General features: G+C 47.3%; 188 protein-coding genes, 10 tRNA genes, 2 riboswitches and 2 other annotated features (1 of these 202 running past the window's edge). Of the genes, 118 read left to right on the forward strand and 80 right to left on the reverse strand.

Annotation, left to right across the window (positions count from 1 at the left end; genetic code table 11):
• A protein-coding gene (locus KNO96_RS10385; RefSeq protein ID WP_251125163.1) for a hypothetical protein crosses the window boundary here: on the reverse strand, positions 1 to 523 show its 5' portion. It extends 380 nt beyond the left edge of the window; the window shows 523 of its 903 coding nt (coding positions 1-523); the start codon lies at positions 521 to 523; its stop codon lies beyond the left edge, outside the window.
• 2 nt (positions 524 to 525) lie between these two features.
• Positions 526 to 939: a methylglyoxal synthase gene (locus tag KNO96_RS10390; protein ID WP_026824646.1), complete on the reverse strand. Its 414-nt coding sequence runs from the start codon at positions 937 to 939 to the stop codon at positions 526 to 528.
• A gap of 210 nt (positions 940 to 1149) precedes the next feature.
• Between KNO96_RS10390 and KNO96_RS10395 the strand changes: the two genes are divergently transcribed.
• The 3 genes from KNO96_RS10395 to KNO96_RS10405 all read left to right on the forward strand — a co-directional run bounded on the left by KNO96_RS10395 (position 1150) and on the right by KNO96_RS10405 (position 5526).
• Complete coding sequence (locus tag KNO96_RS10395; RefSeq protein WP_214703591.1) at positions 1150 to 2901, forward strand: mechanosensitive ion channel; 1752 nt, start codon at positions 1150 to 1152, stop codon at positions 2899 to 2901.
• A 146-nt stretch (positions 2902 to 3047) separates the two neighbouring features.
• Positions 3048 to 4526 (forward strand): HD-GYP domain-containing protein, encoded by a 1479-nt coding sequence (locus KNO96_RS10400; RefSeq protein ID WP_214703592.1) that lies wholly within the window; start codon positions 3048 to 3050, stop codon positions 4524 to 4526.
• Positions 4527 to 4824: 298 nt separating this feature from the next.
• A complete protein-coding gene (locus tag KNO96_RS10405) occupies positions 4825 to 5526 on the forward strand; it encodes a CBS domain-containing protein (RefSeq protein WP_026824643.1) in 702 nt (233 codons plus the stop codon).
• Here KNO96_RS10405 and KNO96_RS10410 read toward each other — a convergent pair.
• Positions 5506 to 5844 (reverse strand): antibiotic biosynthesis monooxygenase, encoded by a 339-nt coding sequence (locus KNO96_RS10410; protein ID WP_214700854.1) that lies wholly within the window; start codon positions 5842 to 5844, stop codon positions 5506 to 5508. The two genes, KNO96_RS10405 and KNO96_RS10410, sit on opposite strands and share 21 nt — an antisense overlap.
• A 76-nt stretch (positions 5845 to 5920) precedes the next feature.
• Positions 5921 to 6760, reverse strand: a complete 840-nt coding sequence (locus KNO96_RS10415) for a M15 family metallopeptidase (RefSeq protein ID WP_214703593.1) — start codon at positions 6758 to 6760, stop codon at positions 5921 to 5923.
• 174 nt (positions 6761 to 6934) lie between these two features.
• Here KNO96_RS10415 and KNO96_RS10420 point away from each other — a divergent pair, with 174 nt between their 5' ends.
• Both KNO96_RS10420 and KNO96_RS10425 read left to right on the forward strand, forming a co-directional pair.
• Complete coding sequence (locus tag KNO96_RS10420; protein WP_026824640.1) at positions 6935 to 7153, forward strand: hypothetical protein; 219 nt, start codon at positions 6935 to 6937, stop codon at positions 7151 to 7153.
• Positions 7154 to 7208: 55 nt separating this feature from the next.
• Complete coding sequence (locus KNO96_RS10425; RefSeq protein ID WP_026824639.1) at positions 7209 to 7676, forward strand: hypothetical protein; 468 nt, start codon at positions 7209 to 7211, stop codon at positions 7674 to 7676.
• Positions 7677 to 7693: 17 nt separating this feature from the next.
• On the opposite strand, the gene KNO96_RS10430 is transcribed toward KNO96_RS10425, so the two are convergent.
• On the reverse strand, positions 7694 to 8797 hold the full coding sequence (locus tag KNO96_RS10430) for a glycerol dehydrogenase (protein ID WP_026824638.1): 1104 nt from the start codon (positions 8795 to 8797) through the stop codon (positions 7694 to 7696).
• 375 nt (positions 8798 to 9172) lie between these two features.
• Between KNO96_RS10430 and KNO96_RS10435 the strand changes: the two genes are divergently transcribed.
• From KNO96_RS10435 to KNO96_RS10455, 5 genes are all read left to right on the forward strand, one after another.
• Positions 9173 to 9832: a type 1 glutamine amidotransferase domain-containing protein gene (locus tag KNO96_RS10435; RefSeq protein ID WP_026824637.1), complete on the forward strand. Its 660-nt coding sequence runs from the start codon at positions 9173 to 9175 to the stop codon at positions 9830 to 9832.
• A gap of 110 nt (positions 9833 to 9942) precedes the next feature.
• On the forward strand, positions 9943 to 10368 hold the full coding sequence (locus KNO96_RS10440; protein WP_026824636.1) for a DMT family transporter: 426 nt from the start codon (positions 9943 to 9945) through the stop codon (positions 10366 to 10368).
• 14 nt (positions 10369 to 10382) lie between these two features.
• Positions 10383 to 11057: a Crp/Fnr family transcriptional regulator gene (locus KNO96_RS10445; RefSeq protein ID WP_214703594.1), complete on the forward strand. Its 675-nt coding sequence runs from the start codon at positions 10383 to 10385 to the stop codon at positions 11055 to 11057.
• A gap of 11 nt (positions 11058 to 11068) precedes the next feature.
• Positions 11069 to 11542, forward strand: coding sequence for a DMT family transporter (locus KNO96_RS10450; protein WP_026824634.1), 474 nt, complete (start codon positions 11069 to 11071; stop codon positions 11540 to 11542).
• A 91-nt stretch (positions 11543 to 11633) separates the two neighbouring features.
• Positions 11634 to 12962 carry a hemolysin family protein gene (locus KNO96_RS10455; RefSeq protein ID WP_034770728.1) on the forward strand — a complete coding sequence of 443 codons (1329 nt, stop codon included), beginning with the start codon at positions 11634 to 11636 and terminating at the stop codon, positions 12960 to 12962.
• Between the two features lie 10 nt (positions 12963 to 12972).
• Here KNO96_RS10455 and KNO96_RS10460 read toward each other — a convergent pair whose 3' ends face one another.
• Positions 12973 to 14157, reverse strand: coding sequence for an amidohydrolase (locus KNO96_RS10460; RefSeq protein WP_214703595.1), 1185 nt, complete (start codon positions 14155 to 14157; stop codon positions 12973 to 12975).
• A gap of 128 nt (positions 14158 to 14285) precedes the next feature.
• Between KNO96_RS10460 and KNO96_RS10465 the strand changes: the two genes are divergently transcribed.
• Complete coding sequence (locus KNO96_RS10465) at positions 14286 to 14834, forward strand: LemA family protein (RefSeq protein WP_015880351.1); 549 nt, start codon at positions 14286 to 14288, stop codon at positions 14832 to 14834.
• A gap of 18 nt (positions 14835 to 14852) precedes the next feature.
• Positions 14853 to 15740: a zinc metalloprotease HtpX gene (htpX, locus tag KNO96_RS10470; RefSeq protein ID WP_214703596.1), complete on the forward strand. Its 888-nt coding sequence runs from the start codon at positions 14853 to 14855 to the stop codon at positions 15738 to 15740.
• Positions 15741 to 16025: 285 nt separating this feature from the next.
• Here htpX and nagE read toward each other — a convergent pair whose 3' ends face one another.
• From nagE to KNO96_RS10485, 3 genes are read right to left on the reverse strand one after another with little or no spacing between them, the layout of a single operon-like run.
• Entirely contained in the window at positions 16026 to 17516 is a 1491-nt protein-coding gene (nagE, locus tag KNO96_RS10475; protein WP_214703597.1) for an N-acetylglucosamine-specific PTS transporter subunit IIBC, read from the reverse strand.
• A gap of 2 nt (positions 17517 to 17518) precedes the next feature.
• Complete coding sequence (locus KNO96_RS10480; protein ID WP_251125162.1) at positions 17519 to 18361, reverse strand: PRD domain-containing protein; 843 nt, start codon at positions 18359 to 18361, stop codon at positions 17519 to 17521.
• A 20-nt stretch (positions 18362 to 18381) separates the two neighbouring features.
• The gene (locus KNO96_RS10485) at positions 18382 to 18870 is read right to left on the reverse strand and encodes a PTS sugar transporter subunit IIA (RefSeq protein ID WP_214703598.1); all 489 of its coding nucleotides are present in this window, start codon (positions 18868 to 18870) and stop codon (positions 18382 to 18384) included.
• Positions 18871 to 19327: 457 nt separating this feature from the next.
• Between KNO96_RS10485 and KNO96_RS10490 the strand changes: the two genes are divergently transcribed.
• Together KNO96_RS10490 and KNO96_RS10495 are read left to right on the forward strand one after the other, a co-directional pair.
• On the forward strand, positions 19328 to 21244 hold the full coding sequence (locus tag KNO96_RS10490) for an endonuclease MutS2 (RefSeq protein ID WP_214703599.1): 1917 nt from the start codon (positions 19328 to 19330) through the stop codon (positions 21242 to 21244).
• 63 nt (positions 21245 to 21307) lie between these two features.
• Entirely contained in the window at positions 21308 to 22015 is a 708-nt protein-coding gene (locus KNO96_RS10495; protein WP_214703600.1) for a hypothetical protein, read from the forward strand.
• 33 nt (positions 22016 to 22048) lie between these two features.
• Here the strand turns inward: KNO96_RS10495 and KNO96_RS10500 are convergent, their stop codons facing one another.
• Positions 22049 to 22600 carry a hypothetical protein gene (locus KNO96_RS10500; RefSeq protein WP_214703601.1) on the reverse strand — a complete coding sequence of 184 codons (552 nt, stop codon included), beginning with the start codon at positions 22598 to 22600 and terminating at the stop codon, positions 22049 to 22051.
• Positions 22601 to 22744: 144 nt separating this feature from the next.
• Here KNO96_RS10500 and KNO96_RS10505 point away from each other — a divergent pair, with 144 nt between their 5' ends.
• From KNO96_RS10505 to KNO96_RS10530, 6 genes are all read left to right on the forward strand, one after another.
• Positions 22745 to 23395 carry a response regulator transcription factor gene (locus tag KNO96_RS10505; RefSeq protein WP_026824624.1) on the forward strand — a complete coding sequence of 217 codons (651 nt, stop codon included), beginning with the start codon at positions 22745 to 22747 and terminating at the stop codon, positions 23393 to 23395.
• Positions 23392 to 24660 (forward strand): HAMP domain-containing sensor histidine kinase, encoded by a 1269-nt coding sequence (locus KNO96_RS10510; protein WP_214703602.1) that lies wholly within the window; start codon positions 23392 to 23394, stop codon positions 24658 to 24660. The genes KNO96_RS10505 and KNO96_RS10510 overlap by 4 nt, the downstream gene beginning before the upstream one ends.
• Positions 24651 to 25394 carry an AAA family ATPase gene (locus KNO96_RS10515; RefSeq protein WP_214703792.1) on the forward strand — a complete coding sequence of 248 codons (744 nt, stop codon included), beginning with the start codon at positions 24651 to 24653 and terminating at the stop codon, positions 25392 to 25394. Before KNO96_RS10510 ends, KNO96_RS10515 begins: the two co-directional genes overlap by 10 nt.
• A gap of 210 nt (positions 25395 to 25604) precedes the next feature.
• Entirely contained in the window at positions 25605 to 26456 is an 852-nt protein-coding gene (gene licT / locus KNO96_RS14480) for a BglG family transcription antiterminator LicT (RefSeq protein ID WP_214703603.1), read from the forward strand.
• 102 nt (positions 26457 to 26558) lie between these two features.
• Positions 26559 to 28409: a beta-glucoside-specific PTS transporter subunit IIABC gene (locus KNO96_RS10525; protein ID WP_214703604.1), complete on the forward strand. Its 1851-nt coding sequence runs from the start codon at positions 26559 to 26561 to the stop codon at positions 28407 to 28409.
• 16 nt (positions 28410 to 28425) lie between these two features.
• Positions 28426 to 29871 carry a glycoside hydrolase family 1 protein gene (locus KNO96_RS10530; protein WP_214703605.1) on the forward strand — a complete coding sequence of 482 codons (1446 nt, stop codon included), beginning with the start codon at positions 28426 to 28428 and terminating at the stop codon, positions 29869 to 29871.
• A 114-nt stretch (positions 29872 to 29985) separates the two neighbouring features.
• Here KNO96_RS10530 and KNO96_RS10535 read toward each other — a convergent pair whose 3' ends face one another.
• Complete coding sequence (locus tag KNO96_RS10535; protein ID WP_214700869.1) at positions 29986 to 30423, reverse strand: hypothetical protein; 438 nt, start codon at positions 30421 to 30423, stop codon at positions 29986 to 29988.
• Between the two features lie 126 nt (positions 30424 to 30549).
• The gene (locus KNO96_RS10540; protein ID WP_214703606.1) at positions 30550 to 32337 is read right to left on the reverse strand and encodes a type I phosphomannose isomerase catalytic subunit; all 1788 of its coding nucleotides are present in this window, start codon (positions 32335 to 32337) and stop codon (positions 30550 to 30552) included.
• Between the two features lie 133 nt (positions 32338 to 32470).
• Between KNO96_RS10540 and KNO96_RS10545 the strand changes: the two genes are divergently transcribed.
• From KNO96_RS10545 to KNO96_RS10580, 8 genes are all read left to right on the forward strand, one after another.
• Positions 32471 to 32767: a PTS sugar transporter subunit IIB gene (locus KNO96_RS10545; RefSeq protein ID WP_026824620.1), complete on the forward strand. Its 297-nt coding sequence runs from the start codon at positions 32471 to 32473 to the stop codon at positions 32765 to 32767.
• 5 nt (positions 32768 to 32772) lie between these two features.
• On the forward strand, positions 32773 to 33117 hold the full coding sequence (locus KNO96_RS10550; protein WP_251125161.1) for a PTS sugar transporter subunit IIA: 345 nt from the start codon (positions 32773 to 32775) through the stop codon (positions 33115 to 33117).
• 23 nt (positions 33118 to 33140) lie between these two features.
• On the forward strand, positions 33141 to 34448 hold the full coding sequence (celB, locus tag KNO96_RS10555; protein WP_214703811.1) for a PTS cellobiose transporter subunit IIC: 1308 nt from the start codon (positions 33141 to 33143) through the stop codon (positions 34446 to 34448).
• A 38-nt stretch (positions 34449 to 34486) separates the two neighbouring features.
• Positions 34487 to 35911 carry a glycoside hydrolase family 1 protein gene (locus KNO96_RS10560; protein WP_214703608.1) on the forward strand — a complete coding sequence of 475 codons (1425 nt, stop codon included), beginning with the start codon at positions 34487 to 34489 and terminating at the stop codon, positions 35909 to 35911.
• Positions 35912 to 35990: 79 nt separating this feature from the next.
• Positions 35991 to 36719 carry a GntR family transcriptional regulator gene (locus KNO96_RS10565; protein WP_214703609.1) on the forward strand — a complete coding sequence of 243 codons (729 nt, stop codon included), beginning with the start codon at positions 35991 to 35993 and terminating at the stop codon, positions 36717 to 36719.
• A gap of 73 nt (positions 36720 to 36792) precedes the next feature.
• Positions 36793 to 36987, forward strand: a complete 195-nt coding sequence (locus KNO96_RS10570) for a P-loop NTPase family protein (RefSeq protein ID WP_214703610.1) — start codon at positions 36793 to 36795, stop codon at positions 36985 to 36987.
• Complete coding sequence (locus KNO96_RS10575; RefSeq protein WP_214703611.1) at positions 36984 to 37595, forward strand: class I SAM-dependent methyltransferase; 612 nt, start codon at positions 36984 to 36986, stop codon at positions 37593 to 37595. The genes KNO96_RS10570 and KNO96_RS10575 overlap by 4 nt, the downstream gene beginning before the upstream one ends.
• 16 nt (positions 37596 to 37611) lie before the next feature.
• Entirely contained in the window at positions 37612 to 38274 is a 663-nt protein-coding gene (locus KNO96_RS10580; RefSeq protein WP_026824613.1) for an NAD(P)H-dependent oxidoreductase, read from the forward strand.
• Between the two features lie 38 nt (positions 38275 to 38312).
• On the opposite strand, the gene KNO96_RS10585 is transcribed toward KNO96_RS10580, so the two are convergent.
• Positions 38313 to 38948, reverse strand: coding sequence for a nitroreductase family protein (locus KNO96_RS10585; RefSeq protein WP_214703612.1), 636 nt, complete (start codon positions 38946 to 38948; stop codon positions 38313 to 38315).
• Positions 38945 to 39391, reverse strand: coding sequence for a MarR family winged helix-turn-helix transcriptional regulator (locus KNO96_RS10590; protein ID WP_026824611.1), 447 nt, complete (start codon positions 39389 to 39391; stop codon positions 38945 to 38947). Before KNO96_RS10590 ends, KNO96_RS10585 begins: the two co-directional genes overlap by 4 nt.
• Before the next feature lie 181 nt (positions 39392 to 39572).
• Here KNO96_RS10590 and KNO96_RS10595 point away from each other — a divergent pair, with 181 nt between their 5' ends.
• The 3 genes from KNO96_RS10595 (at position 39573) to aceA (ending at position 43393) form a co-directional block, all read left to right on the forward strand.
• The gene (locus KNO96_RS10595; protein ID WP_251125160.1) at positions 39573 to 41756 is read left to right on the forward strand and encodes a malate synthase G; all 2184 of its coding nucleotides are present in this window, start codon (positions 39573 to 39575) and stop codon (positions 41754 to 41756) included.
• A complete protein-coding gene (locus tag KNO96_RS10600; RefSeq protein ID WP_026824609.1) occupies positions 41753 to 42049 on the forward strand; it encodes a hypothetical protein in 297 nt (98 codons plus the stop codon). The genes KNO96_RS10595 and KNO96_RS10600 overlap by 4 nt, the downstream gene beginning before the upstream one ends.
• Before the next feature lie 75 nt (positions 42050 to 42124).
• Positions 42125 to 43393: an isocitrate lyase gene (aceA, locus tag KNO96_RS10605; protein ID WP_214703614.1), complete on the forward strand. Its 1269-nt coding sequence runs from the start codon at positions 42125 to 42127 to the stop codon at positions 43391 to 43393.
• A 52-nt stretch (positions 43394 to 43445) separates the two neighbouring features.
• On the opposite strand, the gene KNO96_RS10610 is transcribed toward aceA, so the two are convergent.
• Entirely contained in the window at positions 43446 to 44642 is a 1197-nt protein-coding gene (locus tag KNO96_RS10610) for a LysM peptidoglycan-binding domain-containing protein (protein ID WP_214703615.1), read from the reverse strand.
• 264 nt (positions 44643 to 44906) lie between these two features.
• Between KNO96_RS10610 and KNO96_RS10615 the strand changes: the two genes are divergently transcribed.
• Positions 44907 to 45656, forward strand: a complete 750-nt coding sequence (locus tag KNO96_RS10615) for a FixH family protein (RefSeq protein WP_214703616.1) — start codon at positions 44907 to 44909, stop codon at positions 45654 to 45656.
• Positions 45657 to 45686: 30 nt separating this feature from the next.
• Here KNO96_RS10615 and KNO96_RS10620 read toward each other — a convergent pair whose 3' ends face one another.
• The 5 genes from KNO96_RS10620 to KNO96_RS10640 form a co-directional block, all read right to left on the reverse strand.
• Positions 45687 to 47312 (reverse strand): ABC-F family ATP-binding cassette domain-containing protein, encoded by a 1626-nt coding sequence (locus KNO96_RS10620; RefSeq protein WP_214703617.1) that lies wholly within the window; start codon positions 47310 to 47312, stop codon positions 45687 to 45689.
• A gap of 134 nt (positions 47313 to 47446) precedes the next feature.
• Positions 47447 to 47896 carry an SACOL1771 family peroxiredoxin gene (locus KNO96_RS10625; protein WP_483297735.1) on the reverse strand — a complete coding sequence of 150 codons (450 nt, stop codon included), beginning with the start codon at positions 47894 to 47896 and terminating at the stop codon, positions 47447 to 47449.
• A gap of 51 nt (positions 47897 to 47947) precedes the next feature.
• Positions 47948 to 49186, reverse strand: coding sequence for a peptidase T (gene pepT / locus KNO96_RS10630; protein ID WP_214703619.1), 1239 nt, complete (start codon positions 49184 to 49186; stop codon positions 47948 to 47950).
• 102 nt (positions 49187 to 49288) lie between these two features.
• The gene (locus tag KNO96_RS10635) at positions 49289 to 49963 is read right to left on the reverse strand and encodes an LrgB family protein (protein WP_214703620.1); all 675 of its coding nucleotides are present in this window, start codon (positions 49961 to 49963) and stop codon (positions 49289 to 49291) included.
• Positions 49960 to 50313, reverse strand: a complete 354-nt coding sequence (locus KNO96_RS10640) for a CidA/LrgA family protein (protein WP_214703621.1) — start codon at positions 50311 to 50313, stop codon at positions 49960 to 49962. Before KNO96_RS10640 ends, KNO96_RS10635 begins: the two co-directional genes overlap by 4 nt.
• Before the next feature lie 119 nt (positions 50314 to 50432).
• On the opposite strand from KNO96_RS10640, the gene KNO96_RS10645 reads away from it, so the two are divergent.
• Entirely contained in the window at positions 50433 to 50918 is a 486-nt protein-coding gene (locus tag KNO96_RS10645) for a P-loop nucleotide/nucleoside kinase family protein (protein WP_214703622.1), read from the forward strand.
• Between the two features lie 40 nt (positions 50919 to 50958).
• On the opposite strand, the gene KNO96_RS10650 is transcribed toward KNO96_RS10645, so the two are convergent.
• Together KNO96_RS10650 and KNO96_RS10655 are read right to left on the reverse strand one after the other, a co-directional pair.
• A complete protein-coding gene (locus tag KNO96_RS10650; RefSeq protein ID WP_214703623.1) occupies positions 50959 to 54099 on the reverse strand; it encodes an efflux RND transporter permease subunit in 3141 nt (1046 codons plus the stop codon).
• Between the two features lie 27 nt (positions 54100 to 54126).
• Entirely contained in the window at positions 54127 to 54693 is a 567-nt protein-coding gene (locus tag KNO96_RS10655; RefSeq protein ID WP_214703626.1) for a TetR/AcrR family transcriptional regulator, read from the reverse strand.
• Positions 54694 to 54919: 226 nt separating this feature from the next.
• Here KNO96_RS10655 and KNO96_RS10660 point away from each other — a divergent pair, with 226 nt between their 5' ends.
• The 3 genes from KNO96_RS10660 to KNO96_RS10670 all read left to right on the forward strand — a co-directional run bounded on the left by KNO96_RS10660 (position 54920) and on the right by KNO96_RS10670 (position 58459).
• Positions 54920 to 55981, forward strand: a complete 1062-nt coding sequence (locus KNO96_RS10660; RefSeq protein WP_026824597.1) for a Fe(3+) ABC transporter substrate-binding protein — start codon at positions 54920 to 54922, stop codon at positions 55979 to 55981.
• A 133-nt stretch (positions 55982 to 56114) separates the two neighbouring features.
• A complete protein-coding gene (locus KNO96_RS10665) occupies positions 56115 to 57752 on the forward strand; it encodes an ABC transporter permease (protein ID WP_026824596.1) in 1638 nt (545 codons plus the stop codon).
• Complete coding sequence (locus KNO96_RS10670) at positions 57752 to 58459, forward strand: ABC transporter ATP-binding protein (protein ID WP_026824595.1); 708 nt, start codon at positions 57752 to 57754, stop codon at positions 58457 to 58459. Before KNO96_RS10665 ends, KNO96_RS10670 begins: the two co-directional genes overlap by 1 nt.
• A gap of 47 nt (positions 58460 to 58506) precedes the next feature.
• Here the strand turns inward: KNO96_RS10670 and KNO96_RS10675 are convergent, their stop codons facing one another.
• The 3 genes from KNO96_RS10675 to KNO96_RS10685 form a co-directional block, all read right to left on the reverse strand.
• Positions 58507 to 59406, reverse strand: coding sequence for a class F sortase (locus KNO96_RS10675; RefSeq protein ID WP_214703627.1), 900 nt, complete (start codon positions 59404 to 59406; stop codon positions 58507 to 58509).
• Positions 59407 to 59425: 19 nt separating this feature from the next.
• Positions 59426 to 60766, reverse strand: a complete 1341-nt coding sequence (locus tag KNO96_RS10680) for a globin family protein (protein ID WP_214703628.1) — start codon at positions 60764 to 60766, stop codon at positions 59426 to 59428.
• An 85-nt stretch (positions 60767 to 60851) separates the two neighbouring features.
• Positions 60852 to 61631 (reverse strand): helix-turn-helix domain-containing protein, encoded by a 780-nt coding sequence (locus KNO96_RS10685; RefSeq protein WP_214703630.1) that lies wholly within the window; start codon positions 61629 to 61631, stop codon positions 60852 to 60854.
• Positions 61632 to 61755: 124 nt separating this feature from the next.
• On the opposite strand from KNO96_RS10685, the gene KNO96_RS10690 reads away from it, so the two are divergent.
• Together KNO96_RS10690 and KNO96_RS10695 are read left to right on the forward strand one after the other, a co-directional pair.
• A complete protein-coding gene (locus KNO96_RS10690) occupies positions 61756 to 63405 on the forward strand; it encodes a glycoside hydrolase family 13 protein (protein WP_214703632.1) in 1650 nt (549 codons plus the stop codon).
• A gap of 104 nt (positions 63406 to 63509) precedes the next feature.
• Positions 63510 to 64016, forward strand: coding sequence for a flavodoxin domain-containing protein (locus KNO96_RS10695; RefSeq protein WP_214703635.1), 507 nt, complete (start codon positions 63510 to 63512; stop codon positions 64014 to 64016).
• Here the strand turns inward: KNO96_RS10695 and KNO96_RS10700 are convergent.
• The gene (locus KNO96_RS10700; RefSeq protein WP_214703638.1) at positions 63980 to 65578 is read right to left on the reverse strand and encodes a glycoside hydrolase family 55 protein; all 1599 of its coding nucleotides are present in this window, start codon (positions 65576 to 65578) and stop codon (positions 63980 to 63982) included. The two genes, KNO96_RS10695 and KNO96_RS10700, sit on opposite strands and share 37 nt — an antisense overlap.
• Before the next feature lie 261 nt (positions 65579 to 65839).
• Here KNO96_RS10700 and KNO96_RS10705 point away from each other — a divergent pair, with 261 nt between their 5' ends.
• The 4 genes from KNO96_RS10705 to KNO96_RS10720 all read left to right on the forward strand — a co-directional run bounded on the left by KNO96_RS10705 (position 65840) and on the right by KNO96_RS10720 (position 67632).
• The gene (locus KNO96_RS10705) at positions 65840 to 66040 is read left to right on the forward strand and encodes a cold-shock protein (RefSeq protein ID WP_015880427.1); all 201 of its coding nucleotides are present in this window, start codon (positions 65840 to 65842) and stop codon (positions 66038 to 66040) included.
• A gap of 117 nt (positions 66041 to 66157) precedes the next feature.
• Positions 66158 to 66571 (forward strand): pyridoxamine 5'-phosphate oxidase family protein, encoded by a 414-nt coding sequence (locus tag KNO96_RS10710; RefSeq protein WP_026824589.1) that lies wholly within the window; start codon positions 66158 to 66160, stop codon positions 66569 to 66571.
• A gap of 176 nt (positions 66572 to 66747) precedes the next feature.
• Complete coding sequence (locus tag KNO96_RS10715) at positions 66748 to 67254, forward strand: DoxX family membrane protein (RefSeq protein ID WP_026824588.1); 507 nt, start codon at positions 66748 to 66750, stop codon at positions 67252 to 67254.
• Between the two features lie 81 nt (positions 67255 to 67335).
• Positions 67336 to 67632: a DUF3817 domain-containing protein gene (locus KNO96_RS10720; RefSeq protein ID WP_026824587.1), complete on the forward strand. Its 297-nt coding sequence runs from the start codon at positions 67336 to 67338 to the stop codon at positions 67630 to 67632.
• 20 nt (positions 67633 to 67652) lie between these two features.
• Here KNO96_RS10720 and KNO96_RS10725 read toward each other — a convergent pair whose 3' ends face one another.
• Complete coding sequence (locus KNO96_RS10725) at positions 67653 to 68906, reverse strand: MFS transporter (RefSeq protein WP_214703640.1); 1254 nt, start codon at positions 68904 to 68906, stop codon at positions 67653 to 67655.
• 110 nt (positions 68907 to 69016) lie between these two features.
• On the opposite strand from KNO96_RS10725, the gene KNO96_RS10730 reads away from it, so the two are divergent.
• Positions 69017 to 70207 carry a helix-turn-helix domain-containing protein gene (locus tag KNO96_RS10730; protein ID WP_214703641.1) on the forward strand — a complete coding sequence of 397 codons (1191 nt, stop codon included), beginning with the start codon at positions 69017 to 69019 and terminating at the stop codon, positions 70205 to 70207.
• Positions 70208 to 70211: 4 nt separating this feature from the next.
• Here KNO96_RS10730 and KNO96_RS10735 read toward each other — a convergent pair whose 3' ends face one another.
• Positions 70212 to 71219, reverse strand: coding sequence for a S66 family peptidase (locus tag KNO96_RS10735; RefSeq protein ID WP_214703643.1), 1008 nt, complete (start codon positions 71217 to 71219; stop codon positions 70212 to 70214).
• 63 nt (positions 71220 to 71282) lie between these two features.
• On the reverse strand, positions 71283 to 71609 hold the full coding sequence (locus KNO96_RS10740) for a winged helix-turn-helix transcriptional regulator (RefSeq protein WP_214703645.1): 327 nt from the start codon (positions 71607 to 71609) through the stop codon (positions 71283 to 71285).
• A gap of 106 nt (positions 71610 to 71715) precedes the next feature.
• Between KNO96_RS10740 and KNO96_RS10745 the strand changes: the two genes are divergently transcribed.
• On the forward strand, positions 71716 to 72519 hold the full coding sequence (locus KNO96_RS10745; protein WP_214703647.1) for a VOC family protein: 804 nt from the start codon (positions 71716 to 71718) through the stop codon (positions 72517 to 72519).
• An 11-nt stretch (positions 72520 to 72530) separates the two neighbouring features.
• Here the strand turns inward: KNO96_RS10745 and KNO96_RS10750 are convergent, their stop codons facing one another.
• Positions 72531 to 73523 carry a 5'-3' exonuclease gene (locus KNO96_RS10750; protein WP_026824581.1) on the reverse strand — a complete coding sequence of 331 codons (993 nt, stop codon included), beginning with the start codon at positions 73521 to 73523 and terminating at the stop codon, positions 72531 to 72533.
• Between the two features lie 200 nt (positions 73524 to 73723).
• Positions 73724 to 75046, reverse strand: a complete 1323-nt coding sequence (locus KNO96_RS10755) for a hemolysin family protein (protein WP_251125158.1) — start codon at positions 75044 to 75046, stop codon at positions 73724 to 73726.
• A 189-nt stretch (positions 75047 to 75235) separates the two neighbouring features.
• On the opposite strand from KNO96_RS10755, the gene KNO96_RS10760 reads away from it, so the two are divergent.
• Complete coding sequence (locus KNO96_RS10760; protein ID WP_214700906.1) at positions 75236 to 76033, forward strand: glucose 1-dehydrogenase; 798 nt, start codon at positions 75236 to 75238, stop codon at positions 76031 to 76033.
• A 33-nt stretch (positions 76034 to 76066) separates the two neighbouring features.
• On the opposite strand, the gene KNO96_RS10765 is transcribed toward KNO96_RS10760, so the two are convergent.
• Positions 76067 to 78022 carry an ATP-binding protein gene (locus tag KNO96_RS10765; RefSeq protein WP_214700920.1) on the reverse strand — a complete coding sequence of 652 codons (1956 nt, stop codon included), beginning with the start codon at positions 78020 to 78022 and terminating at the stop codon, positions 76067 to 76069.
• Between the two features lie 189 nt (positions 78023 to 78211).
• Here KNO96_RS10765 and KNO96_RS10770 point away from each other — a divergent pair, with 189 nt between their 5' ends.
• Both KNO96_RS10770 and KNO96_RS10775 read left to right on the forward strand, forming a co-directional pair.
• Positions 78212 to 78532: a PadR family transcriptional regulator gene (locus tag KNO96_RS10770; RefSeq protein ID WP_026824570.1), complete on the forward strand. Its 321-nt coding sequence runs from the start codon at positions 78212 to 78214 to the stop codon at positions 78530 to 78532.
• On the forward strand, positions 78529 to 79557 hold the full coding sequence (locus KNO96_RS10775; RefSeq protein ID WP_214703652.1) for a DUF4097 family beta strand repeat-containing protein: 1029 nt from the start codon (positions 78529 to 78531) through the stop codon (positions 79555 to 79557). The genes KNO96_RS10770 and KNO96_RS10775 overlap by 4 nt, the downstream gene beginning before the upstream one ends.
• A gap of 39 nt (positions 79558 to 79596) precedes the next feature.
• Here KNO96_RS10775 and KNO96_RS10780 read toward each other — a convergent pair whose 3' ends face one another.
• The 4 genes from KNO96_RS10780 to KNO96_RS10795 all read right to left on the reverse strand — a co-directional run bounded on the left by KNO96_RS10780 (position 79597) and on the right by KNO96_RS10795 (position 83942).
• The gene (locus KNO96_RS10780) at positions 79597 to 80289 is read right to left on the reverse strand and encodes a LutC/YkgG family protein (RefSeq protein ID WP_026824568.1); all 693 of its coding nucleotides are present in this window, start codon (positions 80287 to 80289) and stop codon (positions 79597 to 79599) included.
• Positions 80289 to 81689, reverse strand: coding sequence for a LutB/LldF family L-lactate oxidation iron-sulfur protein (locus tag KNO96_RS10785; protein ID WP_285800440.1), 1401 nt, complete (start codon positions 81687 to 81689; stop codon positions 80289 to 80291). The genes KNO96_RS10780 and KNO96_RS10785 overlap by 1 nt, the downstream gene beginning before the upstream one ends.
• Before the next feature lie 2 nt (positions 81690 to 81691).
• Positions 81692 to 82429 (reverse strand): (Fe-S)-binding protein, encoded by a 738-nt coding sequence (locus KNO96_RS10790; RefSeq protein WP_026824566.1) that lies wholly within the window; start codon positions 82427 to 82429, stop codon positions 81692 to 81694.
• A 229-nt stretch (positions 82430 to 82658) separates the two neighbouring features.
• Positions 82659 to 83942 carry an NCS2 family permease gene (locus KNO96_RS10795; RefSeq protein ID WP_214703822.1) on the reverse strand — a complete coding sequence of 428 codons (1284 nt, stop codon included), beginning with the start codon at positions 83940 to 83942 and terminating at the stop codon, positions 82659 to 82661.
• Positions 83943 to 84186: 244 nt separating this feature from the next.
• Between KNO96_RS10795 and KNO96_RS10800 the strand changes: the two genes are divergently transcribed.
• The 5 genes from KNO96_RS10800 to KNO96_RS10815 all read left to right on the forward strand — a co-directional run bounded on the left by KNO96_RS10800 (position 84187) and on the right by KNO96_RS10815 (position 86994).
• Positions 84187 to 84420: a hypothetical protein gene (locus KNO96_RS10800; protein WP_026824564.1), complete on the forward strand. Its 234-nt coding sequence runs from the start codon at positions 84187 to 84189 to the stop codon at positions 84418 to 84420.
• A 10-nt stretch (positions 84421 to 84430) separates the two neighbouring features.
• Positions 84431 to 85390 (forward strand): LacI family DNA-binding transcriptional regulator, encoded by a 960-nt coding sequence (locus tag KNO96_RS10805; protein WP_214703656.1) that lies wholly within the window; start codon positions 84431 to 84433, stop codon positions 85388 to 85390.
• Between the two features lie 67 nt (positions 85391 to 85457).
• Entirely contained in the window at positions 85458 to 85739 is a 282-nt protein-coding gene (locus KNO96_RS10810; RefSeq protein ID WP_214703658.1) for a HesB/YadR/YfhF family protein, read from the forward strand.
• 97 nt (positions 85740 to 85836) lie between these two features.
• Entirely contained in the window at positions 85837 to 85971 is a 135-nt protein-coding gene (locus KNO96_RS14440; RefSeq protein ID WP_256441184.1) for a hypothetical protein, read from the forward strand.
• 93 nt (positions 85972 to 86064) lie between these two features.
• Positions 86065 to 86994 carry a manganese-dependent inorganic pyrophosphatase gene (locus KNO96_RS10815; RefSeq protein ID WP_214703660.1) on the forward strand — a complete coding sequence of 310 codons (930 nt, stop codon included), beginning with the start codon at positions 86065 to 86067 and terminating at the stop codon, positions 86992 to 86994.
• A 91-nt stretch (positions 86995 to 87085) separates the two neighbouring features.
• On the opposite strand, the gene KNO96_RS10820 is transcribed toward KNO96_RS10815, so the two are convergent.
• The 3 genes from KNO96_RS10820 to KNO96_RS10830 are packed head-to-tail and all read right to left on the reverse strand — an operon-like array spanning position 87086 to position 90453.
• Positions 87086 to 88210, reverse strand: coding sequence for a DUF418 domain-containing protein (locus tag KNO96_RS10820; protein WP_214703662.1), 1125 nt, complete (start codon positions 88208 to 88210; stop codon positions 87086 to 87088).
• Between the two features lie 20 nt (positions 88211 to 88230).
• The gene (locus KNO96_RS10825; protein WP_026824559.1) at positions 88231 to 89784 is read right to left on the reverse strand and encodes an ABC-F family ATP-binding cassette domain-containing protein; all 1554 of its coding nucleotides are present in this window, start codon (positions 89782 to 89784) and stop codon (positions 88231 to 88233) included.
• Positions 89785 to 89844: 60 nt separating this feature from the next.
• Positions 89845 to 90453, reverse strand: a complete 609-nt coding sequence (locus tag KNO96_RS10830) for an NAD(P)-dependent oxidoreductase (protein ID WP_214703663.1) — start codon at positions 90451 to 90453, stop codon at positions 89845 to 89847.
• 126 nt (positions 90454 to 90579) lie between these two features.
• Positions 90580 to 90681: riboswitch (purine riboswitch) on the forward strand.
• Positions 90682 to 90758: 77 nt separating this feature from the next.
• Here KNO96_RS10830 and KNO96_RS10835 point away from each other — a divergent pair.
• Genes KNO96_RS10835 through KNO96_RS10850 form a run of 4 tightly spaced genes read left to right on the forward strand, consistent with a single transcriptional unit; the run spans position 90759 to position 93712 of the window.
• Complete coding sequence (locus KNO96_RS10835) at positions 90759 to 91340, forward strand: xanthine phosphoribosyltransferase (RefSeq protein ID WP_214703665.1); 582 nt, start codon at positions 90759 to 90761, stop codon at positions 91338 to 91340.
• Positions 91337 to 92641: a nucleobase:cation symporter-2 family protein gene (locus KNO96_RS10840; RefSeq protein WP_214703668.1), complete on the forward strand. Its 1305-nt coding sequence runs from the start codon at positions 91337 to 91339 to the stop codon at positions 92639 to 92641. The genes KNO96_RS10835 and KNO96_RS10840 overlap by 4 nt, the downstream gene beginning before the upstream one ends.
• A gap of 34 nt (positions 92642 to 92675) precedes the next feature.
• Positions 92676 to 93323 (forward strand): NAD(P)H-binding protein, encoded by a 648-nt coding sequence (locus KNO96_RS10845; RefSeq protein WP_214703670.1) that lies wholly within the window; start codon positions 92676 to 92678, stop codon positions 93321 to 93323.
• Positions 93320 to 93712 carry an RDD family protein gene (locus KNO96_RS10850; RefSeq protein ID WP_214703672.1) on the forward strand — a complete coding sequence of 131 codons (393 nt, stop codon included), beginning with the start codon at positions 93320 to 93322 and terminating at the stop codon, positions 93710 to 93712. Before KNO96_RS10845 ends, KNO96_RS10850 begins: the two co-directional genes overlap by 4 nt.
• A gap of 19 nt (positions 93713 to 93731) precedes the next feature.
• Here the strand turns inward: KNO96_RS10850 and KNO96_RS10855 are convergent, their stop codons facing one another.
• Complete coding sequence (locus KNO96_RS10855) at positions 93732 to 94997, reverse strand: purine/pyrimidine permease (protein ID WP_026824553.1); 1266 nt, start codon at positions 94995 to 94997, stop codon at positions 93732 to 93734.
• Positions 94998 to 95070: 73 nt separating this feature from the next.
• On the opposite strand from KNO96_RS10855, the gene KNO96_RS10860 reads away from it, so the two are divergent.
• Entirely contained in the window at positions 95071 to 95775 is a 705-nt protein-coding gene (locus tag KNO96_RS10860) for an alpha/beta hydrolase (protein WP_214703675.1), read from the forward strand.
• A 35-nt stretch (positions 95776 to 95810) separates the two neighbouring features.
• On the opposite strand, the gene KNO96_RS10865 is transcribed toward KNO96_RS10860, so the two are convergent.
• The 3 genes from KNO96_RS10865 to KNO96_RS10875 form a co-directional block, all read right to left on the reverse strand.
• On the reverse strand, positions 95811 to 96989 hold the full coding sequence (locus KNO96_RS10865; RefSeq protein ID WP_214703678.1) for an MFS transporter: 1179 nt from the start codon (positions 96987 to 96989) through the stop codon (positions 95811 to 95813).
• Between the two features lie 117 nt (positions 96990 to 97106).
• Positions 97107 to 97898, reverse strand: coding sequence for an endonuclease/exonuclease/phosphatase family protein (locus KNO96_RS10870; protein WP_214703679.1), 792 nt, complete (start codon positions 97896 to 97898; stop codon positions 97107 to 97109).
• Positions 97899 to 97949: 51 nt separating this feature from the next.
• Entirely contained in the window at positions 97950 to 99578 is a 1629-nt protein-coding gene (locus KNO96_RS10875; protein ID WP_214703685.1) for a PTS transporter subunit IIBC, read from the reverse strand.
• 220 nt (positions 99579 to 99798) lie between these two features.
• Between KNO96_RS10875 and KNO96_RS10880 the strand changes: the two genes are divergently transcribed.
• The 3 genes from KNO96_RS10880 to KNO96_RS10890 all read left to right on the forward strand — a co-directional run bounded on the left by KNO96_RS10880 (position 99799) and on the right by KNO96_RS10890 (position 101656).
• Entirely contained in the window at positions 99799 to 100563 is a 765-nt protein-coding gene (locus KNO96_RS10880) for a TrmH family RNA methyltransferase (RefSeq protein ID WP_214703687.1), read from the forward strand.
• A gap of 25 nt (positions 100564 to 100588) precedes the next feature.
• Positions 100589 to 101080: a GNAT family N-acetyltransferase gene (locus tag KNO96_RS10885; protein WP_353047910.1), complete on the forward strand. Its 492-nt coding sequence runs from the start codon at positions 100589 to 100591 to the stop codon at positions 101078 to 101080.
• Positions 101081 to 101167: 87 nt separating this feature from the next.
• Positions 101168 to 101656, forward strand: a complete 489-nt coding sequence (locus KNO96_RS10890) for a hypothetical protein (protein WP_251125156.1) — start codon at positions 101168 to 101170, stop codon at positions 101654 to 101656.
• A gap of 24 nt (positions 101657 to 101680) precedes the next feature.
• Here KNO96_RS10890 and KNO96_RS10895 read toward each other — a convergent pair whose 3' ends face one another.
• Entirely contained in the window at positions 101681 to 102178 is a 498-nt protein-coding gene (locus KNO96_RS10895) for a hypothetical protein (protein WP_026824545.1), read from the reverse strand.
• A gap of 111 nt (positions 102179 to 102289) precedes the next feature.
• Between KNO96_RS10895 and KNO96_RS10900 the strand changes: the two genes are divergently transcribed.
• Complete coding sequence (locus KNO96_RS10900) at positions 102290 to 102946, forward strand: TVP38/TMEM64 family protein (RefSeq protein WP_026824544.1); 657 nt, start codon at positions 102290 to 102292, stop codon at positions 102944 to 102946.
• A 30-nt stretch (positions 102947 to 102976) separates the two neighbouring features.
• On the opposite strand, the gene queF is transcribed toward KNO96_RS10900, so the two are convergent.
• From queF to queC, 4 genes are read right to left on the reverse strand one after another with little or no spacing between them, the layout of a single operon-like run.
• A complete protein-coding gene (queF, locus tag KNO96_RS10905; protein ID WP_483297388.1) occupies positions 102977 to 103465 on the reverse strand; it encodes a preQ(1) synthase in 489 nt (162 codons plus the stop codon).
• A gap of 11 nt (positions 103466 to 103476) precedes the next feature.
• Entirely contained in the window at positions 103477 to 104187 is a 711-nt protein-coding gene (queE, locus tag KNO96_RS10910; RefSeq protein ID WP_214703691.1) for a 7-carboxy-7-deazaguanine synthase QueE, read from the reverse strand.
• Positions 104169 to 104627: a 6-carboxytetrahydropterin synthase QueD gene (gene queD / locus KNO96_RS10915; protein WP_026824541.1), complete on the reverse strand. Its 459-nt coding sequence runs from the start codon at positions 104625 to 104627 to the stop codon at positions 104169 to 104171. The genes queE and queD overlap by 19 nt, the downstream gene beginning before the upstream one ends.
• On the reverse strand, positions 104624 to 105268 hold the full coding sequence (gene queC / locus KNO96_RS10920) for a 7-cyano-7-deazaguanine synthase QueC (RefSeq protein ID WP_026824540.1): 645 nt from the start codon (positions 105266 to 105268) through the stop codon (positions 104624 to 104626). Before queC ends, queD begins: the two co-directional genes overlap by 4 nt.
• Before the next feature lie 217 nt (positions 105269 to 105485).
• On the opposite strand from queC, the gene nhaC reads away from it, so the two are divergent.
• The 4 genes from nhaC to KNO96_RS10940 all read left to right on the forward strand — a co-directional run bounded on the left by nhaC (position 105486) and on the right by KNO96_RS10940 (position 109362).
• Positions 105486 to 106862, forward strand: a complete 1377-nt coding sequence (gene nhaC, locus KNO96_RS10925; RefSeq protein WP_214703693.1) for a Na+/H+ antiporter NhaC — start codon at positions 105486 to 105488, stop codon at positions 106860 to 106862.
• An 84-nt stretch (positions 106863 to 106946) separates the two neighbouring features.
• Positions 106947 to 107531, forward strand: coding sequence for a DNA-3-methyladenine glycosylase (locus KNO96_RS10930; RefSeq protein WP_026824538.1), 585 nt, complete (start codon positions 106947 to 106949; stop codon positions 107529 to 107531).
• 82 nt (positions 107532 to 107613) lie between these two features.
• Positions 107614 to 108126 (forward strand): type 1 glutamine amidotransferase domain-containing protein, encoded by a 513-nt coding sequence (locus tag KNO96_RS10935; protein WP_026824537.1) that lies wholly within the window; start codon positions 107614 to 107616, stop codon positions 108124 to 108126.
• A 165-nt stretch (positions 108127 to 108291) separates the two neighbouring features.
• Positions 108292 to 109362, forward strand: a complete 1071-nt coding sequence (locus KNO96_RS10940; protein WP_214703695.1) for an MFS transporter — start codon at positions 108292 to 108294, stop codon at positions 109360 to 109362.
• Positions 109363 to 109637: 275 nt separating this feature from the next.
• Here KNO96_RS10940 and bshB2 read toward each other — a convergent pair whose 3' ends face one another.
• Genes bshB2 through pdxK form a run of 3 tightly spaced genes read right to left on the reverse strand, consistent with a single transcriptional unit; the run spans position 109638 to position 111536 of the window.
• Positions 109638 to 110288, reverse strand: a complete 651-nt coding sequence (gene bshB2 / locus KNO96_RS10945; protein ID WP_214703700.1) for a bacillithiol biosynthesis deacetylase BshB2 — start codon at positions 110286 to 110288, stop codon at positions 109638 to 109640.
• Complete coding sequence (locus KNO96_RS10950; RefSeq protein ID WP_026824534.1) at positions 110285 to 110656, reverse strand: YojF family protein; 372 nt, start codon at positions 110654 to 110656, stop codon at positions 110285 to 110287. Before KNO96_RS10950 ends, bshB2 begins: the two co-directional genes overlap by 4 nt.
• Positions 110657 to 110711: 55 nt before the next feature.
• Positions 110712 to 111536 (reverse strand): pyridoxine/pyridoxal/pyridoxamine kinase, encoded by an 825-nt coding sequence (gene pdxK / locus KNO96_RS10955; RefSeq protein ID WP_026824533.1) that lies wholly within the window; start codon positions 111534 to 111536, stop codon positions 110712 to 110714.
• A gap of 186 nt (positions 111537 to 111722) precedes the next feature.
• On the opposite strand from pdxK, the gene cbpA reads away from it, so the two are divergent.
• Entirely contained in the window at positions 111723 to 112358 is a 636-nt protein-coding gene (cbpA, locus tag KNO96_RS10960) for a cyclic di-AMP binding protein CbpA (RefSeq protein WP_026824532.1), read from the forward strand.
• Between the two features lie 36 nt (positions 112359 to 112394).
• Here cbpA and KNO96_RS10965 read toward each other — a convergent pair whose 3' ends face one another.
• From KNO96_RS10965 to KNO96_RS10975, 3 genes are all read right to left on the reverse strand, one after another.
• Positions 112395 to 112919 carry a GNAT family N-acetyltransferase gene (locus KNO96_RS10965; RefSeq protein ID WP_214703828.1) on the reverse strand — a complete coding sequence of 175 codons (525 nt, stop codon included), beginning with the start codon at positions 112917 to 112919 and terminating at the stop codon, positions 112395 to 112397.
• Positions 112920 to 112976: 57 nt separating this feature from the next.
• The gene (locus tag KNO96_RS10970) at positions 112977 to 113861 is read right to left on the reverse strand and encodes a diacylglycerol/lipid kinase family protein (RefSeq protein WP_214703701.1); all 885 of its coding nucleotides are present in this window, start codon (positions 113859 to 113861) and stop codon (positions 112977 to 112979) included.
• 128 nt (positions 113862 to 113989) lie between these two features.
• Positions 113990 to 114364, reverse strand: a complete 375-nt coding sequence (locus KNO96_RS10975; RefSeq protein ID WP_015880488.1) for a hypothetical protein — start codon at positions 114362 to 114364, stop codon at positions 113990 to 113992.
• Between the two features lie 159 nt (positions 114365 to 114523).
• Here KNO96_RS10975 and KNO96_RS10980 point away from each other — a divergent pair, with 159 nt between their 5' ends.
• From KNO96_RS10980 to KNO96_RS10995, 4 genes are all read left to right on the forward strand, one after another.
• Complete coding sequence (locus KNO96_RS10980; protein WP_214703702.1) at positions 114524 to 114955, forward strand: MarR family winged helix-turn-helix transcriptional regulator; 432 nt, start codon at positions 114524 to 114526, stop codon at positions 114953 to 114955.
• A gap of 119 nt (positions 114956 to 115074) precedes the next feature.
• Positions 115075 to 115710, forward strand: a complete 636-nt coding sequence (locus KNO96_RS10985) for an NAD(P)H-dependent oxidoreductase (RefSeq protein ID WP_026824528.1) — start codon at positions 115075 to 115077, stop codon at positions 115708 to 115710.
• A gap of 80 nt (positions 115711 to 115790) precedes the next feature.
• Positions 115791 to 116468, forward strand: a complete 678-nt coding sequence (locus KNO96_RS10990) for a uracil-DNA glycosylase (protein ID WP_034770695.1) — start codon at positions 115791 to 115793, stop codon at positions 116466 to 116468.
• A gap of 143 nt (positions 116469 to 116611) precedes the next feature.
• Positions 116612 to 116805 (forward strand) — a binding site (T-box leader).
• A gap of 44 nt (positions 116806 to 116849) precedes the next feature.
• Complete coding sequence (locus tag KNO96_RS10995; protein ID WP_214703704.1) at positions 116850 to 118409, forward strand: aromatic amino acid hydroxylase; 1560 nt, start codon at positions 116850 to 116852, stop codon at positions 118407 to 118409.
• 49 nt (positions 118410 to 118458) lie between these two features.
• On the opposite strand, the gene KNO96_RS11000 is transcribed toward KNO96_RS10995, so the two are convergent.
• Together KNO96_RS11000 and KNO96_RS11005 are read right to left on the reverse strand one after the other, a co-directional pair.
• Complete coding sequence (locus KNO96_RS11000; RefSeq protein WP_214703712.1) at positions 118459 to 119457, reverse strand: alpha/beta hydrolase; 999 nt, start codon at positions 119455 to 119457, stop codon at positions 118459 to 118461.
• Between the two features lie 30 nt (positions 119458 to 119487).
• Positions 119488 to 120309: a Cof-type HAD-IIB family hydrolase gene (locus tag KNO96_RS11005; protein WP_026824525.1), complete on the reverse strand. Its 822-nt coding sequence runs from the start codon at positions 120307 to 120309 to the stop codon at positions 119488 to 119490.
• Between the two features lie 125 nt (positions 120310 to 120434).
• On the opposite strand from KNO96_RS11005, the gene KNO96_RS11010 reads away from it, so the two are divergent.
• The 4 genes from KNO96_RS11010 (at position 120435) to KNO96_RS11025 (ending at position 124354) form a co-directional block, all read left to right on the forward strand.
• Entirely contained in the window at positions 120435 to 121127 is a 693-nt protein-coding gene (locus tag KNO96_RS11010; protein ID WP_026824524.1) for a response regulator transcription factor, read from the forward strand.
• Positions 121124 to 122503 (forward strand): sensor histidine kinase, encoded by a 1380-nt coding sequence (locus KNO96_RS11015; protein WP_214703714.1) that lies wholly within the window; start codon positions 121124 to 121126, stop codon positions 122501 to 122503. The genes KNO96_RS11010 and KNO96_RS11015 overlap by 4 nt, the downstream gene beginning before the upstream one ends.
• A gap of 64 nt (positions 122504 to 122567) precedes the next feature.
• The gene (locus KNO96_RS11020; protein WP_214703716.1) at positions 122568 to 122933 is read left to right on the forward strand and encodes a DUF1499 domain-containing protein; all 366 of its coding nucleotides are present in this window, start codon (positions 122568 to 122570) and stop codon (positions 122931 to 122933) included.
• Positions 122930 to 124354 (forward strand): dihydrolipoyl dehydrogenase family protein, encoded by a 1425-nt coding sequence (locus KNO96_RS11025; protein ID WP_214700951.1) that lies wholly within the window; start codon positions 122930 to 122932, stop codon positions 124352 to 124354. The genes KNO96_RS11020 and KNO96_RS11025 overlap by 4 nt, the downstream gene beginning before the upstream one ends.
• A 33-nt stretch (positions 124355 to 124387) precedes the next feature.
• Here KNO96_RS11025 and KNO96_RS11030 read toward each other — a convergent pair whose 3' ends face one another.
• The 3 genes from KNO96_RS11030 to KNO96_RS11040 all read right to left on the reverse strand — a co-directional run bounded on the left by KNO96_RS11030 (position 124388) and on the right by KNO96_RS11040 (position 126265).
• Positions 124388 to 125167 carry a flagellar motor protein MotB gene (locus tag KNO96_RS11030; RefSeq protein WP_026824520.1) on the reverse strand — a complete coding sequence of 260 codons (780 nt, stop codon included), beginning with the start codon at positions 125165 to 125167 and terminating at the stop codon, positions 124388 to 124390.
• Positions 125145 to 125927, reverse strand: coding sequence for a flagellar motor stator protein MotA (motA, locus tag KNO96_RS11035; RefSeq protein ID WP_026824519.1), 783 nt, complete (start codon positions 125925 to 125927; stop codon positions 125145 to 125147). The genes KNO96_RS11030 and motA overlap by 23 nt, the downstream gene beginning before the upstream one ends.
• Positions 125928 to 126013: 86 nt before the next feature.
• Positions 126014 to 126265 (reverse strand): hypothetical protein, encoded by a 252-nt coding sequence (locus KNO96_RS11040; protein ID WP_230235447.1) that lies wholly within the window; start codon positions 126263 to 126265, stop codon positions 126014 to 126016.
• 140 nt (positions 126266 to 126405) lie between these two features.
• On the opposite strand from KNO96_RS11040, the gene KNO96_RS11045 reads away from it, so the two are divergent.
• The gene (locus KNO96_RS11045) at positions 126406 to 127785 is read left to right on the forward strand and encodes a TrkH family potassium uptake protein (RefSeq protein ID WP_214703718.1); all 1380 of its coding nucleotides are present in this window, start codon (positions 126406 to 126408) and stop codon (positions 127783 to 127785) included.
• A gap of 141 nt (positions 127786 to 127926) precedes the next feature.
• On the forward strand, positions 127927 to 128250 hold the full coding sequence (locus tag KNO96_RS11050) for a hypothetical protein (RefSeq protein WP_214703720.1): 324 nt from the start codon (positions 127927 to 127929) through the stop codon (positions 128248 to 128250).
• Positions 128251 to 128319: 69 nt separating this feature from the next.
• On the opposite strand, the gene KNO96_RS11055 is transcribed toward KNO96_RS11050, so the two are convergent.
• Both KNO96_RS11055 and KNO96_RS11060 read right to left on the reverse strand, forming a co-directional pair.
• A complete protein-coding gene (locus KNO96_RS11055; RefSeq protein ID WP_214703722.1) occupies positions 128320 to 129390 on the reverse strand; it encodes an SDR family oxidoreductase in 1071 nt (356 codons plus the stop codon).
• Positions 129387 to 131561, reverse strand: a complete 2175-nt coding sequence (locus KNO96_RS11060) for a PAS domain-containing sensor histidine kinase (RefSeq protein WP_051545917.1) — start codon at positions 131559 to 131561, stop codon at positions 129387 to 129389. The genes KNO96_RS11055 and KNO96_RS11060 overlap by 4 nt, the downstream gene beginning before the upstream one ends.
• A 127-nt stretch (positions 131562 to 131688) precedes the next feature.
• Between KNO96_RS11060 and KNO96_RS11065 the strand changes: the two genes are divergently transcribed.
• Together KNO96_RS11065 and KNO96_RS11070 are read left to right on the forward strand one after the other, a co-directional pair.
• Positions 131689 to 132183 (forward strand): restriction endonuclease, encoded by a 495-nt coding sequence (locus tag KNO96_RS11065; protein ID WP_214703724.1) that lies wholly within the window; start codon positions 131689 to 131691, stop codon positions 132181 to 132183.
• Positions 132184 to 132400: 217 nt separating this feature from the next.
• The gene (locus KNO96_RS11070) at positions 132401 to 132883 is read left to right on the forward strand and encodes an LURP-one-related family protein (protein ID WP_026824514.1); all 483 of its coding nucleotides are present in this window, start codon (positions 132401 to 132403) and stop codon (positions 132881 to 132883) included.
• A gap of 61 nt (positions 132884 to 132944) precedes the next feature.
• Here the strand turns inward: KNO96_RS11070 and KNO96_RS11075 are convergent, their stop codons facing one another.
• The gene (locus KNO96_RS11075) at positions 132945 to 133568 is read right to left on the reverse strand and encodes a DUF1836 domain-containing protein (protein ID WP_026824513.1); all 624 of its coding nucleotides are present in this window, start codon (positions 133566 to 133568) and stop codon (positions 132945 to 132947) included.
• A 151-nt stretch (positions 133569 to 133719) separates the two neighbouring features.
• Between KNO96_RS11075 and KNO96_RS11080 the strand changes: the two genes are divergently transcribed.
• Entirely contained in the window at positions 133720 to 134370 is a 651-nt protein-coding gene (locus tag KNO96_RS11080) for a diacylglycerol/polyprenol kinase family protein (protein ID WP_026824512.1), read from the forward strand.
• Between the two features lie 154 nt (positions 134371 to 134524).
• Positions 134525 to 135445, forward strand: coding sequence for a UDP-N-acetylmuramate dehydrogenase (gene murB / locus KNO96_RS11085; protein ID WP_026824511.1), 921 nt, complete (start codon positions 134525 to 134527; stop codon positions 135443 to 135445).
• Positions 135446 to 135533: 88 nt separating this feature from the next.
• Here murB and ald read toward each other — a convergent pair whose 3' ends face one another.
• The 4 genes from ald to trhO all read right to left on the reverse strand — a co-directional run bounded on the left by ald (position 135534) and on the right by trhO (position 139595).
• A complete protein-coding gene (gene ald / locus KNO96_RS11090) occupies positions 135534 to 136664 on the reverse strand; it encodes an alanine dehydrogenase (RefSeq protein ID WP_026824510.1) in 1131 nt (376 codons plus the stop codon).
• Positions 136665 to 136796: 132 nt separating this feature from the next.
• On the reverse strand, positions 136797 to 138020 hold the full coding sequence (locus KNO96_RS11095) for a PucR family transcriptional regulator (protein WP_214703726.1): 1224 nt from the start codon (positions 138018 to 138020) through the stop codon (positions 136797 to 136799).
• A 90-nt stretch (positions 138021 to 138110) separates the two neighbouring features.
• On the reverse strand, positions 138111 to 138536 hold the full coding sequence (locus KNO96_RS11100; protein ID WP_026824508.1) for a divergent PAP2 family protein: 426 nt from the start codon (positions 138534 to 138536) through the stop codon (positions 138111 to 138113).
• Positions 138537 to 138653: 117 nt separating this feature from the next.
• Entirely contained in the window at positions 138654 to 139595 is a 942-nt protein-coding gene (gene trhO / locus KNO96_RS11105) for an oxygen-dependent tRNA uridine(34) hydroxylase TrhO (RefSeq protein ID WP_026824507.1), read from the reverse strand.
• Positions 139596 to 139820: 225 nt separating this feature from the next.
• Between trhO and KNO96_RS11110 the strand changes: the two genes are divergently transcribed.
• Positions 139821 to 140465 (forward strand): TVP38/TMEM64 family protein, encoded by a 645-nt coding sequence (locus tag KNO96_RS11110; protein WP_214703727.1) that lies wholly within the window; start codon positions 139821 to 139823, stop codon positions 140463 to 140465.
• A gap of 17 nt (positions 140466 to 140482) precedes the next feature.
• Here KNO96_RS11110 and KNO96_RS11115 read toward each other — a convergent pair whose 3' ends face one another.
• Positions 140483 to 141766, reverse strand: a complete 1284-nt coding sequence (locus KNO96_RS11115; protein ID WP_026824505.1) for a Na+/H+ antiporter NhaC family protein — start codon at positions 141764 to 141766, stop codon at positions 140483 to 140485.
• Between the two features lie 67 nt (positions 141767 to 141833).
• Positions 141834 to 141929: riboswitch (SAM riboswitch) on the reverse strand.
• Between the two features lie 98 nt (positions 141930 to 142027).
• On the reverse strand, positions 142028 to 143707 hold the full coding sequence (locus KNO96_RS11120) for a GGDEF domain-containing protein (RefSeq protein ID WP_026824504.1): 1680 nt from the start codon (positions 143705 to 143707) through the stop codon (positions 142028 to 142030).
• Between the two features lie 154 nt (positions 143708 to 143861).
• Positions 143862 to 144073, forward strand: a binding site (T-box leader).
• A gap of 58 nt (positions 144074 to 144131) precedes the next feature.
• Between KNO96_RS11120 and argS the strand changes: the two genes are divergently transcribed.
• Positions 144132 to 145814 carry an arginine--tRNA ligase gene (argS, locus tag KNO96_RS11125; RefSeq protein ID WP_026824503.1) on the forward strand — a complete coding sequence of 561 codons (1683 nt, stop codon included), beginning with the start codon at positions 144132 to 144134 and terminating at the stop codon, positions 145812 to 145814.
• Positions 145815 to 145858: 44 nt separating this feature from the next.
• On the opposite strand, the gene KNO96_RS11130 is transcribed toward argS, so the two are convergent.
• Together KNO96_RS11130 and KNO96_RS11135 are read right to left on the reverse strand one after the other, a co-directional pair.
• Positions 145859 to 146437, reverse strand: a complete 579-nt coding sequence (locus tag KNO96_RS11130; protein WP_214703729.1) for a metallophosphoesterase family protein — start codon at positions 146435 to 146437, stop codon at positions 145859 to 145861.
• Positions 146434 to 146925, reverse strand: a complete 492-nt coding sequence (locus KNO96_RS11135; RefSeq protein WP_026824501.1) for a YajQ family cyclic di-GMP-binding protein — start codon at positions 146923 to 146925, stop codon at positions 146434 to 146436. Before KNO96_RS11135 ends, KNO96_RS11130 begins: the two co-directional genes overlap by 4 nt.
• A 68-nt stretch (positions 146926 to 146993) precedes the next feature.
• On the opposite strand from KNO96_RS11135, the gene pulA reads away from it, so the two are divergent.
• Positions 146994 to 148991 (forward strand): type I pullulanase, encoded by a 1998-nt coding sequence (pulA, locus tag KNO96_RS11140; RefSeq protein WP_214703731.1) that lies wholly within the window; start codon positions 146994 to 146996, stop codon positions 148989 to 148991.
• A gap of 14 nt (positions 148992 to 149005) precedes the next feature.
• Here pulA and KNO96_RS11145 read toward each other — a convergent pair whose 3' ends face one another.
• On the reverse strand, positions 149006 to 149170 hold the full coding sequence (locus KNO96_RS11145; RefSeq protein ID WP_214700972.1) for a YycC family protein: 165 nt from the start codon (positions 149168 to 149170) through the stop codon (positions 149006 to 149008).
• A 130-nt stretch (positions 149171 to 149300) separates the two neighbouring features.
• On the opposite strand from KNO96_RS11145, the gene KNO96_RS11150 reads away from it, so the two are divergent.
• The 3 genes from KNO96_RS11150 to KNO96_RS11160 all read left to right on the forward strand — a co-directional run bounded on the left by KNO96_RS11150 (position 149301) and on the right by KNO96_RS11160 (position 153197).
• Positions 149301 to 150101, forward strand: coding sequence for a hypothetical protein (locus KNO96_RS11150; protein ID WP_214700973.1), 801 nt, complete (start codon positions 149301 to 149303; stop codon positions 150099 to 150101).
• A 91-nt stretch (positions 150102 to 150192) separates the two neighbouring features.
• The gene (locus tag KNO96_RS11155) at positions 150193 to 152316 is read left to right on the forward strand and encodes an MMPL family transporter (protein WP_214703732.1); all 2124 of its coding nucleotides are present in this window, start codon (positions 150193 to 150195) and stop codon (positions 152314 to 152316) included.
• A 248-nt stretch (positions 152317 to 152564) separates the two neighbouring features.
• Positions 152565 to 153197, forward strand: coding sequence for a YitT family protein (locus KNO96_RS11160; RefSeq protein WP_214703733.1), 633 nt, complete (start codon positions 152565 to 152567; stop codon positions 153195 to 153197).
• Positions 153198 to 153208: 11 nt separating this feature from the next.
• Here the strand turns inward: KNO96_RS11160 and KNO96_RS11165 are convergent, their stop codons facing one another.
• Complete coding sequence (locus KNO96_RS11165; RefSeq protein WP_214703736.1) at positions 153209 to 153664, reverse strand: hypothetical protein; 456 nt, start codon at positions 153662 to 153664, stop codon at positions 153209 to 153211.
• Positions 153665 to 153804: 140 nt separating this feature from the next.
• Here KNO96_RS11165 and KNO96_RS11170 point away from each other — a divergent pair, with 140 nt between their 5' ends.
• Both KNO96_RS11170 and KNO96_RS11175 read left to right on the forward strand, forming a co-directional pair.
• Positions 153805 to 153990, forward strand: coding sequence for a hypothetical protein (locus KNO96_RS11170; protein WP_214703739.1), 186 nt, complete (start codon positions 153805 to 153807; stop codon positions 153988 to 153990).
• 109 nt (positions 153991 to 154099) lie between these two features.
• A complete protein-coding gene (locus KNO96_RS11175; protein WP_214703746.1) occupies positions 154100 to 154819 on the forward strand; it encodes a YwiC-like family protein in 720 nt (239 codons plus the stop codon).
• A gap of 1 nt (position 154820) precedes the next feature.
• Here the strand turns inward: KNO96_RS11175 and KNO96_RS11180 are convergent, their stop codons facing one another.
• The 3 genes from KNO96_RS11180 to KNO96_RS11190 form a co-directional block, all read right to left on the reverse strand.
• Positions 154821 to 155768 (reverse strand): DUF4003 family protein, encoded by a 948-nt coding sequence (locus KNO96_RS11180; RefSeq protein WP_214703748.1) that lies wholly within the window; start codon positions 155766 to 155768, stop codon positions 154821 to 154823.
• Positions 155769 to 155857: 89 nt separating this feature from the next.
• Positions 155858 to 156289, reverse strand: a complete 432-nt coding sequence (locus KNO96_RS11185; protein WP_026824494.1) for a type III secretion system chaperone family protein — start codon at positions 156287 to 156289, stop codon at positions 155858 to 155860.
• A gap of 67 nt (positions 156290 to 156356) precedes the next feature.
• A complete protein-coding gene (locus tag KNO96_RS11190; protein WP_026824493.1) occupies positions 156357 to 156623 on the reverse strand; it encodes a metal-sensitive transcriptional regulator in 267 nt (88 codons plus the stop codon).
• A gap of 276 nt (positions 156624 to 156899) precedes the next feature.
• Between KNO96_RS11190 and KNO96_RS11195 the strand changes: the two genes are divergently transcribed.
• The 5 genes from KNO96_RS11195 to KNO96_RS11215 all read left to right on the forward strand — a co-directional run bounded on the left by KNO96_RS11195 (position 156900) and on the right by KNO96_RS11215 (position 162355).
• Complete coding sequence (locus KNO96_RS11195; RefSeq protein WP_026824492.1) at positions 156900 to 157205, forward strand: rhodanese-like domain-containing protein; 306 nt, start codon at positions 156900 to 156902, stop codon at positions 157203 to 157205.
• On the forward strand, positions 157202 to 159667 hold the full coding sequence (locus tag KNO96_RS11200) for a CoA-disulfide reductase (protein ID WP_214700978.1): 2466 nt from the start codon (positions 157202 to 157204) through the stop codon (positions 159665 to 159667). The genes KNO96_RS11195 and KNO96_RS11200 overlap by 4 nt, the downstream gene beginning before the upstream one ends.
• Positions 159668 to 159868: 201 nt before the next feature.
• On the forward strand, positions 159869 to 161314 hold the full coding sequence (locus KNO96_RS11205; protein WP_026824490.1) for an alanine/glycine:cation symporter family protein: 1446 nt from the start codon (positions 159869 to 159871) through the stop codon (positions 161312 to 161314).
• 85 nt (positions 161315 to 161399) lie between these two features.
• Complete coding sequence (locus KNO96_RS11210; RefSeq protein WP_214703751.1) at positions 161400 to 161855, forward strand: hypothetical protein; 456 nt, start codon at positions 161400 to 161402, stop codon at positions 161853 to 161855.
• Between the two features lie 53 nt (positions 161856 to 161908).
• Positions 161909 to 162355: a hypothetical protein gene (locus KNO96_RS11215; protein WP_026824488.1), complete on the forward strand. Its 447-nt coding sequence runs from the start codon at positions 161909 to 161911 to the stop codon at positions 162353 to 162355.
• A gap of 39 nt (positions 162356 to 162394) precedes the next feature.
• On the opposite strand, the gene KNO96_RS11220 is transcribed toward KNO96_RS11215, so the two are convergent.
• A complete protein-coding gene (locus tag KNO96_RS11220) occupies positions 162395 to 163351 on the reverse strand; it encodes a metal ABC transporter solute-binding protein, Zn/Mn family (protein WP_214703760.1) in 957 nt (318 codons plus the stop codon).
• Between the two features lie 175 nt (positions 163352 to 163526).
• Between KNO96_RS11220 and KNO96_RS11225 the strand changes: the two genes are divergently transcribed.
• The 3 genes from KNO96_RS11225 to KNO96_RS11235 all read left to right on the forward strand — a co-directional run bounded on the left by KNO96_RS11225 (position 163527) and on the right by KNO96_RS11235 (position 165612).
• Entirely contained in the window at positions 163527 to 164462 is a 936-nt protein-coding gene (locus KNO96_RS11225) for an alpha/beta hydrolase (RefSeq protein WP_214703762.1), read from the forward strand.
• A 63-nt stretch (positions 164463 to 164525) separates the two neighbouring features.
• Complete coding sequence (locus KNO96_RS11230) at positions 164526 to 165125, forward strand: histidine phosphatase family protein (protein WP_026824485.1); 600 nt, start codon at positions 164526 to 164528, stop codon at positions 165123 to 165125.
• 10 nt (positions 165126 to 165135) lie between these two features.
• Positions 165136 to 165612 carry a DUF456 domain-containing protein gene (locus KNO96_RS11235; RefSeq protein WP_026824484.1) on the forward strand — a complete coding sequence of 159 codons (477 nt, stop codon included), beginning with the start codon at positions 165136 to 165138 and terminating at the stop codon, positions 165610 to 165612.
• Positions 165613 to 165687: 75 nt separating this feature from the next.
• Here KNO96_RS11235 and KNO96_RS11240 read toward each other — a convergent pair whose 3' ends face one another.
• Positions 165688 to 166161 (reverse strand): YwpF-like family protein, encoded by a 474-nt coding sequence (locus KNO96_RS11240; RefSeq protein WP_026824483.1) that lies wholly within the window; start codon positions 166159 to 166161, stop codon positions 165688 to 165690.
• 113 nt (positions 166162 to 166274) lie between these two features.
• Here KNO96_RS11240 and KNO96_RS11245 point away from each other — a divergent pair, with 113 nt between their 5' ends.
• The gene (locus tag KNO96_RS11245; RefSeq protein WP_026824482.1) at positions 166275 to 166577 is read left to right on the forward strand and encodes a hypothetical protein; all 303 of its coding nucleotides are present in this window, start codon (positions 166275 to 166277) and stop codon (positions 166575 to 166577) included.
• A 32-nt stretch (positions 166578 to 166609) separates the two neighbouring features.
• Here KNO96_RS11245 and KNO96_RS11250 read toward each other — a convergent pair whose 3' ends face one another.
• The gene (locus KNO96_RS11250) at positions 166610 to 168055 is read right to left on the reverse strand and encodes a nicotinate phosphoribosyltransferase (protein WP_214703765.1); all 1446 of its coding nucleotides are present in this window, start codon (positions 168053 to 168055) and stop codon (positions 166610 to 166612) included.
• A gap of 22 nt (positions 168056 to 168077) precedes the next feature.
• Entirely contained in the window at positions 168078 to 168611 is a 534-nt protein-coding gene (locus tag KNO96_RS11255) for a cysteine hydrolase family protein (protein ID WP_026824480.1), read from the reverse strand.
• A 139-nt stretch (positions 168612 to 168750) separates the two neighbouring features.
• Here KNO96_RS11255 and KNO96_RS11260 point away from each other — a divergent pair, with 139 nt between their 5' ends.
• Genes KNO96_RS11260 through KNO96_RS11270 form a run of 3 tightly spaced genes read left to right on the forward strand, consistent with a single transcriptional unit; the run spans position 168751 to position 169852 of the window.
• Positions 168751 to 169026, forward strand: a complete 276-nt coding sequence (locus tag KNO96_RS11260) for a 4a-hydroxytetrahydrobiopterin dehydratase (RefSeq protein WP_214703768.1) — start codon at positions 168751 to 168753, stop codon at positions 169024 to 169026.
• Positions 169019 to 169501: a hypothetical protein gene (locus KNO96_RS11265; RefSeq protein ID WP_251125153.1), complete on the forward strand. Its 483-nt coding sequence runs from the start codon at positions 169019 to 169021 to the stop codon at positions 169499 to 169501. Before KNO96_RS11260 ends, KNO96_RS11265 begins: the two co-directional genes overlap by 8 nt.
• 33 nt (positions 169502 to 169534) lie before the next feature.
• Complete coding sequence (locus tag KNO96_RS11270; protein WP_026824477.1) at positions 169535 to 169852, forward strand: hypothetical protein; 318 nt, start codon at positions 169535 to 169537, stop codon at positions 169850 to 169852.
• Between the two features lie 44 nt (positions 169853 to 169896).
• Here KNO96_RS11270 and KNO96_RS11275 read toward each other — a convergent pair whose 3' ends face one another.
• Positions 169897 to 170622 (reverse strand): rhomboid family intramembrane serine protease, encoded by a 726-nt coding sequence (locus KNO96_RS11275; RefSeq protein WP_026824476.1) that lies wholly within the window; start codon positions 170620 to 170622, stop codon positions 169897 to 169899.
• 63 nt (positions 170623 to 170685) lie between these two features.
• Between KNO96_RS11275 and acpS the strand changes: the two genes are divergently transcribed.
• From acpS to KNO96_RS11365, 18 genes are all read left to right on the forward strand, one after another.
• A complete protein-coding gene (gene acpS, locus KNO96_RS11280; protein ID WP_026824475.1) occupies positions 170686 to 171054 on the forward strand; it encodes a holo-ACP synthase in 369 nt (122 codons plus the stop codon).
• Positions 171041 to 172117 carry an alanine racemase gene (gene alr / locus KNO96_RS11285; protein WP_214703771.1) on the forward strand — a complete coding sequence of 359 codons (1077 nt, stop codon included), beginning with the start codon at positions 171041 to 171043 and terminating at the stop codon, positions 172115 to 172117. The genes acpS and alr overlap by 14 nt, the downstream gene beginning before the upstream one ends.
• Before the next feature lie 129 nt (positions 172118 to 172246).
• Complete coding sequence (locus KNO96_RS11290; protein WP_026824473.1) at positions 172247 to 172525, forward strand: hypothetical protein; 279 nt, start codon at positions 172247 to 172249, stop codon at positions 172523 to 172525.
• Between the two features lie 5 nt (positions 172526 to 172530).
• Entirely contained in the window at positions 172531 to 172881 is a 351-nt protein-coding gene (locus KNO96_RS11295; protein ID WP_026824472.1) for a type II toxin-antitoxin system PemK/MazF family toxin, read from the forward strand.
• A 143-nt stretch (positions 172882 to 173024) separates the two neighbouring features.
• Complete coding sequence (locus KNO96_RS11300) at positions 173025 to 173351, forward strand: STAS domain-containing protein (RefSeq protein ID WP_015880558.1); 327 nt, start codon at positions 173025 to 173027, stop codon at positions 173349 to 173351.
• Positions 173348 to 173827: an anti-sigma B factor RsbW gene (gene rsbW, locus KNO96_RS11305; RefSeq protein WP_026824471.1), complete on the forward strand. Its 480-nt coding sequence runs from the start codon at positions 173348 to 173350 to the stop codon at positions 173825 to 173827. The genes KNO96_RS11300 and rsbW overlap by 4 nt, the downstream gene beginning before the upstream one ends.
• Positions 173793 to 174593 carry an RNA polymerase sigma factor SigB gene (gene sigB, locus KNO96_RS11310; protein WP_015880560.1) on the forward strand — a complete coding sequence of 267 codons (801 nt, stop codon included), beginning with the start codon at positions 173793 to 173795 and terminating at the stop codon, positions 174591 to 174593. Before rsbW ends, sigB begins: the two co-directional genes overlap by 35 nt.
• A gap of 69 nt (positions 174594 to 174662) precedes the next feature.
• Complete coding sequence (locus KNO96_RS11315; RefSeq protein WP_214703776.1) at positions 174663 to 176792, forward strand: Tex family protein; 2130 nt, start codon at positions 174663 to 174665, stop codon at positions 176790 to 176792.
• 205 nt (positions 176793 to 176997) lie between these two features.
• Positions 176998 to 177072: transfer RNA gene (locus KNO96_RS11320), tRNA-Asn, on the forward strand.
• 9 nt (positions 177073 to 177081) lie between these two features.
• Positions 177082 to 177173: transfer RNA gene (locus KNO96_RS11325), tRNA-Ser, on the forward strand.
• 30 nt (positions 177174 to 177203) lie between these two features.
• Positions 177204 to 177278 (forward strand) — tRNA-Glu (locus KNO96_RS11330).
• A 5-nt stretch (positions 177279 to 177283) separates the two neighbouring features.
• Positions 177284 to 177359: transfer RNA gene (locus KNO96_RS11335), tRNA-Val, on the forward strand.
• A gap of 21 nt (positions 177360 to 177380) precedes the next feature.
• A tRNA-Asp gene (locus tag KNO96_RS11340) sits at positions 177381 to 177456 on the forward strand.
• A 7-nt stretch (positions 177457 to 177463) separates the two neighbouring features.
• Positions 177464 to 177535, forward strand: a tRNA-Gln gene (locus KNO96_RS11345).
• Between the two features lie 9 nt (positions 177536 to 177544).
• Positions 177545 to 177620, forward strand: a tRNA-Lys gene (locus tag KNO96_RS11350).
• A 23-nt stretch (positions 177621 to 177643) separates the two neighbouring features.
• Positions 177644 to 177731, forward strand: a tRNA-Leu gene (locus KNO96_RS11355).
• A gap of 3 nt (positions 177732 to 177734) precedes the next feature.
• Positions 177735 to 177811: transfer RNA gene (locus KNO96_RS11360), tRNA-Arg, on the forward strand.
• Positions 177812 to 177822: 11 nt separating this feature from the next.
• Positions 177823 to 177899: transfer RNA gene (locus KNO96_RS11365), tRNA-Ile, on the forward strand.
• Positions 177900 to 178030 lie beyond the last annotated feature (131 nt).

The raw sequence follows: 178030 nt of genomic DNA on the forward strand, positions 1-178030 counted from the left end.
CGAGCAGTAAGTTGGCGTAAGCAAATGCCAAAATCATACCGAGTAACCAGCCGAAACGGTTCCAAATGGTGCGCGATGATTTGAGTGCTTCGATTTTTGTATAGGCGAGAAATGCCAGGTCACGCACTTCAATCTCTTTTAAAGAAAGGTTTGCTTCATCGAGTTGATTGACTGTCCAATCGAAGTCTCGGTTTGCTTGGGCTTTTTCATGAGGTTTTAATTCATCAGAAGCATCAATCAACACGTGGTAACGAAGACGATATTCTTCATTTGTCTCGGGTTGTTCGATGAGGAAGCGGGCGTACTCGTGAGGGTCTTGATTTAAAAGACTGTCTAACGACTGTCCGCTCTTCTCCGCATGACGGATATAGCCGGCGAGTGCAAGCAGAAGACGGTCCGCTTCCGTCTCATCTTCAACCAGTTCAATGAGGCGCTTCCGCACTTCGTTGAAAAACTGTTGAACGTTTGGGTCTTGAATCAGATTTGGTTCCAGGGAGATTCCTCTCCTTTCTTGGTTTGTCATCGTCAGGCAGGTGGTTCGTCATTGTGAGAGAGCTTCAGCGACTCGAAATCACCTTGTTCGATGCTTCGAATCAAAATCTCGCTTCCTCCCATATTCGTCGAAAGTGGAATGGAATAAACGTCACAAAGACGCATGAGCGCACTCACGTCCGGTTCATGAGGCTGTGCGGTCAGCGGGTCTCTGAAGAAGATAATCATATCCATTTCACCGCGAGCAACAGCAGCTCCGATTTCTTGGTCTCCTCCAAGCGGCCCGGAACGGAAGCAATGTACAGGTAAGCCGGTCGCTTCGGCAATTCGTTTACCCGTCGTGCCGGTCGCGAACAACTGATGCTTTTCTAGAATATGTGCATACGTTTTGATGAGAACGATTAAATCATCTTTCTTTTTGTCGTGAGCCACTAAAGCGATATTCATAGCGATTCCTCCTAAAATGACTTCTCTTGTTATTCGTATCATATATCGCGTGATTTGACACGATTTCTTTCTTACTTAAGTACCCATTTCCATTGAATCGTAAGAGCCATCTGGAAGAAATGCCTTTTTCATGAGGTTTGATAGTTTTGAAATATAGGTATGTAAGAAGTAACACTGCAATCATTTCATACAAAAAAGGAGGAAGGGTTGATGAACGATACAACGTATAACTTTGATTCGTTCATGTCATGGTTACCGGAACTTTTGCTGGCAATTGTTATTCTTGTAGTCGGGTATATTTTGGCAAAAGTTTTGGAAAATGTGACACGAAAAGTATTGAAGAAGGCACGACTCGATGAGCGGGCCGGAATTAAAAAAGATGGGGAAAAAGGAGAGAAGTGGACACCTGAACGCATTATCGCAAAAGTGGTGTTTTTCGGGGTCTTACTTCTCGCGTTCTTAATCATCTTTGAATTTATGAACGTTCCTGCAATTACCGAGCCGTTCAGTCAGATTTATGAAGGCTTCTCAGGATTGATTATCGGTGTCATTAAAGCAGGTTTGATCTTGCTAGTTGCTTGGGTCATCGCTACCCTTCTGAAAAAAGGGATTCAAATGGCAGGACATCGCTTGAATTTGAGCAAGTTGATGGAAAAGACGGGACAAGAATCGACCAGTGTCAACCAAACGAAATGGGTAGACACGGTCGCAAATATCGTCTTCTATCTCGTTCTCTTATTAGCGTTACCAGCTGTACTTGATGCACTCGGACTTCGTGGGGTCAGCGGACCATTCGAAGACTTGTTGAACAGTTTCCTCGGATTCATTCCGAAACTTGTCGCAGCGGCACTCATCTTCGCAATCGGATATGTGGTCGCAAAAATTGTACGCGACATTTTGACGAAGTTCCTAGAAGCAGCAGGGTTAAATCGATTAGCAGAGCGATTCCATCTTTCTGATTATGTAAAAGGATCGAGTCTTGCGAAAGCAATCGGTACAATCGTCTTTATCTTCATCATGATTCCTGTGACGATTTCAGCGCTTGAGGCGCTTGATATTCGTGGAATCTCTGAACCAGCGATTGCGATGCTCAATGATGTCTTGGTCATGATTCCAGACATTCTCGTTGCGATTGTGCTCGTCCTTGTTGGTGTGTTCGTCGCGAAATGGTTGAAAGGTGTCGTCGTATCGCTCCTTGAGAACCTTGGCGTCAATTCACTGGCTCAAAAAATGGGCTTCGGAGAACGTGCGACTTCGATGTCGATTGCCCAAGTGGTTGGTGTGGTCGTACAAGTCATCGTAATTTTACTCTTCGTATCAGAAGCGCTTCAAGTCGCGAATCTTGAGTTCATGGCGTCCCTTGCAACAGCCATCTTTGCTTACTTGCCGATGGTCATTGCAGCGCTCATCATCTTAGCAATCGGCTTCTGGTTGGCTAACATGGCAGAGCGCTTGGTCGGAAGTGTCCTTGTCGATAGAGCGGGACAACCGAGCGCGCTTCGCTATGTGGCGAAGTATGCGATTCTCGGACTCGTCTTCTTCATGGCGATCAGTCAGCTCGGCATTGCGCCGATGATTGTCAATACGGCCTTCCTTCTTATTCTTGGAGCCGTTGCTCTCGCTTTCGGTCTTGCTTTCGGTCTTGGCGGTCGCGAAACGGCGGCACGCTACTTGAAAAAGGCCGAGCAACGTATCGATGAAACAGAAGTCTCGAAAGAAGGACTTGAGCAGGAAAAAGAGCAGATGAGTCGCGAAGCGGAAGATGCGAAACGCCAAGCAAAACAGGGTGTTGAACAGTCGAAACGTGAAGCGGAACAATCGAAGCAAAAGATGAAGCGAGATGTTTCTGAATCAAAGGATGATCATGTTGACGGACCGGAATCGAATCCGTTCCATGAAAATATCACTCCAGACCAAGACAATCGCTCTCTTGATGACAACGAGGGTCCATTACGCCCATAATTTATCTTTTAGCGGACCTCCCATGTGGAGGTCCGCTTTTGTGTTCAACTTAGAAAGAGTCCGGTCGATAGTAAAAGAAAAGAGTGTCAGTGATAGAAGAAAAAGAGTGTCAGTGATAGAAGAAAAAGAGTACAGAGGTGAGGGGAATGTTTGAACGATTTCAACGGACACTTATTGTAAACTATGTGATTGGCTCAGGGTTGGCCGTTTTTGGTGTAGGGGGCGTCTTTATTTTTCAGACGCTTGAATTATCAAGGCAAGAGATGTTATTACTTCTGACCATCATGTTAGGTTCAGGGGTGGTCATGATTACGTCTGAACTACTCTTATACCGTCGCCATATTCGGCCGATTCGACAGTTCTTTACGACCGAGTCCTCGACAATGGACGAATTGACATCAGCGTTTGATCAGGCGAGCCGATTTCCGATTTTGACGATACAGCGGATTCTCGGTCCTCATTTGTTTGGACTATCCATCCCGGCTATCGGCGTAACGACTGTTTGCATCTATAATGATTGGATTAATTTACCCTATCGTTTGATTGGTTTAGCCGCAATCGGTGCCGTGATGATTGCCGTGCTCCATGCGTTGATTGAATATTTTTTAACGGTTCGGTCAGTCGAGCCATTACTTGTGTATATGAAAGAGAGACACTATGAGTTGTATCGCCAACCGGTCCAAACAACATATCAGTCGTTCAGTGTGCGAACAAAATTATTGATTAGCATGCTCATTACGGGTGTCTTTCCCATCCTATTATTTATGTTGGCTTCAAGTGTACAACTTTCGACATCGACACGGATAGATACGTACTGGAACTGGGCATTCATTATTCTCATAATCATCATTGGAATTGCAGTTTTGTGCAGTTTCTTGTTGTATGACAATATCAAACGCCCCATCGGATTTTTGACATCAGGTATCGAACAAATGGAGTCGGGACAACTTCAAAAAATCGAGAATCCGTACTTAGATGAGTTCGCCCGATTGATTGGTGGATTCAATCAAATGGTAGAGACAGTAAATAAGCGGGAACAGGAAAACGCGCAACTTTTAGATAGTCTCTTCATTTTATTTGCGGCAACACTCGATGCACGTGACCCTTACACAGCAGGACATTCGGAGCGTGTAGCGATGTACTCGGTCGAGCTTGCCCATGCACTTAGTTTGTCGAGTACCCAAATCGATTTACTCAATAAGTCGGCACTTCTTCATGATATCGGGAAAATCGGGATTCGCGATGATGTATTGTTGAAGGAAGGGAAATTGACAGATGAAGAGTTTTCAAAAATTCAGGAACATCCGACAATCGGGATTCATATTTTGAGTCAAATTCATTTACCCACATCACTTCAGCCAATTTTGGCCGGCGTTCGGTCACATCATGAGCGAATCGACGGGAAAGGGTATCCGGATCGCTTAAGCGAAGAGAATATTCCGCTGTTTGGAAGAATCATGGCCATTGCCGATGCGTATGACGCGATGACGTCAGACCGCCCATATCGTTCAGGCATGCCGATTGAAAAGGCGCTCTCAATTTTAGAGAGTGGGCGTGGAACGCAATGGGACGCAGAATTTGTAGATCTGTTCGTACAGCTTCGTAGGGAAGCCATCTCGGCATAAAAAAGGAGCAGCACCTTGTGTGCCGCTCCTTTATAGTATGGTTTGAAAGGCGTATACCCCGAATACAGCACCAAAGGCGACGGCAAACGGGATTATCCAATTGCGACGGGGATCCCTCCCGTCACCCCGCCGGAAACGTGGGTGGTGGTGAAACTTTAGGTGTTGATGGTACAGAAGTAGCCATGACAGATCTCCTCAATAATCAAGATGATTTTAAAGTCATTCGGAGTGAATCGACGGTTTCCTGCTCAAATGATGAAAAAGAGGGTATACATGTATCGTTAAGGAGGTTGATTACATGAGTCGTGCTGAAGACTTTTTAGCATCTTACCACCGTATTGAAGACTACTTGAGTCGAGAAATGGGAAATGGTAAGCATTTTAGTTTTAGCAATATGGTGAATCGTCTTGCGAAACAAAATCCAATCATCGACCGCTATAAAGAAGATTTACATCAAATGAGTCAACTGCGAAATGCCATCGTCCATGAGCGGCGGGAACCTGATTTTATTATCGCAGAGCCACATGAGTCGCTCGTTGAATTGATTTTAGAAGTGGAGCAAGAGCTGCTTCATCCCCGTCTCGTCATTCCTTTATTTGCGAAATCGGTGGTGACGTTTCAGTCCGAAGATTTTTTGACGGAAGTGCTTCGAGAAATTCGTGATAAGAATTACTCACAGTTCCCTGTATATCACGCCAACGGCTCTTGGCGTGGTTTGTTGACGAAAAAAGGAGTGACAAGTTGGCTGGCCGAAACCATCGACGGAACCAACTTATCACTCAAAGGAGTTCGCGTGAAACATGTGCTTCATCACGACCCGCATATGCATCGGTATCGATTCATTCAAAAAGACACGACGGTCATCGAGGCGCAACACAGCTTCACTCAAATGAAAGAAGGTGCGCGCTACGACGCACTTCTTATTACGAAGACGGGTAGTCCGGATGAACCGCTACTCGGCATCATTCGTCCTCAAGACTTATTGAACGCTCTCCGTTGATGCGAGATGCTCGATGGCGACATCATATTGAGTCACAGTATTGCCGAGGACGATTGGTTTTACTTCCGACGTCCCGTCATCTCGTTTCTTATGGGCGTGCTTGTAGGCATTGCTGTCGCGCCAGTTCTCAAAGCTTGCCGCATCACGCCATGTGGTCATGATGACGACATGATCCATCGCCACATCGGACGTATCCGTCAACACTTGCATCCGGACAAAGCCATCCATCGCTTCGATTCCTTTTGTCGTTTCGAAGCGTGCTTTGACCGCATCGGCTTTTCCTTTTTCAACATCTAGTTTGTTCATCACAATCCACATCACACATTTCCCCCTATACGAATAAGATGACTCCATTATAACTTGAATGGGGAAATGCTTGAAAAAGGATGCTCACTCAACGTTTGCTCCACCATTCTTCAAACGTCCAGTTCTTCTGCTTCATCATCGTCGCTTCATTGACCCCGACATAACGCAAATGCCAAGGCTCGTAATTGTATCCGGTAATTTTTTCTTTTCCTTTCGGATAGCGGACAATGAATCCATATCGATGGGCGTTTTGAATCATCCACTTTCCTTCAGGCGATTGGTCAAAGGAGGCATATAACCCTAGACGCATCCGTTGACTCGTCATATCAACCGCTAGACCGGTTTGATGTTCACTGTGACCGGGACGTGCCACATATTTTGAAGCGTATGCGACTCCGCGAGTATTGACGTAATAGGCATAGAGCGATTTTTGGGTCGAGTAAGATCGGTAGGCGCTAAGGGCGTATAACGTATGACCTTGCTTTCGACCTGCGTAATACAGTTTCGCTAGCGCGTAAGCGGCTTCCGCTGTCATCAATGTACGTTCGCTTCCTTTTTGATAAACAGTTGGGACGGTTAAGGTGACAAGTTGTGGGGAACGATAAGTGGACGGGAGACCATATTTTTTGTTGACGAGTCGTAAACGGTCGGCAGAAGGCATTTTAGGTATACCGGCTCTTAAGTTGGCAGATGGAGTGAAGTATTTCGTATTTCCGATGTAGACGTTCGACCAGCTTCGGTTATAAGTGGTGTAACGAACAGGGACATTCGTTCGTAACGTCTTTAGTACGGGAGAAGATTGCATCGCCCGACCGTATAGATAGGTTGTTTTGATGGTGTAACCTGGTTGTGGGGACGATGATGCCGCTGTCACCGGCGACGTCTGAAACAGGAGCAGACAAATGATCAAAATACGCAGGGACTTCATGGCGAAACGCCTCCTCATGAATTAGATGATGTTCCTTTTCCCGTTTTCTTGATGGACTGAGCATCTTTTATCCATCTTTAGGTCGGATAAGGATACAGCTTGGGTCCGATGAAACGAGGTACCAAATCAGATACAATAAACATAACGAATGAAATCGTAGAAAGGAGTGAGCGAATGGAAGTCTTATTTGGATTACCACTGTTATTGCTCGTCCTGTTCTTTGCCTTTTTATACTTTAATATTAAAGGGCTATCGAATATGTGGAAGGACTACAATCGAACGAAATCGATGATTCCGTTAGGTTTTTTCATCATCGGAATTATCGGGATTTTCACAGGAGTTTGGACGTGGCTTGTCATCTTGATTTATTATGCCATCCGACCGAAAGACTAAACACTGTATGCAGACGCATACGGTGTTTTTGCTATACTAAGGACGAGGTGTTGAGATGGAAAAGTTAATAAAGGCATGGTTTATCGTGACGTTGATCACGTTTGGAATCTTTAAGCTCGGCGAAGTGATGACGACCCCTTATTCGGAGACACCGAGTGAAGGGAATCTGTACTGGATTGCTCTCTTGATCGGATGGCCGTTTCTTTTATTGTTCATTTGGGTCACCATCCGTTTGACGCATCGAGTCGTCGCATCCGTCCGACCGATTGGAAAGATTGGGTTAGCAATCGGAAGTTTCATCATGGCCGCCATCGCTTGGATGACGAATCACTCTCAGGCAGTGTCTCTTCGAGAAGGGATTCGTTTGTCAGCCAATGAGTCGTACGCAGAAGGATGGAATCAATTCACAAATATCATTTACATGAACCAGCTGACGTTCTTTTTTCTGACAGTCGGCTGTATGGGAGTCGGAATTCTCTTATCATTCTTCCTAAACAAAAAACAGCGAGAAGAAGCCGTGTGAGCTTCCTCTCGCTGTTTTCATAAACGCTCTTGATAAAGACGGGCGTAGCGATCAGCCGCGATGATCGCGTCTGCAACTTCTTCAGGCGTGACATCGAAACCGCTATGAATCGTTTCGCCTTCTGCCGTGGCCGCCTTCCCGACTTTCAAGATATCTTCTCGAGAGGCATCCTTTAATTTAATATCTTCGAGTGTGACCGGTAAGTCGAGCGCCATATAAAAGGCAACATATTGCTCGAATTCTTCTTGAGGACGCCCTTCGAGTGCGAGTTGTACGAGTGTTCCGAAAGCAACTTTTTCACCGTGCGTCAAATGGTGGATGTCTCCTTCTAACGCGGTGAATCCATTGTGAATAGCGTGGGCCGCAGCCAAGCCACCGCTTTCAAAGCCGAGACCGCTTAATAGTGTATTGGCTTCAACGATGGCTTCGAGCGCAGGCGTCACAACTTTTGCCTTGACGGCCTCATACGCCTGAATGCCGTACGTGAACAGAACTTCTTCACATCGTTCAGCAATCGCTTCCGCCGCAAGAGTCGGGACACCACCGGCCATCGTCTTGCCTCCAAATGTAAGGACGCTTCGCACTTCGACCCACGTAGCCAATGCATCGGCAATACCTGACGCAAGGAAACGTGGCGGCGCCTGTGCAATCAACTCGGTGTCCACTAAAACGAGATCTGGATTCTTTTTATAGAACCGATAGCTTTCGAAATTACCTTCATCTGTATAAATGACCGACAATGCGCTTGTCGGCGCATCTGTAGAGGCGATGGTCGGTACAATGACGATGCGGGCATCCAATTCATCTGCGACCGCTTTTGCCGTATCGAGAGTCTTGCCGCCACCAAGGCCGATAACGAACGCTGTACCGTTCTCTTTAGCGTCTGTGGCGATGCGAGTAATCTCATGCTTTGATGCTTCTCCGACAAAATCTGCTTTTGTCGCCTTGATATCACTCGACTGCAGAGACTGTGTCACGCGTTCGCCTACTAAATCCCACACGATATCATCCGCTATGAGTAAAGCGTTTGAACCGAAGTGAGTGACAAACTCTCCGATGCGATCGATCGTTTGTTTCCCTTGCACATACTTAGCCGGACTGATGAAAATACGTTCTGACATAGTGAAATTCATCCTTTCCTATTGGGTTTATTGTAAGTGCTTACAACGACATCATACTACAGTTTGTGAACGAATGGCCGTGAAGATTACATGAAGATTGGCAACTGACCGAGCACAAGTAACAGGATGATGATGGCGACGACAATGAGAAACCCCCAATCATTTATTCGTTTCGTCATAGCGGATGTCTCCTTCATAGGGCGAAATAGCAACTCACCTTCAGTATAGAAGGTTAAAGGAAAAAGGCAGGATGAATAAATCACCAGGTTAAAAAAAGAACTACCTTATGACATCGAAGCAGCTCACCGGGTTTAACAGATGATGAATCGGGAACATTAGAGTCGTATGTTGATTTTTTTGAAGGAGGAATTGAGTATGTCGAAACATGTACTGATTGTCACAACGTCAGCGAATCAATTATCAAATGGTCATGCAACGGGACTTTGGCTTGAAGAGTTTGCCGTTCCTTACTTATTGTTTGAAAAAGAAGGATACAAAGTGACGGTCGCAAGTATCGAAGGTGGAGACGTGCCAATCGATGCGAATAGTTTAGAGGATGGCTTGTCAGAAGATATATTAAATACGCGTGAATTGCTCAAAGATACGGCTCGCCTCGATCAAGTGGCAGACGAACCATACGATGCCGTTTATTTACCAGGAGGTCACGGGACGGTCGTTGATTTCCCAGGAAATGAAACGTTACAACGCGTTGTCCGCAACGTATACGAAAATGGCAATATTGTCGGGGCGGTTTGCCACGGACCCATTGGATTGGTCAATGTGAAGCTCAGCAACGATGAGCCGCTCGTTAAAGACAAACAAGTGACAGGATTCACTGACGCTGAAGAAAAAGAAATGCAACTTGATTCTGCTGTTCCGTTCTTACTCGAGACGGGATTACGTAATGAAGGTGGACAGTTCAAGGGAGCTGACAATTGGGCGGTGAACGTGGTTGTTGACGATCGACTCGTTACTGGTCAAAACCCTCAATCTTCTGAAGCGGTCGGGAAAGAGCTTGTCAAATTACTCGGATAATATATCAAGCAACTTCGATGATTCGAAGTTGCTTTTTTTAATATTGGACATATGTCCTATTCAAGTCATCTTTCTTTTCGTAAAGTCATACGGAGAGAAAGGGGGATGACATGGGAATTCTATTCGCTGTATTATCTGGGACATTTATCGCCCTACAAGGAATCTTCAACGCGAAATTGGGAGATGCGGTAGGGGCGTGGATGTCTGTCACGATCGTCCACTTTGTCGGACTTCTGTTAGCGCTCGCCATCTATTTTTTTAATCGAGACGCAGATTTAACTGCCTTTAAACGCGTACCTTGGTATTATAGTTTGGGTGGACTATTCGGTGTATTCGTTGTATTCGGCGAATTGACGGCGATTCAACAGTTGGGTGTGACGTGGGCAATCTGTGTATTGCTTGTGGCACAATTAGTAGGAGCCTTTATCATCGATTTGAACGGTTGGTTTGGTGTCAAACGGAAGCCGGTCAACACGGGACAGGTCATGGGACTCGTCTTGATGATCGTTGGTATCGGGATTTATACATTTGCGTAAGGAGTTCAATTTTAATGATGAATATTATGGATGCACTGACACGATTGCAGTGGAATCATCTTTTTTCGACCGAAACGCTCGAGGCATCGTCGGTGGTCACGTATGCATCCGGAACGATGCTCTGTTCAAACGATCAACAGATTGAATCCTTGTTCGTCGTACTCGAAGGACGCGTCAAAATTTATACGCTCAGTGAAGAAGGGAAGTTGCGTCTGCTACGTTTGAAGGCTGCCCCGACGCTCATTGGAGATATCGAGTATGCGAGTGGACGTAACGTCTTGCATACGGTTGAAGCGGTCGGTCCGGTGACGTGTTTGCGAATCCCGTTTGAAACACTTCGACATCATAACCGAACGGTCGAATTCACGGAACATCTGTTACGAGGTGTGTCGGAAAAGCTATTCATCGAGGCGAACGCCTCATCCAATCACCTCATGTCGACACTAGAAGAACGATTGGCCGGTTATTTGATTTCTCTTAGTGAATCCGAGAACGAACTGTTTCAAGCCGAGATGAGTCAATTGAAGCGCAAAGAAGTTGCGGAATGGCTTGGGACGAGCTATCGTCACTTGAACCGGACGCTACAAGCATTTGTCGATGAGGGATTAGTGAAACGAACGAGAAAAGAAGTCATCATTTTAAATAGTGAGCGATTGAAAGAACGTGCGAACGGCATGTTTTATGAGTGAGGAGAGGTCATATGCTATTTGGTATTATCTGTTCGGCTGTAGCTGGGGCATTTATTAGTGTACAGGCGGCGGTCAACGCGAAAATGAATACAAATTTAGGGGCCTGGGCCACCACGGTATTAGTCTTTATCGTCGGTCTGGTCGGATCCATCATCCCGTTGTTATTATTTGGAGGAAATCTTGCCGGATTACGTGAGCTATCTCCAATCTATTGGCTCGGTGGATTGCTTGGGGTCGGTGTCGTTTATTGTGTCATGCGGAGTATCCAGTTACTTGGACCAACGTTGTCGGTGTCGCTCATTCTCGTGTCACAACTCATTTGGGCGTTACTCGTCGATTTGTATGGAGCCTTCGGGATGCCTCAAATCACGTTATCGGCTGGACAAATTGTAGGGCTCACCATCCTTCTTGTCGGGGTCATTCTCTTTAAACAGTCTCAGACAGCGGCCATCGCCAAACAAGCAGTCAACGAAGCTACTTCATGAGGAGTGGCTATTTTTTTGAGTAAAACGGGTACAGGTTGGTAACGATTTTTTGTTAAAATGAAGCGGTATGGTTTAAAAAATAGCTGAGGTGATGAAAAAAGTGGATTCTTCCATAGTGATTGATTTGTTGATTGTTTTGTTTTTGATTGTGTTGAACGGGATTTTTGCGATGACAGAAATTGCGCTCATCTCATCGAAACCTGCAAAACTTGAGGTTGAAGCAAATCGAGGGAAACGAAGTGCAAAGATTGCACTCCATTATTCGAAAGACCCGACAGATTTGTTGTCGACCGTTCAAGTCGGAATCACATTAATTGGGATTATTAACGGGGCCTACGGGGGTGCGCGCTTCTCGGCACCACTCGCCTCTGCGTTTGAACAAGCCGGAATGAGTGCACAGTATGCCGGAACGATTGCTTATGTGGTCGTTGTAACGATTATTACGTATCTGTCCTTAATCATCGGTGAATTGGTGCCAAAGCGAATTGCGCTTGTGTCTCCTGAAAAAGTCACGATGGCAATCATCCCTTCACTTGATTTATTCAGTAAAGTGATGAAGCCATTCATTTGGATTTTATCGAAATCGACACTCTTTTTGTTCAAGCTGCTTGGCTTGAAAGCAGAACAAACGAGCGGTGAGACGGAGCTTGAGATTAAACAGCTTCTCTTTGAGGGGGCACAGCAAGGCCAGTTCGCCCATGAAGAAGTACAGCAAGTCGAACGCGTCTTTGCGTTTCACGATCAATTGATTTATGAACTCATGCAACCTCGGACGACGCTTGAGTGGGTCGATTTAGAAGATGATATGGATGATATCAAGAAGTCGATCTATGAAAGTAAACATAACAAGTTACCGGTCGGTCGCGACTCGCTCGACGATTTTGTCGGATATATCGATGTCCGTGACATTTTGACGTTACCGACATTACGTGAGCCATCACAGATTTTGAAGCGCATCAAGCAACCGCTCATCGTTCCGAAACAACGAGAGGCGAGCCAAGTACTTCAGATGATGCAGAAAAATGGTGTCGAGATTGCCTTCGTCTTAGATGAATACGGTGGATTCCTTGGCATGGTCACCTTGTTCGATATTTTGGAAGAAATCGTCGGAGAAGTCATGATTGAAGAGGATACACCGGAAGTGGTACGTCGCGAAGATGGGTCATATTTAGCGGACGGTTTGCTTGGAATCGAAGATTTGAAACGAACGTTTGAGATTCGGGATAACCGATTCGACGAAGGGCGCAACTCGTATCACACACTTGCCGGACTCGTCATTTATGCACTCGGCGATTTCCCGAAACGGGGCGATGTGGTCGAAGCGTATGGACTTCGCTTTGAAGTCGTAGATATGGACGGAAAGCGTGTCGACCAAGTGCTTGTCTCAGAACTACAAGAACCAATCACAGAAGAGGACTGATGCGGTCGCATCAGTCCTCTTTTTCATGTGTCATCCATGTGCGTTGTAAAGCGCCTAACAAGACGTGAGCCGTGTGCAACATCGCCCGTTCATCCACATCGAAGCGAGGATGATGATGAGGGAAGATTGCTGAAAGCCCGGGATTCCCTGCCCCTGTGAAGAAAAAGCTACCGGGGACATGCTCGACATAGTAAGCGAAGTCTTCCCCGACCATGAGCGGGGACATTTCGATGACACCGTCTGCCCCGACGACATCCATCGCGCTCAAGCGGACGAGTTCTGTTTCGGTCACATGATTCACGACAGCAGGATACCCTTTTATATACTCCAATTCGTAATCGGCATCACTCGCCTCACAGACAGAACGGATGATTCGTTCCATATCGGAGATGATTTTTTCTTGCGTCTCCCGAGTGAATGTCCGCACGGTACCAGATAACTTCGCTTCTTCGGCAATGACGTTGAACGCTTGCCCGGAGTGGAGCGTCCCGATAGTCAACACGGCAGGTTCGAGTGGGTCGATACGTCGACTGACAACTTGTTGGAGATGATTTGCTACGTTTACGGAGACCATGAGGGCATCGACCGTATGTTGTGGAATCGCACCGTGCCCACCTGTTCCTTTAATCGTCAATTCAAATCGATCGGCTGCGGCCATGATAGGACCTGTTTTGACACCAACTGTTCCAAAAGGGAGCGGTGTCCAAATGTGCGCACCATAAATATAGTCCACATTGTTGAGGCATCCGTCTTCAATCATCGGTTTGGCACCACCTGGAGATAATTCTTCGGCAAATTGGTGAATCAATACGACGTCTCCAGGAAGTGACACCTCGGTTAATACTTTCGCGAGGACGAGAAGTGTCGCTGTATGGGCATCGTGTCCACAAGCATGCATGACGCCATTTACTTTTGAACGATATGGAACGTCTTTCACATCTTGAATGGGAAGAGCATCAAAGTCAGCGCGTAACGCGATGGTCGGACCGTCACCGCCTTTGATTCGACCGACGACACCGTTTCCGCCAACATGTTCACGTACTTCGATCCCAAGTTCACGGAGGTACGAGGCGATCTTTTTTGGTGTTTCGACTTCTTGAAAAGACAGTTCCGGATATTGATGAAAATGACGTCGCAGGGATACCATTTCTTCAAATAACTCCGTCAAGCGTATTTCAGCATTCGTGACAGTCATTGCGTACACTCCTTTGTGATCAACGCATCAAGAATTGCAACCATTTGCAGATTTTTTTGAAAGTTAAGCTTATCTTATATGAGTAAAGGGAATTAATACAGGAGAAACTGAAGAAATGAGGTGCCAACATGGGGTGGATTATTGCGATTGTAGCAGTTGTCGTGCTCGTACTCATCTATTTTTCGATGTACAACGGGCTCGTCAAATATCGAAATTGGGTCGACGAGGCGTGGGCTCAAATCGATGTGCAATTAAAACGGCGTTATGACTTGATTCCGAATTTGGTCGAAACGGTGAAGGGCTATGCAAAACACGAGCAAGAAACGCTTGCGAAGGTCGTTGAGCTGAGAAACCAGCTCGGAGAAAAGTCGAATCGCCAAGACCAGATGGCGGTGAACGATCAGCTGAGCGGGGCGCTGAAAAACTTGTTTGCGCTTCGTGAGGCGTACCCGGACTTGAAAGCGAATGAGAACTTCAAGATGTTGCAGGAAGAATTGACACAGACGGAAAACAAAGTGGCGTATTCGCGCCAGCTCTATAACAATACGGTCATGAAGTATAACACAAAAATCGAATCGGTACCGACGAATATCATCGCGTCCGTCCATCACTTTGAAAAGCGCGATATGCTCGAGGCGCGTGCCGAAGAGCGCGAGAACGTTCGCGTCTCGTTTTGATGAATCGAGGTGGCACGTATGCTCCTCTATGAACAAATTCGAAAGAATAAAGTGAAGACGGTGTTCATCGTGACAGGATTCGTTTTATTCGTCCTTCTCGTCGGAGCAGCCATCTCCTACGTCAATTATGGGGATGCGATTCCAGGGTTGATTTTCACACCCGTCTTTTCCTTGTTTTATGTCGGTATCGTCATCATGTCGAGTACGAACATCGTCATGAGAATGAACCGGGCGCAAGAAGTGACTTCGGTAGAAGAGCACCGCTTTTTATGGCATACGGTCGAAAACATGGCGATGGTCGCGCGAGTACCGATGCCTCGCATTTTTATCATCAATGATTCGTCACCGAACGCATTTGCGACCGGACTGAAACCAGAAAAGGCGGCCGTCGCCGTCACGACCGGGCTGTTGGATCAACTGTCGCGTGAAGAAGTGGAAGGTGTGATTGCGCATGAGGTCGCACACATTAAAAATTATGACGTGCGACTCTCGACGGTCACGCTCGCACTCGTGTCAGTGATCGCCATCATGAGTGATATCGGGTCGCGCATGTTATTTTTCCGGAGTATCAGTGGAGGACGACGTGACCAAAATCAAAATCCAATCTTTCTCATCATTGGACTCGTTTTGTTGGTGTTGGCCCCGCTTATTGCAATGCTCATCAATATGGCGATTTCACGTAATCGTGAGTTTCTGGCAGATGCGAGTGGAGCGGAACTGACCCGTAACCCGGATGCACTCGCCTCGGCGCTTGAGAAGATTGCAAACGTGGAGACGCCGGTCGAGCAAGCGTCGAGTGCCTCGGCACCGCTTTACTTCTCCGATCCACTTAAAAAGAAAGTGAGCGGTCTGTTCTCGACGCACCCCGATCCAGTGGAGCGTATTTCCCGACTTCGTCAAATGTAAGAAGGGCCTGTCCGTTGCGACAGGCTCTTTATGTTACACTGAACTGGGAAAATAAGGGGGGTAGATGATTTGAGTAGAAATATGTACATAGGTTTAGGAGTTGCTTTACTAGTCGTATTGTTTTTATTAGGACTAGTACCATATACAGTGCAGGTAGTGCTTAAGGTGTTCATGTGGCTCACGCAGTACATCTTGCCGTGGATTTTCCTCTATTATTTCATACAATTCTATAAACGCTATGCGGCCAAACAAGAAAAGCCACCTGAATGAGGTGGCTTTCGACGTTTATCCAGCGCGGTGGCTACGGATTTTTTCAATCTCATCGAGGACGAACTGAACGTTTGTCCCGACGATGACTTGAATATGGTTTGGACTGACGACTTTGATTCCTGGAATACCGGCTTTCTTGATTTGATCTTGGTTGACCGTATCCATGTCTTTGACATCGACGCGTAAGCGTGTGATACAAGACTCGATTCCCGTGACGTTTCTGTCACCACCAAGACCGTCATAGATCATATTCGCCATGGCTGAGAATTCGTTACCAGAAGCTGATGCGACCGGTGCGACTTTCGTTTCGCCGTCTGTCGTTTCACTTGCAACCGCATCAACGACTTCATCCGATTCACGACCTGGTGTTGCTAAGTTGAGCTTCACAATCATGAAGCGGAAGATCGCGTAGTAAATGACTGCAAACACGAGACCTTGAACGAGTAACATGTACGGTTGGTTCGCGAGCGGCAAGCGTGAACTCAACACGAAGTCAACCAATCCTGCACTGAATCCGAACCCGGCTGTCCATTGGAACGTTGCCGCGATGAAGAGCGAGATTCCTGTAAGGACGGCGTGTACAAGGTAAAGAACAGGTGCGAGGAACATGAATGAGAACTCGAGTGGTTCTGTCACACCAGTAAAGAATGAAGCAAATGCAGCTGCGAGAAGAAGTGAGGCCGCTTGTTTCTTACGCTTTGTCTTCGCTGTGTGGTACATCGCAAGTGCTGCGGCCGGAAGACCGAACATCATGATTGGGAAGTAACCGGCTTGATACATCCCCGTCACACCTTTTTCACCTTCACCTGACCAGAACTTTCCGATATCGTTAATGTCGGCGACATCGAACCAGAAAACAGAGTTGAGGGCGTGGTGGAGACCCGTTGGAATTAAGAGACGGTTAAAGAAGCCGTAGAGTCCGGCACCGAATGCGCCAAGTTTTGAAATCGATTCTCCAAATCCGACGAGACCTGTATAGACGAACGGCCAGATGAAGTAAAGGGCGACCGATACGAGAATCATCGAGAAGGCTGTCATGATTGGAACGAGACGCTTTCCACTAAAGAAGGCGAGAGCATCAGGTAGTTTGACTTGACTGAATCGGTTATACATGGAAGCGGCGACGAGACCGGATAGAATCCCGACGAAAGCATTCCCAATCTTACCGAATGCTGGGTTGACGGCTTCTACATCAATTCCTTGGAACAACGCAACCGTTCCCGCAGAGAGAAGCGTGGTGACAGTCAAGAAGGCAACAAGTCCGCTAAGTGCTGCTGAACCGTCACGGTTTTTGGCCATCCCGAGGGCGACCCCGACTGCGAAAAGAATTGGAATGTTATCGATAATGGCGGCACCCGCTTTAATTAAAAATGCAGCGGCAATGTTTTCAGATCCCCAGCCGACTGGGTCAATCCAATAACCAATCCCCATGAGAATGGCGGCAGCCGGAAGTACGGCGACCGGTAACATGAGAGAACGTCCGAGACGTTGGAAAAAGTTCATCATTGTTAATGTCCTCCTTTTTGATGGTGTTGATCTTGTAGACGTTGGATGTGAAGCGTAATATAACCAAGTTCTGACTCGGGCAAGACGATGCCATATGTCTCTTCCATTTCTTTCGCGACATCAGATGCGCACGCATAAGCAGACGTGAACTTCGTCTGAATCATGCGAAGCATGTCTTCATCAATCGTGTGATGATCGTAATGGTTGACCCGATCCATGACGAACCGTAAATGGGTTAATAATCGTTGGTAGGATAAGTCATCTTCTTCAATGGATACATCGAGTCGTCTTGAAATCGATTGAATCATGTCGCGGACAATCGTTGTCTGTTTGACCGTCTTGCGTAAATCACCTCCTTTCACTTTCATCGTATGGATATGAAGCGCGATGAACGCGGCTTCGTCTTTCGGCATTTTCACGTTGAGCTTTTCAGCGATATGTTCAATCGCCCACAGTCCAATCTCGTACTCATTGCGATAGAGGATTTTAATCTCATTCAACAGTTTGTTGCGTAATAAGATGCCATCCATCTCCCGTTCGATGGCGAACGAGATGTGGTCGGTCAAGACGATGTGGATATGTTCGTTGAACGATGTCTCGAGACGCTTCTCTGCATAGGAGATAATATCCTCGGAAACGGTGAAGTGCTCAACCGGGATCCGACTCAATAACTGTTGGAACTTGTCATTCTCTGGCATGATGAACAACTTTTCGATTTTATGTGGATTGACGATGTCGTTCTTCGTTTTTTTAAACGCGACGCCCGGACCAATCGCAATCTTTTCTTCCCCATCATCTGAGACGATGACCGCATTGTTGTTTAGAATCTTTTTGATTTTAATCATGTGTCCTCCTTGTTCCGGAGTCACGCTTCCACTCGGGCGACAACCGTCTTGCCTGGTACGGCTTCCTTCGTGAATGTGAAGGCGTAATGATGAGCAAGCGCGCCTCCATTCGTCACGACCATTGGCGTGACCGTGTCCTTACCGGCTTGATGGATTTGTGCTAAGTCTGCTGTCAGTAACAGCTGTCCCGTCTTAACGTGGTCGCCCACATCTACTTGAAGATCAAACGGTCGACCTTCGAGTTCGACGGTATCGAGACCGACGTGAATCAAAATCTCAGCCCCATCCTCGGTCCGAATGCCGATGGCGTGCTTTGTCGGAGCGATTTGTACGATTTCGCCGTCAGCCGGTGAGACGACGGCGCCATCCGTTGGTGTGATGGCAATACCGTCGCCCATCATTTTTTCGCTGAAGACCGAGTCCGCTACTTGTTCGAGTGGAATGACGTCTCCTTCCATTGGTGAGTGCAGTGTGGGTTTGTGTCGATTCATTAACTTATTCCATAGCATATCTACTACATCCTTTCTTGAAACAAAACGCCGAAAAACAAAACAGGCATGGAGTATAGACGGGTGGCATGCACCGTACGTCTTACCCCATGCCTGATCGAATCAGTCACATGTGATCGCTATTCGTTTCTTCACGTTCAACATAACATGTGTGGATTTAAGACACAAGACTTTTTTGAAAGCGTTCTCTAAAATTTTACAAGGCAGAGAATCTGTTGTATAGTAAGGACGAATCTAAGTGAGAAAGGTGTTGCATGTTGATGAGTGAGGTTGTATCTGCCTAACGAACTGAAAAATGTCGGATGACACGTTTATTTGTCATGCCGTCATGTTCCGTTACAGATACCGCCCATCAAAAACTGCCAGACACCGGTCTGTCTTTTTGCGTTGGTCGTCATCGACCGACGCTTTTTTGTTTGCGCGGTATCTCGATTCTATCATTTGAGGAGAGAGACACATGGACGAACAAACATTTGAAAAATTACAATACAACGAATTGATGACGAGAGTAGAGCGCTTCTGCATCAGCGGATTCGGGAGAAGGTTACTCAGACAACAACGTCCGACGAGCCACATCGCGACGGTGAAGAAACGTCTGCAGGAAACGTCCGAAGCCCGAGCGATTTTAGATGCGACGTCACACGTCCCATTTATCGGCGTGTCTGACATGGAGACGATTATCGGGAAACTGCAACGAGGCATCCAACTCGAAGCAACAGAACTTGAAGCGGTCGCCGAGTTTTTACGGGGAGCGCGCAAACTGAAACGATTCATGCTCGAACATGAATTCTTTGCACCGCTTCTTTCGGCTTATGCTGTCGGGATGGGCGAATGGCGGACGCTAGAAGAAGACATCACACGAGCGATTCGAGCTGGTCAAGTCGTCGACGAGGCGTCGAAAGAGTTGAAGCGGATTCGCAAGCAAGTCGACATTTTGGAAGGACGAATCGAGGAACGATTGAACAAATTCTTAAAGAGCGCTGCCAATCGCGAGATGATTCAAGACGGATTTGTCACGAAAAAACAGGACCGCTTCACGATCCCAATCAAAGCTTCATACAAGCACAAAGTAGCGGGTACGATTGTAGACACATCGAATCGAGGCACGACGGTCTTTATCGAACCGGAAGCCATATCAAAATTGAATGCAGAACTCGTCGTCAAGCGTACGGAAGAAGCGGTGGAAGTGTATCAAGTGTTGGCGACATTGACGGGAGCAGTGACTGAAGTCCTTCCTGAAATTGAATCGACACTCGATGTCATCGCCCAGTACGATATGGTTTTCGCCAAAGGGAAGTATAGTCAATCGATTAATGGCGTGACACCACACGTGAATGCGACTGGTCGAATTCAATTGAAACAAGTACGTCATCCACTCTTAGAAAGTGCCGTTCCACTCGATTTTGCCATCGGGACGGACTATCGCGGCTTAATTATCACCGGACCGAACGCCGGCGGAAAGACGGTCGTATTGAAAACGATTGGACTTCTCAGTCTCATGACCATGACAGGATTGCATATCCCGGCACACACCGACACGGTCATCTCTACATTCGATGAGGTGTTCGTCGATATCGGAGATAATCAAGATTTGGAGTCGGCACTCAGTACGTTCTCGGCGCATATGCACAATGTGGCGAATATTATGCAAACCGCTGGAAAACGGTCACTCTTGTTATTCGACGAAATCGGAAGCGGTACGGAACCGAACGAAGGAGCCGCTCTTGCAATTGCCATCTTAGAAGCGGCATATAAACGAGGGGCGATTGTCGTGGCTTCGACCCATTACGGAGAAATCAAATCGTATTCTGAATCCCACCCAGATTTCATGAACGCTGCGATGCAGTTTGACCCGGAAACGCTCGAACCGAAATATCGATTGCTCATGGGGCAGTCTGGTGATAGCAACGCCCTCTTTATCGCCCGCAAGATGAAGTTGCCGGAAGCGATATTGAAACAGGCATCTCGTTACATGAACGAGAAAACGTATGACACTACGAAAGTCGATGATTCTAAAATCACACGCGAAATCGAAGCGGCACCGCTTGAAGAGGCGGAACGCTTTGAAAAAGGTGACCGTGTCCGGTTGTTAGAGACGAATCAAGTCGGGCTTGTCTATGCGTTCGATGCATCTCGTCGGCATGTCCGAGTGTTCGTGAATGACGATTACGTAGAGTTGCCGAGTCGTCGTGTCCGGTTAGAAGCACGTGCCACAGAGCTTTATCCGGCTGACTATGATTTGGAAACGCTATTCACGACGTATCAGGAACGAAAGGAGGCGCACGACTTCGAACGAGGATCGAAAAAAGCGCTACGGCGAGTGGAGAAAGAGATTCGGGAAAGAAAGAAACAAGAGCGATCTAACCGAAAATGAATGTGACATACAGCGAAAGGGTAAAAGCACATAGGGAGAAGTCTTAATGCGGGAGGGGCTTATGTGTTCGAGTTAAGTTTTTGGTTTGCACTCGGTTTTGCGATGATTCACTTTTTTTCAGGAAAGCTCATTCATGTGCGTGAAGTGCCGAGGAGCCGTTTTTTATCAGTGGCGGGCGGGATTGCCGTTGCTTATGTATTCCTTCATCTATTGCCAGAGTTAAATGAGTACCAACGTGAACTAGAAGGGGAGATTGGAAACAACGTCTTCGCCTCCCTCGAGAACCATATCTTGATCATCAGTATGTTAGGACTGGCTGTCTTTTACGGGCTCGAGCGATTCGCAACGGCCAACAAACGTAAACAAAAACCGTATGTGTTTTGGATTCACATAGGTTCATTCACGCTCTATACGTTTAGCATCGGATATGTGCTCGCAGAAAGTGAATTTCAGTCAAATGGGACGATGTTTCTTTACTTCATAGCGCTTGGCATTCACTTTGTTACGGTCGATCAAGGATTGCGTCAGCATCATCAACAACTTTATGATCGACAGGGACGCGTCTTGTTAGCGCTTGCTGTACTTGTAGGGTGGGCGGTCGGTTCGTTTGGAGAAGTGAATGAACTCGGTCTATCTATCGTTGTCGCCTTTTTGGCAGGTGGCGTCATCTTGAACGTCATGAAAGAAGAGTTACCTGCTGAGCGAGAGAGTAGTTTTGGTGCATTTTTGATTGGTTTATTAGGATATGCGTTTTTATTACTCGTCATATAAAAAGGCAGCCACCGCGTGTGGCTGCCTTTTGACTTACAAGCTGTTGCTTTGACTCTCTACATTGCTATCGTTCTCTGTTGAAGCGTCGTCATGATGTGGTCCGTGACCATGGCCATGGCGACCACCTTCTCGTCCACCGCGCATGCCACGTGCATCTTCTAAATCATCGTAACTCGTCACGTCAGCAAAGCGCTCTTCGTGATCCGCTAGGATTTGATCGGCCTCTTCTTGAGTCAATTTCCCGTCTTCCACAGCAGTCGTAAGTTTTTCTTCGTGTGACGTCATGATCGCGTCGATGAATGCATCAATTGAAATGCCTTTTTCTTCTGCGAGCTCATGAATCGACTGTCTATTTTCACGGGCTGCATCCACTTCTTCTTCTGTCAATCCGAGCGCCTCGATAAGCGCTGTATGACCCGCTTCTCGGTCACCAACCATGCCAGAACCTCTTTCTCCACGCTCGCATTGTGTCGATTCCGTCGTTGTCGATTCATCTGTCGTCGTGTCATTCGTCGCGGCATATACGCCAGTGCCTGAGACAGCCAATAGACTGGCCAAGGCGATTGCTAATTTTGTTGATTTCATGTATATCTCCTCCTTTTGATACTTCAAGTGTAGAACTTGAGAGAACTGAAGTTGTGAGAGAGTTGCAAGATTTCTGCAAATTGTCTTTGGGAAACGGTGGGGCATTCCATGTGTACGATATAATGGATGTGGAGGCGATAGAAGATGAACGTACTCGTAGTGGAAGATGAACAAAAACTTGCGGACGGCATGTCTCGCTTTTTAGTATATGCAGGGTTTAATGTGACAGTGGCGATGACCCTCAGCGAAGCGAAGCAACAGTTACATCAGCGCTTTGATGCAGTTTTACTCGACGTCCGTCTCCCTGATGGAGAAGGATGGACCTTGATTCCAACGTTAAAAGCGCAACAGCCCGCTCCTGCTATTATCCTGACGACGGCTCGTGGTGAAGCAGATGATCGCGTATTCGGATTAGAACTTGGGGCGGACGATTATTTGGTCAAACCCATCGTTTTGAAAGAATTGGAGATTCGCCTGAAGCGTCTCGTGAAACAGACCGATATGATTCGGTTCGGTGCGCTCACCATCGACCTCAAATCGAGGATGGTACAAGAGAACGGAAGAACGCTCCGGCTGACGAACAAAGAATATGAACTGCTCTTGTATTTATGGAAGCACGTCGGTGAGGCGTTGGATCGGAATCGCCTGCTCGACGATGTATGGGATTATGCGTTCGTCGGAGATACACGTACGGTCGACACCCATATTAAACAATTACGTGATAAATCACCTACACTAAAAGAACAGCTGAAGACCGTTCATCGGGTCGGTTATCGATTAGAGGGACTGTCATGAATCGCTTAATGAAGAAATTATTGTGGACAGCTATCTTGCCCCTTGCTGTGATGGCGCTTTTAACATTTGGTCTCACGTCACTTTTAATCGGACGGTTCGCAGAAGAGGAGACGTATACGCAATTGGAGCGCGAGGCGGCGATCGTGTATGAAGCCATCCAAGAAGGACGTGGAATTCCAGGTCAATTAGACGTACTCCTATTTCAAGACGGGCAACGTATCGAGCTAGAACGTGGTGGAAGGATGCACCGCATGATGCCGATCAGCCTCGACCCGGATGACTTAACAGTTCAGGACGAGGTGAGTGTGAACGGGACTCGTTTCTTGACGTATTTGCAAGAAGAAGGGAACGTTCAAATTGTGACGTACAGTCCTGTGCCATTCTCAAATCCACAGTTTCAGCAAATCTATCTCATCTTAGCGGGTGGATTTATTTTGGCACTGATGGTTGCCATCGGTGTCACGTTTTGGATGAGTCGACGGCTCACGCAACCGCTCGTCGAGTTGAAGCAAGCGACCGCATCGATTATGGAAGGACAACATCACATTACTCTTCCGAATGTGACGAACGATGAGATTGGGGATTTGACCGTCACGATCGGACAAATGAATGCCTCCCTTCAAGAAAAAGAGGCACTTCAAAAATCGTTCATCTCTGGAGTGACCCATGATGTGCGTACACCGCTCGCTATTGTCCGGAATGAGGCGGAAATGTTGGAACTCGGTGTCGTTAATGAGATGGAGGTGGCTATTACGGGCAAAAGCATTACGGAGGAAATAGACCGAATCGACCGGCTTGTCAATCAGATGCTCGAATACTCAAAGTTGTCCTCTGGGACGATTCCACTTGAAATGGAATCGCTTCAACTAGATGACTTAGTTCGCCGATTAACGTCACGCATGTCCGAGTGGTTCCGACAAAAAGACGTGACGCTCGATCTGCAACTCGAAACGGTATCGATTCAAGCCGATCGATTGGCGATGGAACGGGTTCTCTCGAACTTTTTAAGAAATGCGTATGAAGCGAGCCCTATCGGCGGACGTATCACAATCAAACTGACACCTAATCGACTAGAAGTAACAGACGAAGGGAACGGGATTGACCCTGTCGTCCAACTTTCGATTTGGGATATGTATGTGAAAGGAGACCGCTCAAACGGACATGGTCTAGGTCTCGCTATCACGAAATTACTTCTTGAAGCACAAGGACTTTCTTATGGGGTCGAGTCAGAGAAGGGGGCGACGTTTTGGATCGAATGGACATGACTTTATTTTTACGTGGGGTGCGGTTAGAGAAAGACCGCATCCAATCAACGGGTTATCCTTACTCGTTACCAATCTTTCAGACACTCGATGAACTGACGTTTCATCATCCGGTCACGTTTCTCGTTGGAGAGAACGGGAGTGGAAAGTCGACGTTGATTGAGGGGATGGCCGTGGCGGCTGGATTCAACCCAGAAGGCGGAGCACCTTCCTTCCAATTCGAAACGGAGTCAACGCATAGTTCTTTGTATGAAGCGCTGCGCCCGATTCGAGGACCGTATCGTCCGAAAGACGGATTTTTCTTACGTGCGGAAACGGCATATCAGTTGTCGAGTTATGTGGATGAGATGGCGAAACTTGGACCTGACATGGAGCGATTCTATGAAGCGTACGGAGGACGTTCCCTTCATGAGCAGTCGCACGGGGAAGCGTTCCTCTCCCTCATGTTGCATCGATTCCGTGGCGATGGCCTCTATATTTTGGATGAGCCCGAGGCCGCGTTGTCACCGATGCGGCAACTGACGATGCTTGCTCGGATGCATGAACTTGTACAATCCGGCAGTCAATTTATCATCGCCAGTCACTCGCCCATCTTGATGTCGTATCCGGGTGCGATGATCTTACAAGTGGAGACGGGACTTTCCCCGACGCTGTTTGATGACCTCGAGCATGTACGGGTCATGCGCGACTATTTACAAGCGCCGGAGCGGATGCAGCGGATTTTATTTGAAGAGTAAAACGGTCACGATGTAAGCGTTTTAATTTTATGTTGACGTCAAGATTTATAGGGAGTATGCTTATATCGAAAAGAAGAAAATCCACTTTGGGATTGTTACTGGTGATGCAGGCAAAACCTAAATTGACGCCATGACTCCACATTGGACTCTGGTGTGAATTTAGGTTTTTTTCTTTTCAGTTCAGTTGAATGAGAGCGAGGTGAGGAGACCGTGCAGATTTCAAAAGTGTATAACAACAACGTCGTAGCAATCGATGCGAACGGTCAAGAACAGGTCGTGATGGGACGTGGGATTGCGTTTCAAAAACGACCCGGCGATGTCATTGACCAGGCGCGAATCGAAAAAATCTTTACGCTCGAGAGTAAAGAAAGCTATGAGCGTTTCGTTCACTTTTTAAATGAAATGCCGACAGCTGAGATGGAAACAGTGAAGCAAATTGTCAGATTGGCCGAACAGCGGTTGAATCAACCCATTCATGATTCGCTCTATGTGACACTAGCGGACCACCTCCATTTCGCACTTAGTCGGTATCAGGATGGAATCCAAATTCGAAATCCCCTCGTTTGGGAAGTGAAACGATTTTATGCTCCGGAGTTCGCTATCGGAAAAGAAGCGGTTAACCTGATTAATGAGCGGCACGAGGTCAAGCTTGATGAAGACGAAGCAGTTGCGATTGCCTTACACCTCGTCAATGCGACAATGTCTGGTGTCAAGGGTGAAAACCTTCATCTTGTCACCGAGATGACGAGAGCTACGCAAGCGATTCTGACGATCATTACGTACCATTTTCAAATCGAATTGGACGAAGAATCATACGCGTATGCACGATTTTTGACCCATTTAAAATATTTTGTGCAGCGCCTCGCATCCGGAGAGAGGGTCAAATCAACGGGTGACGAAACCCTGTTCCTGATGGTAAAACAGCGATATCCAGAAGCGTTTGAATGTGTCGAAAAAATCGCAGGGTTGATTGCGACGAAATATCATTACGACGTGTCGATGGACGAACGACTGTATATGATGATTCATATCGAAAACTTAATGAAAGAGCGTCGATCCTAAGGATGGTTACTGATGATGCAGGCCAAACCTAAATGACTACACAAGTTGTTGTGTGGTGATTTAGGTTTTTCTTTTTACCTAAAATGATAAGGAGTGAACAAAATGGACCAATACAAACAACTGGCAGAAACGATTGTGGAGCATGTCGGCGGTAAGGAAAACGTCAAAAGCGTCTTTCACTGTGCAACACGATTACGCTTCAAACTAAAAGATGAATCAAAGGCGAGTGCGGCTACATTGAAACAACAAGATGGTATCATCACCGTCGTTCAAAGCGGCGGACAGTTTCAAGTCGTAATCGGAAACAATGTACCATACGTCTATAAAGAGATTGTCGAAGTCGGCGGGTTTCAAACTGCATCGACCGACGCTGAAGAGAAAACAGGCGTGTTCAACCGACTGATTGATGTGATTGCCGGAATCTTTACTCCAATTCTCGGACCAATGGCAGGTAGTGGTCTTTTGAAAGGATTGCTTGCGATTCTCGTTGCGCTCGGATTATTGAAACAAGAGATGGGAACGTATGTCGTCTTAAATGCTGCGGCAGACGCACTATTTTACTTCCTACCCGTGATTTTAGGACATTCGGCTGCGAAGAAATTTGGTGGGAACCCGTACATTGGGATGATTATCGGGGGGGCGCTCGTTTATCCTTCGATTGTCGCGATTCAAGGAGCGGGTGAGTCGTTAACGTTTCTCAATGTACCAGTCGTCTTGATGAGTTATGCGTCTTCGGTCATTCCAATCATCTTGGCGACATACATGTCTTCAAAAGTCGAAACATTCTTCAACCGCCATACACATGAGGCGGTCCGAAATTTCACGACGCCGATGATGGCATTGTTACTTGTTGTCCCGTTGACTTTTTTAGCAATTGGACCGGTCGCGACGTATGCGAGTCAAGGGTTGGCGAACGGATATTCGTTCTTATATGATTTGAGTCCGACAATCGCCATCGCATTCATCGGTGCGTTCTGGCAAGTGCTCGTCATGTTCGGACTTCACTGGGGACTTGTGCCGATCATCATCAACAACTTATCGGTTGTCGGTATGGATACGATCGTTGTCGGTGTATTGATGGCCACATTTGGTCAGGTCGGTGCTGTTTTAGCAATCACGTTAAAGGCGAAAAATCCAAAGGTGAAAGGTTTAGGGACTTCCTCTACCATTGCGGGTGTCTTCGGGATTACAGAACCGGCTATGTACGGATTGACGTTACCTCGTAAGAAGCCATTCGTTTTCGGGATGATTGGTGGAGCGGCAGGTGGTGTTATTGGTGGTCTGTTCGGTACAGCAGCTTATGCGATGGGAGGACTCGGAATCTTCAGTATCCCAGTTATGATTCCGGCAACGGGTGTCGATTTAGCCTTTTACGGCGCATTTATTGGAATGGCGGTAGCAGCAGTGGTCGCCCTCGTATTGACAATGGTGTTCCACAAAGAAGAAGCGACAGTCGAGTCGCAGGAACAAGAAGTCGCAGAGTCTGTATCTGAGCAAGTAGGTTTTCCGGTCTCAGCTCCATTGAAAGGAGAAGTCGTGTCACTTGAGACGGTTCAAGATGAAGTGTTCTCGAGTGGGGCGATAGGGAAAGGAATTGCCATCATGCCTTCAGAAGGTACAGTGTATGCTCCGTTTGACGGCGAAATCGTCACGGTTTACCCATCAAAACATGCAATCGGCCTTCGATCTAATACCGGTGTGGAAGTATTGATTCACATTGGTATAGACACGGTTAAACTAAACGGAAAGTACTTTGAAACATTTGTGACGGATGGACAGAAAGTGAAAGAAGGAGATTCGCTCGTCCGGTTTGATATGGATGCCATCGCTCGTGAAGGATATGACACGATCACGCCAATCATTGTGACGAATACCGATCATTATTTAGATGTATTGCCAACTTATACAGGAACGGTAGAAGCGAATCATGGCGTATTGCGTGTCATTGTATAACAAAGGAGGAGACAATGTGAAACAAGTGTCGAGTGAATTTTTATGGGGCGGGGCCACTGCGGCTAATCAACTAGAGGGCGGTTATCAGGAAGGCGGTAAAGGACTTTCGATTGCTGACGTGATGCCAGGTGGGAAACACCGAATGAAGATCATTCATGACCCAACGTTTGATTTTGAATTACATGATGAATATTCGTATCCGAACCATGAAGGGATCGACTTCTATCATCGCTATAAAGAAGATATCGCCCTCTTTAGGGAAATGGGATTCAAGACATTCCGTATGTCAATTGCCTGGTCACGAATCTTCCCGAAAGGAGATGAAATGGAACCGAATGAGGAAGGTCTTCAATTTTACGATCGTGTCATCGATGAGTTGGTCGCACAAGGAATCGAACCACTTGTCACGATTTCTCACTATGAAATGCCGCTACATCTTGCAAAACAATATGGGGGTTGGCGGGACCGCCGTCTCGTCACATATTTTGAACGATATAGTCGCGTTTTATTCGAACGTTATCAAGGTAAGGTCAAATATTGGTTGACGTTTAACGAAATCAATGGAGCTCAATTCATGCCGATGCTCAGTCTCGGAATTGCGATTCGGGAAGAAGAAAACACGTTACAACTCACGTATCAAGGACTTCATCACCAACTGGTCGCAAGTGCACTTGCGACGAAAGCGGCACGCGAGATTGACCCATCGATGCAAATTGGATGTATGCTCATCGCGGCCCCCGTTTATCCGTATAGTTCGAACCCGGATGATGTTTGGTATGCACACGATGCTGAGCGGATGATGAACTTCTTCTGCGGAGACGTTCATGTACGCGGGAAGTATCCGAACTTTGCGAAACGATTCTTCCAAGAGAATGGCATTGAACTCGAAATGGAAGATAGCGATCTTGAAATCCTAAAAGAAAATACAGTTGATTTCTTTTCGCTCAGTTACTATATGTCCCGTACTGAAAAAGCTGAAAAGAACCAGGATGAATCGGAAGGAAATATCATGAGTGGGGTCAAAAATCCATATTTACAGGCGAGCGACTGGGGATGGGAAATTGATCCGACGGGACTTCGCGTTATCTTGAACAAGTTATATGAGCGTTATGAGGTTCCTTTATTCATCGTTGAGAACGGGCTAGGCGCATATGACAAAGTCGAGTCGGACGGAACGATTCATGACCATTACCGTATCGATTACTTGCGTGACCATTTGAAAGGGATGATGGACGCAATCGAAGATGGAGTCGAAGTGATGGGATATACGAGTTGGGGCTGTATTGACTTGGTGAGTGCTTCGACAGGTGAGTATAGCAAACGGTATGGTTTCATTTATGTGGATCGACATGACGATAGTACCGGTACGTTAGAACGAAAACGGAAAGAGTCATTCTTTTGGTATCAAGAGGTGATTCGTTCACAAGGCGCAAGCTTGTATGAAGAAGAATCAGTCAAATGAAAAAAAACGGCCTCGGCCGTTTTTTTCATGCTTTCGTAATCTTTCGCAATAAGATGATCGCGAGACTAACGCCTCCGGCAATCAACATATACGTAACAATATCCATCCACGTGCTCATTCGTCGTCTCCTTCCGCAAATAAAGCGAGTTCTCCTTGAGGCATCGCGACCAATAGATAGTCGTCTCCGCCAAGTGGTCTCGCGTCCCCTGCTTGCCAGCACTCAAAGTGCTCTTGGTATCCGTTGATGAAGAGAAGAGAGCCGGATTCAAATTCCAGTTCGAGATGCGGGTGATCGTCTCCGAGCCGTACGTGATGGATGCGCTCTCGTCTTAAGCGCATGAGCTGTTCGAGTTGTTCACCTTCGTCAAACGTGTTTTGTGTGGCGTGTACATGCCACGGTCCCTCGATAGAGATCCAAGATTCCAGTCCTTGGCGACTGAAATAGAGGAGATGATGGTTCGGGCCGGAACCGAAGTCGATTCCGACAAAGGAAGAGGCGATAAAGAGGTGATGCAAAATAGATGTCGCTTTTTCGTACTCTGTGGTAGACACACCGGCACCTCACTTTAACAAGTTACTATGATTATCATTTCACGTTACCATGCTAAAGTAAATGAATCTAACTCAGTCTAGGAAAGAAAGTGTAATTTCGGTTTGTTTCTCGTTTTTCAAATCTTATTACGCGTCGACAAAGGCAGCGCCGATCACGCCCGCATCTCCTGACAATTGAGTGAGGCATAGACGCGTTTTTCCACTAGCATGTGGATACATTTTATTCGAGACTGCTTGTTGTAATTCGTTCCAAAATAATGAGGCCGACATCATGACACCGCCACCCAATACAATCACATCCGGATCGACGGTATGAATGATATTAGCTAGTCCACTAGCCAGTTCTTCGACAAAGTGATGGCGGTCTTCGGCATCCAATAATAGCGAAGGTACATTTGTATATCCTTTATCGTTAGCTCGCTTTATGAGTGCTGTACCACTAGCGAGTGATTCGAGAGAGCCTCGATTCAGTACAGGGTGAGCTGGTCCGTTCGAACGGATAATCATATTCCCGATTTCACCGGCACTGCCGTTTGCCCCTCGAATGATTTGATGTTTATACACGTAACCGCCACCAATTCCCGTGCTGACTGTTACATAAAAAACGGAATCGTACCCTTTTCCAGCTCCGAATTTCGCTTCTGCGAGTGCAGCAGCGTTCGCATCGTTTTCAAGCGAGACAGAAAGATTTAAGCGTTGATTTAAAGGTTCAATGATTTTTTGATTATGGCAATTCGGAAGGTTCGGAGGAGTTAAAAACATCCCTCTCTTTAAATCGAGAGGCCCGGGTGCCACGATGCCGACATGCTGGATGTCGAACTCGACACCGAATTGATGGATCGCCATCTCAATAGATTGTAGTGTCTCCTCGAAAGGTAATTGCGGTTGCGTTTTAAACGTGTATTGTTTTAATACATCTCCTTTTAATGACACGGCGGCAATCCGAGTGTTGGTTCCTCCTAAGTCGATACCGATTCGAATGGTTTGTTTCTCATCGGAAGGAACACCAGCTACAAGACAAGTCGCTTCTCCCTCAATCAAGAATGACTCATTGGCAGGAAGGAGGAGTGTGCCGCCGGTATGGACTTCCATATCGTCAATAATTAATGTTCCTTGAACGACAGATAGTAACCGAAATGTGTCAGTAGTGATCCTTTCTTTCGCGGCAACATTCCATTTTTCAACAAAGAAAAATGAATTTTTCGTCAAACTTGTTCGAAAATGATCCAGTTGGCGGATTGGTTCGCTGTATTCAAGATGAGGGACGAAAGAAGCGGTTGTACCCTTCTCCACATGAAGTTCACGAGGACAACCGGTCGTCAAATCCAGCCGATTGTAATCGTATAGACGATAGGTCGTGTCTGAACTTTGTTGAATTTCGAGTACGCATACTCCTCTTGTCAATGCATGGATTGTGCCAGCCGGGACATAGAAAAAATCACCGGGACGAATCGATTTTCGTATCAAACCGTTTTCCAAATCCCCTGTTTCAAGCGCTTTATTGAAATCTTTTGAGGTGGTATAGGAGTGACCGTAAATGAGTGTCGCATCTGCCGGAGCATCTAAAATATACCAACATTCATTTTTTCCATAAGGTTCATTTTCAAGTCGGTTTGCTAATGAATCATCTGGATGAACTTGGACAGACAAATCGTCGTTTGCGTCAATCCATTTAATCAGTAGAGGAAACTCGTCCGCGCTAATTTGAAACAACTCTGGATGTTGTTGATAGAGCTCACGTAAAGACAGACCGAAGTAAGGTTCAGACGCAACAGAAGTTCCTCCTTTTTCTAATGCAGAAGCTGTCCAGGCTTCACCAATCGAATGTTCATTGAATTCAAAACCAAATTGCTTCAGACGTTCTCCACCCCAAAGTCGATGTTGATAGTGCGGCTGTAAAAGAATAGTGCTCATATCCATCCTCCTTCGAAATTAATATACACTTATAAATTTAAAAACTAAATAAAGTTTAAATCAAGTATAGACATGAAATTAATCATGTGTATAATAAAAGTTGTAAACGATTTCAAATAAGGAGTGAAGACACATGAAGAAAATCTTATTAGCGTGTAGTTCTGGTATGTCGACGAGTTTGCTCGTGACGAAAATGAAAGACCATGCCACATCAATCGGGGATGAGGCAAAAATTTGGGCAGTCGGACAAGACCAAGTCGTAACCGAGATGGACGAGGCGGATGTGATTTTAATCGGTCCACAAATGCGATTTTTATTAGACAAATTGAAAGCGCAAACATCAACACCGATTGAAGTAATCGATATGATGGCATACGGCACGGCGAATGGCAAAGCTGCGTACGAACAAGCGTTGAAATTAATGGGGTGAACGAGATGGAAAATGTCGATGAATTAACATTGGAGCAAATGGCATTCATGATGATTCTGCACAGTGGCAATGCGAGAAGTACGATTCAGGAAGCGATTCAACTGTACAAAACGAGTTCTTATGAAACGTTTGAAGAAAAGATTGTTGAGGCACGTGAACAACTGAAAGAAGCACATCAAACACATTTCTCACAAATTCAGCGAGAAGCAAATGGAGAAAAAACAGATGTATCATTATTGCTTCTTCATGCAGAAGACCATTTAATGTCTACGCAAACGATGCTCGATTTGACAGCTAGTTTGGTCGAAATGGTCGAACAAAAGATTGTAAATCCTAATCAAGAAGGGTGAATCATATGTCACAGGACAATAAAATGTTCAACATGATCAGTAAACTGCTCATGCCGATGGCGACCTATTTAAATAACAGTCGCTATTTACAAGTATTGCGAGATGCCTTCATGCTTGCTTTCCCAATTACCATGTTTGGGTCAATCATCGTTGTTATTGCCAACCTGCCATTTCTCGATCGCTTTATGTCCGAGAGTACATTAAATATCTTTAAATCATCATTAGGCATTGCACCTTCAGCAACAATGGGAATCATGTCCTTATTCGTTGTGTTTGGGATTGGATATTATCTTTCAAAAAGCTATGAAGTTGAAGCTGTATTTGGCGGAGTAATTTCTTTGGTTTCATTCCTTTTGGTCACTCCATTTGTAATTGAGATTGAAGGAATGAGTGAAGCCGTAGGTAATGTCCTTCCGTTAGATCGTCTTGGAGCAAAAGGGATGTTCCTTGCGATGATTACTGGATTTCTCTCTGCTGAGATGTATCGTTTTGTCGTTCAAAAAAATTGGACTATTAAAATGCCTGATGGAGTACCGCCGGCAGTGGCAAAGTCTTTCTCAGCCTTAGTACCGGCACTCCTCACGCTTTCAGTTTTCTTATCACTCAATATTATTGTAACTAATATTTTCGAGATGAACTTGCATGACATTATTTTCGATGTCGTTCAACAACCCCTCGTGAAGTTAGGGAATGGTCTCATTCCAACGTTAATTGCAATCTTCTTCGTTCAGCTATTTTGGTTCTTCGGACTCCATGGTCAAGTTATCGTCAACTCGGTAATGGACCCGATTTGGAACACGCTATCCGTTGAAAACTTGACAGCTTATACATCGACTGGGGAAGTACCGAACATTATCAGTAAGCAATTCATTGAAATCTACACGGTTGGGCTTGGTGGTTCAGGATCAACACTCGCTGTCGTTGTTGCCATTTTATTGTTCTTAAAATCAAAACAGTTGAAACAAATCGGAAAACTTTCCATTGGACCTGGACTATTCAACGTAAACGAACCGGTCATCTTCGGACTTCCAATCGTCATGAACCCGCTCATCATGATTCCTTGGATTGTCGCACCACTCGTGACGGTAACGGTCACGTATTTCGCGATGTCGACAGGTTTAGTGCCACCGCCGACGGGTGTAGCCGTTCCATGGACCGTCCCTATGTTCTTAAGTGGAATTATGGCCACGAATTCGCTCGCGGGAGGTCTTCTTCAAATCGTGAACTTCTTTATCATTTTGACGATTTGGTTCCCATTCTTGAAATTTATTGATCGAATGAACTTGAAGAAAGAATTAGAAGAATCAACAGATAAACAGGAAGCAGTGTAAACAAATAGAGAAAAATAGAAACAAGGGAGAGATAAATGATGACGAACCCGACACAAACACGTACGAAAGAGCAAAAGACGTATCAATTTCCGACAGACTTTTGGTGGGGAACGGCTTCTTCTGCTACACAGATGGAAGGTGCTGCTTTTGAAGGTGGAAAAGGATTGAACATTTGGGATTACTGGTACATGCAAGAGCCGAACCGCTTTTTCAATGGTGTGAGCGCGACAGAAGCCTCAAACTTCTATCATTTGTATGAAGAAGACATCGCATTGATGAAAGAACTCGGGCATAACACGTTCCGTTTCTCCATTTCGTGGTCACGTCTTTTTCCTCAAGGTGTCGGGGAAGTAAATGAAGAGGCGGTCACATTTTATAACAATGTCATCAATTGCTTGATTGATCATGGTATCGAACCGTTCATCAATCTGTATCATTTTGATATGCCGATGGCGCTTCAGGAGCAAGGAGGCTGGGAGTCACGAGAAGTCGTTGAAGCATATGTCATCTTTGCGAAGACATGCTTTGAATTGTTTGATGATCGCGTCAAGAAATGGTTCACGCATAACGAACCGATCGTACCGGTAGAAGGTGGATATTTATATGATTTCCATTATCCGAATGTTGTCGATTTCAAGCGAGCTGTCCAAGTGGCGTACCACTCTATTTTATCGAGTGCAATGGCAATCAAAGCGTATCGTGACATGGAACTATCTGGGGAAATCGGAATCATCTTAAATCTGACGCCCTCATATCCGAGAAGTCAGCATCCAGCTGATTTGAAAGCAGCGCGTATTGCCGATGCGATGTTCAATCGTTCGTTCCTCGACCCATCTGTTTTAGGGACGTTCCCTCAAGAATTAGTAGATGTGCTGAAGTCGGAAGATGCGATGCCAATTATCGAGAACGGGGATCTTGAAATCATTCGAGAACATACAGTCGACCTTCTCGGTATCAACTATTATCAGCCACGTCGCGTGAAAGCAAAAGCATCGCTTCCTAATCCGGACGCGCCATTCTTGCCGGAAAACTTATTTGACTACTATGAGATGCCTGGACGGAAAATGAATCCGTATCGTGGATGGGAAATTTACGAAAAAGGAGTCTATGATATATTAATCAATCTAAAAGAAAACTATGGTAATATCCCGTGCTTTATTTCAGAGAACGGAATGGGTGTCGAAGGTGAAGAACGTTATCGTGATGAAAACGGGAGTGTCCAAGACGATTATCGGATTGACTTCATTCGCGAACATCTGAAATGGATGCATCAAGCGATTGAAGAAGGGTCGAACGTGAAAGGCTATCATCTTTGGACATTTATGGACAACTGGTCATGGAGCAATGCTTATAAAAATCGCTATGGATTTGTTGGCATTGACTTGGAAACACAACAACGAACTGTAAAAAAATCAGGGAACTGGTTTAAACAGTTGATTGATGCTAAAGGTTTTACAGAATAATAAGACAAGCTGACAAAGACTACTTTTTGTCAGCTTTTTTTGATATATTGTACATATATGTCTATACATGAGGTGCTATATGTCTAATAAGAAAAAACCGAAATATGAAACCATTGCTGATGAGATGCGTAAAAGAATTATTGAACACGTTTACCCGCTAGAAAATGCACTACCTGATGAAATTCACCTGGCCCAAGAATTTAGCGTGAGTCGTATGACCATGAAGCGGGCACTTGAGATTCTTGTCATGGAAGGGTTGATTTATCGTAAACGTGGTAAAGGAACATTCATTTTACAGTCGAGCTTCCAAAAAGGTCGCATCAACGTGATTAGTAAAGAAACGAGAGGATTGACTCAAGTGATTGGGGATCGTTCGTTACGAAGCGAAGTCCTCAATTTTGAGGTGAAGTTTCCGAGTCAGGAAGTCGCCGATCATCTCATGATTGAGCTGACAGAACCGGTCTATGAAATACGTCGCGTGCGTTACGTAGACGACGAACCGTATGTCATCGAATTGACGTACATGGTTGCTAACCTCATTACAGGAATCACACGTGAGATTTTAGAAAAGTCCGTGTACGCTTATATTCAAGAAGATCTTGGCTATACGATTACAAGCTCACATAAAGTGATTCGAGCAGATAAGCCGGATGAGTACGATCAAGCTTACTTGAAGAATGATATCACTGAACCGATTATTGAAGTCGAGCAAGTCGTCTATTTAAGTAACGGGAAACCGTTCGAGTATTCGTTTGCCCGTCACCGATACGATAAATTTGTGTTTTCATCGGTCAATATTGTGAAGTGAAAGTCGCCACGATGGCGACTTTTTCGTAAGGGGAACCTATCGTGGATGTGAAATTGACCAAGCAGGATACGAAATGAACGAATCCGTCATTCAAGACATCGTGATTGATGTTCAGGCAAGTGTAATTTTAAGGATGATTGGGTTGAACGGTGCTGTTAAAACGACAACGATTGCGTGTCTCATGGGAACGATTCCCTGGATGAAGGGAACCATCGAGATGAAGCGGCATCCATTCTTCCAATCCATTCAAGAAAGAGGTTCTTTATGAACGAACAGCAATATGAGCAACTCCTGCATATCCAGACCGCCAAACCTCAGCAAGGATTCCCGTCCTCGGTGGAATACCATCGTTATGAACCGACCCCTTTCGAGGCACTCGATTTGCTTCGGGACGCCTATCCGTTAGAGTCGACGGATACCATCGTTGATTTTGGTTCAGGCAAGGGGCGTCTCCCGTTCTATTTGGCGTACACGTTTCATGTGCGGGCAATCGGTGTCGAGATGGATGGTGGGTTTCACGAAGAGTCGCTCCAAAATTTGGCGAGCTATACGAAGAAGCATCGGACTCGAGGAAGCGTTCAATTGGTGCAGGAATTTGCAGAACAGTTTTCCATCCCGTCAGAGGCGAACCGATTCTACTTTTTTAATCCGTTCTCGGTCAACATCTTTCGGCAAGTGATTGCTCACATCATCGAATCCGTTGAAGCGAATCCCCGTCCGGTCGACGTGATTTTGTATTATCCGGCGGATGCATATCTACACTATTTGAACGATGAGACCCCCTTTCAATGTGTACAGACGGTTCGACTGCCGCTGAAGAATCTTCATGAGCGATTTTTGATTTACCGGTTTGATATGATGGAGTCATCTTGGTAATGGAGGAGTGAGTACGATGAAAAAGAAAGACATTCTAGAAGCGTATCGTTGGCGTCAAGCGACGAAAGAATTTGATGCGGATCGTAAAATCAAAGAAGATGACATGGAATTCATTTTAGAGACAGGACGTCTTTCACCGAGTTCGTTCGGGTTTGAACCATGGCAATTCGTTGTGGTTCGTCGGGAAGATTTGCTCCAAAAAATTAAAGATCACGCATGGGGAGCGCAAGGGCAGGCTTTGACCGCGAGCCATTTCGTATTGATTCTCGCAAGAACACCGAAAGCCATGCGTTACGATGCGGACTATATTCGGAACATCGTGACGAGTGTGCAAGGCCGGACGGAAGAAGAGTACGCACAGCGCGTGAAGCGGGTCCAAGAGTTCCAGGAGAACGACTATCGTCTCTTGGACGATGAACGCGTCTTCCAAGAGTGGATCAAGCGTCAGACATATATCCCACTTGGGAACATGATGACGGCGGCCGCACAAATCGAGATCGATTCTTGTCCGATTGAAGGGTTCAATCAAGAGGAAATTGATGAGCTGCTCATCTCAGAAGGTGTCATGGAGCGAGGCGAATGGTCGCTTTCGGTCATGGTCGCATTTGGGTATCGGTCGCGCGATTTCGCACCAAAAACACGTCGTGACTTTAACGAAGTCGTCAAATATATCGGATGAAAAAAGGTTCAATCGCCTCAGCGATTGAACCTTTTGAATTATTTCCAGTCTGTGATGCGGTCGACTGGGAAGCGTACTGATGGGTACCCTTCTTCTGCTGCTTTCCCGATGGAGAGAAGCATGACCGGAAGGTAACGTTCTTTGTCGAGACCGAACGCTTCAGCGATGTTCGTTTTGTCGTATCCACCGATCGGGTTTGTGTCATAACCATGTGCCCGTGCGACGAGCATGAGTTGCATCGCAACGAGACCTGAATCGAGCATAATGCTATCTTTGATCATTTCTTTCGGTGCATCTTTGAAGATGCCTTTGATCATGTCGACTTGGCGGTCGCGGACTTCAGCGGGCATCATACCGCGCTCTACCGCTGTATCGAAAATCTCTTCTGTGTAATCTGCCATTTGATAGTCAGCGAAGAGTGCGATGACAGCTGAAGATGTTTCCACTTGGCGTTTATTGAAGCTTGCGAGTGGAAGGAGTGTCTCTTTTCCTTCTGTGCTATCGATGACGACGAAGCGCCATGGCTGTAAGTTAAGTGATGAAGGAGCCGTTGTCGCTTCTTCAAGAATTTGTGTCATTTCTTCTTTTGAGATTTTGACGTTCTCATCGTATACACGAATCGAGCGGCGTCCTTTGACAATCTCCATAAAGTCTTTTTGTGTAGCAGTGTTCATATTGTAGTCTTCCTTTCATGGTCAATAGTATCTTGTAACATCGTCAGGGATGCTAATAACTGTTGTTGATCCTCTACCTTCATGTTGACAAAAAGTCGGTCCGTTAAGCACTGTTTTTGCTCAGTCCAATGTGCAATTTGTTCACGACCGTGGTCTGTCAACTCGACATAGATGACACGGTTGTCTTCTTCACATCGTCTCCGCGTGATGAGTCCTTGTGTCTCTAATTGTTTCAAGTGTCGAGTGATAGCTGCGTGATCGACATCGACGCGTTGTTGCAATTCACGTTGACGCAATGGGCCGACATGATACAAATTGCTTAAAATGTCATAGCGACTTAAGCTGAGTCCGTCCATTTCAGAGTCGAATAATTGCCCCATTTCTTTTTGTACGGTGATGATGTGATAGAGAATTTGATCGCGAAGCGAGCAAGAATCTCGCATGCATATCGCCTCCTCGAATCATTGATGACTCAATCATTGATGGGTCACACAATGTATAGTAAACCCATCCTGACAATATTTCAAATAAAAAGTTTTAACAAATGGGTTGTCAAACTGTTATATAATAGTCTATATTGTAATCAACTGATATATAACAATGACTAAGGGAGGATGTGAGCGCTTGGAACACTATGAACGACTAAATACGTATCATGTTCATGAGAAGCTGTTCGAATTTGTGAATGAAAGTATACTAGAACCTCATGAAATCAACAATTTTTGGAAAGGTGTCGAATCCCTTCTAGAGCGTTTCATTCCAGTCAATCAGACGCTTCTAGAGCAGCGCACGACATACGAACGACTGTTACAGGATTGGTACAGTCGACAAGATGAAGTCGATCCCATCAAATACGAGACGTTTTTATCTTCAATCGGCTATATCGAACCGGTCGTCAAAGATTTCAACATCGATGTGTCGGACGTTGACCGTGAAATCGCCCATCAAGCTGGACCGCAACTCGTCGTACCATTAGACAATGCCAGATACGCACTCAATGCCGCCAATGCCAGATGGGGAAGTCTCTACGACGCCTTTTATGGAACAGATATGATTGAAGAGGCAGACGGTATGGAAAAAGGACGAGAATATAATCCCGTTCGCGGTAATGAGGTCATCCGCATCGCTAAACAGTTTCTCGATGATGCGTTCCCGCTACCAACAGAATCTCACGAGAAAGTGACACGTTACTTCGTTCGTGACGATGTCGCCTATGCGGTGGTTGGGGAAGACGAGTATTCGTTCGCTCATGATTCATTCGTCGGCTACACCGGGGAACCGAACAAGTTACGCACATTGATGCTTCAGCACCATGCCTTACACGTCGAACTTCAATTTGACCGCGAGCACCCGATCGGCAAAATCGATCCTGCTGGACTGATGGACATTGAGCTCGAATCAGCCCTCTCTGCGATTGTGGACTGCGAGGACTCGGTCGCAGCTGTTTGTGCAGAAGACAAAGTTCATCTGTATCGCAACTGGCTCGGTCTGATGGACGGGACGCTTGAAGCTTCGTTCCAAAAGAATGGGAAGCGACTTTCTCGGTCTTTGAATGAAGATAAGCGTTTAATCGGAAAAGGTGGAGTGGAAGTCATACTCCCAGGACGCGCACTCTTATTCATTCGAAACGTCGGGCACTTGATGACGACCGACTTGATGCTTGATGCGGAAGGTCGCGAGGTACCAGAAGGTATCGTTGATGCCGTCTTCACTTCACTCATCGCGAGTCGTCATCTACATCGCCGTCTCAACTCTCGAGAAGGGTCAATCTATATCGTCAAACCGAAAATGCATGGATCTGAAGAAGTAGCATTCACCAACGGCTTGTTTGACGCCGTGGAAGATTTATTGAACCTTCCTCGCCATACGTTGAAAGTCGGTGTGATGGATGAAGAGAGACGAACGTCGCTTAACCTGAAGAACTGTATCGCTCAAGTGAGAGAACGAGTCGTCTTCATCAACACGGGCTTCCTCGACCGAACGGGAGACGAGATTCATTCTTCGATGACACTCGGACCGATGCGGCGAAAAGGAGAAATGAAGACATCTTCTTGGCTTGCGGCATATGAACGGTTGAATGTATCGACAGGTCTTGAGACCGGATTTCATCAACAGGCGCAGATCGGTAAAGGGATGTGGGCGATGCCCGACATGATGCGTGACATGATGCGTGAAAAAATTGCACACGTACGGTCCGGGGCAACGACGGCATGGGTGCCTTCCCCGACCGCGGCGACGCTCCATGCGATGCACTATCATCAACTCGATGCTTTTGATATACAGCGAGAATTGATGCAACAGCCTGTTTTGAATCATGAACGACAACAGCTCCTCGATATCCCGCTCGCGACACGCATCTATTCGCAAGACGAGATTAAAGAGGAACTCGAGAACAACTTGCAAGGGTTGCTCGGATACGTCGTTCGTTGGGTCGAACAAGGTGTGGGTTGCTCGAAAGTACCAGACATTCATTACATCGGCCTCATGGAAGACCGGGCAACACTTCGTATTTCGAGCCAACACGTGGCCAACTGGCTGCATCACGGCATCTGTTCAGCCGATCAAGTGGAAGTCACGCTTTATCGGATGGCACAAGTCGTCGATGAACAAAACGAACAAGATCCGAATTATCGGCCGATGACACCAAACGTCGATCAATCGATTGCCTATCAAGCCGCACACGAACTCGTGTTTCATGGATTGAAGCAACCGAACGGGTACACAGAACCGATCTTACACCGCTGCCGCCGTGAATTTATGAAACGCCAAACCGTAGAGTTAAACCTTAAAGGAGGAACCTTATCATGAATACGAAAAAAATGGAAAGCGAACAGTTGATTGAACGTTGGGTCGTTCGTCGCATCGTATCTGGAGAATCGACAGCTTCTCTTGCGAATACAGCATTCGTATATGGCAATGACTTGATGCGCCTCGTCTTGGATCGCGCCGACGGTTCGCTCCAAATCATGAAGGAATCAATCGATGAGGTCGTCGTCTTCCGTAAACCTGAAGATCCCGATGAAGAAAATGTATGTCGTTGCTGCGGGATGGAGCATTCGACGTTCAAAGCGGCATTGGAGTGCTGTGCTTACCTCGACTAAATCGTTTAGTTTGCACTATCTGTTATATAACAAATTCATTTTATTAAAATTAATATAATACAGGAGGGTTTATAGATGAAACAACGCGAAGAATTAGGAAACAGCTGGAAGTCAGAACGATTTGAAGGGGTAGAACGTCCATACTCTGTAGAGGATGTGATGAAATTACGGGGGTCCATCGTGATTGAACAGACGCTTGCGACAAAGGGAGCGGAACGCTTGTGGAAATTGATGCACGAGCGTGACTACGTTCATGCACTCGGTGCGTTGACAGGGAACCAGGCCATTCAGCAAGTGAAGGCAGGACTTGAAGCCATTTATTTGAGCGGATGGCAAGTAGCGGCGGATGCTAACCTTTCGGGTCAGATGTATCCGGACCAAAGTCTGTATCCGGCCAACTCAGTGCCAAATGTCGTTAAACGAATCAATCAGGCACTTCAACGTGCAGATCAAATTCAAACGGCAGAAGGAAAAGGCGATACACATTGGTTCGCACCGATTGTCGCAGATATGGAAGCAGGATTCGGTGGGGTACTCAACGTGTTCGAATTGACGAAGGCGATGATCGAAGCGGGGGCTGCTGGCGTTCACCTCGAAGACCAGCTCTCGTCTGAGAAGAAATGTGGTCACCTCGGTGGAAAGGTATTGCTCCCGACACAGACGGCTGTGAAAAACTTGATCTCGGCGCGACTCGCGGCAGACGTCATGGGCGTCCCGACGATTATCGTAGCGCGTACAGATGCGCACGCGGCGAACTTGATCACGAGCGATATCGACCCAATCGATCATCCGTTCATCATTGGAGAACGTACACCGGAAGGCTTCTATCGCACGGAAGCCGGTATCGAGCAAGCGATCGCTCGTGGTCTCGCGTATGCACCATATGCAGACCTCGTATGGTGTGAGACGTCTGAACCAGATTTGGCAGAAGCCCGTCAATTTGCCGAAGCGATTCATGCGAAGTATCCTGGCAAACTTCTCGCTTACAACTGTTCACCATCGTTCAACTGGAAGAAGAAGTTGTCAGACGAAGAGATTGCAACGTTTCAACAAGAGATCGGTGCGATGGGCTACAAGTTCCAATTTGTCACGCTCGCTGGATTCCACGCGCTCAACTTCGGGATGTTCGAACTTGCACACGGGTACAAAGACCGTGGCATGGCGGCATATTCAGAGTTACAACAAGCAGAATTTGCGGCTGAAGTACATGGTTACACGGCGACACGTCACCAACGTGAAGTCGGGACGGGGTATTTCGACGAAGTCTCGCTCGTTATCTCAGGTGGACAATCATCAACGACTGCACTGGCTGGATCGACAGAAGCAGAGCAGTTCACAAATTAATGAGAAGCAAATAACCGCTGCACGTGCAGCGGTTATTTTTGTTTGGGGCGTGTCATTTCGGAATGGTCAACACTTGACCGACACTGATGAGATTGACGTTCGTGATGTTATTGGCGGCAGCGATTTTCGCGACAGTCGTATTGTACATGGTCGCAATCTTATAGAGTGTATCGCCCGACTTTACCGTGTACTTCACGGTCGTTGCAGGTGGTGGTGTGACGGTTGTTCCAGGAATGATGAGCACCTGACCGACACTGATGAGATTGACGTTCGTGATGTTGTTAGCGGCTGCAATCTTCGCGACAGTCGTATTGTACATGGTCGCAATCTTGTAGAGCGTATCGCCCGACTTTACCGTGTACTTCACAGTCGTCGAAGGGGGTGGTGTGACCGTTGTCCCAGGAATATTGAGCACTTGACCGACACTGATGAGATTGACGTTCGTGATGTTGTTAGCGGCTGCGAGATCGGATACAGTGACACCATACGTCCGTGCGATGCTGTATAACGTGTCGCCTGACTTCACGGTATACGTTTTATTCGTCGATGTGTTTTGATAGGCAAGTAATTGCGAGACCGTGACGAATTTGTACCCTTTTGCTTTGAGTTGCGAAATCATCGTCGGTAATGCGAGTGGGGTACCTGGTGCCCCCGCACCTGTATGCATCAAGACGATTGAACCCGGTTTAATATTGGTTTGTACTTTCGTGTTGATTTGGCTCGCGGTCAGTCCTTTCCAGTCGATTGTGTCGATGTTCCATTGAATCGTATATCCGTATCCGGCAGCACCGACACCGTTCAACACGGCACTATTGACGGCACCAAATGGAGCTCTAAAAATCGGCTTTGTCGTTTTTCCGGTCAATGATTTTATCAAAGCTTCCGTGCGGTCGAGTTCGGATTTCATTTGGGTAGCAGTCAGTTTTGTGAAATCAGGGTGTGTATATGAGTGGTTACCGAGCTGATGTCCTTTTGCGGCGATATTTTTAATGTATTGTGGATGGTTGTTCGCACCCGAACCTGTCAAAAAGAAAGTAGCTTTGACGTTGTTTTTTGCCAAAATGTCTAAAATCTTGTTCGTGTTTGCGCCGTCTGCCCCATCATCGAACGTCAACGCGACGACTTTACTCGTCGTGTTCACGCTCGTAATAAATGTTGAAGCGGCGGCACTGACGGAAATCGATTGTGTGATCACCATCGCCAATAAGATGAAGAGTGCCATCGTCCCACGAATGACCTTACGTTTCATCTGAATTCGCCTCCATTCATGATGTCATCTTCTTGATGTTAAGAATTTCCGAATGCACGCTACATATATTTTATATACCCGTTTTTTGAAATGACGGACTAAAATACGGGAATGGGTTTATAACGAATTTGTATCGACTAGATGTGTGAAAATTGTGAGAATGTATCGTGGGATATATCACAGAATGCTCACACTCTTTTTGGAAAGAGATGGTATCATGAACAATGTGTGAAAGATGTAAGCGATTTATGAGGAGGACTTATGATGAAAAAGATGATGACACGGTTTGGGGTCGTGTTTGGGCTTTTCGGGTTGTTTATACTCGGAGCGTGCGGTACGGAGAAAGAAGCAGAAAGCGCGGCTGTTCCACAATCGATGGAACCGGTAGAGGCAGAGTTGACGGTTGCCGCAACAGCGGAAAAAGGAGAAACAGTGCCATTGTCGGTCCATGTCACGCAAGAAGGTCAACCTGTAGACGACGCAGATGAAATCAAGTTTGAAGTATGGAAGAATGATGCGAAAGAAGAGAGCGACATGATTAAGGCGACGCTCACGAAAGATGGCGTTTATGAAGCAGAGGCGACGTTCGCTGAAGAAGCGGTCTATACGGTCCAAGTTCACGTGACAGCGCGTTCGATGCATACGATGCCAACGACGAATGTGACGGTTGGCCATCCGGAAACAGCAGCTGAAGCGGAAGAAGATAGTGACCACCATCACCATGCAGGAGCGGATATCACGCTTGACCCAAAAGAGGCGACAGCAGGTGAAGAACAGCCGTTCATGGTGCACGTCATGATTGAAGAGGAGATGCTCGCGGGGGCAGACGTACAACTCGAAATCTTCCAAGACGGGGCAGACAAACATGAGTGGGTGAAGTTAGAGGAAGCAGATGCTGGGATGTATAAAGGTGCACACACCTTTACTGAATCTGGTGCATACAACGTTCAAGTCCATGTTACGAAAGGTCATGATATTCATGAGCACGTGATGGAGACGGTAGACGTTAAATAAAAAATCGGCTCGCGTTGAGCCGATTTTTTATTATGCATTTTGATATAGGGATTCAACTTGTTGTTGAAGCGTTTCATTCTCGAGGAACTCATCGTACGATGCTTCTTTGTCCACGATGCCGTTTGGTGTCACTTCGATGATGCGTGTCGCAATCGTCGAGATGAGCTGATGGTCATGTGAGCTGAAGAGGAGTACGCCTTTGAACGTCTCGAGACCATTGTTGAGAGCTGTGATCGATTCAAGATCCAAGTGGTTCGTCGGATCGTCGAGGACAAGCACGTTCGAGTTCGAGAGCATCATCTTCGAGAGCATGCAGCGTACTTTTTCTCCCCCTGAGAGGACAGACGCCTTCTTCATGACTTCTTCACCTGAGAAGAGCATGCGACCGAGGAATCCACGAAGGAACGTATCTGACTCATCGGCAGGTGAGAATTGACGCAACCAGTCCAAAATACTCTTTTCTGAGCCTTCGAAGTACTCCGAGTTGTCTTTCGGGAAGTATGACTGAGTCGTCGTCACGCCCCATTTGACCGAACCTGTATCTGGCTCCATCTCACCCATAAGAATTTTAAAGAGTGTTGTGATGGCAACGTCCGAACGACCGACGAATGCGACTTTGTCCGTCTTGTTGAGTGAAAACGTGACGTTGTCGAGTACTTTTACGCCATCGATCGTCTTCGATACGTTGTCGACATAAAGAACATCGTTCCCGATCTCGCGCTCCATCGTGAATCCGACGAACGGGTAACGACGTGACGACGGACGAATGTCATCGAGTGTGATCTTATCGAGCAACTTCTTACGTGACGTCGCTTGACGGGCCTTTGAGGCGTTCGAGCTGAAACGCGCGATGAAGTTTTGAAGTTCTTTGATTTTCTCTTCTTTTTTCTTGTTCTGGTCTGAAGCCATACGTGTAGCAAGTTGGCTTGACTCATACCAGAAGTCGTAGTTCCCGACATACAATTGGATTTTTCCAAAGTCGAGGTCTGCCATGTGCGTACAGACTTTGTTCAAGAAGTGACGGTCGTGGGAAACGACGATAACTGTGTTTTCAAAGTTGATCAAGAACTCCTCCAACCATTGAATCGCTTTTAGGTCAAGTCCGTTGGTCGGCTCGTCTAAGAGGAGGATATCTGGCTTACCGAAGAGCGCTTGGGCAAGAAGGACTTTGACTTTCTCCCCACCTGTGAGTTCGCTCATTTGTTTCTGGTGGAGCGCTTCTGTGATGCCGAGACCTTGAAGGACCATCGAGGCTTCTGACTCTGCTTCCCAACCGTTCAACTCAGCGAATTCGCCTTCGAGTTCAGCTGCGCGCATTCCGTCTTCATCTGAGAAATCTTCTTTCATGTAGATGGCGTCTTTTTCTTTCATTACTTTGTAGAGACGCTCGTGACCCATGATGACGGTCTCGAGAACCGCACTGTCCTCATACGCGTAATGGTCCTGTTTGAGGACGGCGAGACGCTCACCCGGTGTGATGCTGACATCACCCGTCGTCGTATCTTGCTCACCTGATAAAATCTTTAAGAATGTCGATTTACCGGCACCGTTCGCACCGATCAATCCGTAACAGTTGCCTGGCGTGAACTTGATGTTCACCTCTTCAAACAACTTGCGGCCGCCAAATTGTAGGCTGACGTTATTTACTGTAATCATGTATGGTATCCCTCGTTTTTCTGATTAGTTTACGACGTGTATTGTATCACGTTTTTAAAAATCGCGCAGTGTCGCATAAAAACTATAATGATGACATAGGCAAAGCCACAGAAAAAGCCATCATCATGACGGCTTTAGTCGACTCGTATAACAGTCGTATCGAGTTCAAACGCCACATTTCCTGCGAGCGCGCGTGAAATCATACATTGATCTTTCGCTTTTTTCGCGATGCGCTCGACTAGCGTGATTTCTCGGTCGGTCATCTCTGTAGGTACTTGAATCGTTGTCGTATAGCGAATCGTCACGTACGTGAAGATGCCGTTCGTCACATCGACGATCCCTTCCGCGTCAATCGTGATGCCACGGTGAGTCAGGCCACTTCGCCCGAGTACGGCAGCGAGTGTGATGATATAACACGTGGCCGCTGCCCCGAGTAACATCTCATCTGGATTCGTGCCGACTCCGGGACCGTCCATTTCGGGCGGAATCGAAATCTGTGTCTTTAATCGCTCGGCCTCGAGGGTACCGACGTCATTTCGTCCACCATCCCAGCCGAGGTTCATGCTAAATGTATGTTTCATCAAAATCGCCTCCAATGTCTCTAGTGTAAAAGAGAACGATTGGAGGCGCATTTGTTATGCTTGTGCACGCTTCGCGAATGTGCGAAGTGTTTCGATGATGACCGTTGTTGCTTTTTCCATGTTGTTCACAGAGATGTATTCGAACTTCCCGTGATAGTTTTCGCCACCCGTGAAAATGTTCGGTGTCGGAAGACCCATGTAAGAAAGTTGCGATCCGTCTGTCCCGCCACGAATCGGTTCAATCTTCGGTTCGATGTCAAGGCCGCGCATGACGTCAGCGACGGTATCGACGATGTGTTTCACCGGTTCGATTTTCTCGGCCATGTTGTAATACTGATCTTCCATCTTGAGCTCAATCCGCTCTTCCCCATATTTTTGTTTCCATTCGAGGACAAGTTTCTCCATCAATGCTTTACGCGCTTCGAACTTCTGTTTGTCGTGATCGCGGATAATGTATTGAAGTGTCGTCTTCTCCACATCCCCATTGAAGCCGTTCAAATGGAAGAATCCTTCGTAGTTGCTCGTACGTTCTGGTGCCTCATCAGCCGGTAAACGGTTTTGGAACGCCATCGCGAGCTTCATCGAGTTGACCATCTTATTTTTCGCGCTACCTGGGTGTACGTTCGTCCCGTGGAAGGTGACGGTCGCACCCGCTGCGTTAAAGCTCTCATACTGTAACTCTCCGAGCGGGCCCCCATCCATCGTGTAAGCGAAGTCCGCATTAAAACGGGCGACATCGAATTTATGTGGTCCACGCCCGATTTCTTCATCTGGTGTGAAGGCAATGCGGACCGGTCCGTGTGGAATCTCAGGGTGAGCCAATAAGTATTCAACAGCTGTGACGATTTCGGCAATCCCTGCCTTATCATCCGCACCGAGGAGTGTCGTACCGTCGGTTGTCATGAGCGTATGTCCGACATACCCGTCCAGTTCTGGGAAGTCTTTTGGTGATAAGACGACATTCAATGACTCGTTTAAGACGATGTCGCCACCTTCATAATGTTCGACGAGTTGAGGAGATACGTTCGTTCCTGTGAAGTCGGTCGCTGTATCCACGTGAGCGAGGAATCCGATTGTCGGGACGTCATAATCGACGTTACTCGGAAGTGTGGCGAAGAGATAGCCGTATTCGTCCCTCTCGACATCTGTCAGTCCAAGTTCTTTTAATTCTTTCTCCAAATGGCGAATCAAATCCCATTGTTTAGCCGTCGATGGTGTTGTCGTACTGGTGAAGTCAGACTGTGTATCAATCTTCGCGTATGTCATTAAGCGTTCAATTAATTTTGCTTGCATGGATTGCCCTCCTCTAAAAAGTTTCATCTTCATTAGTTTATCACGAGCGCTCGAAGTCGAAACAAAAAAGTCACACCCATCGATGAAGTGGGCGTGACCTGTTCAAAAGAGAAACGGATACAGAATGGGTAAGATGAACGATGTGAAGATGGCGGTCAATCCCATCGCAGCACCACCTGTTGCACCAGACAGCGGATGTTCAGTCGCTGCCTGAGCGGTTCCAATCCCGTGACTGATGGTGCCGAGCGTAAGTCCACGGGTGAATGGGTCGTCTATACGAATCCATGTCAATAGTACCGGACCGAGCATCGCACCTAAAATACCGCAGGCGACGGCAATCGAGGCCGCAAGCGTTGCATCCCCTTCTAGCTGCCGAGCCAACTCAAGAGCAATCGGGGACGTGGCAGACTTGACCGATAGTGCAATCAATACGTTTTCGGTGAACGAAAATAACTTGCCGAAAAGTACAGCCACAAAGATTGTGGAAAGTGACCCGATGACAATCGCGCTCAGTGCTCGCTTTGCCCGTGCGAGTAGTACGGGTAAGTTGCGATAGAGCGGTAACCCGAGGGCGACTGTCGCTGGACCGAGTAAGATCGTGATGAGATCGGTAGCCGGTTTATACGTATCATAGGATTGTCCCGTCACGAGTAATAGGAGAATCAGAATGGCTGTACTTAAGAAGACGACATTGGTGAACGGAGAGGCCCACTTTTTCGAAAGTTGACGACTAAGCGTATACACGAGAATCGTCAATCCGATCCAAACGTATGTCACGATGCCTCACCTTCTTTCCCGGAAACAAAAGCTGTCACGACCATACCGACCGCCATGCTGACGAGTAACGTGACGAGAAGAGGGATGCCGGCAGCTTTTAACAACGTACCGTATGCCATGAGACCGACGGCAATCGGGATGAAGAAGAAGGCGAGGTGCTTCGTCAAAAATCCAGCGCTGTCTTCAATCCATTCCACGCGGATGACTTTTGTTACTAAGAGGACGAGCAACAGCACCATGCCGATGACGCTGCCCGGTACTTTCCAAGAGAATGTTTCGACAATCCAGTTGCCGAGTGTACTCAACCCGAACAAGAGCGTGAGTCCAATCACCCATTTTAATAATTTCATTTACATGACTTCCTTTCGCATCAATCAAAACGTATGAATCTTCTCAAATTCAACGGGGTAGGTCAAGAGAAGGGGATGATACGTTTATTCTACTCGATGAAGAGGAGGAAGATAGCGCGATGGAAGAAAAGGGAACACTATATTTTTTATGTGGAAAAATGGGGGCTGGAAAATCAACGATGGCCAAACAAGTAGCTGTTGAACAACGAGCGGTTCTCTTATCTGAAGATGAATGGCTATCTACGTTATATCCAAATCAAATTCATACGTTTGAGGACTACAGAAAACATGCTACTCTGCTGAAGCCACTTCTTGAATCTCATGTGAAACAATTGTTAAAACTAGGGATGAATGTCGTGATGGATTTTCCGGCAAATACGAAGTCGTCTCGAGCCTGGTTTCTAAAACTTGCACAGGACGTGGGAGCGGATCACTGCTTGGTTTATCTAAATCGAAGTGACGAACAATGTCTTCGACAGATTCATAAACGTCGCATCATGGAACCGGAACGAGCGGCATTTGATACGGAAGAGGTCTTTCATCATGTGACATCATTCTTTGAAGTTCCGGATTGTGCGGAACAGCTATATATCATTGAAATATAAAACATGCGCAGCGGAATAAACTGCTGCGCATGTTTTAGGTTTATGCTTGTTTTTTCTTACGGAATCGTGTGAAGAACTCATAGACGATCGGCACGATGAGCAACGTGAGGAGCGTCGAACTTGTAAGTCCGCCAATCACGGTGACACCGAGACCTTTCGAGATGAGAGCCCCACCCTCGAGACCGAGTGCGAGCGGTGCGAGTGCACCGATAGTCGCAAGTGCGGTCATCAAGATTGGGCGAAGGCGTGTACCTGCTGCCTCCAGTAACGCTTCACGTGTTGATAAACCAGCTTCTTCTTTATGAATGACGCGGTCAATCAAGACGATGGCGTTCGTGACGACAATCCCGATCAACATGAGTGCCCCGATCAAGGCAGATACCGAAATCGTTTCACCTGTGATGAGAAGGGCGACGAGTCCACCGATAATCGCGTACGGAAGTGAGAACAACACGACGAATGGCGTGAGAGCTCCACCGAATGTGATGACGAGGACCAAGTAGACGATGGCGATCGCAGCAAGCATCGCAAGACCGAGCTGTGTGAACGATTCTTGGATCTGTTCCGTTACACCGCCGACATCGTACGTTACGCCAGATGGGAGTTCGATGTCTGATACGCGTTCTTCAATCGCAGCAGACGCTTCTGTCGCTTTATCTGTGCTGAGTTCAACACTTACTTGGGCGAGCAGTTTTCCGTCGCGCTCGACGAGTGTGTCCGGTGTCGTGCCTTCTTCGATTTCAATAAAGTCTGAGATCGGGCGTGGACCGAACGGTGTCGTGATTTCTTGTGCTTGTAAGTCATCGACACTGTCATACGTCACTTGCTCGTTCGGGATGATGACGTCTAATTGTTTGTCATCTACCGTCACGCTCGCAAGTGGGCTTTCGGGTGCCTGGAATTGGCTGATGACTTGTGCGATTTGACCTGCCGATACACCGGCTTCTGCTGCAGCCTGTTGATCGACGTTGAACGTATATTGTACATATGACTCACGTAAGTCAGATGTCGCTTGACGGACATAGTCTGTTTCTTCTTCAATCGTTTCGATGAACGTCGGCACGATGGCTTCTAAATCTTCAAGTGAGTTGGCATACACGTTATACGTGACGCCACTCGTCGCACCGCCACCAGAGAAGTCTTGTTCTTTCCACTCCCCACTTGAGGCGAGTTCATTTAACTTCTCGATGTCTGCCAGTTTCACATCAGCAAAATCTTCTGTGTCCGGATCGTATTGAACGATGAAAATCCCTTGTTTGTTGTTCCCAGGGTTCAGTGGGTTCTCTCCACCGACCGTGAACTGAACGTCCGTTGCGTTCGGTTGTTCTTCCATGAAGTATTCTTCTGCCACTTCTGCCGCAGCAATCGAGTCTTCAAGCGTTTGACCCGGTTCTGGGTCGAACGTGACGAACAACGTCTTCTCCGAATCCTGATTCAAGAAGTTGACTCCAATCGCCGGAACAAGAGCGAAGCTTCCGATAAGAAGAGCAGTCGCGAGTCCGAAGACGACGAGTTTATGGTTCAGTGACCAGTTCAAGACGCCGCGATACCATTCCGCGAGCTTACCTGGACCTTCTTCTGGCTTCAACTTGTCACGGTTTTTAAAGAACGAGTCGGCCATCATCGGAACGACCGTAATCGCCACGAGCAACGAAGCGAGAAGGGCAAATACGACAGTCAATGCGAACGGCAAGAACAACTCACCGACAAATCCTGTGACAAAACCGAGCGGTAAGAATACTGCAATGGTGACGACGGTTGAAGAAGCGATTGGAATAAATACTTCTTTTGTCGCCGCAATAATCAACTCTTTTCCACGAAGTGGTTCATTCGATCTAGTGAGGCGACGGTAAATATTCTCGATGACGACGATGGAGTCATCGACGACACGCCCTATAGCGACGGTCATTGCTCCGAGTGTCATGATATTCAGTGTGATCCCTAATTGTTTCAACACGATGAGTGCCATGAGAAGTGACAATGGGATCGAGATGACAGCGATAATCGTCGATCGGAAGTTACGCAAGAACACTAAGATGATCAAGATGGCGAATAAACCACCGAGCAATGCTTTTGATAACATCGTTTCGACCGATTCTTCAATTGGTTGTCCTTGGTCGAGTGTGATGGACACGTTCGCTGTATCATATTCTGCCTCGAAGTCATTCAATACTTCTTTGACGGCGTTGACGACATCAACCGTGTTCGCATCTTGTGTTTTCGTCACTTGTACGCCGATTGAACGTTCACCGTTCGAGCGAGAAATCGATTCTTCGATTCCTTTGTCTTCGATCGTTGCAAGCTCACTCAACGCAACGGTCGGAACCGCAGTCGGGACGTTCGGTGGTAATGCCGATGGCGTTTCCGTCGGGACGTCTGGCGTTTGACCAGGTGGCAATTCCGTCGGAGCAGACGGTGTCGCCGGTGTAGACTGGGCTGGTGAGTACGGGATTTGAAGGTCGCGGAACGCTTCGAGAGTCTCTGATTTTCCGTCGATGACGACCGCTTGCTCTGTGTCGCCTAATTCATATAACCCGAGGACGATACGGGCATCGTTCGCTTGAATCAATTGTTTGACCGTATCTTCCGTCAAATTGTATTCAGCGAGCGCTTCCTGGTCGAATTGGAGTTCGACGCGGCGAATCTCTTGTCCGGCAATTTGGACGGTTTGTGCGCCTTCTACCCCTTCAAGGGCAGGTTGCACTTCTTCTTCAACGAGCTTTGTCAATTCGGCCAAATCAAGGCTTTCATCCGAGATGGCAGCTCCGACTACTGGGAAAGCGTCGAAACTGAGACGCGACACTTGAGGCTCTTGTGTCGACTCGGGCAACTCGACGTTACTTAACGCGTCTTTCACTTGCTGTTCGGCTTCGTCCATGTCTGTACTGAAGTCATAGTCGATTTGAATGTTTGATGCGTTTTGGAACGATGAAGAACGAACTTGCTCAACGCCATTTAGACTTTGAAGGCGCTCTTCGAGGACGCTACTGACTTCTTCAAGCACTTGCTCAGGTGAAGCACCAGGATAGATGGTTGTGACTGAGACGGTCGGTGTCGTAATGTCCGGTAATGTCTCAAGCTTCATCGTCAAACCGGCGAAAAGACCGGCGGCCGTCAAAATGATTGTCATCAACCAGACGGCGAACTTGTTGTTGACGGAGAAGGACGTGATTTTCTGCATGTGTTTTAATCTCCTCTAATGTTGTTTTTATGAATGGTTGTCGATTTTATGTGCCCGATCAATCAAGCGTTCGATGATTGCTTGTTTGAGTTCGGTAGGGGGAACACCGACACCGAAGTGTTCGGACATCATCATGCCTTCGAGTGCATAACGAACGATCATCGTTTCCACTGGGTCAGCCGTTTGTTGGAACTGTGCGAAGAACGTATCCAAATCATGTTTCCAACGATCCGCATACTCTTGGTCGACAGCGAACAACGTAAGAAATGCGATCATTTTCTCGACGTCGATTTGAATGGTTGCTCGCTCAGGATGTAACTTCGTCTCGTCAAACAGACGAACGAATGCTTCGACTGGTCCGTGACCTTCTTGTTGCAACGAAACATATAACTCGTTTTGTTCTTGTTGTAATCGTTCAACCATCGCAGTCATCAATGCTTCCTTTGAAGGGTAGTGATAAAGGAGGCCACCTTTTGAAATCCCTGCAGTTTTGGCGACCTCGTCCAACGTGAGTTGGTGAACTCCATGATTCATAATGATGTCCGTTGCCGCATCCAATAGCTTTTGTTTTGTGATGTTCGATCGGTTTGTCATACATTCACCTCTTTCTGTACCGACCAGACGGTTTGTTTGGTCTTACTATATCGTCCGCAATCTTTTGAAGTCAAGAAATGATACCTTCAAAACTGTCATAAAGCGCACATTCAAACGGATAGCGATTGCAGAAAATCCTTGACGTGAGAATGATTATCAGTAATGATAGGTATTGAGAGTAATTATCATTACCAGAGAGAAATAACCGAATGTGGGGGAATGACAGATGAACAAAAAATATGCAGCTTTAGGAATTTCAGCAGCGTTAACGACATCACTCCTTGCCGCTTGTGCAAGCACAGATGAGACAACTTCAAATGAAGGCTCAGACGATTCGAACGTCGTCAATGTTTACTCGAGTCGCCACTACGATGTCGATCAACAATTATACAAGCAGTTTGAAGAAGAAACAGGCATCAAAGTCAACGTGGTGGAAGGAAAGAGTGACGAACTCCTCGAGCGTTTGAACACTGAAGGTGAGAGTACTGAGGCGGACCTCTTCATTACGGCAGATGCTGGGAACTTGTATCAGGCAAAAGAAGCGGGGCACCTCCAAGCGGTCGATAGCGATGAGCTTGAGTCAAACATCCCTGCGAAATATCGTGACACGGACAACGAATGGTTCGGTTTGACGAAACGTGCGCGTGTCATCGTGTATTCAAAAGATCGCGTGAAGCCAGAAGAGTTGTCGACGTATGAAGCGTTGACGGAAGAACAATGGAACGGCAAAGTACTCGTCCGTCCGTCTGAAAACATGTACAACATCTCACTCCTCGCGTCATTCATCGAAGTAAACGGTGTCGATGAGGCGAAAGAGTGGGCGAAAGGCTTAGTGAACAACATGGCACGTGATCCACAAGGGAATGACCGTGACCAAGCGAAAGCCGTTGTCGCCGGTGAAGGGGACGTCGCCATCATGAATACGTATTACATGGGACTCATGTTGAACTCTGAAGACGAAGAAGAGAAGAAAGTCGCTGAACAGCTCGGTGTCTTCTTCCCGAATCAGGATACAACAGGCACACACGTGAACATTTCTGGAATCGCGATGACAAAAGCATCGAAGAACACAGAAAATGCTCAAAAATTGATGGAGTTCATGTCAGAACCGTCAGCTCAAGAGAAGTTTGCGAGTGTAAACTACGAATACCCAGTCAACGAGTCGGTTGAGCCGAACGAGCTTCTTCAATCATGGGGCGAGTTCAAGGAACAAGACATCAACCTCTCAGTACTTGGTGAAAACCAACAAGAAGCAATTCGCATCTTTAACGAAGTAGGTTGGAAGTAAGATGACTTCGGCTTGAACGAGAGTTCAGGCCGGAGATTTTTGCGTTTCTCACACCCTAGGCGCTACACGGGAAGCATAGAAACTGATATGATGGGACAGGAATTGATAGTTTACAGAACGGGAGCGGTACGACATGAACTGGCACGCAGTAAAACGACAACTGAATGGATGGGCGATTCTCAGCTTTCTTGCGATTTTATTGATCGTCCTACCGGGAATTGTCGTGCTCGTCGAATTGTTTGCGCCGGTCAATGACAATTGGCAGCACATCCAAGAGTACTTGCTTCCCCGTTACGTACGAAACACGCTATTCATCATGTTAGCCACAGGTGTACTGACGACCGTGATTGGGACGAGCCTCGCTTGGTTCGTGACCGTCTATGATTTCCCGTTCCGTCGTTTCTTTAAATGGGCACTCATCTTGCCGCTCGCGATTCCGCCTTATATCGGGGCGTACACGTATCATGGCATTTTAAATTACACCGGAGTGATTCAAACGACGTTACGAAATGAATTTGGTATCACCGTCGATCAATCGTACTTCAATATCATGTCGATTCAAGGGACAGTGTTCATCTTCACATTGTTTCTCTACCCATACATCTATACGATCACGCGGGCGTTCCTCCATAACCAGTCGTCCTCAATGATTGAGAACGCGCGGATTCTCGGTCGCGGGTCGTGGGATATTTTCTTCACCGTCGTCATTCCGATTTCTCGCGTCGCCATCATCGGTGGTGTCAGTCTCGTTTTGATGGAAGTGCTGAACGACTATGGGGTCGTGAAATATTTTGGGATTCAGACGTTCAGTACGGCCATTTTTAGCACATGGTTCGGGATGAAAGACACGTCGTCCGCATTGAAGCTAGCAGGTACCCTTATGATTCTCGTCATCGCCATCTTGACGATGGAGCGACTCGTACGAGGACGGAAACAATTCAGTTACGCTTCGACAAAAGTGAAACCGCTCAAACCGAGACCGCTTCAAGGCTGGCATCGCTATGCGGTATTCGCTTATGTCTCGATCGTCTTTGCGATTGCATTCGTCATCCCGTTCACGCAGCTGACGGCATGGACGTTCCTAACGTTCGATACGGTCTTTACGGAAGAATTTTGGCAACTCGTTTGGAATACGGTACGGGTCGCCTTTACCGCGACCGTGATTATCCTACTGTTCGCACTCATCATTGCGAACTATACGCGACTATTCCCGTCGAACATGACACGCGTCATTTCAAAAGTGACGACGCTTGGGTATTCGATTCCGGGAGCAGCGATCGCCATCGCGGTCATCACGCTCTTCTTATGGCTCGATGACAAAGTGCTTAATCTGGCACGTGCGCTCGACTTGAGTCAGACGTTCGTATTCCGAACGACGCTCATCATGCTCATCTTTGCTTACGTCATCCGCTTCCTCGCGATCGGTTACAACTCGATTGAGAGCGGATTCGAGAAGGTCGGGAAGTCGTTCACGGAAGCGTCCCGCATGTTGGGATGGAATACCGTCCAAACGTTCTTCCGCGTCGATATTCCGATGATCAAAGGTGCCATCATGAGCGCGTTCATCCTCGTCTTTATTGATATTATGAAAGAGTTGCCGCTGACGCTCTTTTTACAACCATTTAACTTTTCGACGCTTGCGACACAGGCGTTCAAATACGTGAGTGATGAGAAGATTCACGAAGCGGCACTCGCTTCCATCGTCATCGTCCTCATGAGTGGACTGTTGATATTCGTTTCCCACAAGGTGCTTGATAAGGAGGCCGACTAATGTTCGTTCAAATCAACGATTTACATTTTAGCTATAAAGGTGCAAATGAAGAAACCATCAAAGGGTTTTCGATTTCAATCACAAAAGGTGAAATCGTCTCACTTCTTGGGGACAGCGGTTCTGGGAAAAGTACGATTCTCCGTTTGATCGCGGGACTCGAGATGCCGAACCAGGGCGTCGTCGTCGTGAACGACTGTGTCTGTTGCGACGATTGTCAGTTCATGCCGCCAGAAGATCGTGGCGTCGGGATGGTCTTCCAAGACTACGCACTCTTCCCGCACATGACCGTTGAAAAGAACATTCGGTTCGGTCTTCATAAACTGAACCGCAAGGAACGGAATGCGCGTGTTGAAGAGATGCTCGAACTCGTCAATTTGACGGAATTTCGCCACCGCTACCCTTATGAGCTCAGTGGGGGACAACAGCAGCGTGTCGCGCTCGCACGTGCGCTCGCACCGAAGCCAGCGCTCTTGATTCTAGACGAACCGTTCAGTAACTTGGATACGTCACTTCAGCACCGGATTCGCGACGATTTGCGTCGCCTGTTGAAGCAGACGGGCACGACGACGATTTTCGTGACACATGATGAGGAAGATGCCGAAGCGCTTGCTGACCGCATCGTCTACCTCGGAGAAGGCAAAATTAAAAAGCAGGTCATGACGGAGAACAACAAGACGTTCAACCCGCAAATTCCTTGCTTCGTATAATTGAGAAGACCCCTTATTCACATTGAAGTGAGTAAGGGGTCTTCTTGTCATTTTGTCATCTGAGACGGTTTTGACTCATTTCCAAGCTTGTCAATCGCAGTCACGTAGTAGGATGCGTTGTTCTCACTTGTGACCTCGATACTTTTTCGTGCATGGGATGGGATACTTTCGATATGAGTCGCTTTTCCGTCGATGACTTCATAGATCCGATATCCAATCACGCTCTCTTGACGAACGGCGTGCCATGTCAATAAGTTACCTTTCAGCTCGATTGCCGTCGGTGTCTCGAGATCGACAGTTTCGTTCAGTTCGGTATCCACCAGCTCTGTATAGACGACGAATCGTTCATCGTAGCCCCCGTCCCCGAACGTCCCCGAACAGGTAATCAAATTTAAGTTCCGATTTGATGTGGCACCGAAAATCTCTTCAATTGGCGCGGTTTTCGTATCATAGCGTTCTGTTTTCGTGACGCGGAATCGTAAGGTGTTTCCCGCCTCATCTTGAATCAGAACATCATCGCCTTTTGTCAGTTGGTCGAGTTGATAAAAGATAGCCGGGCCGGTCTTACTATCCACGTGACCAGCAATCACGGCATTTCCTTTGCTACCTGGTGTGACACCGGGTTCGAACCACCCGACCTGGTTCTCATCTTCTGGTACGCCCATCTGTCCATTGTCCAGGACACCGACTTGTTCAATTGCCGTATCGACATCGATTTTAGGGATCTGGATTTGAACAGGGGTGACGGCCTTGGCGTTTTCTTCTTCCTCGGCTAAACGTAGCTTCTTCACCTCTTCCTGTAGAAGTGAGAATTCAGCCGTTAAATCCGGGCTCTCCTCTATTTGTTTTTCTTCTACAGGTGGTGACGACGATTCTTGGGCGCTCGTCCACGTCCAGAAGCTAAAACAAAAGAGAGAGAGCGCCAGAAACAAATGGCGCTTGTTCATGGGGCTCCCTCCTTATTGATTATTGTTCAGACACTTTACGTTTGCGAAGCGTTACGAAGGCGAGTAAGATTCCGCCAAGGACAGCTAATCCAGCGTAGAGGCTGTTCATTGATTGTTCTTGTGCACCACCGAGACCAGTTTCAGGCATCTCTTCAGGCATCATTGTTTCTTCGAACTTGTCAGGCATTTGTGTCACGATCGCGTTACCGAGTGTTTCACCAACACCGAACATGAACGCATATCCTTCACGGAATGACATCCAAGCAGCTTCTGCATCGCCAGCGACATATTGATCGAACGTGTCGAGTACGAGCGCTTCGTGCTGTTTGATCGCTTCTTCACCGGCAGCTTGTGGTAAGTTACCTTCTGTTGCAGCATCGAGGAATGTGCTGAAGTCGACAGCGAATTGGTCGAGTTTCATACGTGCATCTTCAATCTTCGCTTCGTCACCTTCAAGTGTAGCAGCGACGATGTCACCTTGTGCCGTGATGTGATCTGAGTTCCATACTTTTTCGAACTGTGCAGCACCTTCGTCACCATATACAGAAGCGATGGCTGCTTTGAAGTCGAGTGTGTTTTGGTCTTCTGCCCATGTTACGTAGTCATAATCCTCTGCTTGATCGTACCCTTTTTGCATACCGATTGCTGCGAGGGCGAAGTGCTCACCTGCGAGACTGTTCAATGTTGAGCGGAGTTCAACAGCTGGTGTGTCGGCTCCAGTCGTGAATTTGTCAGGCATTTGTGTGACGATTGCGCCTGAGAGGGCTTTACTGATGTTGAACATGTGCTTGTAGCCTTCACGGAACGTCATGTAAGCTTCTTCGTAATCTCCTTCGACGTAGTTATCGAATACAGAGAGGACTTGGTCTTCGTGAAGTTCAAGCGCATCAGCTGCTGCTTCCTTCGGTAAGTTCCCTTCCGTCGCTGCGTCGAGGAATGTTGAGAATTCTTCTACGAACTCATCAACTTCAGCTTCAGCTTCCATGCGTAACTCTTTGTTTTCTGATTTTGCAGCTTCGACGAAGTCGGCTGAGTAGTCGTTGTGACCACGGAAGATTTCTTCAAATTTCATGCCACCTTCTTCTCCATAGATAGAAGAAATGGCTGGTGTCATATCGAGTGCGTTTTGATCGAGTGCTTGATCTGCGACCGCAGCATCTGCTGCCTCGTCATAACCCTTCATCATCGATGTGACGGCTAATACATAGTGCTCAGATAAGAGTTGGTCGAGTGTCGCGCGAAGGTCACCTGCTGGTGTGCTCGCTGTTGGCATGTGGTCCGCTGCTTGTGCGTTCACTGGTACGAGTAGTCCTAAGGCAAGTGCCGGGGCTACGATTTTGTTTAACGTCTTCTTCTTCATGTGTAATCGCTCCTTTTCGTAAGTGAGTGTTGTCGTTATTTACACCCATCTAACGGAGCGGTTCAAAAAATGGATCACTCTTTTTTTATTTTTTTTCGTTTTTTTGTTGAAGTGTCCGATAAACCCCTGGTGCGACGCCATATTTCCGTTTGAAAATTCTGTGGAAATATGGATAACTTCGAAATCCAGATAGTTCCGCAATCGTTTCTAACGAATGCTTCGTATAGCGCATTTGCTCTTCGGCGAGCTGCAACCGAATCGATTGTGCATATTCGATGATGGTCATCCCGGTCCCTTCTTTAAAGAGGTGAACGGTCCGTGAAACACTGAGGTCGACCGCTGTGGCGACGTCTGATACTTTGAACTCACTCGTGACGTGCGCTTCGATAAAGCGCATCATACGAGAGACGACTGGAGGTCGCGTATGGGAATGCACATCTTGAATCGAACGATCGAGCATGAGTAGAAGGGCTTGGACGAGCGTTTCAATTAGTACAGCACTTTGTTCAGATGGTGGACGACGCACTTCCTCTGTAATGTGTTGCCATAGCGAAAGTAGGCGGGAATCGATGGTGATCGCATACAGTCGTTTCCGTGGAGTCGCATGCCACCATGTATCCATCGAATGTCCAGTGCAAAAGATATGATAATCTCCGCTCGCGGGTGTATCGACATGCATTTCATAGAAGTCACCCGGACGGACGATTAATAAGTCACCAGGTCGTGTGATCATCGTTTCCCCATTGACCACAATCCGAGCCGTTCCTTCCGTTTGTAAGCGAATCAGATACGTATCGAGTAAGTTTGCGAATGGAAAAGTATAAGTCGTTGTATGGTACGAATAGCCACAAAAGCCGATTTCCATAGTAGTCTCCTCTTTTTATAGCAAAATTGTGCATATCCTAATCATATCATGGATGGTCATGAATCCTTGAAGGCAGTACGATGAAAGCGTTGAAACGGAAAATGAACTTCAAGGAGGATGTAACATGAAACAATGGTGGAAAGAAGCGGTCGTATATCAAATTTATCCACGTAGCTTCAATGATTCGAATGGGGACGGAATTGGTGATATTCAAGGAATCACGGAGAAGATGTCTTACTTGGCAGAACTCGGGATCGATGTCATCTGGCTCTCGCCGGTATATGATTCACCGAACGATGACAATGGATACGATATTCGTGATTACCGTGCCATCATGGACGAGTTTGGTACGATGGATGACTTTGATGCGATGCTTGAGGAAGCGCACCGGCATGGTATTAAAATCATGATGGACCTTGTCGTCAACCACTCTTCTGACGAACACCAATGGTTCATGGAGTCACGTTCTTCAAAAGATAGTCCGTATCGTGACTATTATATTTGGAAAAAAGGAAAGGACGGTCAACCACCGACGAACTGGGGAGCTTTCTTCGGCGGTAGCGCTTGGCAGTATGATGAGGCGAGCGATGAGTACTACCTTCACCTCTTCAGTAAGAAGCAACCGGATTTGAACTGGGAAAGCGAGACGCTTCGCCGTGAAGTGTATGACCTCATGACGTATTGGCTCGATAAAGGGGTCGATGGGTTCCGAATGGACGTCATCAACATGATCTCAAAAGACCAAAGCTACCCAGACGGTCAAACACAAGGAACGGGATACGGTGACGGTACGCCATTCTTCTTTAACGGACCACGCATCCATGAATTCATGCAGGAGATGAATCAAGAAGTCTTATCGAAATACGATACGATCACGGTCGGGGAGATGCCAGGTGTCAGTGTAGAAGAAGCGAAGCTTTATACGGGGGAAGACCGCAACGAATTGAACATGGTCTTTCACTTTGAGCACGTAGACGTCGGGAACGGGAGCTTCGGGAAGTGGAATCCGACGGACTGGAAGTTGACCGAACTGAAGACGATCTTCTCACGTTGGCAAGAAGGACTTGAAGAAGAAGGGTGGAACAGCTTGTACTGGAGTAACCATGACCAGCCTCGAGCTATCTCACGTTTTGGGAATGATTCACCGGAATACCGTGTCCGTTCTGGGAAGATGCTCGCGACACTCCTTCACCTATTAAAAGGAACACCATATATTTATCAAGGGGAAGAGTTCGGCATGACGAACGTCGCCTTTGATTCGATTGATCAATACCGAGATATTGAAACGTTGAATGCTTATCATGATTACACATCAAAAAGATTGTTGACACATGATGAGATTTTCCGTGGGATTCATGAGCGGGGACGTGACAATTCACGCACACCAGTTCAGTGGTCGGACGAAGCGCACGGCGGCTTCACGACTGGGACGCCATGGATCGGGGTCAACCCGAACTATGTCGACATCAATGCGGAAGCGGCACGGAAAGACCCGAATTCGCTCTTCCATTACTACCGTCAATTGATTGCGCTCCGTAAAGCCAATCCAATCGTTGTCTATGGAAAGTATGAGCTGTTGTTGCCGGAAGATGAAGCGGTCTATGCATTCACACGTTCGTTCGAAGGGGAAACTTGGCTCGTGCTCTGTAACTTCTCGGGCGAAACACAACAACGTGATTTACCATATGACGTAAACGAACGCGTCATCGGCAACATGGAACCGATTGAACCGTTCACGCTTCGTCCGTACGAAGCGCAAGTGTACAAACTGTGACCAAAAGCTCGCCATTAGGCGAGCTTTTTTTGAATGGTCACGTATCTTCTTCTCATGATTCGGGAATAGTGTAAGTAACGTCTGACATGAAAAGAGGGAACGACATGGGTACTTTAATCGCTTACTCTTCCAGGTATGGGACGAGTGAAAAAGTAGCGGCTCTACTCGCTGAACGTCTGTCGGGTGACGTTCATGTCCAAAATATCGTAGAAGAGCCGAATGTGATGTGGGAGATGATCGATCACGTCATCGTCGGCAGTTCGATTCGGATGGGCACCATCCAGGACGAAATGAAGGAATGGTTGGCGCTTCACGAAGCACACTTGCTTGAGCATCCCCTCGCTTTATATTTGTGTGCCGGGACACCGACAGAATCAGAGCGGATTCGTGAGTTAGAAGAGGCGTACCGTGAATCACTCCGCGAGCATGCCTATTTTGTCGAGGTCGTTGGCAGTGGTTATGACTTTGAACGAATGGGTTTTTTAGACAAAGCAATCGTCCGAATGATGGCAAAGCAGAAAGAAAGCTCGCTTGAACTCGATGACGACAAATTGGACCGGCTCGTGGAGGCGGCTCAAACGTCCGAACGTACCCGGTCTGAGAATCCGTAAGCGAGTATGTCCTGCACATCAATCGGACTTTTCGTGGAGATGAGAGCATCTCCACTTTTTTTCTGTCCTTCGATTTGATGAAGTGCGATTTTCTCCAGCTGACGTCCTATTTTTAAAGCGATTGGCGCAGATTCATGGCATCGTAAGTTTTCGATAGTCACTTCGTCGGTGCGGTTCTCCCCTCCAAACAGCTCGAGGTCGGCTCGGGCTGTGGTAAACCCGCGAACGGAAATTCGTTTCAACTGTACACGTCTTGACTTATATTGAATCGCAAGTGCTGGATGCTGTTCATAGTCGTAGGTCGGGTCGCCGATGGCAGTCAAACCATGGATGAAGACATCTTGATATGCGGAAACGACCAGACTCCGTGGCGAGGATTTTGCATAAAGCGGGCTTCGGACTGGCTCGATGGATACCAAATTTGTACCGGACAGGAAGCGTGCAGTCGCGGAATCCGGATCGTCTGCCAAATGATGACCGATGTGGCGGAAGTTGAACGAACGATTGTCGTGAACGGAGAGATGTCCGAAGATATGGACGTCGTGTGCGGCTGACGAGGTTCCATGCGCTTTTACTTCGATACCTCCAAAACAGCCTTCCGTTCTGTTGTGAACAAGCGTGACGTGACGCGAACCGTCATCAATTTCAATGCCGTTTGAGTTTGAGAATCCTAAAGCGTGCGTTCGGCCATGGGGGTGATGACAATAACAGTTAGTGATGTAGATGGCATCACTATGATGTGTTGTGATCCCATCGTCCCCATAATTCGTTGCTTCGAGTTGATTGAGATGGATATACCGACTTCCGTTTGCCGCACGAAGTCCGTCACCTAGGTAGTGATAGTGCGGGGACGTAATGTCAAACGCATGGAGCCCGGCATTTTTAGCCGTCACATGATGCACCCATCCATACGTCACGTGCGCGAATGTCAAAGCGCTCGATGTCGTGTCACCGCTTGTCGTTCGTTTCACGTCACCTAAACGATCAACGTTCCAATCAAGTGTAAGATGGGATACCTCGATATGATGATTGCCGGCGAATGGGGTCGTATTTCGTAAAAGACGGCGATGCTTCGGAGCCCGATCGGATAATTTGAGGATTGTGACGTCTTGTCCGGCACCTTCAAGTGTACAACTAGAAGGAAGGCGAATTCCTCGAACGATATATACACCTGGTGGCACATAGACACGGCGATTAGAGCGGAGGGCGAGACGAAAGGCGAGGGTGCAGTCCGTCTTGCCATCTCCAACAGCCCCATAGTTCGTCACATCGACACGTGATTTTGTCATATGCATCAGATTCAAATATTCCGCATCGAGTCGGCGCATCCAAACGGGACGAACCACTCCATCGATCTGTTCAAGCGGAAGAGACGTCCGGACAGGCGAAACTCGCTCCGTTAATGGGATTCGACAAGCGTATGTTTGGCTCATTGCTGGATAAGTTGTTTTACTCGTGGTATGATGCCACTTGAGTGTTTGATGAATTAATTCTTCTTCAGACCAGTCGGAATAAGCAGCAATCATCGATGCGATTGACTGTTGATCATTTGAATTTTTCATAATAGATCCCCCTAGTGTCATCTTCTCTAGGGTGTACCCGTTTCGACTTATTTTTAGCAATCAGAAGTATTTACTAGACAGAAGCATCTAACCATGTTATATTCAATATGTGCTTAATTAAGAATAGCTGGAATCATAATTCACAAGTGCTTGGGATTATTTTTCATTAGATAATTCCAGAGGCTTGTATTTTTTTTGGTCAAGTTTTTTCTAGTAAGGCACTACTATAACGCATAGCGTTTATTTCAGGAGGGTTCATTCATGAACACAGGTAAAGTAAAATGGTTTAACTCAGAAAAAGGTTACGGCTTCATCGAAATGGAAGGCGGAGACGACGTATTCGTACACTTCTCAGCAATCCAAGGCGACGGCTTCAAAACACTTGAAGAAGGCCAAGAAGTAACTTTCGAAATCACAGACGGAGCTCGTGGACCACAAGCTTCTAACGTTGAAAAAATCTAATCTTCCTTTCTAAGGAATATGATACCTGCTCGCATCGGCGAGCAGGTTTTTTTGTGTTTAACCATATGGTTTGAGGGAACAGTATACGAGCGACAAATCGTGAAGGAGGAATTCGGAATGAGTGCAAAAGAAACAGCATTAAAAATATTAGACTCAAGTAATGTAGGTACAATGGCGACTGTATATAAAGTAAAACCGCACAGTCGATATATGACATTTTTCCATGAAGATTTCACGCTCTATACAGCAACTTCAAACGATACAGATAAGGTAGAGGAATTAGAGAGAAATCCATATACTCATATTTTAATTGGTTACGATGGAGATGGAGTCGGCGACACGTACCTAGAAATCTTAGGAAAAGCAACGGTGTCAGATGATGAATCGATGAAAGAAAAAGTATGGAATGACAAACTTGAAGGATGGTTCGATGGACCGGATGATCCAAAACTCATCATTCTCAAAATCGAACCTGAATCAATGCGTGTGATGAACAAAAAAGGTCAACCATCCCAAGAAGTCACCTTATAATACTCTTAGAGACGCCTAAAGAAGGCGTCTTTTTGTATATGTGAATAGACTGTGGCATACATATGTACGAATTATGAACAAGGAAGATTATATATGTGAAAAAGTGAACATAGATGATATATTGTGAATGTAATCACATTATTCATTTATTTAACTTCTTAAAGGGAGGAATTATTATGTTCACGAAATTTTGGCAAAACCACAATGTTGCCACAGCGATTTTAACGGTATTACGTGTATGGCTCGGTTATCATTGGTTGACGGCAGGTTGGGGTAAAATCACAGGTGGTTTTGGAACAGAAGGATTTTTAAACAACGCGGTGTCACTCGCCACTGGAGAACATCCAGCTGTCGCAGGATGGTGGGCCGCATTCTTAGAAAACTTTGCAATCCCGAACGCTGGATTATTCGATGTCCTCATTCCTTATGGTGAATTTTTGGTCGGCCTAGGGTTATTACTCGGTGCACTCACACGTAGTGCAGCATTCTTCGGACTTGTCATGAACATGGCGTTCTTACTTTCAGGAACAGTCAGCACGAACCCGACGATGTTGATCGTATCTGTCTTGATTTTAGTTGCCGGTCATAACGCTGGCAAAATCGGAGTCGACGGCTTGTTCCTTCGTAACTTCGTTGAAACGAAAGTATTGCACCGTTCACCAAATCGTCAAATAGCCTCGTAACTTTTATATGTTCTCCTGTGACAAACCTCTCACGTTTCGGCTACGATAGATGTAGCCTAACAGAGATAAAGGAGAACGCATATGACTATGACTCATTTTAAATGGATTGGCTACACAGAAGGGGTATCCTTCTTGCTGTTACTATTAATCGCGATGCCACTGAAATATATGGCCGGCATTCCACTTGCGGTCAGTATTGTCGGCGCAGCGCACGGTTTCTTGTTTGTTGCTTACGTGCTCGCAGCCGTGTACATGGCGTGGCGCTTCCGTTGGGGCTTCAAAGTTTTGACGCTTGCTGTTATGGCATCCGTCATCCCATTCGGACCATTTTTATTAGAAAAACGGGTACTCCCGTCAACAGAGAAGACATCGAACTGATTCGTTCGATGTCTTTTTCGTTACGACACACGTTCGGCTGACTGAAGTGCAGCTTTTTCTGCCTGGATGTCGTGACGGATGCGATAGGTGAGTGTGAAAGTACATAAGAGTAGACCAATCATACAGGCGGTATATAGATGAGCGACTGGCACAAGATCACTTAATATTCCGAATAAGATGAAACCGATTGGTGTGATCCCCATCGCGAGTGATTCGAGTACCCCAATCACACGACCTAAGTAGTTCGGGTCCGTATTCGTTTGTAAGAGCAATTGAATGGGGATATTGACACGTACGATGAAGAAACCGCTCAGTAAAGCGAACATCGCAAAAAAGAAAATCGACGTGATGACGTTGAAGTTCAAATATAATGGAATGGCAGGGCCGACAAATAGAATGCTGAGTATGGTCAGTGCTGATCGCATGGTCGATAGGCGATGTTTGATGTTGAATAACGGCAAGGCGTGAAGTAAAGAAGCGACTAAAAATCCAATGGCAACCATGCTTTCAAGTAGTCCGAACTGGAACGGGGACACACCGACCTCTTGTAATGCTGCAATCGGGAACAACACTTCTGACGCGACGAAAAAGAAGTTCAAGAATGCGGCGAGGACGGCGACCGTCCATAAAACGCGCTGCTGTTTCAAATAAGACAGACCGGACCGTACATCTTCCCAGGTGGATTGTTCGGTTGGAGCAACCTCTTTCTGATGAAATGTGAGTCGAGAAGCAAGTAACGCAGCAATCATGAAGAATAGGGCTGAGCTGAATAAAAACACTGGAATCGGTATGAGTTTAAACAGTGCTCCGGCAAGAAGCGGAGTACCGATACTTGAGATGGAGATGATACTTTGAATGAGGGAGTTGGCACGTTGAAGCTCTTCCTCTTCAAATAGAAGTGGAATCGAACTCGATAGCGTGACCGATAAGAAAGTGGAGACGATGGATAAGAAAAATGTGATGACATAAAAGGCAGGTGCTTCAAAAGTCCACATTAGACTTCCAATCCCTGCGAGTAAAAATAATCCTCCATTCAAAGACTCCATCTTGATGATGACGCCTTTTCGGTCAAGCTTATCCGCATAAGCACCGGCAAATGGTGACAGGAGAACGCGTGGCAATGTTCCTGCCAGTAAGACAAATGCAAATTGCAGTCCAGATCCGGTCGTCGTCAATACCGTTAAGCCTGCTACGAACGTAAATAAGTTGGATGCGAACAAAGACATGAATTTACCGAGTAATAAAATGGAGAGGTTGGACGAAAAGAATTTCATAGGAAGCACTCCTTTGCAAATTTGTTAAATGTGATTTAACATTAGCATAAAGGTACGGGAGTGAAATGTAAACAAAAAGTTCAATACAATTTAACTTTTCGAGGTGGCATATGATTGGTGAACGAATTAAAGCGTTACGAAAACAGAAAAAAATGACCCAGACGCAGTTGGCGGAAGGGATTGTCACGAAATCGATGCTCAGTATGATTGAGAACGGGAAAGCGGAAGCATCGATGCGTAGTTTGCGAGAACTTTCCAGTCGTTTAGGTGTGTCGATGCAACAGTTATTGACGGACCCGAAAGAAGCTGAGCTACAAACGATGGTCGAACAGTTAGAATATGAAGAAATGACACTCATCTCGCGTTCGGATCAAGAAATACGACAGATGCTTTCCCCATACTTAAAAGAAGAAATGAACTCTGTGTGGCAAGGGAAAGCGTATATGTTGTATGGCGATACGTACTTTCAAGAAGAAGAAAATGAGAAGGTGTTAGCCTACTACGACCGAGCGATTGAGATTTTTGAAAAATTAGGAGAAACAGATGAATTGGCGATGGGGCGCATCAGCCAAGCTTACTATTTATTGATGTGGAACCGATATGAAGAATCGATTGAGCGGATTGACGCGATTGAACTCCTTGATGCGAAGTACATGAAAGCGAAAACGAGAACTGAGTATGCCATGTTGATCGTCTTTAAAAATCTTCTTTGTGATGAGGATTTGGAAGGCTCCATTCGACAGCTTGAAGACGCGCTCGAGTATATGAAGCGGACTAGAATCTACTACCGTGCGGATGACGTATATCGGACCATTTCGATTTGTGCGCTCTATTTGAATGATGAGACGAAAATTCGTGAGTCTTTACAAAAAGCGAAGCAATACATTCAATTCACGGAAGACCGCTTGGCAGAAATCAAAGTGGCACTTTCCGAAGCACTCTATGCGATGGAATACCGACATATTGATCTGTTAGGAGAAAACGTCAAGTTGATGGAATCACTCACGACAGAGATTGAGCCGTTCATTGCGGCGATTTCGATGGCGAAAGGTGTGTACTACGCTTTTCGAGGGGAATCGGAAAAAGGAAGAGAGTGTTTATTGGCATTATGGGAAAATCGAGACGAGTGGAAAACACATAGTTTAGTCGATATCGCGATTTACTACGAAGGGTTATTAAGGGGAACACTGAACGGATGCGGGGACGACTGGGTATCCGTGATCGAAGAAAAAGTGAAGGAATTCCCACAAGGTCTGTTTCGCAAACGTTTAGAATTATTACTACAACAGATCAAGGGCTGACGAATCAGCCCTTGAACGTTTGAACCAATGTCCCTTTACCATGTTCGACCTGCACAGAAGCGTGCGCTCCGTTAACGAGCGTCATCTGCGGGGGAACGTGCCCACAATCGATATCGTAAAAGATTGGAATACCTAGAGTGTGGTGAAGCTCTTCATACACCATCTCGACCGTATAGTCTTGATGCACAGAAGGTGCCTCACTCCGTCCAAATAGAATACCAGACGTATGCTCGAACCAACCGGCCCACTTCATTTGAAGGAGGGTCCTTTTTAGTGCCGGAATGTTCATCTCGGCGTTTTCAAAATACCAAAGAATCGGTTCGCCGTTCAGGTGCTCGTGTTGGAACGTCTTGACGTTTCCATATGGCGTCCCGATTGTATGTAAGAGCACATCAAGACATCCACCGAGCAATCGTCCTGTCGCGTGTTGACCACCGACAGCTTTCCATTCATTCGTTTCCGTCAAGTGAAACAGATGTGGCGTTGGGTTATCAAACTGCCATTCTTTTTGGAACTTCTCGGACGAACGTTGGATGACCGTCTCGTTGGTCCGCGTCGACAACACATCGAGCCAACGTGAACTCGTCTCGTCCCACACTTCGGCACGTAAGTCGACTAAGTTTGGACCGTGTGCCGAGGCGATTCCGGTTTTTAGCGTATACACAAAAAGCAATAAACTTGTATCCGAATAGCCGAGCATCCATTTTGCGGGTAATGTCTGCCACTCGATTTGATTGAGAATCTCCATTAAGAGTTCCCCACCCCAGGGCGGGACAATCAAGTCGACTTTGTCATCTTGAAGTAGAGATGTCAGCTCATGTGCACGGACCCGAGCCGGAGCGGACTTCCCAAATCGTTGTTTCCACGCATTCGGAGTGAATTGCAACGTGAATCCTCGATTGGAAAACTTCTGTTCCGATTGATGTAATAAATGGTGCAGTTCTTCTGGTATACCTGACGAAGGGGCAGTGACACCGATGTGATGACCGGTCAACTGTGGATAACGAATCATGACGACCTCCTGTGGATAAGTGATGAGTGGGATGAGTTAAAATGGTTATCCACATGTGGACAACTAATTAGAGCGCATTCGTTCGGCATGACGTATTCCCCATTCATTCATCGCTTCGAGAATCGGGATGAGCGTTTTCCCATACTCACTTAAGCGATAGTCAACACGGGGAGGGACTTCTGGATAGACGGTTCGGATGACAATCTCCTGTTCTTCTAAGTCACGGAGTTGTGCGGTCAATATCTTTTGACTGATTTTTGGTAACGATCGCTTCAACTCACTGAAGCGTAACGTATCCCCGTTGATTAGTACGAGGAGGATGGAATGCTTCCATTTTCCTGTGATCAGTTCGAGTGCCGTATCGACTTCGCAGCTTGTTATGTTGGTCACATCGCTCTTCCTTTCCAATAGTATCGTTGAAGTAACTATACCACCTTTTTGTGCCTACTTCTGTAACGTAAGCTGAGCGGGTATAGTGGGGGTGAGGTGATTTTATATGAAAATCGAGAAAATTGAACTAGGACCGGTGACGCTTCGGGTCCGTGATATCGAACAGGTGAAACAATTTTATGTAGACGTAATCGGGATGAACGTCATAGAAGAAACCGAAGAACTTGTCACGCTCGGAACGAAAGAACGTTCACTCGTTATCTTGCACAGTGTGCCACAAGCGAAGACGAATCCACGAGCGGCAGGGTTATTTCATTTAGCAATTCTATTGCCGGATCGCGTGGAGTTAGGAAGCATCTTGGCACATCTTATTGAGCGGCGTATCGAAGTCGGGCAAGGTGACCACTTGGTGAGTGAAGCGTTCTACTTGAGTGACCCAGAAGGGAATGGAATCGAGCTGTACGCCGATCGTCCGAAAGACCAATGGACGTATGAAGCAAACGGTCATGTGAAAATGGCGACAGAGCCTGTCGAGTATGAGTCGATGCTTCAAGCTGCGGCGAATCGACCGTTCACAGGTTTACCAATCGGGACAACGATGGGACATGTGCACTTTAAAGTTCGGTCAATCGAAGCAGCAAAACGCTTCTACCATGATCGTCTCGGTTTTTCCATCACGACGGATTCTTATCCGGGGGCACTGTTCCTTTCGGCAGACGGATATCACCATCACATTGGTACGAACGTGTGGGCACGTCCGAGTGATGCTCTAGGAGTTGAGGCAGGACTCGAGACATGGACGCTTCTCGTCAATGAGCAGACGAATCAAGCATTAGGTGGTACGTCATCTGAATGGTCGTTGACCGATGAAGACGGGATTACCGTGCATATAAAAAGAACGGACGCTTGACGTCCGTTCTTTTAATGTGCGGATACTTTCTTCTGACTTGCATTGAATGAGATGCGAAGTCCGCGTTTTTGATACGCTTGCTCGACTCTCTTCGGGTTGATGCTGAGCTCGAGATGAGCTAGCTTCAAATGTTCAAGTGCTGGCACCGTGACATCAAGACGAACGAGCTCCATATTACGCTCTGCTTTTTTGCGTGTTCGTCTCAAGTTACGGGGCACCTCCTCTGACGTCAGTGCCGCGATCGTTTCATTTACTTGTTGTCGTTTGTCACCTTTGATGCTCAAGGCAGAATACAGCTTATCGAGTGAACCGAATCGTTTGATCAGTTGAACCGATTGACTTTCATCGAGTCCAGCCACTGGAGGAATACCGTCAGAACGGTCTCCTGTCAACGCTTTAACGGCTGACAATTGCTTCGGTTTCAACCCTTCGTATAACGCTGCAATCTCTTCTGGTCGAATTTCTAAATGACGTTTGAGAGGTAACGGACGGTTATCACGAATGTCACAGCGAGCCTGCATTTGCTGAAGCTCCTGTGTTTGTAACCAAACGGTGATTCGTGGACTGACAAGCTGTAACAAGTCTTTATCTTTTGTCATGATGACCACAGGGGCACTGCAACTGAATTTACGCGCGATATGGGCAATCAAGTCTTCCCCTTCATACCCTTCTACTTGGAATTGTGGAATCCCACTATCCTCAAGCAATTGGCGCATGAGTTCCATCTGCGCTTTCAATTCAGGCGGTGTTTGGCGTCTGCGGCGTTTATAGCCCGGGTACAGTTCTCGACGCCATAATGTTTCACGTGAGACGTCCCAGACGACGACAAAATGAGTCGGACGATGTCTACGTAGAATCGTCCGAATGAGGCCGGTCATTCCGATGACGGCACTCCGATCGTTTTTTGATACCTCGCGTCCTTTTTTCGTTCGGCTCGCGGCGGCACCATAATAAGCACTGGCCAGCATGGAGTTACCGTCAATCAAAAATAGTTTGCGTTCCATGCGTAACCTTCTTTCTATTTCTTTCTGTTTAAACCGAACATCTCGCCATGTTTCGGTGATGTTGTGTCATTGAGTGGGTGACACTCAAATAAGCAACATATGTGCAGTATATCACGGTAAGAGGCGAAAATATAGCGACAGTTCGATTCGAATGTTAAAAACCCTTCTCTACATTTAGGAGAAGGGCGTGAAAAAAAGCATCATTCTGATATAGGTTCTTCCTTTTCATATGAGGCTAAAATCAAATCAACGAAGACGATGCGGTGATTATCGACTTCACTCACAATCAGTTCGTGATTACCAGGCAAAGTGAAGCGTTCGCCCGTTCGTGCGTTCGCTTTTTGTGATAAAACGAATCCGCCGACCGTATCGACATCATCCTCGATTTCAATGCCAAACCGCTCTTCGAGTTCTTGTGTTAATACGAGTCCCGAGAGACGGTAATGTTTCGGAGCGACTTCTGTAATTTCAGCTTGTTCATCTCGGTCGAACTCGTCTCGGATTTCACCAACGATTTCTTCTAAAATATCTTCAATCGTCAAAAGGCCGGCAGTTCCCCCGTATTCATCGATGACGAGGCACATCATCGTCTGTGCGTTTTGCATTTTCACCATCGCTTCTTGAAGTGGAGTGAACTCAGTAACGAGTGGTAATTGATGAATGAACGATTCGAACGGCGCATCATTTTTCGAAAGTTGAGCAGTGAAAAGTTGTTTTGCGTTCACGAATCCGAGAACATCGTCCCGATCGCCATCCCGTGTGACCGGATAACGCGTGTACTGGTGTTCTTCGACAACCGAAATAATTTCTTCGATTGTATCTTCTTCATCAATCGTCACCATGTTCATTCGTGGAACCATGGCATCTTTGGCAATCCGCTCGTCAAAGGAGAAGATGTTTTGTACGTATGCTAACTCGTTTTCGTTAATCTCACCACTACGGAAACTTTCCGTCATGATGATTTTCAGTTCTTCTTCCGAGTGAGCCGTTTCTTGAGCCGTCGTCTGAACCCCGAACAAGCGGAGAGTCAGTCGAGCCATACTGTTCAAGGCACGAATGAACGGATAGAAGAGTTTCGTGAACACATAGAGCGGACGCGCGACAAGGAGCGTCAACTTTTCAGATTCATGAACCGCAAGCGTCTTTGGAACTAATTCCCCGATGACGACGTGCAGGAACGCGATCAGTAAAAATGCAATCAGAAACGACAAGAACGTCACGAGTGATTGTGATAAGTTCAACTGTTCAACCAACGTGTGGATATATTTTTCGATTTGGTCAGCGCCGATCCATCCGAGACCTAGTGCGGAAAGCGTAATCCCGAACTGAGAAGCAGAGAGCGAGTCGTCAATATTTTCGATGACTTTTTTCGCAGTGACGGCTTTCTTGTTTCCTTCGAGCACGAGCTGGTCGAGTCGAGCGCTACGCACTTTTACAATTGAAAATTCGGCTGCCACGAAAAAGGCAGTCAAAAAGATTAAGAGCGTAACGATGAATAAGCTAAGTAACATGGGACTGTCCAACAATTCCCCCAAAAATCGGGGAGTCACCTCCATTAAGAATAAGATCAAACGTCCTTCAGGCGTTTCCTGAAAACGAATAGTTTGTTTCAGTATAGTTGATTTGTATCAAATATTCAAAATGCAGCCAACTATGTTTGAGGAAAAGGGAAATGCGGGAACTAAAACCGAGAAGATGAAGGAGGAATTGATATGGCAAACTATCCAGAGTTGAAAGGAAAAGTCGCAGTCATCACCGGAAGCTCGAAAGGTCTTGGTCGAGCGATCGGGGAACGCTACGCAAAAGAGGGGATGAATGTCGTCCTCAACTATCGAAGCAGTGAAAAGGAAATGGAAGAGGTCATCCGGGGAATCGAAGCGGGTGGCGGGAAAGCGGTCGCCGTGAAAGGAGATGTCTCTGAAGAAGGGCTTGCGGAGAAGATGATTGAGAAAGCCATCTCTGAATTCGGGAAGATGGATCTTTTCGTCAACAATGCCGGTGTACAAGTCGAAGCGAAGACGCATGAAATGGAATTCGATAACTGGAAACAGATTATCGACGTTAACTTGAACGGGACATTCCTTGGCGTTCGTGCCGCTTTGAAATACTTTGTTGAACATGAAATCGAGGGCAATATCATCAATATGTCTTCTGTTCATGAGGTCATTCCACGACCTGGCTATACACATTATGCAGCAAGTAAGGGTGGCGTGAAAATGTTCACGAAATCAGTCGCTCTCGAATACGCACCGAACCATATTCGCGTCAATGCGATCGCGCCAGGTGCAATCGACACGCCAATCAATGAAGAGACGATGAACGATCCGGAAGAAAAAGAGGGGTTAGAGGCTCTCATCCCATCACATGCGATTGGGAAGCCGGAGCAAATCGCTGCCGTTGCCGCTTGGCTCGCATCAGATGAATCGTCCTATGTGACAGGGACAACAATCTTTGCTGATGGTGGGCTTTCGCTCTATCCATCATTCGGTCCAGAGAACAAAGTACAGTAAACAAGAGGGTGCGATGTCGCACCCTCTTGTTGTTTAACTACTCATTTGATTCGATAGATCCATTTTTGGGAGACTCACGGTGAAAATGGAACCTTTGCCGATGTTTGATGTGGCGTGGATTGCACCACCATGACCCTCTGCAATTTCTTTACAAATCGCGAGCCCGAGACCCGTGCCCCCAATTTTACGACTTGCGGAATTGTCGACGCGATAGAACTTGTCAAACAGCTTCGGCAGCGCCGTCTGAGGAATTCCGATTCCATGATCTTCAATCGAAATATCAATCCAGTCGGGTCGTTCACATGCGACACGAACATTGATATCGCCACCCTTTGGAGAATACTTGACTGCGTTATGCAGCAAATTCGTAAATAGCTGTCCAAGTCGTGTCCGGTCTCCGTATACATAGACATCTTCCTGACAATCAAACGTGATGCGATGGTGTTGGCTCGATCCTTGGTGCACCGTGATGGCCTGTTCGAGAATGACGGATAGACGTTCTGGTTCGTTATGGTACGTCTGTTTGCCAGACTCCATCCGCTGCACATCAAGCAAGTTTGAAATCAAGTCTTCGAGACGCAATGTCTCTTGATGAATCATTCCTAAATATTTTTCGGAACGTTCAGGAGACAGTTTACGGAAACGAAGTAGTTCTGTGAAACCGATGATACTTGTGAGTGGCGTACGGAGTTCGTGAGATACAGTCGACACAAGCTCGGTTTTCAGGCGATCGACTTCAGTCTCATGTGTCACATCACGGAAGACAAGCATCGTACCGTGGCGTGTCCCTCTCAAGTAAACCTTCTCCGCATACATTTGAATGAAGCGCTCTTCTTGATTCATCGAGAACGTGACGCTCTCTTCTTTACACTGTCCATCGAAGGACCGTTCCATGAAGGCGAAAAACGCATCCTTTTGGTCGACCTGGAGGCCGAGTTCTTCTAGACTCACATCTAATCGATATAAATCGACTTCATTTCGTTTCGTAATCGGTTGATTAAACAAGACGAAGAGTGCCTGATTGGCTACTTTTTCTTTTGTTGTGTGCTCCACATAGATGACAGCATCCCGAATCGAGTGGAGGAGACGTGCTGTCTTTTCACGTTCTTCCTCGATTCGATGACGTTGTGTCGTGAGTGACGAAGCCATCTGGCGGAAAGATGTCGTCAATTGCCCGACTTCATTTTTAGATTGAGCAGTTGCCGGGATGACCGGCTGTCGCTCTCCAGCAAGACGCTTACTATTTTCAATCAACTCCTGAAGTTGCCCTGTCAATCGTCTGACGTAAGGACGGGCAACGATGAAGAGAATGAATAAAACACCGAGTAAAGAAAGAAGCCAAAGTGCCTGTGCCCATTTTGTATGGGTCGCAAGTTGGGCACGGAGGGCGTCCTCCTCTGCGTTCAGTGAGTTCCGGTATTTCGTGAAGACGCTCTCCATATCGACAATGCTCGCGCTCATATCTGCAGCACTTTTCGAATTGATTTTGAATTTACGATCCGTCGGCGGTTCTTTTTGTGGATTTACTTTCCCGAGTGTCGGCATTTTCAAGAAAGGCTCGGTGACACTTCCGCTCCGCTTTCCTTCTACATAACGTTCAAGGCTCGGCATGACGCGTTCCTGATAAGCGACAAACAGCGTACGAGCATCTCCCGCGTACGTTTTTTCCTTATCGGTCACGGCGTTCTGTTCGAACCAAGTCGTCTGTTCGTCAATCAAGACTTGCTTTTCTTGGACGCGCTCTAACATCGCGTCGTCCCCGAGGATAACGTATCCACGCATTTCATATTGCATCGACTGCCATGTCTCGAACAATTCGGTCGCATTCGTGCGCCGTTCACTAATGTTCTCGAGCGATGATGTCGTCTGTTCGATTTGGTTTTCCGTATACACATATACGGCAAGAGACGTGAGGAGAATCAGTCCGATGAATAAGTAGAAGACGAATAAAAATTGTCTTCCAATCTGTTGGTCAATCCATGACTTCATAAAGACCATTCCTTCCTGGAATGATGAACATTCCGGCTGTGACAAATATCCTACGAGTGTCATTCTTTCATTGTACAGATTCGTTTCCTCAGATGCTATATATTAAGAAATTAGGGGAATACTCACTATTGTTTATTGAATAGTAGTAAATGATGTGCTATTGTTCTATGTATAGTAGGGGGTGGGATCATGAATCCTCAATTCAAAAAAGGTGTGTTGAATCTTTGTGTACTTGCGCTTGTGGCAGAACAAGACCGCTACGGCTATGAACTCGTTCAAGCGATTTCGGCCAAAGTGGCCATTTCGGAAGGTGCTGTTTATCCATTGTTACGTCGACTGACGACAGATGGCTATTTCACGACGTATTTAACGGAGTCCGGGGAAGGGCCACCGCGAAAGTATTATCAGATTACGGAGCAAGGGAAAACACATTTGACTGAGTTGCGAGCGGAATGGGATGTATTCACAAACGGCGTCAATGACTTAATCCGAGGGGGAGACGACAGATGAATGAAGAACAGTACTTGTCAGAGCTTGAGCAATTATTGATGAAAGTAAAGGTGAAGGATCGCCTCGATATATTACGAGATGTGTCCGAGTATTTCTCGAGCGGCCGATTAGAAGGAAGAAGTGATGAAGAGATGGCACGCGAGTTAGGGGAACCGAGCATACTCGCCTCGGAACTGCTCGCCTCCGTCGATTTTGAAGTATCGGAGTCGACACGACCACCCGCGGTTGTTAAAAGTTCGACGGTAGCCTTTCAAAGTGTCCTCATTCAAGTACAAAATGCGCAAGTGTTCGTCACTCCATCACAAGATGGCTATGCTTACGCAACGCTCGAAACAGAGACGGATCATGGGGTCGCGATGGACATCGTTGGGGACACACTGGAGATTCGAATCGAATCAGAACGTCGTTTTGGTCTATCTGATCTATTTTCGTGGTTCGGGTCGAAAGCACCGGTGCTTCGGGTTGAATTGCCACATCACGCCTATCATCAAATTCAATTGAAAAATCGCCACGGTTCGAGTGATGTACAGGACCTCCAAGCGGAACGATTACATGTCGAAAGTGAGAACGGTCGAGTCGTCGCGCATCAGATTCAAGCGAAACACGGTTTACTGTGCACCTCGAACGGAAAAGTGCTTGCGTCGAGTTGTCACGGTCATGATTGGGAGCTTCACTCCTCAAATGGTCGTGTCGAAGCGAAACACTCTCGACTGGAGCGCATCAACATCCATTCGTCGAACGGTCGAATCGATATCAATCACGTCACGGGGGCGATTGATGCCAAAACGTCAAACGGACGGATTGACTGTTCCGTACAAGCGATTCAAGCACCGATTCGGTTAAAATCGAGCAATGGAAAAATTGACTTACATGTCGATGAACGTCCGGAAGATGTGACGATTCGAGCGAAGTCTCGAAATGGTAAAGTTGATGTGTTCGGCGAACGATCGAAGGAATGCGTGTTTGGGGACGGGGCGATTGAAGTGAAGTTAACAAGTTCAAACGGAAGCGTCACCGTGTCATGATAAAAGTAGCCCCTCCATCAATCGATAGAGGGGCTTTCCTTATAAATCATGCACCAAAATATAGGCGACTCGAACAGGACCATGAACGCCGACAATGAGATTCATCTCGATGTCGGCTGAGTTTGACGGTCCAGAGATGAAATTGACACCGTTCGGGGAATGAAGGCCGTCTCGGTCTAGTGCGGCAAGTTGTTGTGCCGTTTGCGTCATGCGCGGAACAAGGACAGACTTCGGGATGATCGCGATATGGTCTTGTGGTAACAGACTGATGGTCCGTGATTTACCAGGTTTCGCATATTGGACGATCGTCGCACTTTCCGCAAACGCTGCATCCGCAATTGTGATTCCGATGTCAGCACGTATAGCCAAATCTCGACTCATTTCCGGTTGTGTCGAATCCCACCAAGCGAACGTCTCACTCGTTGAGGGTGCCCAAGCAGAAATCCGTTCATCGTTTTCCGCAAGGATGCGCGTTCCTTCATAGCGTTCAATCAAGAGACGGAGCGTATCATCAAGATGTTTCGATTCACATTCTACTAAATCGGTGTGGATTCGGGTCGCGACCATGCGAAACGTCTCGAGCAGTTCCTCTTCACTCACACCTTTTAACACGTGATCTTGTGGATGGTTCTTATATTCGCGTTTCGGTGGTGTGAGGTCAATTTCACGACCAAGTTGTTTCGCGATGCGTTTTAAAAAGTCTTCACGGTTTGTAATTGTTCCAGGATTCATCAGACGTTCCCTCGTTTCTTGAACCAATCTCGAACGGTCTGTTTATTTGGCTGTGGTAAGTCTTTCGAGTCCGTCCAAGCTGGTAGTCCTTTTTCAATCTGACCAGACGTGGCGAATGGTGATGACGCAAACGGTGCAACGTGTTCCGCTGCTTCAAATAAGAACGGACTCGAAGCCGTGACGGCAAATCCTTTCATCGCAATCCGCTCCACGAAAGGTGATTGTTTATTCTCTTCTACGATGACACGGCGGTGTTCGATCAACAGTTCATGTAGCGGAATCTTCACAGGACATGCCTCTGTACAGGCGCCACATAGACTCGACGCGTAGGGGAGTTCTTTGTAGTTCTCATACCCGTCAAGGAGTGGGGCCAAGACGGCACCAATCGGACCAGGATAGATGGAGCCGTACGCATGACCACCGATATGACGGTAGACAGGGCAGACATTGATACAGGCCGCGCAACGAATACATTGCAGGACAGATTGAAACTGTGTGCCGAGAATGCCTGATCGTTTGTTGTCGACGATGACGAGATGGAACTCTTCTGGTCCATCGACTTCCCCGACTGCGCGCGTTCCGGCGAACGTCGTGATATATGAAGTGAGTCGCTGACCGACGGCGCTTCGACAAAGCATATTGACGAGTACCTCGAACTCTTCATAGGAAGGGACGACGCGTTCCATCCCCATAACAGAGATGACCGTGTCAGGAAGTGATGTCACCATGCGTCCGTTTCCTTCATTTGTCACAAGCCCGACGGCTCCACTCTCCGCAATGGCGAAATTACAGCCGGTGATGCCGACTTCTGCCTTCAAAAAGTCTTTCCGTAATTCTTGTCGCGCATAGCGACCGAGTTCAGTCGGGTCGTTCGAGCCGATATATCCGTGAGCAGTGAACGTTTCATGCACAGCGTCTCGGTCTTTATGCAAGGCAGGGGCGACGATGTGAGACGGTGGGTCTTCGTCAAGTTGTAAGATCCATTCCCCAAGGTCGGACTCGACGACGGTACATCCTTCTTCCTGAAGCGCCTCGTTCAATCCGATTTCTTCTGTGACCATCGATTTTGATTTCACGACATGTTTGGCTTGTTTCGAGCGAACGACTTCCCGAATGTAGCGGTTCGCTTCTTCTGGTGTCTCTGCAAAGAAGACGCTCCCGCCGCGTTTTGAGACGTTTTCACTCAATTGATATAAGTAATAGTCCAGATGTTCAAGCACATGCTGACGAATCTCTTCCGAGTGGTCACGGAATGCTTCCCAGTCCCCGAGTTCGCCCGCAGCGTTCAACCGTCCATCGCGCAGTCGGTTTTGAGCCGAACTGACGGCTTGACGCATAAACGCATCCTCAATCCCGTCTTTCCGACGGTCCTGAAACTTCTCATCTAACCGAATCCCCATGCTCATGCTTGCTTCACTCCTTCATTTAAGACTTCGGCAATATGCATCACTTTAATCGGATGTCCTTGTTTATGAAGACGTCCACCGATATTCATTAGGCATGAAGCATCAGCTCCAATCAACACCTCTGCGCCTGACTGTAAGATGGACTCGACTTTCTCATCCACCATCTGGACCGACACATCAGGCATTTTGACAGAGAACGTTCCTCCAAACCCGCAACAGTTATGTACGTTCTCAAGTGGAATCATCGTCAGACCGTCGACGTTCTCGAGCAATTTCCCGGGAGCTGCTTCAATTCCGAGGAGGCGAGTCATATGACAGGATGCATGGTACGTCGCCTTACTAGGGAACTTAGCACCGACATCGGTGACTTCGAGCACATCAACGATGAACTGCGTCAGTTCGAACGTTTTGGCGGCGTGCGCTTCTGCGCGTGGTCCCCACATCGGGTCATCTTGAAATAAATGTGGATAGTCGCGCATCATCATGACACAAGATCCTGATGGTCCGACGATATACTCTGCATCTGCCTTTTCAAACGTTTCAATCATGTGCTTGGCGATTTTCTTCGTTTCCTCATGATAACCACTATTATAGGCGGGTTGTCCACAGCACGTCTGTTCAAACGGGAAAGTCACATCGCATCCTAAATGTTCGAGTAGTTCGACTGTCGCTTTTCCGACAGAGGGGAACAACGTATCAGATAAACATGTGACGAATAAAGCTACATTCGGCATAGTCATTCCTTCTTTCTTCTAAATAATAACGATTTCAACGTCATTATTTCATAAAGCGTAGGAAAGTGACAGAAAAATGGGGAGAAAAACTTATTTATTTGTAAAATACTGTTTAATTGATAACGCATCTCACTGAACCGATATTCATCTCTTTTCTGATATAAAACAGGGAAGGAGCACGTATAACAGAAAAAGATCCTCGTCACATGACAAGGATCTTTTGTCTAACTTATAGGAAGAACATTTCCAAAATGAAGAGTGCGCCGAACAAGTAGATGAGCGGGTGAACCGTCTCTTTGTTCATTGCTTTGAAGATTGGGTATAAGATGAACCCGAATGCGATTCCGCGTTCGATGCTTCCTGACAAAGGCATGATCAAAATCGTCATGAACGCCGGGAAGTATTCGCTAAAGTCACTCCAATCGATGTACCGGACATTCGTCAACATGAGCGCACCGACGATGATGAGGGCAGGAGCCGTGATCGCCGCTACGCCAGAAATGGCACCGATGAGCGGGCTGAAGAAGAGTGTCAATCCGAACAATCCAGCGACGATGGCCGTCGTGAGACCCGTACGTCCACCTTGGGCGACACCGGCAGCAGACTCGATGTATGCCGTAGATGGGCTCGTTCCGACGAGTGATCCACCCATTGTAGCAAGCGAATCGGCAAAGAGTGCACGGTGACCATTCTCGATCGTTCCGTCTTCTTTTAAGAGACCGGCTTGTTTTCCGACACCGACAAGCGTACCTGTCGTATCGAACAATGTGACGAGGAAGAACGAGAGCACGGCACCGAACAAACCGTATTGAATGACATCACTAAATGCCGTCACGGGGTTGACCATGAGTCCCTCCGGAAGGGTTGGCATCGCCGTGACACCGTCGATTTTTAAGATATCCATGAAGTATGCCGCAATCCCGGTAAGTACCATCCCGATGAGTAAAGAACCGGGTACGTTTCGTGAGAAGAGGAGTGCTGAGATGATCAAACCGCCTAGTACGAGTAGAGCTTCTGGAGAAGACACGTCACCGAGACGCACCAAGTTCGCCTCGTCGGCGACGATTAAGCCCGATAACTTCAAACCGAGTGAAGCGATGAAGAGCCCAATCCCGGTCGTGATGGCATGCTTCAACGAAGTCGGGATCGCTTGAATCAACTTCGTTCGAATCGGAGAGAGCGACAAAATCAAGAAGAAGACGGACGAGACGAAGACGACACCGAGCGCGGCAGACGGGGCAATCTGCTCTTGGGCGACGAGCGTGTAAGCGAAGAATGCGTTTAGTCCCATCCCTGGCGCCACAGCGATTGGTAAGTTCGCATAAAACGCCATCAAGCCTGTCCCGATAAGGATAGCAATAATTGTTGCTGTGAAAGCTTGTGCGAACGGGATACCTGCGTCAGATAGAATCGCCGGGTTGACGACAGAGATGTACGCCATTGTGACGAACGTTGTGATCCCAGCGGTCACTTCTTGTTTAACATTCGTCCCATGTTGTTTCAGCTGAAAGATATTCATCGATAAAACTCCTTATTACAGTCTATTTCCGAACATTAATTGAAAAAAATGAGTAAATTAACGTTATCAACTTGATGACTATACAAAAATGTTCGATTCACGTCAATTGTTTTACGTAAAAAACATGGAAAATGAGGAATAGTAATAAAAAATGTTCGGAAATAAACTTTTCTAAAAAGATGCTTGCTCTGAAACGCGTTTCAGAGGATACGGTATAGACAAAGGGAGGGGAACCGATATGAAGCCGACAACGTGGAAGACATGGTGCAGTGGAATCGTATACGAGCTCGTCATCAATCAGTTGTATACACCGTTTGGAAAAATGTTGTGTACCCGTTTCCGTGAAGAGTTTCTTCATTTACCGTTAGAAGAGCGCTTCCGTCTCGTTCAGGCGATCCGTTGCCAAGTCGTCGAAAGAGGTGACAGTCAGCAAGCAGAGTGGGTACACTATATGCAAAGACTGACAAGTTGAGGTGAGACGAATGGCGAATATTCGAGATATCGCAAAGCACGCTGACGTTTCGGTGACGACGGTTTCGCGCGTCTTGAACGAGCATCCGTACGTATCGAAAGAAAAACGGGCCCGTGTCCATAAAGCGATGAAGGAGCTCGGGTATTTGCGGAATCAACAGGCGTTGACGCTGTCGACGGGGAAAACACAACGCGTCGTCGTCATCTTGCCTTACATGGATCATCCGTATTACGGTCTCTTCGTCAACGGGCTTGCGAAAGCGGCCCTCGAGCACGATTACCGACTCGTCATGTGGCAAACGGAGTATAAGCTGAGTGAAGAGCGGCAAGCGCTTGATCTATTGAAGCATCGCGAGGTCGATGGGGCGATCGTCTTGTCTCACGAGATGTCCTTTAAAGAAATGGAGACGTACCGCGCTTACGGACCGATTGCCGTGGCGACCGTCGGTGCACCAGAGACGATCTCATCGATTCATGTCGATCATTACGCATCATTCGTATCCGGTATTCGTGTATTACAGAGTCACGGGTATGAGCAGATTGGTATGATTTTGTCGAGAAGCCATAGTCCGAGTTCCCTTGCGCGTCAGCAAGCCTATTTCGATGAAGTAGACCATGCGCGTGAGCAATGGATTTGGACTGGGTATTTGACGAGCGAGGATGGCGTTCGGTTGGCTGAAACGTTCCTCTCTCAAAAAGAGCGTCCTCGAGCGCTCTTTTTCTCGTCTGATTATGTCGCGCTCGGATTTTTAGGAGAGATGCAACGAAGGCATATTGCCATTCCCGAAGAAGTCGCTATGCTCGGATTTGACGGGCATCCGATTGGTCGGGCGTTCGGACTGTCGACGATGCTCTCTCCGAATGAACAGATTGGCAGGCGTTTATTTGAAACGACGCTTGCCGAGATGAACGGTGCTCAACCTGAAACACATGGGATGACAGTCAGCTATCAAGTCGGGACAACACTTTAGGCAACTTCCTCGCTCGACTGTTTTGAAACGTTTAGAATGAAAGGAGTAGTCGAGAGGAGGAGATGTTATGAAGATTCAAGTAACAGAAGAAGCGCTCCAATGGTTCAAACAAGAGATGGAAGTCGAAGCGGGTCAAACGGTTCGTTTGTTTGCGAAATACGGGGGTTCGACAGACTTGACGCACGGTTTCTCCGTCGGGGTCATCACGGAAGAAGTGAACAATGCGGCCGTTGAGACAGAAGAAGATGGCATCCGTTTCGTCGTGGCGGAACAAGATGAGTGGTTATTCCAAGGCCAAGACGTGAAAGTCGAACTTCGCGAAGAAGAAATCGTCTTCGTACAAGCCTGACGTTTCAGTTTGTTTACGTTTGATGAAATATCGTTTCATGAAATCTAGCTTGGGGAACAGGTTACGACAAGTCAGATTTTCGAAAGGATGACGTGATATGTCAGACAAAGAAAAGCGTGAACAAGAAGAAAAAGAGAAGTTGAAACGAGATCAACCGGACATCTCCCACGAAGAGGATTCAAAAGGAGATCATTCCGACCTCGAAGAGACAGATGAAGACGAACAATCATAAGAGCCGACACGGCTCTTTTTGTTTGGGAATTGAAAGAAATGTCGTGGACGTTATAATGGATAAGGGAAAACTATTTAGTGAGGAGAATGAGATATGAGTACAGTACTAGTCTTCGGACATAAAAATCCAGATACCGATACGATCACGTCAGCGCTCGCCTATGCCGAGTTGAAGAAGAAATTAGGGATGGACGCAGAGGCAGTCCGTCTCGGTGAAGTGAACGGGGAAACACAATATGCACTCGATCACTTCCGCGTAAAAGCACCACGCTTGATCGAAGGCGTGAAAGGTGAGGCGGAAGAAGTCATCTTAGTCGACCACAACGAGTTCCAGCAAAGTGCGGACGGCATTGAAGACGTACGAATCCTTGAAGTCATCGACCACCACCGCATCGCGAACTTCCAAACGGCAGACCCGCTCTACTATCGTGCGGAGCCAGTTGGATGTACAGCGACGATTTTGTTGAAGTTGTATAAAGAGAATGGTGTCGACATTGCAGCGGACATGGCCGGTTTGATGCTTTCAGCCATCATCTCGGATTCGCTTCTCTTCAAATCGCCGACATGTACGGATGAGGACATCAAGGCAGCGAAAGAACTTGCAGACATCGCTGGCGTCGATGTGGAAGCATACGGTCTTGAGATGCTCAAAGCGGGTGCGGACCTCAGCCAAAAAACGATTGAAGAGCTCATCTCACTCGATGCGAAAGAATTCGCGATGGGTGACTATCGTGTCGAAATCGCACAAGTGAACACGGTCGACGCGAACGATGTCTTGAACCGCAAAGAGGAAGTCGAAGCGGCCATCTCCAACACGGTTGCAGCGAAAAACTTAGACTTGTTCGTATTCGCCATCACGAACATTTTGACGAACGATTCGGAAGCCATCGTCGTCGGACCAAAACCAGAACTCTTCGAACAAGCGTTCAACGTGACGCTTCAAAGCGGATTGGCGACACTTCCAGGCGTCGTCTCGCGTAAGAAGCAAATCGTACCCGTTTTAACTGAAGCGGCAACAAAATAAAAACTCGAAGCCTATGCCTCGAGCGGAACTGCAGACGTGAATACGTCTGCAGTTTTTGTTTTAAAAAAAGACCGGACAATAAAGTCCGATCTTAAGATGATTTTGTTTGTCTTCCGTATGTTCCGAGACGCCACAGCTTCTCAAACGGTCCGTAACGGTGATTTTTTAGCCACCACATCGAGAAGAACGATTGGGCAATCAAAATGGCGATGCTGAGGAATAGGCCTTCGGTTAAAGAAAGCGCCCCGTACGCCCCGAGTGCGATCACTGGCAAGACAATAATCAACGTATGTGTCAAATAGTTCGTAAGTGCCATCCGTCCGAGCGCTTGAAGCGGTGCGAACGTGCGACCTTTTCGAACGGCGACCGTGAACAGGCAGACGTATGTTGTAGCGAGTAACTTCCCGGAAATCCATACAGCTGCTGAGTTCGTAGACACATAAGAGGCGCCATCACCGTAATGATGCCAGATGATGATTCCCCAGAATGGTATGGCTGCAATTGCGCAGATGGCAGCAGTCCGGGTCAATCCTTGGATGCTCCAAGTCAGAAGCTTTCGTTCACGTCCGATGAAGAGACCGAGTAAGAACAGACCGAGAATCTCGATTCCGACAAAAAGTGAATTTTGAATCATAGTAAAAATCTCGTTGTCGAATCGATAGTCTAGCCAAGGACCGAAGCCTGAATTAAAGACCGTCGGGAACGACTCTCCTAAATACATGTATCCAAAAGCCCACTCTACATAGATAGGGGCAACGTTGAATAGTAAGAAATTTACAGTCAACAGTCCCCATGCCCACGTCAGAATGGCACGGTTACTCAATCCGTAAAAAAGAGGAAGCAATAAGCCCCACATCGCATACGTATGAAGGATGTCACCCGACCAAATCGCCAAGTGCGCGAGACCGAACAAGAAAAGAATCAAGATTCGGCGTATGTAACGACTGACCGAATCGCCCCGGGCGTAAGAGCGCTCGAGGAAAATCGAAAAGCCAATCCCAAATAAGAGGGAGAAAATCGTATAAAACTTCGTCTGCACGAACAAGTCGAAGAGGGTGCGGACGAATAAATCGCTTCCCGCATAGTCGGGGCGACCGAACATCCAGTCGCTCCCGAGCATGGTAGGAATATTGACGAGGAAAATGCCGCAGAGGGCAAACCCTCGGATAATGTCATACAAGATAATCCGTTCATTCGTTTGAATTGGGCCAGCCATACGACACGTCCTTTACTGAATTAGAATACTTTCGTCGTCCACGATTCACAGTTCCAGACGTCTGTGACGATATCCTCATAGAATTCTGGTTCGTGACTGATGAGGAGGACGCTTCCTTTGTACTCTTTCAACGCACGCTTCAACTCTTCCTTCGCGTCGACGTCCAAGTGGTTCGTCGGCTCATCGAGCAAGAGAAGGTTTGTCTCGTTATTAAGGAGTTTACAAAGACGAACTTTCGCCTTTTCCCCACCACTGAGGACCGAGATCTTACTTTCAATGTGCTTCGTCATGAGACCGCATTTCGCGAGCATCGCGCGCACTTGCTGTTGATTGAGTGACGGGAACTCGCTCCAAATTTCTTCGATACACGTGTTGTTACTCGTCGCCGCTTCTTGTTCGAAGTACCCCATTTCAAGAAACTCGCCGCGTTCGACTGTCCCTTCAAGCGGGTTGATCAAGCCGAGTAAGCTCTTCAAGAGTGTCGTTTTCCCGATTCCGTTCGCTCCGACGAGGGCGATCTTTTGACCGCGCTCCATCTGCAGGTCGAGCGGACGTGAGAGCGGCTCATCATATCCGATGACGAGACCTTTCGCATCAAAGATGAGGCGTCCTGACGTACGGGCCTGCAAGAAGCGGAATTCCGGTTTCGGACGATCTGCGCTCAATTCGATGACATCCATCTTGTCGAGCTTCTTCTGACGTGACATCGCCATGTTTCGCGTCGACACACGCGCTTTGTTTCGTGCGACGAAGTCTTTCAAATCGGCAATCTCGGCTTGTTGACGCTTGTAGGCGGCCTCAAGCTGCGAACGCTTCATCTCGTACACTTCCATGAACTTGTCATAGTCTCCGACATAGCGGTTCAACTCTTGGTTTTCCATATGATAGACCAAGTTGATGACGCTATTTAAGAACGGGATATCGTGCGAGATCAAGATGAAGGCATTGTCATAGTTTTGGAGATAACGCTTCAACCATTCGATATGGACTTCATCCAAATAGTTGGTCGGCTCATCGAGGAGTAAGATATCTGGCTTCTCGAGAAGCAACTTCGCAAGCAATACTTTCGTACGCTGCCCACCTGACAAATCCGTGACGTCCCGGTCGAGACCGACATCTAAAATACCGAGACCGCGTGCGACTTCTTCTACTTTCGCATCGATGATATAAAAGTCGTTCGAGTCGAGCGTCTCTTGAAGTTCACCGACCTCCGCGAGCATGTCTTCCATCTGTTCAGGTGTCGCGTCGCCCATCTCCATGTAGAGTTCGCCGATGCGCGTCTCCATGTCGATCAAGTATTGGAAAGCACCTTTCAAGACGTCACGAATCGTCATCCCGCGCTCGAGTACCGCGTGTTGGTCGAGATAACCGACACGGACGTTTTTCGCCCATTCGATTTTTCCTTCATCCGGTTGCAGTTTGCGTGTGATGATGTTCATGAACGTCGATTTTCCTTCACCGTTCGCTCCGACGAGACCGATGTGTTCCCCTTTTAAGAGACGGAAAGAGACATCGTTCAAAATAGCGCGGTCACCAAAGCCGTGGCTCAAGTTTTGTACCGTTAATATACTCATAATTCGTTTTCGTTCCTTTCAAAGTAAACTACCCGATATTGTAGCATGAATCCAATCAAATTAGTACGCCAGTCCGACTGACTCCCGTACGTGTTCATGTTCTTCAATCGTATGAAGCATGAACTGGGCGACATCTGCCCGGGAGATGTGCTTCCCGTTCTCTGGCACTTCATCGATGGCCGTGCGATAAGTCGAGGTGCGAGGGCCGTCCGTCAATTGCATCGGTCGTACAATCGTATAATCGAATGACGAATTGCGCCATAAGTTCACGGCTGCTCGATGATCGCGGAGCGGCTTCCGAAGCATGAACGTAATGGCCTTTCCGGCAAGTCCAGGAATTTCATTGTCAATCCCCGCTGAAGCGAGATAGACGATACGTGAGATAGTGTTCGATTTCATCGCGGGGACGAGCTTGTCCGTGACACTCGCTAAAAAGTCAGGGTCGCTCAAATCCGTTCCGAGACAACTGACGACTGCGTCGTGACCGTGCATCGCTTCCGTCAATGCGTCGACATCATATAAGTCGCCTTCGATGATTTCAAGTTGTGGGGTCCGAATCAGCTTTTTCTGTTCACGAACGAATGCGGTGACATCATGACCGTGCTCGATAGCTTGATCGATGAATTGATGTCCGGTCCGACCGGTTGCGCCTAATACGAATAACTTCATACGGGCAGGGCTCCTCTCTCATATCCAATAACTACAGTATACAGCAGTTTCAGAAAAATCGAACATTTCACCGTTTGATTCTAACCTATTGCATTTCTCGTCAGCTTGTCTACAATAAGGTCTATCTTATATAAATAGATTCGCACTCGTATATCAGCGGAAATATGGTCCGCAAGTCTCTACCGAACTACCGTAAATGGTTCGACTACGGGTGGCGCTTGTCGTATGCTATCGTTGATTTCCATGCGGTTCGTTGCCTCCCGATGAGGGGTGACGAATCGCATTTTTTATTGGAGGGGAAAACAATGAAGCAGTTAGAAGACAAAATCCGTGAAGAAGGTCGGGCCTTATCCGACCAAGTGTTGAAAGTCGACGCCTTCTTGAATCATCAAGTCGACCCGGTACTCATGCAAGCCATCGGTAAAGAATTCGCAGAACGTTTCAAGGACGCCAACATCGACCGCATCGTCACACTCGAATCGAGTGGGATTGCGCCGGCGATGATGACGGCGCTTGAGATGGGTATCCCGTTCGTATTCGCGCGTAAACGGAAATCGCTGACACTCCAAGATGATCTCGTGGAAGCGGACGTCTATTCGTTCACAAAACAAGAGACGAATCGGATCAGTTTGAGCCGACGCTTCGTCTTACCAGGCGAACGTGTTCTCGTCATCGATGACTTCCTTGCGAACGGGGAGGCGGCACTTGGTCTGACACACCTCGTGGAAGCGGCAGGTGCAGAGGTCGCAGGGGTTGGGATTGTCATCGAGAAGTCATTCCAACCAGGGCGCGATAAATTGATCGAGCGTGGCTATCGCGTCGAATCGCTGGCACGCATCGCGAAATTAGAGAAAGACCACATCTCGTTCGTGGAGGTCGTTCGATGAATACGTTCAAGACGGCAAGTCTCGGATTTCAGCATCTACTCGCGATGTACACGGGAGCGGCAATCGTTCCACTCATCGTCGGTGGTGCCATCGGGCTTGGTCCAACCGAACTCGCCTATCTCGTCGCAATTGATTTATTCATGTGTGGGGTAGCGACGTTACTACAAGTATGGACGACACGCTTCACCGGTGTCGGATTGCCGGTCGTCCTCGGATGTACGTTCACAGCAGTCGGTCCGATGATCGCTATCGGGAGCGCAAACGGGATCACGGCTATTTATGGCGCGTTGATTGCGAGCGGACTCATCGTCATCCTCATTTCTGGCTTTGTTGGCAAACTTGCACGCTTCTTCCCACCGGTTGTGCTCGGTTCGGTCGTGACAATTATCGGTCTCTCGCTAATTCCGGTTGCGATTAATGACATCGGTGGCGGGATGCCGGGTGAACCTGGGTTCGCATCCATGCAGAATCTCGGATTAGGTGGTTTAACGATTTTACTCATTCTAGTCTTGAATCGTGTCGGGACCGTCTTCACACGGGCCGCTGCCGTTCTCTTTGCCGTACTGATTGGAACGGGGGTCGCCGCTTCACTCGGGCTCGTCGACTTCAGTCCTGTCCGTGAGGCGGGTTGGTTCCAAATGGTCCAGCCGTTCTACTTCGGCATGCCGACATTCGACGTGTCCGCCATCCTCGTCATGACGCTCGTCGCCATCATCTCGATGATTGAATCGACCGGTGTATTCTTGGCGCTCAGCGATATCACGAAAAAGCCAATCGGTGTGAACGAATTGACGAAGGGGTATCGTGCGGAAGGCGTCGCGACGATTCTCGGAGGGATTTTCAACAGTTTCCCGTACACGACGTTTAGTCAAAACGTTGGACTCGTCCAATTGTCAGGTGTGAAATCACGGCGTGTCATCTTTTGGACAGGTGGGTTGCTCATCTTGCTCGGCTTCCTTCCGAAAGTCGCTACGTTCACGACATTGATTCCAAAACCAGTGCTTGGGGGGGCGATGCTCGTCATGTTCGGAACAGTCGCCGCTTCTGGAATTCGGATTCTGAGCCAGGTCGACTTTTCGAAAAACGAGAACTTGATCACCATTGCCCTCTCAATCGGTGTCGGACTCGGGATTACGGCAAACCCGGCTATCGTCGCAAACATGCCGGAATGGCTTCAGTTGTTCACAGATAGCGCCATCGTAGCAGGTTCGTTCACAGCGCTCCTCTTGAACGGGTTCTTCCGTACGATGGACCGTTATCGTCCCACGACGATCATTGCCGAAGAACGACAAGTCAGCTAGACTGAAGGAAATAGTAGTCTAGGAGGAGTCATAGATGGGGAAAACTGCACTTGTCGTAGGCGCGACCGGCTTGATTGGCCGCGAATTGGTTGAACAGTTGTTAGAAAGTGACCGTTATGATGCGGTCTGGATTGTCGTCCGACGCTCAAAGCGTTGGAGTCATCGGAAGCTACATGAGGTCGTCGGATTCGAGGAGATGGATGCAGCGCTTCCACAGATCGACGACGTGTACTGTGCACTCGGCACGACGATTGCGGTAGCAGGCTCGCAGGAAGCGTTCAAACAAGTTGATTTAGAATTACCACTTGAAGTTGCTCGTGTCGCCAAGGCACATGGTGCGACGCGCTATGCAGTTGTATCGGCACAAGGTGCATCGTTGCGTTCATCTTTCTTTTACAACCGTGTGAAAGGGGAACTCGAGAACGCGTTACGCGTCTTCAACTTCCGTCATTTGATTATCGCACGTCCTTCTCTATTACTCGGAGAGCGTGATTCTTTCCGACTTGGGGAGAAAGCGGCCGAGGTCATCAGTCGACCGTTCCAGTCACTTTTGCTTGAGAAGACACCGGAAGTCGCACCGATTCAAGCGCTGCACGTTGCACGTGCCTTGATCATGGCGTCTGAAGAAGGTGAAGGAATCGAAGTGTTGACGTCGGGGATGATGCAGAGGATGAGCCGATGAATCCATTGACGAAGAAACGAACGAAAGCGGTCTTGATTGACAGTGTCATCGCAGGGTTCGTCAGTTATGGCGTAGAACAACTTGTTCGAAAGAAAGTGAAGAGCGAGTTCGTACATGCGGTCGTGACACCGACGCTATTAACGTATGTGATGGAAGCTTGCCAAATGAGTCGAGGAGGACAAACAATCGGCTATAAACTGATGGGACTCGAGTTGAAAAATGATGACGGCACGGCTGTCACGGCGAAGCAGGCGTTACAGCGCGCCCTATATCGTGACACCTCGTCAGCAGTTCGTTATTGGAAAGACCGTGCGCATTTCGAACAAGAAGAAGGCGCCGTATTACCGCACGATGCCCGTTACCATATGCATGTACGTGAAAAGAACTGACCATAGGCCAGTTCTTTTTTTAATCCTTGATTTTACTTAAGATGGCCGTCGTTAAGGCAACAATTGTTCCAAGGACGAGTCCGTTAGAGAAGACGGTCGCAAGGAGCGGTGGCAAATCATTCATCGAACCAGGTGGCAGAAGCATTGCTCCGGCACCGATGACGAGCGGGAGACCGACCGTGAGAGAAGCCGTTGATTGTTTTAATTCAAAGGCTGCCTCATTGATTCCGATGATGATCATCGTCGCGATGAGCGGAGTCACAATCGCATAGCCGACAGCGGCCGGGATACTCGCAATCAACGAGACGAATGGACCGATGAGTGCTAACCCCATCATGAGGGCGTGAGCAATCAGATGAGGGGCGCGTTGGACGCTCTCCGTCGAAGAGAGGAATCCGGCCGTCCCTGAAATAGCGACAGGACCCGGTGTACCGAAGAGACCGGCCACGATTTGACTGACACCACTGGCGACACCCGACGCGGGAACGTTCCCTTTGATTTCTCGTTTTTCACGAGAACTGACGATGCGCTCGATCAACTTGATATTCGCGAGTACGTTCGTCATGAGAAGCAAGGTGATGACGAAAGCCGTCGGCAACAAGTTCCAATCCCACACCCAATTTCCGAACGGAAGCAATTCCGGTACGAGGAAGAAGGATTCCGAACGAACGATTGGATTCCCGAGGTTAAGTAAGTGAAACAAACCGAATCCGACGAATAGTGTCATGACGAGTCCATATTGCTTGAAGCGACTTTGCTCGAGCGTGAGTGCGAACAAGACGAGCCCTGCCGTCGCGACGGCTTGGACGATGTTGATCCCGTCTTCCGTCACCCCGAAGCCACCTTTAATGACAGCCCCTGATAATTGGAGGACGAGCAAAATCATATAGACGCCGAGCACTTGCGGTGTAAACAGGGAAAGCATGCGTCTCAAGATGCCGGTGACGGTCAACAATACGCCGATGATCCCGCTCAAGAACAACATAAAACCGAGTGCCTGCAGTGTTTCTTGCTGACTTCCGTATAGGGCGGGACCGATTGATGCGTATAGGGTGAAGACACCCCACCAAATGCCGGCGGGCCCTTCGAGAATCGGGAGGCGATGCCCGAGCATCGTCTGGACGATGCTAAAGAGTGCGAAGATGAAGAGTGAGCGGGATATGAAGGTCATCGTCTCATCTGGTGACAGTTCAAACAAGGCGGCGATGGAGAGTGGTGGTACAATATTTGTAGCTAAAATAAAAATAAACCACTGAATCGTCGTGGTTACATTACTTCTGGTCATGGTGTCCCCCTGATCATACTTTTTCTTATTAGTGTAACGTTATGATGAAGTGGATGCAAATGGAGGCTATATAATGAAGAAATTCTTTAAATGGGCAGGACTGGTAGTCTTAGGACTGCTTGTCATCGCGGTCGCTGGCTTTTTCATTTGGACACAGTTCACGTATGGACCGACCGATGAAGCGACGCAGTATGCGGAAGAAGGGACCTTGGTTGACAATCGTCTCGAGTTCGGAGACACGGCGAGCGAGGTCGGGGTCATTCTCTACCCAGGGGCAAAAGTCGAGAAAGAGGCGTATGCGTATTATGGAACACGATTAGCCGAGGAAGGTGTTTTCGTCGCCATTCCGTCGCTTCGTCTCAACTTAGGCATTTTAGATATCGACGCAGCCGATTCAATCATCGAGGCACATCCGGAGATTGAACGCTGGATCGTGGCCGGTCATTCGCTCGGAGGTTCGGCGGCATCGGGTTACGCGCTCGAGCATCAAGAGTTGGTGGACGGTGTGATTTTCCTCGCCTCGTATCCGATCAGTTCGATGGTCGATAGTGATTTACGCGTGCTATCGATTTCAGGTGAATTGGATGGGCTGGCTGTCCCGGAAGACATCGATGCGAGTCGAAACGATCTTCCTGACGATAGTCAATTCGTGCAAATTGAAGACGGGAATCATGCGAACTTCGGGATGTATGGTCCACAAAAAGGAGATCAGGAAAGTCCGCTTACATCGAAAGAACAATTGGACGAAGTCCTTTCGGCGATTCTCGAATGGTTATAAAAAAACGTGCGCACCTGCATCGAGGTGCGCACGTTTTAGCGTTGGTCGAGCGAATAACTGATTGCAGTCAACCCGGCTGTGACGAGGGCGACCAATCCGCCGACGAGCGCGAGCGTCATGATCGGACTCGTCGCATAGACGACACCACCGAGAGCGGAACCGAGTCCAATTCCGACGTTACTTGCCACTGGCATGAGTGACGAGGCGAGACCTTTGGCGTTCGGATTGAACTTCTCTGCCAAATCAATCAAATAAATCTGAGTCGATGTCGTCAATAAAATTGCCATGAACGACATGAGTGCGATATTGAGAAGACCGAGCGTCACATTCGACGTCGTCACAAATAGCGCGGCCAGGACGAACGCCTGGACGAGAAAGACGAACCGTAGGCGTCCGATTGGATTGTGACTAGCGATTTTTCCGGCAGCGATATTACTGAAAATCGAAATGAATCCGTATGCGAATAAAATCGGACTGACCCAAGCGACCGGTACACCGAGTACATCTTTTAAAATCGGCACGAGATACGTATACACGACATACGTTGCCCCGAAACCGAATGCCGGAATCAAGAAGGCGATCAAGATGCGCGGATTCGTCAGGAGTGCCATTTGTTCACGGAGTGATGCTTTTTCTTGAGACAATTGATTCGGCAAGACACGATAAATGGCGATCCAGGCGACTGCACCGAGCAGAGTCGTCAACCAAAACGTCGATTCCCAGCCTGCCTGTTGTCCGATGAGGGTCCCAATCGGAACACCGAACACGTTCGCCATTGTGAATCCACCGAAAATAAAGGACACGGCCACACCCCGTTTTGTTGGAGGGACGCTCTCGCTGGCGACGAGCATGGCAAGCGAAATCAAGACGCCTGTGACGACGGCCGTCAGCATACGCAAGACGAGTAACCACTCATACATGGGAGCAAGGCTGCTCAACAAGTTCAGGACCGTGAAGAGGATGGTTAGGCCGAGCATCAATTTACGTTTTGGAAGATGGCTCGTCAAGGACATCGTGATGGGTGTGCCGACGGCAAAGCTGATGGCGAATGCCGATACGAGACTTCCTGCCGTCGCGATGGAAATGGATAGACCGCTTGCGATATCAGGCAAAATGCCGACGATGACAAATTCACTCGTTCCGAGAACGAAGGTTAATAAGGAGAGGGATAGGACTAGGGTCCAGTCGCTTCGATTGAGCGAGCTTGTCTTCATGTTCAAACACTTCTTTCTATTTCATTCATTAGTAGTTAGACATCAGTCTTTTATCACGTTACAAGATTTTCCCCAAAAGAAAAACCCTTTTCTTCCAAGTCGGAAGAAAAAGGTGAATCAGCGCCAAAACACGGTCGCTTCGACACCGGCGTGGTCGGAGACGACGGGCCCGTTCTCGCCATCGAAAACGACGGCATGACGGGAGACGTGAATCGGTGCATTCGTCAACATCAAGTCGATGCGGAGCGATTTCTTGTTTTCATCCCATCCAGCGATTTTCCCTTGGACGGTCGCATCGCCTTCGCGTTCCGTTGCGAGATGGAACAAGTCTTGGAGCCCTTTCTCCATCAAATAATCGTATCCTTCGCCTCGAATGAAGGCATCGTTGTTGAAATCACCGAGTAGAAGCGCATGATCGTCATGCTCGACGCGACGCAGCAGTTCATCGAGTTGATGCTTCACCGGTTCTTCTTCGTCATGCCACCATCCGAGGTGACACGAGTAGACGGTCGTCGGAGCATCTGCTCCTTCGATGACAGCTTTGACAATCTTACGGGACTTGTAATTGTCAGGGTCCGTCGTCTTCGATACGAAGAATGAATCGGTCGATTGAAACGGCGTGCGTGACAAGATGGCGACGCCTTCCTCATAAATGTCATATCCGTAATGAGCAAAGTCCCATGTCATGTGATAGGGAAGATCTAACTCTTTCAGGCGCTCGACGAGGACGTGTGCGAAGTTGTTCTCACGGATGTTCCCGTAGAGGATTGGAGCCTCTTTATGTTGATTGACTTCTTGAAGCGCAATGAGATCGTACTCTTCGCTCGCAATGCGTTCGATGATGGCATCAATTTTCTCTTGTTGGCGGTCTTCTAACCAGGCATGACAATTGAGCGTTAAAATGTTCACGATAGTCCTCCTTTAGAAAAAGGCCAACTCTCGAGCGAGTTGGCCGATAGATTATGCACCGATGACGTCTTGAATGTCTGATTTCAATACGTCGGCTTTCGGGCCGTAGATGGCTTGGACCCCACGGTCTTTCACAATCAGACCCATAGCGCCATTTTTCTTCCATTCTTGTTCGTCAGAGACGAGTGTGACGTCTTTAACGGTCACGCGAAGACGAGTCATACATGCGTCGACATCCTCAATGTTTTCTTCCCCACCGAGAAGCGTGATAATCCCCATGACTTGTTCGTTACCTGTCACAGATGACTTCTCTGTCGTCTCTTCCATGTAGTTCCCGTTACGTCCTGGCGTTGGCAAGTTCATCTTCTTGATGAAGAAGTTGAATACACCGAAGTTGAGGAAGAAGAATACGACAGAAACGAGAACGAAGTTGATCAAGTCTTGAAGAAGTCCTGCTTTGACGATCATCGGGATGCGCGTCAAGAGTTCGATCGCACCGAAAGCGTGAACACGTAGGTCGATGATATCTGCCAAGGCGAAGGCAGCACCCGCCATGAGTGCGTAGACGACGTAAAGAACTGGTGCGACGAACATGAACATGAACTCGATTGGTTCTGTGACACCTGTCAAGAAGACAGCGAGTGCGGCTGACAAGAACATCGGCTTGTACTGTTCTTTTTTCTCTACATCGACGTTACGATACATCGCATATGCGGCACCAATCAACGCAGCGAATGACAAGATGACTTGACCGACTTTGAAGCGGGCCGGAACGACATCGGCGAGAAGCGCGTTGTATGCGGCAGTATCACCAGCAGCACGCAAGTTGACGAGGTCCGTCACCCATGCCAACCAGAGCGGGTCTTGCCCGGCAACGACCGATCCAGCTGTCGCACCTGTTAAAATCGTATACGTTCCACCGAGTTCCGTGTAGTTCATTGGTACTGTGAGCATATGGTGTAAGCCAAACGGCAAGAGTAGACGTTCGAGTGCCCCGTAAATGAATGGGGCGAGTACTGGAGCCGTGTTACGAGATGTGGCAATCCACTCACCAAAGCTGTTGAGCGCCCCTTGAATTGTTGGCCATACAATCGATAGAACGATGGCAGCAACGACTGAACCAAGGATGACTACAAATGGTACGAAGCGCTTCCCGTTAAAGAACGAGAGGGCGTTCGGCAACTTGTTGAAGTTGTAGAAACGGTTATAAAGTGCACCACCGAGGAAACCGGCGATGATCCCGACGAACACACCCATGTTGAGGGCAGGTGAACCGAGTACAGATGTGAAGTAGTCCGCGACGACAAGGTTTGCACCGAATAGTGAATCGATTGTCGCTTCAGGGTCTTGAAGCATGGCGCCGTTGACACCGAAGATGGCTCCCGTGACACGGTTAATCAAAATGAAGGCGAGGAGTGCTGCGAACGCACCACCTGCACGATCTTTTGCCCACGAACCACCAATCGCGACTGCGAAGAGGATATGTAAGTTGACGATGATTCCCCAACCTAAATCTTCAATGATGCGAGCCGTCGTTAATAAAATACCGACATCTCCGGCTGACATTCCAATCAGTTTTCCAATCGAAATCATCAAACCGGCAGCCGGCATAACGGCGATGACGACCATTAAGGCCTTGCCAAGTTTCTGCCAGAAATCGAATGAGATCATTTTTTTCATACTATACGCTTCCTTCCTGTGAGGGAGTTTTGTATATTTTTATGTTTGCCAATAGTGCAATCGCTTGCATGAATAATTGTAATCGATTGCATAAATTCGTGCAACCGTTTTCGCTATTTTCATTTTTTTCATTCTTTAAACAGATTTGGGTACATAGGGGCAAACTTGTCAGTCGAATCGAATCTAGCTACAATATGATAGGTTGAAGGGAGCGAGAAAGATGGGATGGAGACAGACTACATCTGCTTTGACGAAAGAGGAGCAGATTGAATTAAAAGAAGAGTTGCTACAGAAAGGTGTCTTATTGAAAGAGGATCTTCCTCTCTATGAGATGCTCATGCCGGACCGAATCAAACGGATGTATGAAGTATTAAATATACGAACGAACCATATCACGATTTTAACGGAAGGTGTGGACGATCCACACAACCAATCTGCCGTCTTACGTTCGGCCGATGCGTTCGGGGTACAGACATTACACGTGGTCGAAGGGCGAGCGAAGTTTAAACCGAACTCGATTATCGCCAAGAGCGCAGATCGCTGGGTGGACGTCGTAGAGCATGGCTCCATTGAAGAAGCGATTGACTCCTTAAAAGAGGGCGGCTATCAAGTGTATGCGACGGCATTAAGTGAGGAAGCAATCCCACTCGATGAAGTCGATGTGTCGAAGCCAACCGTTCTTCTATTCGGGAATGAACATAGTGGTGTGTCGGAAGCGGCACTGAAGCAGGCGGACGGGAACTTTGTCATTCCGATGCAAGGGTACGTACAAAGCTTGAACATCTCCGTGGCGGCTGCAATCTCCTTGTATGATGTCACGACACGGTCACGTCATATCGTGACGGATGGCTATGAACTGCCTGTCGAGGATCAAGCACGCATCTTTAAAGACTGGATGGTCAAGAGTCTACCGAAACGTTCACTCGGACTATATAAACAAAAAGGCGTCACGGCTTTCGAACGGGAGACAGGAAATTCGGAATGAACGGCGAAAGGAAAAGACGTACGGAATCTTTGTCCAGAAACTGAAAGGGGATGGAACGATGAGTACGACGAGTTCATTTATCGTAAAAGATGTGACAAACAATTTTAAAGATTTTGAAGAGGATTTCTTCCGACTGTATCGCACGTTATATGGCGACCTCGATCAGTTACGATTTAAAGAGCGCCTGTATCGACACGCCAATCCGTTAGTGCTCTTAGCATTCTCAGAAGATCAGCTAATCGGCTTTAAGATTGGCTATGAGGCAGAGCCTTATCGATTTTATAGCTGGGCGGGCGGCGTACACCCGGACTTTCAAAAGCATGGTATCGGTCGCAAGCTGATGGACACGCAACTCGAGTGGGTCGAAGCGCAAGGGTTCCATTCGATTCGGACGAAAGCACGCAATACGAACAAAGGAGTCATCATCTTGAACCTCCTTTGTGGATATGACATCATGGGCGCCTACACAGAAGATGGAGAGCCACGCATCATGATGGAGAAACAATTGAATAGTTGAATAAATGCCGCGGTCGTTTGATCGCGGTTTTTTGATGAAACCAATTCGATTGAATGAACGTACATAAAGAAAAAGGGGGAATTTGGAATGAAAGTGTTTGGATTTAGTGGAGATCCGTTTAGTAACTCGATAGGGGATTCATTCTTTAATGGGTTATTTGGCGTGTTTCCAATCATTTTCATGGTTGTGTTCGGTCTGATTATTTTTGCGTTTATCAAATCAGGAATGAACTATTCTAAAACATCAAGTACGTTGAAAGACTTACAGCGCTTCGCCTCTCAGCTCGCCGATGACCCAGACGACGATACGGCCGAACGATTGGCAGACTATTTACGAGGAATCGATTCCTTTTCCATTGAGCGTACACGCATGGAGCCGTTCCGTGTCGCGCTCGGGTGCTATCAACTGATTATGGAGTCTAATTCCATTCGTGAGGAGACGAAAGAGCGGGTCGACCGACAATATAAACGTCTCGGGATTTTGGACGGGGAGAAATTTGCCGATGAAGCCCCCCCGCGTAGCCGTTCCTCGTCGAGTCACCACGATATCCATCACAATCACCATGATCACATGTAAAAAGCGAAGGGGTTCCTTCGCTTTTTACATGTATCGTGATGCATCAAATTCAATGTCTGCTTGATGACGGACAGCTTGGATGGCACTTTCGATTCGGATGGCCCGTTTCTTAATGTCACGTGCCTTCAAACGATATAGTTCTGGGTCGTACAAGGCATGTTTGATTACGGCGACCCCGTGTACATATTCTTTTTTCGGACGAAGTGACAACTTTTCATAAAGCCGTGCCTGAACACGTAACTGAATGGCAAGCTCAATCGCTTCGACGAGTGGGAGTGGACCGTCGTGTGTTTCGACGACGGATCGGACGTTCTCTTCTTGAATCAAGCGGTCGAGTTGGCGTAAGTCAAGACGGATATGTTCCAGTTCCATCTCGATGTCTTGAAGAGAACGGGACTGAATCGTCGGAATGGATTCAGTCGCTTCGATTGAGATGAACGCTACGTTCTCAATCTCTTCGGTCAATGTATCGATTTGCTCATGGAGCAACTGTTTTAATATTAGGGCATCTGCAAGGTTCATATCGATTTCCTCCTTCTGCTTTTTCTAACCGTACCACATCGAGAAGGCTGAAAAAAGGTGGATGACATCCTGGATTAGGGGAATAAAAACAAATAGGAAGGAGGAGGGGCGATGAAAAAATGGAAAACACAGTGGATGATTGCATTCGTCCTACTCTTGTTCGGAACAGCGACGTTCCTGTATCAGTGGATTGACGTAAGTCCAGGCGACATTCGGGACTACATCATCCAATTCGGATGGTTGGCTCCCTTGATCTATATCATTTTATTCACCATTCGACCGCTCATCCTGTTTCCGACATCGGTCCTGTCGGTCGCCGGCGGTTTGGCATTCGGGATCATACCTGGCGTCATCTATACTGTCATCGGAGCGACGCTAAGTGCTCTCGTCGCTTATTATGTGGCTATCTATTTCGGCGATCGTTTCCTGCATCATTTTGAATCGACGAACTATGAAGCGATTCAACAAAAAATCGAAGAAGACGGATTCTTTTATGTCCTCATCTTACGCCTCATTCCACTCGTCAATTTCGATTTGGTCAGCTACGCTTCAGGTTTGGCGAAAGTAAAGGTGCCGGCGTATCTGTTTGCGACCGTCGTCGGCATGATTCCGGGGGCGTTCGCAAACAATTTTCTCGGAAGTAGTATCGCTAGCGGTGATTGGACGCTCATCGCCTTGGCATTCGGAATCATGCTCGTATTGACGCTCATCGCGACGGTGTTTCGTGAACCGATTAAACGACAGATTCATCGCTATCAAAAAAAGTAGGCGACTCCACATGGAGCGCCTACTTTTCAATTAACGATTGTCGATCGTCTCAGGGTAGAGGTCATGGTTGAACAGACGATGTTCTGCCATTTTTTCGTATTTCGTGTCCGGTTTTCCGTAGTTGTAGTATGGGTCGATCGAGATGCCGCCACGCGGTGTGAATTTCCCCCACACTTCGAGATAGCGCGGCTCCATCAACTTGACGAGGTCTTTCCCGATGACGTTGATGCAGTTCTCGTGGAAGTCGCCATGGTTACGGAAGCTGAACAAGTACAGTTTCAACGACTTCGACTCGACGAGCTTCTCATCCGGGATGTACGAGATGTAGATTGTCGCAAAGTCCGGTTGATTCGTAATCGGGCACAAGGAAGTGAATTCCGGTGCGTTGAATTTGACGAAGTAATCATTCTCCGGATGACGGTTCGGGAACGCCTCAAGTACGTCCGGTGTGTATTCAAAAATATAAGGGACGCTCTTCTGTCCGAGGAGCGAGAGGTCTTGTAAGTCTTCTGATCTCATGTTCATTCTCCTTACACGCCACGTTCGTTGGCGTACAGTAATGTGTGTAGTTGCGGTAGGACGCGGACGCTTTGCCAAGACGGGTCGCGTGCGACGTCTTCCCACAGCTGTTTCAAGCGACGAAGCTGGGCATCGGTGATATCACCATCAGCACCCGGATCTGGGTTACCGGCAGATAAATACATGACGTCCGGTGAGTAGCGCTGTTGCACTTCTTTTGCGTAGGCAAGATCCACTTCATCAAACACGGCGACTTTAAATGTCGTTTGCTCCGGACGCAACCGTTCGACGATCGCGTCGAGTTGTTCCCAGTTTGTCTTCATACCAGACGACGGGGGCTTCGGACTGAGGGTCACGTCGTCGATTTGTGTGATCCAGTCTTGATAGCGGCTACCTTGTGTCTCGACAGCTAATGTGATGCCACGTTCTTTCAACTTCACGACGAGGTCTTCCATGGCTGCGATGAGGAGCGGGTTGCCCCCCGAGATGGTGACGTAATCATACATACCGAGTGCGTCAAGGCGTGCGATCACCTCGTCTGCTGTCAGCATATCCGGTTTTTCTGAACCGTCCCACGTGAAGGCGGAATCGCACCACGAACAGCGGTAATCGCAACCGGCGGTCCGGACGAACATCGTCTTTTGTCCGATGGCGCGGCCTTCTCCTTGGAAGGTCGGTCCAAACACTTCAAGAACAGGGATTTTCACGATTCCACCAACCATTCACGGCGGAACTCAGCGTACGACGTCGGCGTTTCATACAAACGGACGAATTCGACGCGGACGTCGCGTTCATTCGGCAAGTGTGTCGCCAACTGTTCAAAAATCCAATAGCACATGTTTTCTGCAGTTGTATTCATATAAGGGAGTGACTCGTTCAAATAGCGATGATCGAGATAAGGCTCAAGCTCTTCTTTAAAGATGGTCTTCAAGTCACCAAAGTCGAGTGTCATCCCACGATTGTCGAGAAAGCCGCTGACACCCATCTGGAGTTTGTACGTATGACCATGAAGGGCACGACATTTGCCGTCATAATCAAATAGATGGTGCGCCGCGTCGAACGTCACTTCTTTGACGATTTGAACGCGATGCGGACAGTAGATGAGCGATCCTTCTTGTTTTGATTCGACACTTGTCGGAGCGAGGAACGGAGCATGCTTCATACGCGCACCTCCTCATAAGCTGTGAGTCCGTTTTGGCGAAGGATACACGCCGGACATTCTCCACAACCTGAACCGATGACACCGTTGTAGCAAGTGAGCGTGCGTTCTTTGACATAGTCGAACGCACCGAGCTTGTCGGCGAGTGCCCACGTTTCTTTTTTATCGAGCCACATGAGCGGTGTGTCGATGACGAATGGATAATCCATCGCTAAATTGAGTGTCACGTTGAGTGATTTGATGAATTGGTCTCGGCAATCCGGGTAACCTGAAAAGTCCGTTTCACATACACCGGTCACGATGTGGTGCATACCGAGTTGTTTGGCCATGACGGCCGCGAATGATAAAAATAGATGGTTGCGTCCATCAACGAACGTGTTTGGGACGTCCGCATTGTCGATGTCGAGATCGTGTCTCGTGAGCGCATTCGATGTGAGTTGTCCGAGTAGGGACAAATCGAGGATGTGGTGTGGGACATCGAGTTCTGTCGCAATTTCTTTTGCGACCTCGATTTCCGCATCATGGCGTTGACCATATGCGAACGTCACCGCCTCCACATGAGAGAATTGTTGTTTTGCCCAAAACAGGCAAGTGGTTGAATCTTGGCCACCACTAAAGACGACCAATGCTTTTTCGTGTTGCATGAAGCACACTTCCTTTTCGCTAGTTTTGATGTCGGAGGAGGTTACGAACTCCGGAGGTCACCCTCAAGCATTTAATTTATCATAAAAAGTCGTTTGACAGGGAGAAAGGAAGCGAGTATAGTAAAAAACATCACTAACGCGCTTTTGTGCATAAAAGCGTTTAAGCGGTTAGGTGGAATAATAAATAATGAGGATATAACGAAAGGAGGGGACGTCGATGCAGATGAAAGGAAAAGAAGCTGTATTCGTCGTGTTAATGAGCGGGATCACCTTGCTCGCACTGATGTTTTTGGCCAAAGCGACGCCACACATGGCGATTTTTGGCACAATGGTAATAGTAGGTGGATACGCGTATTATCGTTCACGCGACTTCAAACAGATTGAAACAGCAATGATCAACGGGATTCGTGAAGCGATTATGCCGGTGTTGATTCTGTTGTTGATTGGGATGCTCATCGGGGTATGGCAAATGTCCGGAACGGTCGCGACGATCCTCTCCATCGGATTAAATACAATCTCTGCTGAATGGTTTTTACCAAGTGTCTTATTAATTACGATGATCGTCTCAACATTCACAGGAAGCGCATTTACGACAGTCGGTACGGTCGGTGTCGCCTTGTTCGGAATCGGGACGGCGCTAGGCATCTCGCCGGCTCTCGCCGCAGGTGCAATCGTGTCGGGTGCGCTCTTCGGAGACAAGATGAGCCCGTTGTCGGATACGACCAACTTTGCCCCGGCAGTGGCAGGTGTCAAACTGTTCGACCACATTCGTTTTATGATGGGGACGACAATCCCAGCGTTTATCATCACATTGATTTTATTCACATTCCTCGGACGCAGTGGTCAAACTGCCGATACGACACAAATCGCGGAAGCACAGGCAGCGCTCGGCGGACGATTTGATCTTTCTTGGCTCACGTTGATTGCCCCTGTTCTTGTCGCAGTGCTTGCATTTCGCCGCATGCCGGTCTTGCCGACGATGCTCGTTGGAATGTTCGCTGGTGTGTTGACGGCTGGATTCGTTCAAGGAAACTGGAGCATCTCGAACTGGCTCGGCGTCATGCAGTCTGGATTCAAGTCAGGTGTCGAGAACGAGACGATTGCGACGGTACTCGATCGTGGTGGTCTTGAATCGATGCTCTGGTCGGTCAGTCTCGTCTTGATTGCCCTTGCATTCGGCGGCTTGTTGCGCGAACTCGGTGTCTTCCAAGCCATCGTTGAATCGTTGCTCGAGCGGTTGAAATCACCAGGAAGTTCGGTCCTCTCGGTCGTCCTCAGTTCAATCGGTGTCAACTTGCTCGCGGGAGAGCAGTACTTATCGATTCTCTTGCCAGGACAGGCGTTCAAACAAGGATTCATCGATCGCGGGATTGACCCACGCTACTTGTCACGTGCGCTTGAGGATGGTGGGACTGTGATTAACCCACTCATTCCGTGGGGTGTCTCCGGAGCGTTCTTCGCAGCGACGCTCGGCGTACCTGTATTGGAATACGCACCATTTGCGTTCTTCCTTTGGCTCAGCCCGATTTTCTCCATCATTTTGGGATACGTTCGGTTGGGGAAGCAGCATGAATCACTAAAAATCGCATCGTAAATGAGTGATGTCCTGCCGTGCAGGGCATCTTTTTTGTATGGAGGATACGACTTTTGAGAAAATGGAACAAACGGAGGTGGAACTATGAAGCGACTCGATGTGGCATTTTATGAACAACCGACACTCGATTTGGCCCGCTCCTTACTCGGTCAATATTTGGTGAGACGACACCCGGAAGGCGACATCATCGCAAAGATTGTCGAGACAGAAGCTTATCTCGGTGCCATCGACCGAGCGGCACACAGTTTCGGGGGACGTCGGACGAAGCGAACGGAAGTCATGTTCGGAAAACCGGGACATGTATACACGTATCAAATGCATACACATACGCTCTTGAATGTGGTCAGTGGACCAGTCGGCACACCGGAAGCCGTGTTGATTCGAGCGGTCGAACCGATTCAAGGTCATGAATGGGTTGCGGCGAATCGTCCCGGGGTGAAGCGATATGACCAAACGAACGGACCGGGGAAGTTGACGAAAGCACTCGGAATCACGATGGATTTATACGGACACTCGTTCCAACAAGACCCGCTCTATATTGCGGAAGGTGAGACTGAAATGGTGATCGAGGCGGGTCCACGTATCGGGATTCCGAATACGGGCGAGGCCCGTGACTACCCGTATCGCTTCTTTGAACGCGACAATCCGTACGTCTCGAAGTTCCGTTGAATGCATGCAGTGATGTTTAAGTGATTCATGCCTGTGGAACAGTCCCTATGTGCATAAAACAAACAGAGGGAGTGTTTAGAACATGGCAAAAGTAGCAACGCTCATTACAGATATGTTTGAAGATGTAGAATTCACGGGTCCCCGTGACGCATTGGTGGATGCGGGACATGACGTCGTGACAATCGAGAAGAAAGCAGGCAATACGGTAGAAGGAAAACAAGGAGAGGCGAAAGTGAACATCGATCAATCGATTGACGATGTATCGCCAGAAGATTTTGACGCCCTTCTCTTACCAGGCGGATTCTCTCCTGACTTGTTACGTGAAGACGAGCGGTTCGTTTCGTTCGCCAAAGCCTTCATGGACGCGAAGAAGCCTGTGTTTGCCATCTGTCACGGACCACAGCTATTGATTACGGCGAAGACGCTTGAAGGTCGTGATGCAACCGGATATAAATCGATTAAAGTCGACATGGAGTATGCTGGAGCGAAATATGCGGACAAAGAAGTCGTTGTCTGCCAAAACCAGCTCGTGACGAGCCGTCAGCCGGATGACATTCCGGCGTTCAACCGTGAGATTCTCAACTTATTAAAATAACACGTCGACCACGAGATTCGTCTCGTGGTTTTTTTGTGTTTTCGGGAATAGACAAGTAAGGAGGAGATTCAAGTGAGAAAACGAGCACGTTCACCGAGTTAAGTTCGTCGAAACGTTGTCCGACTAGGGTGGGTTCGTTGGTTTGAAGGGCTGATTCCTGCATACGTGATTGAACGGCTGTTCTGGGAGTCACGGGGCATCTCCATTCAGGAAGTCGTCTATCTAGAGATGGTGTATGCGCTCATCATCGTCCTGCTAGAAGTACCGACTGGCGTCTGGGCGGACCATACGGCACGGCGTCGACTCGTCCAAATCGGTATCTGGTTGGAGTGGCTGTCGTTTGTCGTCATCTTGCATTCGTTCACGTTCATCGGTTTCTTTGTCGCGATCAGCTGTTCGGCCATTGGGTCGGTCATTCGAAGCGGGGCAGAGAATGCGTTGCTGTATGAATCGTTACAAGAAAGCCATGATGCTTCGTCATTTGAACGAGTTCTTGGAAGGTTGAATGCGATTGGCATCTTGTCCGCTGTTACAGCGGCATTGAGTGGTAGTATGTTGGCTCAGTACCTTTCCTTGGAGTGGAACTATCAGCTTTCCATCGGGAGTCTATTGATGGCGACACTGTGTAGCGTATTTCTCGTTGAACCGACTCATCGAGAGCGGGAGGAGCGTTTGACGTGGCGTCATGTGTTCAAAGGGTTTCAATTCATTTGGTCAAAACAACAACTTCGCTATGTCACAATCGGTTTTTTGGCAACGGTATCCGCTTTTAATTTCATCGATGAATTTTGGCAACTGTACGCTCGCGATGTGTCCGTTCCGATCTATTGGTTCGGTGCCATTTCAAGCGTCCTGCTTTTGATTCAGTTACCTGGTCAACTTTTTGCGGGGACGCTTATACGATTTGCGTCATCTGAGCGTTGGTTAAACGGGTTCGGTTGGGTGATGGGTGGCGGGTTTCTCTTCATCGGCTTATTTCCGAGTCCAATCGGAATTGGTGTGATGGGATTGTTGGGAATTCTATATGGGGCGATGGAGCCGCTCTATTATGGACTTTTGCACCATCAAGTTCCTTCATCTATTCGAGCGACGACGGAATCGTCTGTCTCGATGCTATGGCATCTCGGTATCCTCATATTAGGGATTGTCTTTATTGGGGGAACGACATCGTCGCTATTTCTTGCGTTCATACTAATCGGACTTGTCGTTTGGTTCGTTCATGCGACTCACTCATAATCATGACAGGCATGGGCCATAAGCCATGTCTGTTTTTACGTCTTAAGACGGACGAAATGACAGGATATTGAGTGTATGATGAAAATAATCAAATTTTGTACATAAAAAAACAGCACACCCTAATAAGTGGGTGCCCTGTTTGAAACCAATCAATTGAAACGTTCGTAAAGTCTAGAAGAGGTGAAAACATGGGACAAATCGTTGTAGTATTCGGAACGTTGATTGGTCTTGGGACCGTCGGGGCCTTGCTGTATATGACCCGCCTAGCCTATGAATCATGAGAACGGATAAGGATAGAAGCGCTCACGTTGGAGTAACTCCATAACGTGGGCGTTTTCTGCATTGTCAATGGCGCGTAGAAGACCTTCCGTCTGAGAACGATGGGCAAAGAGGGAGTCTTTCTTCTGTTCACTTTCTTCCGTCACATCGACGATCACGTGAGGTTGTCCGAGCTCTTCTTCTGTGCGGCGATCGAATGCGACACCTAAAAACTCAGGGCGCGCTTCTCCCATCTCCTGAAGTGCTCGTACGACGGCACGAGCTGTCGCTTCATGGTCCGGGTGAACGGCATATTCTGGATAGAATGAGATGACGGTTTCCGGCTTCACTTCGTCAATCAAGGCGCGGAAACGAGCAGCGAGTGCGGCTTCGTCTTCGAACTCGACGGTTTTATCACGAAGACCCCACATGCGCAGGTCTTCGATTTCCATTATCCGACAAGCCTCTTCTAATTCACGTTTTCGAATTTTAGGGAGTTCTTCACGTGTCGTAAAAATTGGGGAGCCCATGTTGCGCCCCATCTCACCGAGTGTTAAACAGACATACGTGACCGGAAGCCCTTTTTGACGATGTTGAATGATCGTTCCGGCTGAGCTGAACGCCTCATCGTCTGGATGTGGGAAGATGACGAGTAATGGTCCATTCATTGATTTTCCACCTCCGAAGCTCCTTGAGGGAGCGGTTTTACATCGATATGCAGCGCACATGCCAGGCGACCGAGACGATCGTGACCAGCGAGTAACAGCTGCTCGCCATGCACTTCAAAATCGGTCAAACCTTCCACATAGAGCCAGCCATGATCAAGTTTTAATCCGACTCGATAAGGTCCGTTTCCTTTAATTTGACCGATGCTATATTCGATTTTAGCGTTACGAATAAACATCCCGGCATTATGAAAGTCGGGGTCGTTATGTGTCGCATAGGCACCGTTTGTTGTCTCAACATGTACGAAAAGCGGTGTTGCGACGTGACTGTCCAAATATTGTTGAATGTGATTAGGTTGAATTGCTTTCACGTCTGTCCCTCCAATGGAAAGGATGACCCGAAACACGCGGTTCCGGGTCATCTTTTTACGATTGTGCAGCTACTTTTTTGCGGTACCCTGTATGGTTCGTCGGTCCAACGTATTGGTTTAGACGGAATGAGTGACGAACTGCTTCTGTGATAAACTCTTTGCCGATTTCGATTGCTTCATCGACCGTATGACCGTTTGCGAGAGAAGCTGCGATGGCAGAAGAGAACGTACACCCGCCACCATGTGTGAATGCAGGCTTAATTTTTTCACTTTCAAGTAGACGGAATTCATTTCCGTCGTATAAGACGTCAAACGCTGTGTCGAATCCGAGTTTGCCGCCGACTTTAACGATGACGATTTCCGCGCCGAGCTCATGGATTAAACGAGCTGCTTCTTTGATTTCGTCCATCGTCGATGGTGTTTTGTCGAGGCCAGCGAGCATACGCGCCTCGAATAAGTTCGGTGTGATGATTTTTGCGACCGGCACGAGGTGTTTCCGCATTGCGACCGCAACGTTCGGATCAAGAATTTCATCGGCACCTTTACATGCCATGACTGGGTCGACGACCGCATTCTTGATGCCATACTCTTTAATTTTACGCGCAGCGAGTTCAATGATTTCAGGTGTCGGGAGCATACCTGTCTTCACCGCGTCGACTCCGATTCCAGCGAGAACCGTATCGATTTGCTTTTCAATCAATGTCGTATCGATTGGAAAGACTTCATGGTTCCATGCGTTATGTGGATCTTGTGCCACAATGACAGTCAAGGCTGTCATGCCATACACACCGAGTTCTTCCATCGTTTTGAGATCGGCTTGGATACCCGCGCCGCCACTCGTATCAGAACCGGCGATCGTCAATGCTTTTTTCATCGTCATAATCGTTCATCCCCTTTGTCTGTTTGGATAGTTTCACTATAACGACTTTTTCGAATTCCGACAAATTCAAGGATTAAAAGAAGTGTTCATAACTTTTCAGAAAAAACATGCAGGATATTCATCATATTTGGGGAATAATAATGAATAGGGTGTAGACCACTTTATTATTGGCTAGGAGGAAAACGCATGTTAGTGCATAGCTTATGTATCCCAAAGAAAGATGTTGTCACCATCAGTGAAAAGGCAACATTGCGGGAAGCGCTTCATACGCTTGAAGAAACAGGGTATCGCTGTGTACCTGTTTTAGACGAGACGGGAACATTTTTCCGCGGTAACATTTATAAAATGCATATTTATCGTCATGGAATGAACGGGGAAAACATGGATGATAATGTGATGACACTTATTAAAAATACGCAAAAATACGTTCATGAATCCGATGGGTTCTTCGAAGTATTCTTCTCCATCAAAGAATTGCCGTACATTGCGGTATTAAAAGATGAAAGCAACGAGTTTTATGGAATTTTGCCACACGGTAAGATGCTCGGCATGCTCGAAGAGGCGTGGAGTCGTGACACAGGAAGCTACGTCTTGACGATTGCCTTGAGTGAACAAGCGGGGGCGCTCGAAAAAATCACGAAAGTCGTGAACAAGTACACATCGATTGCGAGCCTGATGACACTCGATGCGAAAAGTAAGGTAGTGCGTCGGGTGCTCGTGACGCTGCCACCTGATTGCGATGAAGATAAGAAGAACAAAGTAGTCTCTAAGCTCGAACAAAAAGGCTTCCGCATCGTCGAAGTCGAAAATTTGAATAATTAAGTAAAAAATCCTTCCACATCAAGTGGGAGGATTTTTTTAGTCAAAGCGTTTCTCCATACGAATATCGGCCCAAAATTGATCATCCCAATAGGTGAAATGCTCGATCCGTCCAATTTCTTGATAGCCACATTTTGAATAGAGACGATGGGCCGCATGGTTGAAGGCAAATACGCCGAGTTCCATACGAGGCGTTTGTTTGGCTCGCAATATCTCTTCTAACAAACGAAGAGCTTCCGTACCAACGCCTTTCCCTCGACCGATGGATTCACCGATGACGAAACCGAGCCATGCCGTACCGGGTTGTTGACGATACAAGTGAGGCGGGTCATACATAACGTTCATTTCTCCAACGAGATGGTCATCTGCATAGATGAGAAAAATGTCATGCGTTAAGAGCCGTTCTTCTAAATCATCAACTGTCATCTCATAATGGGCGGTCAAATCTTCTTCATAGCGGCTCGGTCGAATGAGATGTACGATTTGTGGGTCGTTATTCCAACGATTGAACGTATTGACGATGTCGTCGGTTGCTGTTGTAAGTGGAACGAGCGAGATATTAATAGGTCATTCTCCTTTCTCGCTTAAAAACATTCGGTTCCATTGATAAAAGTCCTGCTCTTAGACCGGCTTCAATACGTTTAAATGGCTCGGTAAAATCTCAAATGTTAGCGGCAACGCACCGCCTGTGTCTCCATCTGCGTTTACCGGAAGGGCATCAGGCGAGCTTACTTTCACACATTTCGTACAAAATGATGTGACGCTGTCGGTCTCCTTCAGTTTTCCTGTGAATAGGGCGGGTGTTAATTGAAGGGCATCTTTTAGACGAAGTTCTTCAAAAATATAGACATGAAGAAGCCCATCGTTGAGTCGCGCATCCGGTTCGAAATTTTCAAAACCTCCGACTGAGTTCGTCAAAGCGATGACGGCGAGATATGCCTTATTATCAAATTGTCCGTCCTCACTCTCAACCATCAGTTCATATGGGCTATGTTCTCTGAAGGCTTTAATTCCTTCAATCAAGTAGGCGAACGGTCCCCATTTTGTTTTTTCTTCCACACTTACTTCGTCGACCGCTTCGGCAATGAGGCCGATGGCGATGACGTTCATGAAATAACCGTTCTCATATTTTCCGATATCCATCGGCGTCGGTTTGGCATCACGAAGTGCCTCGATCGCTTTTTTAGGATTGCTTGGGACACCGAGTGCACGGGCGAGGTCGTTGACCGTACCGAGTGGGATGATGCCGAAGTCAGGTCGATGAGTGGCTTCGGCCAGGCCGGTTACCGCTTCGTTCAAGGTTCCGTCCCCACCCATCGCAATGACGGCCTGGTAGTGCTTTTCTGCTGCTTCACGTGCGAAGTCCGTCGCATCCTGTTCCTTTTCAGTGAATCGGACATCGACGTGTCCATATCGTTCGCGCAACACCTCTTCGGCATGTGTCGCATGTTGTTCCCCTAACTCTTTTCCTGAGGATGGATTGACGATTAACATGACTGTGTCCATTCCAACATGTCTCCTTTTTCATTCGAATACTGTCCTTTATTCCCGTCAAAGAAAACAGCTACTCCTAAAAAAATCCCCATTTCGGCTAGTTGTTTCGGTCTAACCGTCATGGGGGATTATCATTTTGTTTAGTAATGACGAAATGCGGACATATCTAAATGACTCGCTTCAGACTCATCGACCGCGAGCTCAATCCGTAAATGTTCATTGAACGGAGAGACGAGGGCACCCATACACGCGACCGGTTCATGATCGGGGACCGGTGATTTACGTTTCGTTTTGACGAATAAATAGTCCGATCGTTTCAACGTCAACAAGAAACGTTCCACGGCATGCGGTTCACGGGTCACGTTTGGCCAAGGTAAATGATTGAATAACAAAAAGACCGCACCTTCTTTTTCGAGCGCATAGTCCGGTGCGATGCCTTCCCGATTCAACAAATCGATGACAGCATGCAAAAACTCCCGTTTAATCGTCAATGAAATTTCGTAATACTCACGCATACGGTCCACCCCTTCTTAAAATCACAATACTACCATTCTAAACGTTTCCGACATAGGCGACAATGAAGAAGTTCCTTGACGAAGAATTTTTCCCGGCTTATACTTCATAAGTCCTGCTATACTAGTGATATATGATGAACGAATTGAGGTGAAACCGACATGATTGAATCCCTTGAATTGAAGGCGTGGGTCGTTCTTGCGCGGACGATGGATGCCATCAGTGATCGTGTGAAAGAAGATTTACGACGCCACCAGTTAAATTCAACAGAGTTCGGTGTTTTATCCGTACTGTATAAACGAGGAGACACCCCGCTACAACAAATTGGGGATCAGATTTTGATTACGAGCGGTAGTGTGACATACGTCATCGACAAGTTGGAGAAGCGAGGGCTGATTGAACGAATCGCCTGTCCGTCTGACCGTCGCGTCACGTACGCCTCGTTGACAGACGATGGACATACGCTCATGGACGTCGTCTATCCGCAACATATTGAAATCTTCAAAGATATATATGGACCGTTAAGTGATGAAGAGACGGAACAATTGATTACGTTATTAAAACGAGTCGGTTATAACGCAGCGGGCAAATAAAGCCCGTTGCTTTTTTACATAATATCTTGAAATTAAAATAATTGACGATGAGATATACAGATGATATAGTTCTAACTGTTATTGAAAAAGTATAGATTACACAAATGGAGGATTACACGATGACTAAAGTATTATATGTATCGGCTAACCCGAAACCAGCTGAACTTTCATACAGCAAGCAAGTTGCAGAAACATTCGTATCGACACTTAAGGCTGAAAACGAATCAATCGAAGTAGAAGCAATTGAACTCTACGATGTCGATGTACAAGAAATCGATGGAGATGTGCTTAGCGCATGGGGCAAATTCGCGTCAGGTGAAGCACTTACTGACGTGGAAGCGAAAAAAGTAGGAACGATGAGTAGCATGCTCGAGACATTCATGGAAGCGGATCTCTACGTATTCGCGACACCAATGTGGAACTTCTTCTTCCCAGCGCGTATGAAAATGTTCCTCGATAGCGTCCTTATGGCGGGCAAAACGTTCCGTTACACAGAGCAAGGACCTGTCGGCTTGCTTGAAAACAAACAAGCGATTCACATCCAAGGAACGGGTGGAATCTACACAGGAACGGACCTCAACTTTGCGGACGCGTACCTCCGTCAAGCGCTCGCGTTTGTCGGTGTATCTGAAGTCACAACGGTAGCGGTTGAAGGGATGAACCAATACCCAGACAAAATCGAAGAGATTGTGGCGGACGCGAAAGCGAAAGCAGAAGCACTTGCAAAAGAAGTAGCAGGCGCAGTAACGGTATAACCTTGAAGGACGAGTCGATCGACTCGTCTTTTTGTATGCAATTATTTTGGGTATGATACAAAGGGAAAGGGGAGTATGCAATGGCAGATCAGTTATCGAGTCGACTGCTTGGAGATTGGACGGATATCATCCAAGAGGAAATGAAACAGCCCTATTTTCAACAGTTGAGGCAATTCGTCGACCAAGCTTATGAAGAAACGATCGTTTACCCGACCCGAGAAGACATTTGGAACGCATTTATTTACACGAAATTCAGTGAGGTGAAGTGCGTCATTTTAGGGCAAGATCCGTACCACGGACCGAATCAAGCGCATGGACTCAGTTTTTCGGTGCAGGACGGGGTACGTTTCCCACCGTCTCTACGAAACATCTTTCAAGAACTAAAAGATGACGTTGGATGTGACCTCCCGAAGAGTGGCAATCTTGAGAAATGGGCGAAACAAGGGGTCCTTCTCTTAAATACGGCACTGACGGTTGAAGCGGGGAAGGCGGGCTCTCACCGTGGAAAAGGGTGGGAACAGTTCACTGACTCCATCATTGAGCGGCTCGGGAGTCGTGAGGAACCAATCGTATTCATTTTGTGGGGAAATGATGCGAAGAAGAAAATGAAATGGATTGGAGACCAACATAAAGTGCTCACGTCGGTACATCCAAGTCCGTTGTCATCCCATCGTGGATTCTTCGGCTCTAAGCCATTCTCCCAAGTAAACGATGCATTGAATGAGTGGGGAAAACCCCCGATTGAGTGGTGTCTCTGACAGTCTGCGAAAATTCGTAGGCTGTTTTTTGTTGACGCCTTTGTTTAGCTTTGGTACAGTAACTAACAAGACGTCACTTTAGCACTTAAAAGCATATATGCATAACAGCATAACTGTATAAAAGATAAAGAATTGAATATGTAAGAAAAGCGAAGAAAGAACCGAAGTAGAGACATCTTCCATGGCCCAGAGAGCGTGTGGTGCTGCGAACACGCCCAAAAGATGAATCGAATTACAGTTCCCGAGCTCTCGTGATTGAGCGGTCCCCCGTTATCGGATCAAGTGACTAGATATTCTCTAGTAACTAGGGTGGTACCGCGGCTTTGTCGTCCCTATCGATTCAATCGATAGGGATTTTTTGATTTCAAAGGAGGACTTCACATGTTGACACAATCGATTTCAAAACACCTAGCCCCACATATTTCACCGCAGTTCTACAATGAATACACACCAACGGATCACGCCGTTTGGCGTTTCGTGTTGCGGTTGAACTTGCATACGTTAGAAGGGAAGGCGCATCCGTTTTACATCGAAGGATTGAAACGGACGGGAATGGGACCGGACCGATTGCCGAACGTCGAACTGATGACGGATGAGATGCAGACGGCAGGATGGTCGACGGTCGCAGTGGATGGACTCATCCCCGGTGTTGCCTTTTTTGACTTCCAAGGAAATGGGATGCTGCCGGTCGCGACAGACATTCGGAAAGTCGAGAATATTTTATACAGTCCAGCGCCTGACATCATTCATGAGGCTGCAGGACATGCGCCGATGTTGATGGACCCGACGTTTTCGGAAATCGTTAAACGCTTCGGTCAATTAGGGGCCAAGGCGTTCATGAACCGAGAAGAGCATGCCTCATTCGCAGCATTGAAACGCTTGACGATTGTGAAGGAAAATGCCAATTCGACCGAACAAGACATCGAGGCGGCGGAAAAAGCCGTCCATGAGGCGAAAGCGCAAGTGACTGGCTTCTCAGAGGCACAACAAGTCGCACGAATCTTTTGGTGGACTGTTGAATTTGGATTGATTGGTGACCTCGAGCGTCCGATGATTTACGGGGCAGGTCTCTTGTCCTCTGTCGGAGAGAGCCGTCACTGTCTGACGGATGCGGTCGTCAAACATCCATTCGACTTAGAGCACGCGCTACAGACGAAGCAGGACGTGACAAACATGCAAAAAGAGCTGTTCGTTATTCCAAACTTTGAGACACTCTCTTCTGTCTTAGATGAACTAGAAGGAAGAATGGCGATTCGAAAAGGTGGAATTGAATCCGTGGCGAAAGCGTTGGCGTCGGGAAGTCAGTCGACGATTCGACTCGAAGACGGATCAGAACGTGTCGGCATCGTTCGCCACATGACGGAGTCGAAAGAACATACGCTCATTCAATGGGATGAATGCACCATTGTAAAAAGTGGTCAGTTAACGAAACGAGAGCGTTATGGACTCCTCATTGTCCATGATACGGAATCTGCGCTAGACCGCGATGATCTCCTCGAGGACGGGACGACCGTTCGTCAAGCCTGTGCATCTGATCTGCTCCAAGACGTGAACGTTCAGTTAGAAGGACGGACGATTCCTCTCGACTCACTCGAGGTACGTGTCGACTCGCTTCCATCGATTTTCCCAGGAACGACGGTAGACGAGCTGATGATCATCGAAAAACCCGTGATCATCGAGCGAGATGAACGTGTATGGACGAACGATGACCCGATGTTCAATCGAATTCATCTCATGCGTGAGCGGGGAGAATCGATTGATGGTCTCATCCCAGAGATTTTAACGAACCACCCTGACGCCTGGTTATTACACATTGAGTGTCTGGAACTGGTGAATGACGAAGGACTGAAACAGACATTGATTGAACGTCTTGAAGCATTGCGTCATACCTCTTCATCCCGTAATGAATTGATTGGTCGTGCGTTCGAACTATTGCGCTAACGAAAAGAGGCGACGTTTTCCATAGTAGGAGAACGTTGCCTCTTGTGCATTATACAGATTGATTTGTCGCTTCGCGTAAGAACGTAATCAAACGGCGATACGTAGAGTTAGCCGCTGGGCGGTCCATTTCGAAGTAATAGTTATGACCGAGCTCGTGCTCATTCCGATCATAAAAGACAGTCGTGACATCCGTACGTCCTGAAAGAATCGTTGCAAATTCCTTGGCCTGATCCTCAAAGGAATGGTCATTTCCGTCCGCGATAAACGTTGGGACGAATGTGGCCGGTACATTGACGAGTGGCGACGCTTCAGCAACGACCGGGAGAGTTTCCCAATTGTATGTGCCGAAGTATGCCCATCCGATTCGTTTGAACAAGAAGCGGTTCACAGATTTCGATGATTCGAGCCATGTGCGCTTCAAGTCGAGCGGTGCAGACAAGAGGATGGCACCGAGGATTGAGGATTTTGGTACGACTTGTCCCACTTCAGCAGAAGGCGAATAGTCGTCATTCAACTGGATTCCGACAAACTGTGCGGCGAGCTGTCCACCATTCGAATCACCTGCAAAGAAGACGCGGTCTAAATCGAGACGGAAGCGGTCATTGTTCTCAGCAATGAACGAGTACGCTTCTTCGATTTGTTTGAGCGGGGTCGGGTACATCACGTCAGGTGCGAGTGCGTAATTGATACTGACGACGTTGTAGCCGTTACTCGCAATCGAAGTGGCGTATTTTAACACATCCGATTTATCTCCGCCGACGAATGATCCACCATGCACCCAAAAAATCGTCGGCACAGTTCGTCCGTTTCCTTCATAACGAATCAAATCAAACATTCCATTGTCATAAGAAGACAAGTAGTCGATGTCTTTTCGGACAGACGTTTTTTGAACGACTTCCTCAAATTCTTTCATCTCCACTTCGTTCCCCCCTGCGAACGAAGTTTTGATTAAACGTGTCGCTGGTTTAGGAGAAAGTAACACATAAGCCGCTCCTGCGACTGCTGTTCCAATCAATCCGACTCCAGCACGTTTCAACCCTTTATTCATCTTACTTCCTCCCTTTCTACAATCAGAAGCTTATTGCGTGACGAATACGTCCGTCATATATGTCTCGATGACATGAGCGATGCCGTCTTCATTGTTTGACTTCGTAATGAAGTCCGCTTTCCCTTTGACTGTCGTGTTAGCGTTACCCATCGCAACGCCTAGACCTGCCCATTCAATCATCGTCAAATCATTGTTTCCGTCACCGCAAGCGATCACTTCGTCTTGTGCGATACCGAGTTGATTGGCTAGTAAGGCGAGGCTTGTGCCTTTTGTGACACCGGCTTCTGTGAACTCTAAGAAGAATGGTTTTGAACGAGCGACGGCTAGTTTTCCGGCCAACTCTTCTTGTAGCTTCGTTTCAATCGGAGCGAGCGTGTCACCATCCGCGAGCATCAAACATTTGACGACCGGAGCCGTCACAGCTTCTTTAAAGTTGTCGACATGTACGACAGGCATGCCCGTCAATTCACCTTCGATATCCGTATAAGAGTTCGGACGATCGGTTACGATTTCGTTACCGACGTACGTATGAATCGCGATTCCTTCCCGTTCACTGATATCATGGAGATGGGCGACCGTGTCCGGTTGGAGCGTACTTGAGAAAATCTCTTCATTTGTCGCACAATTAATGACCGAGGCACCGTTGAACGATAAGATGAAGCTTCCGTATTTCGCGAGCTCCAATTCGCGGGCTGCCTCCCACATCGCAAACGTAGGTCGTCCGCTCGCCAGTACGACTTTATAGCCGCGTGCCTGCGCATCGAGAAGTGCTTCTTTTGTCTTCGGGGAAATCGTATGGTCGCTCGTGAAGAGCGTATCATCCATATCTAATACAATCATCTTGTAACTCATAGTAGTAGGGGGTCCTCCTTCAGAATCTAATGATACAATCCTAAACCTTTTTAAGGTCAATTGACAACCTTGTCGCAAAAACGTAACTATAATGTAGAGAAGTGAACTCTAGAAGAGGTGGAAATATGAATCGAATTTTAGTAGCTGAGGATGAACATGCGATTCGCAGCTTCATTATTGTCAACTTAAAACGAGCTGGATTCGATGTGTTCGAGGCAACAAACGGTCGTGAAGCGGTTACCGCGTTTGATCGTGAACCGTTTGACGTTGTTTTGTTAGATGTCATGATGCCAGAAATGGATGGATTCGAAGCATGTGCCGCTATTCGGGATATTGATGAAAACGTCGGAATCATCATGTTGACGGCACGAACGCTCGAAGAAGATAAAATTGAAGGACTCGGAAAAGGAGCAGACGATTACATCGCTAAACCGTTTAGTCCAGGTGAGTTGGTCGCGCGCATTCAAGCATTATTGCGCCGAGTCGAGAAAGTGAAACGAAAAGACTCGAAACGCTTGAAGTCGGGACCGTTCGCAATCGACCTTGCAGCGAAGCAAGTGACAAAGTACGGACAATCTATTGATTTAACACCAACAGAGTACGACTTGATTTGTCATCTCGTTCAAAATGAAGAGATCGTCTTGTCACGCGATGCGTTACTCGACGCGGTATGGGGGGTCAATTACTTCGGCGATCGAAAAACGGTCGATGTCAATATTCGACGCCTGCGTCAAAAAATCGAAGACGATCCGAGTCATCCGATCTATATTGAGACGTTATGGGGTCACGGATATAAATGGCGGAGACATGAGGCATGAAACAACAGTTAGTCATTCGCATGATGATTGTCGTGACGATCGTCTTACTTCTGCTCGTCAGCGTCTTGTCTTACGGGACATATCGATACTATTACGAGTATGAGTCAGAAGCGTTACTGAGTCATGCGACAACAAGTGCATATCTATATCCTCAAGCCCAAGTCGGGTTTGAGACGCCTAGTGCGTTCTCTGTCCTCGTCCGAACATTCGGATATCCAGGAACCGATTTGACGATTGTCGACCGGAGCGGTTCGATTGTCAAAACGACCGGTCAACGGACTAGACAGGCCTCTTTTTCTCAAGAACAATTACAAGAGCTTGCACGAGGTGAATCGGTCGTACAAGACTATGATGTCGGTGAAGAGCACTATCTGTCTGTCACGAGCCCAATTGTGACAAATGATACGTCAGAGTTTGCCATTAGTTTCACGCGCCCACTTGAAGATTTGGATACGCTCATTCGCGAAATTTGGATGACGGTCGCCATAATTGGTGTCTTGATCTGGTTACTTGCTCTGTACACCGTCATTCGGATTGCCGATCGCTTCGTCAGACCGATTCGTCAAATTATTGAAACCGCTGATGAGATGGCTCAGGGCGACTTCGATGTATCGGTTGAATCGAATGAGAAACATGAGCTAGGGGCATTGGCTCGAACCCTCACGTATTTGGGTGCGAAAGTGCAACAACATCAATCGACACGGAACGAATTTCTCTCGAGTGTCTCACATGAGCTTCGAACACCTCTCACATCGATCAAAGGATGGACCGAGACGATTCGGGGAGGCGATGAGAAACTGTCTGAAGAAACAGAGCTTGGTTTGAGCATCATCCATTCCGAAACGGAGCGTATGATTGGTCTTGTGGAACAGTTACTTGATTATACAAAAATCGAAGAGAGTCGATTGGTCTTGTATCGTCAGGAACTGGATTTAGTTTCCTTGTTGCGAAAAGTGACGTTGCAGTTAAAGCAGTCACTCGAAGACAAAGACATCACGCTCGTTGAACGGTATCCTCAAAAGTCGATCGGACTTTTTGATGAGAACCGATTGAAGCAAGTGTTTTTAAACATTCTCGAGAACGCGATTCGCTTCTCACCAGACGGTGGGACATTGACGATTCGTTTCGTTCAATCAGAACGCGTCGCCTTCATCTCGATCATCGATGAAGGTCCTGGTATTTCTCGTGAGCACTTACAGCGCATCACAGAAATGTTTTATCAAGCTCAAGTGACGGAAGGCAGTAGCGGTCTCGGACTTGCGATTTCGAAGGAATTGATCGAGGCACACGAAGGAAAACTGGTCATCGAGAGTGAGATTGGACACGGGACGACCGTGACCGTTTTATTACCGCTCGATCCGAGCGAACTACATTAAAAGGGTTAAACCTCCCGAATTCAGGCTACATATAGATGTATGTAGAATGAGGGAGGTTTTTATGATGGCAAATCAATCCTTGAAGCCGTTAAAAGGAAGTCCGAACGCCGTTTCGACACAAACCTCGATTGAGGAATTGCGTATGTCTCCATTGCCATATGCGGGCAGTCGCGAGCAATCGGTTGAAGCAATCAAGATGGCAATGAATCAATTGTCTCGGGCCGAACTGGTGAAAGAAACAGACGATAGTCTTCATTATGTGGTGACTTCGAAAGTGATGCGATTTAAAGATGATGTCGATTTTCTATTTGATGATGCGACTCAACAAATCGAGTTTAGGTCCGCATCCCGTGTCGGCTATTCAGACCTCGGCGTGAATCGAAAACGGATGGAAAATGTGAGTGAACAATATCGGAGGTTGATTCGATGAAGGATTATCAGTTGATAGTCATCGGTGGTGGTGCCGCTGGAATGACGGTGGCCGCGGGTGCTGCAAATTTAGGTGTGAAAGTAGCGCTTGTTGAAAAGAACAAACACTTAGGTGGAGACTGTCTACATGTTGGATGTGTACCATCTAAGGCGCTGATTGCCGCATCAAAAGAAGCAAATGCGATGATGCGGGCGGCGCGTGTCCTCGGAACAGAGTTCAATGGAAGAGAGCATTACCAAATGTCTAAGGCACGAGTCGACAAGGCACGTGCTATCATTCAAGACCATGACGGGACAGAACGCTTTGAAAAGATTGGCGTGGACGTCTATATTGGAGAAGCCTCGTTCCAAAGTCCGCATGAACTAAAGGTGGGGAACGATTTATTGATCGGGAAAAAATTTGTTATCTCGACGGGGTCGAAACCAACAGTCCCTCCCATCGATGGACTAGATCAAGTCCCATACTTAACAAATGAAACCGTCTTTGAAGAAGAGACGCTTCCAGAGAGTTTGATTGTCATCGGTGCCGGAACGGTCGGACTCGAGCTGGCTCAATCATTCGTTCGACTCGGCTCTCAAGTCACGGTGCTCGAGGCGCAGGAAGACTTCCTTCCGAAAGAAGACAAAGACGTCTCAACGTATTTAAAATCCCAACTTGAGATGGCGATGCGCTTAAAAATCGGCGTGAAGGTGAAACGAGTCGATGAAATCGATGGACGAGTCCGTGTCACGACAGAAGTAGATGGTGAAACGATTGAATATGAGGCGGACAAATTGCTCATGGCGACAGGTCGCGTTCCACGGATTGATGCGCTTCGTCTCGACCGGGCAAACGTTCAAGTGACGAAAGGGTATATCGACGTCTCATCTTCGTATCGAACGTCACAATCACATATCTTTGCGATTGGGGATACAATCAAGACGCTGCCGTTCACACATGCGGCCGGCGAAGAAGGGAAGGCGGTTGTCGCGAACGCACTGTTTGGGTTATGGAACAAGGTCGACTATAGTAAGCTACCGTGGATTACGTTCACAGACCCTGAAGTGTTTCATGTTGGCATGACAGAGCAGGAGGCGCGCGAGCATTACGGCGATGACATCGAGACGTATGAAGCGAAACTGTCCGAAGTTGATCGCTTTATCGCTGAGCGGCAAGAGGCTGGTTTTGTCAAAGTCATTACGAAGAAAAATGGAAAGATTATCGGTGCGCATGCGGTCGGTGAATCGGCAGGCGATTGGATGCAAATCGTCGTCTATGCGATGCAACGTGGCGATAAGATCGGGAAGTTGTCTAGGATGATTTATCCATATCCGTCGCGAAGTGAGGCTGTGAAGAAAGTCACGGATCTTTATTGGCGGAAACGCTTGTTTGAAAGTCCGCTCACAGAACTTGCAAGACGCTACTTTAAATTGATGCAATAACACAAATCACCCACTCAAACGAGTGGGTGATTTTTAGTCAGGTAGGGTGATGGTTTCAATCATCTTTGGTTCGCCTTCGGAAAGGTCGACGAGTGGTTTAATTAGCACTTCGACGCGTCGATTTTTCGAGCGACCTTCTTCTGTGTCGTTCGTCGCGATTGGTTTAAATTCACCGTAACTTGCCAGTGTGAACTGAGCCGGGTTCAAGGCGTCATTTGCTAAAAGGCCACGCATGAACGCTGTCGCACGAGCCGAACTGAGTTCCCAGTTTGACGGGAAACGTGCTGTGTTGATTGGGATGTTATCAGTATGGCCGGAAACGACAATTTCTCGTTTTCCAGCTTTCTCTAAAATCTGACTGATGTTTTGAGCAACGTTCCGAGCATCCGTATCGAGTGTCGCCTCTCCTAAGTTGAAGAGGGCACGATCTTGAATCGTCAAGACCAGACCACTCGAGTTGATGGTCGCTTTGATTTGGCTTTCAAGCCCATTCTTTTTAATGTATTGATTCACATCTTCTTTCAACTCATCAAGCTGAGCTAGCTCGTATGTGCGTGGGTTGGCGGTCGTATCGGTTTTATCCGTCCGACTGATATCACTGTTTGAGGCGGTCGAAGCCTGAAAGACGCTGACGCCTCCTGAGAATACTTGGTTGAAAGACTGTGACATTTTCTCAAGCTTTGTCTGGTCGACATTGCTCGATGCAAATAACACGATGAAAAGCGCAAGCAGGAGGGTCAACAAATCGGCGTAAGGAATCAGCCATCCTTCCGGAATGTGTTCTTCATGATCATGCTTCTTTTTGCGCTTCATAGTCAGCTCGCTCCTTTGGAGACAAATACACAGACAGTTTATCTTCTAACGTTTTTGGAGATTCACCGCTTTGAATCGATAAAATCCCTTCAATCATCATTTCCTTGATGATGACTTCACTCTTTGAATACTGCTTGAGTTTATTCGCAAATGGGAACCAGAGCACGTATCCGGTGAAAATTCCGAATAATGTTGCCACGAATGCTGCTGAAATGGCATGGCCGAGCTTTTCAATATCCGATAAATCTTTTAAAGCTGCAATCAATCCGATAACGGCTCCGAGTACCCCGAGTGTCGGGGCGTATGTCCCGGCTTGGGTAAAAATGTCGGAGTTCGCTTTATGGCGTTGTTCCATGTTTTCGATGTCACGTGACATGACTTCCGCAATATATTCAGAAGGCTGACCGTCGATGACCATCATCATGCCTTGACGTAAAAACGGTTCTTCGACTTGTTCGAGCGCCGTTTCGAGTGATAAGAGGCCCTCTTTCCGAGCTTGCGTCGACAAGTCGACGAATTGCGTGAGCAATCCGGATTTACTTGGGAGTTCTTGTTTTTTGAACAAGATTTTAAACAGTTTGGGGACGTTCTGCAGCTGCTCTTTCGATACGGCAATACTGACCGCTGCGGCTGTACCGACAAAAATGATAACCAGTGCGGCTGGGTTGATCAGCGGCGCAACACCTGCTCCTTTTAATATCATTCCACCGACGAGGGTGAGGAACCCGAGTATGAGTCCGACTAACGTGACGACATCCATGTCTTTGTTTTCCACCTTTCCGAAATAAATCAGGACAAAAAAAGCGAGAGACGCTACTCGTCTCCCGCAACATGCGTTCCCGATGATTAAGCGCCGTTTTCATCTATCAGCATTTGAATGCTGATATTTCGTTCTTCACGCTCTATATCGGTTAATACGTCGTATTTTTTTAACAATGCGTACAATTGATTCACGACTTCTTGCTCGAGTGACCAATTGAGTAACTCTTCTAGCTGAAAATAAAGGTGGGCGGGCATACATTGTGATTGGCGCTCCAACCTTCGTGAGACATCCTCTATCGAATGATCTACCGTACTAGGGTCCACGGTTTCATTCAACCTCCTCAACAATCTTAAAGTCTATCTCTCATAATACCAAAAAATCGTGAGGAGCGTTAGAGATACATTTTCTTGTTGGCATTTATTGAGGCGAGGAGTAACATGGGGCTTAGAATAATAGAAGAGAAGGAGATGTCGTGATGCGGCATAGATTGTCAGCGCGTGAGTTGCGCTTAAAGCGAGTCGAGTCACTCTATCGAATCGTATTTGAAAAACCTGCTCGTTTCATTGCGGGTGGCTTCTTACTTGCGATTTTTATTGGGGCAACTCTTTTATATATGCCATTTGCCCAAGATGAGCCTGTTTCTTGGATTGATTGCCTATTCATCGCGACTTCTGCGGGAACTGTGACGGGGTTATCTACGGTTGATATTGGAACATCTTTCAATACATTCGGGGAATTAGTCATTGTTGCTCTTATTCAAATCGGTGGTCTCGGCTTTATGACAATCGCATTAATGCTCTTGAGCGTATTGGGTAAGAAAATCGGATTGAAACAACGAATAATTTTACAGGAATCATTAAACTTAGCAGGACCGGGTGGAACGGTACGACTTGTAAGAAACATTATTTTTACGACTGTAATTGTGCAATTCATCGGGATGTTATTTTTAACGTTTGAACTTTATAGTACAGAAAATTATTCTTTCATCTCAGCGCTACACTACGGTTTTTTCCATGCTGTTTCTGCCTTTAACAATGCAGGGTTCGCATTATTTCCGGATAGCCTGATGTCGTTTGAACAGAACACGGCGATTGTTGTAACGATTGCACTCATGATCATGGTTGGTGGTCTCGGCTTTACGACCATTGCCGACGCGACAGAAGTAAGAGGGTGGAAACGCCTCGCACTTCATTCGAAAATCATGATTCTATCTCTGCTTGTCATCAATGGGATCGCTTGGTTCATGCTAATGATGTTTGAATGGGTATCGAACGAAGGTGCTTTGTATGGACGATCGTTCGGTGAGGCGCTACATGTGACATTCTTTCAAGCCGTGACGACGCGAACAGCCGGTTTCAATACAATCGATATCGCCACGATGGCGCCTGTATCAATCGGCTTAATTTTGATTCTCATGTATATCGGGGCTGGTGCAGCGTCGACTGGGTCTGGGATTAAAGTGACGACACTTGCAGTCATCTTCGCGGATATGTGGGCGTTCATCGCAGGAAAAAAAGAAACGGTTATTATGGAACGGACGATTGATGCGTTTCAAATAAAAAAAGCATACGTCGTTGCAATTTCGAGTTTCTTTTTTATTCTTATAATCACGACACTTGTTATTTTGACGAACGGTCACATTCCAGCGAGTGCCATTTTATTTGAGACAGTCTCGGCATTCGGGACGGTGGGATTATCGCTAGGAATCACCGCGGAATTGAACGATGCTGGAAAAGGTCTGATTATGTTCATGATGCTTCTCGGACGTGTCGGATCGCTGACGATTCTCTTTACCGTCGCACGTCAAGCCGACCGGAAGATTCGCTATCCGAAAGAGAAGATTTTGATTGGGTGAACGATGGTCCGTATATAAGAGTAGGTTGCAATCCTTGTGAATGGGGTTGCAACTTTTTTTAGATTTAGAATAGTCAGGAGGTGACAACGTTTTTTGACAGCCTTCATCCGATTAAATCATTGGTATATAATGGGCTCGTGAATGCAAAATCGATTTAGATTGACAAAGGAGGGTTATGGCCTGTTATCTTGGCTCGGTATGACAAAAGGAGAGGAGACAGGACGATCATTTTTCGGGGGTGTGTCGAAACGAGCGGTGACGCTTGTGTTGTTCTCCTCATTGATGTTGATGTACGGTGTGAAGTCGCTATTGATCTACCTGATTCCCACAGCGTATTTGGAAGATGCCATCGTTGCGGTTCTCCCTGGCATCGTGGGGCTCCTCGTTTCGTTGGTGTATATCCTCGTCCTCGAACGTCTGCTACATGATCAAGCAGTGTCTCGTAACCACGCGGATGAGAACTAAACAAGTGTACGCTCGTTCACAGTGTACACTTGTTCTTTTGGTTCCAGTCATAGTTGAAGCCCTGACACCTCAGGGCTTTTTGTGTGTCATGAAATAACGGACGATCTCCGGTAGATAATCTTGTAAATCTGGACAGACGATGCCGGTCCCGTCGAGCGCACGGATCGTTTGTGTCGTGTCAAAATGAACGGGATGCTTGAAGTACTCCAATAGTTCATGAGGGACATCGAGTTGTGCGGCATTCTTCCAGGTCGTGAATGCGACGTCCGCAACAGCGTGAGGGACCGTTCCTCGAGGCGGACGTTGGAACATCGTCTCATGCAACATACGATACACTTCTCGCGCCCCGTGTGGGAAGGGGTCTGTCAGATGGAACGTTCGTTTCATTCCTTCTGGCGAGTGTGCCAAGAAGGCGGTCGCTTCCACTACGTAATCATAAGGAACGAGATTCACCTCGACGTTTGCTCGACCGATATAAGGCAATGGTCGCATCTGCTGGAGTTGAGCCATCAACTTCAGTACGAAATAGACACCGTCAAACTTTTTCGTTTCTCCTGTTCGACTATGGCCAATCACGATACCAGGCCGAATGATGGTGATTGGCATGATTCCCATCTCACGTGAGACGAGCGCTTCTGCTTCGTATTTAGTCGCTTCATAATGATTTTTAAACTGTGCCCGATGCCATAACTCGTTTTCATAGACCGTTCCCCGACGATGTCCAGCGATATAGGCTGTACTGAAGTATACGTAACGCTTTAATTGTTTCGAGCGCTTGGCGAACGCCGTTACATGTTTCGTTCCGAGGATATTGACACGATAACCGGTATCATAAGGAATGCTTAGGTCGTAGGCAGCAGCAAGGTGAAAGACGTAATGCACGTCTCGCTCGATGACGGACCGCATAATCGGATCAAGAATCACTTCAGGCAACGTGATATCCGCCTCCACTAAGACGAGCTGACGAGGCTCGAGGGATGTCATGGACAGCAACGTATCCCGTAGTTCTTCCGCTTCACGCTGTTGGTTCGGAAGGTGTAGCGCATAGATCGTTCCGATTTGGTGAGGTAACGAAGCGAGGTGTTCAATTAATTTTCCTGCTAAAAATCCAGGGAATCCGGTAAAGGCATAATTGTTCATGACGTTTCCTCCGCTAAGTCTAATGTGAATGTAAAAGTTGATCCTTTTCCGATACTCGATTCTACTTCAATGCTTCCGCCGTGTGATTCGATAATTTCTTTACAAATGGAAAGACCGAGACCGGTCCCGCCGATTTTACGTGTATCCGAATTGTCGACCCGGTAGAACTTTGTAAATAATTTCTCGAAAGCGTGCTCAGGAATACCGATTCCGAAGTCCCGAATGGATACATGAGCCTGGTTGTGGTCTTGTCGGATTCGTACTTCGATTTCTTGTTCGTTCGGCGAATACTTGATGGCATTTGAAATCAAGTTGACAAGTACCTGTTCAATCCGGTTTCGGTCAGCAATCAACAGCATGTCATTATCGGCATTGTCGAAATGGATAGCGTGGTCATTCGTTTCACGGAAGCGTTCAATCACTTCTAAGACGAGTTTATTCAAAGAAAAATGATCTTGTTTATATTCCTGATGCCCATCCTCCATGCGTTGAATGTCCAAAAAATCGTTTAGTAAAGCAGTCAGCCGTTTGGCCTCCTTCGCCATCGTCTTCAAGAACCGTTCTCGTTTTTCAGGTGTCAAATCACGTGCGAGCATCAATTCGATGTACCCTGACAACGAGGAGAGTGGTGTTCTGAGTTCATGTGAGACCGTACTCACTAATTCATTTTTAATCTGATCCATTCGTTCTTCTTCAGTCCGGTTCCGGAACACGAATAAGAAGCCACTATCCATACCGAATTGCCGCTTCGTATCCATAATTGTCCCGTACATCTCGTAATATTCTTCATCCCGGTCGCTCGGCTGTGGGATGGAGAAGCGCATCGACACCTCTTGAGCCGTTCCGTCGAGAAGTTGGTCCATCTTGCGTAACATTTCGCTTCGATCACGTGGACGGAACGTAGAGAGGAGCGGGATACGTTCTTGAATTTTATTCGGAGCGATTCCAGGTAAATCCATGAGTCGTCGCGCGTGGACGTTCATGAACAAGACACTCCCGTTCGATTCGGTTAAGACGAATGCTTCATTCGACGCTTGCAAAATGGATTGAATGACATCCCGTTGACGGGCGATTGCATTTTTTTCACGTTCGAGCATACGCTCTACTTTTTTACGGTCACTGATGTCACGCATGACGGCTACCCGTAACGTTTGACCTTGATACGTCACTTCTTTCGGATATACTTCCATTTCTAAGAATGTCCCATCTTCTCGCCGTCCAATCACTTCATAAGGGGTTTGAATATGGTTCCGAATGCGTCTCAGTACGTCAGCCCGGTATCCTTCTGCGATGAACTCGATGGTTTGGCGGCCGACCATCTGTTCGGCAGGGATTTTGAATATAGATTCAGCTGCCTTGTTCGCATCGAGAATCATCCCATCCTCATGAAACAGGACGGCTTCGATGACGGATTCGGCAAACATACGATAGCGTTGTTCTTTATAACGCAGCTCTCGTTTTAATTCAATCTCCGGGCTCACATCGAATACAAAGAAAAAAAAGCCGATGAGTTGCTCTTGCTCGTACACCGGATGCATGAATAGTTTTCCGATGAAATGTGTCCGGTCCTTACATTGAAACTTCCACTCCCGGTCTCCTTTGTCGAGAGCAAGGCGCAGCATTTGTTCAAAAGAAAGCAGCTGTTCCATTTCGTCCTGATACGCGGAGCGCTTTTCGCTCAACTCTCTCGATTCAAATAGAGCGAACGGAGTCATTTCATAGAGCACTTCATGGGGTGCATAGCCGAACAGTTCTGTTGCCCCTTGATTAAATCGAGTGATTAACAGATTCGCATCCGTCATAATCATCGCCATATCGAGCTCTGTGTGCATCATTGCCTCAAAGGCGTTATGCTGAATCGTCACGCGTGTATCGTGAGGGAGGGGTTCGATGGAGAGGATGTAATTATCTTCCCAAGGGTTAGCGTGCACACGCATCGTCGGTAGTTCATACATCCAAGGAAGCCCTTGTTCCATGCGACGAGACAATTCCATCGTAATCGGCGACTGGTTGACCATATGGAAAAGGTTAGCACGAGTCTGCAGATTCTCTGGAAATTGCTCTAGAAATGGGCGGTTTGCTTGGACGATTGTTCCATCTTTCTGTATTAAAGCAACCCCATAAGGTAGTGCATGTAGTAACTTACTTTGGAGATTGGCGTGATTCTCCATGAACGATCATCCCTCCTTCGTCGGTGTCAGACGAGCATATCTTTTATATCATTCGACATATCCCCCTTTCATTTCCTGCCCTCGAAACGGTAAAGTGAGAGAGAAGACTCAGAAAGGAAAGATGGGGATGATTGGATTACTCATTAGTATCATCGGTGCCATTGGTTTATGGTGGTTCGAGGCACCACTTTGGAGCAGTATTTTGCTTCTCCTGCTTGGAATCGGGTGGTTTGTTTGGAAGATTCGGTTGTCGACGATTGATCGAATCGATCGCATGGACGGTCGAGAGTTTGAACTATTTTTAGAAGAAGTGTTCACAGCACTCGGTTACACGGTCACCGTGACACCTGCATCCCGAGACTTTGGAGCTGACTTGTTACTGAAGACACCTGATGGATGGACGATCGCGATACAAGCGAAACGATATGAAAAGGTGGTCGGACTTGAAGCGGTTCAACAAATTGCGGCGGCAGTCCCGTACTATCAAGCTCATGAAGGATGGGTCGTGACGAACTCGACTTATACGGACGGTGCGTATGAATTAGCGTCACCAAATCAAGTTCGTTTGATTGCAAGAATGGAACTTGAAGAACTCTTAAAAGAAGCGGGATATAAGCGATAAGAATAGGCCTGTTCACAAGTTCGACAGAATCCGGAATAATGTCGAAAAAAAGGGGTTGTCTTTTTCGTTAAACGATGCAATAATCATCTTCGTCATATGAAATATGTAGTAATTGAAACGAGATAAAAACTACACAGAGAAACGATTGGGGTTTTAAGAAATACCCGACCGTACACATAAAAAAAACACGGTTGGAACGTGCTAGGAGGAAAAAGCGGTGCGCAAATTAATTTATGTAAAAGGTTGTGTCTTTACGCAAGGTGAGGCGACCATTTATGATGAGACAAATGATGCGATCGGATCTGTTCACCGCGACGCGGAAGGCAGCGTCCAAGTACACAATTTGTCTGGACGACAGATCGCTCACGGGAAGTATATTCCGAACTGCCAAAAATGGGTCGTGATGAACCATGACGGGCAGGCGATCGGTCAATTGAAAGATAAGTTCTCGTTATTCGGGAAAAAGTGTGAGTACAATGTCTATGAACGCGGACTCTTCACGATTCAATACGATGTGGAACGTCATAAGTTCAGTGTCCGAGACAAAGCAGGTAAGCTTGTCGCCGAACTACGGAAACAAGAAAATGATACGTTCTGCCTAACGAAAGAAGCAGACCAACTATCCATGTTCGAACTTCTTTCTGTTTTAAAGACGTTAACGGTTAAATCGCGGATGCCGCTTGCAGTATCTGTCTCATAAAAATGACGAGCACCGGTCGAGGGGACCGGTGCTTTTTTGATGCCACGACAAAACCGCTTCATCAAATGAAGCGGTTTAAATAGTGCTTCGCCTCGAGTTCGAGTGTCGTCACCCGATGTGCGTATAGACAGAGCTTCAAAACGTGGACGATATTCGGATGGGTATATTTCGTCTTTTCAAGTGAACGTTTTGCCCGCGTATCGAGAAGATCGATCGGGCTTGTGGACTTCGCATATTCCGCATACAGACGATAGAAATCAATCGGGGTGATGAAGTCGTCTTCGTCCCGGTCAGGGTTGTTGAAGATGAGCGCCAACAAGGAACTCGTCTCTTCCAGTGAAAAAAGGTGTTTCAAGTCATCAAGGAGATAAATGATTGCCGCTTGATGCAAGGAATACTTTTTACCGATTCGTGGGACACCGATGATTTTCCGGACTTCACGCTTCGTCCAGTTTTGAATTGTCGTCGCGGAGAGATGTTCTCCGGTCAATGCGTTCGCAAGTGCGACGATTTGGTTGATTGATAAGCCGTTCTTTTCAATATGAAACAAGTGGATTTTTCGAAGCTCTTTTGGAAAGTGCTCACGTACGTCCTCGGGGAAGAGGGCGATGGCTCGCTCGATTTCTCCGACCTGCATAAAATGAAGGCAATCTGCCAAAGTTTGAATTGAAGTTGCGTCGCGCATACGGCCACCCTTTCTATCGCCAACATCGTACGTTGGCTATACAGTCATTTGACCTCATTCTACCAAATGTTTGAAAAGTAAGCTAGGATGGGCACCGATTAAGGTATAATGACGGTATCATATACACTCTGTACATAAAGGTGGTCAAGCAATGAATGAATGGATTAGTTCAATTCTTTCGATCGTGGTCGTCCTCGTATTTCTCGTAGGACTCGAACAAGTTGGGAAACGTCTTGGATGGACAGATGAAACAATTCGAAAAAGTGTACATATCGCAGTCGGGCACTGGTCTCTTTTAGCGATTTGGTTATTAGAGTCATGGTACGTTGCGGCAGTCCCGCTTATCTTTTTTACCTTTGCGAACGCGATCTTGTTATACAAAAGTCCATCGCCGGTACATCAAACGGAAAGAAAGTCGCTCGGGACAGTTTATTATCCAATCGCGTTACTCGTTATCCTCTATTTTTTCTTTGAGTCAGAGCCGATTGCTTTTTTAGCCGGTTCACTCGTTCTCGCATGGGGAGACGGAATGGCTGCACTCATCGGACGAAAATACGGCACAATCACTTATGACTTATACGGCCAAAAGCGTTCCTTCCAAGGAAGTGTCGCGATGTTCCTTAGTTCATATGCGGTCTTATTTTTATTGTTTTTGTGGAATGATATCGTGATGTGGCAAGTGGTAACTTATGGGTTTATTATTTCCATCATTGCAACGCTGACAGAAGCGATATCGTATCGAGATTGGGATAACTTTACAATCCCCATTGTAGTTGCTATGGCCACATCACTATTGTTATAAACTAATTGCTAATTTGTAAGAAAAACGTTGCTTGTCACGCCCGGTAATCATTTGTATACTGTGTTTCGTACTGAAACCATTCAGGGACGTGCTCGGGATGAATGAAATGGGACCGAACACTGATTAAATAGAACGTAAAGGATTGAGTGAACGCATGAGCTTTTTACAGCAACTTCAAAGTATCATTCCGACCGAGCGCGTCCTTCAAGACGAGCCATTGTCGGCGCACACGTATACAAAACTAGGTGGAAAGGCAGATTACTTCGTAGCACCACATACGTACGAAGAAGTACAGGCCGTTTTAGAACTAGCCCATCAGGAAGCGATGCCATTTATGGTTCTTGGGTTCGGTTCAAACTTGATTGTGCGGGATGGGGGAATCCGCGGAATTGTTTTAAATTTGAATGAATTAAACACGATTCGTCGTGATGGCGATCAAATGATTGCACAAGCTGGAGCAGCGATTATCGATGTTTCTCGTCAAGCGCTTGCAGAGAGCTTGTCTGGTCTTGAGTTTGCTTGTGGTATTCCTGGAACGGTCGGTGGTGCGGTCTATATGAATGCTGGTGCATACGGAGGAGAGACGAAAGACGTCATTACGTCTGCGACGGTATTGACACCGGAAGGCCAAGTACTTCATTTGTCAAAAAACGAACTGGAACTTGATTACCGGACGAGTCGTGTATCTAAAGAGGGATTGATCGTATTAGAAGCGACGTTCGAACTCGAACCGAAGAACTACGAAGTGATCAAAGAAGTGATGGACGATTTGACATATAAACGTGAATCGAAGCAACCGCTGGAGTATCCTTCATGCGGAAGTGTATTTAAACGCCCACCTGGCTATTTTGCCGGCAAGTTGATTCAGGAATCAGGTCTACAGGGTAAGCGAATCGGAGGAGCAGAAGTATCGCTCAAGCACGCCGGATTTATCGTCAATATTGACGAGGCGACAGCGACAGAGTACATCTCGCTCATTCGTCACGTCCAAACGACCGTCAAAGAAAAGTTCGAAGTGGAGTTAGAACCGGAAGTGAAAATTATCGGGGAAGACATCACCGTTGAGAATGCATAATGAAAGAAGGAATCGGACGACTTCGTTCGATTCCTTCTTTCATTTATAACAAAAAAGCAACGAGAACGGGCATCTCGTTGCCTTAGATTTATGCTTGTGTTTGTTTTGCGACCGCTTCATGAGCAGGAACGAACGGATATTCCAGATCACGAGCGACCGCTTCATATGTGACAGTCCCTTTGATGACGTTTAAGCCTTTGAGAAGTGAACCATTTTCAAGAAGTGCTTGGAATACGCCTTTTTGTGCACATTCAATGATATATGGCATCGTCGCGTTCGTCAGACCCATTGTTGATGTGCGTGGTACTGCTCCCGGCATGTTAGCAACGGCATAATGCTGTACACCATAACGTTCATACGTTGGTGCATCATGCGTGGTGATGTGGTCGATTGTCTCACAAATGCCTCCTTGGTCGATCGCGACGTCTACGATGACAGAGCCTGGTGACATTCGTTGTACCATTTCTTCTGTGACAAGCTTAGGTGCTTTCGCTCCTGGAATGAGGACAGCCCCGATGACGAGGTCACTCTCGGCCACTCGTTTGGCGATATTATATTTATTTGAGATTAACGTGTTGATGGTATTTCCAAACAAGTCATCGATTTGACGAAGACGAGCAGGGCTAATGTCCATCAGCGTAACGCTTGCGCCGAGACCGATTGCGATGCGGGCCGCGTTCGTTCCGACGACACCGCCCCCGATGACGGTAACATTCGCACGAGGCACGCCTGGTAATCCTGACATTAAAATTCCTTTCCCACCGTGAGGTTTTTCAAGGATTTGTGCTCCGATTTGGGCAGCCATCCGACCTGCCACTTCACTCATTGGTGTGAGAAGTGGTAACGTCCGATCGACCTCTACTGTCTCATACGCAATTGCTGTTATACCTGAATCGACGAGCGCTTTCGTTAACTCTGGCTCCGCCGCGAGGTGTAAATACGTGAAGAGCGTCAAATCAGAACGGAAATATTGATATTCCGACGGCTGTGGCTCTTTTACTTTAAGTGCGAGTTCGACGCCTTCCCATACTTCTTTCGCTGTTTCGACGATTGTTGCACCTGCATCGATATACTCCATATTCGTGAATCCACTACCGAGTCCGGCGTTCGTTTCGACGACTACGTCATGACCAAGCTCTGTTAGCATAAATGAACCCATCGGTGTTAATGCCACCCGATTTTCGTTGTTTTTAATTTCTTTTAATACCCCGATTTTCATGGAACATTCCCCTTTCATTCCGTTGACACAAATTGTTCACACCCCTAGTATAAATCCAATTGAAAGCGCTGTCTTTATCATGGATTCTAAAAACGAAGACGTTCGCTTTGTGAAAAAACACAAAGCGAACGTCTAGTCTTCTAATCGATATTGACCAGCTTTGATGGCCAAATAAATCATAGCTCGTTCCGGTAATGACACTTGAGTGATATTCGTCAACTCTTCGATGCGTCGAATCCGGTATAGGACGGTATTCGGATGGATGTGTAGGTGGGATGCGACTCGCTTAACATTGCCTTCGAAATAAAAATACCATTCGAGTGTCGTCACGAGTTCGGTCTGATGGGACGAATCGTAATGTTGCAACCGTTCGATGGTCGGATGGGTTTCAAGTCGGAGCCCGATGCGCCGTGCGAGCTCTGGGACAAGTTGATAAATTCCAATCTGTTCGAAAGCACGGGAAGTCGAGAGTTCGAGAGGGAACTTGCGACGCAATGTCGTGACGCGTCTTGCTTCCTCGGCTGCGTCGTATAACATGTCACTCTCAAAAAAGCGTCGACTGATTCCGAGTCGTGGTTCGGATTCGATAAATTTGTCTTGAAGTAACTGTTCGAACCGTTCCGCCCAAGCTAATAATTCCGTCTCTTCATCGGACAGTTCAGACTTCATATAGTGCCAGACGAGTAACTGCTGACCATCGATGGCATGTAAAACGACTTCGATTGCCTCTTGAGTTGCGAGCACATAATGAAGACGCTCAGCGAGTTGAGGGGTGATCGGTTGGGTACATTCGATGATTGTTAGACGACTCGCGACCGCGATAGGTGCGAGTTCATTCAATCTTTCGCGATTAGAATCGGAGAGCGACGAAGAAGCAAGGACATCTAATAAAAAACGTTCAAGCTCGGCACTGATACGACGTTCGTGCATCGCAATTGTCATGAGTAGTTTCTTGGCGATTGTCGCTCCTTCTTGTAGAATTGCCAACTCTTGATTGGTGAACGGATTTGTGCGGGCTAAACTCCAAATATAGCCGAGTACTTCATCATGTTGTTTGATGACGATTGCCGCGCGTTCCCCGAGACCGATGGAGAGCCGCGCTGGGATGACAACGGGTTCATCTTGGACGGTGACTTCTCTTAAAATACCACTCTCCCATAAATCTTCGATCACGGCTTCAGGTACGCGACGACCGATAATGGTCGCGATTCTGGCCGGGTCGGTCGAGTCGGGATGGGTACTATAGGCGAGTAATTGGTGATAGCGATTTTCAATCGTAATAGGTGCTCGAATCGCTTGGCCAATCGCTTCGGCGAGTGTATCGAGTGATTCATATGATTTCTGCAAAAAAGGCATATCGATTCCTCCTCACTCTGAGTATACCGTCTTCTTTGTGAAACTTCACAAAAAGAATCGAGAGTGTGAGAAATGACATACCTTTAACGATTAAATGGGAAAAAACAATCCAACGACAAGGCCGAGTAAAGCCCCAATGATGACTTGGAACGGCGTATGTCCGACAAGCTCATTCAAGAGCGGGGTTTCATGTTTGATCCCCTTAAAGTAGTCATTCAAGAGACGAGCTTGGAACCCGACCGCCTGGCGAACTCCGGTAGCATCATACATGACGATTGTCGCAAAGACGACGGCGAGTGCGAACATACTCGAGTCAATCCCTTCTGCACGACCGATTGCCGTAGCGAGAGCAACGACAGTAGATGAGTGTGAACTCGGCATGCCGCCTGAAGCGAACATGATTTCAATTTCAAAATCCCGTGTTTTAATGAGTTCAGTTACGAGTTTGGCCGCTTGGGCGATAAACCAAGCAAGAATCGCAGCGAGTAAAGGTTCGTTAAACATGCAAGTATTCACTTCCTGTCTGACATAGTACCTTCACTATACCCGAAAGCGTCTCAGATTATACGTTAAGATTTCGTCAAAAAAGGTGCCGCGGATGAGTCATCCGTGACACCTTTTGGTCGATTTTTGTTACCCGACTACTCCTTCAGTTTCCTGAAGTTTCTCTGCAATATTGTCGATGATATAACGGTTGCGTGGGTGTTCTTGACACTCTTTTGAGCATGAACGCATTTGTTTCGGTTCACACTCTTCACAACAGAAATGTTGAACGTTGCACTCCGGGTTGGCACAATTAACGTAACGAACCGTTTCTGTCCCGCAATGCATGCAATGTGAGACGACAGATGGGTTCACCGAGTTGACAGGGACGTTGATGCGCTCATCGAAGACATAAAGCTCACCGTCCCAGTTCTCTCCTTTTGTCGCTTCGTCTTTTCCATACATCGCGACACCACCTTTTAAGTGGAAAATGTTATCGTGACCTTGGTCACGCATATATGCTGTAAATTTCTCGCAACGGACTCCGCCGGTACAGTATGTGAGAAGAGTTTTCCCTTCGTAGAGGTCCTTGTTCTCTTCAAGCCATTCCGGCATGTAACGTGAAGCCTCTACATCAATTTTGATCGCATTTTTAAAGCGACCAAGTTCGTACTCGTAGTTGTTACGAACATCGAGGATGACGACATCATCACGGTTCATCATCTCTTTCCATTCTGCTGGTTCTAGGTATGCTCCGTGTTGTTTCGGCACATCAAACTCACCATCAAAGCGCCACGTCACGAGCTCTTTCTTGTGACGAACAAAAATTTTCTTGAAGGCATGCTCTTCGACTTCATCGATTTTAAACTCAATATCGCTGAAGAGTGGGCTTGCTTTCAAATCATTCATGTATTGCTCGGTTTGTTCCCATGTACCGGAGCACGTTCCGTTGATTCCTTCAGAAGAAATCAGGATACGCCCTTTGATACCGAGATCTTTACAATACTTCAAATGTTCTTGCGTGAGTGTTTCTGGGTCTTCGATATTGACGTACTTATAGTACAGCAAGACCCGCATTGGTTTTGTTTCCATGTTATGTTGCTCCCCTGTGTTCAGTTTTTTGCAGGAAAACGAACGTTGGGTTGTGTCGTTCGACGAATAGACTTGCCTGCAACCACAAGTCCATTATTATATGATAAATATCACGACGGATTTTCGCAAATGGTTTTTAATTTTTTTTGATGAATGCAGGGAGATGCGTCTTCTAAATCGAATTCGGGTAATAGAGTAGTAACGAAAGTTGAAGGTGGAACGACTATGCTCACTTCTCTCCAACAGTACATTATCCAATTGATTGAGTGGCTTCAGAGTTTGCCTGGTGGTCCTTGGGCTGGTCTTGGTGCTCCATTTTTAGAAGCAATCTTCCCTTTTCTGCCACTCGTCTTAATCATTTCTGCGAATGCGGCGACATATGGCTTTTTGTTAGGTGTTCTCTTGTCGTGGATCGGGAGTCTTCTCGGAACGATTGTCGTCTTCGCGGCCGTCCGGTACATCTTCCGAAAACCGATGACACGATGGCTTGAGAAGCATAAGACGGCGATATATTGGTTAGAACGAATTAATCACATGAGCCCGATTTCGCTCGGGTTCTTATATTCACTCCCGTTCATCCCGGTCAGTTTGATTACCTATTTACTGGCGCTCATCCAAATGAAGCTCCGTACGTTCATATTAGCAGCGGGATTTGGTAAACTGCTCGTCGTCGTCATTTTCTCTGTCATCGGAGACCAGTGGGAAGAATTTATTCAAAGCCCGTTTCGCTTGTCGATGCTCGGTCTGCTCTTAGTCATACTATGGGCCATCAGTCGAGGGCTTGAGGAAGTGCTCAAGCGACGGGCGTTCAAGAAACGGAACGAGCAATTGAAACAAGAGATGGTGACCAAACGACAAACACCCCTTTGAGAAAGGGGTGTTTTCGCTTATGACTGTTTTTTAAAGCGCGGGAAGTTGAAAGCAATGGCAATCCCTCCGCAAATAAAGAGGAGGAACGGATAGAACATGAACGGGACGAGGTCAGGCGATGCCGTCTCCGTCAACTCTGCGGCAATGAGGAGTTGTGCTCCGTATGGGAGAATCCCTTGTACGCCGCACGAGAAGATGTCGAGCACGCTAGCAGACTTTTTCCGTTCGATGTCATATTCGTCTGCAATGTTCGCTGCAAGCGGTCCGGCTACGAGAATGGAAATCGTGTTGTTCGCCGTCGCCACGTTTGTCGCACTGACAAGACCGGCGATACTCCATTCAGCACCGGCCCGTTTTTGGATGCGTGACGTCAAGGCATCACGTAAATATGCGAGACCGCCGTTATGTGAAATGAGTCCGACAAGTCCGCCCATGAGTAACGTCAAGAACGAGATTTCGGCCATGCCGATCATCCCGTCCGCAATGGCTGTCACAAACGCTGTCACAGATAAGCTTCCGTCAAGTAGACCAATGATACCCGTGAGCGTAATCCCACCTAACAAAACGAGAATGACGTTCAGTCCTGTTAACGCTAGTCCGATCACCGCGAGATACGGAATCAGTTTATACCACTCAAATGCAGCGACATCGACAGTCGATTCACCGTTCGATAAGACGGCGAGTAAAATGGTTGTGATGATTGCGGCCGGTAACACAATCCAGAAGTTCGTTCGGAACTTATCACGCATATTCGTCCGTTGTGTCCGCACAGCAGCGATGGTCGTATCTGAGATAAACGAGAGGTTATCCCCGAACATCGCACCCCCGACGACCGCTGCCGCAGCGATGGCGACGTTGACACCACTCTCTTCATGTATACCGAGTGCGATTGGTGCAAGTGCAGCAATCGTCCCGGTCGACGTTCCCATCGCCATGGAGATGAAGGCGGCAATGACGAAGAGCCCGCTCAAAAGAAGCGATGGTGGTAAGAGAGTCAACGCAGCGTTGACCGTTGCATCGATGGCGCCGATTGATTCAGCGACGGTTGAAAATGCGCCGGCCAGTAAGAAGATAAAAATCATAATGATGATTCCCGGATTGCCGGCTCCTTGAGCGATGCGCTCGACGGTTTGGGTAGCATTTCCTTTTGTCATGAATGCTGCAACCATCAAGGCGATGATGGCCGCAACGAGGACTGGAAACTTATAAAAGTCCCCGTAATAGACACCCGCTCCGATGAAGAAGAGTAAGAAGACGAGCAACGGCAAGAGTGCCCATTTGTTTGCTGTTGGTTGTTCCAAAATAATCACCTCATTAAAAATAAAAAGGACCCTTTTCTGAGAAAAAGGTCCTTCGTGCGAAATACCCTTTTCATCTTTCGAGCAATACGCCCGCTGGATTTGGCACAGGTTCCCCGCTGCCGAGACTTCACAGGGCCAGTCCCTCCGTCTCTCTCGATAAAAAGTTAGTCTATTCCATTATCAAACACGTTCCTTAACGTACCTGTTTCGAATCTAGTTGTCAACTTAAAAACTCCCCAATTCGATGTGAGAAAGGGGAGTTTACGTCGTTAAATTGTTGAAGTGTGCCACGCGGTTACGTCCTGCATATTTCCCACCGACATACAGCGCGCGGTCTGCGTTTCGAATCGTATCATCTAGACGCTTATTTCCAAACGCTTCAATCGTATCGACTCCAATCGACGTGGTCACAGAAATTTCGTGTTGGTCGACACAAAATGGTTTTGCTTCGATTTGGTGACGAATGCGCTCTGCGACTTCAATCGCTTGGGTCATATCACACTGGTTGAGGAGTAAAATGAATTCTTCCCCGCCATATCGTGCGGCAAAATCATCTGTACGAAGTACTTGTCGAATTCGTCGCCCGAATTCTTGTAACACGTGGTCACCGACTTGATGTCCATACGTATCATTGATTTTTTTGAAGAAATCAATATCGAGCATGGCGACCGAAATCGGATACATCGAGATATCGGATATTTGTTGAATCCCATATTCATAAAATGCGCGTGCATTTGCGAGAAGCGTCAAACTATCCGTCCGGCTCTCGGTATAGAGACGGTCTCGTTCATGACACCGACTGATGGTCCGATTGAACGACTTTAAGAGTTTGATGATTTCCTGCTGAATGATTTTTGGATATCCATAAACCGGCTCGCCGGTCATGACAATCCATGTACGAATTCCTTCTATTTCTTCCGAGCGGACAGAGACGAAGCTATGATAGTCATTATGGAAAGCATCGGAAAGTGAGGCATCCCATTCAAATCGCATCTCATAGTCGAGGACGGGGTCATTCGGTTGACTGATGTCGAGTAGTGCGTATACGACTGGTCGATCGATTGGTTGACGTGTCTTCAAATCAAAGTAGAGTATACGATCGAACAATCTGAACTCGACATATCCTTCATCGTAGTGATTCAATTGTTCACACTGACTTAAAAAAACTTCGATGGCTTGCGCCTCACTCTGTGACAAGGAGACGGCTTCTTTTGCTTCATCGTATTGTTCGATCAACGATTTGAATGCATCTTGCCGCTCTTTTTGAATGAGGAGCCGCTTAATAAAAAATGTTAATGCAGCCGCGATGCTACTGACGACAAGTAGATTGGTCTCTCGGAACAACGCCGCCGCTAAAATGAAGATCAAACTGACGACGTACGTATAAAATGCAATCTTCATAAAGTCGCTCAAGGCGATGTCGACACGGAACCACCATTTCACCTGATATTTTTGGAACACGGTGTTTAAGAAAATTGCAAGAAACAGTCCGGCGAGTGGAACAAAAGATTCCTGTGAATAAAAGTCAAGTCCGGTCTCGCCACCAATGGCGAGATAGACAGCTGCCGGAATAACAATTTCTAAATAAGCTGTAATGGCGTTCCAAGGATAAGTGAAACGGAATCGACGGATGGCGACTTTTGGTTTCAGATTGGCAAATTGAAAAATAAACAATCCGATTTGGTTGACGATGAGTGCCGTTTCAAATCCAAAAAATAAAAATAAGATTAAGACGATACTCTCAGAAAAAGTGAAGTACACACCTTTGACTTCGATTGAGTCGAGTTGAAAAATGATGACGAGTAATGAGATTAAAATAAACGACAACGGATCGATGGTCGGGGCGTGCAGGATATCCAATGCAAATAATCCGATGGTGAAGAGGAATAAAACGCTCCATATACTCCAGCCGAGCACGGACATCTTGCGAAAGTGGTTCATATGTTCCCTCCTAGCTTGGGAAATTTCAAGATATAATAGTAAAGATTCGTCAGGATTTCGTGAGAGTCCTGCTTCTCTTCTATCATGATTGAATTCTAGCATTGAGTATACAGGGAATATCCTCTATAATGAAGTTGCTTTTCAACCGCATAGACGAATGTCGATGAAAAAGAGAGTAACGACGATTTGGTCAACAAAGCGATTCGGGGATTGGTGAGAGCCCGGGCTGACAAACGTCGCGAAACGCACTTTTGAGATGCTATCCGAAATGAGAGTAGGCGTAGCCGGAGGGAACCGTTATCACCATAAAGCGGTCTGCATCATGCAGGCAAGAAGAGTGGTACCGCGGGAATTCCCGTCTCTTTGCATCTATTGCAAAGGGCGTTTTTTTTATGAGCTGCAATAAAAGAAGGAGGACATACAAATGAGTTATGAACGCAAGTACGCAGAAGCGTTATCACGTGTCATCGGAGAAGAACTTACGATTGACCAAATTGAAGCACTGATTGAAAAGCCGAAACACGAGGCGCACGGTGACCTCGCCTTCCCATGTTTTCAATTGGCGAAAGCTTACCGGAAAGCACCTGTCATGATTGCGACAGATATCGCGAATGAATTAAACGATGAATTGTTCACGAAAGTCGAGGCGGCGGGACCTTACGTCAACGTCTTCTTAAGCCGTGATGTCGTTTCAAAAGAAATTATTAATACGGTGCTCGATGAGAAGTCGGATTATGCAACACATGCGACGCGCAATGAAACGATTGTGACAGACTTTTCATCACCGAATATTGCGAAACCGTTCTCGATGGGGCATTTACGTTCGACAGTAATCGGGAATGCGATCAACCAAATCGCACGTAAAAACGGATATGACGTCGTCGGTGTCAACCATCTTGGAGACTGGGGTACACAGTTCGGAAAACTGATGGTCGCATACAAGAAATGGGGCGATGAAGAAGCGGTTCGTGCCAACCCGATTGCAGAACTCTTGAAGTTATACGTCCATTTCCATGAAGAGGTGAAGACACAGCCGGAACTCGAAGATGAGGGTCGTGCCTGGTTCAAAAAACTCGAAGATGGCAATGCGGAAGCGACAGAACTTTGGCAATGGTTCCGTGACGAGTCACTCAAAGAATTCCAAAAAGTATACGACCTCCTCGGTGTGAAGTTCGAGAGCTTCAACGGTGAAGCGTTCTATAACGATAAGATGGGACGCGTCGTCGAGATGCTCGAAGCGAAAAATCTATTGGTCGAAAGTGAAGGCGCAATGGTCGTCTCACTCGAAGACGAGAACTTGCCACCATGCTTGATTAAGAAGAAAGATGGCGCAACATTGTACGCGACTCGTGACTTGGCAGCGGCCATTTATCGCTACGAGACGTACAACTTCGTTCAAGCGAATTATGTCGTTGGTGGCGAACAGGCGCTCCATTTCAAACAACTTTTCTCTGTCCTTCGTAAGCTTGGATACGACTTCGTAGACGGAATGCATCACGTACCGTTTGGCTTGATTTTGCAGGAAGGGAAGAAGATGTCGACACGTAAAGGACGCATCGTTCTTCTTGAAGAAGTCTTGAAAGAAGCGATTGAAAAGGCACAAGGGAACATCGAACAGAAGAACCCAGACCTTGCGAACGCACAAGACGTTGCCCGTATGGTCGGTGTTGGTGCAGTCGTCTTCCACGACTTAAAGAATGAACGCATCAACAACATTGAATTCGACCTCGACAGCATGCTTAAATTTGAAGGCGAGACAGGACCTTACGTTCAATATACGAATGCCCGTGCCAACTCACTCCTTCGTAAAGGAAACTATGATGGCTCACCGTTCGCCGGTGCAGACGATGACCACTCATGGAATGTCGTCACGATGCTCAACGCGTTCCCGCACGTCATCACTCGTGCTCATGAACGCCGCGAACCATCCATCATCAGCCGTTACGTACTTGACCTCGCGCAAGCGTTCAACAAGTATTACGGCCATGTCCGCGTCCTAGAAGACGATGCGGGCAAACAGTCACGTCTCGCTCTCGTCAAGGCAGTGACGCTCGTATTGACGGAAGGACTCCGTTTACTCGGTGTCGAAGCTCCAGGAGAAATGTAAGACAGACGAAAGGACCTCAAAAAATTGAGGTCCTTTTCCTATGCTCACACTTTCATCCGTGTCACCGTTCGGGCTTCCGTGTCATATAGACACCATTCCCGGTCAAAGATGACGGCGCCGACGTTGATAATATATCGTTTTTTCTTCAAGTGAAACGGTGTCCCGATTTCCCATGGAAGAGATTTACCTTTTCGATAAATACCCGGAATGTGACTGTGTCCGATGAAGACGAGCGGGTATGTCCCTTTCTCGACGATCGGTTCCCAGTCCTCGTTCCATTTGACTTGATGCCCATGTAAAAAGCGTGCCTCTCCAAGAGTCGTCTGTTCGGGTAACAAGGAAATTCGTGTTTTCACAGGATGGTCGATGACGAGTACCTCGTCGATTCGCTCCTCCTGATTGCCCCGTAGACTTGGGAAGGTCAGTAACGCTTCATAATTTGGGTCGTACGTCACAACGTCTTCGACATGATGAAACCGCTCATGGCGTCGCTTTTTTCCGATATGGCACTCATATAGGTCGCCGAGACAGAGGATGTGCTCCGTTTCGCGATGAACATGCTCGAGAACAGCCTTTAAATCATCAAACGAACCGTGCGGATCACTGATGATAGCGAGTTTCATCGGAAGTTCGTGAATTGGGCATCGACGGACAACTCGAGCTCACGCACGAGTTGCATGACGGCCTGGAGGTCATCACGTGATTTACCCGTGACACGAATTTGGTCGTCTTGAATTTGTGATTTTACTTTTAATTTTGATTCTTTGATGGCGTTGTTGATTTTTTTTGCGTCATCTTTATCGATACCGCTCTTCAATTTCACGCGTTGACGCACCGTGCCGCCAAGTGCGTGCTCTACTTTTTGATAGTCGAGGTTTTTTGTCGGAACACCGCGTTTGATCAATTTCGTGATCAAAACGTCTTTTAATTGCTCGAGTTTATAGTCGTCATCCGAGATGAGGACGAGGTCGCCATTGTCGAGGGACATCTCACTCTTTGACCCTTTGAAGTCATAACGGTTTAAAATTTCCTTTTCCGCAATTTGGATTGCGTTCTTTACTTCTTCAAGATTCATTTCTGACACGATATCGAAAGAATTGTCTTTTGCCATGTTTCATCCATCCTTTGTGTGGTTTTGTTATAATGATAGCAGATTTGAAGCAGTGAAGGAGTGAAGAGATGGAACGTACAATGGATCAACATACACATGTAGACTTAGATCACGTTGCCTATCACGGGAAAGACCTAGGGGTGACGTTCAAAGGAGAACAGATTCGACTACGTGTCTGGTCTCCGGTCGCGGAACAGATGTCGGTCAAGCTATACCGTACAGCACGTGCCCGAAAGTTTGAACGACTTGAACTAGAACCGGCCGAGAAAGGGACGTGGGTCATTGAACTCGATCGTGCCTTATGCGAAGGTCAATTTTATGTATTTGAAGCAATGATTGATGGAAAGAAAGTTGAATCGCTCGATCCTTATGCGAAAGTCGTCGGAGTGAATGGGAAACGTGGATGTCTGCTCGATCCGACATCCTTGAACCCGGATCATTGGATCAAAGAACGTCCGCTATTCAATTCTTCACAAGAAGCGGTCATTTACGAAGCACACGTACGTGATTTGACGAGTCACCCGGAGAGTGGGGCTACGCATCGCGGGAAATTTTTAGGCATGACCGAGACGGGTACGACGACAACGAGCGGTTATCCGACCGGTCTCGATTACATCACATCGCTAGGGATCACGCATCTCCAATTGATGCCATTCTTTGACTATGGGTCAGTGAATGAATCACGTGAAAGCGAAAATAACTACAACTGGGGATATGACCCGGTACATTATTTCGCGGTCGAAGGCTCCTATGCTTCAACGGCAGACGATCCGGCAACGCGAATCGTTGAACTGAAAGCGTTGATTCAATCTCTCCATGACCGGGGTATTCGTGTCATCATGGATGTCGTATTTAACCATACGTACGATGCGTTGACGACGCCGCTCGGTCAATTCGTCCCTGACTACTACTACCGATTAAACGAAGACGGGACACTAGCAGATGGTTCGGCATGCGGGAACGATACGGCATCCGAGCGCGCGATGATGCGTAAGCTCATGGTCGAGTGTGTCACGTACTGGGCCAAAGAATTCATGATTGACGGGTTCCGTTTTGATTTGATGGGACTACATGACGTCAAGACGATGAATCAGATTCGAAAGGCGCTCGACCGCGTCGACCCATCAATCCTTGTCATCGGGGAAGGTTGGGATTTGGATACGCCCCTTCCAGTCCGTAAAAAAGCGAACCAACATAATGCGCACAAAATGCCGCGGATTGCCCAGTTCAATGACGGGATTCGAGACGGTGTCCGAGGAGACGTCTTCATCGAAGACTTGCCGGGCTGGGTGAGTGGAAACACGGACATGACAGCAGACGTGAAACGAGGGATTGCTGGTGGAATCACGAGCCAAAGTTTCGCCGATGAGCCGAACCAGGTCGTCAACTATGTGGAATGTCATGATAATTTGACACTTTGGGACAAGCTGTCTGTGACGAATCCAGAAGATGATGAGACGACACGTCGTCGCCGTCACCGCTTAGCGACATCGATTGTGCTTCTTGGACAAGGGATTCCGTTCCTCCATAGTGGCCAGGAGTTCTTCCGGACAAAAGACGGGGATGAGAACAGCTTTAACTCAGGTGAAGTCGTCAACCGTGTGGACTGGACACGAGCGGAACAAGAAGCACCAAGTGTAGAATATGTCAAAGGCCTCTTGCGTTTGCGGAAGCAATATCCGCTCTTCCGCCTCGAGAACACGGAACAGATTCGAAAACATTTACGTTTCTTCGATGAAGAAGAAGGCGTGATTGCGTTTGAATTGAGTCGCCATGTAGAGGGTTACGTAGAAAGACACATCGTGTATCATAACGGGCTTGAAGAGGCGGTCGAGGTCAAACTCCCGTCTGGTAAGTTTGAGGTGAACGTAGAAGACCATACCGTCAATCTGACGGCACCGCGCCAAGTCGAAGAACGCCACATGACGGTGGCACCCCTTTCGACACTTGTTGTGACCGAGCGTCGCCCGGATTACAGCAAATACGCTGTGGCCGGTGGTGCTGCACTCGCCGTGATCGGCGGTCTCTGGTATGTATCGAAGAAGCGGAAACGTAAAGAGCAGTAATCAAAAAGGAGACGTTAATCCGTCTCCTTTGGTGTGTCTCCCTCTGATTGAGATGCTTCGAGTTGCATCATTTTTTGGACGAGGATGTGCTTCGGCATATGCATCAGTTCTTCGAGCGGGACGTTTAATTTTTTCGCAAGCTCAACAGCGGTCTCTGGCGATAATTGTAATGGACGCATTGGAATTCTCCTTTCTAAACCATAATTCTATACCGTCAGTATACAGGAAAATAAGAAATGTGTTGAACGAACACATTCAAAATCGAATTTCGTTTCGGTCGTTGCTAAGCTGAAATTAGGAAGTGATCAAATGTACAAACAAACAGCAGACTTTCAATTTCATCAAACGATCGAATGGTTAGAACGTGTCGGTGAAGGTTGGATGTTGTACTTGGCGCAAACCGGCTTTTTGTTCTTTGACGAGTCGTCTCAAATTCGCTGGGAGATTGACTGGATATGGACACCGTGCGCCCTATATGTGGAGCCGAACACGACGCGTGCCGTAGCTTGGTTTCAAGAAAGAGGATTTTACGGAGTCATTGATTTACAACGAGGAACGATGGAGACACATGCGATTCCACAAAGATTCAACGGAGATTGGTTTAGCAATCTGCACCATTGGCAAGGTAATGACATCTTCTTATATTCAGCCGAATCGGATGTCGTGGCTTTGAACCTTGACGATCATACGTTTCGGTATAGTCGTTACGAAGAAGTCCCGATGTTCGGGGACATCATCGAGCTGGCCTATCAAGGGACGTATGATTTCGAACGATTCACACCTGAAACATGTGTGACCCTGTTCGATGAAAAAGCACATCATTTTTTAGTAGAGAATGTGATAACGAATGAAAACTGGCGCATTCCCTACCAAGGAGACCGTGACACGGTCATTCTCGATCAAGTCGGAGAAACGACGGCCATCACATCGACGGAGTCGTTTCAGCTATTTCACCGGGATAAAGAGTTATTTTGTTCAAGCATATGTGCAGACAATCAATTATTGAAAGTTATGCTATTAGATGACCGAGGCGATCGTCTCGTCGTCTTATCTGCACCACCAAGATTTTGTCATAGTTGGCTTCAAGTTTTTGAACGACAAAGCTCCTGAACCGAGCACGGGTTCAGGATTTTTTTGTGAAGTGATGATGAATGGAGAGAGAAACGGGAAGTAAATGGTTAGAGAGGGAGGAGTGACAAGGATGGAATGGTTGGGTAGGCAGTTAATTCGCTTTCGATATGGGGTGCTACTCGTTTGGGCAATTTTAATTGCGGGGTCAGTTTATTTTGGATTGCAGCTTCCGAGTGAATTAAAAGGAAACGGTTTTGCGATTCAAGACGGACGGTTCCAACAAGTGGAAGATACATTGAATGAACGATTTGATCGGGCAGGGGCATCCATGATCGTCTTATTCGAAGGTGGAGACCTAGATGCGATTATGGACGAACAACAGGAACGCTTTGAAGCGATTCCAAAGATTGACGGGGTGATCACACCGGCAGAGAACCCAGACGCCCGGTCAGGAGACGTATCCTATTTCGTGCTGGAATTCGAAGATTACGATGCGGCGGAATCCTCGATTGATGCCGTCCGAGACGCGCTCATCGTGGACACGGATACCGAAGTCCGCTTGACGGGAGAACCCGTATTTGCGGACGATTTGAATGAGGCTTCAAAAAATGACTTAATTCGGGCAGAGTTAATCGGGATTCCGGTTGCGCTTGTTGTGTTGTTGCTCGTTTTTGGCACACCACTCGCCGCGCTCATGCCGTTACTCGTCGGGTTGATTACATTCATTGTGGCGGCGGGATCACTATTCTTTTTTGCACAAAACATGGAATTATCCATCTTTGTCCTGAATGCTGTAGCGATGATTGCCATCGCGCTCGGGATTGATTTCTCCCTGTTACTCGTCAATCGGTATCGTGAAGAATTGGCGCGTGAACAATCGAGAGAAGAGGCCATCATACGAACCGTTGCGACGGCCGGGCGGTCGATTCTCTTCTCGGGACTTTGTGTATTTGTCGGATTGGCCGGCCTATTGTTCATCCAGGTCGACGTTTTTCAGGCAATCGCACTCGGTGCACTCATTGCGGTTGCAGGGGCGGTGTTATCGGCACTGACACTCTTGCCGTCATCTCTTTACTTAGTCGGTGAGGCCTTGAATAAAGGACGGATCATCAAGTCTGATGAGACCCGTTCTGAAAAGCGTTGGCAAAAGCTTGCCCGCTTCGTGATGAAGCGTCCCGTGACGATGACACTCGTTGCATTGTTGTTATTACTACCGAGCCTTTGGTTCGTTCGCGATTTAGAGTTGAACATACCAGATGCCGACGCGCTCCCGACCTCATACGAATCACGAGCTGCGCTCGAGCGATGGGATGATGTGTTTGGGGATAATTCGACCGATGCGGTCATTCTGTTCGAAGCGAACGATTTGACCGATCCGATGATTTTAGAGGAATTGACGAGTCTCACGGATGAGTTGAATGAAGTCGACATCGTCGATAACGTCTCGACTTTCCTGACGACATCGGGGTTAACACCGGAGACGTTTACGCAACTCGCCCTGGCGGCACCTGAACAACTCGCTCCGCTTGAACGCCTCGTCACACTTGACGGGAATACGGATTTGGCACTCGTCAACGTGAGCTTTGATGTACCTCCGAGCGACAAAGAAGCGCAAGCATTCGTACGCGATTGGCGAAATCAAGGGTTCGAAGTCGGTGGACCGGCAGCCTTCAATGAAGAGATTTACGACGAAATTTATGACAGTATCCCCTATGCGGTCATCACTGTCATCTTGGCGACATTCTTCATCCTCATGTGGGCGTTCCGTTCTATCTTGATTCCGATCAAAGCGATTCTCATGAACGTGCTCGGTCTAGGGGCGACGTTCGGACTGCTCGTCATCATCTTTGAGTCGGGCTATGTGTATGACGCCGAGACAATCAGTATTTTGACTCCGGTCTTTATCTTCTCGCTCGTCTTTGGGTTGTCGATGGACTACGAGGTGTTTCTCGTTTCACGAATCGAAGAATATTACCGGGAGACGGGTGACAATGACTACGCGACGGAGATGGGACTGGCGAAAACGAGTAAAATCATTACCTCGGCAGCCATCATTATGATTGTTGTCACAGGTGCGTTCGCCTTCACAGGCGTCAGTCCGATCAAACAGCTCGGAGTCGGGATTGCGCTCGCCATCTTCATTGATGCGACCATCATCCGGATCCTGCTCGTTCCGTCCCTCATGAAACTGTTCGGGGATTGGAACTGGTGGTGGTTCGGGAAGAAAGATTTACCGAAACGTAACATGCACTAAAGGTAACATTCAGCAACTAAATCAAAATGTGTGGTAAACTGTGTACAAGATTACGCGCAATTTGAGAAAGGAAGGTCTTTATGGATACCGAGAGGACATGGCCTCTGTTCCAACTTCCGGACTTCTAGCGTTGAAGGATCACAATCACGTGTATCAATCAACAAACGGAAGATCGGAGATGGAACAGATGGAACCGCGGCTACGACTGAGGATCCTCCTCTCCGTCAAGAACGGGGAGGACAATCGGAATGAAACGAGTTGCTACCATAGTGCTCGGAACGCTAATCATGGCGTTCGGTTATTATTATTTGAATGAACAGTTTGGTTTGGCGGAAGGTGGGTTCGTCGGATTATCGCTACTCGGTCGTTATTTATTTGATATCGACCCGGCGATTTCGATGATCGTGCTCGACATTCCATTTTTTATCATCGCGTTATGGTGGAAAGGATGGCGTTTTGTCGGGCAGGCGGTATTAGCCGCTTCGTCCTTATCGCTCAGTTATGCGATGTGGGACCGTCTCGATTTGCTCACGTTTGATATTCAAGTATGGCCGGCGACGTTATTCGCTGCCATCGCGAGTGGGATTTTGACCGGATATGGTCTCGGTCTCGTCTTGAAGTCAGGTGGAGCTACCGGAGGCGACGATTTATTCGCCATTGGCTTATCGAAATGGACAGGTGTGTCGGTCGGCACGATTTTGATTATCTTTGATGTGATCGTCCTTGGGATTTCACTCATCTATTTACCATTATCGAGCGCATTGTATACGCTCGTCGCGGTGTCAATCGCCGGACGGGTCGTCACAAAGATGCTCGTCGTCGATGAGCCGAAAGCGGCACCTGTCGTGCCAAATTGGTCACCAAAAAACGATCTCGCGTGAGGTCGTTTTTTTTAGTTCATCGAAACTGCGATGTCAAACAAGTCTTGTTTCGAAAGTTGATCTCCTTTGTAGTCGATTGCATATTCGACGCCATCTTGTTGCCAACTGAGCACGGTGAGTTCATCGGTCTCATTGAGATATACAGGAGAACCTTGAATGGTTTGAGCATATGCTTCCCACGTTTCAGTATGGTGCCATCCTAGTTCAGTAGTTGCCCATACGGTAATAGACTGCTCATCATTTTGATAAACGAGTTCGACCCGACTTAAGCTGACGAGATGAGCATATTCACTATCGGTGACAAAAGGAAGCTGCGTGGGGCTTTGAATCTCGAATGGGACGAAAGAAGTCGTTGCGTGAATGGGTAGAGGGACTTCGCTTCGTCCGATAAAAAGTAGAAAAAGACTCATGCCGAGAATACACTTGAAGATAAAACGGCCTTTTCGATCTTGTGGCAGTAAAAACATGATCGAATTTCACCTCACTGAACAATTTATACATTTTCATTTAGTATAAATGAGGTATTTGTTTAAAACATACAAAAAATAACTTTTTATTCACTGATGATGATATCATGGAGGATGACTAGAAATGAGAGGTGCATCTTATGAAAAATCGAAATATTGTCAACTTTAGTATCCTCGTATTACTCATGGCAGTGATGGTCGTGAACAACGTTGATGGGCTACACACGCTCAAGACGTTGGTGAACGGTCTTGCAATCTTGACGTTATTCGTCATCGGAGTTGTATACGTGACAAACTATGCGAAAAATAAGACGAGGGAAATATGATGAAATAGGTAGATGAGGCTACCTATTTTTCTTTTTCGCTATTTGTGTCAAATCTCATAGCTTATGCCTTCACCGTCTAATACACTGAAGGATGAAGGAGTGATAGGTGATGAAATGGATGATTCCAAATCAACATGGGGCATGGTCGATGCTCATTTTACCGTTCGTTCTCGGAGGAATGGTCGGAGGATGGACATGGGCACACGTATCTTTTGCAATCGCATGGCTATTTGTTTACATGGGTACATTTTTCTTATTCCAATACATAAAACAGCGCAAGAAGTCGCGTGACCTCTTACGCACGGTAATGATGTATCTCATCATTGCTATCGTAGCTATCGTGCCAGTATTTCTCGTGGAGTGGCGTCTCATCTGGTTCGCCGTTGCGATGATTCCATTTGGTCTCGTGAACGCTTACTTTGCCAAAATCAAAGATGAACGAAACGTATGGAACGACGCTAGTGCTGTCACTTCGTTCTGTATCGGCGGGATGGCGAGCTATTATCTTGGGGCACGCGTCTTGGATGAGACGATGATATGGGTGTTTGTCTTACCATACTTATATTTCTTCGGGAGTATCTTTTTCGTCAAGACGATGATTCGGGAAAAGAAGAGCACTATTTATCGGAACCTTTCGTGGGGGTATCATATGTTACTAATCATCGTGTTCATTGTACTGGGTTATCCTCTGCTCGTATTAGCTTACGCCCCAAGCCTGATTCGTGCTATTTGGTTTTACGGAAAAAAAGTCCCAATCATGAAGATTGGGATTGTAGAGATTGCGAATTCTGTATTTGTACTGACGTGTCTCGCGACGTACCTCGTCTAATTTAGTTCGTGGACGTGGTACTGGCAATGACTGCGGCAGTCGTGGCAGCCGTCATCGCTTGTTGCATCGCGAGCAGGTGAGCGAATGTGCCGTGAAGCAATAAATCGTTCGCTTCTCCAGTAGTGATGTGGTCGGCTGCCACAAGTTGTAGGGCGACGAGCACGCTATGTGTATTGAACCAGCGCTGCTTGTCTTTTTCCACATCCACAATTTCTTTTACGGCGTGTATGGAATCCATGTTCGGCTCTGTCACGATGCTAAGTAGGGCGAGCGCAGGCAAGTGTTCACGACGGATGGATACTTCTACTTCCTCTAAGTGCGACTTCCAAGTGAGCAATCGTGACACCGCTTCTTCTGGAGAAGAGTCGCTGAATGTCAGTAAATGAGAGACGAGTTGAAGTTCGTTTGACTTCGGAAGTCGGTCTTTCAATAATGTATAGTGCTGCTCGATGCGTTCATTTAAATCGATGACGTCGTCAAACGCTTGGACGAGTACGAGTGCTGATAGCAAGTCTTCCTCACTCGTCAACCAGGGATGATGTTGCTTAAACGTTTGGTACAGGTCCGTCGCCTCATCGAGTCTTTGCTCAGGGTGATCTACATTGATCAGTTGATTCGCTAAAAAAGGACGCAATGAACTGAAGCGGAAGTGTTTACGGTCGAGCAATGTATCAAGTCGGAGCGCCTCATCGATCGCAGTTCCGATGTCTTCGTACTTAGCGTCGAGAAACGAAAGCCACACGAGGTTTTGGCTACCTCTGAACTTTGAGAATATCTTTGTTTTTTGTTTCAATGTATCACGTGCGTCTGAAAATCGTGATGCATCGAACGGGGTATCGTGAATCGCGTAATGAATGGCCATTAAGCGCCGGAAGTCATCTGTCAGTTCCCATTTCGTCGCTTCTTTGATGGCATCTAGTGCCTCTACATATCGTTCATAACGTGTCATGTCGAATCGCCTCCTTGGTCAACCATACGAGATGGAGTAGAAAGATGTTTCAAAAAAGCCGCCACGGAAAAAATCCGGGCGGCTTTTCATTATTGTACTTGTGTATACAATTTTTGCATGTACTCGTTCACTTCATCGGCCGCTTGGAACATCATGAATGAATGTTGCAAGATAATCTCTGGTGAGAAACCGAGGTCGAGGTCGAGTGTAGATGCGAGTGTGACATCACGATCGCTGTCGAGTACGCAGCGGAAGTATTTGAACTCCTGGTTGAACTCGTTCAAGGCATTGAGAATCGGTAAATCTTCTACATAGTCTGGGACGTGCGTGACGGTCGCAGCGTACAACTCAGCGTCTGTCGTCTTTTTGTTAAAAGCGATAATCATAACGGGCTGAGCCCCGGATTTTGTTGTTTCACGCGTCAAAAACGTGACGTGCGTTTCAGTGTCGCTCTCTTTGAACGTCATATTGCGTTCAGCGGCGAGCGCTTTAAATGATTCTACTTTTTCTTCGAAGTTCACAAGGAAATCCCCCTTAGTAAGTCGTTACTCTAACTTTCCCCCATTTGAACAGGGAAAGCAAGGGGAACTAGCGTTTCATCAACATTTTAATGGCTTCTTCTACCGTTTCTGACGTATCTTCACCATCTTCCTGAGCTGTGATGATGCACTGCTCTAAATTCTTAGCCACGATGATTGTCGAAGCGCGATCGAGCGCGGATCGGGCGGCACTTAATTGCGTCACGACATCGCGACACTCTTTCCCTTCTTCCATCATACGGATGATGGCGCGAATTTGTCCTTCCACGCGTTTCATGCGATTCAATACTTTTGCATCGTATACATACGGTTCCATATCATTCACCTCTATAGGAAAAATTGTTCAGTTACCCAACTATTTATTGTGTAGGCTCATCTTAATACATGGGGGAGTATGTGTCGAGCATCAACTATCCGAATGAGCAATGAAGAAAAATTCTACATTTCGTCAAACTTATTTCTTGCATTTGAATACCTAAGGGGGTATATTAATGACGTAAAAGCGAAATGTTCAACAAATCACAAACTTGTTGGACGCCAGCTACCAAGCCGAATGGTATAGATTGAATCGAAAAGGAAAGGTAGATCAGTTATGAAAGCATCCGCTTTAAAACGTCAGATGGACTTTGAAGTGCCTGTAAACATCGTCGACGTACGTGAACGTGACGAGTTTGAAGAAGGTCATATCGAAGGTGCAAAAAACTATCCGTTATCAGAAATCACCACTTGGATTGATACACTCGATCCTGCTGAAGAATATGTCGTTCTTTGCCGCTCTGGTGCACGTAGCACGCAAGCAACTTGGCAAATGGAGGCAAAAGGCTATAAAGTGGTCAATATAGAAGATGGCTTGATGAGTTGGCCAGGAGAAGTCGTCAGAGGAGGAAATGGACAATGAGTAAAAAAATCGTAATCGTTGGTGGAGTAGCAGGTGGTGCATCTGCAGCAGCACGTCTCCGTCGTTTAAATGAAGAAAACCAAATTGTCATGTTCGACCGTGGGGAGTATATTTCATTCGCGAACTGTGGTCTTCCATACTACATCGGAGACGTCATTCAAGATCGTCAAAAATTGCTCGTTCAAACAGTTGAAGGAATGAACAAACGTTTCCAACTCGATATCCGCAACTTGACGGAAGTGACAAAAATCAACCGTGACGAAAAAACGGTGACAGTGAAACACGTCCAAACCGGTGAAACGTATGATGAGTCATATGATGTACTCATTTTATCACCGGGGGCGAAACCGATTCGTCCGAACATTCCTGGAATCGATGAAGCAGAAGATATTTTCACACTACGTAACATCCCGGACACGGATAAAATTCGTAGCTACGTTGATGACAAAGCACCAAAACACGCGACAGTAATCGGTGGGGGCTTCATCGGGATTGAGATGGCAGAAAACTTACGTGAGCGCGGCGTTGACGTCACACTAGTCGAGATGGCAGACCAAGTCATGACGCCACTTGACCGCGAGATGGTCGCTCCAATTCATGAACACATGCGCCTTCACGGTGTCGAACTTCAATTATCAGACGGTGTTTCTTCATTCTCTGAAAAAGGGAAGAAAGTACATTTGACAAGCGGTCGCGTCATCGATACGGATATGGTCATCATGTCAATCGGTGTCATCCCTGAATCGACGATTGCACGGGAAGCGGGCCTTGAGACAGGTACGCGCGGCGCGATTCGTGTCAACGAAAAAATGCTCACATCAGATCAAAATATTTATGCAATCGGAGATGCCGTCGAAGTACTCGACTATGTCTTCCAAGAACCAACCGTTGTACCACTCGCATGGCCAGCGAACCGTCAAGGACGTCTTGTGGCGGATATCATTAATGGTCGTGACGTTAAATACAACGGAACGATGGGAACAGGAATTGCCAAAGTGTTTGATATGACGGTCGCATCGACAGGATGGAACGAAAAACGTTTGAAAGCGGCTGGTAAGACTTATGAAGCCGTCCACGTGCACCCGGGTTCGCACGCAGGGTACTATCCAGGATCGACACCAGTTTCGCTCAAACTCTTGTTCCACCCGACAACGGGTGAGATTTACGGTGCGCAAGGTGTCGGCATCAATGGAGTCGACAAACGTATCGATGTCCTTGCCACAGCGATGAAAGGTGGTTTGACAGTTCTTGACCTTCCGGATCTCGAACTCAGTTACGCTCCACCATTCAGTTCAGCGAAAGATCCGGTCAATATGATCGGCTATGTCGCTTCGAACGTCGTGCTCGGCGACAACGAAGTCGTACATTGGGATGAAATCGATGAGCTCGTGAAAAATGGAGCGACATTGCTTGACGTGCGTGACGAATCAGAACATGAACTTGGGAAGATTCCAGGATCAATCAACGTTCCGTTGAATTCATTACGTGAAAACTTAGACAACTATGACCGGAATGAAACAATTTATGTAACGTGCCAAGTCGGTCTTCGTGGATATCTCGCATCACGAATCTTGCGTCAAAACGGATTCAAAGTGAAGAACTTGAGCGGTGGCTACAAAACGTGGTCACAAATCAATCGTGATTTCGAGGCGCTTGAAGAGGAGAACACATCAAATGAAACTGCAGCAACCGTTGTAGAGGAGGAGTCAGCACAGATGACGAATGCACCAATTGGTGAAGCGGTTATTTTAGACACGTGTGGTCTACAATGCCCGGGACCAATTCTGGAAGTGAATAAGAAAGTCGCAGACCTCGGAGAAGGCGAAACGCTCCGCGTACTCGCAAGTGATCCAGGATTCTTCGCTGATATCGAAGCGTGGGCGAAGAAGACAGGCAATAAGCTCGTCTCGAAACAATTTGTTAACGGACGAGTCGAAGCCATCCTTCAAAAAGGACAAGGTCCGGCTGCTCCGCAGGCGGGCGCTCCAACAAAAGACGGTGCGTCAATGGTCGTCTTCAGTGGAGACCTTGACCGTGCGCTCGCATCCCTCATCATTGCGCAAGGTGCTGCAGCGATGGGTAAAGACGTGACGATGTTCTTCACATTCTGGGGACTCAATGTCATTCGCAAACCGGACGCACCGGAAGTGAAGAAACAAGGCCTTGAAAAAATGTTCGGTATGATGATGCCAGGACATGCCGGCGAACTTCCGCTCTCGAACATGAACTTCGGTGGTGTCGGTCAAAAAATGATGAAAAAAGTCATGAGTGACAAGAACGTCCCTTCTGTCGAAGAGATGATCAAGTCAGCGCAAGAAGCAGGTGTGAGAATGGTAGCCTGCACGATGTCGATGGATGTCATGGGCATCAAAGAAGAAGAATTGATCGAGGGGGTCGACCTTGGTGGTGTTGCGGCATATCTTGGCGCAGCAGAAGACGGCAACTTGAACCTCTTTATCTAAATATGAAATATTTAACGAATCGGGTTGCGATGAGCAATCTGATTCGTTTTTTTTCGCAAGATTCGATTTGGTCAAATAGTCCATCATGCAAGAAAGTGAATTAATATTGCAATTTTCGTATAATTTACCTATAATTCTACTCATGTTAAAAAAGTTGACATGACTTTTTTGTTAAGAGTTTTAGAATGATGGAGGATTAGTATGGAGAAATTGGTAGAGAAGCTTGTTTCGCAGGCGAACGATTTGTTGTGGTCGCAAGTGCTCATCGTTGTACTTGTCGCATTAGGTCTTTATTTTACGGTTCGTATGGGGTTCGTCCAGTTCCGTATGATTCCTGAAATGTTCCGTCTTTTGTTTAAAGAAGGGACGGCGCGTGAGAAAGGACAAGTATCTTCTTTCCAAGCGTTCGCAATCGGAACGGCGGCACGTGTCGGAACAGGTAACATTGCCGGTGTGGCGACAGCGATTGCGCTCGGTGGTCCAGGGGCGGTCTTTTGGATGTGGCTCATTGCCTTGATTGGAGCAGCATCTGCATTCGTCGAAAGTACATTGGCACAAGTGTATAAGATTCGTGACGGACGAACATGGCGCGGGGGACCGGCTTATTATATGGAACGTGCGCTTGGTCAACGCTGGCTCGGTGTTTTATTCGCAATTTTGATTACGTTCGCATTTGGATTTGCATTCAACTCGGTACAGTCGAATACGATTTCACTCTCTGTGAGTAATCAATTTGGGATCAGTACAACAGTCGTTGGGATTGTCCTTGCGATTGTGACGGCCGTTGTCGTCTTCGGTGGGATTCAATCTATCGCACTCTTGTCGAGTATTATCGTTCCAGTCATGGCAGGTGGCTATATCCTACTCGCGATTTGGATTATGGTGACAAATGTCAATCTCCTACCAGACGTCTTCAGCCTCATCTTCTCAGAGGGAGTCCTCGGAATCGAGCAACTCTTCGGTGGTGCAATCGGTGCGATGGTGCTTCAAGGGATTCGTCGTGGTCTCTTCTCGAACGAAGCAGGTATGGGTTCTGCGCCGAACGCCGCTGCAACAGCGGAAGTGTCACACCCTGTCAAACAAGGATTGATTCAATCGTTTAGTGTCTTCGTGGATACATTACTCGTCTGTACATCGACAGCGATGATCATCTTGATTTCAGGAGTAGCAGGTTCAGAATCGTTTGCAGGTGTCGAACTGACACAAGCTGCATTGACAGCAGAAGTCGGTCCGGTAGCGACATCGTTCTTGACGATTGCAATCTTCTTATTCGCTTTCAGTTCGATTCTTGGAAACTATTATTACGGAGAGACGAACATTCAGTTCATCTCAGATAAAAAAATCTACGTCACGCTCTATCGCATCGGTGTCGTCGGAATGGTCTTGTTTGGTGCGGTCCGTTCTGCAGGTCTCGTCTGGTCGATTGCGGACGTGTTCATGGGTCTCATGGCACTCGTGAACTTGTATGCGATCTTCCGCTTGGCGAAGGTGGCTCGCGCCGTTCTCGATGATTACTTGTTACAACGTCGAGCAGGAGAAGACCCGGTCTTCTATGTCGACTCGGTTGAGAACCTTCCTGGCCGTGAATATATCGAAGCTTGGGAGAGCGAACCAGAAGAACAACAAACAGGAACTAATCGTTTTTGATGTAGGAAACCGTCTACGAATTTAAGTAGGCGGTTTTTTTACATATACAAGACGGGTAATGTCATAAAAAAGGGGGCGTTCATGTATGGAGACGACGCATTATGTACGTGTTTCCCCAGAAGTATGGGTATCGTTCAACCAAGAACCGGAGATGATTTTAGACTGGTTGATTCATATGCATGAGCAATATCGGGATCGGGACGACACGCTGACGCTTCCGAATGTGGAACCGTTTCAACGCGTGCTCAGTCAAATCGAAGTGTATATCGATGGGGCGGACACATACAATATGGAAATGGCACTCGTTGGCGAGGAGTTGATTGTGAATGAAGCGCAGGCGGTCGTTGTCGGTATACTGACTCCACAATTGCTTCACATCGTCAAAGACACGTTGCATGCGTTCGGACGAGATGACGTGAAAGACATGGCGCTCGTAGCAAAAGATGAGTTCGAGACGATTTGGGAAGACTGGACCCGGTTGCAACAGTTTTGTGAGACGGCCGTGTCCCGAGAAGAGCTTGTCTTAATTTATTATGAGTAAGGATGGACCTGATGTGATACCATGTAAAAAAATGGTATAAAGGGGATTCGCTCATGGACGTGTTTGGCACACTCATCTGGATCGGCATTCTGATTAACCCGTTTCTTGCGTATCAAACGGGAGTCAAGTCGCTTTATCGCATCACGCTCATCTCATTCACTGTATTCTTGGTGACATGGGGGTACGCTGTGACGGGCGGGGTGGTGCCTGTCCTATTTGACACGGCTTGGAACGTTCTACTCGCCGCTTATATTGGTCTATTGGTGTTGAATAGTTATCTCGTCAGCAAACGGTTTGTTCCGAAGATGACATGGATTCGTTTTGGTGTGATCGCACTGATTGGATTTGGTGTCAGTCAAGCGTGGTTGGGAATGAGTACAGGGGAGTGGACGCGATCATTCTTCATGGACGGGGATTTCTGGATGATGAGTGTCATCGTATCGCTCCTGATCCTGCTTCTCGTCACGATGAAGACGTTAGACCGTCGAATAGAAGCATGAAAAAATCCCGAAACGAGCCATCTCGTTTCGGGATTTTAATTATTTCAAAGCTGTCTCAAGTGCCTTGACGTTTTCACGCATCAAGTCGAAATAGCTCTTGTCCATCTGTTCTTTTGTGACCGATTCTAAGTTATAAATGGTTACGCTCTCTGCGCCAATCTCTTCTTTTACCACCTCAGCCACTTTCGGTGTGACCGTGTTTTCGAAGGCGATGTAGTTCAAATCATGAAGGCGAGCCTCTTCGATGATTCGTTTAAGAGCTTGTTGTGATGGTTCTTCAGAAGGTGTGAGTCCGGCGATTGGTAATTGTTCGAATCCATAGCGTTCAGCTAAATAGCCATAAGCGGCATGCGTTACAAGAAGTTCTGATTTCGTCCCGTTTTCGACCGCTGCTGCCAATTCACTATCTAGGGAGTCCGTTTCTTCTTTGAATGCACTTAAGCGATCCGCAAACTCGTCTTTATAGTCCGGGGCCTCTTCACTGAGAGCTGCTTCAACGGCTTCCGCCATTGTAAAGGCGTTCATTGGGTCGAGCCAAACGTGAGGGTCGTATTGTCCGTGGTCGTGATGGGCATGCCCGTCTTCCGAGTGTCCATCTTCTTCATGAACATGAACGGTATCAGTTGCATCGAGCAACGCCACGTTCTCCGCTGTTTTAACGAAGGTGACGTTCTGTCCATCTAAACTCTTCTCCATTGATTCGACATATGGCTCTAAATCGTGACCAATCGTCAAAAAGAGATCGGCTTCAGCAATTTGAGTCATCTGCTTAGAAGTGGGTTCAAATGTGTGCGGGTCTGCTCCGGGTGGGATGACCATTTCGACGTTGACTTGATCTCCGCCAATTTCTTCAGCTATTGACTTTAAAGCGAAGGTCGAGGCATACACCGTCAATTTGTCGCCCGTTGATTCCGTTGTGTTATCTCCTTCGGTATTACCGCAAGCTCCAAGTAGAAGCGTCCCGGCAGCGACGGCACCTAGCCATGTCTTTTTCATCTTTCATCGTCCACCTTTCAAAAATTATCTGAATATTAAATCGTAACAATTACGTTTTATGACTGCGATTAATATTATAGTGTGCCTTTCGAAGCACGTCAAGTCCGACTTCTGATGGATAGATTTTTGAAAAAAACGGGAATATGATTAAAAAAAGGGACGAGGAGTGGATTGTATGAGAAAGGAGACTGCCTGGTTTGTAGGTGGTGCGGCGATTGCTGCCGCGACTGCAGCCGGGGCTAGCGTGTGGAGTCAGTATGGGTCACTTGTCAGATGGCAAGAACCCGAATTGCCGATTCGACCGACAACACGCCGGCGTCACACGTACACGTATAAAATTGTCAACGATCGTCCGCTCCAATTTGATTTATATCTCCCTCCAGGTGAAGGTCCATTCCCGGTAGCGGTCTATGCACACGGGGGAGCATTTGTCAGAGGGGACCGGAGCATGGTGACGTTGTTTCATCCGTTACTCGATCACTTTTTAGGGAAAGGAATCGCTGTCGTCAGTATCGATTATCGCTTATTTGAAGATGGGGTGTATTTCCCTGATAATATCTCCGATGCTTCAGATGCACTTTGCTATTTGAAGAAACACGAGTCGTTGTTGATGCTTGATACACAGCAATTACTCGTGTGGGGCGATTCTGCGGGAGCGGCTTTGTTGCTCGCGACAGCACTCGATCGTCACAAACAATTTGTAGGTGAACTCGGGGATGATCTCCCAAAAATCAAAGGGGTTATCGCCTTGTATCCACCAACAAACTTTTTATTATTCAAGTTCATTCAGACGTGGTTGGCTCATTTGAAATTCTATGAAGGAAGCCGTGAAGAGTGGCGTGAACTGATGGTGAAATGTTCACCCGTTTCCCATTTGTACGCTGATGCACCGCCAATCTTATTGTTACATGGGAAGAAAGATCCGATTGTGCCATTTGGCCAGGCGCTTCACTTCGTCGAACATGCGAGTGACGTCGGTGCGAACGTCCAACTCATTTCATTTCCTAATGGAACGCACTCACTTGCAAGTTTCCTGCAATCGGACAATCCAATCAACGAAAAGCAACTTATGGCACGCATCAACCGTTTTATTGATGAATGCATGGTATGACGTTGCGATTTTTAGGGAAGATGGTACGATGAGTGATGATTGAAAGTATAAGGAGTGGAAGTAGTGACAGAGTTATGTTTAGTCAGGCACGGTCAGACCGATTGGAATCGTTTAGAAATTATTCAAGGGCGCGAAGATAATCCTTTGAATGCACTCGGACGTCAACAGGCCGAAGAGAGTGCAGCTTTTTTAAGTCAAGAACAGTGGGACATCATCGTCTCTAGTCCCTTATCGCGTGCGGTTCATACGGCAGAAGCGATTGCGACGTCATGTGGTATCGAGCATGGGGCGATTCGTTTAGATGAACGGTTTATTGAACGTGAATTTGGAGCGGCATCGGGACAGCCGGTAAAAGGTATTTATGAGGCTGTTCAAGCCGATGATCAGGAGCGCCTTCCTGGCCTCGAGTCGGAAGGTGAGATGCGCGCCCGTGTTTTAGAAGGAATGAAGCATTTGGTCGACACACATCCAGGCAAGCGCATCATTGTCGTCTGCCATTCACATGCAATCAAAGCAGCGCTTTCAGCGATTGATGACACATACACGTTCCGTCATGCGATGCGGAACGCCTGCTCGAACTATATCATCCATCAACATGGTCAGTTTGAGGTGAAGGCAGTCAATGTAGCTGACCATATCACCGATCCGGCCATTATGAAATGAGGAGAATGTCATGACGACCTTATTATGGGTATTTATTATCGCATCATTTGTAGTCGCTTTTGCCGGACTCATTTACCCGGTCATTCCGAGTGTCCTATTCTTGTTTATCGGTTACATGATTTATGGGTTTGGTTTCTCATTTGAGCCGCTGACTTGGACGTTCTGGGTATGGCAATCCGTCTTCCTCGTCTTTTTGTTTGGGGTTGACTATGTCGTTACCCGGGCAACGGTGGACAAACGAGGTGGCTCGGAACGAGCGAAATGGGGCGCGACGATCGGCTTGATTGCCGGACCTTTCATATTCCCGCTCGTCGGAGTCCTTATTTTCCCGTTCATCTTCGCATTTTTGGCAGAATTGACGCTCGGGAAGACGACACGCGAGGCATGGAGTATCGGCGTCGGGACGGTTCTCGCCTTTCTCGGCAGCACGTTGTTAAAAGTGATCGGAATGACGATGATGGTCATCTTGTTCTTTATCTACGTGTGAGACGGAAGTTATTTCTCCGTCTTTTTTTGTTTGAAGGGTCCAAGGTTGTGGGGAAATAAAAATAAGGTCATTCGATTATTCGAATGACCCAGTTTTGACTAATTGATTAAAGGCGAAACGGCTGAACGTTTGCTGCAGCTCGACTTTCTTCTCGAAGAAAGCTGGTTTCAAATTCGATGTGGCAACCCCATCTTGAATCAAGGAATCAAGCACTTGTTTCGTAGCATCCTGTTTCGGGATCAACATAAGTCCCTCGGCGACGAACGTATGATGATCGTTCAAAGCGCGTTCGCTCGTGAACGTCAAGGCGAGCGCAGCCGGGGCATTCGTCCGGGACGTGATGATTGCCTCGGCGAGGATAAGAATTCGTTTGTTTAAGTAGTGATGGAGCGTGACCGCGGACTCGGTCGGTACGAGCATCTCGAGTAGCCACTCAGAGTCGTGCTCTTTGGAGATGATCAATCCGTCGAGCAAATCGATTGGTAAGTTCAGTTCATTGCCGTATTCGTCTTGAACGAGACGGACTTGGACGAGGCGAAACGTTTTCATAGGATCGTTCCTTTCCGCGTTTTCTTTAGACCATCTTAACATAGTATGATGAATAGAATATGTTAAGATAACGGGGAAGAAACAGAAAAATAGAGAGTGAGGGAGGCATCAAGATGAGTTGGGTTGTTGGCGTAATCGGTTATGTGACGATTCTGGCGATTGTCTACTATGGTGTCCTTTTCTTCAAAGTGAAAGGGGAGCGGAGTCGGGCCGGCTATCGAATCTTTCTTTTGCTTGCCGGACTGTTTTTAGTCAGTGGGAGTGATTATATCATTGCACTGTTCCAAGGGGACACCGAAGCTACGTTTTGGCAACGGACTGTCTATTTTGTCTTGATATTGCTCTCTTTGTCGATGGCGCTTTACTTTCGGAGAAAAGAAGATCAAAGCCAAGCGGGCGAGATGACGATGGTATAAAAAAGGTTGTGGGAATGCACCCACAACCTTTTTTATTTTGGAACTCGCGTTTTGCGAATCATATCAAGTTTTAGATCCCAAAGTGGTTTACTGAACGTCACCGAGTAAACTTCCGGCAGGCGAAGGCGTTTATACTCTTCCCAAAGACCGTTCATCTGCTCATGGTGGTAAGTACGAATCTCGGTCGTGCTCGGTAGGTCATATACTCGTTTCCCATCGAGGAAAACTGGCTGCAACAAGCGTTTGACGTTGAAGTTACGTGTCTTGATTTTAAAGGCTGGGTCACGGACATCGATTAAGTCGATCTCTGTGTATGAATCAACCGGTTCGTCAGAAAGGGCGATGTAATCGCCTTTGAACATTTTCGTTTCCTTGTCGATGATCCGGTACAATTCTTTTTTATGAGGCGTCGTCGTCTTCACTTTGGAAGAAGATACTTTGATGACCGGTTTCAACTCACCCGTCTCATCTTCTCGTGCCACGAGTTTATATACCATACCAAGTGCCGGCTGTTCATAAGCTGTGATCCCACGCGTCCCAACGAGGAACGTATCGGCTTCGGCGCCTTGCATTCGTAAGTCTTGGATGACGTACTCATCTAAATCACCAGAGACGACGATTTTAACATAGTCGAGACCGGCTTCATTCAATGCTTTCCGGGCACGTTTCGACAGATAAGCGAGGTCTCCGGAGTCGAGTCGTACAGACTTGAGGCGGTGTCCGTTTGCCTCAAGTTCTTTCGCGACCGTGATTGCGTTCGGAAGACCGGATTTAAGAGTATCGTATGTGTCGATGAGAAGGCTCGTGTTGTCTGGGTACATCTCAGCGAATGAACGGAATGCGCTCAATTCATCATCATGGAACTGAATGTCCGCATGTTCCATCGTCCCTCCTGTCGGTACATCGAAATCACGTCCGGCAGAGACGAGGCTTGTCACATCGAAACCTGCGATGTAAGCGGCACGTGTGCCGTAATAGGCAGCATCGACCCCTTGCGCGCGACGTGCGCCGCCTTCAAGGAGTGTTTCGTTCGGTGCAGCTTGGCGAATCCGTGCATATTTCGTAGCGATAAGTGATTCATGGTTGGCGATATTGAGGAGTGCCGTCTGGAACAACTTTGCCTCAAAGATGGTCGACTCAATCCGGACGACTTGTTCGTGGGGGAAGATGATTTCTCCTTCGCGGACACTATATAGTGAACCAGTGAACTTGAAATTCCGTAACACATTCTCAAACTCGTCTTCGAATCCAAGTTGTTTTTTCAAGTAGGCGATATCTTCTTCGGTAAACGATACGTTCTCTAAATAATGGACGATGTTCTCGAGTCCAGCAAAAACAACATATCCTCCACTAAATGGATTCGAGCGGTAGTAAAGGTCGAAGACGACTTTTTCGTTATGACGACCTTGCTTCCAGTAGATATACATCCAACGTGGAAGGTAAAGGTCCGTATGAAGTGCTAAATTGCGATGTAACATATATTTTCCTTTCTGTTTTACGTCACTTTCCGACGACGGTCGCACCGAGTGTCGTGACGAAATGTTCGAGCGCCCATTCGTGACCGACCGGATTAAAACTTTGGACGGCGTCGGCGTGGACGACGATTTGATAACCAAGATTGTAGGCATCTACGGCTGTGTGGAGCACGCAGATGTCCGTACAGACACCGACAAGATGAACTTCTGTGATGCCGCGTTCCCGAAGACGCAAGTCAAGGTCCGTTCCGGCAAACGCGCTATACCGTGTCTTATCAATCCAGTGGTCTGCCGTTTTGGATGCTTCTTTCACAGCTCCGTACAATTCACGACCTTCTGTCCCACGGATATTGTGAGGTGGGAACAACGTCGTTTCCGGATGGAAGGTGTCGCCTGCATCATGGACATCGTTTGCGATGACGACATAATCCTCTGTCGAGAACGTTTCAATCAACGTGACAATCCGTTCTTCAATCTCTTGCCCAGGTTTCCCGCAAGTCAAACGACCACTGTCTGCGATAAAATCAAATGTATAATCAATAACAATCAATGCGCGCATAGGAGATGCTCCTCTCATAATCAAAATGATGGCTATCCATCTCATTCTAAATCATTATACATCATGCGCGGAAGATTATTTTTCTTCGGTTTGGGTAGAATAAGACAAGTAGACCGTATAGGGAAAGGGGATTGTGACGATGGTATTATCACAAAGTGAATTGACAGACGAACTGTCACGCTTAAGAGGTTGGCAAGAAGTGAATGGGGAGATTCAAAAGACTTACCGCCTTGAAACGTTCCCGGAAGCCATCCAATTCGTACATCTAGTAGCGGATTTGGCTGAGTCACTCGATCATCATCCAAACATCTTAATCGAGTATCGGGATGTAACTTTGACCGTATCGACTCATGACGAAGGTGGTATCACGGAGAAAGACATTACACTCGCGAAAGGGTGTGAAGGACTTGTCTAAACTTTATATGACGTTCGCGTCAGGTAGCGTGGCGGAGCGCCTTCGGAAAGAACCGGGTGTCATCGCGGCGAATGGACATGAGACGATTTTACTCGCGGAGGGAGACAAATCCCCGTTCAAAAGTGGCAAAGTGTTTGAAATTGAAGAGGCATCAGGGGAATTCGTGAAAAAAGGAAACATCTTGTATGCGAACATCCCGGCAGATGAGAATGCCCGTTCTCTGTTATTTCATCAACTATTGACTGAAAAGGCGCCCCTCGGTGTCGGGCATGAAGGTTTTTCGGCTTACCGTCTCGGGGTCGACCCGGACGACCACCATGCTGTCGTCTTCATTCAGTTCACGTCTGGTGGAAAACACTTCCGAGATACGGCGGATTACGCAGTCTTCGAAGACCGGTTGAAACGGACCGTGGAACAACGTGGGTCAGGTCCTGTCATAAAACACTATGTCGTCACCGAGTCAGATAATCTATAATAAAAGATAACGTCATGTTAGGGGAGGATTTTTATGAACAAGAATTATTTCTGGTTGGGGATGGCTGCGGGTGCAGTAATCGGCGCAGCAGCATCACTTCTCCATAGCGAAACGCGCGATCAACAAGTAAGACAATTAAAAGGCATTAAGTCGAAGTTGAAGTCATCGAATACATCGACAGAAGCCCATGCAGTCGGTCTTCAAGCCTCATCGAAAGGGAACTTGAAAGATCGTGTCATGGAATGGAAATCGCTCTACGAAGAAAACCAAGATACGATTCAAAACCTTGTCGAAGACGTGAAGGATTTAGTCGACGTGCTTCAAGAGGCTCGTCATAAAAATCAAATTTAAGCAAACGGCCAAGCGATTTCGCTTGGCCGTTTTTTGTATCTTTGTCATAGGAATTGTGCCAATAATCCGAAGATGGCTAGTCCGATAATAATGTAGAAAAACCACTTTCCATCCCCAGAATGAATAACAGGGGGTGCGTACGAGCGTTGCTTATACTTTCCATAGCGAGCGGGCCGTGTATACGGAACGGCAAACCGTGAGAGTGGTAGGGCAAGTAAAAATCCTGAGAGGAAACCATACACATGCCCCCAAAGCGACACATTTGAACCGATTAATGTGAAGACAGCGCTGATAGCAACGAAGATATAAACCAAGCGGGCATCCTGGCTATACATCAACGTGCGACGGAAGCGGCCGATGAACACGTAAAATCCGAGAATGGCCAAGATTGCACCTGACGCACCAGCTTGTAGATAAAATAAATTGCTGACGGTGAAGTAGGTGAGCAAGTTGGCAAGAGCTCCGGCCAATACATAAAACAGGGCAAATTTCACATGACCGACCATTCTTTCCATCGCTGGCCCAAAGATGATCAGCGCGAACGAGTTGAACAATAAATGGCCGAGACTTAAATGAATAAAGTTGGCCGTGACCAAGCGGTACCATTGTCCGTCCGCGAGTGCCAAATGGAACGACCCACCCGTCGCAACGATTCGTAAACCAGGAGCGAAAGAATCGATGACAAACACAAGGAGTTGGATTACAATGAACAGCGTTACGAGTGGATATGCCCGTACAAACGTTTGTACATTTTCAGTACGACTAAACATAACATCACCTCTTTCCTCAATTGTATAAGGAAACGAGGAAAAAAGGAAAGGAGCGAGTGTCCTGTGATTGTAGGAATCGGAATCGATATCGTCGAGCTTGATCGGATGGCTCGCTCGATGAAACAACCGCGTTTTTTAAAGCGCCTGCTCACCGAAGCGGAATATGAGTTTATTCAACAGTACCCGCTACCGCGTCAAATCGAGTTTGTCTCAGGTCGTTTCGCCGCAAAAGAGGCTTATGCCAAGGCGGTTGGCACCGGCATTGCACACGGTTTATCGTGGCGTCATATTGAAATTTTACCAGATGAGACAGGACGGCCTGTCATGACCGCACCGTTTTCAGGTCGGATTCATGTCAGCATCAGTCATAGTCAAGCGTATGCGGTCGCGCAAGTCATCTTAGAAGAGGAGGGGCAACATGTTTCGTCCTAGTCGAATCGAGATTGATCGGGCGGCCATCGCCCACAATATAAAAGAATTATCAACACGTATCCCACAAGACATCATGGCGGTTGTCAAAGCGAACGCCTACGGTCACGGGGCGGTTGAAGTAGCGGAGATTGCACTTGAGAATGGGGCAACGATGCTTGGGGTCGCTTTACTTGAGGAAGCGATTGAGCTTCGCGATGCTGGAATCACGGCACCCATTCTCGTTATGGAGGCGCAATTCCCTGAATATGCCGGAGCTGCGGCAGAACGGGGCATCACGTTGTCCGTCTTTTCAGCCGAATGGTTAAAAGAGGCAATTCCTTATATAGAAGAAAAGCCTTTGAAGGTTCACATCAAAGTCGATACAGGGATGGGACGTCTCGGTCTGCGCACCCGTGAACAGTTGGATGCCTTACTAGAGGAAGCGACTGACTCGATTAGGGTGGAAGGGATTTACACCCATTTCGCGACAGCCGATGAACTAGATAGCGACTTGTACTATACGCAACAAGAGCGATTCGAACGGTTGATGATGGGCCTGCACGAGCGATTCCGTTATATTCATACGTCTAACTCAGCCGGAGCCATCCGAATGGTGGGTCAAGATGTTCCTTACAATTTGGTTCGTGTCGGAATTGCGCTTTATGGATTATATCCGTCAGATGAGATGGAGACGTTCTATTCATTTCTGCGCCCAGCTTTCACTTTGAAAAGTCAGCTCATGCAGGTGAAACAACTTGAGGCAGGTCAAACAATCAGTTACGGCGCGACCTATACGACGTCGGCCGATGAATGGATCGGTACGGTCCCGGTCGGTTATGCGGACGGTTGGTTACGGAAGGCGAGCGGATTTGAGGTCGAGGTGGATGGCGTTCGTTGTCCAATCGTAGGGCGCGTCTGCATGGACCGTTTCATGATTCGTCTCCCAAAAGAGTTCCCAGTCGGTACGGATGTGACACTCATCGGTGGAAATGTCGCCATTGATGAACTCGCGTCATATCTAGAAACCATCAACTATGAGATTGTCTGTCAATTTACGAGCCGATTGCCGCGTCGCTATGTGTGAATCAAAAATCGTGTGAAATTATCTGAATTCTTTCTCGAATTCTCTATATTTTCCCATTCCTGCGTGTTATATTGATAAAGAACGCGGGAGATTTTCCGCCAGTCCATGAAACGATTCTGGAGGTGTAAGATGTTGAAGCAGCGAACTGCGGGTGCGCTAGCATCCGTCCCAGATCGGTTCTCACAACAAGGGGGTCCGATTTCGATGAAAGACCGTGAAACACTGTCCTTGAACGATGTAGTGACATACTTGTCTAAAGAAATTGCTGATCGACAACAAACACTGCGTGAAGAATTGGCGAAAGGCTATCAAGAGATGGCCGCGTTTAACTTGAATATGGCAGAAGAGATGCTAACGATTGAAGCCGAAGCCGAACATGCTCTCTTACGTCAAGTAAGTGGGGTGTGAGCAGAGTGATCGTAAAGCGTGGTGACGTATTTTATGCGAATCTGTCGCCCGTAGTCGGCTCAGAGCAAGGTGGCGTTCGACCCGTTCTCATCGTACAGAACGACATCGGCAATCGCTTTAGCCCGACCGTCATTGTCGCTGCGATTACAGCTCAGATTCAAAAAGCAAAACTGCCGACTCATGTGGAAGTATATCAAGAGAAGCACGGACTCGAACGAGACTCTGTGATTTTACTTGAACAGATTCGAACGATTGATAAGCGTCGTCTGACGGATAAAGTCACTCATCTCGATGATGAGACGATGCATAAAGTTGACCGAGCGCTAGAGATTAGTATGGGATTGATCCCGCTCTAGCCTTACATAGATCAAGACTGGTACATAGGTATCGGTCTTTTTTTAAAATATTTTTTAAGAAAATGGTTTAAAATTTCGTCAGAGGGGAATTAAAATTAATCGTACTCAATTTATCTGTACGGACATTTAGGAGGGAATAGACAATGGATTTAGCGATTCGCGAGCAAGTCATTGGAGAACAATTACACCTTTACGTATCCGGGGAAGTGGATACATATACTGCACCAAAATTGAAAGAAGTATTGCATCCGGCCATCAGTGAACAAGATGTGGTCGTTCATTTAGACGAAGTGGAGTATATGGACTCGACAGGTCTTGGTGTATTCGTTGGGGCATTGAAGATTGCCACGCGTAACGAAAAAGAGTTGTCACTTGTCGGGGTCACGGATCGAGTCAATCGTCTATTCGAATTGACGGGTCTTCACAAACTTCTTTCTATTAATTCGAATGTAAGAGGTGGCACGCAATGAACAATGTTGAACAGACGGTCATGACGTTCCCGGCCAAACCAGAATATGTCGGTGTGGTTCGATTAGTCGTTTCAGGAATCGCTAACCGTATGGGATATACGTACGACGAGATCGAGGATATTAAAATCGCGGTCTCGGAAGCATGTGGCAATGCCGTGCAACATGCTTATGAAGAACATCAGGATGGAGAAGTCAAACTCTCGTGTGGCGTGTATGCAGATCGTCTTGAAATCACGATTGAAGATTCAGGCAAGACGTTCGCGGATGATGTGAAGCGTCAAGCGACTCCGGTCGAAGAGACGACGGAAATTGAATCGCTCCGCGAGGGAGGACTTGGTCTCTTCCTTATCGAAGCGTTAATGGATGATGTCTCGATCAATAAAGACAACGGTGTCAAAGTGACGATGACAAAACTCCTTAACAGGGACGAGGTGGATCAGAGTGCCAGCAAAATCTCAACAACGCCATCACAGTGATGATGAGGTACTAGAGTGGATTGAACGCTACCAACAAGATGACCAAAACGAAGAAGTGCAAATGCTACTCATCAATCGCTATTCAGACCTCGTCGAAGCGCTCGCTCGCAAATTCTCGCGAGGACGGGCGATTCACGACGATCTCGTACAGGTTGGGATGATTGGATTACTAGCGGCACTTCGTCGATTTGACCCAGAGTTTGGTCGTAGCTTCGAATCGTTTGCCGTCCCGACCATCATCGGAGAAATCAAGCGATTCATCCGCGATAAAACATGGAGTGTCCATGTGCCACGTCGGATTAAAGAGCTCGGACCGAAAATTAAGAAGACAGTCGAAGAGTTGACGACTGAATTGCAACGTTCTCCGCGAATCGATGAGATTGCCGATCATCTTGGCGTATCAGATGAAGAAATTCTCGAAACGCTTGAGATGGGCAAGAGCTATCAGGCTTTGTCAGTCGATAGTTCAATTGAAGCGGATAACGAAGGCAGTACGGTCACACTACTCGATTTAGTCGGTAGCCAAGAACGTGGGTATGAATCAGTCGATCAACGTCTCATTTTAGAAAAAGCGTTCAACGTCTTAAATGAGCGGGAACGTGCTATCTTAGAATGTGCCTACTATAAGAACATGAGCCAAAAAGAGACTGGAGAACTTCTCGGCATCTCGCAGATGCACGTCTCCCGTTTGCAGCGGCGAGCACTCGAAAAGCTGCGTGAAGCCATCAAAGTCCCACTCAATGAAGTATTCTCAAGCGATGACTAATCGAGTCGTCGCTTTTTTGTTTGAATGTTTGCTACACTTTGGAAGAGATCAAAAAAGGAAGTGATTCAAGTGATTGCGAAAGTGGCTAAAGCGTTAAACTTGAAAGGGAACCAAGTTGAGACGGTACAACAGCTTGCGTCTGAAGGGGCGACCATTCCGTTCATGGCCCGTTACCGGAAAGAAATGACGGGAAATCTGGATGAAGTCGAAATCAAAGGGATTTTAGACGCCCTTCAATATGAAGAGAGTCTACAAAAACGTAAAGCGGATGTCCTTGCCAAATTAGAAGAGTTGGAAAAGAACACGCCTGAATTAACGAAAGCATTAGAGGTGGCGACGACACTTCAACAAGTTGAAGACATCTACTTACCGTATCGTCCGAAACGACGCACGAAAGCGGAACAAGGTCGCGAGAAAGGGTTGCAACCACTCGCAGACTGGTTCCGTGACAAGTCACTTTATTCATCAGAGGCGTTAAAAGAACGCGCTCAAGACGTCGAAGTAGAAGAAGCGTTGCCACTCGTTCGTGCCATCATCGGGGAGGAATGGGGCGAGGAAGCGAAACTGAGACAGATGCTCCGTGACCGCGTACGCAAAGAAGGGCTCTTGCGCTCGAAGAAGAAAAAACAAGCGGAGGACGAGAAAGAGATTTTTGCACAGTACTATGAATATGAAGAAAAAATCGCTGGCATCGTCCCACACCGTGTACTCGCCTTGAACCGTGGAGAACGTACCGACGTTCTTCAAGTAAAAGTGATATTTGACGAGACGCGCTTCATGGATCAGACCCTCCGTACATATGAACGACTGCCGAAAGAGAAGCGTGAAATTGTCGAAGCGGCTGTGATAGAGGCTTATAAAAAATCTGTCTTCCCGGCAATTGAACGGGAGATTCGTGGTGAGTTGACAGAGAAGGCAGAAGAACAAGCAATCGATGTCTTCTCGAAAAACTTAAAGCAGCTCTATATGCAGCCACCTCTTCGCGAAGTAGTCGTCTTAGGGATTGATCCGGCATATCGGACGGGTTGTAAGTGGGCAGTCGTTAACGAAATCGGAAAAGTCGAAGAAGTCGGTGTCTTTTATCCGACGGCACCGAAACATGATATCGCTGGAGCCGAGAGAGTGTTGACGAGACTCGCGAAGGAATATCCGATCTCGGTCATCGTCGTCGGGAACGGGACTGCGTCACGCGAGACAGAACAATTCGTCGCCGACTGGTTGAAGAAAGCAGAGCGTGACATCGCTTATGCGATTGTGAACGAAGCAGGGGCGAGTGTGTATTCGGCATCGGAAGTCGCACGAAGCGAATTTCCGGACTTAAAAGTCGAGGAACGGTCAGCCGTCTCGATCGCACGCCGAATCCAGGATGCGATGGCGGAACTTGTCAAAGTCGACCCGCAATCAGTCGGTGTCGGACAATATCAGCATGACGTGAGCCAGAATAAACTGAAGGCATCCTTAGAATTTGTCGTCGAAAGCGTGGTCAACATGGTCGGAATTGACGTCAACCGTGCCTCCGAGTCTTTATTGACATACGTATCGGGACTTAACAAGACGACGGCAAAAAATATTGTGTCATACCGTGAAGAGAATGGACGCTTTGAAACGAGAAAGGATATTAAGAAGGTGCCACGTCTCGGAGCAAAGGCGTTCGAACAAGCGGCTGGGTTCTTGCGAATCATGAACGGGAAGGATGTTCTTGACCAAACTGAGATTCATCCGGAAAGTTACCCGCTCGCGTTATCGATTCTAAAAGAAATCGGCTCCTCTAAATCAGAGGTTGGAACAGCCGAGCTTCGAGAACGTCTACAGCAAGTCGACGCACGTGCATTGAGTGAGCGATTAGATGCGGGTCTTCCGACAGTAGAGGACATTTTAAAATCATTAGCCAAACCGGGTCGTGACCCGCGTGAAGATATTCAAAAGCCGTTACTACGAACAGATGTTATGAGCCTTGAAGATCTTAAAGTAGGGATGGAATTCCAAGGAACTGTCCGAAATGTCATTGATTTCGGTGCATTTGTCGATATCGGCGTGAAGCAGGATGGACTAGTCCACATTTCGAAATTGTCGAATCGTTACGTGAAGCATCCGTTAGATGTCGTTTCGGTCGGTGACATCGTGACTGTATGGATTGAACAAGTCGATGTGAATCGTGGACGAATTAGTTTGACGATGCTTACGCCGAACAGTCAATAAGAAGAAACTCGGAGCAGGTAAAATGTTTTTCATTTTGCCTGCTTTTTTTTCAGAAAAAGTGTTGACGGTCTTTTTATGCCGTGATATCTTATAGAAGTCGCCGAGAGACGACATGCGAAATAAACGTTTTTCTAAGAAAGTGATTGACAGGTTTCTGGTTTGCGGTTACAATATAAATCGTTACTTCGATAAGTTCAAGCAACGTTCCGCAATAGCTCAGTGGTAGAGCAACCGGCTGTTAACCGGTAGGTCGTAGGTTCAAATCCTACTTGCGGAGCCATTTTATTTTGGAGACGTACCCAAGAGGCTATAAGGGGCTCCCCTGCTAAGGGAGTAGGCTGGGAAACCGGTGCGAGGGTTCGAATCCCTCCGTCTCCGCCACTTAAAATTACTTAGAAGACACATAATATCGGCCCGTTGGTCAAGCGGTTAAGACACCGCCCTTTCACGGCGGTAACACGGGTTCGAATCCCGTACGGGTCACCATATATGGAGGATTAGCTCAGCTGGGAGAGCACCTGCCTTACAAGCAGGGGGTCGGCGGTTCGATCCCGTCATCCTCCACCATTTCAAATAAAAACGTAATCTGGTCTTGTGGTGTAGGGGTTAACATGCCTGCCTGTCACGCAGGAGATCGCGGGTTCGAATCCCGTCAAGACCGCCATTTACGTTGGGCTGTAGCCAAGTGGTAAGGCATCGGATTTTGATTCCGACATGCGAAGGTTCGATCCCTTCCAGCCCAGCTTTTATTTGAGTCATTAGCTCAGTTGGTAGAGCATCTGACTTTTAATCAGAGGGTCGCAGGTTCGAGCCCTGCATGACTCACCATTTTTCTTTTAACTTTATACGCTGCGGTCGTGGCGGAATCGGTAGACGCGCTAGGTTGAGGGCCTAGTGGTGGTTAACACCGTGGAGGTTCAAGTCCTCTCGACCGCACCATACGCACCCTTAGCTCAGCTGGATAGAGCGTTAGACTACGAATCTAAAGGCCGGGAGTTCGAATCTCTCAGGGTGCACCATTCTTTTTTATGGGCCTATAGCTCAGCCGGTTAGAGCGCACGCCTGATAAGCGTGAGGTCGGTGGTTCGAGTCCACTTAGGCCCACCATTTAAACTGACGAACTTTGAAAACTGAACGATGAGGCAAAAAAAGTTTTACAATTTTTGAATGAAGCGCAAGCTTCGTCAATTTAAGAGCTATATCAAATTCTTTGGAGAGTTTGATCCTGGCTCAGGACG

It is taken from the genome of Exiguobacterium sp. s89 (assembly GCF_018617735.1).
In the GTDB taxonomy this organism is placed as follows: domain Bacteria; phylum Bacillota; class Bacilli; order Exiguobacteriales; family Exiguobacteriaceae; genus Exiguobacterium; species Exiguobacterium marinum.

Excerpts from the sequence above, each read along its gene's own strand:
- KNO96_RS10830 (WP_214703663.1), bottom strand. The coding sequence starts at position 90,453 with ATGAAGTTATTCGTATTAGGCGCAACCGGTCGGACCGGACATCAATTC.
- KNO96_RS11010 (WP_026824524.1), top strand. The coding sequence starts at position 120,435 with ATGAATCGAATTTTAGTAGCTGAGGATGAACATGCGATTCGCAGCTTC.
- KNO96_RS11165 (WP_214703736.1), bottom strand. The coding sequence starts at position 153,664 with ATGTTTTTACTGCCACAAGATCGAAAAGGCCGTTTTATCTTCAAGTGT.
- KNO96_RS10615 (WP_214703616.1), top strand. The coding sequence starts at position 44,907 with ATGAAAAAGATGATGACACGGTTTGGGGTCGTGTTTGGGCTTTTCGGG.
- KNO96_RS10835 (WP_214703665.1), top strand. The coding sequence starts at position 90,759 with ATGAAGCAGTTAGAAGACAAAATCCGTGAAGAAGGTCGGGCCTTATCC.
- KNO96_RS11020 (WP_214703716.1), top strand. The coding sequence starts at position 122,568 with ATGGCAAATCAATCCTTGAAGCCGTTAAAAGGAAGTCCGAACGCCGTT.
- KNO96_RS10655 (WP_214703626.1), bottom strand. The coding sequence starts at position 54,693 with ATGACAAACCGATCGAACATCACAAAACAAAAGCTATTGGATGCGGCA.
- queE (WP_214703691.1), bottom strand. The coding sequence starts at position 104,187 with ATGGTTGGTGGAATCGTGAAAATCCCTGTTCTTGAAGTGTTTGGACCG.
- KNO96_RS10430 (WP_026824638.1), bottom strand. The coding sequence starts at position 8,797 with ATGTCAGAACGTATTTTCATCAGTCCGGCTAAGTATGTGCAAGGGAAA.
- KNO96_RS11255 (WP_026824480.1), bottom strand. The coding sequence starts at position 168,611 with ATGCGCGCATTGATTGTTATTGATTATACATTTGATTTTATCGCAGAC.
- celB (WP_214703811.1), top strand. The coding sequence starts at position 33,141 with ATGTTCAACATGATCAGTAAACTGCTCATGCCGATGGCGACCTATTTA.
- pulA (WP_214703731.1), top strand. The coding sequence starts at position 146,994 with ATGGAACGTACAATGGATCAACATACACATGTAGACTTAGATCACGTT.
- motA (WP_026824519.1), bottom strand. The coding sequence starts at position 125,927 with ATGGATGTCGTCACGTTAGTCGGACTCATACTCGGGTTCCTCACCCTC.
- KNO96_RS11235 (WP_026824484.1), top strand. The coding sequence starts at position 165,136 with ATGACGACCTTATTATGGGTATTTATTATCGCATCATTTGTAGTCGCT.
- argS (WP_026824503.1), top strand. The coding sequence starts at position 144,132 with ATGAGTTATGAACGCAAGTACGCAGAAGCGTTATCACGTGTCATCGGA.
- KNO96_RS10765 (WP_214700920.1), bottom strand. The coding sequence starts at position 78,022 with ATGAAGTCATGGATTGACCAACAGATTGGAAGACAATTTTTATTCGTC.
- KNO96_RS10505 (WP_026824624.1), top strand. The coding sequence starts at position 22,745 with ATGAACGTACTCGTAGTGGAAGATGAACAAAAACTTGCGGACGGCATG.
- KNO96_RS10400 (WP_214703592.1), top strand. The coding sequence starts at position 3,048 with ATGTTTGAACGATTTCAACGGACACTTATTGTAAACTATGTGATTGGC.
- KNO96_RS11130 (WP_214703729.1), bottom strand. The coding sequence starts at position 146,437 with ATGAAACTCGCTATCATCAGTGATCCGCACGGTTCGTTTGATGATTTA.
- KNO96_RS10545 (WP_026824620.1), top strand. The coding sequence starts at position 32,471 with ATGAAGAAAATCTTATTAGCGTGTAGTTCTGGTATGTCGACGAGTTTG.
- rsbW (WP_026824471.1), top strand. The coding sequence starts at position 173,348 with ATGAACAATGTTGAACAGACGGTCATGACGTTCCCGGCCAAACCAGAA.
- KNO96_RS11045 (WP_214703718.1), top strand. The coding sequence starts at position 126,406 with ATGCGGCATAGATTGTCAGCGCGTGAGTTGCGCTTAAAGCGAGTCGAG.
- KNO96_RS10985 (WP_026824528.1), top strand. The coding sequence starts at position 115,075 with ATGACTAAAGTATTATATGTATCGGCTAACCCGAAACCAGCTGAACTT.
- KNO96_RS11080 (WP_026824512.1), top strand. The coding sequence starts at position 133,720 with ATGAATGAATGGATTAGTTCAATTCTTTCGATCGTGGTCGTCCTCGTA.
- KNO96_RS10890 (WP_251125156.1), top strand. The coding sequence starts at position 101,168 with ATGAAAGTGTTTGGATTTAGTGGAGATCCGTTTAGTAACTCGATAGGG.
- KNO96_RS10810 (WP_214703658.1), top strand. The coding sequence starts at position 85,458 with ATGAAGATTCAAGTAACAGAAGAAGCGCTCCAATGGTTCAAACAAGAG.
- murB (WP_026824511.1), top strand. The coding sequence starts at position 134,525 with ATGAGCTTTTTACAGCAACTTCAAAGTATCATTCCGACCGAGCGCGTC.
- KNO96_RS11215 (WP_026824488.1), top strand. The coding sequence starts at position 161,909 with ATGGACGTGTTTGGCACACTCATCTGGATCGGCATTCTGATTAACCCG.
- KNO96_RS10900 (WP_026824544.1), top strand. The coding sequence starts at position 102,290 with ATGAAAAAATGGAAAACACAGTGGATGATTGCATTCGTCCTACTCTTG.
- KNO96_RS10745 (WP_214703647.1), top strand. The coding sequence starts at position 71,716 with ATGAAAATCGAGAAAATTGAACTAGGACCGGTGACGCTTCGGGTCCGT.
- KNO96_RS10670 (WP_026824595.1), top strand. The coding sequence starts at position 57,752 with ATGTTCGTTCAAATCAACGATTTACATTTTAGCTATAAAGGTGCAAAT.
- KNO96_RS10480 (WP_251125162.1), bottom strand. The coding sequence starts at position 18,361 with ATGATTAAAATCAAAAAGATTCTAAACAACAATGCGGTCATCGTCTCA.
- pepT (WP_214703619.1), bottom strand. The coding sequence starts at position 49,186 with ATGCAAGCAAAATTAATTGAACGCTTAATGACATACGCGAAGATTGAT.
- KNO96_RS10850 (WP_214703672.1), top strand. The coding sequence starts at position 93,320 with ATGAATCCATTGACGAAGAAACGAACGAAAGCGGTCTTGATTGACAGT.
- KNO96_RS10685 (WP_214703630.1), bottom strand. The coding sequence starts at position 61,631 with ATGGAAATCGGCTTTTGTGGCTATTCGTACCATACAACGACTTATACT.
- KNO96_RS10980 (WP_214703702.1), top strand. The coding sequence starts at position 114,524 with ATGATTGAATCCCTTGAATTGAAGGCGTGGGTCGTTCTTGCGCGGACG.
- KNO96_RS10975 (WP_015880488.1), bottom strand. The coding sequence starts at position 114,364 with ATGCGTGAGTATTACGAAATTTCATTGACGATTAAACGGGAGTTTTTG.
- KNO96_RS11180 (WP_214703748.1), bottom strand. The coding sequence starts at position 155,768 with ATGACACGTTATGAACGATATGTAGAGGCACTAGATGCCATCAAAGAA.
- KNO96_RS11025 (WP_214700951.1), top strand. The coding sequence starts at position 122,930 with ATGAAGGATTATCAGTTGATAGTCATCGGTGGTGGTGCCGCTGGAATG.
- KNO96_RS10700 (WP_214703638.1), bottom strand. The coding sequence starts at position 65,578 with ATGAAAAATTCAAATGATCAACAGTCAATCGCATCGATGATTGCTGCT.
- KNO96_RS10395 (WP_214703591.1), top strand. The coding sequence starts at position 1,150 with ATGAACGATACAACGTATAACTTTGATTCGTTCATGTCATGGTTACCG.
- KNO96_RS14440 (WP_256441184.1), top strand. The coding sequence starts at position 85,837 with ATGTCAGACAAAGAAAAGCGTGAACAAGAAGAAAAAGAGAAGTTGAAA.
- KNO96_RS10935 (WP_026824537.1), top strand. The coding sequence starts at position 107,614 with ATGGCAAAAGTAGCAACGCTCATTACAGATATGTTTGAAGATGTAGAA.
- KNO96_RS10585 (WP_214703612.1), bottom strand. The coding sequence starts at position 38,948 with ATGAACACTGCTACACAAAAAGACTTTATGGAGATTGTCAAAGGACGC.
- KNO96_RS11195 (WP_026824492.1), top strand. The coding sequence starts at position 156,900 with ATGAAAGCATCCGCTTTAAAACGTCAGATGGACTTTGAAGTGCCTGTA.
- KNO96_RS10875 (WP_214703685.1), bottom strand. The coding sequence starts at position 99,578 with ATGAAAAAAATGATCTCATTCGATTTCTGGCAGAAACTTGGCAAGGCC.
- KNO96_RS11245 (WP_026824482.1), top strand. The coding sequence starts at position 166,275 with ATGAGTTGGGTTGTTGGCGTAATCGGTTATGTGACGATTCTGGCGATT.
- KNO96_RS10860 (WP_214703675.1), top strand. The coding sequence starts at position 95,071 with ATGAAGAAATTCTTTAAATGGGCAGGACTGGTAGTCTTAGGACTGCTT.
- KNO96_RS10425 (WP_026824639.1), top strand. The coding sequence starts at position 7,209 with ATGGAAAAGTTAATAAAGGCATGGTTTATCGTGACGTTGATCACGTTT.
- KNO96_RS11000 (WP_214703712.1), bottom strand. The coding sequence starts at position 119,457 with ATGAATAAAGGGTTGAAACGTGCTGGAGTCGGATTGATTGGAACAGCA.
- KNO96_RS10775 (WP_214703652.1), top strand. The coding sequence starts at position 78,529 with ATGAATGAAGAACAGTACTTGTCAGAGCTTGAGCAATTATTGATGAAA.
- KNO96_RS11270 (WP_026824477.1), top strand. The coding sequence starts at position 169,535 with ATGAACAAGAATTATTTCTGGTTGGGGATGGCTGCGGGTGCAGTAATC.
- KNO96_RS11060 (WP_051545917.1), bottom strand. The coding sequence starts at position 131,561 with ATGGAGAATCACGCCAATCTCCAAAGTAAGTTACTACATGCACTACCT.
- KNO96_RS10510 (WP_214703602.1), top strand. The coding sequence starts at position 23,392 with ATGAATCGCTTAATGAAGAAATTATTGTGGACAGCTATCTTGCCCCTT.
- KNO96_RS10820 (WP_214703662.1), bottom strand. The coding sequence starts at position 88,210 with ATGGCTGGCCCAATTCAAACGAATGAACGGATTATCTTGTATGACATT.
- ald (WP_026824510.1), bottom strand. The coding sequence starts at position 136,664 with ATGAAAATCGGGGTATTAAAAGAAATTAAAAACAACGAAAATCGGGTG.
- KNO96_RS10785 (WP_285800440.1), bottom strand. The coding sequence starts at position 81,689 with ATGGGGATTCGGTTAGATGAGAAGTTTCAGGACCGTCGGAAAGACGGG.
- KNO96_RS10815 (WP_214703660.1), top strand. The coding sequence starts at position 86,065 with ATGAGTACAGTACTAGTCTTCGGACATAAAAATCCAGATACCGATACG.
- KNO96_RS11225 (WP_214703762.1), top strand. The coding sequence starts at position 163,527 with ATGAGAAAGGAGACTGCCTGGTTTGTAGGTGGTGCGGCGATTGCTGCC.
- KNO96_RS10640 (WP_214703621.1), bottom strand. The coding sequence starts at position 50,313 with ATGAAATTATTAAAATGGGTGATTGGACTCACGCTCTTGTTCGGGTTG.
- KNO96_RS10610 (WP_214703615.1), bottom strand. The coding sequence starts at position 44,642 with ATGAAACGTAAGGTCATTCGTGGGACGATGGCACTCTTCATCTTATTG.
- KNO96_RS10805 (WP_214703656.1), top strand. The coding sequence starts at position 84,431 with ATGGCGAATATTCGAGATATCGCAAAGCACGCTGACGTTTCGGTGACG.
- KNO96_RS10580 (WP_026824613.1), top strand. The coding sequence starts at position 37,612 with ATGAAAAAGAAAGACATTCTAGAAGCGTATCGTTGGCGTCAAGCGACG.
- KNO96_RS10525 (WP_214703604.1), top strand. The coding sequence starts at position 26,559 with ATGGACCAATACAAACAACTGGCAGAAACGATTGTGGAGCATGTCGGC.
- KNO96_RS10760 (WP_214700906.1), top strand. The coding sequence starts at position 75,236 with ATGGCAAACTATCCAGAGTTGAAAGGAAAAGTCGCAGTCATCACCGGA.
- KNO96_RS10715 (WP_026824588.1), top strand. The coding sequence starts at position 66,748 with ATGTTCACGAAATTTTGGCAAAACCACAATGTTGCCACAGCGATTTTA.
- KNO96_RS10695 (WP_214703635.1), top strand. The coding sequence starts at position 63,510 with ATGGGTACTTTAATCGCTTACTCTTCCAGGTATGGGACGAGTGAAAAA.
- KNO96_RS10750 (WP_026824581.1), bottom strand. The coding sequence starts at position 73,523 with ATGGAACGCAAACTATTTTTGATTGACGGTAACTCCATGCTGGCCAGT.
- KNO96_RS11200 (WP_214700978.1), top strand. The coding sequence starts at position 157,202 with ATGAGTAAAAAAATCGTAATCGTTGGTGGAGTAGCAGGTGGTGCATCT.
- htpX (WP_214703596.1), top strand. The coding sequence starts at position 14,853 with ATGCTCCTCTATGAACAAATTCGAAAGAATAAAGTGAAGACGGTGTTC.
- KNO96_RS10730 (WP_214703641.1), top strand. The coding sequence starts at position 69,017 with ATGATTGGTGAACGAATTAAAGCGTTACGAAAACAGAAAAAAATGACC.
- KNO96_RS11190 (WP_026824493.1), bottom strand. The coding sequence starts at position 156,623 with ATGGAACCGTATGTATACGATGCAAAAGTATTGAATCGCATGAAACGC.
- KNO96_RS10390 (WP_026824646.1), bottom strand. The coding sequence starts at position 939 with ATGAATATCGCTTTAGTGGCTCACGACAAAAAGAAAGATGATTTAATC.
- nhaC (WP_214703693.1), top strand. The coding sequence starts at position 105,486 with ATGCAGATGAAAGGAAAAGAAGCTGTATTCGTCGTGTTAATGAGCGGG.
- KNO96_RS10825 (WP_026824559.1), bottom strand. The coding sequence starts at position 89,784 with ATGAGTATATTAACGGTACAAAACTTGAGCCACGGCTTTGGTGACCGC.
- KNO96_RS10990 (WP_034770695.1), top strand. The coding sequence starts at position 115,791 with ATGGCAGATCAGTTATCGAGTCGACTGCTTGGAGATTGGACGGATATC.
- KNO96_RS10415 (WP_214703593.1), bottom strand. The coding sequence starts at position 6,760 with ATGAAGTCCCTGCGTATTTTGATCATTTGTCTGCTCCTGTTTCAGACG.
- trhO (WP_026824507.1), bottom strand. The coding sequence starts at position 139,595 with ATGGAAACAAAACCAATGCGGGTCTTGCTGTACTATAAGTACGTCAAT.
- KNO96_RS11205 (WP_026824490.1), top strand. The coding sequence starts at position 159,869 with ATGGAGAAATTGGTAGAGAAGCTTGTTTCGCAGGCGAACGATTTGTTG.
- KNO96_RS10735 (WP_214703643.1), bottom strand. The coding sequence starts at position 71,219 with ATGATTCGTTATCCACAGTTGACCGGTCATCACATCGGTGTCACTGCC.
- queF (WP_483297388.1), bottom strand. The coding sequence starts at position 103,465 with ATGAGATCAGAAGACTTACAAGACCTCTCGCTCCTCGGACAGAAGAGC.
- KNO96_RS11160 (WP_214703733.1), top strand. The coding sequence starts at position 152,565 with ATGAAACGAGTTGCTACCATAGTGCTCGGAACGCTAATCATGGCGTTC.
- KNO96_RS11240 (WP_026824483.1), bottom strand. The coding sequence starts at position 166,161 with ATGAAAACGTTTCGCCTCGTCCAAGTCCGTCTCGTTCAAGACGAATAC.
- KNO96_RS10855 (WP_026824553.1), bottom strand. The coding sequence starts at position 94,997 with ATGACCAGAAGTAATGTAACCACGACGATTCAGTGGTTTATTTTTATT.
- KNO96_RS10880 (WP_214703687.1), top strand. The coding sequence starts at position 99,799 with ATGGGATGGAGACAGACTACATCTGCTTTGACGAAAGAGGAGCAGATT.
- KNO96_RS11220 (WP_214703760.1), bottom strand. The coding sequence starts at position 163,351 with ATGAAAAAGACATGGCTAGGTGCCGTCGCTGCCGGGACGCTTCTACTT.
- KNO96_RS10455 (WP_034770728.1), top strand. The coding sequence starts at position 11,634 with ATGAAAAAAGTGGATTCTTCCATAGTGATTGATTTGTTGATTGTTTTG.
- KNO96_RS10460 (WP_214703595.1), bottom strand. The coding sequence starts at position 14,157 with ATGACTGTCACGAATGCTGAAATACGCTTGACGGAGTTATTTGAAGAA.
- queD (WP_026824541.1), bottom strand. The coding sequence starts at position 104,627 with ATGAAGCATGCTCCGTTCCTCGCTCCGACAAGTGTCGAATCAAAACAA.
- KNO96_RS10550 (WP_251125161.1), top strand. The coding sequence starts at position 32,773 with ATGGAAAATGTCGATGAATTAACATTGGAGCAAATGGCATTCATGATG.
- KNO96_RS11110 (WP_214703727.1), top strand. The coding sequence starts at position 139,821 with ATGCTCACTTCTCTCCAACAGTACATTATCCAATTGATTGAGTGGCTT.
- aceA (WP_214703614.1), top strand. The coding sequence starts at position 42,125 with ATGAAACAACGCGAAGAATTAGGAAACAGCTGGAAGTCAGAACGATTT.
- KNO96_RS10645 (WP_214703622.1), top strand. The coding sequence starts at position 50,433 with ATGGAAGAAAAGGGAACACTATATTTTTTATGTGGAAAAATGGGGGCT.
- KNO96_RS11120 (WP_026824504.1), bottom strand. The coding sequence starts at position 143,707 with ATGAACCACTTTCGCAAGATGTCCGTGCTCGGCTGGAGTATATGGAGC.
- KNO96_RS10780 (WP_026824568.1), bottom strand. The coding sequence starts at position 80,289 with ATGAATCCTGGAACAATTACAAACCGTGAAGACTTTTTAAAACGCATC.
- KNO96_RS11170 (WP_214703739.1), top strand. The coding sequence starts at position 153,805 with ATGAAAAATCGAAATATTGTCAACTTTAGTATCCTCGTATTACTCATG.
- KNO96_RS10410 (WP_214700854.1), bottom strand. The coding sequence starts at position 5,844 with ATGTGGATTGTGATGAACAAACTAGATGTTGAAAAAGGAAAAGCCGAT.
- alr (WP_214703771.1), top strand. The coding sequence starts at position 171,041 with ATGTTTCGTCCTAGTCGAATCGAGATTGATCGGGCGGCCATCGCCCAC.
- KNO96_RS10660 (WP_026824597.1), top strand. The coding sequence starts at position 54,920 with ATGAACAAAAAATATGCAGCTTTAGGAATTTCAGCAGCGTTAACGACA.
- KNO96_RS10675 (WP_214703627.1), bottom strand. The coding sequence starts at position 59,406 with ATGAACAAGCGCCATTTGTTTCTGGCGCTCTCTCTCTTTTGTTTTAGC.
- KNO96_RS10845 (WP_214703670.1), top strand. The coding sequence starts at position 92,676 with ATGGGGAAAACTGCACTTGTCGTAGGCGCGACCGGCTTGATTGGCCGC.
- KNO96_RS10665 (WP_026824596.1), top strand. The coding sequence starts at position 56,115 with ATGAACTGGCACGCAGTAAAACGACAACTGAATGGATGGGCGATTCTC.
- KNO96_RS11135 (WP_026824501.1), bottom strand. The coding sequence starts at position 146,925 with ATGGCAAAAGACAATTCTTTCGATATCGTGTCAGAAATGAATCTTGAA.
- KNO96_RS10490 (WP_214703599.1), top strand. The coding sequence starts at position 19,328 with ATGGACGAACAAACATTTGAAAAATTACAATACAACGAATTGATGACG.
- KNO96_RS11300 (WP_015880558.1), top strand. The coding sequence starts at position 173,025 with ATGGATTTAGCGATTCGCGAGCAAGTCATTGGAGAACAATTACACCTT.
- KNO96_RS11055 (WP_214703722.1), bottom strand. The coding sequence starts at position 129,390 with ATGAACAATTATGCCTTTACCGGATTCCCTGGATTTTTAGCAGGAAAA.
- KNO96_RS10725 (WP_214703640.1), bottom strand. The coding sequence starts at position 68,906 with ATGAAATTCTTTTCGTCCAACCTCTCCATTTTATTACTCGGTAAATTC.
- KNO96_RS11150 (WP_214700973.1), top strand. The coding sequence starts at position 149,301 with ATGTACAAACAAACAGCAGACTTTCAATTTCATCAAACGATCGAATGG.
- KNO96_RS11250 (WP_214703765.1), bottom strand. The coding sequence starts at position 168,055 with ATGTTACATCGCAATTTAGCACTTCATACGGACCTTTACCTTCCACGT.
- KNO96_RS11030 (WP_026824520.1), bottom strand. The coding sequence starts at position 125,167 with ATGAAGCGCAAAAAGAAGCATGATCATGAAGAACACATTCCGGAAGGA.
- KNO96_RS10540 (WP_214703606.1), bottom strand. The coding sequence starts at position 32,337 with ATGAGCACTATTCTTTTACAGCCGCACTATCAACATCGACTTTGGGGT.
- KNO96_RS10560 (WP_214703608.1), top strand. The coding sequence starts at position 34,487 with ATGACGAACCCGACACAAACACGTACGAAAGAGCAAAAGACGTATCAA.
- KNO96_RS10865 (WP_214703678.1), bottom strand. The coding sequence starts at position 96,989 with ATGAAGACAAGCTCGCTCAATCGAAGCGACTGGACCCTAGTCCTATCC.
- KNO96_RS11175 (WP_214703746.1), top strand. The coding sequence starts at position 154,100 with ATGAAATGGATGATTCCAAATCAACATGGGGCATGGTCGATGCTCATT.
- KNO96_RS10770 (WP_026824570.1), top strand. The coding sequence starts at position 78,212 with ATGAATCCTCAATTCAAAAAAGGTGTGTTGAATCTTTGTGTACTTGCG.
- queC (WP_026824540.1), bottom strand. The coding sequence starts at position 105,268 with ATGCAACACGAAAAAGCATTGGTCGTCTTTAGTGGTGGCCAAGATTCA.
- KNO96_RS11005 (WP_026824525.1), bottom strand. The coding sequence starts at position 120,309 with ATGAGTTACAAGATGATTGTATTAGATATGGATGATACGCTCTTCACG.
- KNO96_RS10620 (WP_214703617.1), bottom strand. The coding sequence starts at position 47,312 with ATGATTACAGTAAATAACGTCAGCCTACAATTTGGCGGCCGCAAGTTG.
- KNO96_RS11210 (WP_214703751.1), top strand. The coding sequence starts at position 161,400 with ATGGAGACGACGCATTATGTACGTGTTTCCCCAGAAGTATGGGTATCG.
- KNO96_RS10720 (WP_026824587.1), top strand. The coding sequence starts at position 67,336 with ATGACTATGACTCATTTTAAATGGATTGGCTACACAGAAGGGGTATCC.
- KNO96_RS11275 (WP_026824476.1), bottom strand. The coding sequence starts at position 170,622 with ATGTTTAGTCGTACTGAAAATGTACAAACGTTTGTACGGGCATATCCA.
- KNO96_RS11015 (WP_214703714.1), top strand. The coding sequence starts at position 121,124 with ATGAAACAACAGTTAGTCATTCGCATGATGATTGTCGTGACGATCGTC.
- KNO96_RS10485 (WP_214703598.1), bottom strand. The coding sequence starts at position 18,870 with ATGCTATGGAATAAGTTAATGAATCGACACAAACCCACACTGCACTCA.
- KNO96_RS11260 (WP_214703768.1), top strand. The coding sequence starts at position 168,751 with ATGGTATTATCACAAAGTGAATTGACAGACGAACTGTCACGCTTAAGA.
- KNO96_RS10710 (WP_026824589.1), top strand. The coding sequence starts at position 66,158 with ATGAGTGCAAAAGAAACAGCATTAAAAATATTAGACTCAAGTAATGTA.
- KNO96_RS10895 (WP_026824545.1), bottom strand. The coding sequence starts at position 102,178 with ATGAACCTTGCAGATGCCCTAATATTAAAACAGTTGCTCCATGAGCAA.
- KNO96_RS10420 (WP_026824640.1), top strand. The coding sequence starts at position 6,935 with ATGGAAGTCTTATTTGGATTACCACTGTTATTGCTCGTCCTGTTCTTT.
- pdxK (WP_026824533.1), bottom strand. The coding sequence starts at position 111,536 with ATGACGATGAAAAAAGCATTGACGATCGCCGGTTCTGATACGAGTGGC.
- KNO96_RS10435 (WP_026824637.1), top strand. The coding sequence starts at position 9,173 with ATGTCGAAACATGTACTGATTGTCACAACGTCAGCGAATCAATTATCA.
- KNO96_RS11075 (WP_026824513.1), bottom strand. The coding sequence starts at position 133,568 with ATGCGCGACGCAACTTCAATTCAAACTTTGGCAGATTGCCTTCATTTT.
- KNO96_RS10445 (WP_214703594.1), top strand. The coding sequence starts at position 10,383 with ATGATGAATATTATGGATGCACTGACACGATTGCAGTGGAATCATCTT.
- nagE (WP_214703597.1), bottom strand. The coding sequence starts at position 17,516 with ATGATGAACTTTTTCCAACGTCTCGGACGTTCTCTCATGTTACCGGTC.
- KNO96_RS11050 (WP_214703720.1), top strand. The coding sequence starts at position 127,927 with ATGCAAAATCGATTTAGATTGACAAAGGAGGGTTATGGCCTGTTATCT.
- KNO96_RS10705 (WP_015880427.1), top strand. The coding sequence starts at position 65,840 with ATGAACACAGGTAAAGTAAAATGGTTTAACTCAGAAAAAGGTTACGGC.
- KNO96_RS10930 (WP_026824538.1), top strand. The coding sequence starts at position 106,947 with ATGAAGCGACTCGATGTGGCATTTTATGAACAACCGACACTCGATTTG.
- KNO96_RS10970 (WP_214703701.1), bottom strand. The coding sequence starts at position 113,861 with ATGGACACAGTCATGTTAATCGTCAATCCATCCTCAGGAAAAGAGTTA.
- KNO96_RS10515 (WP_214703792.1), top strand. The coding sequence starts at position 24,651 with ATGGACATGACTTTATTTTTACGTGGGGTGCGGTTAGAGAAAGACCGC.
- bshB2 (WP_214703700.1), bottom strand. The coding sequence starts at position 110,288 with ATGAATGGACCATTACTCGTCATCTTCCCACATCCAGACGATGAGGCG.
- KNO96_RS10450 (WP_026824634.1), top strand. The coding sequence starts at position 11,069 with ATGCTATTTGGTATTATCTGTTCGGCTGTAGCTGGGGCATTTATTAGT.
- KNO96_RS10500 (WP_214703601.1), bottom strand. The coding sequence starts at position 22,600 with ATGAAATCAACAAAATTAGCAATCGCCTTGGCCAGTCTATTGGCTGTC.
- KNO96_RS10840 (WP_214703668.1), top strand. The coding sequence starts at position 91,337 with ATGAATACGTTCAAGACGGCAAGTCTCGGATTTCAGCATCTACTCGCG.
- KNO96_RS10575 (WP_214703611.1), top strand. The coding sequence starts at position 36,984 with ATGAACGAACAGCAATATGAGCAACTCCTGCATATCCAGACCGCCAAA.
- KNO96_RS10570 (WP_214703610.1), top strand. The coding sequence starts at position 36,793 with ATGAACGAATCCGTCATTCAAGACATCGTGATTGATGTTCAGGCAAGT.
- KNO96_RS10680 (WP_214703628.1), bottom strand. The coding sequence starts at position 60,766 with ATGAAGAAGAAGACGTTAAACAAAATCGTAGCCCCGGCACTTGCCTTA.
- KNO96_RS10405 (WP_026824643.1), top strand. The coding sequence starts at position 4,825 with ATGAGTCGTGCTGAAGACTTTTTAGCATCTTACCACCGTATTGAAGAC.
- KNO96_RS10465 (WP_015880351.1), top strand. The coding sequence starts at position 14,286 with ATGGGGTGGATTATTGCGATTGTAGCAGTTGTCGTGCTCGTACTCATC.
- KNO96_RS10790 (WP_026824566.1), bottom strand. The coding sequence starts at position 82,429 with ATGCCGAATGTAGCTTTATTCGTCACATGTTTATCTGATACGTTGTTC.
- KNO96_RS10650 (WP_214703623.1), bottom strand. The coding sequence starts at position 54,099 with ATGCAGAAAATCACGTCCTTCTCCGTCAACAACAAGTTCGCCGTCTGG.
- KNO96_RS11145 (WP_214700972.1), bottom strand. The coding sequence starts at position 149,170 with ATGCGTCCATTACAATTATCGCCAGAGACCGCTGTTGAGCTTGCGAAA.
- KNO96_RS11065 (WP_214703724.1), top strand. The coding sequence starts at position 131,689 with ATGATTGGATTACTCATTAGTATCATCGGTGCCATTGGTTTATGGTGG.
- KNO96_RS10565 (WP_214703609.1), top strand. The coding sequence starts at position 35,991 with ATGTCTAATAAGAAAAAACCGAAATATGAAACCATTGCTGATGAGATG.
- KNO96_RS10800 (WP_026824564.1), top strand. The coding sequence starts at position 84,187 with ATGAAGCCGACAACGTGGAAGACATGGTGCAGTGGAATCGTATACGAG.
- cbpA (WP_026824532.1), top strand. The coding sequence starts at position 111,723 with ATGTTAGTGCATAGCTTATGTATCCCAAAGAAAGATGTTGTCACCATC.
- KNO96_RS10995 (WP_214703704.1), top strand. The coding sequence starts at position 116,850 with ATGTTGACACAATCGATTTCAAAACACCTAGCCCCACATATTTCACCG.
- KNO96_RS11290 (WP_026824473.1), top strand. The coding sequence starts at position 172,247 with ATGTTGAAGCAGCGAACTGCGGGTGCGCTAGCATCCGTCCCAGATCGG.
- KNO96_RS10690 (WP_214703632.1), top strand. The coding sequence starts at position 61,756 with ATGAAACAATGGTGGAAAGAAGCGGTCGTATATCAAATTTATCCACGT.
- KNO96_RS10440 (WP_026824636.1), top strand. The coding sequence starts at position 9,943 with ATGGGAATTCTATTCGCTGTATTATCTGGGACATTTATCGCCCTACAA.
- KNO96_RS11095 (WP_214703726.1), bottom strand. The coding sequence starts at position 138,020 with ATGCCTTTTTTGCAGAAATCATATGAATCACTCGATACACTCGCCGAA.
- KNO96_RS10600 (WP_026824609.1), top strand. The coding sequence starts at position 41,753 with ATGAATACGAAAAAAATGGAAAGCGAACAGTTGATTGAACGTTGGGTC.
- KNO96_RS11155 (WP_214703732.1), top strand. The coding sequence starts at position 150,193 with ATGGAATGGTTGGGTAGGCAGTTAATTCGCTTTCGATATGGGGTGCTA.
- KNO96_RS10590 (WP_026824611.1), bottom strand. The coding sequence starts at position 39,391 with ATGCGAGATTCTTGCTCGCTTCGCGATCAAATTCTCTATCACATCATC.